Annotated in this window: 170 protein-coding genes, 1 tRNA gene and 10 pseudogenes (2 of these 181 cut by a window edge); 20 read left to right on the top strand and 161 right to left on the bottom strand. The window is 45.5% G+C overall.

Annotated elements, in window-relative coordinates; translation table 11 throughout:
• The 4 genes from QFZ78_RS33115 to QFZ78_RS33100 all read right to left on the bottom strand — a co-directional run.
• Positions 1–756, bottom strand: partial view of an OmpL47-type beta-barrel domain-containing protein gene (locus QFZ78_RS33115; RefSeq protein ID WP_307553592.1) — the 5' end (the start) only. 7,050 nt of this gene lie to the left of the window's left edge; 756 of the gene's 7,806 nt are visible here — the first part of the coding sequence; its start codon is at positions 754–756; the stop codon falls past the left edge of the window.
• A gap of 90 nt (positions 757–846) precedes the next feature.
• On the bottom strand, positions 847–2,391 hold the full coding sequence (locus QFZ78_RS33110) for an extracellular solute-binding protein (protein WP_307553590.1): 1,545 nt from the start codon (positions 2,389–2,391) through the stop codon (positions 847–849).
• Between the two features lie 73 nt (positions 2,392–2,464).
• Positions 2,465–3,358, bottom strand: coding sequence for a carbohydrate ABC transporter permease (locus tag QFZ78_RS33105; RefSeq protein WP_307553588.1), 894 nt, complete (start codon positions 3,356–3,358; stop codon positions 2,465–2,467).
• A 13-nt stretch (positions 3,359–3,371) separates the two neighbouring features.
• On the bottom strand, positions 3,372–4,283 hold the full coding sequence (locus tag QFZ78_RS33100; RefSeq protein ID WP_307553586.1) for an ABC transporter permease: 912 nt from the start codon (positions 4,281–4,283) through the stop codon (positions 3,372–3,374).
• A 226-nt stretch (positions 4,284–4,509) separates the two neighbouring features.
• On the opposite strand from QFZ78_RS33100, the gene QFZ78_RS33095 reads away from it, so the two are divergent.
• Complete coding sequence (locus QFZ78_RS33095; protein ID WP_307553584.1) at positions 4,510–6,750, top strand: helix-turn-helix domain-containing protein; 2,241 nt, start codon at positions 4,510–4,512, stop codon at positions 6,748–6,750.
• A 141-nt stretch (positions 6,751–6,891) separates the two neighbouring features.
• Positions 6,892–7,214: pseudogene (locus QFZ78_RS33090) on the top strand (IS6 family transposase); the annotation flags it as partial.
• A gap of 10 nt (positions 7,215–7,224) precedes the next feature.
• Here QFZ78_RS33090 and QFZ78_RS33085 read toward each other — a convergent pair.
• The 12 genes and pseudogenes from QFZ78_RS33085 to QFZ78_RS33035 form a co-directional block, all read right to left on the bottom strand.
• On the bottom strand, positions 7,225–7,491 hold the full coding sequence (locus QFZ78_RS33085; RefSeq protein ID WP_307553582.1) for an ATP-binding cassette domain-containing protein: 267 nt from the start codon (positions 7,489–7,491) through the stop codon (positions 7,225–7,227).
• A gap of 59 nt (positions 7,492–7,550) precedes the next feature.
• Positions 7,551–7,922: pseudogene (locus QFZ78_RS33080) on the bottom strand (sigma-70 family RNA polymerase sigma factor); the annotation flags it as partial.
• The gene (locus QFZ78_RS38690; protein ID WP_373461084.1) at positions 7,858–8,112 is read right to left on the bottom strand and encodes a DUF4085 family protein; all 255 of its coding nucleotides are present in this window, start codon (positions 8,110–8,112) and stop codon (positions 7,858–7,860) included. The pseudogene QFZ78_RS33080 and the gene QFZ78_RS38690, both read right to left, overlap by 65 nt.
• Before the next feature lie 266 nt (positions 8,113–8,378).
• Positions 8,379–9,044, bottom strand: coding sequence for a rhamnogalacturonan acetylesterase (locus QFZ78_RS33075; RefSeq protein WP_307553580.1), 666 nt, complete (start codon positions 9,042–9,044; stop codon positions 8,379–8,381).
• Positions 9,045–9,356: 312 nt separating this feature from the next.
• Positions 9,357–11,420, bottom strand: a complete 2,064-nt coding sequence (locus tag QFZ78_RS33070) for a glycosyl hydrolase 115 family protein (RefSeq protein WP_307553578.1) — start codon at positions 11,418–11,420, stop codon at positions 9,357–9,359.
• 28 nt (positions 11,421–11,448) lie between these two features.
• Positions 11,449–12,327, bottom strand: a complete 879-nt coding sequence (locus tag QFZ78_RS33065; protein ID WP_307553576.1) for a carbohydrate ABC transporter permease — start codon at positions 12,325–12,327, stop codon at positions 11,449–11,451.
• Positions 12,327–13,280 (bottom strand): ABC transporter permease, encoded by a 954-nt coding sequence (locus QFZ78_RS33060; protein WP_307553574.1) that lies wholly within the window; start codon positions 13,278–13,280, stop codon positions 12,327–12,329. The genes QFZ78_RS33065 and QFZ78_RS33060 overlap by 1 nt, the downstream gene beginning before the upstream one ends.
• Positions 13,281–13,345: 65 nt before the next feature.
• Entirely contained in the window at positions 13,346–14,887 is a 1,542-nt protein-coding gene (locus QFZ78_RS33055; RefSeq protein ID WP_307553572.1) for an extracellular solute-binding protein, read from the bottom strand.
• Between the two features lie 210 nt (positions 14,888–15,097).
• Positions 15,098–16,948, bottom strand: coding sequence for a sensor histidine kinase (locus QFZ78_RS33050; RefSeq protein ID WP_307553570.1), 1,851 nt, complete (start codon positions 16,946–16,948; stop codon positions 15,098–15,100).
• Complete coding sequence (locus QFZ78_RS33045; RefSeq protein WP_307553568.1) at positions 16,945–17,961, bottom strand: response regulator transcription factor; 1,017 nt, start codon at positions 17,959–17,961, stop codon at positions 16,945–16,947. The genes QFZ78_RS33050 and QFZ78_RS33045 overlap by 4 nt, the downstream gene beginning before the upstream one ends.
• Before the next feature lie 883 nt (positions 17,962–18,844).
• Positions 18,845–20,059: an ABC transporter substrate-binding protein gene (locus QFZ78_RS33040; RefSeq protein ID WP_307553565.1), complete on the bottom strand. Its 1,215-nt coding sequence runs from the start codon at positions 20,057–20,059 to the stop codon at positions 18,845–18,847.
• Positions 20,056–22,671 (bottom strand): putative bifunctional diguanylate cyclase/phosphodiesterase, encoded by a 2,616-nt coding sequence (locus tag QFZ78_RS33035; protein WP_307553563.1) that lies wholly within the window; start codon positions 22,669–22,671, stop codon positions 20,056–20,058. The genes QFZ78_RS33040 and QFZ78_RS33035 overlap by 4 nt, the downstream gene beginning before the upstream one ends.
• 854 nt (positions 22,672–23,525) lie before the next feature.
• On the opposite strand from QFZ78_RS33035, the gene QFZ78_RS33030 reads away from it, so the two are divergent.
• On the top strand, positions 23,526–24,848 hold the full coding sequence (locus QFZ78_RS33030) for an FAD-binding oxidoreductase (RefSeq protein ID WP_307553561.1): 1,323 nt from the start codon (positions 23,526–23,528) through the stop codon (positions 24,846–24,848).
• Positions 24,849–24,973: 125 nt separating this feature from the next.
• On the opposite strand, the pseudogene QFZ78_RS33025 reads toward QFZ78_RS33030, so the two are convergent.
• From QFZ78_RS33025 to QFZ78_RS32990, 8 genes and pseudogenes are all read right to left on the bottom strand, one after another.
• A pseudogene (locus QFZ78_RS33025) lies at positions 24,974–25,259 on the bottom strand (sigma factor); the annotation flags it as partial.
• Between the two features lie 186 nt (positions 25,260–25,445).
• Positions 25,446–26,966 carry a glycoside hydrolase family 43 protein gene (locus QFZ78_RS33020; protein ID WP_307553559.1) on the bottom strand — a complete coding sequence of 507 codons (1,521 nt, stop codon included), beginning with the start codon at positions 26,964–26,966 and terminating at the stop codon, positions 25,446–25,448.
• A gap of 43 nt (positions 26,967–27,009) precedes the next feature.
• The gene (locus QFZ78_RS33015) at positions 27,010–28,629 is read right to left on the bottom strand and encodes a response regulator transcription factor (RefSeq protein WP_307553557.1); all 1,620 of its coding nucleotides are present in this window, start codon (positions 28,627–28,629) and stop codon (positions 27,010–27,012) included.
• Positions 28,622–30,379: a sensor histidine kinase gene (locus QFZ78_RS33010; RefSeq protein ID WP_307553555.1), complete on the bottom strand. Its 1,758-nt coding sequence runs from the start codon at positions 30,377–30,379 to the stop codon at positions 28,622–28,624. Before QFZ78_RS33010 ends, QFZ78_RS33015 begins: the two co-directional genes overlap by 8 nt.
• Before the next feature lie 86 nt (positions 30,380–30,465).
• Entirely contained in the window at positions 30,466–31,389 is a 924-nt protein-coding gene (locus tag QFZ78_RS33005; protein ID WP_373461083.1) for a carbohydrate ABC transporter permease, read from the bottom strand.
• A gap of 14 nt (positions 31,390–31,403) precedes the next feature.
• Positions 31,404–32,306 (bottom strand): ABC transporter permease, encoded by a 903-nt coding sequence (locus tag QFZ78_RS33000; RefSeq protein WP_307553554.1) that lies wholly within the window; start codon positions 32,304–32,306, stop codon positions 31,404–31,406.
• A gap of 67 nt (positions 32,307–32,373) precedes the next feature.
• Entirely contained in the window at positions 32,374–34,107 is a 1,734-nt protein-coding gene (locus tag QFZ78_RS32995) for an extracellular solute-binding protein (RefSeq protein WP_307553553.1), read from the bottom strand.
• 270 nt (positions 34,108–34,377) lie between these two features.
• Positions 34,378–35,304 (bottom strand): helix-turn-helix transcriptional regulator, encoded by a 927-nt coding sequence (locus tag QFZ78_RS32990; protein ID WP_307553552.1) that lies wholly within the window; start codon positions 35,302–35,304, stop codon positions 34,378–34,380.
• A gap of 161 nt (positions 35,305–35,465) precedes the next feature.
• Between QFZ78_RS32990 and QFZ78_RS32985 the strand changes: the two genes are divergently transcribed.
• Positions 35,466–37,751, top strand: coding sequence for a beta-L-arabinofuranosidase domain-containing protein (locus QFZ78_RS32985; protein WP_307553551.1), 2,286 nt, complete (start codon positions 35,466–35,468; stop codon positions 37,749–37,751).
• Positions 37,752–37,944: 193 nt separating this feature from the next.
• On the opposite strand, the gene QFZ78_RS32980 is transcribed toward QFZ78_RS32985, so the two are convergent.
• From QFZ78_RS32980 to QFZ78_RS32910, 15 genes are all read right to left on the bottom strand, one after another.
• On the bottom strand, positions 37,945–38,382 hold the full coding sequence (locus QFZ78_RS32980; RefSeq protein ID WP_307553550.1) for a hypothetical protein: 438 nt from the start codon (positions 38,380–38,382) through the stop codon (positions 37,945–37,947).
• Between the two features lie 726 nt (positions 38,383–39,108).
• Positions 39,109–40,707, bottom strand: coding sequence for a cellulase family glycosylhydrolase (locus tag QFZ78_RS32975; protein WP_307553549.1), 1,599 nt, complete (start codon positions 40,705–40,707; stop codon positions 39,109–39,111).
• Positions 40,708–41,026: 319 nt separating this feature from the next.
• Positions 41,027–41,155, bottom strand: coding sequence for a hypothetical protein (locus QFZ78_RS32970; protein WP_307553548.1), 129 nt, complete (start codon positions 41,153–41,155; stop codon positions 41,027–41,029).
• Between the two features lie 322 nt (positions 41,156–41,477).
• Complete coding sequence (locus tag QFZ78_RS32965) at positions 41,478–43,496, bottom strand: glycoside hydrolase family 31 protein (RefSeq protein ID WP_307553547.1); 2,019 nt, start codon at positions 43,494–43,496, stop codon at positions 41,478–41,480.
• Positions 43,497–43,670: 174 nt separating this feature from the next.
• Positions 43,671–46,049 (bottom strand): glycoside hydrolase family 95 protein, encoded by a 2,379-nt coding sequence (locus tag QFZ78_RS32960; protein ID WP_307553546.1) that lies wholly within the window; start codon positions 46,047–46,049, stop codon positions 43,671–43,673.
• Between the two features lie 149 nt (positions 46,050–46,198).
• Entirely contained in the window at positions 46,199–47,119 is a 921-nt protein-coding gene (locus QFZ78_RS32955) for a glycoside hydrolase family protein (protein WP_307553545.1), read from the bottom strand.
• Positions 47,120–47,272: 153 nt separating this feature from the next.
• Positions 47,273–48,865, bottom strand: coding sequence for a glycoside hydrolase family 43 protein (locus QFZ78_RS32950; protein WP_307553544.1), 1,593 nt, complete (start codon positions 48,863–48,865; stop codon positions 47,273–47,275).
• 181 nt (positions 48,866–49,046) lie between these two features.
• A complete protein-coding gene (locus QFZ78_RS32945; RefSeq protein WP_307553543.1) occupies positions 49,047–49,295 on the bottom strand; it encodes a hypothetical protein in 249 nt (82 codons plus the stop codon).
• A gap of 345 nt (positions 49,296–49,640) precedes the next feature.
• A complete protein-coding gene (locus QFZ78_RS32940; RefSeq protein WP_307553542.1) occupies positions 49,641–51,263 on the bottom strand; it encodes an extracellular solute-binding protein in 1,623 nt (540 codons plus the stop codon).
• A 65-nt stretch (positions 51,264–51,328) separates the two neighbouring features.
• Positions 51,329–52,201 carry a carbohydrate ABC transporter permease gene (locus QFZ78_RS32935; RefSeq protein ID WP_307553541.1) on the bottom strand — a complete coding sequence of 291 codons (873 nt, stop codon included), beginning with the start codon at positions 52,199–52,201 and terminating at the stop codon, positions 51,329–51,331.
• Positions 52,198–53,157, bottom strand: coding sequence for an ABC transporter permease (locus QFZ78_RS32930; RefSeq protein WP_307553540.1), 960 nt, complete (start codon positions 53,155–53,157; stop codon positions 52,198–52,200). The genes QFZ78_RS32935 and QFZ78_RS32930 overlap by 4 nt, the downstream gene beginning before the upstream one ends.
• 173 nt (positions 53,158–53,330) lie before the next feature.
• Entirely contained in the window at positions 53,331–54,767 is a 1,437-nt protein-coding gene (locus QFZ78_RS32925) for a response regulator (RefSeq protein ID WP_307553539.1), read from the bottom strand.
• Positions 54,760–56,529, bottom strand: coding sequence for a sensor histidine kinase (locus QFZ78_RS32920; RefSeq protein WP_307553538.1), 1,770 nt, complete (start codon positions 56,527–56,529; stop codon positions 54,760–54,762). The genes QFZ78_RS32925 and QFZ78_RS32920 overlap by 8 nt, the downstream gene beginning before the upstream one ends.
• Positions 56,530–56,903: 374 nt before the next feature.
• A tRNA-Ala gene (locus QFZ78_RS32915) sits at positions 56,904–56,967 on the bottom strand.
• A gap of 16 nt (positions 56,968–56,983) precedes the next feature.
• Complete coding sequence (locus tag QFZ78_RS32910) at positions 56,984–60,085, bottom strand: glycoside hydrolase family 2 TIM barrel-domain containing protein (RefSeq protein ID WP_307553537.1); 3,102 nt, start codon at positions 60,083–60,085, stop codon at positions 56,984–56,986.
• A gap of 140 nt (positions 60,086–60,225) precedes the next feature.
• On the opposite strand from QFZ78_RS32910, the gene QFZ78_RS32905 reads away from it, so the two are divergent.
• Complete coding sequence (locus tag QFZ78_RS32905; protein ID WP_307553536.1) at positions 60,226–61,065, top strand: helix-turn-helix domain-containing protein; 840 nt, start codon at positions 60,226–60,228, stop codon at positions 61,063–61,065.
• Between the two features lie 262 nt (positions 61,066–61,327).
• Here the strand turns inward: QFZ78_RS32905 and QFZ78_RS32900 are convergent, their stop codons facing one another.
• The 31 genes and pseudogenes from QFZ78_RS32900 to QFZ78_RS32755 form a co-directional block, all read right to left on the bottom strand.
• A complete protein-coding gene (locus tag QFZ78_RS32900; RefSeq protein WP_307553535.1) occupies positions 61,328–63,061 on the bottom strand; it encodes a type 2 periplasmic-binding domain-containing protein in 1,734 nt (577 codons plus the stop codon).
• A gap of 139 nt (positions 63,062–63,200) precedes the next feature.
• Entirely contained in the window at positions 63,201–64,088 is an 888-nt protein-coding gene (locus QFZ78_RS32895; protein ID WP_307553534.1) for a carbohydrate ABC transporter permease, read from the bottom strand.
• Positions 64,089–64,115: 27 nt separating this feature from the next.
• Positions 64,116–65,072: an ABC transporter permease gene (locus QFZ78_RS32890; RefSeq protein ID WP_307553533.1), complete on the bottom strand. Its 957-nt coding sequence runs from the start codon at positions 65,070–65,072 to the stop codon at positions 64,116–64,118.
• An 813-nt stretch (positions 65,073–65,885) separates the two neighbouring features.
• The gene (locus QFZ78_RS32885) at positions 65,886–67,814 is read right to left on the bottom strand and encodes a GDSL-type esterase/lipase family protein (RefSeq protein ID WP_307553532.1); all 1,929 of its coding nucleotides are present in this window, start codon (positions 67,812–67,814) and stop codon (positions 65,886–65,888) included.
• A 356-nt stretch (positions 67,815–68,170) separates the two neighbouring features.
• Positions 68,171–68,521 carry a hypothetical protein gene (locus tag QFZ78_RS32880; RefSeq protein ID WP_307553531.1) on the bottom strand — a complete coding sequence of 117 codons (351 nt, stop codon included), beginning with the start codon at positions 68,519–68,521 and terminating at the stop codon, positions 68,171–68,173.
• 549 nt (positions 68,522–69,070) lie between these two features.
• Complete coding sequence (locus QFZ78_RS32875) at positions 69,071–72,028, bottom strand: glycoside hydrolase family 9 protein (RefSeq protein ID WP_307553530.1); 2,958 nt, start codon at positions 72,026–72,028, stop codon at positions 69,071–69,073.
• Positions 72,029–72,090: 62 nt separating this feature from the next.
• A complete protein-coding gene (locus QFZ78_RS32870) occupies positions 72,091–73,056 on the bottom strand; it encodes an aminoglycoside phosphotransferase family protein (protein ID WP_307553529.1) in 966 nt (321 codons plus the stop codon).
• A gap of 103 nt (positions 73,057–73,159) precedes the next feature.
• Entirely contained in the window at positions 73,160–74,680 is a 1,521-nt protein-coding gene (locus QFZ78_RS32865; protein ID WP_307553528.1) for a glycoside hydrolase family 43 protein, read from the bottom strand.
• Between the two features lie 229 nt (positions 74,681–74,909).
• Complete coding sequence (locus QFZ78_RS32860; protein WP_307553527.1) at positions 74,910–76,508, bottom strand: cellulase family glycosylhydrolase; 1,599 nt, start codon at positions 76,506–76,508, stop codon at positions 74,910–74,912.
• A gap of 111 nt (positions 76,509–76,619) precedes the next feature.
• Positions 76,620–77,267 (bottom strand): SGNH/GDSL hydrolase family protein, encoded by a 648-nt coding sequence (locus tag QFZ78_RS32855; RefSeq protein ID WP_307553526.1) that lies wholly within the window; start codon positions 77,265–77,267, stop codon positions 76,620–76,622.
• Positions 77,268–77,312: 45 nt separating this feature from the next.
• The gene (locus tag QFZ78_RS32850) at positions 77,313–79,361 is read right to left on the bottom strand and encodes a beta-galactosidase (protein ID WP_307553525.1); all 2,049 of its coding nucleotides are present in this window, start codon (positions 79,359–79,361) and stop codon (positions 77,313–77,315) included.
• A gap of 91 nt (positions 79,362–79,452) precedes the next feature.
• Entirely contained in the window at positions 79,453–81,123 is a 1,671-nt protein-coding gene (locus QFZ78_RS32845; RefSeq protein WP_307556000.1) for a cellulase family glycosylhydrolase, read from the bottom strand.
• 151 nt (positions 81,124–81,274) lie between these two features.
• Positions 81,275–81,541: a beta-galactosidase gene (locus QFZ78_RS38685; RefSeq protein ID WP_373460148.1), complete on the bottom strand. Its 267-nt coding sequence runs from the start codon at positions 81,539–81,541 to the stop codon at positions 81,275–81,277.
• A gap of 28 nt (positions 81,542–81,569) precedes the next feature.
• Positions 81,570–83,294 (bottom strand): cellulase family glycosylhydrolase, encoded by a 1,725-nt coding sequence (locus tag QFZ78_RS32840; RefSeq protein WP_307553524.1) that lies wholly within the window; start codon positions 83,292–83,294, stop codon positions 81,570–81,572.
• Positions 83,295–83,576: 282 nt separating this feature from the next.
• A pseudogene (locus tag QFZ78_RS32835) lies at positions 83,577–83,849 on the bottom strand (beta-glucuronidase); the annotation flags it as partial.
• Between the two features lie 120 nt (positions 83,850–83,969).
• Positions 83,970–85,676, bottom strand: coding sequence for an ABC transporter substrate-binding protein (locus QFZ78_RS32830; RefSeq protein WP_307553523.1), 1,707 nt, complete (start codon positions 85,674–85,676; stop codon positions 83,970–83,972).
• Positions 85,677–85,757: 81 nt separating this feature from the next.
• Positions 85,758–86,591, bottom strand: coding sequence for a carbohydrate ABC transporter permease (locus QFZ78_RS32825; protein ID WP_307555998.1), 834 nt, complete (start codon positions 86,589–86,591; stop codon positions 85,758–85,760).
• A gap of 74 nt (positions 86,592–86,665) precedes the next feature.
• A complete protein-coding gene (locus tag QFZ78_RS32820; RefSeq protein WP_373461082.1) occupies positions 86,666–87,625 on the bottom strand; it encodes an ABC transporter permease in 960 nt (319 codons plus the stop codon).
• Between the two features lie 257 nt (positions 87,626–87,882).
• Positions 87,883–89,457 (bottom strand): response regulator transcription factor, encoded by a 1,575-nt coding sequence (locus QFZ78_RS32815; protein WP_307553522.1) that lies wholly within the window; start codon positions 89,455–89,457, stop codon positions 87,883–87,885.
• Positions 89,450–91,237, bottom strand: coding sequence for a sensor histidine kinase (locus tag QFZ78_RS32810; protein ID WP_307553521.1), 1,788 nt, complete (start codon positions 91,235–91,237; stop codon positions 89,450–89,452). The genes QFZ78_RS32815 and QFZ78_RS32810 overlap by 8 nt, the downstream gene beginning before the upstream one ends.
• Positions 91,238–91,566: 329 nt before the next feature.
• Positions 91,567–91,890: a hypothetical protein gene (locus QFZ78_RS32805; RefSeq protein WP_307553520.1), complete on the bottom strand. Its 324-nt coding sequence runs from the start codon at positions 91,888–91,890 to the stop codon at positions 91,567–91,569.
• 88 nt (positions 91,891–91,978) lie between these two features.
• Positions 91,979–93,043 (bottom strand): alpha/beta hydrolase, encoded by a 1,065-nt coding sequence (locus tag QFZ78_RS32800; protein ID WP_307553519.1) that lies wholly within the window; start codon positions 93,041–93,043, stop codon positions 91,979–91,981.
• A gap of 198 nt (positions 93,044–93,241) precedes the next feature.
• Positions 93,242–97,396: an endo-1,4-beta-xylanase gene (locus tag QFZ78_RS32795; protein ID WP_307553518.1), complete on the bottom strand. Its 4,155-nt coding sequence runs from the start codon at positions 97,394–97,396 to the stop codon at positions 93,242–93,244.
• A 455-nt stretch (positions 97,397–97,851) separates the two neighbouring features.
• A complete protein-coding gene (locus QFZ78_RS32790) occupies positions 97,852–99,357 on the bottom strand; it encodes a response regulator transcription factor (RefSeq protein WP_307553517.1) in 1,506 nt (501 codons plus the stop codon).
• Positions 99,350–101,182, bottom strand: coding sequence for a sensor histidine kinase (locus QFZ78_RS32785; RefSeq protein ID WP_307553516.1), 1,833 nt, complete (start codon positions 101,180–101,182; stop codon positions 99,350–99,352). The genes QFZ78_RS32790 and QFZ78_RS32785 overlap by 8 nt, the downstream gene beginning before the upstream one ends.
• Positions 101,183–101,207: 25 nt before the next feature.
• Positions 101,208–102,725: a response regulator transcription factor gene (locus QFZ78_RS32780; protein WP_307553515.1), complete on the bottom strand. Its 1,518-nt coding sequence runs from the start codon at positions 102,723–102,725 to the stop codon at positions 101,208–101,210.
• Between the two features lie 125 nt (positions 102,726–102,850).
• Positions 102,851–103,762, bottom strand: a complete 912-nt coding sequence (locus tag QFZ78_RS32775) for a carbohydrate ABC transporter permease (RefSeq protein ID WP_307553514.1) — start codon at positions 103,760–103,762, stop codon at positions 102,851–102,853.
• A 13-nt stretch (positions 103,763–103,775) separates the two neighbouring features.
• A complete protein-coding gene (locus tag QFZ78_RS32770) occupies positions 103,776–104,750 on the bottom strand; it encodes an ABC transporter permease (protein ID WP_307553513.1) in 975 nt (324 codons plus the stop codon).
• A 71-nt stretch (positions 104,751–104,821) separates the two neighbouring features.
• Complete coding sequence (locus QFZ78_RS32765) at positions 104,822–106,504, bottom strand: type 2 periplasmic-binding domain-containing protein (RefSeq protein WP_307553512.1); 1,683 nt, start codon at positions 106,502–106,504, stop codon at positions 104,822–104,824.
• A 410-nt stretch (positions 106,505–106,914) separates the two neighbouring features.
• The gene (locus QFZ78_RS32760) at positions 106,915–109,359 is read right to left on the bottom strand and encodes a TIM-barrel domain-containing protein (RefSeq protein WP_307553511.1); all 2,445 of its coding nucleotides are present in this window, start codon (positions 109,357–109,359) and stop codon (positions 106,915–106,917) included.
• 374 nt (positions 109,360–109,733) lie between these two features.
• Positions 109,734–112,103: a glycoside hydrolase family 95 protein gene (locus QFZ78_RS32755; protein ID WP_307553510.1), complete on the bottom strand. Its 2,370-nt coding sequence runs from the start codon at positions 112,101–112,103 to the stop codon at positions 109,734–109,736.
• Positions 112,104–112,390: 287 nt separating this feature from the next.
• Here QFZ78_RS32755 and QFZ78_RS32750 point away from each other — a divergent pair.
• Together QFZ78_RS32750 and QFZ78_RS32745 are read left to right on the top strand one after the other, a co-directional pair.
• Positions 112,391–112,528, top strand: a pseudogene (locus QFZ78_RS32750) (IS6 family transposase); the annotation flags it as partial.
• 276 nt (positions 112,529–112,804) lie between these two features.
• A complete protein-coding gene (locus tag QFZ78_RS32745) occupies positions 112,805–113,041 on the top strand; it encodes a helix-turn-helix transcriptional regulator (RefSeq protein ID WP_307555994.1) in 237 nt (78 codons plus the stop codon).
• A 217-nt stretch (positions 113,042–113,258) separates the two neighbouring features.
• Here QFZ78_RS32745 and QFZ78_RS32740 read toward each other — a convergent pair whose 3' ends face one another.
• From QFZ78_RS32740 to QFZ78_RS32700, 9 genes are all read right to left on the bottom strand, one after another.
• Positions 113,259–113,918, bottom strand: coding sequence for an ABC transporter ATP-binding protein (locus tag QFZ78_RS32740; protein ID WP_307553509.1), 660 nt, complete (start codon positions 113,916–113,918; stop codon positions 113,259–113,261).
• Between the two features lie 59 nt (positions 113,919–113,977).
• The gene (gene sigK / locus QFZ78_RS32735; RefSeq protein WP_307553508.1) at positions 113,978–114,502 is read right to left on the bottom strand and encodes an RNA polymerase sporulation sigma factor SigK; all 525 of its coding nucleotides are present in this window, start codon (positions 114,500–114,502) and stop codon (positions 113,978–113,980) included.
• 275 nt (positions 114,503–114,777) lie between these two features.
• Complete coding sequence (locus QFZ78_RS32730) at positions 114,778–115,689, bottom strand: beta-propeller fold lactonase family protein (RefSeq protein WP_307553507.1); 912 nt, start codon at positions 115,687–115,689, stop codon at positions 114,778–114,780.
• Between the two features lie 230 nt (positions 115,690–115,919).
• Complete coding sequence (gene sigK, locus QFZ78_RS32725; RefSeq protein ID WP_307553506.1) at positions 115,920–116,465, bottom strand: RNA polymerase sporulation sigma factor SigK; 546 nt, start codon at positions 116,463–116,465, stop codon at positions 115,920–115,922.
• 127 nt (positions 116,466–116,592) lie between these two features.
• Complete coding sequence (locus QFZ78_RS32720) at positions 116,593–117,378, bottom strand: response regulator (protein WP_307553505.1); 786 nt, start codon at positions 117,376–117,378, stop codon at positions 116,593–116,595.
• Entirely contained in the window at positions 117,350–119,110 is a 1,761-nt protein-coding gene (locus QFZ78_RS32715) for a sensor histidine kinase (RefSeq protein WP_307553504.1), read from the bottom strand. Before QFZ78_RS32715 ends, QFZ78_RS32720 begins: the two co-directional genes overlap by 29 nt.
• 101 nt (positions 119,111–119,211) lie before the next feature.
• The gene (locus tag QFZ78_RS32710) at positions 119,212–120,804 is read right to left on the bottom strand and encodes a type 2 periplasmic-binding domain-containing protein (protein WP_307553503.1); all 1,593 of its coding nucleotides are present in this window, start codon (positions 120,802–120,804) and stop codon (positions 119,212–119,214) included.
• 82 nt (positions 120,805–120,886) lie between these two features.
• Complete coding sequence (locus QFZ78_RS32705; RefSeq protein ID WP_307553502.1) at positions 120,887–121,768, bottom strand: carbohydrate ABC transporter permease; 882 nt, start codon at positions 121,766–121,768, stop codon at positions 120,887–120,889.
• Between the two features lie 29 nt (positions 121,769–121,797).
• Positions 121,798–122,739, bottom strand: coding sequence for an ABC transporter permease (locus QFZ78_RS32700; protein ID WP_307553501.1), 942 nt, complete (start codon positions 122,737–122,739; stop codon positions 121,798–121,800).
• A 386-nt stretch (positions 122,740–123,125) separates the two neighbouring features.
• On the opposite strand from QFZ78_RS32700, the gene QFZ78_RS32695 reads away from it, so the two are divergent.
• The gene (locus tag QFZ78_RS32695; RefSeq protein ID WP_307553500.1) at positions 123,126–124,022 is read left to right on the top strand and encodes an AraC family transcriptional regulator; all 897 of its coding nucleotides are present in this window, start codon (positions 123,126–123,128) and stop codon (positions 124,020–124,022) included.
• A gap of 38 nt (positions 124,023–124,060) precedes the next feature.
• On the opposite strand, the gene QFZ78_RS32690 is transcribed toward QFZ78_RS32695, so the two are convergent.
• A complete protein-coding gene (locus QFZ78_RS32690) occupies positions 124,061–126,772 on the bottom strand; it encodes a glycosyl hydrolase family 95 catalytic domain-containing protein (protein ID WP_307553499.1) in 2,712 nt (903 codons plus the stop codon).
• Positions 126,773–126,830: 58 nt separating this feature from the next.
• Between QFZ78_RS32690 and QFZ78_RS32685 the strand changes: the two genes are divergently transcribed.
• A complete protein-coding gene (locus QFZ78_RS32685; RefSeq protein WP_307553498.1) occupies positions 126,831–127,241 on the top strand; it encodes a hypothetical protein in 411 nt (136 codons plus the stop codon).
• Positions 127,242–127,413: 172 nt separating this feature from the next.
• On the opposite strand, the gene QFZ78_RS32680 is transcribed toward QFZ78_RS32685, so the two are convergent.
• The 3 genes from QFZ78_RS32680 to sigK (QFZ78_RS32670) all read right to left on the bottom strand — a co-directional run bounded on the left by QFZ78_RS32680 (position 127,414) and on the right by sigK (QFZ78_RS32670) (position 129,292).
• On the bottom strand, positions 127,414–127,560 hold the full coding sequence (locus tag QFZ78_RS32680) for a hypothetical protein (RefSeq protein WP_307553497.1): 147 nt from the start codon (positions 127,558–127,560) through the stop codon (positions 127,414–127,416).
• A gap of 452 nt (positions 127,561–128,012) precedes the next feature.
• Positions 128,013–128,687, bottom strand: coding sequence for an ABC transporter ATP-binding protein (locus QFZ78_RS32675; RefSeq protein ID WP_307553496.1), 675 nt, complete (start codon positions 128,685–128,687; stop codon positions 128,013–128,015).
• Between the two features lie 59 nt (positions 128,688–128,746).
• On the bottom strand, positions 128,747–129,292 hold the full coding sequence (sigK, locus tag QFZ78_RS32670) for an RNA polymerase sporulation sigma factor SigK (RefSeq protein WP_307555992.1): 546 nt from the start codon (positions 129,290–129,292) through the stop codon (positions 128,747–128,749).
• On the opposite strand from sigK (QFZ78_RS32670), the pseudogene QFZ78_RS32665 reads away from it, so the two are divergent.
• Positions 129,276–129,472: pseudogene (locus QFZ78_RS32665) on the top strand (IS6-like element ISPsa2 family transposase); the annotation flags it as partial. The gene sigK (QFZ78_RS32670) and the pseudogene QFZ78_RS32665 sit on opposite strands and share 17 nt — an antisense overlap.
• The gene (locus tag QFZ78_RS32660) at positions 129,456–129,623 is read left to right on the top strand and encodes a hypothetical protein (RefSeq protein ID WP_307556134.1); all 168 of its coding nucleotides are present in this window, start codon (positions 129,456–129,458) and stop codon (positions 129,621–129,623) included. The pseudogene QFZ78_RS32665 and the gene QFZ78_RS32660, both read left to right, overlap by 17 nt.
• 1 nt (position 129,624) lies before the next feature.
• Here QFZ78_RS32660 and QFZ78_RS32655 read toward each other — a convergent pair whose 3' ends face one another.
• The 6 genes from QFZ78_RS32655 to QFZ78_RS32630 form a co-directional block, all read right to left on the bottom strand.
• Entirely contained in the window at positions 129,625–129,777 is a 153-nt protein-coding gene (locus QFZ78_RS32655) for a hypothetical protein (protein WP_307553495.1), read from the bottom strand.
• Positions 129,778–129,829: 52 nt separating this feature from the next.
• Positions 129,830–133,144, bottom strand: a complete 3,315-nt coding sequence (locus tag QFZ78_RS32650) for a carbohydrate-binding protein (protein WP_307553494.1) — start codon at positions 133,142–133,144, stop codon at positions 129,830–129,832.
• A 23-nt stretch (positions 133,145–133,167) separates the two neighbouring features.
• Positions 133,168–134,517, bottom strand: coding sequence for an ABC transporter substrate-binding protein (locus QFZ78_RS32645; RefSeq protein WP_307553493.1), 1,350 nt, complete (start codon positions 134,515–134,517; stop codon positions 133,168–133,170).
• Positions 134,518–134,620: 103 nt separating this feature from the next.
• A complete protein-coding gene (locus tag QFZ78_RS32640; protein WP_307553492.1) occupies positions 134,621–135,451 on the bottom strand; it encodes a carbohydrate ABC transporter permease in 831 nt (276 codons plus the stop codon).
• Between the two features lie 12 nt (positions 135,452–135,463).
• The gene (locus tag QFZ78_RS32635) at positions 135,464–136,366 is read right to left on the bottom strand and encodes a carbohydrate ABC transporter permease (RefSeq protein WP_307553491.1); all 903 of its coding nucleotides are present in this window, start codon (positions 136,364–136,366) and stop codon (positions 135,464–135,466) included.
• 2 nt (positions 136,367–136,368) lie between these two features.
• The gene (locus QFZ78_RS32630; protein ID WP_307553490.1) at positions 136,369–137,664 is read right to left on the bottom strand and encodes a glycoside hydrolase family 125 protein; all 1,296 of its coding nucleotides are present in this window, start codon (positions 137,662–137,664) and stop codon (positions 136,369–136,371) included.
• A gap of 211 nt (positions 137,665–137,875) precedes the next feature.
• Between QFZ78_RS32630 and QFZ78_RS32625 the strand changes: the two genes are divergently transcribed.
• Entirely contained in the window at positions 137,876–139,003 is a 1,128-nt protein-coding gene (locus tag QFZ78_RS32625; RefSeq protein WP_307553489.1) for a GntR family transcriptional regulator, read from the top strand.
• A 57-nt stretch (positions 139,004–139,060) separates the two neighbouring features.
• Here the strand turns inward: QFZ78_RS32625 and QFZ78_RS32620 are convergent, their stop codons facing one another.
• Positions 139,061–142,795 (bottom strand): NPCBM/NEW2 domain-containing protein, encoded by a 3,735-nt coding sequence (locus QFZ78_RS32620; protein ID WP_307553488.1) that lies wholly within the window; start codon positions 142,793–142,795, stop codon positions 139,061–139,063.
• Between the two features lie 2 nt (positions 142,796–142,797).
• Entirely contained in the window at positions 142,798–148,083 is a 5,286-nt protein-coding gene (locus tag QFZ78_RS32615) for an S-layer homology domain-containing protein (RefSeq protein ID WP_307553487.1), read from the bottom strand.
• Between the two features lie 262 nt (positions 148,084–148,345).
• Here QFZ78_RS32615 and QFZ78_RS32610 point away from each other — a divergent pair, with 262 nt between their 5' ends.
• Both QFZ78_RS32610 and QFZ78_RS38680 read left to right on the top strand, forming a co-directional pair.
• On the top strand, positions 148,346–148,633 hold the full coding sequence (locus QFZ78_RS32610; protein ID WP_307553486.1) for a hypothetical protein: 288 nt from the start codon (positions 148,346–148,348) through the stop codon (positions 148,631–148,633).
• A gap of 22 nt (positions 148,634–148,655) precedes the next feature.
• A pseudogene (locus tag QFZ78_RS38680) lies at positions 148,656–148,850 on the top strand (transposase); the annotation flags it as partial.
• 576 nt (positions 148,851–149,426) lie between these two features.
• Here the strand turns inward: QFZ78_RS38680 and QFZ78_RS32600 are convergent.
• The 6 genes from QFZ78_RS32600 to ltrA (QFZ78_RS32575) form a co-directional block, all read right to left on the bottom strand.
• Positions 149,427–150,329, bottom strand: a complete 903-nt coding sequence (locus tag QFZ78_RS32600) for an ATP-grasp domain-containing protein (protein ID WP_307553485.1) — start codon at positions 150,327–150,329, stop codon at positions 149,427–149,429.
• 212 nt (positions 150,330–150,541) lie between these two features.
• On the bottom strand, positions 150,542–151,393 hold the full coding sequence (locus QFZ78_RS32595; RefSeq protein WP_307553484.1) for a protein phosphatase 2C domain-containing protein: 852 nt from the start codon (positions 151,391–151,393) through the stop codon (positions 150,542–150,544).
• 134 nt (positions 151,394–151,527) lie between these two features.
• Positions 151,528–151,851, bottom strand: a complete 324-nt coding sequence (locus QFZ78_RS32590) for a hypothetical protein (protein ID WP_307553483.1) — start codon at positions 151,849–151,851, stop codon at positions 151,528–151,530.
• A gap of 123 nt (positions 151,852–151,974) precedes the next feature.
• On the bottom strand, positions 151,975–152,481 hold the full coding sequence (locus QFZ78_RS32585) for a group II intron maturase-specific domain-containing protein (RefSeq protein WP_307553482.1): 507 nt from the start codon (positions 152,479–152,481) through the stop codon (positions 151,975–151,977).
• A gap of 160 nt (positions 152,482–152,641) precedes the next feature.
• Positions 152,642–153,886, bottom strand: coding sequence for a group II intron reverse transcriptase/maturase (ltrA, locus tag QFZ78_RS32580; protein ID WP_307553481.1), 1,245 nt, complete (start codon positions 153,884–153,886; stop codon positions 152,642–152,644).
• Positions 153,887–154,400: 514 nt separating this feature from the next.
• Positions 154,401–155,216: a group II intron reverse transcriptase/maturase gene (ltrA, locus tag QFZ78_RS32575; protein WP_307553480.1), complete on the bottom strand. Its 816-nt coding sequence runs from the start codon at positions 155,214–155,216 to the stop codon at positions 154,401–154,403.
• 859 nt (positions 155,217–156,075) lie between these two features.
• Between ltrA (QFZ78_RS32575) and QFZ78_RS38675 the strand changes: the two genes are divergently transcribed.
• Positions 156,076–156,378 carry a CobW C-terminal domain-containing protein gene (locus tag QFZ78_RS38675; protein WP_373461151.1) on the top strand — a complete coding sequence of 101 codons (303 nt, stop codon included), beginning with the start codon at positions 156,076–156,078 and terminating at the stop codon, positions 156,376–156,378.
• A gap of 162 nt (positions 156,379–156,540) precedes the next feature.
• Here the strand turns inward: QFZ78_RS38675 and QFZ78_RS32570 are convergent, their stop codons facing one another.
• From QFZ78_RS32570 to QFZ78_RS32500, 15 genes are all read right to left on the bottom strand, one after another.
• Positions 156,541–157,143: an ABC transporter ATP-binding protein gene (locus QFZ78_RS32570; protein ID WP_307553479.1), complete on the bottom strand. Its 603-nt coding sequence runs from the start codon at positions 157,141–157,143 to the stop codon at positions 156,541–156,543.
• Entirely contained in the window at positions 157,143–157,964 is an 822-nt protein-coding gene (locus QFZ78_RS32565) for an ATP-binding cassette domain-containing protein (RefSeq protein WP_307553478.1), read from the bottom strand. Before QFZ78_RS32565 ends, QFZ78_RS32570 begins: the two co-directional genes overlap by 1 nt.
• A gap of 11 nt (positions 157,965–157,975) precedes the next feature.
• Positions 157,976–158,812, bottom strand: coding sequence for an ABC transporter permease (locus QFZ78_RS32560; RefSeq protein WP_307553477.1), 837 nt, complete (start codon positions 158,810–158,812; stop codon positions 157,976–157,978).
• A 1-nt stretch (position 158,813) separates the two neighbouring features.
• Positions 158,814–159,782 (bottom strand): ABC transporter permease, encoded by a 969-nt coding sequence (locus tag QFZ78_RS32555; protein WP_307553476.1) that lies wholly within the window; start codon positions 159,780–159,782, stop codon positions 158,814–158,816.
• Positions 159,783–159,869: 87 nt separating this feature from the next.
• Positions 159,870–161,522 (bottom strand): ABC transporter substrate-binding protein, encoded by a 1,653-nt coding sequence (locus tag QFZ78_RS32550; protein ID WP_307553475.1) that lies wholly within the window; start codon positions 161,520–161,522, stop codon positions 159,870–159,872.
• 45 nt (positions 161,523–161,567) lie between these two features.
• Positions 161,568–162,452 carry a DMT family transporter gene (locus QFZ78_RS32545; RefSeq protein ID WP_307553474.1) on the bottom strand — a complete coding sequence of 295 codons (885 nt, stop codon included), beginning with the start codon at positions 162,450–162,452 and terminating at the stop codon, positions 161,568–161,570.
• Positions 162,439–163,752, bottom strand: a complete 1,314-nt coding sequence (locus QFZ78_RS32540) for an opine metallophore biosynthesis dehydrogenase (RefSeq protein WP_307553473.1) — start codon at positions 163,750–163,752, stop codon at positions 162,439–162,441. The genes QFZ78_RS32545 and QFZ78_RS32540 overlap by 14 nt, the downstream gene beginning before the upstream one ends.
• Positions 163,752–164,546 (bottom strand): SAM-dependent methyltransferase, encoded by a 795-nt coding sequence (locus tag QFZ78_RS32535; protein WP_307553472.1) that lies wholly within the window; start codon positions 164,544–164,546, stop codon positions 163,752–163,754. Before QFZ78_RS32535 ends, QFZ78_RS32540 begins: the two co-directional genes overlap by 1 nt.
• A 37-nt stretch (positions 164,547–164,583) precedes the next feature.
• Complete coding sequence (locus QFZ78_RS32530) at positions 164,584–165,405, bottom strand: histidine racemase CntK family protein (protein ID WP_307553471.1); 822 nt, start codon at positions 165,403–165,405, stop codon at positions 164,584–164,586.
• 2,078 nt (positions 165,406–167,483) lie between these two features.
• Entirely contained in the window at positions 167,484–168,368 is an 885-nt protein-coding gene (locus QFZ78_RS32525) for a DMT family transporter (protein ID WP_373461150.1), read from the bottom strand.
• Between the two features lie 63 nt (positions 168,369–168,431).
• Positions 168,432–169,139, bottom strand: coding sequence for an ABC transporter ATP-binding protein (locus QFZ78_RS32520; RefSeq protein WP_307553469.1), 708 nt, complete (start codon positions 169,137–169,139; stop codon positions 168,432–168,434).
• Positions 169,136–169,921, bottom strand: a complete 786-nt coding sequence (locus QFZ78_RS32515; protein WP_307553468.1) for an ABC transporter ATP-binding protein — start codon at positions 169,919–169,921, stop codon at positions 169,136–169,138. Before QFZ78_RS32515 ends, QFZ78_RS32520 begins: the two co-directional genes overlap by 4 nt.
• Positions 169,918–171,204, bottom strand: coding sequence for a branched-chain amino acid ABC transporter permease (locus tag QFZ78_RS32510; protein ID WP_307553467.1), 1,287 nt, complete (start codon positions 171,202–171,204; stop codon positions 169,918–169,920). The genes QFZ78_RS32515 and QFZ78_RS32510 overlap by 4 nt, the downstream gene beginning before the upstream one ends.
• A gap of 10 nt (positions 171,205–171,214) precedes the next feature.
• The gene (locus QFZ78_RS32505; RefSeq protein WP_307553466.1) at positions 171,215–172,201 is read right to left on the bottom strand and encodes a branched-chain amino acid ABC transporter permease; all 987 of its coding nucleotides are present in this window, start codon (positions 172,199–172,201) and stop codon (positions 171,215–171,217) included.
• A gap of 94 nt (positions 172,202–172,295) precedes the next feature.
• On the bottom strand, positions 172,296–173,516 hold the full coding sequence (locus tag QFZ78_RS32500) for a branched-chain amino acid ABC transporter substrate-binding protein (RefSeq protein WP_307553465.1): 1,221 nt from the start codon (positions 173,514–173,516) through the stop codon (positions 172,296–172,298).
• Positions 173,517–174,076: 560 nt separating this feature from the next.
• On the opposite strand from QFZ78_RS32500, the pseudogene QFZ78_RS32495 reads away from it, so the two are divergent.
• Positions 174,077–175,040, top strand: a pseudogene (locus QFZ78_RS32495) (L-lactate dehydrogenase).
• A 516-nt stretch (positions 175,041–175,556) separates the two neighbouring features.
• Here the strand turns inward: QFZ78_RS32495 and QFZ78_RS32490 are convergent.
• The 42 genes from QFZ78_RS32490 to QFZ78_RS32285 form a co-directional block, all read right to left on the bottom strand.
• Entirely contained in the window at positions 175,557–176,201 is a 645-nt protein-coding gene (locus QFZ78_RS32490) for a DUF4085 family protein (RefSeq protein WP_307553464.1), read from the bottom strand.
• A 423-nt stretch (positions 176,202–176,624) separates the two neighbouring features.
• A complete protein-coding gene (locus tag QFZ78_RS32485) occupies positions 176,625–176,861 on the bottom strand; it encodes a hypothetical protein (protein WP_307553463.1) in 237 nt (78 codons plus the stop codon).
• Between the two features lie 28 nt (positions 176,862–176,889).
• Positions 176,890–177,177 (bottom strand): hypothetical protein, encoded by a 288-nt coding sequence (locus tag QFZ78_RS32480; protein WP_307553462.1) that lies wholly within the window; start codon positions 177,175–177,177, stop codon positions 176,890–176,892.
• 201 nt (positions 177,178–177,378) lie between these two features.
• Positions 177,379–178,110: an NADPH-dependent F420 reductase gene (locus QFZ78_RS32475; RefSeq protein WP_307553461.1), complete on the bottom strand. Its 732-nt coding sequence runs from the start codon at positions 178,108–178,110 to the stop codon at positions 177,379–177,381.
• Between the two features lie 124 nt (positions 178,111–178,234).
• Entirely contained in the window at positions 178,235–178,462 is a 228-nt protein-coding gene (locus tag QFZ78_RS32470) for a DUF896 domain-containing protein (RefSeq protein WP_307553460.1), read from the bottom strand.
• A gap of 6 nt (positions 178,463–178,468) precedes the next feature.
• Complete coding sequence (locus tag QFZ78_RS32465) at positions 178,469–179,620, bottom strand: NtaA/DmoA family FMN-dependent monooxygenase (protein WP_307553459.1); 1,152 nt, start codon at positions 179,618–179,620, stop codon at positions 178,469–178,471.
• Positions 179,610–180,650: an LLM class flavin-dependent oxidoreductase gene (locus QFZ78_RS32460; protein WP_307553458.1), complete on the bottom strand. Its 1,041-nt coding sequence runs from the start codon at positions 180,648–180,650 to the stop codon at positions 179,610–179,612. The genes QFZ78_RS32465 and QFZ78_RS32460 overlap by 11 nt, the downstream gene beginning before the upstream one ends.
• 24 nt (positions 180,651–180,674) lie before the next feature.
• Positions 180,675–181,667, bottom strand: coding sequence for a Gfo/Idh/MocA family protein (locus QFZ78_RS32455; RefSeq protein ID WP_307553457.1), 993 nt, complete (start codon positions 181,665–181,667; stop codon positions 180,675–180,677).
• Positions 181,668–181,938: 271 nt separating this feature from the next.
• Positions 181,939–182,364: a MarR family winged helix-turn-helix transcriptional regulator gene (locus QFZ78_RS32450; RefSeq protein WP_307553456.1), complete on the bottom strand. Its 426-nt coding sequence runs from the start codon at positions 182,362–182,364 to the stop codon at positions 181,939–181,941.
• A 260-nt stretch (positions 182,365–182,624) separates the two neighbouring features.
• Positions 182,625–183,299, bottom strand: a complete 675-nt coding sequence (locus QFZ78_RS32445) for an ABC transporter ATP-binding protein (protein ID WP_307553455.1) — start codon at positions 183,297–183,299, stop codon at positions 182,625–182,627.
• 69 nt (positions 183,300–183,368) lie between these two features.
• The gene (sigK, locus tag QFZ78_RS32440; protein ID WP_084594997.1) at positions 183,369–183,893 is read right to left on the bottom strand and encodes an RNA polymerase sporulation sigma factor SigK; all 525 of its coding nucleotides are present in this window, start codon (positions 183,891–183,893) and stop codon (positions 183,369–183,371) included.
• A 270-nt stretch (positions 183,894–184,163) separates the two neighbouring features.
• Positions 184,164–184,661, bottom strand: coding sequence for a GNAT family N-acetyltransferase (locus QFZ78_RS32435; protein WP_307553454.1), 498 nt, complete (start codon positions 184,659–184,661; stop codon positions 184,164–184,166).
• Positions 184,654–185,799, bottom strand: a complete 1,146-nt coding sequence (solA, locus tag QFZ78_RS32430) for an N-methyl-L-tryptophan oxidase (protein WP_307553453.1) — start codon at positions 185,797–185,799, stop codon at positions 184,654–184,656. Before solA ends, QFZ78_RS32435 begins: the two co-directional genes overlap by 8 nt.
• Positions 185,796–186,260 carry a DinB family protein gene (locus tag QFZ78_RS32425; RefSeq protein WP_307553452.1) on the bottom strand — a complete coding sequence of 155 codons (465 nt, stop codon included), beginning with the start codon at positions 186,258–186,260 and terminating at the stop codon, positions 185,796–185,798. Before QFZ78_RS32425 ends, solA begins: the two co-directional genes overlap by 4 nt.
• Before the next feature lie 19 nt (positions 186,261–186,279).
• Positions 186,280–187,032 (bottom strand): amino acid ABC transporter ATP-binding protein, encoded by a 753-nt coding sequence (locus QFZ78_RS32420; RefSeq protein WP_307553451.1) that lies wholly within the window; start codon positions 187,030–187,032, stop codon positions 186,280–186,282.
• On the bottom strand, positions 187,029–187,739 hold the full coding sequence (locus QFZ78_RS32415) for an amino acid ABC transporter permease (RefSeq protein WP_307553450.1): 711 nt from the start codon (positions 187,737–187,739) through the stop codon (positions 187,029–187,031). The genes QFZ78_RS32420 and QFZ78_RS32415 overlap by 4 nt, the downstream gene beginning before the upstream one ends.
• A gap of 10 nt (positions 187,740–187,749) precedes the next feature.
• Positions 187,750–188,448 carry an amino acid ABC transporter permease gene (locus QFZ78_RS32410; protein WP_307553449.1) on the bottom strand — a complete coding sequence of 233 codons (699 nt, stop codon included), beginning with the start codon at positions 188,446–188,448 and terminating at the stop codon, positions 187,750–187,752.
• Positions 188,449–189,324: a transporter substrate-binding domain-containing protein gene (locus QFZ78_RS32405; protein ID WP_307553448.1), complete on the bottom strand. Its 876-nt coding sequence runs from the start codon at positions 189,322–189,324 to the stop codon at positions 188,449–188,451. It abuts the gene before it with no gap.
• Between the two features lie 94 nt (positions 189,325–189,418).
• Complete coding sequence (locus QFZ78_RS32400) at positions 189,419–191,452, bottom strand: ABC transporter ATP-binding protein (RefSeq protein ID WP_307553447.1); 2,034 nt, start codon at positions 191,450–191,452, stop codon at positions 189,419–189,421.
• An 18-nt stretch (positions 191,453–191,470) separates the two neighbouring features.
• Positions 191,471–192,364: an ABC transporter permease gene (locus QFZ78_RS32395; RefSeq protein ID WP_307553446.1), complete on the bottom strand. Its 894-nt coding sequence runs from the start codon at positions 192,362–192,364 to the stop codon at positions 191,471–191,473.
• Between the two features lie 35 nt (positions 192,365–192,399).
• Positions 192,400–193,326: an ABC transporter permease gene (locus QFZ78_RS32390; RefSeq protein ID WP_307553445.1), complete on the bottom strand. Its 927-nt coding sequence runs from the start codon at positions 193,324–193,326 to the stop codon at positions 192,400–192,402.
• A 21-nt stretch (positions 193,327–193,347) separates the two neighbouring features.
• A complete protein-coding gene (locus QFZ78_RS32385) occupies positions 193,348–194,991 on the bottom strand; it encodes an ABC transporter substrate-binding protein (protein ID WP_307553444.1) in 1,644 nt (547 codons plus the stop codon).
• A gap of 29 nt (positions 194,992–195,020) precedes the next feature.
• The gene (locus tag QFZ78_RS32380; protein ID WP_307553443.1) at positions 195,021–196,349 is read right to left on the bottom strand and encodes an LLM class flavin-dependent oxidoreductase; all 1,329 of its coding nucleotides are present in this window, start codon (positions 196,347–196,349) and stop codon (positions 195,021–195,023) included.
• 56 nt (positions 196,350–196,405) lie between these two features.
• Positions 196,406–197,740, bottom strand: a complete 1,335-nt coding sequence (locus QFZ78_RS32375; protein ID WP_307553442.1) for an LLM class flavin-dependent oxidoreductase — start codon at positions 197,738–197,740, stop codon at positions 196,406–196,408.
• A gap of 20 nt (positions 197,741–197,760) precedes the next feature.
• On the bottom strand, positions 197,761–198,774 hold the full coding sequence (locus tag QFZ78_RS32370) for an LLM class flavin-dependent oxidoreductase (RefSeq protein ID WP_307553441.1): 1,014 nt from the start codon (positions 198,772–198,774) through the stop codon (positions 197,761–197,763).
• A gap of 134 nt (positions 198,775–198,908) precedes the next feature.
• A complete protein-coding gene (locus QFZ78_RS32365; RefSeq protein WP_307553440.1) occupies positions 198,909–199,802 on the bottom strand; it encodes a LysR family transcriptional regulator in 894 nt (297 codons plus the stop codon).
• A 33-nt stretch (positions 199,803–199,835) separates the two neighbouring features.
• Entirely contained in the window at positions 199,836–200,129 is a 294-nt protein-coding gene (locus tag QFZ78_RS32360; protein ID WP_307553439.1) for an HPr family phosphocarrier protein, read from the bottom strand.
• Positions 200,130–200,310: 181 nt separating this feature from the next.
• A complete protein-coding gene (locus QFZ78_RS32355) occupies positions 200,311–201,510 on the bottom strand; it encodes an MFS transporter (protein ID WP_307553438.1) in 1,200 nt (399 codons plus the stop codon).
• 75 nt (positions 201,511–201,585) lie between these two features.
• Positions 201,586–202,116, bottom strand: coding sequence for a GNAT family N-acetyltransferase (locus tag QFZ78_RS32350; protein ID WP_307553437.1), 531 nt, complete (start codon positions 202,114–202,116; stop codon positions 201,586–201,588).
• Between the two features lie 30 nt (positions 202,117–202,146).
• Complete coding sequence (locus tag QFZ78_RS32345; RefSeq protein ID WP_307553436.1) at positions 202,147–203,313, bottom strand: M20 peptidase aminoacylase family protein; 1,167 nt, start codon at positions 203,311–203,313, stop codon at positions 202,147–202,149.
• A 253-nt stretch (positions 203,314–203,566) separates the two neighbouring features.
• Positions 203,567–204,646: an LLM class flavin-dependent oxidoreductase gene (locus QFZ78_RS32340; protein WP_307553435.1), complete on the bottom strand. Its 1,080-nt coding sequence runs from the start codon at positions 204,644–204,646 to the stop codon at positions 203,567–203,569.
• Between the two features lie 16 nt (positions 204,647–204,662).
• Complete coding sequence (locus tag QFZ78_RS32335) at positions 204,663–205,142, bottom strand: GNAT family N-acetyltransferase (RefSeq protein ID WP_307553434.1); 480 nt, start codon at positions 205,140–205,142, stop codon at positions 204,663–204,665.
• A 758-nt stretch (positions 205,143–205,900) separates the two neighbouring features.
• A complete protein-coding gene (locus QFZ78_RS32330; protein WP_307553433.1) occupies positions 205,901–206,338 on the bottom strand; it encodes a protein-tyrosine phosphatase family protein in 438 nt (145 codons plus the stop codon).
• 88 nt (positions 206,339–206,426) lie between these two features.
• On the bottom strand, positions 206,427–206,594 hold the full coding sequence (locus QFZ78_RS32325) for a hypothetical protein (RefSeq protein ID WP_307553432.1): 168 nt from the start codon (positions 206,592–206,594) through the stop codon (positions 206,427–206,429).
• A 127-nt stretch (positions 206,595–206,721) separates the two neighbouring features.
• The gene (locus QFZ78_RS32320) at positions 206,722–207,381 is read right to left on the bottom strand and encodes a methionine ABC transporter permease (RefSeq protein WP_307445889.1); all 660 of its coding nucleotides are present in this window, start codon (positions 207,379–207,381) and stop codon (positions 206,722–206,724) included.
• On the bottom strand, positions 207,371–208,399 hold the full coding sequence (locus QFZ78_RS32315; protein WP_307553431.1) for a methionine ABC transporter ATP-binding protein: 1,029 nt from the start codon (positions 208,397–208,399) through the stop codon (positions 207,371–207,373). Before QFZ78_RS32315 ends, QFZ78_RS32320 begins: the two co-directional genes overlap by 11 nt.
• Before the next feature lie 88 nt (positions 208,400–208,487).
• Positions 208,488–209,375 carry a MetQ/NlpA family ABC transporter substrate-binding protein gene (locus QFZ78_RS32310; RefSeq protein ID WP_307553430.1) on the bottom strand — a complete coding sequence of 296 codons (888 nt, stop codon included), beginning with the start codon at positions 209,373–209,375 and terminating at the stop codon, positions 208,488–208,490.
• A 127-nt stretch (positions 209,376–209,502) separates the two neighbouring features.
• Complete coding sequence (locus QFZ78_RS32305) at positions 209,503–210,717, bottom strand: threonine synthase (protein WP_307553429.1); 1,215 nt, start codon at positions 210,715–210,717, stop codon at positions 209,503–209,505.
• Positions 210,718–210,794: 77 nt separating this feature from the next.
• Positions 210,795–211,850 (bottom strand): aliphatic sulfonate ABC transporter substrate-binding protein, encoded by a 1,056-nt coding sequence (locus QFZ78_RS32300; protein ID WP_307553428.1) that lies wholly within the window; start codon positions 211,848–211,850, stop codon positions 210,795–210,797.
• Positions 211,851–211,892: 42 nt separating this feature from the next.
• Entirely contained in the window at positions 211,893–212,894 is a 1,002-nt protein-coding gene (locus tag QFZ78_RS32295; protein WP_307553427.1) for an aldo/keto reductase, read from the bottom strand.
• A gap of 12 nt (positions 212,895–212,906) precedes the next feature.
• Entirely contained in the window at positions 212,907–213,782 is an 876-nt protein-coding gene (locus tag QFZ78_RS32290; RefSeq protein WP_307553426.1) for an ABC transporter permease, read from the bottom strand.
• A gap of 29 nt (positions 213,783–213,811) precedes the next feature.
• A complete protein-coding gene (locus QFZ78_RS32285) occupies positions 213,812–214,591 on the bottom strand; it encodes an ABC transporter ATP-binding protein (RefSeq protein ID WP_307553425.1) in 780 nt (259 codons plus the stop codon).
• Positions 214,592–215,010: 419 nt separating this feature from the next.
• Between QFZ78_RS32285 and QFZ78_RS32280 the strand changes: the two genes are divergently transcribed.
• From QFZ78_RS32280 to QFZ78_RS32265, 4 genes are read left to right on the top strand one after another with little or no spacing between them, the layout of a single operon-like run.
• Positions 215,011–216,354 (top strand): LLM class flavin-dependent oxidoreductase, encoded by a 1,344-nt coding sequence (locus QFZ78_RS32280; RefSeq protein ID WP_307555989.1) that lies wholly within the window; start codon positions 215,011–215,013, stop codon positions 216,352–216,354.
• Between the two features lie 34 nt (positions 216,355–216,388).
• Positions 216,389–217,747 carry an LLM class flavin-dependent oxidoreductase gene (locus QFZ78_RS32275; protein ID WP_307553424.1) on the top strand — a complete coding sequence of 453 codons (1,359 nt, stop codon included), beginning with the start codon at positions 216,389–216,391 and terminating at the stop codon, positions 217,745–217,747.
• 29 nt (positions 217,748–217,776) lie between these two features.
• Positions 217,777–219,129: an LLM class flavin-dependent oxidoreductase gene (locus tag QFZ78_RS32270; RefSeq protein ID WP_307553423.1), complete on the top strand. Its 1,353-nt coding sequence runs from the start codon at positions 217,777–217,779 to the stop codon at positions 219,127–219,129.
• Positions 219,130–219,167: 38 nt separating this feature from the next.
• Positions 219,168–220,268 carry an aliphatic sulfonate ABC transporter substrate-binding protein gene (locus QFZ78_RS32265; protein ID WP_307553422.1) on the top strand — a complete coding sequence of 367 codons (1,101 nt, stop codon included), beginning with the start codon at positions 219,168–219,170 and terminating at the stop codon, positions 220,266–220,268.
• Positions 220,269–220,568: 300 nt separating this feature from the next.
• On the opposite strand, the pseudogene QFZ78_RS32260 reads toward QFZ78_RS32265, so the two are convergent.
• The 7 genes and pseudogenes from QFZ78_RS32260 to QFZ78_RS32230 all read right to left on the bottom strand — a co-directional run.
• Positions 220,569–220,730: pseudogene (locus QFZ78_RS32260) on the bottom strand (ATP-binding cassette domain-containing protein); the annotation flags it as partial.
• A gap of 102 nt (positions 220,731–220,832) precedes the next feature.
• Complete coding sequence (gene sigK, locus QFZ78_RS32255) at positions 220,833–221,390, bottom strand: RNA polymerase sporulation sigma factor SigK (RefSeq protein ID WP_307555987.1); 558 nt, start codon at positions 221,388–221,390, stop codon at positions 220,833–220,835.
• 645 nt (positions 221,391–222,035) lie between these two features.
• Complete coding sequence (locus QFZ78_RS32250) at positions 222,036–222,410, bottom strand: hypothetical protein (RefSeq protein ID WP_307553421.1); 375 nt, start codon at positions 222,408–222,410, stop codon at positions 222,036–222,038.
• A 32-nt stretch (positions 222,411–222,442) separates the two neighbouring features.
• On the bottom strand, positions 222,443–223,180 hold the full coding sequence (locus tag QFZ78_RS32245) for a hypothetical protein (protein WP_307553420.1): 738 nt from the start codon (positions 223,178–223,180) through the stop codon (positions 222,443–222,445).
• The gene (locus tag QFZ78_RS32240) at positions 223,177–223,959 is read right to left on the bottom strand and encodes a glucosamine-6-phosphate deaminase (RefSeq protein ID WP_307553419.1); all 783 of its coding nucleotides are present in this window, start codon (positions 223,957–223,959) and stop codon (positions 223,177–223,179) included. Before QFZ78_RS32240 ends, QFZ78_RS32245 begins: the two co-directional genes overlap by 4 nt.
• Before the next feature lie 32 nt (positions 223,960–223,991).
• Positions 223,992–224,138: pseudogene (locus tag QFZ78_RS32235) on the bottom strand (sugar phosphate isomerase/epimerase family protein); the annotation flags it as partial.
• A 313-nt stretch (positions 224,139–224,451) separates the two neighbouring features.
• Positions 224,452–230,686 carry the 3' portion of an Ig-like domain-containing protein gene (locus QFZ78_RS32230; protein ID WP_307553418.1) on the bottom strand. It continues 110 nt past the right edge of the window, so the window shows 6,235 of its 6,345 coding nt (coding positions 111–6,345); its start codon lies beyond the right edge, outside the window; its stop codon occupies positions 224,452–224,454.

Here is a 230,686-nt window from a genome sequence, read left to right as displayed (position 1 = left end):
AGCGACCGCTTCGGATGACTGGCTATCCAAGTCGCTCCCTGCTTGGGGCGCGATCGAGGCCGTATCCAAGGTACCCTTCTCCAGCAAACCATCGGGAAGACTGCTTGTCACGGTTGTATAACCCGCGTAGAAAGCTTTCGATTTTTTCCCTGCGAACGTTTGATTGTAAAAAGAGTTGAAACTTCCCATGCCGTAAGTGTAAAACTCCGCCGTCGTTCTGATGGTTAGCGCGAGCTCCGTTTTCCCTTTCGTCAGTTCTAGCGGGAGGTTGATCGTGGAGTAGCTGAATCGGTCGGGAATAATCGGATGCAAGCCAAAGGCAGGGCTGTTCATCGTTTTGTACAGCGGTTGCCAGTCGCCTTCATGCTGAATAGCCAGCCTTTCCCCGTTCACATACAGCATGGTAATACCGTAACCCAAATCGGACCCCCACGTTTTTAAGGTAAAATAGTTCTGCATATCGGGATCTACCTTCATGTTAAATGTTAAATCACCGCCTAAATATGGATTATCCAACGATGGCAAGGCTACCCTTGCCGATTCGCCTTTAGCGCCAGTTATCTCCGATGTATAGGTACCGGTAAATCCATGAGCTTGTTCCGAAGTTTCATCACCGAATGCAATCGTATCGACGATTGGACTTGACCCCGTCTGGGCAGTGTCGACACTATCCGCAAATGAAACCGCTGTCAAATTACTGAATGAAAGTATAATTGTCAGTACAAATGCCAGGCTGTTCTTCCATTTCAAACGCATAACCCCATTCCTCCTTGTTCAGTTGATATTTCATAATTAACTTGAGGGAAAACTGTCGTAAGGAAATCTCTTACGACAGTTCTTCTCGTGTTATTTCTTCGAAGCCAGGAATGCGTCGATTTGTTTTTGCATTTCAGTTTGAATTTTCTTCACGGCAGAAGCCGCTTCCGATTTATACTTATCCCAATAAGTTTGGGAATCAGCAACACCGATATAAATTGGATCCATGTATTTGTCGCGGATTGTATTCAGCTGAGCGACTTCATTAGAAACAGGTGCCGGATCAAACGTAAATCCGGCTAATTTGCTTGGCGTGAAGTTGTCGCCATTCGCCGTAAACTTGTTCAGCGCAATCGTATCTGCTCCAAGTCCTTGATCGTAACGATCTAGCGTCGGATTCCAGATCCACGCATAAGGGAACCAAGCATAATCGTTATTCAGCTTTTTATACTGATCTTCGCCCACAGGCTCCCAATTCTTCCCTTTAATTCCGTAAGCAAGCAGGTCGTAGTTGTCCTTTTGCTGCGTCCAGTTTAAGAATTGGATGGCGCGTTCTTTGTTTTTGCTGACATGCGTCAAAGCAAGGAAGTTCCAGGCCTGGAAGTCGGAGATGTTGGCGCCCTTTTCCTTTTTGAAGAACGTTACTGCTTCTACATCTCCGTTCACGCTTTTCTTCACGGCAGCAGCATCGTCTGCGTTCACACCGAAATCATTTGCATTTAAAATAGCTGCCTTACCGGCCTTGAATTCTGCTTTGTAATCTTTGACGGACAGCACATCCTGATACATCAGCTTATCCTGATAAAGCTTTCTTGCATCTGTAATCCAGCTCCAGACGGTCGGATCCATTTGATCGAACATGTTGTATACCTTACCGTCATTGTTTTTCAAGAAGAGAACGCCGTTAGTTCCGATTTGCGTATCACCAATGTGGGTATCGTAGTCGAATACTTTTCGGAAGTTCCCCCAGTCCATCGCTCCTTTGTTCGTGATAATAGGGGCAATATTCGGCTCTTTCTCCTTAATCACTTTTGCGAAAGCAATCATATCATCGTACGTCTTGATCGGAGCGACGCCATGCTTCTCTCTCAAATCTTTACGGATGTAAAATACACGGCCTTGATAATAAGAATTGCTAAGAGGTATGGCCATAATTTTGCCGTTGTATTTGTTGGCGTTCCACATTTGCTCGGATCTTGTTTTCAAGATGTCCGATCCGTATTGCTTGAGCAGATCATCCAAAGGCTCGTAGTAATTTGCGGCAATCATTTGATTCAGGTGAACCCACGGAGCGTCGAAGACCAGATCCACATCCTCGCCTGATGCCAGCGTCACCTGCGTTTTCTGTCCGATATCGGAGAAAGGAATGAACACGACATTTAATTTCACGTTCAGCGTATCCGCCATCCGCTTTTCCGCTTCCGCAATTACTGCATCAAAGTCTTTCGGACGATCACCTGGAATCATAATTTTAAGGGTTACCGGATCATTTTTCTTCGCAGCCGGAGTTTGCTGGGCACCTGCCGATTGGGGTGAACTTGCCTGTGGTTGAGCCGCTTTATCTCCAGTGCTGCAACCAGCCAAAAGCGACATAACCGTAACCGCTGTAATTCCTATACTGTACCATTTTTTCATTTTTTTACTTCCTCCCTTTTTAGACCTTCCACAACTATATGCTCATCCGGCATTAGAATCCGGGGGAACAACATTAACCTTTAATAGCTCCAACGGTCAGGCCGCTGACAAAATATTTTTGTACGAAAGGGTACATAAGTACGATCGGTCCAATCGTCAAACAGACTGTCGCCAATTGCACGATATTGGTAGGAGCTGACACATTGTAGGACGTACTGCTTCCTGATACGTAGGAAGAAACATTCAAGTTGGAGATCAGTTGGCGGATCATCATTTGCAGCGGGTGCAATTTGTAATCGTCGATGAAGAGTAGTGATAACCACCAGTCATTCCAATACTGCAGAGCGTAAAACAGCGTAATCGTAGCAATCGCCGGCGCGGTGACGGGCAAGATAATTTTATAAAAAATCCGAATTTCTCTTGCTCCATCAATCGTTGCAGATTCATTAATTTCATACGGTAATGTCCGATAAAATGAAACGAGAATAAACGCATAAAACGGATTTAACAAATAAGGTAGAATGAGTGCCCAAACCGAATCCTTCAAATGCAGCCAATTCGCGATCAGCATATAGAATCCGACCAAACCGGCTCCAAAAACCATCGTAAAGTACGTAAGGAATGAAAGGATATTCCGGTACTTGACTTTACGGTTCGCAAGCACATAAGCAAACATCGCAGTGACCATAACGGAAAGCGCGGTTCCTATGGCAGTGACCAAAATCGAAATTCGGTAGCTGCGGAAAATTTGATCTCCTTCTAAAATGAATCGATACGCATCTAAGGTAAGATTGCTTGGCCACAACTGATATCCATGTGCCAAAAAGCTGGCCTCCGAAGCAAAGGAATCAATAAATACCAACCAGAATGGAACCAGACAAAACAAAGTAAATAGCAAAATAATGACGTTCATGCTGAGTCCGAACGTTTTTTCGCTAAGTGATCGGGTTTTCAGTAAAGGCTTCAAACGGGTCTACCTCCTAAAACAAACTTGAATCTTTGTCAATTTTTCGAACCAACCCGTTAAATAGCAGAATACAAATCAGTCCCATGACAGATTGATAAAATACGACTGCGGCTGACATGCTAAAGTTACCCATTTGGCGGAGAGCGCGGAACGTATACGTATCAATAACATCCGTCGTCGGGAAGAGTATACCGTTATCTCCGATAATACCGTAAATCATGCCGAAGTCACCGTAAAAAATTCTCCCTACTCCAAGTAGTGCAAGCATGATAATAACAGGGCGAAGCAGCGGGATTGTGATATTGACGATTTGCTGAAGTCGTGAAGCTCCATCGATTTCAGCCGCTTCATAATAATCGGATGGGATCCCGGTAATGGAAGCCAGGAAAATGACCGAATAGTAACCAGCGAATTTCCATACATAGATGATCGTTAAGATTACCGGCCAAACTTCAGGCTTTTGGAACCATGGAATTTGCGTTAGTCCTATGGATTCCAAGAACTTGTTAAGCAAGCCGTTATCCGTATTCAAGATAGCAAACACCATTAGACTAACAACCAGCCATGAGATAAAATACGGCAGAAAAATAATGGATTGTGCCAGCTTCTTGAACAGCTTGGTCCGAATCTCATTAAGCAGGATTGCGAGTCCAGCTGAGATAACCAGACTGAATATGATGAACAATCCATTTAAAAAGAGTGTGTTGAAGGTTACCAGAATCCAATCATGACCTTGAAAGAAAAATTTAAAATTATCAAATCCAACCCAAGGGCTTCCCCAAATTCCATTCGTCAACTGGTACTTCTTAAAAGCAAGCAGATGACCTGACATTGGGATATAAGCGAAGATAATAAGAAATAAAAGACCAGGTAAAGCCAACAAATAGAGATCGACATTTTTTCTGATTTCTCGAAAGAAACCCATGTTTCATATTCACCTCAAATCTTTCTGACTGTGTATTTGCTTTTGTAGATGCGCTCATCATAAATCGATTTGCTAGGGCTGGTAAAGTCAAAGTATTGACGATTCGGTCCTTCAAACGGCTATATGCGTCCAAAAAGCCGTAATGAATACTCTTTGGCAGAATAAGTACTTCCATGAGACAACCACCTTTTCTATAATAGAAATAGATAATAGAGGGGGTTCACTTATGAAAATTTTGACTCAAAAAAAAATACCTCTGCTGTTCCCTATGTTCAGCCTTCTATTTATGATTTTGTTTGCGTTTACACTCTTCATGTCCTACGAATATTCCAAACAAGCTACTGCTGACGTCAATACGTTTACCTTGGCTAAAATGCGGCATTCCTATCAAAATACCCTGTTCACTTTTGACAATATCCGCTCTTTCGGAGTCAGCACCTATCAAGACCCTGCCATTAATTATTGGCTTATTACAGACCAACGCGACCCTCTAGGCGATGCGGATGCTTTCAAAGCAGCCAGCCGTTTTGCTTCTTTACAGCCCTTCATCCATTCGATTTATTTAATCAATACGAAAACACGTAAAATTATTGACACTTCGAGAAGCCTACAAGATTTTAACGAATTTCAAGACCAAGGTATTATTCGCAAAATTTTGGAGGAACATCCTTCGTACATCTCTTACTTCAACCATAATGTCGGCGCTGAATCTCTCATGGCCATGATGATCCCGAGCACACAATCGACAACGATAAATGCTGGATACTTGGTCATCCTTCTGGACAAAGCGGATCTGCAAAAGTTTTTACTGCAAAACGAAGACACAAACGGTCTACAAATCAACATTACTAATAATCAAAAGCAACTAATCCTAGGGGAAAGCTTTTCTGATGATGAACTAAACGACCGTTATTATGCTGTGCCAAAAATTCCTTTCGAGACCATCGAATATGCATGGGGGAAGGAAAAGAAGAAAATTTCGTCAGCCGAGCTGCCTAATGTGCAGTGGGTCATGCATTTCATCGTAGACGAAGCTTATTTGACCCAAAATATTAGGCAATTTAAGCAAAAAATGACGCTTTGGTGTGTGATTCTCATGATCGCCATGTTCCTGCTCTTTATTTGGAGTTCACGTCGAGCCTTGAGTCCGTTTCGCAAGATTTCCAAGGAGCTTCAAAGCAAGTTAGGTACGAATTCGATGCAGGAAGCAAATGGAGTTGCAGATATTATTCGAAACGGATTTACGTATCTGATGGATTCACTTCAGAACATGAATCACTCGCTAAAGGATTATCGCAATATTGCAAAAGAAGAGTTATTGCGACAATGGCTGTTACAGGGAACGATACATGAGCAAAAAGACAACAGTGAAGTTTCCCTTCTGCTCTCCTCCGAGTATTTGCACTTAGCGATCATACGTATCGAAACTTATAAATATTTCGTAGATACGTATAACTACAATTCACGCAAGCTTCTTAAATATGCCATGGGGAATATTGCTCGGGAAATATTTCATGAAGCTAATTACATTTCTGACAGTGTCGATATGGGGAGCGATCACATCGTTCTGTTGATTGGAGCTGGCTCTCATACAGACGCCACTCCCGATGTCTACGCCTTGCTTGAAAACGTCGGAACGCAAATCGATAAATGGCTGCAGCTCCGAACCTCCATCGCCTCAAGTGCCAAGGTGCCCACTCAGGATAATTTGCGCCAGCTCTATAATGATGTTTACGAATTGACACTTCTCAAGTTTTTTAACGGCGAAACCAAGGTCTACAGCGATAAGGATTTGGAAGATAGCTTTCAAAGTGAACAAGTGTATCCCGATCAAAGCGTGTTGAACGAGCTCATTCAAGCCATTAAACAAAGTGATAAGAAGCGCTCAACTGAGCTTTTGGATCGCCTGCTGGGTCAACTAAAAGGCGTTTCCTATACGGAATGCTTATTCCAATTACAGATGATCGTCTATCAAATCTATAAATCGTTCAACAAAGTAACGACGATGAAAGAGTCGGTTTTAGAGGAATTCCGCTCCGACCGCTTCTCCTCCTTAGTCGATGCACGTTCGTGGATTGAAGAGGAAATTGTCCGTATTATGGAAAGCCTCAGCCAAAATCAGGTTGGGGGGCGTAAAGGCGAGCTTGTTCAAGAAATTCTGGATTACGTACATGACCATTTGCAGGATCCGATGCTGTCAGTGGATACAATTGCCGATCATCTTGGCTTCTCTTCCAGCTATTTAAGGCATCTTTTCAAAGAGTCAACACAGGCGACACTGACCGATTTTATTTTGATACAGCGTATTGAACAAGTGAAATATTGGCTTACCGAGACCGACGAAACGATTACAATCATCGCTTCAAAAACAGGTTTCCAAACAAAAAGCCACTTCTTCAGCGCCTTCAAAAAAGCGACTGGTTTCACGCCAAGTCAATACAGAAACCATGCAGGTGATTTTGGGTAAAGTTAAGAAGAGCATTCTTCGCATAAATAAAAACAGCCGGGTCAGGATCTGTTCCTGTCCGACTGTTTTTTCCGTTGTATAGAACCTCATGAATTATAAACTCAACATTCTGTTCTGGTGCAAGAAATAAATACGCCCCTATTGAAACCTACAATCGATTCATGGAGAACGGACGAAACGTACATCAAAGTCAAAGGTCAATGGAATTATTTATATAGGGTTGTTGATTCTATAGGGAAAACAATTTGATTATATATTATCTGAAAATCGAGATGTGGCGGCAGCCAAGCGCTTTTTTACAAAGGCTTTGTCCTCTCCCCCTATTCAAAAACCACGTGTGATCACTTTGGATAAAAACCCAGCCAGCCATACAAGAATTAATGATTGAGAAATCCATGCCAAAAGAAACTTTGATTAGACAGACAAAGTTTCTGAACAATATCATGGAGCAAGATCATAGGTTTTAAAAGAAAATTATCCAATCTTCTGATTACGAATCTCAGCAAGCTGAGAATCCTTAAGCACGTTTATTGCTTGACCATCTAGGTCATAAATACCTTTATCTACAATATCCAAGCACCCGATGATGTTCATCCGTGTGGATTTGCCGGAACTTGATGGACCCATGATTGCTACGAACTCTCCATGATTAATATCTAATGAGACATCATCTAATGCTTTAATCGTTTCCTCGCCCATCGTATAATGTTTACTGACATTCTCGATGTGAATTAACGTCATAACCTTCACCTCCATTACTTGCACAAAGTCCAAATTAATGAAGTATCCGATTCGTGACCTCACCGCTTCGCCTTATAAAACTCATGATACAGCTTCATCAGCGCTCTTTTCTCGATCCTCGACACATACGAACGCGAAATCCCTAGCTCCTTCGCAATCTCCCGCTGCGTCCGCTCTTCCCCACCTAGTTCTAGTCCAAATCGCCCAACCACGACTTCTTTCTCACGATCGTCCAATATTTCCAGATTGCGATAGATTTTGCACTTCTCTATCTTGAGCTGCACCTTATCCACTACGTCATCAGCTTCTGTACCGAGAATGTCGATGAGCGTAATTTCATTCCCCTCTTTGTCCTTTCCAATGGGATCATGCAAAGACACATCTTTGCGCGTTTTCTTCAGTGAACGCAGATGCATCAGGATCTCGTTTTCGCCACTGTTCAGCCATTTCTCTAAGTTCTACTGAAGGATACTGACAATTTAGCGTTCCACCATGAATATAAGGATGGAACGATTTTGGAAGGATTGTGAGCAAATCATGTTTTCGATACTCCAATTCCTCCCTACATAGCTCATCAAAATTACTCCCTTCCGCTTTGAACCAAGCGACATTTTCATCCAAACCTTTTTAGTCTCACTAGAAACCCATACTCGATTGAGTAAGGGTTTCTTTAGTATTTGGGCAATTAGCAAGACATGAATCTCTTTCTTATTTTGTTCTTTTATTCGAACTTCTCGATACGCCCCTCCCCGTCAATGGAAACCCCGAGGTTCTCGGTGTCTATGCGCAGAAACCGCCTTAGAGTATCCTTATTCCGTACCGTAATTTCGATGTTCGTGAGCCAGTCGGCACGGTAGAAACGTTCCCACTTCTAAAGAGCAAGGGGATCAACCAATTTTCAGGTTCAGCTTAATGATGGCATCGGCCACCATTCGTACGACAGCCTCCGCACCTTGCTCATTCAGATGCGTATTGTCTTCGATCCCTTCAGGGTAATTCGGATGTTCGCCCGGGCGCAGCCAGGTCAACCATTCTCTCGATTTGGCGTCTCCCATTTCCTTGAATGCGACGGCACTTCGGCCGCACAAATCGATGAAAGGAACTTTTTCCTGAACGGCTAGGGCTTCCATCGATCGAGGAAAATCGCCGTGCGTGTTGATCAAAAGACCGTCAATGTCAAAATGTCTGCGGCAAAGAGGCGAGATAAGTACGGGATGAGCCCCCTTCGCTCTCGCTCCGTCGATATATTGCCGCAAATACCGATGGTACGTGCTCCAAGGATTTGTATGCCTTTCGGCATCTTCCTTACTGTCGTTGTGACCAAATTGAATGAACAAGTAGTCGCCCGGCTTGATCGTTTGTAAAATTTCTTCGAGCCTTCCTTCCTCGATAAAGCTCTTGGAGCTTCTCCCGCACATGGCCTTATTCACTACCCGAACGGAATCGGGAATAAATAAATGGAGCTTATTCCCCCAACCTTGCATAGGGTACGATTTAGGCGGATAATCCGCCATTGTCGAATCACCAGCCAAGTAAATCGTTTGTTTTTCCAAAACATCCACCTCCGATTATTAATAAAAGTACAAGTATGACAACAAGCCACCCGATCACGCTTTGACCGCGTCGAACATGATGCCTTGGATAAAATACCACTCGTCGAAATATTTGCCTTCCAACAACCTAATTAATGTCGTGGTCACCCGGACGTTCAGCCCATTGTCACCGACTCTTTAGCAGGTTTGCCGGACCTTCCCAGAGATACGGAGTCCAGGGCCAGACCCCAGGGTTCCATAAAAAGCGCCGGGTTGGACATTCCAACCACCGGCGCTTTTTGCTTTGCAATCAAATTGTTCAGTTAATGACGCTCAGACGCCGAACTTATCCGCCAGCCTCTTGGCTAGCTCGTCATCCGAAAGAGGGTTGCGGTGCGTGTTCTCCAAGTAAATATATTTCTCCGTTTCCGGCATCAGAAACTGCTTGTACCAAGCGAAGAAATCGGGGCTATCGCCATGCATGCGAAGCCAGCGGCGAAGCGTGTCCATGTTTTGCACTGTGCTCTCGATATTCGTCAGCCAGTCCGCCCGGAAGAAGTTCGCCCACTTCCCGTGCTCGGCTTCCTGCAGAGCGATCTGGCCCCTCCGATACTTCCACATCGCCTGCGAAGCATAAACGAACGCCAGCGGATAGTTGCCTTCCAGGTAAGCGGAGTACGATTTTCCCAATGAGTCAAAGCCCTCGCAGCCGGACAGATGCAGCTCGACATGCAAAAGCAAATGATCTTTCAGCCGAAGGCGGTCCTGTTCCGAGAGCTCCGGAAGCAGCCGTTCGATATGCTCCTTCAGCTCGAGCCAGCCCGGAACAGCATCGGCGCACTTCCGGCGAAACCATTCGACTTGCTCCGGAAAATCAACGTCCCCCGCCGCCCAATACAAGCGTACATGCGGTTGATCCGATTTCCCCTGAAGCCAATGTCCGACGATTATGCGGGCCGGATGATGATAGAACTCATCTCCCGCCCGGTCGTCTTCGTTCGGACCGTACGGAATCGTCCGTCGCGCATAGTCGCAGAACATCGCGGCGATTTCTGGCGAACCCGAGGGGAACATCCGGCTGACAAACGCCCCAAGATGCTCTTCCGCATCCGCTTCTCCCCGCATCCACAATTCGCGTATCAAATCCAGCGTATAAACGTGCGGCCGGATGTTACCGCTGTTGACGAGCAGGTAATCCTTCGCTCCGGCCCGAAACGCCCCCTCTATCTCTCCTCTGACCAAATCGGCCGAAGCTGGGAACAAAGTTAAATGATTGGAGGCTTGAAGATCGTGAAACGTTATATGGTAGTAAATGCCATGCTTACCTTTTTCTTGAAGATCAGGCAAGGCCGGAACGCGATGGTTCTCGTTGCCGTTGCGCCGTGAAACCATCTTGCCGTACCCATTGTCCGCCCAAATCTTAATAATATCGTCCGGAATTGTGATATGACCCGCTTTATACAATTCCGAGATCTCCCCATACAACGCTACGCAACACTGCGGATCGGCCACCTTGCCTCGAACCATTTCATATTGTTTGCGCACGACTCGGCTGATCATTTCACCGCGCTTCTCCGGCGTGTCGAATGCGGGATCCTGTACCCAAAAAGGCTGATCTCCTTGTCCGCGGAAGGATAGAACCCAAACAATGTTACGGTCCTTCTGCTTCTCGATCGCTTCCTCCCATAAGGTCTCGAACAGCTCCGGGTTCTCTTGATAGCTTGCTTTCTTTCCTTCATAAGCTCTCAGAAACATCTCGGCACCCAAAGGCTCGGCATGGTGGTGGGTAACCCATAGTCCCATCTCCGCCGCCAGATCAGCATGAATCCCGTGCTTTGGCAGATCGGTTCCTGGTATGACCATATTCCCTCCGCAGCGCAGCAACGCTTCGAAGACCGGCTGCCATACCTCGCGAGTCGGAGGGTATTTCTCCTTCCAGCCGATCAGACACACCTCGTCATTGACGAACCAGCCGCGGAACCGGACGAACGCTTCCGACGAATCATAATCATCAGTTGGAAGCTCTATATGGCTGCGCCTCTTGGGAGGCAGGTCAGCCCAGAACCAGAATGGATCGACGCTGAGATACTTTCCGCTGTACTCGAGCATGCCGTAGACCAGTCCGAGATCGTCGCCCGCAGCAATGTGAAGCTCCGTTCTGCTGCCGTCCTTGACGAAGCGGAAGCAATACGCCTCCGGACGTGCCGGACACCGGTCCTCAGGTACCGCGTAGCGGAAAACCACGTCTGCCCGCTCCTCCTCTCCCAAGTCGATGGTCGAAGCAGCGCCCAGAACCTGTTCATGGTCACGCTTCACCATTTCCCAAGCATGGCGGATAGGCGAAGCCGGATCCGACGGAATGCGGTAAGTCGTGTTCCTGTCAATGATAAATGCCAACTTAAGTCTCCTCCTTATTCGTAAACCGTCAGCCTTTCAACGAACCGAGCAGCATGCCTTTATTGAAATGCTTCTGCAGAAATGGATAAATGACCATCATCGGCAGCGCAGAGACCACGATGGCAGCCATCTTCGCTCCCGGTGTGTAGACGATCTCTTGCTGCATCAGGGTAGCGGATTCGTCTAAGGATTGATTCAGCACGAGAATTTGCCGTAAAAATACTTGCAACGGCCACATGCCCGAGTCGTTCAAATAAATAAGAGCCGAAAAATACGTATTCCAATAACCAACCATATAAAACAGCACAAAGGTGGCAATGGACGCCTTGGACAGAGGAAGCATAATGCTGAAGAACATTCTCCACTCCCCGCAGCCGTCTACGCGCGCGGACTCCTCCAGCTCAAACGGGATCGAGGAGAAGAAGCTTCGCATGACGATCAGATAGAACGGAGCGACAGCTCCCGGAAGCCATAGGGACCAGAACGTGTCAATCATCCCGAACTCCTTGATGACCAGATAAGTCGGGATCAAGCCCCCGGAGAACAGCATCGTGAATACGACCATAAAATTGAAAACGTTCCGTCCTTTAAGCCATTTTTTGGATAAGCCGTATGCCATCAATGTCGTTGCCGATATACTGATCGTCGTGCCGACCACTGTAATGATGACGGCGTTCATGAAGCTCTTCGTAAAGCTATCGTTCGCGAGCAAATACAAATACGCGTCCCATGTCCACTCCCTCGGTATAATGAAGAAACCTCGGGTCAAATAATCCTTCTCCGTAGCGAACGACGTCATCAATATATAGAGCAATGGGAAGATGATGAAAGCCCCCCAAAGGATAAGTACTGCATAAATGAGAATATCGAAATACCTTTCAGTGCCAGATAAACGGCGAATGTTCATTAGTAAACACCCTCCCTTCCAGACCGTTTCGCAATGGCGTTCGCGGAGAGCACAAGCACAAGCCCAACGACCGACTTGAACAGACCAACCGCCGTTGTATAGCTGAATTCGCCCTGCTGTACCCCAACACGATAGATATAGGTGTCAAAAACGTCGGATACCGCAAGATTGAGCGGGTTTTGCAGCAGAAATATATGCTCGAAGCCTACATCGATAAAGCTACCGAGACGGAGGATGAACAGGATGAGAATCACATGGGCAAGAGACGGCAGCGTAATGTGCCAAATCTGTCTCCACCTATTGGCCCCGTCCATCACGGCGGCCTCATACAGCGTCGGATCGATGGAAGCGAGAGCGGCCAAATAGATGATTGCGCTCCAGCCCACCTCTTTCCAAATGTTCTGCAGCAGCCATATCCAGCGGAAATGATCTGGGTCGTTCAAGCCTTGATACCTTGGAAGACCGAGGGAATCCAGCAACAGGTTGACCCCGCCGAATTCGCCGGCAAACAGGACGACGGTGATCCCGACAACGACAATCATCGAGACAAAGTGAGGCAAGTACACGACGGTTTGTAGCGTCGTTTTGAACCATTTCAAGCGAACCTCGCCCAGAATCAGCGCAAAGAGGATCGGCGCGGGAAAATAAAAGCATATGTCGATAAGGTTGAGAATGAGCGTATTTTTGAGCAGGGTCACAAACTGCTGCTCGGTGAACAGGCGGACGAAATGATCGAGTCCCACCCACTCGCTGCCCCAGACCCCTCGGAACGGACTGTACTTCTGAAACGAGATGACAACCCCGAACATGGGCAAATATTTAAACAGAACCATCGACAAGAGCCCCGGCAATATCATCAAGTAGATGGGGAAAGCTCGTTTGATGTAATGGGCGAATGCTGAAGAAGCCCTTGATTTGCTGGCGGCTCTCAATTCGCTAACGGACGACCTCATGCTGTCCCACCTTCCTTATTGAAAAATTTGTCGGCCGCATCCGATGCGGCCGACATGACTACTGATTATTTGCTTTTATATTGGGCGTAGGCGTCGTTCATTTCCTGAATGATCTTATCGCCGCCGCCCGCTTTCCAAGCCGCGATCGCCTTGTCGATGCTTTCAACAGGCTCCTGCCCGACTACGATTTTGAGCTGGGTTTCCTTGAATTTCGTATCGAGGTCCTTCCCTAGCTTCGTGTTGGTTTCCGAATATATTTCCAAGCCGCCGGATTCGTTCTTCCAAGGATATTTGGCATTGTTCTTATTGTAAGTTTCGTCGAACTTGGCTACCTCCGGATCCGTCCAGCGGAAATTCCCGAGGTTCGGATCAGCGCGCAAGAAAAACCAGTTGTTCATAATCCGCGGAAGGTCCGTATCGATGAGCGGCGTTGCCGTATATTTGCCATCAGCCGCCTTCGTATAGTGAACGCCCTCGATCCCGCTCTTCATAATATCCGTGCCTTCGTCGGTTACCCACCAATCAAGCAGCTTCAGGATGCGCTGCTGTTTCTTGGCGTCGATTTTGCTGTTGATCACGACTTTATTGGTTCCGACCAAGCTCGTCGGATTGCCGCGAAGACCGGTAGGTCCGATCGGTGGAGCGAGCTGGACCAATTGTGCGTTCGGGTCGATTTTTTTCAGCTTTTCGGTATCCGTCCTCAGTCCAAGAGGGTGGTGGGTCCAAATGCCCGACTTGCCTCCCTGAAACAGCTCATAGACGTTGTTGCCTTTCTTGCTGAGAAAATCCTTGTCCAGAACGCCCTCCTCATACATTTTGCGAAGATAGCCGAGGAATTCTTTCTGCTCCTTGGACTGCACATTCTGGGGGATCAGCTTGCCGTCCACCAGCTTCCAGCCGTTGGCGAGGCCAAAAGCAGCCCGCAATTGGGCGGTGTTCGCCCCTAATTCTTGGTCTGTGGTGAAGCCGACTGTATCCTTCTTCCCGTTCTTGTCCGGATCGTTCAGCGCAAACGCCTTCATGATCTGATAAAATTCATCGACGCCAACCGTCTCTTCCTTCGGCATCGGCAGCCCTACATTGCGGATCCAGTCGGCCCGAATTTGATAGCTGTCCCGGACCTCAATTCCCCACGATGGCATCCCGAATAACTTCCCCTGCGGGTTCAGCAACTTCCATTGTTCATCCGGCCACGCCTTGGCCAGATTTGGGTACTTGTCCAGATGAGAGGCAAAATCCATGAAAACCCCCTCATTCTGCCACTTGATGAAATTGTCCGACGTGACTCGATACATGTCCGGCAATTCGCCCGATGCGGCCAATACATTCAATTTGTCCTTGTATGTCGGGCCGTCCGTCCACATGATCTTCATCTCGATATTAAATTTCTCGTTCAAATACTTGATGGTAGGGTGGTCTTCCCTCCACTTTCCTCCGCTCCACGATTCCGGCATAAAAGAGATTGTCAGCTTTTCTTTCATGTCATCCGCGACACCGGCATTGTCCGTCTTTCCCCCGGTGTCTCCCGCTTGACCGTTCCCGGAACAGCCGGCTATAACGCCAGCAGCCAGTACCCCTGTGAGCAGAAGTGCTATTTGTTTTCTCATCTTTGAACCCCTCCTGTAAGTGACTTCAAGTTCATTGTAGATCATAAGGAGCCCTTTGTTTTTTCAACATTTTACGATTCGTTATCCGATTTCACTTTTTTACCACATAAGAAAGTATAAGTTTTCGATTCCGAATACAGCTTTCTTATTGGCGATAAAACCTAATATAGGGATCTTTGGTCGAGACCAAAGATCCCTATATTAGGTTGCTCATCTTTGTTCGGCTTCGATAGAGGTTTTCTCATAGGGGAACCGGATGGATACGACCGTCCCCCTCGCCGGGAACGAATCGATGCTCACCCCGTACCGGCCTCCATATCGCAGCACGAGTCGCGCATGCACATTGGCGAGGCCGAGCGAATCCCTTGCGGCATAGTGGCCTTCGGCTTGCTGCTCGCCGACCTGAGCCAAAGAGCGTCGAATGTCCTCGAGCTTGTCCCGCGGGATTCCCGGGCCGTTATCTGCAACCTCGAGGATCAGGTCGTCCCCTTCGTCGAAGGCATTGATCAGGATAGCTGCATTTCCGTTCATTGGCTCCACCGCATATTTTACCGCGTTCTCCACAATCGGCTGCAGAGAGAGCTTGACCAGTCGTACCTCCATAAACTTCTCGTTAACGTAAACCTGGCTTTGAAAATTTTGTTTGAACCGGATATCGATAATCTCCAGGTATTTCCTCAAATGGTCGATCTCCTCGCGCAGCGTCACTTCCAGCGGCTCCAGCTTGGCAGTGTACCGGAAAAATGCTGCCAGATTGCCGGTAATCTTCTCGATCCGGGGAACCTCCTCCAGAAAAGCGATGCTCCGAATGATATCAAGCGTATTATATAAAAAATGCGGATTGATCTGCCCTTGCAGCGCTTTGATCATCGCATCCTTCTGCCGGACCTCCAGCTGCATCTCCCGCAATTGATACCGGTACACGTCATCGATCAAGTCGTTCAGCCGTCCGATCATCTGGCCGAAGCTGCGGTTCAAGCTCTGCAGCTCATCTTTTCCGGGATGATATTCGACCTGGACGTCCAGATTGCCCCTCTCAACTTGGTACATGACCTGCTTCAGGCGGACGACAGGCTCCATTAACAGCTTGGTCGAGATCGGTACGACAAGAATGACGAACAAAAACAGGAAGAGCAGCACTATCAGCATCGATTTGGTGGCTACGTTCAATCCGGTTGCCATTTCCTGCAGCGGAACGACGGCTAGAATCCGCCATTCCGTGAAGTCCGACTGGGTAAATGTGATTAAATAATCCAAACTCCCCACCTTTTGCAAAGTGTCGGAAACGGATAAACGAAGATCGCCCAGTGATGTCTTCAAGAGCGGCTTACCGAGCAGGCTCGCATCAGGATGATACACAATCGTATCCGATGAAGAAATAATGATAAACTTGCCGGTTTTACCTATCGACGTTTTGCCCATAATCTCTTTAATTTCGGACAATGACAGGTTGATGACCAACCGGCCAACAAGACGCGTGTTCTCTGTGCTGTACACCGGAATCACCAGAGAGACGATCGGAATTTGATAAGGATAAGACTCATATGTCGGGATGACTACGGTCTTCTCGGTAAACGGCAAACGAAGCCACGGTTCCTCGGGGCGGTATTCGACCTGTCCGTTTGAGGAAACGAGCTCACCGTTTTCCTTCAAGAGGACAAGACTTTCAATTTCGGAGTAATTGATAGCGATATAGCGGCGAAGGGTGTCCTCGATGACTAGCCGGTTCGACAAGGTCAGAGGCTCCTTTCCGGTCATCCAAGCTTGAATCGCACCGGCTTCCTGGTTCGGATGAAACCCTCCGCCGATCGAACGGAGCGGTCCGGCGATTACGGCGGAGGTGGATTGGGACAACTGCTTGAAATAGCGGTCGATTTGGTGATTCAGACTGGCGGAGGAACCTCTTGCGATATTATAGAAGTCCTGGGTTGTCGCCCGGGTGTAGTAAAATTGCGCTGTCACCGCTATTGTTAATACCCCGAGCAGACTAACCGTCAGGAATGCGACGATCATCTTCTGCTTGATGGAAAATCGATACAAGTAACGTTTGAACTGATTCATGACCCCATCCGCTTTCGGAACGTATTGGGGGAAACGCCTACCGAGCTTTTAAATACCCGGATAAAATAAGGCTGTGTGGCGAACCCGACCCGTTCGGCTATCTCGTAGTTTTTCAACTGCGTCTCGAGCAGAAGCTGCTTCGCCTTTTCAATTCTCACTTCCTGAATGTACTGAACCAGAGTGCGTCCTGTGCATCTTTTGAACAACGCGCTGAAATACGAAATACTCATGTTGGCATATTGAGCCATTTCCGTTAAAGAAATATCCTTCTTAAAATGAGTATGGATGTAATCGCATACCCGTTTGATGATATAATTAATATTCGATTTGCTCTGCTCCGCATAATGCATAATCAGAACAACGGCCAATTGGTTGAAATAACGAAGTATCGCTGCATCCTCCGCATCGACCGGAATCGTCGGGACGGTTTGTCCCGGCGACAATTCCTTCATCATGCCTGTGAGCTTCCATTCGAAGATGCGGAGCAAATTCATTCTTGCGGCCGGATTGATGTATTTGAGCTTCAAGACGGAATCGATGAGATCCGACATTTTTCGATTAACTGTCTGAGGGGCCATCTCGCCGAAGGCGTTCACAAGCTGCTGGAATCTGGACATATAGGAGCTGATTTCTTTCAGCTTTCCCATGCTTTGTTCAGATCTGTGCAGTGCCTCCCGGAGCTGCTCCATATCCACCGGCTTCAGCAAATATTCGGTAACTCCGTAGCGAATCGCTTTCTGCGCATATTGGAAATTATCATACCCGCTGATGATGATGTATATCATCGGAATTTCATGCTCATGGATTTTTTGGATCAGCGACAGACCATCCATCTTCGGCATCATGATGTCCGTAATCAGCACGGTCGGCCATAATTCCTGAATCAATGCCCAAGCTTCTTCCCCATTCGTCGCTTCCGATACGGTGATCGTTCCTTCTCCGATCCGATTCACCATCTCGACGACAGAGCTTCGGATCCAAGGCTCATCCTCTGCCACCAGAATATGATACATAGCTTTTCACCTCGGTAAGATTATTTCTCTATTTTATCAGATAATTGTTGTCTTATTTTCCGTTTTTTTATCCGATTTTCTTTAAATAAACCAAGTGGCAATGCCTATTCCTGTTCTTAGGTATTTACGTAACCATTTCCCCTATTTCCCTTCGTACCCTCGAATCCATTTTCGTCTAAGATAACTTCTTGATCTCCCCCGAGACTAAGCTCTTCAGGATCTCAAGGTTTTCCCGAGCAATCACAAAGGAAACCTTCACAGACATGAAACCCATCAAGGTTAAAATACAAGTATTTTCCCAACTCACTCTGTATTTAAGGGATTGTTGGTTTGAAATCATCCGAGACACCACCTGAAATTAATTAACTAAATTATACAGGAAAACAGGGTACCTTTCCTCAGAATTAAAGTAAGGTACCCTGTTTATATGATTTGAATTTTTTCAGTGGCCTCGATGGTGCTGGCAGCCTGTTGTCATGGTGCTATCGTTTTCCGTTAGTTAAGTTACAACATGTTTAAAAAACATAGTTATTTGAATTATGCCGTTGTAAACCAGAAGTAGAGGTAATATTTTTCAGGGGTTTCCCAAAAAACTTTAAACCAATTCCATTTTTATACTCCATTCTTTCTAACAGGTAGAGGATTGCTTCTAAATCAGATGTAACAGCTGACTTATCTAACAATAATAAAAATGAACTTTCTTTACTTTGGGGAACTGAGTGTGTATAAAAATCAAAGTGGAGATACTTATCTAAGTTTTTAATTTTTTCGGTATACGTCTTCGTACTTCATTGGAATACCTCCTTTTTAGTTACTGTTTCTCCACTATTTTACCATACCTGACCGTCGTATTGACTGCGGCTATCTGCTCTTTAGGTATCAATCAAGGACTTATTGCTTCGTGTAAAATCATTAATTCTTTGTTGAGCTCGGAACGAAGCTTGGCATCTATTTCGTTTAATTGAATGATAGAAGGCGAATTCAGGTCTTGAAGCTTGTTTGGGATTTCCGCGTTCCATATCTCCTCGGCTCTTCGGTCCAAAGGTGTTACCCATATGCCGGGAAGCCGATCGTACCACAGCTTGCCTTCCAGGCTATCACGGTACGGGGCTTCTTGCGTCATGGAATGCTGGATATAGTCCCACGCCTCCGGCTTATTCTCACTTTTCTTATGCATGAGGATCGCTGCTCCTCCTCTGGTGACATAGCTGCCCAGTGGCAGCCGGGTCATTTTCCATTGCCCGCTTGTTTCCGGACTCCATTCCTTAAGCAGGTATTTCCCCCACTCTCCCCAATACAGCATAACGAGCTCTCCGTTACGAATGGCATTTTTTCCGTTATCGTCCCATATATTCAGATTTCTGACGAGGCCTTCCGCTTGGATGGCCTTGGCTGTGTTTAAGGCATTCACCATGCGTGCATCGTTCCGTGGATTTTCCTTATTCCTGCCCAAATAGCCAAGTCCCCCTGATACCATATAGGTCGGATCCGTAGCATAGCTGAAGATCCAATGGCTATTCTGTTTCAGTACTTTAGCCATATGCACCCAGTGAGCGGGATCCTCCAGATAATCACCTAATGCTTTCGGTTCAGGAGGAAATCCGTATTTCTCCAAGATATCTGCTCTATAAAATGTAAATTCGACGGGAAGATCCTTCGGTATAGCAATAAGCTTCGTGCCATCCAAGGATTTATAGGATGTCAGGTCCAGCTTGGGGAACCATTCATCTGTTATTCTCGATTCAGCCCGATAAGGGTCTTGACTAAGATCCTCGAACAAATCCAGGTCGTTTAGCTGCCTGATCCAAACATTATCCACGATAACCAGATCAGGACTGGTTTCACCGGCTAATGCGTAACTAAGGTCTTCCCCTTTTGTCTTGACCCATTCTACATTCTGGTCTGGATGGGCTTGACGAAAGGATTGCGTAATAGGCGTTTGTTCATCGATCGTAGCGATAATCCGTATAGACTTCTTTGCTTCTGTTGCTTTAGCCGCTGGCTGTGCATACTCTTCACTCTTGGGCATAATCTCATCGCAGCCGCTTAAAGCCATCACGAGAAGAAGTATAATGGTAATTCCGCCTGATCTTTTCATGGAGTGCCCCTTCTTTCATGGGATGTTATCTTCTGATCTCGCAGCAGCTCGGTCAGCTGAACAGCAGGCATTGGCTTCCAATGGTAATATCCTTGCTGAAGGGAGCAGGACATGCTCTGAAGAGCCGCCATGTCCTCCTGTTCTTCGATTCCTTCGGCAATGACGCTCCAGCCTCGCGCGCCCGCTAACGATATCAGCGTCTGTACGATAGCCATATTGCCCGGCTCCTCCCTCATATCCTGAATAAAGGAACGGTCAATTTTGAAGCCGTCGATCGGCAGCTTTTTGAGCATGGTTAAGGACGAATAGCCGGTGCCGAAATCATCGATCCATATTCGAATCCCTTGCTGCTGCAGCTTCTGCAGGGCTTCGATCATTTTTCCCGTTTTTTTAACGAACACTTCCTCGGTAATTTCTACATCCAAGCATTGGGATGGGAGATTCATTTCATCTAGTACCCGGCTTAAATAAACAGCCGCGTGATGCTTGACCAGCTGCGTTGGCGATAAATTTATGGCGAGACGCATATAATCGAATCCTTCTTCCAGCCAGTCTTTCAATTGCCGGCAAGCTTCGCGAATGACCCATTCTCCCAATACCCCGATCAAACCGCTGTTTTCCGCTACGGATATTACCTTGATCGGCGGAATCCGCCCGAGTGTTGAATGATCCCAGCGAAGAAGAGCCTCGGCTCCTATAATGCTGCTGCTTTGTGTATCCATAATAGGCTGGTAATGAAGGGAAAGCTCATTTCGTTCCAGCGCTTTACGAAGTTCGAATTCTAAAACCATATTCTCCGAGACCGTACCCGTTGCCTGAGGCTTGTAAAATCGATATATGTTCCCTCCCTTACCCTTGGCCAGATACATAGCCGCATCCGCATGTTTCACCACGGTATCCATCGTTACGCCATCTTGGGGAGCGAGACTAATTCCTATACTCCCGCCAATGAACAACTCGTGCTCCTGTACCTTGAAAGAGCTGGCGAATGCTTCCAACACGCATACCGCCAGCTGACCTGCCGCCTCCTTATTGGCCTCCTTCATAACAATGACAAACTCGTCTCCACCAAGACGGGCTATAAACGCCCGGTTCCCAATGGCTTCCGTTAAGCGTAAAGTTACCTGCTTAAGCAAACCGTCACCGATTCCATGCCCTAAAGTATCATTGATCTGTTTAAAACGGTCCAAATCAATGAACATCACAGCTGTACATGCTCCGGTTCGTACGTTTTGACGAAGCAGCTGGTCTAGATGCTCGTTAAAGTGCCTGCGATTAGGCAGGCCGGTCAGCGAGTCGAAATAAGCCTGCTCTTTGGATTCACCCAGCATCTGCTGAATCTTTTCCGTCACGATCCGAAAATTATGGATAAGCGAATGCACTTCCCCGATATCCGAATGAATCCAGTGGATCTCTTTTCCTTCCTTAATCCGGTTCGGCAGATCATGGGATAATGCGGCAAGCTTCATGATGGACTTGATAATGAACCGGTGCAGGAATAAAGCAAAGACTCCAATGATGATGACCGTATAAAGAACATTGACCGATTGGGATATATAGTAGATCGTCACTTCCCGGACATAACTTTCTGTGGACAATTTTACGTACAGTGTGAAGTTTCCTAATTCTATCTGATGCACGAGTGCGAAGCTTCGTTCATGAATGCCAGGAACATCGTTACGCCGGTGCGGCTGTTCCCAGATAACCAAGGAATCCGACATTCGTGTCCAATTGTGCTTATCCATCCAGGGGAAGCTCTCAAGCTGTTTGTTGGTTGACAGAATGAAATGCCCCCGTTTATGAAGCAATATGGCTTCACCGGCAGTCCCCAAAGAACTGGTGCGAAGTAGCTCGCGAAAGGCAGCTATTTGCAGCGAGCTCCGCAGCTCCAGCTTGAGCATCTGATCCGGAGACCAAGAAGCGTAAGCTATACGGAGCGATTCAGTCAAATGCTTCATTTGCTGCGCAAGATCAAACTTAAAACTGCGCTCGGCGCTCTTCCCTGTATTTATGATGAAAAGAAGCGAGGAGCCGATAATACTGAACAGACTTAAGTAGATTAAGATGCCGGTCAGGCTGATTTTGCTTGTCCCGTTAGTATGAATAGCTGATCTTCTCATGTAAATGCTGATTGATTTATACAAGATATCGGCCATCAATGCGTTGAACAGCAAATTGACAACTAAAGTACATACATATAGCCCAATTTCCTGGTCTAAGTGACCGTTCTTCCAGTAATATAGCAAGCAAATACTCGGTACGCCTATACCAAGCCAGAATATAACGCCCGGCAGCAAAACCCCATTTCTCGAAGGTCTATTGCTGCTATACATCATGACAAAGGCGATCTCTAAAGTCAGGAGCAAAAGAAGAATATAGCCTTCATGAAGGAAGAATACAGCAGCAGTATGCACGATCAAAGTTAAAGCAGCGGATTTTTTCCAACCGAACAGATGATAGGACAGAAGTATAAATAGACTGGCGAAAAATAACTGCAGGCTAAATACTAAACTCACAGGATATGCGTAGGAAAGAAAAGCAAGTGCTCCCAACAGCCAATAGGTCCACAAAGACTTGGACATAAGTGTGACTGTTCTATGAGATAGAGTCATGGATAGCATCCTCATTCGGTTTAGGATTTAAGTAAATTTCTAGAATTCAATCTACCCTTTTCGACATCATACATAGCAGGCTCCTTTTAAAATCGTTCTTAGAAAAGGCGCAACAAGAAACGCCCTACCGCAAAGCGACAGGGCGTTTACTATAAGCTATTGATCAAACGCCTAGCCTTTCAAATTCCCTCCAGCCTCTCTATCCATTCTTCCATAGGTATCACCTTCCGGATGTTCCGGGGATGGAGAGATATGCCAATCGCTGTCTGTCAGTCTTCCCTGCTGGATATTCAGCTTAACTGGACAAGATCCTCAACGTTAAGATCCTTCAAATCTTTATGCAAATGGATTCCTGCACCGTGAAAATCTTCATCCGAAATCTATTTGTTTGTGTCAAATGCCCTGCAAGAATGTCTGAACTGGTAAGCTTTTAATAATTCTTGTTTCTTACTCTCCGTTCCTATCATGTGGAATCACACACTTAGTCCACTGGATGCTTATTCTGTTCGCACCACCCTTACGATGCTCTGCATGCTTTTTCACTGTTATCTCAGAAAGACATATTCAATAACGGAACGAGGGAAACAAAACCATTATTTCGATTGAAGAATTTCACTTCTAATCCCCAATGAAAAGACCGGTCTTAACGATACATCTGAGATAGTTGCTAATCGTTTATCATGAGATCATCTTGGGAATTCCCAGGATGATCCTTTTTTGGTTTCAATAATATCTGTACTCGCTCAAAAGAATTTCACATCGTTGCTCTATTATGACCCGTTATAGCATATTTCAGAAAAAGGATTCATATTCACTTATCCTAAATCGTCATCAGACTGGCAGGTGTTACTACAATGGCATGGACAGACGGACTGACTGGACGCATAATCCTACAAAACGCCTCGGGTTATGAGGAATCAAGACGAAATTTTAATGCTCGCTTCTCCAAATACCCAAAAGTGATTGTCTACTGTCAGACTGGTCAGGATGCTGCCAACGCCGTTCTATGGGTACGCAAACAAAAGATACCTTTTAGCGTACGCTCTGGCGGCCACAGCTATGAAGCATTTTCGATTGTTGACGGTGGCCTAATTATTGATGTCAGCGATTTACTGCACCTACGAATCGACAAAGCGAGGGATACTGTGAGCATTGGCGCTGGATTTCGAATGCAGCATTTGTACGAAGCCCTATGGAAAAATGGATTGACCATTCCCGGCGGAACTTGCCCTACGATAGGCGTGTCTGGGTTGACGCTTGGCGGAGGTTATGGTTTTTTATCTCGATTTTTTGGCATGACTTGTGACAATTTACTCGAAATAGAGATGGTTAATGCGCAAGGAAAGATTATTCATGCGAATGAAAAGTACAATAGTGATCTGCTTTGGGCATGCCGTGGCGGAGGAGATGGGAGTTTTGGCGTAATCACATCCATTACTTACCGCGTGTTTCCAATCGGAGATGTTGCACTTTGCAAGTTGACGTGGAATTTTTCTGACCTTGAAAATGTAGTACGCTTTTGGCAGACATGGGCTCCGAATACCGATACCCGCTTGACTTCCCAGCTCAAGCTTCCGGCGCTAAATCAAGGCGATATTGAATCTTTCAGCGTGTTTGTCGGCTTAGAAAAAGAGCTGCGACGCTTCGTATGTCCTTTGAAAGAGGCAGTTCCACCTAAAATGTTCTCGATCCGCTCAGCTTCCTGGATCGATGCCGCACGCAGGATAGCTGGAATGCCGACATGGCAAGTCAAGTTTAAACATTCATCTGCCTACGCTTACGAACCCTTCTCGGACGCCGCGCTTAATATGCTGATCCAAAATTTAAAGAACTCTTCAGGCACCAGCAACTTTGTCGAACTTAACGCTTATGGGGGCGCGATTTTTGAGGTGCCACCGGATGCGACGGCGTTTGTGCACCGAAAAGCTCTGTTTGGGATGCAGTATCAAACCTACTGGGAGCAGGATTCGGAAGAGGTTAATAACATTCTTTGGGTTAAACGGTTCCGGGAGTCTATGCTTCCTTTTACACAAGGCGCGTATCGTAACTATAGTGATCAACTAATTGATAACTGGCAGACTGCTTACTTTGGAGAGAACATTATCAGGTTAAAGCAGGTAAAACAAGTCTATGATCCAGAAAATCTGTTCCGCTTCAAACAGAGCATTCCTCCTTAGCAGCTAAAAGCAAATTTGTTTAGGTAGCTGCATAATAAATCATCTTTTGTAAGACCATATCTCTTCGTACAAGGAGGTGATACAGCATGAATCAACAAGGTTTGGCTTTTGCTCTTCTCTATTTTAAGCTGCACTTTATCCACGACATCGTCAGCTTCCGTACCGAGAATGTCGATAAGCGTAATTTCATTCCCCTCTTTGTCCGTTCCGATGGGATCATGCAAGGACACATCTTTGCGCGTTTTCTTCAACGAACAGGTGCATCAAGATCTCGTTCTCAATACATCGAGCTGCGAATGTCGCGAGTTTCGTCCCTTTGTTAGGTGAGAACGACTCGATAGCTTTGATCAAGCCTATCGTCCCCCTCGAAATCAAATCCTCCAAATCTTCTCCTGTGTTATCGAATTTTTGACAATATGAACACGAAGCAACGTAAAATTCTATCCATAGAGCGACTTCCATTAATTAAAAAACGACAGTTCATAAATCGAAGCCAGTAGACAGCACAAAGCCCCCATCCTGCTGAAGCAGAATCGGAGGCTTGATTTGCTGAATACCTAGACCCAGCTTAGCTTTGCATGGGACATGCTCTTCTTACTATACGTTATTACCCACCTTTGTAAATCGAAAAAAATCAAAGTCAGCATGCCCGCCAACATGCTTGGAAGCATAGTTAAACAACCCGATCCGGTAGCCCATAAAATGGTCCAGCGTATACTTCATCTTCAACGAACTTCCGATTTGTTTCCATTCTTCACCGTTTGCTGAATAGTAAAAGCTTGCAATATCAACGCTATTTTCAAAATTGAAATGAACTTTCAAATAAATCAGGCTGTCCTCGTATTGAAGTCGTTCAACCGTTTCTTCACCGCCCCCTCCCCCATTGACACACATCGCAACATAGCGGTTGCCGTTCGCTGCAACTTGAATGCCGACAGTTCCGAAATGATTTTGCAATGCAACCAAACCTGCGTGATCACCCGACTTCATTTGAGATACATCCATCACCGTAATTCCGATACATACAGGACCTTCCGTACGTTGCGTCAATGTATTGCGTGCGAATAAGACACTACTGGTTACATTCCCCGTCACTAATCGCAACCAGCCTTGGCGCGCGGTCACAGACCAAATCCGGTTATCCGGATTATGATTCCACTGCCAATTCAATGCCAATTTATTTTCGTCATACTCGAACTCATCGCTTATTACCAAAGGGGCGGGAGCCGAACTTGGCAATTGCACTTTGAATGCCAATCGCGCTTTTCCATCCATCCCGATGACCGGCCAATCGTCCACCCAAGAAACTGGAAGCACAATGGGAATTCTCCCCACAGCATCATGATCTTGAAATAACACAACATACCACTCATTGGCTGGCGTGTCGATAATGCCTCCTTGAGCGATACCGTTATTACGGTAGCCCATGTCGTCATCGAGAATTACTTTATGTTCATAAGGACCCAGCAGCTCCCGCGAACGATAACAAAGTTGTCTGCGACGGCGGTTTCCGGTATTGGGCCATTCAATGAAGAACAAATAATAAAAACCGTTCAGCTTATTCGCATGGCATCCCTCGCATCGCAGCATGATACCGTCACGCTCCGTCTCGAAGAGCCGTTGATGGACGCCGCCAGATTTTACGGTCATCACATCAGACGTCAATTCTGTAATGTGAATACTCCCGTTGCCGTGAATGACGTAAACGCGGCCTTCGTCAAACAGCAGACTCGGATCATGATGGATTCCTGCAATTACAGAGCGTTCCCATCTCCCGTTCTCGATATCCGCCGTCCTGTAAATGTAAAACTGGTTCATATCATTACTTGAGAAGCACACGTAAAACATGTCATTATGATGACGCAAACTTACGGCCCATGATCCTTTGCCATAAATGCCTCTCCCGTCCAGCAAATTGTGCGCATCGTTATTCTCTAAGGTCTCGTAAACGTAGTTCACGATTCTCCAATCCATCAAATTCTCAGACCTCATAATCGGGCATCCGGGCATCGAATGCATGCTTGTGCTAACCATATAGTAGGCCGTCCCTACTCTAATAACACAAGGGTCAGGAACATCCGCCCAGATGATCGGATTCGTTATCGTCACATTCCCCATCGCTATCTCTCCTTATACTCAAAAACAGTTGATACCAATGTTCTTATTTCCTTACAATCTCACGATATTCTACAGGAGTCACGCCGATAGATTTTTTGAAAAATCGAGTAAAAGAGTGCGGGGTTTCATACCCTACCTGCGCACCCACTTCCGCAATCTTCAGCTCGTCTTTCTTGAGCAAATATTTGGCTTTCTCCATTCTAACTTCATCAATATACTCAGATAGATTGACTCCACTTTCCTGTTTAAAAAGCCGCGATAAATAGGACGGGTTGAAGTGAATCACGCTAGCTAAACGTACAAGAGACAAATCCTCACCCAGATGCTCCTCAATATACGACCGGACCTTCTCTATCACCGCAGCTGCTCTATTGCGTTCTACACTCAATCGAAGATCGAACAAGGACTCTGCGATCTGTTTCAAAAACCCGAAACTATCTTGCCAAGACGAATGCCTATCTCTTTGCATAAGCCCGGTTGTTCCAACTTTTTCGTGCAGCTCCCAACGGTTAATGTAAGATAAGAAGAAGAGCGCAATCGTATAGTACAGCTCCAAGGCAAAAGGTCCCCCATTTCCGCGTTCATCGAAAGCCGTTTCCATCAGTTCGTTGAACAGATGGAGAAATCCCTCTCTATTTCCACCTTCAAGATGAATCGCCAAAGACTCCGCCTTTTCTCTCAGCGTCCTTGAGTTGGCCGCGGTTTCAATCGTTTCAAAGTTGACCGTTTGTACCATCTGGGCGCCGTCTCCCGCTCGCCAGTACTGTTGACTTCTAATTCGGTCGTACATCTCTGAAAGCTGCTTCCATTCACATGTATCGGCGCAGAGCGTTATGGCAAAAGTGATTCCCAGAGAATCATAACAAGCTCGCTGCATAAGCTCGAATTGTCCTTCTAGAAACTTTATCGTGCGGGCATAGGCTTCGCCCGATTCCTTTCCATGTGCATACTTCGGTTGAACGAGCCAGACGAGGCCGCCGTAATGATCAATGATTCCAAGACTATCTGTGCGTTCTGCCAGGAATGTCTCTGCCAAGAATTTGACAGCAAGTGCCGCCTCCTGACTTTCAGCAAAGGAATGGTGCATGTTCGTACGCTGCAGGTCACCTACCGCCACAAGGACGGGCAAAGTTGGATCAAGAGCAATGCCCAATTTACGGAAATCAACTTCTAACTCCTCCGCTGCTCGCGTCCCCTGAAGCAAATAACGAAAATAATTCCCTTGAGCAAGCGTTTCGAGTGTGGTAAGCTTCTCACTCGATTGCTTGATTAGATTATGAAACTTTAAACTGTTCTCCAGTTCATGAATCGCATCGGTAACCGCCTTGATAATCTTATCGTATTGTTCACTCTTTAGGAGATAGCTAACTCCGGGTGTTTGAATCGCCTGGTAGACATAATCAAAGTCATTATACCCGGTCAAAAAAATGATTTTGCAATGCAGCCAATTACTCCGTATGTTTCTCATTAGCTCGAGGCCATCCATCCCAGGCATACGGATATCGGACAACACAATGTCTACTCTCGTAGTATTCATCCAATCCAGCGCTTCTTCACCGGAATAGGCTTTATACAAATCAAGATCCAGATTCAGTTGGCTAAATATGTCAAACAGCCCATCTGTAATGATTTCCTCATCATCAACGATCAGCATTCTAATCATGAGCATCACCTCCCTTTAAGGGAATACAAATGATTGCTTGCAATCCCCCGAGCTCGCTTCGGCTTATTCGCAGACCGTATGCTTCACCGAACGTGATTTTTACACGGCGGTGAATGTTCACCAAACCTGTCGTCTCCGTATGCTCACCACCGTTATCCAAGGTATCCCATATATTCTGCAATGCTTTATCCGTCAAGCTTTCACCGTTATCTTCCACCACAATATGGATTTCTGACTCTTTCATCTCGAAGCGGATGACAATCAATCCGCTGCGTTTCATTTGTTCCAAACTGTGTTCAAATGCATTCTCAATGATAGGCTGCACAATTAAACGTGGTACTGACACCAGTTCAATTTCCCGCGGGAGAGCTTCGAATTGCACCCGGATACGCCGCGAGAAGCGCAATTCCTGAATCTCCGTGTACATTCGGGCATGATGAATTTCTTGTTTCAACCATACTTCGTCAGAAGCATTCCGGGTAACAAAATGAAAATATTCACCAAGCTGTCCTGCAAACTGTCCGATTCGTTCAACGTCTCCAATCTTCGCCATCGTTCTCAGAATAAAGAAGCTGTTGTATAGAAAATGAGGATTAATTTGCGATTGAAGCTGCTTCAACTCTGCCCGCTGCGTCATAATTTTCTGCTTATAGACTTGATCAATCAAAGAACGAAGATTCGCGACCATTTGGTTAAATCTTCCATACAAGTATCCAAGCTCATCCTTAGACTCATGCTGGATGTTAACATCCAGATCCCCATTTTCCATACGCCGAAAACTTTTAACAAGCGTGATCAACGGTTTGTGAATAAATTTGTAGGTGGAGAATGCATAAATCGCAATAATGACAACAGCTACGAGAATAAATAACCATGCCCACATATAAAACTTGTCCAGCGGCCTCTTAATCATTTGTTCTGGAATAAACCGGTAAATAGACATATTTAAATAGTCAGAGCTTGCAATAGCGGTATAATAGCGGCTTCCCGAGATGGTAAAGGTCCCCGTACTATGCAGTGGATTCTCTCTTATTTGTTCAATAGTAGCCGTAATATCTTGCCATAGGTGCTCTAATGATCCACTCGTGAGAATGACACCGGATTTGTCCGTGGTCATCAATGTTCCGCTGCCGGGATAGGTGTTGAACTGGCCTAGCGCCTCCTGCAGTCTGTCTTGATCCAGTTCAATTTCAATGATGAACAATGGTTGATTCCCATTGGTCACACTTTGCTTTGCCGCACTTAAAAATAAGCCGCCATTCCACTCCATAATCTGGTTATTCCTGCTGCTTAATACCGAGCGAAAGCCATTATACCGTTCGGTATTAAATTTGCTTGGGCCATTAGCGGAAGAAACCGTTTTGGATAGCGGATAAATATGAGCACTTACATTTTTGATATAAGGACTGCTGTTTTGAATCGCGTATAGCCGTTTTCGCAGCGAGTTAATTTTTTCAGTACGTTTAAACACATCCATCGTATCCCAGGTCAGCGTCAGTTCGTTGAGATCCTCATCCTCGATAACGCCATACTGGAGCAGCTTCATCCGTTCTACCTCTTTCTCAAGATCGGTTACATAGAAGGTGAGCTGGGATACCGCCGTTTTGGAGATGTCTTCGCTTGCCGTCTGGACGATCCAGTTATACAGGTAGACGCCAAATAATAGAATGGGGAGCATGATAAGCAAAAAAGTACTGAGCAGCCGAAGGAAAATCGTGTTTCGCAAAGAGAATGGTTGACGGTTGATCAAGGCACAAGCCCCCAACTTTTTTTCTTCAATTATAGCCTGAAGCTTGTAAGTTTCCTAAACATTTTCGTTATGAAGCAATCCACCTTTTACCCCTTGACGCTACCAAGTACAATCCCTTTAACAAAATACTTCTGCAGGAATGGGTACGCCAAGATAATGGGAAGGGAGCCCAAGAATATCTGTGATGCTTTCAGCGTCCGGTCAGAAATGAGGGCCAAATTTATTGCTTCGTCACGCGACATATTCATTAAATTTTGCTGAATGACGATCGTCTGAATATAACTTTGCAGCGGGTAATGACTAGGATCTCCCATAAGCAGAAGGCCGTCAAACCAACTATTCCAATGCTCTACCATGGAAAATAAGGCAAGCGTTGCAAGAGCAGGCTTGGATATGGGCACATAAATTTTCCATAATGTCGTCCAGTAACTTGCACCATCCATAACCGCTGCCTCTTCCAGTTCTTTCGGCACTTCCCGAAAAAAATTAAGCAGCAGTACCACACTGAAAACGGGAACCGCACCTGGTAAGACGAGTGCCCAAATCGTATCAAGCAAATTGTACTGCTTAAGTGTAGAGTACCAAGGAATTAAGCCGCCGTGAAAGAGCATCGTCATGAAGAAAATCCAAGCGTATACCATTCGCAGGCGAAACGTCTTCGACTCCTTGGATAAAGGAAAGGCGACAAGGATGGTTAAAATCAAATTTAGTGGCGTCCCGATCGCTATGCGCTCCAAGGAAACAAGCATAGACTGCCAAAACGCTTCCCGGCTAGCCGTATACTTGTAAGATGCCACTGTGAAATCGACCGGCCACAGTTTCACATGACCTGCTGCTGCTGCTGTGCTTGAACTAAACGAGACGGCAACGATATGGATTAACGGAAGGACACAAATCAACGATACGATGATGAGAAAGGAAACATTCAGAACGGAAAACCACTCGAATCGTCTTCGACTGTTGGATACCCGGATATATGCGTCAGACACAGAACTTGATGGCTGTACCACTGTTTTCCCTCCTCCTAGAAAATTCTATATTTTGCAAACCGATAAGCCACAAAGTACGAACTTGAAATCAATATAAGTGAAACTAGTGATTTGAATAATCCAACTGCTGTTGCCACACCGTATTGAGCATCCAACAAACCGATCCGATATACAAAAGTATCCAGAATATCGCCGCTTTCATACACTTGAGGGCTATACAAATTGAACACTTGATCGAAGCCCGCGTTCAGAAGCTGTCCTAGACTTAGAACCGAGAGCAGTACGATGACCATACGCATACCGGGAATGGTGATATGCCATATCTTATGCCAGCGGTTTGCGCCGTCGATCGTGGCAGCTTCATATAAACCGGGATCAATTCCCGTAATAGCCGCCAAATAAACAATAGTCCCATAACCAAAATTTTTCCATATATCAGAAGATACCAACGTAAACGGAAACCAATGATTGTCCCCAAGAAAGAATATCTTATTTATGCCGAACGCACCCAACAATTGGTTAACAATACCGCTAGAAGGGGATAAAATATCGATAAGTATGCCGCCTAGAACGACCCATGAGAGGAAATAGGGTAAATAAATGGTCGTTTGTACACTTCTTTTAATCACCTCATTCTTCAATTCGTTGAGAAGAATGGCAAATACAATCGGCACGATCAAGCCTAGAATAAGCTTAAGACTTGAAATAAACAGGGTATTCCACAGAACCTGAGTAAAACTAGGCAGGTTCATGAGATATTTGAAATTCTCCAAACCAACCCACCGCTGATCACCGAAGAGTCCTTTCGCTGGGATGAACTTCTGAAAAGCAATAACAATTCCCGCCATGGGAACATATGAGAATAACACGATCAGTACCAGCCCAGGCAATATCATCAGATGCAGCGGAAGCTCTCTCCATATCTTTCTGGTTCCCATATCCATCCTCCATCATTTGAAGCAAAATAAGCAGAGGAAGGAAGGTGAATCCATCCTCTGCCTGATGCTATTTCTTCGTTGACATATACCAGTCATTTACTTCTTTCGTAATTTGTTCTCCGCCAAGCTTCGCCCAATCTTTGACAAATTTATCGAATTCATCGATTGACCCACCCATAATAATTTTGGTGTAAGTCTCATTCATTAACTTCTCCAAAGTCGATTTACGCTCAACCATCGTAGGCGTAGGTGCACCAACAAATTTATCCATCAGGAACTGATTGTTTTTGTCATATTGATCAACAACCCCTTCAGAGCCTTCCGGGCCGTAAATCCGCTCCCATCCCCACAGCGCAAACCCTTCCTTAGATCCCGAATTGAAAGCATCTATTTTTCCTTGAATCGTTTTGGCTTCCCCTTTCAATGTCGAGAAGTTGTTTGCTTTACGTGCCGCATCGATCGCTCTAAACGCCTCTACGTTCTTTTTTACCGGAGAAGGTGTTACCGGGGACAGCTGCCACACGCTCTCCGCTTCCGGCGGTGCGTAGTATTTGTCAAACTCTGCCGTTGTACCAAAGTTTTTCTCCAGATGCAGATTAAACAGCTTGATAACTGCTTCAGGATGCTTGAATCCCTTTTTAACCGCAAAAAACTTGGTCGTACTGAACTTCAGGGGCACTTTTGGCATTTCGCCTGATTCCGAAACGATCGGATATGCCCGCCATTGTGCATTAGGGTCGTTGTTCCGGTTCAACTGAAGCGGCCAAATAGAATTCCACTGTTCGCCGTATTCCAATCCGATCTTTCCGGCGGCGATTTGCTCGGATACCTTGCCTCCGTCTTTAATGCCGAACTCCTGATCCAGCTCTCCGTTCTTGAACATGCTCTGCAGAGATTGAAGCGCTTTCTTCACTTCCGGTTGAATGCCGCCAAAAACCAGTTTACCGGATGTGTCGGTGAGCCACATATTCGGATAAGCCTTATACCCGGCCATGAACCCTTCCAAGCCCATGGCTCCACCCCATAAGCCTTTGGTTAAGCCAAGTCCAAAGGTATCTTTTTTCCCGTTGCCATCCGGATCGTTTTCCGCAAATGCTTTCGAAATCGCCTGCACATCTGCCATCGTCTTCGGGGGTTGTAAGCCTAACTTCTGAAGCCAATCTGTACGAATCCAGATAAACATGGCACGTTCGATCGAAGAATCAACCTGCGGGATCGCCATCAGTTTGCCGTCAATCTTAACGGCGTCGAATGGACTTGTTCCCTCTTGCAATAAGATTTCTTTGGTTAACGGAGAAGCATATTTCTCATATAAGGCCGTCATATCCTCAATTTGGCCGGCATCGGCCAATTGCTTCAGTTGGGTCGCATTCACTGGAATGACATCAGGCAGATCGCCGGAGGCTAGCGTTACATTCAGTTTCTGCAAATATTGCTCTGAAGTATCGTTCCCTTTTACGACCCAATTGTTTTTAATATTGATCCCAAGCTGTTCCTTATACAGACGGGTCCAGCGGTTGTCTTCAAACGTTTCTCCCTTTAACGCGCCAAGCACATTATTTTCTACAACATCGTTGAGACTCCGGACAAACGACACGTCGATTGGTGGATCATACTTACCCAGCGGGTCTGCATTTGCACCTTTCATATCGGTACTCCCGGCAGTGCTCACCGCTTCAATAGCCGTTTCATTCTGCCCAGTATTCGTTGAATCGTTTTGACTGCTACATGCTGACAATAGCGTTGTGATTGCGAGAATGGAAACAGACAACGCTTTCATTTTGTGCTTTTTTGGTTTCATGTACATCCCCCTATATCGAATTTTTAAAGTATCACTGCAGTGACGTTGTTTATGTTTTTATTATAGGGTCCGCACAATATCCAAACAATGTACAACTCTTTACTTTACTTACCCAACGTTGTCATAATGTAAGCGTAATCATCTCGTGGCAGACCAACGCAGATTCTTTACAGTAACGGACAAACTCTTCGTCCATGTGGCTGCAATAAGAGTTGGTATAATAGTAGCAAGAACACTCCAATTTCTGTTTTAAACCTAAAATATCATTCATTATTTATAATAAAGCAATCGGTTTACGTAAGCATTCCGGTAATCCGTAGGAGTCAAGCTTGTTATTTTCTTGAATGATTTGGTAAATGAATGACTATCTGGAAAACCTAGCTGCATAGAAATCTCATTAATCTTTTGATTGGTGTCCGTCAGCAGAAATTTAGCCGCCTCCATTTTTTCTTGCATGATGAATTGTTTTAATGAAACACCCGCCATAGAAGAAAATATGCTGGAGAGATGTTTGGCGTTATATCCAAAATGTTTAGCAAGTTGTGTAACTCTTATATTCTCTTGCCGATTCCATTTGATGTAGTCCACAATATCATTGTAAAGCTGCTGTTTTAGCAGTTTCTTAGATTGGTTTGGGACCACAAACATCTGGTTGTATATCTCGCACAAAATACTGGTGGTCAAGTAATTGTTTAAGGTCTGTTCCCTGTAGCTGCGAATGGAATCCTGCAATTGCTTCAGCATCACAATGAGCTTTTCGGGACTGCGCAGCGTACCTGTTTGGGGAAGGACGATAATTCCCGGTTCGTAGACATGCTCGTGAGCGGCCTCATGATACGTTTCATGCCCGTATGTTGAAAAATGTAACCAGTAAAAGCTGCAATCGGACTCTTGGTAGCCATATTGTTGGGTGCGGGGAGGCATGATCAAGAACTCCCCTTCCCTAAGGGCGAAGCGGTCTATGCCGCATGAGATGTACATCGTTCCGCGGGTTTGAATGAATAACTCGTAATTCATCAATACTCGGTTCATGTGCTTCCACTCCGGAGACGGCGATACAAATTTCCCTGTCATATCCATGACCACCGGTACATCCACACGGAATTGATACAATACCATATTACTGATCCCTGCCCTTTCAGACTTTTTCACACTTGGCTTAATAACAGAGTACCAGAAATATAGGGTTATTTCCATGTCCTATGAGGCTTCAGAAATTGATGACAGTAAAGACGACGCGATGAAACCCTTCCTTTTTGACACATAATCCAACCTTATGTTATTTACCCTATCGGTAGAAGACGCTAAGCTTAATATAGTCTCCATCGGAGAACGTTACTATAACGGAGGGATTGGATATGAAGGAAGCTGCGCCGAGTATGGGGGTTCTGAAGGATATTGGCATGAACCGGGTAGAGTTGACCGGAGCCTATCATGTGAATGCATTCGAGAAGGAAATGGCTTATTTGGCGAGCTATGATGCGGATCGTCTGCTGGTTGGATTTCGTGAAGTGGCAGGATTGCCGGCCAAGGCCCGGATCTATCCCGGATGGGAAAATACGGAGATCAGAGGCCACACTTTAGGTCACTATCTTACCGCCTGTGCACAGGCTTATTCGCAGAATCAAAGCGCAGAGCTGCTTGCAAAGTTGGAGTATATCGTGGCTGAATTGGCCGTCTGTCAGCTGGAAAGCGGATACTTGTCGGCATTTCCGGAGAGACTATTCGAGAATGTGGAGAATAGGAAACCAGCCTGGGTTCCATGGTATACGATGCACAAGATCATCGCCGGTCTGATCGATGTCTACGAATGGACTCGAAACCAAACGGCCTATGACGTTGTCAATAAACTGGGGGATTGGGTAGCGTACCGCACCTCCAAATGGTCCAAGGAATTGCAGGCTACAGTACTGGCTGTGGAATATGGCGGCATGAACGATTGCCTCTACGACCTGTTCAAATTGACGGGGAATAACCGCCACTTGGAAGCGGCCCATCAGTTTGATGAGCTTAGCTTGTTTGAGGCAATCTGGGAAGGCAAGGACATATTAAAAGGCAAACATGCCAACACAATGATTCCCAAGTTCATAGGAGCCTTGAATCGCTATCTGACATTGGGAGAAAGCGAAGTGTTTTACCGGGAGGCTGCTGCAAGATTCTGGGATATGGTGGTATATCACCACAGCTATATCACAGGCGGAAACAGCGAATCCGAGCATTTTGGCGAGCCTGATCTTCTGGATGCCAAACGCAACGATATCACTTGCGAAACCTGCAACAGCTACAATATGCTGAAGCTGACGAGGGAGCTTTTCAAGCTAACGCAGGATGTCAAATACGCTGATTTTTACGAGAATACCTATGTGAACGCCATTCTGTCATCTCAGAATCCGGACACCGGGATGACGATGTATTTCCAGCCGATGGCAACGGGTTATTTCAAGGTTTACAGCTCGCCGTTCGAGCATTTTTGGTGCTGTACCGGCACGGGCATGGAAAGCTTCACGAAATTGAGCGATAGCATCTATTTCCAACTGGACCAGCGGTTGTACGTGAATCAATATGTCAGCAGCCAGTTGGATTGGTCGGAACAGAAGGTGAAGATTATACAAACCACCGACCTTCCGTTCACCGATACGGTTCATCTGTCCGTTGAAACGACCGATCAGCAGGAGCAGCGTTTGTCCATTTATCTGCGTGTGCCTTATTGGACTGCAGGCGAAATGGCGGTTGCTGTGAATGGCAAAGCCGTTCAACCGCAGGTAAGCAATGGTTATGCTTTAATCGAACGGGTTTGGAAGAACGGCGACACCGTTCATGTCCAAATCCCGATGAAAGCCACTTACTCCTCCTTGCCGGATGCGCCGCATGTGGTCGGATTTAAGTACGGTCCAGTGGTACTAAGCGCCGCATTGGGCAAAGACGATATGGTCGAGTCCAGGACAGGCGTTATCGTAAGTATTCCGACCAAGCGAATGCTCGTGAAAGACTTTATCACCCCTCAAGGTATGAGTGTCCAGGAGTGGTTAGGCGGATTCGATCAGTATTTCGTTCGCAAGAACGGCGAATTAGCCTTTGTGCTCCAAAATACGGATGAGGACGATCATCTGGTCTTTACGCCTCACTATAAGCAGCATAATGAAAGATACGGGATTTATTGGAAATTGGCTGAGGTCGGTTCGGATGATTTACGGGAGCATCTGGATAAGAGCCGTAAGGAGCAGCTCATCAGAGAGACTACGATCGACAGTGTACAGGTGGGCAATGACCAATATGAGCTGGAGCATCAGGTCAAAGGCGAGCTTACGCATGCCGGTAGCTTTGAGGGGCTGAATGGCAGAAGAGCAGAGCCTGACGGGTGGTTCAGTTATGAATTGAAGGTATCGTCCGGACAAAAGAACGGTCTGTCGGTCACCTTCTTCTATTGGCTCAAGGACAGCAGCTTGGAAATCTGGATTGACGGGAAACTGTTGATAACCGAAACCTCACCGAATGAGAGAATTCGGGGTTTTTATGAGAAAATAATTGAAATCCCTGCGGATATGATTGCATCAGATCAAGAATCGGTTGTGGTCAAGTTTGTACCCAATGGAGGTTTGAACGGTATTTATGGCATTCTTAGATCCATAAAGCTTAGTTCATAAACCCTCTATTATAAGATCGTGGAAAACCATTTTATTTTAAACCACATGCAATTTCGGCTCATTGGCAGTGCTATCGCTTCCAAACGCACAAAAACGCCGCCGCATCTTGCGGTGGCGTTTTTGATTTAGCGGTTGTTCAGGTAAATCGCAGTTCGAAGTTTCATCCGATTCCTCTTAATTCGAATTGTGGGGTTTAATTATTAAGTAGTACCCTAGTAGTCGTTGTTTTCCCGCTGCTTGAAATCGCTGTCATTGTAAAACTACCTCCAGTAATGCCCGGACCATAAGAAACATTGACCTTATTGTTTAGTCCCTCAGAGCTTAATGAAAGACTGACAGTTAATCCCTGCGATACATCATTAATCATATAAATCACAGGTGCTATTTCTTTATAAGCTAAGATATTGGCATTTTTAAATTCATTACCATACTGATCTTTTAAAGTTACATCCCCCATCAGCTGCCAGGCAAGTGCACCATCAGCTCCTTGAACTTTAACTGTAGTACCATCACTGTCATAAACAGGGGGTGCAAGAGAAACCATAGGGGTAATCAATGCACCAGAATCTTTGGTAATGACAGCACCGTACTGATCGTACTGTGTTAAAGGGATCAGAGCCGTTTCACCCACTAAGTTTAATGCCGTCTTACCTCAATGGCTTGTTCATTTTTAAACGAAATTGCAGAAAGAGAGGTAGGTTACATTCAAAACGAATTGTAGCGATTTCCCAAATTTCTCCTAATGGTTGGTACTCGTATTTCGTGTTAGGCATAATAATAACCATATGATTAGCTTGTATGAGAAACTCTTGCTCACTATTCATTCGAAGCAGCCCTATTCCTCTTAAACAAAAAATGACTCCGCCATGACTACTACCCTCTTTAACATGTCCTGTTGGATTGAGAACATATCTTGCGGAGCAAAGACGCAATGGAAGTGATAAATGCGGCTGGACGGCCTCTGAGTAAGTATTCTGTGTATAACAATGGAATTACTCCCCCTTTAATGAATTTTACTATCGATGTATGCGCTTTCAATTGTTTGGCAATATAACATGGATCAAAGCATTCTTATTATATGACCCTTATCTTATACAAACGCGCTGCCTGCCTGTTCCGTGTTTTATTGAACTCGTTGTCTATTTGTCCAGGCTGGTTATCAGCTGCAGTGAAAAATCCCCCTACGGCTTACAGTGTCTAGAGCTTAAGAGATCTCGTTTCACTCTCTACTATAGGGGGACCATTACTTACTAGGAACCTTTTGAGTTGAACACGCTGTTACTCTGAATCGAAAGTAGCCCCGTCATCATTGAACAGATGTCTCCCTTTTCCGCTATAAACCTAATCATTGTTACAATTAGGGATTAACAAACTGCCATTGCAGGTTGGTACTGGTGTCACTGCTCCACTGCTTCAAGTCGGAGCCGTTTGCCGTATTACCGCCGCCATCCAAATAAAGGTCGGTTGAAGCATTCTTGATCCTGTAATTGCCTCCGTATGCTTCCAAAATCCATCGCTGGTTGTAGCTGTCGCTACTGCTCCACTGCCCGCAAATGGAGCCGTTAGCGGTACGGTACATACCGTCAAGATACAAACCTGTAGCAACATTTTTTATTTTGTAATAGCTTCCGTAGAATTCCATCACCCATTGCTGGTTGCTGCTGGCGCTGGTACTCCATTGGCCTGCATTTGAACCGTCTGCGGTACGGCCCATGCCGTCAATATACAAACCTGTAGTAACGTTTTTCATTTTAGAAGTGTTCATGACACTCATGATCGCATCAATAATTCCTTGCTGAGTGACAGCGTAGGTGGACCTGTTAAATAATCCAAAACCATAACTTCCATTCCACCCATTATCCCAAACGACAGGTACGGCACCGTATTTTCTGGAAGTTTCGCTCACTGCTTTTGCAAATGCCGCACGATACGTATTATTCGTTGAATCAAACGCTGTTTTATCTGCGGAACCGAATTCACCGATGACTACAGGATATCCTTGGGTTACGAATTTATCATACGTGGACTTCAGTTGCGAATCCAAATAATCTTCCTGTCCCCAAGTTGATTTTTTCGACGTGTTGGCAGCTGTTGCTCCCCATTGGGTTATGGTTCCGGATTCCTCACCACAGAAGTCCCAAGGCGAGTAATAATGAACGGATATCATGATTCTCTTCTCAGAACTCGGAATTGTAGATGATCTATAATTATCTGTAGGAAGCACAAAGCCATAATTACCTACAGTATAATCAATGTTAGTATTCCAGCCGGGAATAAGAAGCCATCTTGCACTATTGTTTCCTCCGGTTTGTCTTACAGTATCTACAAAGATTTGATTATAAGCATTAAGATTTGAATAGTATGTGGTGTTAGGTGTGCCAAAAGTCCCATCAAATACTTCGTTCATGGATTCAAAGATCAAATGCTCATCATAATTGACAAACGTATTTGCAATCTGCTGCCACACTTTTTGATATTTGGCCCGAATCGTCGTTTGATCGATTGAATTGACTAACAGCCAAGAGCCTGGAAAGGTACTGTAACCATCTCCATGAATGTTGGTGATAACATACAAGCCTTCGTTGTAGGCATAATCCACGACTGTTTTCACTCTGTTCAGCCATGCAGAATCAATCGTATAATTTGGTGCACTCCCTACACTATTCAAATACGAAACAGGGATCCGGATTGTTTTAAATCCTGCTGCCTTTACCTTTTGAATGAACGCCTGCGTGACATTAGGAATGCTTTCGCTGGGTGTACCGGTGGAACTGAGTTCAAGCTGGTTTCCCAAATTCCAGCCCGCACCCATTTCAAAAACAATTTGTGACGCATTCAATTGCGTGAAATCGGCCGTTTCTGCAGATACTGACGGAATCCAACCGGGTATACCAGTTGCAAATACCAATACCATGGCTAACAAAAAGACCCTGAAAGACTTTACTTTTGACGACATAAATAACACCTCCGTCTCACATTTTTCTTCAATTTTAAATGAGTTCAACTGAAAAACTTCGATCCGATAACGACTTTATGAATTCCCCCTTTCCATTAAATATAGTCTCATGGAATTTCTTCCTGAAGACTGGAGTAAGAATAGCTCCGATGCAATTTAATTATATGATAATAAATGCATAAGAAATCACCCCATAAATTGTTACAAAAATCATATAAAAATAGTGAAAGGGCTTTCAAAGAGAGATCTTCATCTCGCACAAATAATAGCTGCAGTGGTGCATCCACAGCCTTTAGTTCACCTCGTTTGGAGCAATTTATTATAGTGGTATGCTTGTCAAATCATTCACAACTTGGCCGATCATTCTCCAATTCACCAGATCTTTGGAATGCAGTACTGCCACCGAAAGTCCGAACACGCCGTTCTTTCCGGATTCCCGTTGGTTCATTCACTTCCGCTGCATTCTATTTGTTCATCACTTAACATTGACATCCTTGATAGTTCATTATCGTTTGACTACAGTATAAAGCAATCGCATTCTTGGAGGTATGTCAGGTTTTTTGTATTTTTGTGTAATTCGAATCAGCGACGGAATTTAACACCTAATTGTGGAACAAGTTACCGATAAATAATACAAAAAATAGGATTCCACCCATCCCCTCGGCGGCTCGCATCTCTTGAATAACAGGAAGCTTCCGAATGTATATAGGTTCGGAAGCTTCCTCGCATTATCACATTATCATGGCCTTTCGTCGTTTCCTATTCGAATATTAAATGATTCCGATGAGATGCTCTTGTTTTCCATCCCGTAAAAAAACCGGAATCGTGCTTAGAGGAGCTTCAACATGAATGGTTTGTCCGCCTTCGAAGATCCTTCCTGTACGTGCATCCGTCCAGCTTGCACCTTCAGGCAGATATACCCCTCTCGATATGGAACCTTCATATAATATTGGAGCAACTAATATATCTGGACCATATAGGTATTCATCCTTAATATCCCAAACCCTATCATCATTTTGGAATTCGTAGAAGAGTGGTCTCATAACCGGTGCGCCTTTTTCATGAGCTTCTTTCATCAATTCGCGGGTATAATCTCTTAGAGCTTCACGTAATTCCATATATTTAACTAAAATATCATAAGCTTCTTCTCCAAAACTCCATACCTCGTTGTTTCCGCCGGTATTTAATGCTTTGCTGCCGTCTTTTCTGAATACTTCCTTGCCACCCCTGCGGTCGCCATGCAATCTCATAACAGGACAGAAAGCCCCCCATTGGAACCATCTGATTAATAATTCACGGAATTTGGGATCGTCTGGATTACCGCCTCCAAAGCCTCCAATATCCGTTGTCCACCAAGGTATTCCTGCCATTCCCATATGAAGGCCTGCAACGATTTGTTTTCTGAAATCTTCAAAAGAAGAATGAATATCTCCCGACCATACTAATGCGCCATATCGTTGGCTGCCTGCCCAAGCGCAGCGAACCGTGTTTACGATTTTGTCCTGTCCTTCCGCCTGCATGCCTTCGAAAAAGGTTTTAGAGTAGCGCTGCGGGTATATATTTCCTATTTGAACATTAGGTCCCATAGCGTAGCGATAATTATCAAAGTCATATACATCGTATTCCGGTTCTGCTTCATCCAGCCAGAAGATCTTGATGCCATGATCATAATAATTCTTCTTGCATTTTGACCATACATATTCCCTGGCTTTAGGATTTGTAGCATCATAATATATACTAGCAGGGAACCAATCCATCATGGCAACTTGGACTCCCCTTTCAGCTTTAATCAGATAACCCTTTTGGCGCATTTCATCAAAATTTTCGCTGTGGCGGTCAATTTGAGGCCAAACAGAAACCATCAATTCGATTCCCATGGATTTTAGCTCATCTACCATTGCTTTTGGATCTGGGAAAAATTCTTCCTCAAATCTAAAGTCTCCCTGTTTGGGCCAGTGGAAGAAGTCAACTACGATTACATCGATCGGCAGCTTTCTTCTCTTATATTCTCTTGCAACTTCTAATAACTGCTCCTGATTATAATATCTTAATTTGCATTGCCAGAAGCCAAGTCCATATTCAGGCATCATTGGGACGGTACCCACTGCTTTTCCATATGCGGCTTCTATTTCTGCCGGTGAATCGCCTGCTGTGATCCAATAATCCATCTGTTTTGTACTTTCGGCAAACCATTCGGTTCTATTATTCGCAAAATTCACCTTTCCAATAGCTGGATTATGCCATAAGAAACCATACCCTTTACTGGAATATAAAAATGGGACACTCGCTTGAGAATTACGATGAGCCAATTCAAGAGTAGAGCCTTTCAAATCAAAGGTTTCTTGTTGGTATTGACCCATTCCGTAGATTTTTTCGCCATCATTCCCGGCAAAGGAAACCGTTAATTGATGATCCCCTCCAATAATAGATTTAAATGCTCTTGCTCGAAGCTTCAAGGCTCCACCACTGCTTATTTCTTGAAGCAATAATTCTCCTTTTTCATTGTAAAAAGTAATTCGTCCAGGGGTATCCCAAAATGACTGTCTAACAACTGCTCTTATCTTACCGTTTGTAATTGAAGCAATTGAAGCAGTATGAGCTTCATTATTTATCTCAATCTCAGCTTCCACATCGCCATTAAAAGGCAGTAAGGCATAATCTGTATCCAGTATTTCACCCATCATTCGAGAGCGAATACGTAAACTATTTTCACCCCAGGCCTCAATTTGTAAGATTTCTCCGTTGTACTCAAAAATCAGCTTCCCATTCCCTGCAGTAAAAAATTCCATGCTTATCCCCTTCCGCAAAAGCGTTTTTATGTTTTTCATCTGTCTTTTATATGCAGCGCCCTGAATGATAGGACAAGAAATATTATTATATAGGCGGGAAATCAGAAGGCTGGGGTAAAATTCATCATCATGTAACTGCTGTCATTGAAACGTATCACCTATAGACACAAGTCTTCAAACGGCCGATACTACGTACCGTTTTCCAGCTTCAGCATGGAACCCGATACAACCGCTCTCTTCTTGAGAATAATGTGCTTCTTCGCCATCCTGCGTAATCCTGACCTTTTGTTTGGCGAGGACTTTGCAGGTCTGTGTTATGGAAACGGCGATTTCCGCCTTTGACAATACGCCATTCTCCCACTCAAGATCGACCTCATACCCCCCTCTGCCCCGCAAGCCTTTGACATATCCGTCTTTCCAGGCATCGGGCAACGCCGGCAGGAGTTCCAAGCAGCCTTGATGCGATTGCAGCAGCATCTCTGAAATCCCCGCTGTGGCGGCAAAGTTTCCGTCGATTTGGAAAGGAGGATGCGCGTCGAACAGATTGGCGTAAACACCGCCTCGGCCACGATGAATCGAATCTTCTCCCTTAACGAGCGACAGTAAATTCGAGATTAAACGCTCAGCGCGGTTGCCCTCCTTGAATCTTGCCCATAGGCCGATTTTCCAGCCCAGACTCCAGCCCGTTCCCCCGTCTCCCCTTATTTCAAGCGATGTCTTCGCAGCTCGGAACAGATCGGGAGCAGACTGCTCCGTAATCAGACGCCCCGGATAAACCCCGACAAGATGAGAGACGTGACGATGATGGACATCTTCCTCCTCGAAATCTTGGAACCATTCCTGCAATCGACCGTGCCTGCCGATTTGAAGCGGCAGCAGCTTTTGCTTCTTCTCTGCCAGTGTCTTTGCAAAATCTTCATCAATCCCAAGCAGGTTCGCAGACATGATGCAGTTGTAGAAACATTCGCCGATCAGAGACAGGTCCATGGTCGTCGCCGCGCTTACGGCATGGCGCTTATCGCCAACCTGGAATTTCAGCTCTGGAGAGGTGGAAGGTGAAGTAATCAAATAACCGTCTTGATCTTCCATGAGCCAATCCAGACAGAATAACGCCGCTTCCTTCATGATGGGGTACGCGGTTTCTTGTAAAAACGCTTCATCCCCGCTGTAAGCATAATGCTCCCACAAATGCTGGGTCAGCCATACGCCTCCCATCGGCCAGTACGCCCATACCGGGTCTCCATCACCATAATCGCCAACCGGCGCCGTTTGGGCCCAAAGATCGGAATTATGGTGCGCCACCCACCCTCTTGCGCCATAATTCGTTTCAGCAGTCTTCTTTCCATTCAATGCCAATCTACGGATAAAATCAATCAACGGCTCGTGCATTTCCGCCATATTGCAAGACTCTGCCGGCCAGTAGTTCATCTCGGCATTGATATTAAGCGTGTGGTTGCTGCTCCATGGCGCTCTCGTTTCCTCATTCCATATGCCTTGCAGATTGGCAGGCTGGGTTCCCGGGCGGGAGCTTGCAATCATCAGGTACCGGCCATAATGGAACAAGAGCTCCACCAGCCCCGGATCGCTGCTGCCATATTCAGCAATTCGCCGATCGGTCGGCATATCGGAGGGAGCTTTGGACTCTCCCAAAGACAAGTCAACTCTGTCAAACAGCTTGCGATGATCGTCAAGATGCCGGTTTCGAATCTCCTCATACGTCATACCGCTAACAGCCTGGATGGCATCCGTTGTGATTTTCCGCAGATCCCGTTCAGAATGGCTCGCGCCCATGCTTGCGTCAAAGGAGGTGGCTGCGCTGAAAAACAAGGTCGCGCTGGTCGCTCCGACAACGTGCAAGCCGTCTGCATTAACCTTCAACGTCCCGCCTTCATGCACCACAGCCAATCCGCCGTGGAACTTCAAAGCTTTTGATGACTCAGGCGCGCCGTAAACAATGGGATTTTCCGAGTTGTAGTAGCTGGGCCATACTTGCTCAGGAGCTGTACCGGATATCATATATTGTTTTTGATCGGCATCAAAGGACGATGCATAATGAATGGGACTGTCCAGCCAGGCCCGAAAATCGAGCATCCCTTCCTTGCTCGACGTCAGACGCACGACAATGGATTGATCGGGATAAGAAACGAATGTTTCTCGGGTATACTGAACGCCGCCAACGTTATAGGTAACCGTCACGATGCCGGTTGACAGATCAAGCTTCCGGCTGTATTGGTGGTTCACATCGCCATGATGCATCACGAAACGCAAGTCTCCGAAAGGCAAATAGGATTGCGTATAGGGACCCATCATTTCCTTGCAGAGACGATCCGCTTCCTCATAGTTCTCTTGGGCAATAAGCTCTCTCACCTTCGGCAACACTTCTTTGGCCCCCGGATTATTCCAATCTTTAGGGTAACCGGACCATAGCGTGTCCTCATTCAATGCAATGCGTTCTATCTCAACTCCGCCAAATATCATCGCGCCAAGTCTTCCGTTTCCAACGGGAAGGGCTTCCGTCCAATAAACGGCGGGGGACTGAAATTGTATTTTCATGTTGAGTTCCTTTCCTTCTATTTCAGAATTTTACTCGTTGTTCATACCGAATAATCGAAACGATCTCAGGTTTGCAGGCACCTTTGCCGGCTCCAGCTCGACCCTTTTCGGAAACTTGACTCCTTCCAAATCGAGCAGCCACGTCCGGCTTACTCGCAGGTCGGAGGCATAAGCTTCAGTTCAAACGGCCGGTCTCGGTCGCATACCAGCTTACCGTCAACAACGTCCAATTGGGCTACTTGTATGGAGGAACGCCGTGTACCGTAGGTGTAGGAAGGAGGTTCTTGCCCGGTTAATCTCTCCGGATGGGTGAAATAAAAGATATAGGCTTCGTCCCCTGAGCAGACTACATCCGCATGCAAGCCAATCGTGCCATCATCTTCCCTCGTGCCTGGCTGATCGAGAATGAGGCTGTTCCGTTCCCAGTTGATCAAATCATCCGATCGGTATACACCTTGCCCTCTCCACTCGTCCACGATTAACCAATAATATTCTTTGAACCGAAAGACATTTGGCCCTTCATGTCCCCGTCCCTCGATAATCAGCCCTACACGTTCCCAATGGTATAGATCCTTGCTTTCGGCGGCGTAGGTGTTGTTGTCTTCTTTGAACCACATTCTGAACAGGCCGTTAGGGAGACGGTAAATACAAGCATCTATAATATTTGTCTCGCTGATATCCAGCCTGGACTGAAACGTCCAATTGAGGAGATCCGGACTTGTATAATGGAGCATGTCCGCCCGACCTACCCAATCCTCAGGTACCCCTTGAATATAAGTGACATACATATGATAAATGCCTTCATGCCAGTAAATCTCAGGCGCCCAGAACGTATTTCTTCCCCATTCGATGTCCAGCCCCGGGAGCGTTCCCCGGTAAACCCAATCGCTCCCGTCTTTGGATGAAGCAACGCCGAGATCAGTGCCGTGCACCCAGGCAAATCGGCGATCTTCCGCAGTTGCCCTGCGGTTTGTGTAAATCATCCACCATTCCTTGGCTTCTCTGTTCCAAATAACGACCGGATCCGCTGCTCCGTCATAAATAGGGTCTCGATACAATGGCGTTTTCATTATACCCTCCAGTGTGTGCTCGTCATGTTTAGGATATGCTTATATTACTTATTCAAAAACCGTTGTTGATCGAACGTCATGTGCCGTAATACTTCAAGCCGAAATGAGTCCGTACGGATCGCTGTGGTGATGCTGCACGGATACCGCCGTTCGTCATGGTCGACGAGCCGCCGCTGGGGCTATTGTGGCTTGCATTGCTCCTGCGACCTCATAACAAAATTGGTCTACATCGATATAACCCTGTTCATTTTCACAGTTATAGCTGTATAACCCGATCCGATCTCCCCTATAATTCCCCCACCCAAGCTGATACGCGTCTCCAAAGCTCGTGAAATGGTCCCCATCGACGCTATACTCGAACCGGTTGATTCCGTCTATGTTCCACACAGACCTTAACCAAAGGGTGGAACCCGTTAATTCCGGACCCCATTCTACGGTACCCGAATTGTTAAACTTCAGAACCTTTGTCCCATTCTGTTGTTGAACGCCAATCGTGCAATAAGTTTGTGCAAAATGGCAAAGCCCCGCTTCTTGCCCGTCCGCCATGCCGTTGATTTCTATTGTTACGGTTGCCGTATTGTGAACGGTTCTAAATGCTCTTTGTGAAATGACGTTGCAGAAGGTAAAAAAATTGTCCTTATCGATGGGTTGGCATGCATGTAGGCGCAAATAGCCGGGCCGTTCCGCTAACGACCATTTGTCGGCTCTCGGCTGATGGTTCCATTCCCAATACGGCTCAAGCACCGCTCGTTCAAAATCGTCATTTGTGGCAAGAACCGTCACGGGATGTCCGTTTATGGGCTTCCTGCCTCCCCATACCATCTCCCCGATTCCGTCACCGTCCGTATCGTTTCCGATGATCGGCCATCCGTCAATCCACGTTACGGGCAGCAAGTGAAGCGGTCTCCCCTCGTACTCGCCCGTTCCTTGATGCGAAATGAAATACCAATCACCGGAAACGGTCTGGACAAGTCCGCCTTGATTCGGCTCCCGGTCTACATCCTTGCCGTGCGTATGGATAATCTCCTTCTCCTCGTAGGGCCCATAAATATGTTTCGCCCTTAACATCATGACGACTCTGACTTCAACGCCTTCCTCACGGCGAACCTCGCTGTGGAAAAAATAGTAGGTTCCGTTTATTTTGTAGAGCTTATTGGCTTCGCTCCCTTTGTGCTGATGAATAATCGTATCGCTGTTATGCAATAGTTCTTTGCCGTCTTCACTTAATTTAAATAAATGGATATTATAGTTATCGGCAAAATTAGTGGCAACAAAGTAGCCTTGTCCGTCATCGTCCCAAAACGGACAGCAGTCGTCCCAGCCGCTAACCGCCCAAACTTGATGAAGCGGCTCCCAAGGTCCAGCTGGATCGGAAGCCGTGCTCATAAACAATCCCTCATCGGGCGTGAAAAAATACACCCAATACTTATCCTGGTGGAATCGGATGGCACCTGCCCAGACTCCTCTGCCATAACGGTTCATTCGATTGTAATTGTATTCCGGGCCGATTCTTGTCAAATCGTCCACAACATGCCCAATCATTTTCCAATTCACAAGATCTTTGGAATGCAGTACCGCCATCCCCGGAGAGCAATGCAATGTAGAGGAGATGCCGTAATAATCATCTCCGACTCGAATGACATCCGGATCGCTATAATCTCCTGGCAAGACAGGATTGACATAGGTGCCGTCCCCCTGATCTCCCCAAGCTCCCTTCTTCGATAACAGATTGTAGTTATCTTCCATAACAGAGTCATCCTTTCCATTCTAAAAGAACATTATATGTTTCCGATCAGATACTCTTGTTTTCCGTCCCGTAAAAATACCGGAATCGTGCTTAGTTGAGCTTCAACATGGATGGTTTGTCCGCCTTCGAAGATCCTTCCTGTACGTGCATCCGTCCATCTTGATGTTCGCCTCAGGCGATTCAGTCAATAATTACCTGATCGTACGTGCTCCCCATGTCTTCGTTTAGAGAGTACAGCAGATAATAACGTCCATTCACAACCCCGCGAAATAACTGTGGGTAGGCTTCATACTCCTCACGAGTAAGTAGAGGGTAAATTCTCAAGCTCGTTTTCGCGCGTTCTTGTACCATTTTCTTGATTGCATCCCCAAGTTTGTCCATGACGGAAAGAACAGATGCCTTTTGTTCATCGTACAAACAGAATCTCACATCTTAGCCCCCTCACTCTTGATGTGCTGTAACTTCTAACGTAACTCTAATCACTCTCGGTACATACGCACAGTTTCCGATACATTCGTCAAAAGTATCATTCAACGGATCAGAATAATGCTCCACCGTCGAATCAATGACGGAAAGTCCGGAACATGGTTCATGTTCCGGACTTCCGCTGGTTCATTCACTGCCGCTGCAATCTACTCGGTCATCACAGCCGTTACTTCCTGAGCGGTTAAAGCACTGTTGTAGATGTATCAGGAACAAGAGAAGCTTCACGAACATGATGCGCATGGTTCGGAAGCTTCTTCGTGTCACTGAACGGTCATGAAAAAGGAGTTGTTACTTGATGCCTCTCTTGGCTACCTCATCGTTCACTTCTTTGATGGCTTCAGGCACACCTTTGGCGTCGTATCCCTTGACGATTTCTTTCCACTGGGCAATCGGGTCACCTTTACCCAAAATCACTTTAATGATGTCGTTCTGGATATCGGGGTCTAGAGCCGTAAACTTATTTTTTGCTGGGGTCGATATCGCATTGAAATCAAAGTTGACAGGCATTGACGTATCTTCTTGTTTATAACGATTCCACGTTTCAATTTGCAGCTTCTGCAGTGCTGCAGCTTCAGGATCTGAGCTTACCACTTTTTTGCCCTTATACAGGAGGGGGTCCCATGCGGCAAGCCAAACCAGTTTTGACGTGATCGGGTATTTGTCGGCAAGCGTTTCACCGGCTTTCAGCAGGGAAACGTATTGGCCATTTTCCACTTTATAATCGACATTTTCGATTCCATTAATGCCCAGTACCCTATATTCATCAGACATCATGTAATCCAACACTTGGAGCGCCCGTTTGAATTTTTCATCGCTAAGCGTAGCGGGGAATAACGTTTCGGACCAGAAAGGAGCTCCAGCCATCGTATAGCGCTTGCCGTCAGCCGCAGGCCAAATATTCAAATACCCGATTGCTTTGGAAGGGCTGACTCCCGGATTCGCTTTTTTGAATGCGGTTACTTGTTCATCAGTCACGCCTTCCAGGCCATATAGCGCAAAGCTTTGGCCGGACAAAAACTTGTTCGTGCCATCGGCGTCTTTCTGGGTTGCAAAGTCCTTGTCAAGGACGCCATCCGTATAGAGCGTACGAAGCTGCTGGATACCGGTATAGGCTCTCTCGGACGTGAAGGCGGGAATCCACTTGCCGTTTTCCTGGGTCCAGTTATTGCTAAATAACATTTCAGGAAAGCTTCCCAAAAATGGTGTTAACAGATAGCCCTTCGAATTAATGGTCAACCCGCTGATTCCGGGGTGTTTCTGTATGACGGCTTTGGTCATGGCCATGAATTCCTCAAAACTTTTCGGATCCTTTGTATATCCCGCTTCCTCCGCCCAGTCCTTGCGATAACGTATTGGCCTGCCTAGCCTGCCATCGCCGACATCCTCGCCGCCAAAGCGCGGAACCGTATAAAATTTTCCATCCACCTTGAACGGTTGCACAGCCGGATTGGAAAAGATTTTTTTCAAATTCGGATACGGGCTCAGGTCGTCGGGGAGTGCCTTGAGGACGCCTTGCTTGGCCCAGGTTTGGTACAACCCGATATTATCGGTAGCAAGCGCGTTGGCGAACATGTCGGGAAGCTGCTTGGACGCGGCCCATACCTTTGCCTTCTCCTGCCAGTCGTTCCAGGTAATCTGAACGGGTTTGATCGTGATGTTGAATTTCTTGGTCAAATCGTTGTAAACGGTGTCATTTTTTGCATTGGGAGCGTTAAAGCCTGTCTCAATGTCCCATACTGCAACGCTGAGCTCTAATGGCTTGCTCATTGCCGTATCATCTGGCTTCTGTGATGCGTTTGACGTTACGCTCGGGGTATTTGTCTTGCTCTCCTCTTTGCTGCAGGCGGATAGCACCGTACCTGCAAGCAAAATCAAAGCCGAACATGTTAATACTCTTTGTTTGACCTTCATTTCGTTAACCCTCCTTGTATTTTAGAAGCTCAAGATGTATATAATAAAGGCTGAAGCCATTATTATCATTCCTTTACGGAACCGATCATAACCCCCGCATTGAAGTGTTTCTGCACGAATGGATAAACCATTAATATGGGAATGGCGGAAACGATGATCATCGCTGACTTTACCGATTCCGGGTAAACGTTTTGCATTTGCGAGGCTAGCTGTTGGCCTGTCGGGCTGTTGATCGACTGACTCAGATTGGTTATCGTGTCTCTTAATACAAGCTGCAAGGGATGCAAGTTTATATCGTTGATAAACAACATCGGGAGATACCATTCATTCCAACGATCAACCGCATAAAACAAGGACATGGTCGCCATGATCGGCAACGAAACGGGTATGACGACGCGAATGAGGATACTAAAATCGTTGGCCCCGTCAATTTTGGCCGACTCCTCAAGAGCAGGATTGACGCTTCCGAAGAAGTTCTTCATCAGGATGAGGTTGAACGCGTTTACAGCCGCCGGCAAAATCATGACAAGTAAATTATTCTGCAAGTGCAGGCTTTGAATCGTCAAATAATAGGGAATAAGACCGCCTGAAAAAAACATCGTAAAGATGATGCAAGTAAGGATCACGTTTCGGCCTGGCATCGAATTCTTGGATAACGCGTAAGCGCCTGTCGTCGTTACTACCAAATTTACCAATGTGCCTAACACGGTCACGAAGACCGATATAAGCAAACCATTGACCACTTTGCCTTCATGAAAAATATATTGATACGAAGAGAGATCAATGGATCTCGGAAACAACATGACCCCTCCCGCTTTCCTGTCTAATAGGGTAGACAAGGACAGAACGAGCGTTTGATAAAACGGGAATACAGCCGCGATCGCGCACAGCCCCAGGATGATCGCGATCAGCGCATTAGAAACCGATAAGCGCTTCAATAGAGGCCCCCCTCCTTCATAACATGCTTCACAAAAAAGTTTGCTCCGAAAAGCAACAAGCAACTGATGACGGATTTCAGTAAACCAACCGTAGTGGAATAGCCGAACCCCGTTGCGTCTACAAAAGCGCTGCGATACACGTAGGTATCGAGAATATCGGCGCGTTCATAAACAGCCGGGTTATACAAATTGAAGATCTGGTCGAACCCGCCGTTCATAATACCGCCGACTGCCAGAATAAGCAGAATAGCTGCCGTGGTACGAATCACCGGCCATGTAATGGCCTTCATTTGCTGATAACGGTTTGCACCGTCTATGGCCGCCGCCTCATAAAGCTCGGGATTGATGCCTGCGATGGCTGCCAGATAAATAATGGAGGACCAGCCTGCTTCTTTCCATATGTTCGACGTGAACAGCAGCGCCAGAAAACTTCCGTCGTGGATCAGGATCGAGTTTTTTCCCCATCCGAATAGCTGCAGGATCTGATTGAGCACGCCCTGATCGCTCAGGATACTCGTAATGATTCCGCTTAACACGACCCAGCTGATGAAATGCGGAAACGTAAATACAGTTTGATAGATCCGCTTCAATCTTCTGTGTCGCATTTCATTCAGCAGAATCGCCAGCAGGATCGGGATCGGAAATTCGATAAGCAAACGCCCGAAGCTGATCAACAAGGTGTTGTTGAACGCATGCTGGAATTTCGGATCACCCAGCACATCCCGAAAGTTTTGAAAGTTATTCCAGGGACTGTTCATGATGCCCAGAGAATAATTGAAGTCCTTAAAAGCCAAGATCACGCCGTACATAGGCACATACGCGAAGATCAGAAAGAACAGCACGGTTGGAAATACCATCAAGTAGAAGTACTTATGACGGACGATTTCCTGCCATTTGCGGTTGGTTTTTCCCTTCAAACGCCCCTTGTATTTCGCGTGAATTACTGTATTTTGCATGCCCCTCTCGCCTCCTGAAATTATTATAAAGCAAGCGCTTTCCAAGGGGTATGTCGTGCAATTAGCTTTTATTTTGTATTTTTAAGCAACTTTGTGTCGAATAGGAGTCGGAATGGTCTTGCACCTAATTCAAGTACAAGTTACCGATTTGTAGTACAAAAAAAAGGACTCCTTTATTCAGGAGCCGGAAAAAAGCCGTTTTGACCTTGGTCGAATCGATAGGTTCTAGGCGGAACGCCCATCATTTTTTTGAACATTTTACTGAAATAAAAATAATCCCTATATCCTACCTGATCCGCTATCTCGTTGATCGGAATGGAGGTGGTCTTGAGCAACTCCGAAGCGCGGCTCATTCTAAGGCCGGTCATGTATTCGGTGAAGGTTTTATCCAGTTCTTTTCTGAATAATTGCGAGATGTAGTTTGGGTTTAAATTGAATCGTTTACTTATGCCTAATATGGTAATGTCCTCGCTGAAGTGCTCGTTGATGTATTCCAGCATGGCAGAGAATGTACTGCGTCCAGGTTGTATGGAAACGTGCTGTTGATCGTTCTGCTCCTCCCGGAACAATCGTTTTAAATATTGGATCATATCGCTGACATCTTTAAACTGATCTGCCAATTGTTCGAGTGAATAGAGGTAGAAATCGTCCGATTCCTTTCCCTTTCGACTTAACTGCGATATGCAATCGTTATATAACAACAAGGCATGCCGAATATTCAGAAGGCCGCTCTGAAACATGAATAAAAAGGAATCCAACTGCGTATGGATCGCCTGGTCATTTCCTTCTGCCAACACTGCAAATGCCGACTTCAAATCATGGGGTTTCCACTTCTCTTTCCATGCGGGCGTTTCAGCTAAGGTGAAATATTGATAGGCTTGAAGTTCCGCTTCCTGGATAGCCTGCGTAAATTCTGCCGGTTCGACAACCTGCTCGCTGAACCCGATTCCTTTCCAGAATTCACGACTTTCAGAAGAAAAGTTGGACATGAACTGGGCCGCGTCTCTGTCCGCCATTACGTAAATAAACTTGCGATAACCGATACGCACCGTAAGGCAAGGTGTTTGTTCATGGATCGGCAGCCTGTCCCTTCTTACGGTAAGCATGATACGCAAGTCGTCTTTTCCGGACCCGTCAATGCCGGCAAAAGCTAACTCCCGCCGCAATCTGCTGTTTGCTTCCGGCGTGCCGCTCTCAATCAAATCAAGGATTTCCCCTTCAGGCAACAGACGGCGGGCGTCTAATTCCCGCTTGATCTTTTTCAGATACCCCATGAGTTCCATCTCGTCGAAAGGCTTCAGGCAATAACCGGATATGCCGTTCTGGATCGCTTTCTGCGCGAGAGCAAATTCCGCCAGACCGCTCACTATGATAAATTTGGAGGATATGCCGGCGTCGTCCAATCGTTTTTTCAGTTCCAGCCCGTTCATTCCGGGCATCCGAATATCGGAAAAAACCACATCCGGTTGAATTTGTTTTACAACTTCCACTGCCTCCTCCCCGCTCTGCGCATACCCAACAACTTCATAGCCGCAGCCCTTCCAATCCACCGACGCTTTCAAGCTTTCTATAACCAGTTCCTCGTCATCCACAATAAAGACTTTATACATAACCTTCACTCCTGACCGGTATTATAAGCGAGACCGTTGTTCCGCCTTCAAGCTCGCTCGTCAACCTGATGCCGTATGGTTCTCCGAAGATCATGCGGATTCTGTTATGCACATTCGCCAGTCCGATGCCGGATACGGAATCGCCATCAAGGCCATCGGTTGCCGATCGGCATTCTATTGTAAGATTAATTTCCTCTAACTTTTCCAAACTTATTCCTGTACCGTTATCATTGACGGAGAGATACAACTTCTCCCCATCCCTGTAGCCTTTTATCACCAACACACCGGTTCGTCTGAGCGGCTCAATGCCATGTTTGATGGCATTTTCCACGATAGGCTGCAAGATCATTTTTGGGACAAGACAAGCGAGGCATTCCGTAGAAATGTCATATTCCACATGCAAGCGTTCGCCAAATCGGATTTGATGAATGAAGATATAGTATTTTATGATGATCCATTCTCTTTCCAAGGAAATCATATCAGGTCCCTGGATACTGTAACGGAAAAACATAGCTAACGCTTTTGTCAGCTCGAATATTTGCGAAGAACCCTCTCTCGCGGCAAGCCCTTTGATCGATTCCAGCGTATTGTATAAAAAATGCGGATTGATTTGACTTTGCAAAAAGCTGAGTTCCGCTCTCCGTTTAATTAATTCCGTCTCGTAGAGGACACGCTTGCTTTCCAGCAAATGATCCGTCAACTTCTCAATTTCCGTCAACATTTCATTGAAACGCGAAGCCATAATAATCATTTCCGCATAACCATCTACTGCGATTCGTTTGCTGAGATGTTTTTTTTCCCCGAGACTCACTTCTCCCATCAGGCTCATAAACTTCTTCAAAGGCTGCAGAATGTTGTTGCTCACGAACAGAAGCGGTATGATCATTAGAACGAGTGCGATGGCTACCATGATAAGCTGCTGTAGACGAATCTCATTAAGACCTTGAAGGAGCACACGATTCGGCACTTCAATCACAATTTCGCCGTCCAAATCCGGAATGGCTTCCCTATGAATCATATATTGACGGTTATGATTCAACAATTTATCTTTTGGAATCGGCTCCCCCAGGTTACTTGAATCATCATTCGTATAGAAAAGCCTTCCGTTACGATCAGCCATGTAGACTAAGGCACCATCGGGTAAATTGACAGGGTTGCCGTCGCCGAAGAGCAGTCGATTGTCGATTATCAAAAGCAGAGTTCCAAGTTTACTTCTGACGGCCTCAAAATCAGTTGTTGAATAGATAGGTGCTCCCGCCACCAATACCGGCGTTGTAGTATAAGGTAAATCGATCATTTTATGCCCCAAAAAATAGGACAAGTTATCTTTCGGAATCTCCCGGGAAATTGCTGCGATTTGAGTCGTATTGGCCAGGAGGTTGAATACGGCGCCGTTATTTTCAACCAGTGCAATATCCAGAATAGCCTTTTTCATTTTCCTCATATCTGACAAATAAGCTTTTAACTGGTTGTACATTTCAAACTTTTGGGTTGGATTTGTCTCAGACAAAAAATTTTGTACGGTTTGTCCGTTGTAAGCAATCGTTTCCATAATTCTTTTAACATCATTACTGTTCGAGGAAATGGACTGGTTCAGTTGCGAAATAACACCTTTGATGTAATCGCTGTTATTCTTCTTTACGACATTGACGGCACGGTAATAATTCACAGCCATGATCGAAATCATAACCATAACAATTAATAAACCCAGTAAAGATAACTGCACCGTGATGGGAAGTTTTTTCAAATATGATCGTTTCATGTGACTTTTCCTTCTTTGATAGTTAATTTGATGTATAGGTTTAATTCACACAGAATCATAACATATTTGAATGAGAACGGTGAAGTTGATGTATTTTCCTGGCCTGTTCCGGAAAATAGCGGTCACACCAATTAATGATTCGAGTTTTCGCTTGAATTAAGCTCACCATGACCTTCTCGCGCAAATTCATGAGAATGTTCCAGTTCTGCATATTCCTTCTTCGGTATAGAACAGCCTAGTGGCAGGCAGAATTCAACGCCGCGCTCATCCGACTTCGGCTCCCTGCGCAGAACTGAACCTCGGGGTTCGCCCCTTTGCGGGGCTCCATATAGCAAAAGACGCCACCCCTTTTGTGGTGACGTCCTTGTGCTATATGGAGCCGAGGGGGATCGAATCCCTGACCTCTTGCATGCCATGCAAGCGCTCTCCCAGCTGAGTGGACTTCTGAAGCTGTTCAATCCATGATCTCTAAAGTGATCTTGTAAACATAGATGCCCTTTTCGATTTTATATTCATCGTGAATATTTTTGGTCCAACCGTTGTCTCCGCCAAGACCTGCATGTTTGTAATCGATATGAAGGAAAACGGAATCGGATGTGCCAAGCTCATCTTCATAGGCGGCATTGTCGTATTGTCCGATGCTGAATTGATGAATATCAAAATGGAAGTGACCCGCCGAGGTAACTTTTACCTTGCGATCATCCGCGGATACATATAGATAACGGACATCTTCCTTGCCCCCGCATTCAACCGGCACGATGTAGGGAACATGTTGTTCTTGGGCAGAGCTTTCATATATACCAACGAAGGCAGACGTTTTTCGGTCCGCATAGTTTTCCCATGGCCCGCGACCATACCATTTGATATTTTTCCAGGCAGCAGAGAAGGTAAAGCTTAGACCGATTCTCGGAATGGTATCGACATTGGCATTGTTCACGACCGTGTTGGTAATTTCAATGCCTTTACCGCCAATCGCATAGTCAGTTCGTGTTTCAATGCACCCATGATACAAAGCATGAACCTGAATGATAACGGAAGAAGGCGCTGCATATACCCGGATACGCTTGATCTCTTTCTGATTGGAGTTCAGCCCGAGGCTTCTCCATTCAACCGCATAGTTCAGCGTCTCGCCAGTTATACCGGCGTCTATCCCCGTTGGCGGACGATAGAAATTGTTAGCTCCGCCCGTAAAGTAGTCCCGGTTCTTGTATCTCACAGAAATGAATTCTGCCGTATCTTTCGAGAAGACCACGTTCGTATTTTCATTATAAATATGAATTCGATCAGCGGCTTCTTCATATACCAGGCTTCCACTTTCAATATCTCCGGTGTGCATTTCGTAAACGGAATCATTCAACTCGATCTGGCATGCATAAATACAGGCTCCCTTATTTGCATAATACGTATCCTCGTTCAGATAAGCATAGAAATTCAGGTACGCTTCTCCAGAGACCTTGGCTGGATCGTGTGGTGCCTGTACACTGTCCATAGATCCGGCCGGCGTATTCAATTTGGATAATGTACCGTTTTCGACAACCTTCCCGTCGCAAACAAGCTCCCAACCGATGTCGAGGTGGCTTAAGTCTCGATGCGTATAATGATTAAAAATTCGATAACTTTTGTTACCAGGGACATCATAAGGCCGTTCAAAGTAATCGATCTGGACGGGAGCTTGAACATATTTGATTTCATAGGCAGCCGGTTTCGGCGTTAAATCCGGAAATACAATGCCGTTCAGGCACATATCGGGCGCAGCATCCATAATCTCTTCTTGGAACCCGCCGCCATAAACATATTTTTTGTTCCCGGATTCATCATGCCTAACAAGCGCTTTATCCTGAAAGTCCCAAATAAAACCGCCCTGAAACCGTGGGAATTTATGAATGAGGTCCCAAAATTCCTTGAAATTCCCGTTGCTGTTGCTTTTCGCGTACGCATATTCACACATAATAAACGGCCGCAAGTCTTCGCTGTTGGCCATGCAGTCCAGGATCCAATCCTTCTGAGGATACATGGGCGCCACGATATCGGAAATATGGGCCGGAGGATTCGAGGACTCATACTGGACATATCTTGTTTTATCGTATTCCTTAATCCATCCGTACATGGCAGCATGGTTCGCTCCGTAACCGGATTCATTTCCCAGGGACCAGAGAATGATCGAGGGATGATTCTTATCTCTGAGCACCATCCGTGCTGCACGTTCCATATAAGCATGGGTCCATTCGGGAGATGCGCTCAACTGGCCGCCGATGCCATGGGTCTCAATATTGGCCTCATCTACTACATAAATGCCCAGTTCATCACAGAGGTCGTACCATTCGACTGCATGGGGATAATGACTCGTTCTGACCGCATTGATATTAAGCGATTTCATGATCTTAATTTGCTCACGCATATACTCCGTCGACACCACGCGCCCCGTTTCGGGACAAAACGCATGAAGATTCGTTCCACGGATGATGAGACGTTTGCCGTTTATTTTCAAAATTCCATTTTTATCGATGCTAACTTCGCGGAAGCCGACATTTGCACTCTCGATGTCAACGACATTTCCGTCAGAGTCGATCATTTCCAATACCAATCTATAGAGGCAAGGAATTTCGTCGCTCCACAATTTGGGGCTCTTAATGGTTTGTTTGACCTTCGCCACATAGTTCTCTTGCAGGTAGGATCTGCAATCCGCAAACTTCGGCGTTTCAAACTGCGTAACCAATTTTTGATCGTGATCATAAAGAGATAGGCGCGCATGAGCTTCCCCGTAACAGCTTGCTTGATTATTAGGGTAAACCGTCACGGCTAATTCGGCATTGTCGTAATGACCCGAAAAGAGCGTTTCGATTTTATAATCATGAATGCGCATTCGCGGTTTTGCACAAATCAGAACATCTCTGTAGATCCCCGATAGATGCCAGTAGTCCTGATCCTCCAGATAAGTACCGGCTCCAAATCGCATCACCTGAACGGCTAAATAGTTCTGTCCCATTTGGATGTAATTCGTAATATCGAAAGAAGCGTTAAGCTTGCTGTCTTGCGAATAACCGACGAACTTCCCGTTTAACCACAGATAAAAGCAAGATTCCACGCCGGCAAAATCGATAAATAGATCTCGGCCGTTAAAATGTTCGGGAATTTCGAACGTTAGAACATAGCATCCGGTGAGGTTATCCTCCGGTACATAAGGCGGATTCAAAACAAATTCATCTTTCTTCAATTGAATTTCATGTTGGGAGTCCGCCCCCTTCTGTGCAAAGGGATACTTTATATTGGTGTACACTGGTTTTCCATATCCGAAAAGCTCCCAGTTGGAAGGAACCGGGATATCATCCCAACGGGACACGTCATATTCAGGATGATAGAACTCATCGGTTACCACGTCTGGAGACGAAAACAATTTAAATTTCCACGAGCCGTTTAAGCATTTTACATATTTTGACGTTCTGCGATCGCCGCTTAGCGCCTGTTCAACGGTTTCGTATACGCCGTACGTCTCATGCATGGGGTAACGATTCTTTTGAGTGACATGCGGATTCTCCCAGTCTCTGTTCATCTTCATACGTTTTAAATAATCCTCCCATCAATTGTTCTAATTGGTTGCACTAAAAAATCGATATCCTTATAATATAAGGATAAGTCATCATATGAAATGTTAAGTCTGGTAATTCATTTATCCAATTTGGTAGGTGTAGCAACAATATGTATTACGACGATATAAAGGAAAATGATGTTGTATACCGATGTATCGGCGACGATTTCGACCAAGGCATTTTGTCATGCGGCTTTATGAGAAAATTAACGGCAGAGCGTTCCCAATATGACTTTAAGATCGGATATTACAGCTGTTTTTTTATCCTGCAAGGCAGTGGACGATTTATCTCAGAGGACGGTACCGTTATTCCGATGCAAGCGGGGGATCTGGTTCAGCGTTTGCCCGAACGTTTGCACTCCACCGAAATCGAGCCAAATGGGGAATGGATAGAGTTTTATATGAGCGTAGGTTATCCTGTCTATCATTACCTAATAACACTTGGAATTATAAATTCCGATAAAGAGGTGCAAGCAACGCAGGTTACGAGCGATTTTGTTATTGATTTTGCTGCCTTGCTAAACAGCCTTAAAGGCGCTGCAGATGAAAGGCTCCCCTATTTGCTGATGAGAGCACAAGAGCTCATGATCCGATTACACGGCAGCGTTCATTATTCGCAGAGAGAGCACAATGATCATAAAATATCGAAGGCTTGCCAACTAATCGGCGGCTCCAATGATATCCATTATGATATGAAGGAAACTGCAGCAGCCGTAAATATGGGCTATGAGAATTTCAGGAAGTTATTTAAAGCCACGACCGGGGTTTCCCCTCAGCGATACCACATTGAACATTTAATGAAACAGGCAAAAATGATGCTCCTCTCTGGACTCCCCATCAAACATGTAGCCGTTGGTCTTGGTTATGGGGATATTTACTCTTTCACCAAACAATTTACTAAATCGGAAGGAATGCCTCCAGGACGTTATATCCGTAACCGCCATAGGTGACAATGCTCTACAGCCAATATAGGCATTCGCTCAGAAAAACAAATAACAAAGCCCCGAGAAATCGGGGCTTTGCCTCTTCATTTACTTGTTCTCTTTGTTTATTTCCGGCAAGGGCGTCCGGAAGTAACGATAAAACAGCAGGCTGATCGTAAAAATTCCGTGAGCCAGTAATGCCCACGGAATTTAGATTTCACGAAGCTTAATCGTTTCAAGTAATTTCGATGGAACATTCGATAGAATAGTCGCATTCCATCTTTATTGATTACTTTTTCAACGCCGCACCGACCGTTTTTTCGTATTGGTCGACTTGCCACTTGACAACTTCGTCGTAGCCCAAACCTTTGGCTTTCGTGATCAATTGCTGTTTCAGGCTGTTAAACTCGTTATCATTCTTCGCGAACATCAACTTCCAGGAGTATTCCTTGATGACTTTGCCCACTTCGCTGTTCTTCTGCTTGATGTCGGCTGGTTGATCCACCGCCGCTACGCTGCTGTTGTACGCAGGTGCCACGGCAACTTGGTTGTGCTTGACGACGTAATCTTTCACCGTCAGCGCACCCATAGCGTCCCGCCAACTCTTCGTGACCGGATCCGGATTATGATTCAAATACGAGGTCCACATCGTGTAATCATACGGTTCCCCAGTTTCCGGATTGTTCATAGATCTGGAGATCGTCGAGTTGTTGATTTGGTTAGTTCCGTCCTTGTACAGCCCGCCGCCGTATTCATCAGGCATATTGACGGAGTTCACGATCGCTTTGTATCCGAAATCGGTCAGGGTCGACTTTCCATCCTTGATATCCCAAATCAAGCCCTTCGGTCCGTAATTGGATTCCATGATCCCCTCCGGCGTATACAGCCAGTTAAGGAATTGCATCACACGCTCCGGATACTTCGTTTTCGCGCCAATGGTCCAATAGTAATTGCTGCCCTCTGGTTTAAACCCGGCGGATGACTGTTTCTCATCGCCGAATGGTACGAATCCGAAACCTTTTCCTGCGGACGTGTTGTTCGGGATGTTAAAACCGCTGCTTACCCAAGGAAATTGCGCGAATAGAATTTGCCCGTCCTTGTACTTATTGGTCACGTCGGCGAACTTCTGCGTCAAAGAGTCTGGATCAAGCAGTCCCATCTTATTGGCATCAAAGAAGAATTTCACGCCTTTCATGTAGTAACCGTTGTCATCGATAATGCCTTGCCATTTCGCTTCATCGGCCTTTGTCAGGATCATATCAGCTTTGTTGTTGAATCCGTCCCCTACCCTATAGCCGTATAATGCAGCTATAGAACCCACGTTCATTGAACCGGACCCGTCCCAGTCCGACCACAGCGAAAATCCGTACGTAGGCTTGCCGGTATCGCTCTTCGGACTGAGCTGCTGCATTTGCTTGAGGACGGGCAGATAGTCGTCCAACGTTTTGATTTGCGGACTGCCCAGCTTCTGGTACAAGTCCCAGCGGATATTGGGACCGAACGTCATATCGGCGCCTTCGCTCGGGCCGCTGCCGTTGCCTACCTCATTCCCCACCGAGTAGATCGCCGTGCCGCCGCCGAATTGCTTGCTGTGGGCTTCAAGCGATTTACCGGCATATTTTCGAATGTCTTGGCCGTATTTGTCAAGCAGCCCGTTTTTATTCCAATCCAACAGCAGGCCAGCTTTGATCGCATCTTTGTTGTTGATTGCAACCTGGATATCGCCTACATCGCCCGAGGCCAACAACGTAGCCTCTTTTCCCTGGCCGCCACCGATAATGTTTAATTTGATATTAAATTTTTCCTTGATCAGCTTCGCAAACCAACCCGGTTGATCCCCGGAATAGTTAGCCACGTTCGAGAATACCGTCAGTGTGACTTCCGGCTGCTTCGAAGGATCGGTGCTTGCGCTCGATTGCGCCGGTGAATCTACCGCGGTTTTGCCGCCGCTGCATGCGGACAATAATACAAGCACGACGCTCATCGAGACCGCGGTCGCCATCCACTTTTTTCCTCTAATCATTTGTTTGTTAACCTCCTTGTCATGTACCTGCATAGTCGTACTTTTTCATTGCGGTTAAGAAATGAATCCTGACGTCCCTTTGACAATTACAATACAAGCATACAATGTCCCGCCTCACCTCCTTTGCAGAGTTCCAAATTCACCCCTTCACGGCACCGATCAAAATGCCTTTGACAAAGTATCGTTGGAAGAAAGGATAAACTAGCAAAATCGGGATGACGACAACCATCGAAACCGTCGTCCGAATCGAAGTGGCCGTCTGCATATTGGCCAGATCCGCATTGATAGCCCCGCTGGATTTTATCAGATTTGCCAGCGATGTCGCTGCGTTTAAAAAGCGATACAGGAGAAATTGCAGCGTAAACAGCTTCGGGTCCGTGACCAGGAACAACGTGTCCTGGAAAGAGTTCCACTGACCGATGGCCGAGAAGATGGCGATCGTTGCCAGAATCGGCGTGATCAAAGGCATGACGATCTTCCAGAAGATCGTGAAATAGCCGGCTCCGTCGATTTGCGCCGATTCCTGCAGGGAGATCGGCGTCGACTCGATGAATGTTTTGACAAGGATGATATTGAACGGAGCAACGATCCCGGGTATGATATAGACCAGGAAATTGTTTACCAGGCCAAGCTTAAGCATGATAAGAAACCATGGAATCAGCCCGGCATTAAAATACATGGTCACGATAAGGAACCGGTACCAAAATTTACGTCCCCACATTACGTTTTTCGTAAACAAGTATCCGAGAAATCCCGATGCAGCCACGGTCAACAATGTGCCAATCACAGTGCGTCCTATAGATACGAGCGCGGCTGTACCCAGTCCGGGAATCTTGAATACTTCAATATAGTTGTTTATATGAATCCCCCGCGGGTAAAACATGACGAGGCCTCTGCTGCTCAAGTCGTTGTTGCTAATCGTATTGATGAACAAATAATAGAACGGAAAAAAACAAGCCAGAGTGAAAAGGGCAAACCACGTATAATTCAGGATGTCAAATATCGTAATCTTTCTCATCTTTCCCATGTCGATACTCCTCTCTTCCACAATGACTTAGATGACGCCTTCGCCGCGAACCAGCTTCGACAGGCCATTGGCTACAAACAGCAAGAACAAGCTGATAATCGATTTCAGAATGCTGACCGCCGTCGCGAACCCGAAGTTGGAATTCACCACCCCGATGTTGTATACGTACAGATCGAGCACCTCGATATGATTCATGTTTATCGCGTTCGAGAACACATAATATTGCTCAAGCCCATTATTGATAAAGTTCGCGATTCCCAATATGAGAAGCACGAAGAATGTCGGTATAATCCCGGGAATCGTCACGTGCCATATCAACTGGAAACGGCTTGCTCCATCCACTCTCGCAGCCTCATACAATTCCGGATCAATCCCGGTAATCGCAGCAATGTACAAGATCGATCCCCAACCGAGTCCCTTCCATATGCCCCACAAGGTCATGGCCAACCAGGTATGGCTGTCCGATGCCAGCAAATTCAGCGGGCTTTCTATCAGATGCATGCTCATCAGCAAATTGTTCAGGAAACCGTTGTCAACAGAAAACAATATGAAGGCGAAGGAGTACACTAGCACCCAGCTGATAAAGTTCGGCAGCGTCGTAAGCGTCTGCACGATTTTCTTAAACGGCGCGTTTTTTATTTCCATCAGGAAAATCGCGAAGATGACCGGCAGAACCGAAGTCAGAATGCCAAGCGAACTGAACACCAACGTGTTTCGCAGGACCCTGAGAATTTCCTGGACCTGAGCCGGATTCGACACCAACTTGGTAAACCAGCTCAGGCCTACAAACTCGGTCTGGGACAGCGGAATGCCGGGCCTGTAGTCGTAAAAGGCATAGACCCAGCCGTACAGCGGCAAATATGAGAACAAAAAGACAAGAACAAGAAAAGGAAGAGCCATAAGAAATAATTTATGCTTATCTTTAAATTGAAAGCGCTTTCCCGAGACTGGTGAATAGGCGTGTTCGGACAACTTTGCGTTCATGTTTCTCCCCCCGCTATTAAATAATGTTTTCTTTCATTTGCTCACTTTTACTTGGATTTTCAAATCGGCTATCTTAGGAGGTCAAGAACTCCTGCTGGTATGACATTTCCTCATCAACTCCCTATCAGCGGTGGAACCTGCTTCAGGTTTTGCACCACAGATTCATTATGCGGGCAAACTCTCAACCTCTTTGTTTCGATTATAACGAAATCGTTTTCATCATAATACCCGATAAATTTCACTTAAAATCCAGCCATAATTAGTGTTTTTCCGTGCCGGAAAATAACCGGCAATACATCCCCATGACGCGGGGCTGGTCGGCAGCGAGAGAATTCTGCAGGCATCGTGCCTTTTCGGAAGACGCTTTAAATCAACAGTCGAATCGCTTGCTACTGTAAGATCACTCTTGACAGAAAAACACCCTTCTTGAGCAACATATCTGGGGCAAATTGTTCAACTTATACTCTTTTTGATCTATATCGATGGCTAAAAGCATTGTTTTGAAGCCATACGCCTTGTCATAATAGGCCTTGATTCGTTCACTTGCCTTTGCGTAAACCACATTGCACCTGATGGTTCTGACCACGGAAATTCATTGGTTGTTCATGAAGCCGTTGTTTCTGGTAACCGCAGCATATCTTGGTTTGTATGGCATCTACCGTCTGATGTACGGTTTTCTTAGAAGGTACCGAAAGGATTAAGTTTCTCTTCGGAATAGAATGTTCATTGAACAAGAAGAGGCTATCCCCGGTTTAATAACCACTGGGATAACCTCTTACATTTTTACTGCAAATATTGTTTAGTCTGCCGAACCTACCAATTCATTACCTCTTTTATTTTGGCAATCAGCTTGTTTGCAGCTTTGGTTTGGGTTGCCTCCGACGGATGCCAATCTGCACCGAAGCCGTCTTCCCACAATTGAACGTCAAACTTCATAACCGAAATTTTGGTATCGCCGGTTTGATTCGTATAAGCTGCGGCTGCTTGCTCCACCATCGGGAAAATTGCATCCCCCATTATGCCCACGGTGCACATCAAACGCGCATTCGCGTTACGCGATCGAACCTGCTTCAGGAATTCGACATAGGCATCTCTGTACTCAGCTTGCTTCACCGAATCATCCTTTGTATACGAATAATCGTTCGTCCCAAGATTTATTACAATCAGATCAGGTACGAATTTGTTAAAGTCCCATGGTGAGTTGTTGATATCCAGATTCCCGTCAATACGGCCGGCAGATCTGGCAATGATGTCATAATTATTCGGAACCAGCAGCCCGGTGTTCTTCTCACCATTACCGGTATAGCCAGAGACGATGCCATGACCGCTGTAGGCAACCACGCTGTAGTCGGCCTGGAGCGCAGCTGCCGTTTTATATGCATAGGTTTTGGTCACGTCTTCTGTCGCAGTGGAAAATCCGTTCTCCTTCACATCATCAACCCCGTAGCCGGCCGTGATCGAATCGCCGATGATCTCGATCTTCCGAGCCGAACCCTGCGTCGGGTGAATCCCATCCACAGAATTAACGCGAATCTCCTGGATTCCTGCGGTAGATCTGATCGCCTCCGACAGCTTGACGACCTTAATGACGACATCCTGTTGTGTAGCACTTTCAAATACGGTGTAAGTCTTCTGAGACTGTTTTAATAAATCGTCTACGACTCGTACGCCGTTAACATAAATGCCGATCCTTGCATAATCGGTCTGCCCTAACGCAACCTGGTCGCCTTTCATCGTAATTTGCGCCTTTGTGCCTCTAAACTTGTACTCCGCCCCGCTGCCGGACAACGCCAACCAAAGCGTGTCATTATAGAAAACGGTTCTGCCGATCTGCTTTACGAAGTCCTTATTTGCTCTAAATAATTGATCACCCTGCAGCAATATAATATTGTCTACATTCCAGCCCGTATCTCCAGTATCATATTGGAGCTTCAATGTCGCGCCTGCAGGAATATTGACCGGCATGGTCACGCTGGTGTAGGCGCCATTCCAAGTGCCATTCCCGGTGAAGTTGATGGTCTGTGTCTTAACTCCATTCACGTACATACTATACGTACCCGAGCTAGTGGCAGCATATCTCACAGTAAGGCTGTTTGCAGCAGGGACATTGTTGAACTGAAGGCCATTGCCGCTCACATGAAGATACTCGACCGCTTGACCGCCTGACGCTGAGGAGTCATTGTAGACAGAAGCGAATCCCAGTCTGGTCGCAGTTTCCGCTTCAATTGGCGCAGGAGAAACCCGAATATGGTCGAGGTTAATGATTCCCGTATCGCCATTGTCAAATTTGTAAGCGATCGTATTGACGCCAGCATATAAATCCAACGTTTCCGTTTGATCGCCCCATGTATCCCAGTTCGCAAGCAAAGGCAAGCTTGTCTGCTTGATTTTCGTTCCATTTACAATAAGACTCAGTGTAGCCGGATTATAAGTGGCATTGCCGTAACGTGCGGTTACTTTGTATTTCCCTGAAGCCGGAACGTTAGCGGTAAAAGTCGCTGTTCCTCCAAAATTCCAGTATCCATCCAGAAAGCCGCTGCCCGTGTATCCAGGATGATTGGTATTCACCTGGAGCCCGCCTGTCAGCTGGGCTTGTTCGGCTTCAAGCTGAATGGTGGCTGCATTCGAAGGATCGCTGTCAGCAGCTGTGGCGGGAAGCGCGCACATCAGCAGCAGTGAAACGGACATACATAAGGAAATGATTTGTTTGATGAAGCGAAGCGACTTTTTTCTTGTTGTCATCTTGATGGTCTCCTTTTTTTTAATTTTAAAAGCGCATACATCTAAACTTTGGAAAACACTCCCCGTGGTTTACAACAGTGAACCGAGTATACAGCGCGTTTACATGATAACGATCTGTATACATTTTTTTTGAGAATACCCAGTTGGGTCTATTTAGACCTGTCTATTTACGGGAATTGAGCAGTCTAACACGTGAGATAGACAGCTCCGACATTGTTATTTTCCAATAAGTTACAGTTGTGGTTTCAGGCATTAGTAAGTGTCACGGATTCAGGAGTTTATGAATGCTCCAACAATTTCCAATTGGGAGAAAGGTGCTCGGCAGGTGATATCCCCCGTCGGAACGCCTTGCCATATTACTGGGCCGTGCCTGTGACGCTCGTGCCGCTTTTTACAATTGTGTATTTGACGATTTGCCCGCTCCAGAAGTGGAACGTCAGAATCACCGTTCCGTCAGTTGTTTCATTGAAGAAATTCGAGGTAATCGTGATTTTATTGTTGGTATAGTCGGGTGAGAAGATATAGTTAAATTGCTTGTAGGAAGTCCAGTTATGCGGACCGGCGTTGCCGCCTGCAGCGTACACGGCCTCCATCGTGGCAAGCTGGTCGCCGTTAAAGGCTGTGGGAATCGCAAAGCCGCTGGTCGCGCCCGATGCATTTTGCAGCACCGGCGTGTTATAGTAGCGCACATGGATCTTCGGTACCATGCTTGTAAGGTTTCACCCCCATCCTCTCGACTGCGGGTTGATATTGGCACATGAGCCCAATTTTCTCCTCGAGGGTGAACCGGGACACCAGATCGGCAACGCGGTCTTCGATTGCCAGTTCATGATTCTGAAACGGTAAAGACATTTGTCATCGCCGCCAAACCTCCATTTTAAGGTATTTAGAAATCGTCTTAGCTCAATCTGCCATGGTTGCCGTGGCATTGAAATGGCCTAATTGCTCGGGCCCCTAAACATGTCCTATTTGTTTAATTGTAATCTGGCAGAGACCTTCCAATCCCCGCTGATCTTCGGGCAATATCATTCGACTTCATCCCAAGCAATTCGAACAGGTACATTATCTACCTACCGGCTCATAATCGAAGGAACGTGGATAATAACATTCTCTTTCATTTGTGCAACCATTGTTCCAGATAAAGAAAGAACCTCGAAATCTATTGCTGCGTATAGTCTCGAGGTTCTTTCAATTTCATGTAATGTAATTAGAGTAGCATTTTTTTCAAATCAAGTTCCTCAATCTGCTGGACAAGCTTATTTATTTCCAGACTGGTCATGGGGAACCGTAACAGTGATAGATGTTTCCGTAACATTCCCTGCACGATCTACCGCTCTATATTTAATCGTATAAACAAGAGGCTCCATACCCTTGGCTTTTATGGCCAACAGCATGAATTCCGTATCGAATGTGCCGAAATCGGCTTCTTGTACCATGGATTCGTAGCTGTCGACGGCTACGCTCGGCGTAATGGACAGCAATTTCACCTGAGACAGCTCATCCCCGGTTTCAACGGTTGCCGTTACCTTGACCAGACGGTTGTTGGCCGGCCACAATGTTTCCTTATCCAGGACAACATTCAGGGTAGGAGCAACCGTATCAATGATCAAGCTTCTGTACGTCCACTCCGACCAGGCGCCCCGATTGTCCTTCAATCGAACCCTGATCGACCAATCTCCGTCCGCCAATCCATCCAATGTGTATGAACTGGATGCGCCAGCCCGTTCACCGCTGTCCACGTCAACCGTCTCCCAACCGTTGCTGGAGGCTTGAACCTGATAGGCGGCTTGTACATCCACATCGTCGGCGTCAATGAACGTCCAGTCAATCTGCGGATTATTTAAATGGATTGCCTGGCCTTCCTCATACGAGGTGATCGAGACGGCTGGAGCCGAATTCGCTTCGGACAACAACGCAACCAAGAAGGTCAGGGGCGAGTTGTAATTCAAGGCTTGCTCATTGGTTTCCCAGTCGATAGAGGAATTGTTGTACGCTTTGGCGTTGAAGTTATAGATTTGTCTTGGGAAGTTATTCGGACCGCCAGGCATGTAACCGCTCGGCATCTCCAAGAGATAGTCGCCATTGTAAATTTCATGGATGGTTCTAGTCACTCGGCGCTCCCCGTGCCCGGTAATATAGCTCATCTGCAGCGGGTTTATCCCAAGCAGATAGTTCAGATTGCCGCTTGCTACATTTCGGTCATCTTCATTATACAATCCCAGAAGGCGGCTGCCGATCGCGAGGCCGACCGGAACGCCGGCATTATTGGAGTTCGCTCCCCAATAAAATCCATCCAGGGTGGAATTCCCCCACACCGATTTATTCATACTGGCATTGATGATAATGTCACGCCATTGTACAAATTTATCGGTAAACCATGTCTTCACTGCGGCGTTCGGCTGCTCCCCCATCATGTAATGGTAGAAGCCCATCCTATCCAAGGAGCCGATATTGTGCGAGAAAGTTTCACTCTCGAAAATAGCAGCATGCTCCAGGTAATGAGCGACGACGTAATCGTTATACACTTGCTCTCCTGTTGCCCGGTACAGCGTCGCTGCGGCATAAAAGCGGTCGTTCACATCGCTGTTAGAGTTGTATGGACCATCCGGCTGCGGGATGAATTCCGGATGCTGCTCCAGATAGTTCCATCCGCGGAGAGCGGCGGCCTTCAACGTCTCGGCATAATCCGTTAACCCAGGGACATCCTTCATGACGATATACGCATGAGCCAGAGCGCCAACTGCAGCGCCAGTGTGGAACGTCGGTATGAGTCTATTGCTTGCCGTTCCATCCATGATATAGCGACCAGGTGAATGATCCCGAATGACGTAAGCATAGAAGCCTCCTGTGGCCTCATCCTGCATTTTGAGAATAAAATCCGTTTCAACCTTGATCTCGTCCAGCAGATCCGGGATGCCGTTTCCGCTTTCCGGGATATTCAACAAATGGTCCTGGAATTGGCCTGGAAAGCTCTCGTATGCCCAGAGGAGGTCAGAGATGGCTGTCGCTCCCACTGTGACATATTTGCCCAAGTCGCCGGCATCCCACCATCCGCCGGAAACATCCTTCGTAATAGTCGGATCGGACTGGAACGGAAGGTTGTGATCTTCCTTGCGAGCGCCGGTCCTGGCGAAGATCCCTGCGTGTTCCGCTAACAGATCCTCATTGGCGCGCTGGAAGTAGAAGAACTTCTGCACATCTTTCAAAAGAGTGCTATAGATACTGCTGTCTCCAATCTTGAAGGCAACGGAAGGTTCAGCGACCCCATCCACAGTCAGCACATATTCGCCCGGTTCGTTCAGGCCGGTGAAGTCCGCCTTCAGCACCTTCTCCCCGGAGGAAGCATCATAGGCTGCAACCAAGGACAACGCGCCGGAGTAAGCGATGCTCATATCCGATGCCTTTCTCACTTGAAAAGGTGTGCCGGGTACAGCGGTCAGTTTGTCGTAATAGCCGCTGACCAAAGCGTATTTCTCGCTATTAACAATATAACCGACCTGATTCACCTTGATCGGAGCATAGCTTGCCGCCTTATCCGGCGATTTGATGACAATATTGCTGATCCAGAACGTTTTCGGGTTGTTATCCCCGGTGAAGTTCAGCATCTGCACACTGGAACTACTGAAAATGCTTTTGGAATCAAAGATATTCTTCAGCGGAACAGAATAATGTTTCCATTCTGTTGTAAGTTCCTCTCCTAACGGAATCGATGCAGTCACAGAGGTTTGATGCGGATGCTCATCGTTATCCGTAAAAAACTCTCCGTCGACCAGCCGTTCCGTGACGACATCAACAAATCCCACGGAGAAGGTTTCACCGCCAACCGCTCCGACCGCATCGAACTCTAATGTACCATTTTCGTACGGGCTTATATCCAACGTCTGCCAACCGTTCAGGATATAATTGGCTCCCCAGAAGCTGTCGACAGCGATTTTCTTCGCTGCCTTACCCTGATAGGTTTCGTCGGTTACCGTGCTGCCGTAGCCGTACGCAAAATCATTCATCAGGAGATCCTTCAGCCTGTTCCAGTCCGCTCCTCCAGGAGGGAGATATAGATTGGTTGAATCGTTTGTGACAAAGCTGTCTGAACTGGAACCGCCGACGACGCTGTCAGCAGCTGCAGCGGGAAGCGCGCACATCAGCAGAAGTGAACCGGATATGCATAAAGAAATGATTTGTTTGGTAAAAAGAAGCGGCTTTTTCCTTGTTTTCATCTGAATTTTCTCCTTTTTTTTAAGTCGACTTTTTTTTAAGTCGACTTTTATTGAAAGCGCAATTAATTTCGGCCGATCGCGAGGAGATGTTCCCAGCCTTCCGCAAGATTGTTGCGGGCCCAATTCGCGTGGTCTTTATTTTCATATTGCCGGAAGGTACATTCAATCCATAAGATCAGATCCAGATAAAAATCGTACATCACTCTGCGCCGCTGCTGATTTCGGGTTGCAACGGCAAGCCCATAGCCCCTTGAGAACCCAACGGATCGGTTGAAGCGGCCGAAATAAACCTCCATCAGCGGGTCGCCCCAAAGCGCTCTTTCGAAATCGATCAACCCTGTTATTTTCCCATGCTCGACAAACACATTCCCATCCCATAAATCCCAATGCACGAGACGGGGCTGTACGACTTCGTGCAAAGCATCCAGATGCCGTTCGATTTCCGATTCGATAACCGCATCGCCCGCAGGCAGCTCGACTCCGACATCTCTGCCATCAGCCAGCACGCCCCGGATCATCTGTTGAAACGCTTCCGCCCAGGAGTCATTCCACGATTCTTGCTGCAGAAAATATCCGAATTTCTCCCCTTGCACTTCATGGATCAAGCGGCTATAGACGCCAAGCTCAAATTCGATCGCGTCCTTCTCTTCCTGGGAAAGCGTCTCCTTAATTTTGTTGTAAGGAACTCCCGAAAGCCGCTCCATAATAAAGTACTCCGCATTAATCAAGGTGCATGTATCGTCGTGTGCGAGCACCTTAGGCACAGGCAGTGTGCCGCTGTTGTCAAACAAGCGTAGCGCCTCGACTTCGGTGCGCATCAAGTTTGCCTCATAACGCATCATTTTTGTTCCCTTGAACGGCGCTGCTTTTAGGATTACCTCGCGGTCGTCGCTTGTGATAATCGCGTATGCGCTGTTTGCCCACCCATCCGTTAATTCTTTCGTTTCGACGACCCGGCTTCCGAAGGCTTGGTGAATAATTCGTTCCATATCGCTGTCTATCAGCTTGGGTTTAATATTACTTTCCATAATATTGGTCACATCTTTCTATAAATTTTAATAATCCCCTGATGTTTCCAATTGACCATCACTTGCAATCCTTGACAGCATTTCATCATCTACCCATACAAACCTATTCGATATGAATTACCGGCTCATAATCGAACCAATCAAAGAGTGCCGGCGTACTCTGTCCTGTTTCGCAAACGGCATACATCGCAATAACTACTCCCGTAAAGCCGCCTGCTACCTCCGTTGAGAGCAGATGCGTTTCTCCCGAGCCCAACTCAAGGACATTGGATTGATTTGGCTGAATGGAGAAAACAAAACATTCCGGCCTAGCCTCAATCTTTAGCACGACCGGGCCGGCTGCGCATTCGTGCGTGTGCTCTGTTCTCAATGATCCCACGGTCCGACGTAATACGATCACCTTGCGTCCTTCCTTGAACTTTACGGCAAGATCATAATGATACCCATCGTTCATAAATACGGTAAGTCCGGCTTCCTCACCTTCGCTTTTCGGTTCGAAATCTAGTAGGGCGGCTATGTTGCATGACAAATGGCGCAGACGCCGGCCCACAAAGGCGGGGGCGCCGGCATCGTCGAGCAACACCATATTCCCACGCAGCACCAAATGTCCCGGACTTTCGTGGAGCGACCAGCTTTCCGGAGTCGGATTCCGCAGAAACACCCAATCAAAGCCTAGCGTTGTTTCATCAAAATCATCTCTGATTGCCTTATGCGGCCACCGGACTTCCTGCAGCTGCGGAGCCTCCATAACGGACTCGATACGCCCGCCGATACCGATGATCGGCCAGCCGTCATCCGTCCATGACACGGGCGCCAAAAAAGTCTCTCTGCCTAGATGATGCCGCATCGGATAAGAAACAGGCCTGATTCCCAAGAAAACCGCCCACCAGCTGCCGTCATGCGCCTGTACCAGATCTGCATGCCCGGTTGCGTGTATGCTGCTCTTCAAGCTTCTATGAGACAAAATCGGATTATGGGGACACGGTTCATACGGTCCATAAGGGGCGCTGCTTCTCGCTATCGTCGCCATATGGCCGTATTCAGTTCCGCCTTCAGCGATCAGCAAATAGTAAAATCCTTTGATCTTGTAAAGATGAGGAGCTTCCGGGTACGCTCCGCCCGTTCCCCTCCAAATCTGACGGCTCTCAGTCAGCATGCTTCCGGTCAATATGTCAATCTCGCATTGATAAATGCCGTAGCCTTCATTGCCGTCGCAATTGGATTGAAAGTATACACTGCCGTCTTCATCGAATAATAGAGAAGGATCGATGCCCTTCTGCGCGACAGGTATTGGATCGGACCAGGGACCTTCCGGCTGCCTGCTTCGAACAAAAAAATTGCCGACCCCGCTCACATTCGTCGTTACCATATAGAACCAGCCGTCGTGATGGCGGATCGTCGGGGCGTAGATTCCTCCCGAGAGCCAAGTGTTTCCCAAAGGCAACTGCTGCTCGGTTGTGAGGCAATGTCCGATCTGGCGCCAATTGACAAGATCCTTGCTGTGAAATAGGGGGACTCCGGGAAAATATGCAAAAGAGCTTGTCACCAGGTAATAATCATCCCCGTTCCGGCAGATGCTCGGATCGGGATAAAAGCCGGGAATGATCGGATTCGTATACAACATTTATTTCTCTCCTTGTTTGCGGGTCTGATGTAAAAGCGTATTCATCATTATTTATATAAAAAAATGAAGTTCTGAGATACCTACGAAATTTGTGAATTTTTCATAGAATAATTAGATATTACGCCACCATTCCATATCTTCATCGCTCTGGTAGACATGTTTAGTCACCCCCTTTAAAGAGATAAAGAGCAGGACTTCACAGCCGCTGCTCTTCCGTTCTTTCCGTTCTTCAGGGATTCACAAACTGCCACTGCAGGTTGGTACTGGGATCGCTGCTCCACTGTTTCAAGTCGGAGCCGTTAGCCGTATTGCCGCCGCCATCCAAATAAAGACCGGTAGAAACATTCTTTATCCTATAATTACTTCCGTAGGCTTCCAATACCCACCTCTGGTTCCAACTGGAGCCGTTGCTCCACTGTCCGCTAATAGAGCCCGCTGCGGTACGGCCCATACCGTCAAGATACAAACCTGTCGCAACATTTTTGATTTTGTAATAGCTTCCGTAGAATTCCATTATCCATCGTTGGTTATTGCTGGTACCGGCGCTCCATTGGCCTGCATTCGAGCCGTCTGTGGTACGGCCCATGCCGTCAATATACAAACCTGTGGTCACGTTCTTCATTTTAGAAGTGTTCATGACACTCATGATCACATCAATAATTCCTTGCTGTGTGATCGTATAGGTAGACCTGTTAAACAATCCAAAACCATAATTTCCATTCCATCCATTATCCCAAATAATCGGTACCGAACCGTATTTCCTGGCTGTTGCGCTTACCGCTTTTGCAAATGCCGCACGATACGTATTATTCGTTGAATCAAACGCTGTTTTATCTGCGGAACCGAATTCACCGACGACCACAGGATATCCTTGGGTTACGAATTTATCATACGTGGACTTCAGTTGCGAATCCAAATAATCTTCCTGTCCCCAAGTTGACTTTTTCGACGTGTTGGCAGCTGTTGCTCCCCATTGGGTTATGGTACCGGATTCCTCACCGCAGAAGTCCCAAGGCGAGTAATAATGAACGGATATCATGATTCTTTTTTCAGAACTCGGAATCGCAGTTGATCTGTAATTGTCTGTAGGAAGCGCAAAGCCATAATTGCCTACAGTATAATCAATGCTGGTATTCCAGCCGGGAATCAGAAGCCATCTCGCGCTATTGTTTCCTCCGGTTTGTCTTACGGCATCTACAAAGATTTGATTATAAGCATTAAGATTTGAATAGTATGTGGTGTTTGGCGTTTCCCACGTCCCATCAAATTCTTCGTTCATGGATTCAAAGATCAAATGCTCATCATAATTGACAAACGTATTAGCAATCTGCTGCCAGACTTTTTGATATTTGGCCCTGATCGTTGTTTGATCGTTTGAATTGACTAGCAGCCAAGAACCGGGAACTGAATTGTACCCGTCTCCATGAATGTTGATAATGACATACAAGCCTTCGTTGTAGGCATAGTCCACGACTGTTTTCACTCTGTTCAGCCATGCAGAATCAATCGTATAATTCGGTGCGCTCCCTATCTTATTCAAATACGAAACAGGGATACGGATTGTTTTAAATCCTGCTGCTTTTACCTTTTGAATGGACGCCTGCGTGACATTAGGAGTGCTTTCGCTGGGTGTACCGTTGGAACTGAGTTCAAGCTGGTTTCCCAGATTCCAGCCCGCCCCCATTTCAAAAACAATTTGCGAAGCATTCAATTGCGTGAAATCGGTTGTTTCTGCAGATGCTGACGGAATCCGACCGGAAATGACAGTTGTAAACACCAATACCATGGCTAACAAAAAGATCCTGAAAGACTTTACTTTTGACGACATAAATAACACCTCCGTCTTCTTATTTTTGGTTACTTTTACACGAGTTCAACCAAAGAACTTCCAACCGGTAACAACCTTGTTCATCACCTCCTTTTCCATTAAGGTACACTTTCAGCGAATGGCCAACGGGCTGTTCTGAACGATGGATAGCCATTCGCGGGCAATGAGTTCATGGCCGACAGCCGTTGGGTGAACGCCGTCCCATATCCAATAGGCGGCATCTTTGCCGGACGAGGCCTTGTCGAACGCCTCCTGTAATGGAACGAATACCGCAGTGTATTCCTCGGCCAAACGGCGAACGATACGGCCGTAGTCATCGATCCGTTTTCGCCACTCATCCCATTTTTCCTCAGTCACCCCGACTTTCAGTATAAACGGTTCGCACAGCGCTAATCCTGCGGAAGGCAACATCTCCTTCGTTTCCGCCAGCAAATGCCGGTACGCTCTTTCGAAACGGTCGCCCGAACAACCCGCCATAATCCGCCAAACGTCGTTAACGCCGATCAGGATGCTGATCAGATCCGGCTTTAGGCTGATCGCGTCATCATCCCAGCGGGCGTATAAATCCGAAACCCGGTTGCCGCTGATGCCCCGGTTGATGAAATGCGGCTGATTGCGTGCCATTTCGAAGCCGAGCTTACTAGCAATGATAAAAGCGTAGCCGTGTCCCAAAATGTGATTGGGATCCTCCTTGCGGTCCCGGTTGCCATCGGTTATGGAATCGCCTTGAAACAGAATCGTTTGTCGTGTTGGATTCATGATTGATTTCCCTTTCATTCTCGGATAAGGTTCTATTTCCCTGACCTAGCAGCCGGTTTCGGCAAGCTCTACAATCTCTACGGCGTATGGCTCCATGTCAAGCTCCGGTCCGATCCGTCTCTCACTGAGAATACTTAGATAAGCTTGACTTAGCGTTACAGTTTGCCGCTTCCGTGAAAGATTCAATAGGAACAAATATCGCTTCTCTCTCTTCTTGCGGACCGAGATTTGAACGCCCTCCGGCAGATCGGGAAACAGGCTCGCACCCGCATCTGCACAGGCCTCCCGGAAAAAGTCCAAATAAAAGCTCTCCTCGGCAACCGTCCCCAAATAATACACCTTTCCGCTTCCAAGAGAATGAACCGCAGCGGCCGGTTTGCCGGCGAAGAAATCGTCTTCATACCAAGCGATCGGTTCCGCGCCGGAAAGTTCCAAAATATCACACCATTGCATGCATGTGTAGGTCTTCCCATTCTTCGCCCGAATGGTATGGACGTCTTTGCCGATCGGATCATACTCTGACACGTACACCCCAGCCGCTTCGGCCAGAGGCCCGGGCAGCGGTTCAATCCGGCAAACATTGTTCATATTTTTAACGCCGGTGCGATTCGTTACAATCAAGGTAGCCCCGCTGCGGACACAATCCTCCAAATGGCCTGCCACGCGTTCATCCAGCAAATAGAGAGAGGGGGCGACGATTAGCCGATATCCGCTTAAATCAGCTGTCATATTTACCACATCGGTCTGAACGCCCAGCTTGGTCAATGCGCGGTGATACAGCTTTATATTGTCGAAATAATCCATCCCCTCAGCCTGCGGCTGAATCTGAAGAGCATTGTATTGATCGTGCGAGTGAAGAATGGCCGCTTCGCCATGCACCTCCGATCCGGTCAGCAGCGGTGAGAGACGGTTCACTTCCTCGCACAGCTTGCTGTACTCCTCTAACCGGCGGCCCGGAACGTTGCTGTGGTCGATCAAGCCATGCCAGAATTGCTCGGCGCCGACCGGAGCGCTTCTCCACCGGAAATGCACGAGCGTGTCTGCACCGCGCGATATGCACTGCCAGGCGAACGCCCGAATAAACCCCGGCTGCGGCGTTCGCCACATCGGGAACCAGCAGCCTGGCGGGCCGCTGATCGTTTCCATGATCCAGAAGTTGCACCGCTTGATCCCCCGGGTCAAGTCCAGCGTCAGTGCCCCGCCGTATCCGCTCGTATCCGATTTTTCCGGACTTGTGTTCGGATAATAGTCAAGGGAGGCAAAGTCCAGCGAGTCGCAGAGTTTGTAATAGTCGAGGGACATCGGGTAGCTCCAAATATTATGCGTCACGAAATGACCCGGGCACCGTTTCCGCAAAAGATTCACTTGCAACTGCTGGAACTGGGCGACGGAATCCGTTTCGAACCTTTTCCAGTCCAGTAAATAAGACGGGTTTTTGAAGGAGGTACCGCCCAGCGGGGGCTTGATTTGCAGCCAACTGCTGTACTCCCCGCTCCAGACGACGGTGCCCCAAGCGCGGTTAAGAGCCTCCAAAGATCCGTACTTCTCCGACAGCCATTCTCGGAACCGCTCGCTGCAATTGTCGCAATGGCACTCGTTCAGAGCAAATTCGTTATCGATCTGCCATCCGGTTACAGCCGGATGCTTCGAATAATGCGAGGCAAGCTTATCCACGATTTTCTCCGAATAAAGGCGCATCGAAGGACTGTTATAACAACGATGTCCGCGCACACCGGGATATCGCGTATGCAGCAAGGCATCAACGGGAAGCACGTCCGGGTATCGCTCCACCAGCCAATTCGGCGGCGTGTTGGTCGGAGTTCCGATCACGACCTCGATGCCTCGTTCATGGAAAACCTCTATCGCCTCGTCCAACCATGCGAAATCGTACCGTCCTTCCTCCGGCTCCAGACGCGACCAGGCAAATTCAGCTAACCGTACCAGACGGACTCCCGTCTGCCGCATCAGATCCGCATCCTGATCCCACATGGCGCGCTCCCAATGCTCCGGATAATAATCCACACCCATTTTAATCATAAGCAGCCCTCCACTGATTGCTAAGCTAAGTACCTTTAATTGTAAGCCGTCTTTCACCGAAACGAATCCTTATTTCGGCAGCAGGGAGTCCTGCCCCAGCGCACGGGCGCAAGGCAGGACTCCTTTTTCCCCAAATCAATTCCGGCTTCTACGATGCTGTGCCCGTAATGCTCGTGCCGTTCTTCGTAATCGTATAGTTGATAATGGCGCCGCTCCAGAAGTGGAACTTCAGAATCACCGTTCCGTCGTTCACTTTGTTGAAGAAGCTCTGTGTAAGAGTGATTTCATTTGTTGCATAAGATGGTTTGAATGTTTGGCCGAACGCCTTGAACGAAGTCCAGTTATCCGGACCGGCGTTGCCCCCTTCAGCATACACGGCCTCCATCGTAGCAAGTCGGTCGCCATTGAAGACGGTCGGGATCGCAAAATTTGCGGTGGTGCCTTCCGCGTTTTGAAGCACCGGGGTGTCATTGTACAAGACATGGAAGGTCCAATCGGCGCCTTTGTTAAATTGGACTTTCAATACGGCTACCTCGCCGAGTGCGGCCGATTCAGTCAGCTTGGCGGTAAAACTTGCTTTGAGGGTCAGGTCTTCGCCGTTCAACTCATAATCCTTGCCTTTTTTCAACTTATAGTCTCCGGCCCTGATGCCGGTCAGCTTATTGCCGTTCAAGTGCAAGGGCACTAAAGTGTCCTGAGCCGGCGCGTCTTTTCTGACAAAGATCAGATCGGATTCGCCAGTGGAAGAGCGGCCTTTCAAGCTAGCCATGATCTGATCGTAAAGCTCCGGATCGTTCCACTGAAGTGTTCTGCGGTCAAAACGCCCGCCGTTGTCCCACAGCATAAGGGCAAGTTTGTTCTCTACGGCTTTAGAGGTGAAATACTCGATATACTTCAACATCTCGCCATGCTCGGGCAAACCTTCGCTGACATCCCAGCCTAGCAGTCCGTATTCGCCTACGATAACGGGAATTCCTTTCGATACGAACGCATTCGATACATTGTCAATCAATGTATCGACAACCTTAATCGTGTCGGCCTCAAACTTTGGGTAGCCCCCAATGTTTATGCTGAAATTCCAGAGGCCGTAAAAATGAACGGTCGTGATCAAATTCGGATCGTTCAGCTTGGCAATCGTGCTTGCAAGCGAATCCACACGCACTTTCTCGTCATTGCAGTATAACGTCGGCAGCACAAGCGGACGATCGGCATTAGCGCCTCCCGACGCTCTTACAAGATGGACGAAGGTTGTGTTGATCTCATCAAGAAATGCGAGCTGCGTCGTTATATCAACGTTTAAAAATTCCGGTTCGTTGATGCTTTCGAACATCAGTTTGTTGGAATGATTCTTGAAGCGGTCGGCGATTTGCGTCCATACCGCGGTATATCGGGCCAATACTTCGTCATGATTCGTTGGCATCGTTCTGACCCACATCCAAGCGTCGTGGTGAACGTTGATCATGACATACAGACCTTCTTCGAGCGACCAGTCGACGACTTGCTGAACCCGGTCCATCCAGGCCGGATCGATCGTATAATCCGGTGCGTCGCCCATCCGCCCGTTCCATGTAATCGGAATACGGATACTTTTGAAGCCCTGCTTCTTAATTTCCTTAATGAATTCTTTGGTTACGCGCGGGTTGCCCCAAGCCGTCTCATCATTTTTTGTCGGATCAGTCGTATTAAATGCATCAAATGTATTGCCCAGGTTCCATCCGGGCTGCATTGCGCTGACATAAGACTGCATTTTGGTTTCTTTCGGGGAAGCAGCGGCCGAGCCGACGGGTGAAAACAACGCCAGCAACAGGGCAATGATCATTGCGACTGACAGATAAGATCTTTTGGTTTGCACAGAAATTCTCCTTTGGTTTCATAATTTTGGCTTCCACTGTACACGTGTTGCTTGGCGGACGTTACTTAGGTGTGCCAATGATTCGGCCACCTTTGGCCGTAAGCTGATAATAGTCAAGTTAGGCAAAATCCAACGACTCGCAGAGTTTGTAATAGTCAAGGGACATCGGGTAGCTCCAAATATTATGGGTCACGAAATGACCCGGACACCGCTTTCGTAGAAGATTCACTTGCAGTTGCTGGAACCGGGCGACAGAATCCGTTTCGAATCTTTTCCAGTCAAGCAAATAAGATGGGTTTTTGAAGGTAGCGTTTCTCTCACTGAAACGAATTCTTATTTCGGTAGTAAGGGAGCTCTGCCGCAGCGCACGGGCGCTGGGCAGCACCCCCTTTTTCCCTAATAAATTCCAGCTTCTACGATGCTGTGCCCGTAACGCTCGTGCCGTTCTTCGTAATCGTGTACTCGATGATGGCGCCGCTCCAGAAGTGGAACTTCAGAATCACCGTACCATCGTTCACTTCTTTGAAGAAACTTTCTGTAAGTGCGACTTCATTTGTAGCATAAGTAGGTTTGAATGTCCGGGCGAACTCCTTGAACGAAGTCCAGTTATTCGGACCTGCGTTGCCCCCTGTAGTGTAAGTGGCCTCCATCGTGGCAAGACGGTCACCGTTGAAGGCAGTCGGAATCACAAAGCTTGCGGTTGTGCCTTCCACGTTTTGCAGCACCGGCGTGTCATTGTACAATACATGGAAGGTCCAATCGGCGCCTTTGTTAAATTGGGCCTTCAATACAGCAACCTCGCCGAGTTCGGCCGATTCGGTCAGCTTGGCGAGAAAACTTGCTTTGAGGGTCAGGTCTTCGCCGTTCAACTCATAATCTTTGCCTTTGACCAAATGATTGTCCCCGGCCCAAATGCCGGTCAAAATATTGCCATTCAAGTTCACATGGACTACGGTGTCCTGAGCCGGCGCGTCTTTCCTGACAAAGATCAGATCGGATTCGCCAGTGGAAGAGCGGCCTTTCAAGCTGGCCATGATCTGATTGTATAGCTCAGGATCGTTCCACTGAAGCGTTCTGCGGTCAAAACGCCCGCCGTTGTCCCACAGCATAAGGGCAAGTTTGTTCTCTACGCATTTAGAGGTGAAATACTCGATAAACTTCAACATCTCGCCATGCTCGGGCACACCTTCACTTAACGGTGTTTTGAAAGGTGTAGCATCCCAGCCGAGCAGTCCGAATTCGCCAATGACAACAGGAATTCCTTTCGATACGAACGAAGTCGTTACATTATTAATCATTGTATCGATATCCTTAATCGTTAATTCTTCAAGCTTCGGGAAGCCCGCAATGTTTACACTGAACGGCCAGAAGCCGTAAAAATGAACGGTAGCGATCAAATTCGGATCGTTCAGCTTGGCAATCGTGCTTGCAAGCGAATCCACATGCTCTTGCGAGTTATTCGTAAATAACGTCGGCAGCACTAGCGGACGAACGTCATTTTTGCCTCCCGACGCTCTTACAATATGGACGAAGGATGTGTTGAACTCATCAAGAAACGTGTGCTGCGTAGCCACATCAACGTTTTCAAATAACGGTTCGTTGATGCTCTCGAACATCAGTTTATCGGAATGATTCTTGAATCGGTCGGCGACTTGCGTCCAAATCGCATTATATTGGGCCAATACGGCGTCATGATTCGCCGGCGCCTTGCTGATCCACATCCAAGAGTCGTGGTGAATGTTGATCATGACATACAGTCCCTCTTGCAGCGACCAGTCGACGACTTGCTGAACCCGGTCCATCCAGGCCGGATCGATCGTATAATCCGGTGCGCCGCCCATCCGCCCGTTCCATGTAATCGGAATACGGATACTTTTGAAGCCCTGCTTCTTAATTTCCTTAATGAATTCTTTGGTTACGCGCGGGTTGCCCCAAGCCGTCTCATCATTTTTTGTTGGATCAGTCGTATTAAATGCATCAAATGTATTGCCCAGGTTCCATCCGGGCTGCATTGCGCTGACATAAGACTGCATTTGGGTTTCTTTCGGGGAAGCAGCGGCCGAGCCGACGGGTGAAAACAACGCCAGCAACAGGGCAACGATCATTGCGACTGACAGATAAGATCTTTTTGTGCGCATAGAAATTCTCCTTTTGTTTCATTTATTTAGATTGATTCTGTAGATGTTTTGCTTGCCGCGTATTTACTGATGCATACCTGAATATCCTCCTCTGCTTGGAATAATGGGCACTGCTGTCTTTCAAGGAAATCAATTCCCAGAGACACTTGTGACTGCGCTTCGATGTTGTGTTTTTCATGCAACTCCTCATTGAACGCTTTATGTAAGCGGTGACATTTTTATTTTAACTATATGGCAGTTATAATAATACTTCATAAAATCATCTAAAAATCATGTAGAAATTCAATATTTTGGATGATTTCCTGTAAAATATCGCTTCACAATGGAATACGCCCGCTTCGGCCTGCGGTATCGGTCGACGATTCCTTTGCTGTTCTGTGTTCCGGCGCGGGTCAACAACCATCCCGACCCTTCCGTTACCCTGCAGTCGCAAAATTGCCAGATTAGCATGCCGGACAAGAATGGGACGGACATATAAGCCGCCAAAATGCTCTCAATGATACCGGCCTGGCGTTCCTCCGTTCCTTTTACCCGGCTCGGGTCACGATATCCGTAATCGCGCCGGCATGAGATAAGGGACCGCACTCCTTATGGCGGCCCCTCTCAATCGGATCGGTTCAACAAGCCGACGTTACTTAATGCTGCTGTCGGCTTTCAGCTTGACTTTGTCAGCTTTTACTCATTCCAAAGCTTCACGCGGTCTTTCACCAGCTTGGTGAATTCCTGATTCAGCTTGTTAACGCCGGCTTTTTCCAAGTCCTTCATGAAGCTGTCCCATACGGCGTCGAATTGGTCCGGCTTCGCCAGTATCGCTTCCGGAACGCGCTTCTTCATAATGTCTTCGCACTTCTGAAAGAGGACGTTCGCTTCGGAGCCGCTTTCCATGTTGATGTTCCATGCTGCGCCCCACGGTCTAACCGGGAATTCTTTCTCGGACGGCCACAGATCCTTGAAGTTCTTGATTTTGTAAGCAGCCAATGTCTCTTTGTCCGCTTGGGTGTATTCCTTCTCGATTTGTTCCGGGAAGACAGTGGTGTAATAGTTGCCCGTCGGGTCCTTCACACCGTCACCATAGCTCGGTCCCATTCGGTACATTTCAATACCGGTAGTTTGCTTAAATTTTTTGTTATCATTGATCTTCATCTTCAAAATGTCGTCCAGGATGACGCGCTTGCCGTTCTCCACCTTGTAATGCTTGCCTTCAATCCCCCAGTTGACCAACACTTGCCCTTCATCAGACGCCAGAAAATCCAGGAACTTGATGATGCGAACCGGGTCTTTGGCGCTCGTCGTGATCGAGATGCCGGTACCAGCCAAGTATCCGGTATCTTGGAAATCATGTCTCTTGTAAGTTTCATTCAAGGTAACCGGAAAGTGGGCGTAGGTTTGATCGAACTTGCCCTCTTTCTTCAGCAATGCTTCTTCATTGGCGTAGTCCCAATCCGCATCGATGAGTCCCAGAACGCGGCCGCTGGCAACCTTCGCCTTGTACTGGTCATACTTCTGCACGAAGCTCTCCGGGTCGAGCAAGCCGATGTCGTTCATATGGTTTAGCCATCGGAAGTATTCCTTCTCCTCCGGACGCAAGTAGTGGAATTTCGCCTCATAGGTTTTCGGATCAATGTAAAACTCGCCTTCATCCGGCGCGCCTGTCGTGGCAACGGCGGGGTTGGTCGTAGTAATCAAAATTTGCCATTCCCCTGCGTTCAGGGACAAGGGGATGATCGGCTTGCCATCGGCTGTGGTCGGGTGCTTGTCTTTGTAGGCTTTGAGCGCGTTCTCGAAATCCTTCACCGTCTTGATTGCCGGATAGCCAAGCTCCTTCAACACGGCATGCTGCAGCTCGAAGCCGCCGCCTGCCTTGAAGTATTGGTTGTTTACCCCAGCTGTCGGCAGGACATAAATGCCACGGTCGTCATTGCTCCAGCGCAGACGCTTCATATAATCGCCATATAGCTTCTTGATGTTCGGTGCATACTTGTCAATGAGCGGCGCCAAATCTAGCAAAGCGCCGGCGTCCTTCAGCTTGCCCGCACTGCCCTTGGCCGCAACCATATCCGGATAGTCGTTGCTTGCCACCATCAGCGAAAACATGTCATCATTGCCGCCTACCGGGAATTGTGCCTTGATGGAGATGCCGGTTTTTTGCGTAATGAGTTTGCCGACTTCACTCTGCATGTCGTCCCAAAGCGGGTTGTTGTCGCCCGCAGCGAAACGGACTGTCAAGGGGGTAAGAGCTTCCTTGGACGATTCGGATACCGATGGTTTTGACGATGCCGCAGGACTGCTTGCGCCGTCGGAATTCGGCTTGCTGCAGCCGGTTGCCGCCAACAAGGCGACGATCATCAGAACGTTAGCCACTTTCGTTGTGTTGACTTTCATGAAATACTGCCTCCCCTTTTTTTAGATGATGAATGAGGTAATGATTGTATTGGACAGGTTCCCTGAGCCTACCGATGTCAGTTAACTCTTGACCGCTCCCAGCGTTATGCCTTTCACGAAGTACTTTTGCAGGAAAGGATACACCAAAAGGATCGGAGCGGTGACGACCATGGTGATGGCCATCTGGATCGATTCCGGCGAAACCATCGCCAAGGACTGCTGCTTGTTGTTCGGGTCGTAGATATTGCCGCCGTTGTCCGTCGTGAGCAGAACCTTGCGGAGCTCGTATTGCAAGGTCGTATACTCCGGCTTTTGACCGTTGTACAGATAAGTGTCAAACCAGGAGTTCCAATGGTTGACAGCGATGAACAGCGCGATGGTAGCCAGCACTGGCTGGCACAAGGGGAGAATGACTCTCCAGAAGATGGTCCAGTCGTTCGCGCCGTCCATCTTCGAGGATTCCAGCAAGGCATAAGGCAGACCGTTAATATAGGAGCGCACGATGAGCACGTTCCATACGCTCAAGATGCCAGGGATAATATAAACCCAGAATGTGCCTAACAGGTGCAAGTCGCGAATCAGCATATAGCCGGGAATCAAGCCGCCGGAGATGTACAGGGTCATCACGAAGATGGTGGTGAACAACCGCCTCGCCTGAAACTCCGTCTTGCTCAGGACGTAAGCGACCATGGAGGCGGACAAGACGCCGACCACCGTACCCAAGACAGTTCGGATGATCGAGTTGCGAAATCCGGTCAGCAAGCCCTCATATTGAAAGATCGTCTCGTAATTCCGTGTAGTGAAAACCCGCGGCCATACGTGGATGCCGCCTTTGACGGTATCCGCGGAGTCGTTGAAGGAAATGGCCAACACGTTGATGAACGGATATAAGGTTGCAATCCCGATCAGGATCATGATGGCATACAGGAAAATGTCGAATAAGCGGTCGGCTGGTTTTTTCTGCACAAGCCCTTGCACTGTGATTCCTCCTAAATGATCGTTTCTTTGGTGAATTTTTTATAGATTGCATTGGCCGTAAACACCAGGAAAATACTGACAACGGAATTGAATATCCCGATTGCGGTGCCGTAGGAATAACGGGACATCTGGATACCGTATTTCAAAGCGTAAATATCAAGCACCTCGGAGTAATCATTGACCAGCGGATTCCCAAGCAAGAACTGCTTCTCGAAGCCGATGCTAATCAGGTTGCCGATGGACAGAATCAGCAGTACCATGAAGGTGGGGCGGATTCCCGGCAGCGTAATATTCCACATCCGGCGGAACCTTCCCGCGCCGTCCACAGTAGCCGCTTCGTACAACTCCGGATCAATCCCGGCCATGGCCGCAAGATAGATGATGGAGTTCCAGCCGGTTTCCTTCCACATATCCGCTGATGTGACGATTCCCCAGAACCAGGTGGGCTTCGCCATGAACTGGATCGGATGGTCCGTAATGTGAAGCATCATCAGCAGTTGGTTCACCGCACCGCCGTCGGTGGAGAGCATCTTGCTGACCAAACCGGCGACAACCACCCATGAAACAAAGTGGGGCAAATACGAAACCGTCTGAATGGTCCGCTTGAACAACTGTCCGCGCAATTCGTTGATCAGCAGTGCAAAGATAATAGGAACGGTAAATCCGACAATAAGCCCCATAATGCTCATTGCAAGCGTATTCCGCAAAACCAGATAGAACCGTTCGTCCGCGAACAATTCGTGGAAGTTGCTGAGCCCCACCCACTTCTGTTGCCAAATATTCTTGCCAGGCTTATAGTTCTGGAATGCCATCAACCAGCCCCATAATGGAACGTAGTTGAATATAAACAACCAGATGATGAAAGGCACGGACATGAAGTATAAATATTTCTGCTCCAGCATGGTGCGAATGAAGCTCTTCCTTCGTTTCTCCGCCGGATGAAAAATGGCAGCAGTTGTTAGCGGTTCCATCCCGGTTCCTCCTCCTTCTCTCTCTTGATCTTAGTTTAACGCACAAGGCCTGACGTCAAAACCCGAGAAATTCGCCAATAAATCATGTTAAAATAAGCGTTTTCAATAGATTAAAAAAAAGAAGGAGGCCCATGGCCCTCCTCCCGGAACATCTATGGCTTTTCGTGCGAAAACATCTTGAAGGGAGCGCCTTTGAACGAAGATGGGGACGCTATATTATATCAAAAATCGACATGCAAGAATATGGCAGCACGGTATCACACCGAAGTGGTTTTGGTTGGCTTCATCTTATAGTGGGACGGCGATTCGCCTAGATACTTTTTGAATTTCAAATGAAAATAATCGGCGTTGGCATACCCGACACGCGTCGCTACCTGGTGCACCTTGAGCCCGCTGGCCAGCAAATGCCTGGCGTTCCGGATTCGGACTTTGTCCAAATAGTTGTTAAAGGTGTCGCCCGTGAAGCTTTTGAACATTTTCCCCAAGTACCCGCTATTGTAATTGAATAGCTCAGCGAGTGTCTCAAGCTTTAAGTTCTCGGCGTAATGACGCTCCACGAAGTCGAGAATTTGCTTAACGGCAGACTCGCAGCTGAACGTGCTTATGCGCTCCGTCAGTCCGAGCAACCTGTCCTCAAGCATCTGACGCAACGACCGAAGATCAGGCTGCTCATAGATTTCCGCGACTACCGAAAGGGCAGCCTGTACGGCGGTGAAGGCGGTATCACTTGTGTTCGACAGCTTGGTCAGCGCGAGCGATATCCATTGCGAGACGGCGATTTTCATTGCTTGCTCCGCGCCGTCGTACGCGGCGATCGACTGCCCCCCTTCATCCAGAATGCGCCGAACGGCGTCCTTGCTGCCGATATCTAGCGCATAAAATAGCTTATCCGCCAAACCGTTTATATCGGGTCCGGTTGGCTCGCCGTCTCTTGCTCCGTTCGCGGCAAGGTTGAGCGGCGGACGCTTAAGGATGACCGTCCGTTCTCCGCGGAACAGGAACTCTTCCTTCAGCAGCCGGACAGCCTGCGAATAGGATAGACCGATGTCGGCGAGCTGATGCACCGGGTCTCCCGCCGCTGCGGAGAAGCCGCCGTTCAGTCCCAGAAGCGATTCCTCCAAATCCAGATACATCGAATTGGCCTGCAGCTTATTCGGCGCCCTCTCATTCAGCAGAACGCCGACAAAGGGCTCTGCGGCGAATACGATGCCAGTACCCGACGACTCAAAACGCTCTGCCAGCTTTCTTCTGACTTCCGCCCGACCGTTTGCATGACTGCCAAGAGGCGGATGCAGCTTCAGGAGCATTACCCGATACGAACGCCAATCGAGAATCGGCTCCTTCGGCGGTTCCATCGCCGTACGGTGACCCTCCTCATCATACATTAGCAGCGATACGATCTGATCCTCGAGCTGCTGCGCCGACGTCTGTTCCTTTTTTTGCAGCGATCCGGAGGCCTCCCTCAGCACTCCACCGATCCTGTCAAGCTCTGCGTCGAATTCATCCGTATCTACTGGCTTGAGCAAATAGGCGTTCACTCCCCATGAAATCGCGCGCTTGGCGTACGAGAAATCGGCATGGCCGCTTAAAATGATAAATTGGCATTCCTTATCGGACTTGCGAATTTCTTCGATAACCTGCAGCCCGTCCATCCCAGGCATGCGGACATCCATGACCATAAGGTCGGGCTTCAGCTCCTGGTGCCGGAGCAGCGCCTCCCGGCCGTTGCCCGCTTCCCCGATTACCTCAAAGCCGTGCCGTCGCCAATTCACAATCGCCTTCAAGCCTTGGCGTATCGCTTTTTCATCGTCTACGAGAATAACTTTATACATGCGAATCTCCTCCAATCGGTATCATGAAACGAATTTCCGTCCCTTCATTTTCCCGGCTGACGATGCGGAGTCCATATTGCTCTCCATAGGTAAGGACAAGCCGCTGATGCACGTTGCGCAGGCCAATGCGATGGTTCTTCCCGTCTTCGGGGTCGTTCAGCGAGCACATCAGCGCATCCAGCCTCGCTTCCGGAATTCCGACGCCATCGTCAGCAACAGTCACATACAGGGCGTCATCCTGAAGCTCCGTCCGAATCCGTACTAAGCCCGCCTCTTCTTTATTCTCAATCCCGTGAATCACGGCGTTCTCCACCAGGGGCTGCACGACGAGCGGCAGAATCCGGAATTCGCTTGATGCCGGGTCGAGCTCAAGCTCGTAGAAAAGATGGTCATCGTAACGGAATCGTTGAATGGCCAAGTAACATCGGACCATATCCAGCTCCTCGCCGAGTGTAATCGTACCGCCTTCGATCTCGAGGCTCTTGCGCATCAGTTTCCCAAGCACCCTGACGATGTCGGCAATATCCGCACTCCCCCGCAAATGAATCTTCATCCGCAGCGACTCAAGGGCGTTGAACAAGAAATGGGGATTGATCTGACTGGCCATCATTTTCAGTTTGATTTCTTTCTGCTTGAGCTCCAGCTGCGCTTTTTGCCGGTTCGATTCGGTCACTTCCTCCATCAACTCGCGGATATTGCCGACCATATAATTGAATTGCCGCGACAGCTGGCCGATTTCGTCGTCACCATCAATCACTGAGCTGGCATGCAAATCGCCTAAAGCCACCTTATTGATTTGCTTGCTCAAGCGAAGGATGCGCTTCGACAACAGGGAGGAAAAAATATAGATGAACACCAAGGCGATTAACAGGCTCATGATGATAATGAAGAGTCCGAACATGCTGATCCGGTTCGCTCCCTTAACGATGCTTTGCACCGAAAACACGGATATGATTTTCAAGCCGTTACTGCTCACGTCCGGAATGAGGGACTCTATAATGAGCTTCGACGTTTCTCCGTTGTAATCGATTTGGTACGTGCCGCTCGGTTTATCCAGCATTTCCTGGGTGATATGAAAGTCGCGAATATGCTTACCTACGAGGTCCGTGTTTTTGGCCGCATCGATATATCCGTTCCCGTCGATGACCATCGTATCGAACTGCTCCTGCCTCAGAATTCCGTTCAGCTCCGTTTGGCTGATATTGATGACGAGCACGCCGGTCGTTCGGTAATTCGGATAATAGACGCGACGCACCAGACTCAGGTAAGCACTATCGCCCTTCGTTTCGTCTCCGATGTAATACCAGCCGATTTTATCCGAGTTCTTGATCGCCGCCTTGTACCATTCCGCATTCACAATCGACGGCTCTGGCTGTAAATAATCCCAGTTATTCAGCAGCGTCGGATTATCCACGTACAACCGGATGTTGGCGATTTCTTTATACAGCCGCTCGTATTGCTCGAACTCCTGATATTCTCTATAGGCTTCTACAACAGAATACTTCGATTGGTAACGCTTATTGACCAGAGCTTCCAATCGCGGGTCCGTCGCCAACTTGTTAGAAATCTCGATCGACTGCTTCAATATTTCGTCGATGCGCGTCTTCACCTTCTCCACGTCGTTCGATGTTTGCTGGACCGCATCGTTTAGTGCCGTCTGGCGGAGCGATTGGGTCAGCAAAGCGCCCACGATCCCGACCGGAATAAAAACGACAAGGATGAATGAAATGATCAACTTCTTTTTCATGTGAATGTTGTTTGTTTTGTCTAACCATTTCATAAGCACCTCGCCCCCTTTTTTTGATAGCGTTTTCAATTATGTGAAATATATTAGTTTCATGCTTCTGCTATGGGGCTGTATAATTATAAGAAAACTTTCGAGAGCATCCTACCCGGCGGACTCATGGAAATTTCATGTCAAAATTAGATATTTTTATCCTAACACAATAAAATCGACGTTGCATTATGATCCGCCTGCTTGCAGTAAAAAAATACCTTTGGTTGGATGACAAATAAGTTTTAAAGTGCAAGAAACCAGTAAATTCAAGGGTTTGCTGGTTTCTTTGTGAAAATGTAAAGAACTATAAAGATTTGAAGTGGTTTGAACGATCAAAAAGGCTGAAATACAAAATGCGGATCGTAGAACCCGATCCGGCTCGACGGGATCAAGGCCGATCCACACGATTGACGCTGGCCTGAACCGCCGTCTGCCGGATATGCATTTCCGCATGGCCAGCAGAGACCCGGAACTGCATCCGGTTCCTTTGAGTATAAAGACGGCTTAATTTGCGCTACATGGTTAACCCACTCCCACTCCGGAAGCCCCAAAACAAAGCTGCCGCACATGGAATCCACATGCAGCAGCCTTCCTTCTATTCCTTGCAAATGAAGCGCCGAGCTGCAGTCGTCCCTCGAAGCGGCGATGGTCGTCATCCGCCCTTGAAGGATTCCACGCCCGCCTACAAGTTCTGCTTAGGGGAACGGCCCAGCCCCAGATCTAGACCTCCCTGTATATGTTCAGTTAAAATGAATGGAGTGTCAACCTGACAACATATGGCTTTTCATGCTCTTCACATTTCCCAAAAGATAACCGGATAAAATTATATGCACCGTTGTTCCATACATTGAAATCATGAACTCCATTCTTTAGAAGGACCTGGTAATAATCACCTACAAAATCTCCCGCAGTGTCCGTGAGCCCCTCAACCGATTTGGCATAGCTGCCATTTGCTACTCCGTCTGAATCGCCGCAGGTGGTATATAGCAAATGAAGATTATGGATGCATGATGTGAGACTGACTCCAAGAGTTTTGCCATCACTCGACGTAGGAGCGTTTGAAAAAGCTCCGACATAAGCGAACAAATCTATCATGCCTGGCGCGAGCACTGTCTTATCCAACCCGTTGTTCCAGGGGCTCTCTGTGCCAGAGATTCGCGTCGAATCATGTCGGTAACCGCCGAGGATCAGATTCAAGGCTTGCATCCCCCCCATCGAAAGCCCGGCGATCGCTCTGCGCGTGCGGTTATATAAGATTCCCTCATGTGAAGTGACTGTTATATCTGCGTAGGTTTTGTAGTTTGATTCTATAAATGGAATCAGATCGTATCTCAACTCATAATCGAAGTAATAGAATCCCAGCATATTGGTTCCTTCGGAATTGAAGGAGCTATCCGCCCAGTCGTACGCGCTTCTTCCGTTGGGAAATACGACGATCAGCGGATCGATATCGCCGTTTACAATAAGATTGTCAAATATATTGCAAATGATAAATCGTCCGTCAGCCTTACCGTTACTGCTTAACCATTCATATTGATCCCCACCTACTCCATGAAGCAAATACAATACATTATATCTAACAGTAGTGTCGTTTGGATCATAACCCGCAGGCAAGTAAACGTTGCATGTCTTCAATATGGTATTTCCTGCAACGGTTTCTCTTCCTGCTTCACTAGTATCGATGCTCCTATCTGTTACAAGCTGTCGAGACAAATGAATATAGTTGCCTACCTTATAGGAAACCTCCTGAATCGTACCTTGAGACTCTTCATTAACTGACCTAAGATATTCGTCAGGCACTGACGTCACATTTATGCTTCTCATAGATCATTATTGTCCCTTCGGATATATTTTTTCCACGATAAGATTAAGGAATCCCTTAGAATTATAAAAACGGCTTAATTTGCGCCACAAGGTTAACCCCGCTCCCCACTCCGGAAGCCCCAAAACAAGCTGCCGCACATGAAATCCACGTGCGGACAGCCTTCTTTCTATTCCTTGCTGGCGTTATTGCACTTGATGAGCATCCAAAATCCTAATGATGATAACCGACGCTTCTGCGCGGGTACTGAAAGCCTTCGGCTTCAGCGTACCGTCTTGGTAGCCGTTCAGTACACCCTTGGCGGTCAAAGCCACAAGCGGTCCTTGGGCCCAGGCGGAGACGTCGCCGCTGTCCTTATATTCCAGTCCACTGTTGGTAGGTGCCAAATGTGCGGTACGTGCAAGGATTACGGCCATTTGTTCCCGGGTAATGTTGTCATCCGGGCCGAAGGTTCCGTCCTCATAGCCATCCACGATTCCCAGCGTGGATGTGGTTGCAATGGCTCCCTTCGCCCAATGGCTGCCGGTATCGGCAAATCCGGCGCTTCCAGTTGCCGTCAGGTGGAAAGCTCTGACGATCATAGATAAGAACTCGGCTCTTGTTACGGCTGCTTCAGGTCGGGATGAACCGTCTTGGTAGCCGTCGATCACACCGGCCTTCACAAGGGCTTGGATGCCTGCCTCCGCCCAGTGTCCTTTAATATCAGTTAAGGCCGGAACCTCGACAGGTACGGACTTTTCTGCCGCCAATACCGCAAACTTGGTGAAGTGCGTCACACTGCCGGAAACGGTGCCTTTCTCCCGGTCGACCTTAATGTCGTCCAGTTTGAACCACTTGCCGATTTCTTCATTGTACCAGTACAGTGCCACCTCATGCTCATCATCCAACAAGCTAATGTTGAACGGAAGGGTAATAGTGACTGATTTCTGGAACGGTCCTGCCACATCCTTGGTAATCTCGTACACATCTCCGGCCAGCTTCAAATTCGGGTCGGTATTCAGCTTTGAGGGATCGCTCAGCTTTTTGACGACCACGATAATGTCTTTGCCACTTGCTCCGGCCGGCAAATCAATGATCACCCCATTTTGTTCGACCTTACCGCCCTTTTGGTCGTCTACTTTAAAAAATTCGTCCGGTGTGGGGGTCGAGGTAGAACCGTTCTGGGACGGTGCAGGCTTTGGCTCAAACGTCAGAACGCCGAATCTCGAGGTATTCTGATAGGTTTGGCCTGTCGGGTCGTTCCAAGTAAAGACGCTGTCCCGGCTTCCACTGTCCTGAGCATTGTTGACTTGGAAGTCAAATCCGATCATGGTTCCGGCTTTAGGAATGATCGTATCCAGCGCGATAGCCGCTTCTATGACGTAACCTCCGTCAATTAATTTGGTGGCTGATGTATAGTTATTTTGTTTTGCATGGCCGCCGACAGTCTTTACGTTCTTGAAGTTGATCCGGTATTGGCCGTCGTCATCCTGGTAGTTCTCCGTTTTTCCGTTGTTCTGGTCAACGAAAATTTCCACCGAATCCTGCTCCCATGCATTGGCGTTGCCATCGTTCAATACGCTGTCCTTCACAACGGCATAGACATAAAGGTTATGCTCATCCCACATCGAACGGAATTGAGCTTTAGCGACTGCGTTGTTATGTTGCTCTGCCATTACATCGGTCGTATAAACCGGTGCGGTTGCCCATATACTGTCCATTTCGCCGTCGATAGAGGGGGTTGCGTAAAGAGTGCTTGCCGCTTTGGTAGCATCGATATAAGTCAAGACCCCGTAACCAAGGCTGTCGTTGTCCTGGACGTTCCGAGGATCGCTCCAGGAAACGATGACACCGTTGCTGCCATGCTCCGTACCGTCATTAATCCCCATGTCGATCACTCTTACGTCAAACTTTACTTGCTTGCCTAAGTTACCTGCCAACGGGATAGATGCTTGCAGCACATAACCGTCGGTTCCTTCCGTAATTTGAGCATCATTTCGTGCGAATGTATATTGCTTGATTCCATTGTCATCCACGAAGAGATCGATTTTATCCGTTGCGGTTTTGGTAATGTCTTTGACCGCTACCCGGGCATATAGATTATGTTCATCCCACAAGGTTTTCACTTGAGCCTGCAGCGTACCTGACTGTTGGGTCTTGATTGTCGGAATCGTATTCCAAACCGAATCCGAAGCATTTGCGGGTGTGCCTTGAGCCGTAAGTGCTGTTTGTAGAGTTATGGGAAGATGGGAAGGCGTCAGCGTCTTTACTGCCTCAATCATTCCCCAATAAGCATATTTGGCTTGATACTGCACGTCGAACGGAAGAGGAGCATCTTTACGGATGATATTATTGATGTTGTCCAGCCAGGTATGATCGTCTGCAATCCCCCATAACGTAACATTGCTGATCCATCCGTCAGGATTATAAGCCGAAGTGTTATTGGCGGCATTTCTACCCTCATTATCCAGCCGAACCAGCTCTTGGAATAATTGCTTGTAACGGTAGCCTTGTTTCACAAGCATGGACTCATCATAGCTGGTGGAGTTGTCCGTATAAACTGAAACGTCAAGCTCCGTTATCTGATTGTCGAATCCGGCTTCACCGAATTTCTGGATAGATTCGGAAATTTGTTCGATAGAGGGACCGCCGATGCTAATATGCGTTTGATGGCCCACGCCGTCAATTGGAATTTCCTCGTCTCTCAGCTGCGTTGCCAAATTAAACAAGAAATCGCGTTTGACCGGATCTTGCGTCCCATAATCGTTGATATAAAGCTTTGCGTTCGGGAACTCTTGCCGAGCAACTTTGAAGGCCGTACGGATGAAGTCAAGGCCGGTCAGATTATACCACTCGCTCTTCCGCATGCCGTCCGGCTGTCCCGGATCGATGACTTCGTTTACAACGTCAATGTCATTGATCGGTACTTTCATGTCAGTGAAGTGACGCGCAACGGTTTGGATATAAGTCGTGAGACGGTCCAGCACCAGCTGTTTATTCTCCGGTGTTGCTGCAAGCGGCTGGCCCTGGGCGTCCTTAAACATCCATTCCGCAGCCTGTGAATGCCAAGCAAGAGTATGCAACCGGAAATTCATATTGTGATCCTTGGCATACTGTGCAGTCTTGTCTGCTTCCGTCCAGTTCCATTGCCCTTCTGTCGGTTCCAGAGAGCCTGGCTTTGTAGCGTTCTCGGCGACGATAGAGCTGTAGTGATAATCCAGAAGTGTGTGAACATCGGAAGTAAGCTGGTCGCCAGTCACCGCAGCACCGATCTTGAAGTTGTCCGCATAGACGTCCCTCAAATGATCAATATCCGTTTGAATCGGCAGTGGTCCGGCTACTTGGCCCACATTGGACAAATCGAAATCATCCGTATAGAAGGATCTTGCATCGCTATACTGGTCGGCTACTTCCACGTATGCATTCAAAACAGTCGGAGTGCTTGTTAATGTGAACGTGCCGGTCAACTGTACCCATTGATCAGATGTCACCGTCACGTTAGATGAAACATTGGCATAAGAACTGTCACCGCTTTGTACAGAGAGCCGTAATACAGTGGGGGACTGCCCAGAAGCCATTTTGACCCATGCGGACAAATTGTATTTGTTGCCCACAGACATATCCCCCAGGACGTTAAGCAAAGGTCCGTCATATCGCTCTGTTACCATGGTCAGCAAGCTCGTGGAGCCGCCGATGGTGTGATTGTCAATCGACGATATGCCGATATTGCCGGATCCGTTCCTACGTACCCATTCCCCCTGCCCGTCTTCAAAAGTAGATTGGATCCCCGGTTGATCAATCGGCGTGACGTCCGTTAGCGACACTTCATCGATATAGAGATCCTCCGTTGTGGTGGAATTATTCGACTCAACCCATATTTTGAACCCCGTGGTATCGCTCGGGAGCTGGTATCCCTTCAATTCAAAGGTGGTCCATTCTGTGGAATTAACCGATTTATCCCCTACCAGCCAAGGATATTGGTTAGTCAGCGAGGCGGCGGCGACATTAGAAGCGATATGAAAGGTGTCGTTTCCTGCTCCGAGTTTAAGCTTCAGCGATAAATCGTACGTATGGCCAGGTTTCGTCAACGAAGTCAAATCCAAGAACGGGCTGCTGTTACTTGCAGCACGGTCCGTCATCGCCAAGGACTTGGATCCTTCGGAATATGTTGCCGACGTTATGGCAACGCTTCCGTCCCCCATCCAAGGCACCTTTACCCAGCCGCCTGTTTGGCCATCTTCAAAGCTTTGGGACAAAACCACCAGTCCGCTGTTTGCTGCCTTCAAAGGCACTAGCAGCTGGGGGGCGATCATCCCTACAAGCAGCACGATAGCCATCAATAAATTAATTTTCTTTCTCACAAACATCCTCCTCTTTCTTGTAATCGCTTACAATACTATTTCAATTTCATTTTACAACTTAGGTAATTGGCTTCACATACTCAAAATAAAGAATAATCCCCCCTCAATTATGCCCGATTACACGCCAGAATGCCTTTTTAGGCTGAAATTCCCCATCGAACAGAAACGGCCAATTCTTTCGGCCACTCGTGCAAGTTCGGTACCTTGTTATTCATGGATTGGCAAGCCTCCTCATCATATCCTGTTTAAATAGGCCTTCTATGTTATATGATATAGAATCTGAATACACTTACCATTCACAGATTAAAGGTCTCTCCCCCCTATTCTTAAAAAGCATTAAAAATTGGATGCGATGTTTCCAGTCGCACTCATAGCAAATAGACGTGTATCTCTTAGAAAAGAAATACACGTCCTTCGTAGAAGCGGCCCAGACTATAGGATTCACTCTTGTTCTTTTAGGCTTTGCTTAATTGTCTATACACGGCGGGCTTGTCGGACACACGTTTTTCAAACTCTTTGAGGAAATGATGATAGTTAGCGTATCCGATCTGCTCCGCGATCACGCGAATCGTTTCATTCGATTCACACAGCATTCGCTTCGCCTCATGAATGCGCAGGTCGTGAATATACTCAATCATGCCTATGCCGCACCTCTTCATGAACGCTTGGCCTAAGTAAACCGGGTTCATAAAGAACCGTTCTCCGATATCTTTAATCGTTAACGTTTCTCGATAATGTTCTTGAATATAACGCTCAATAACCCGAAGGGGATGGCCCGAGAATTTGTCTTTATGCTGCTTCAACTGGCTCAAATACTGCTGCATATATACCTGCAGGGATTCCTCCACTTCTTTTAAGGAACGATGCTCCCTTCTCAAAAAATCGCGAACACGAGGCAGTGCCTCTGAATCGATGCCCATCTCCCGCATGACGGCAGCGCTCTTCAGAACAATGCGGATGACCAACAAATGGACGACTTCCCGAGCCGTTTTGTTAGCAGACAGCATCACAAACATTTGTTTAATCAGCTCCCCAACCCGTTTCTCCTGAAGCGCCTCGATCGCAATGTGAATGTCGTCTACGATAGAAACCGCATTGAGATCATAGCTAATTTGCCTGTGATGAATCGTTTCGTAATCGAGTGGACCACCTGATACATGAAAGAAATGATGCACTGACGCCTCTAGAGCACCTGCATACGAATCTGCAATATGACAGAGGGAGTCCACCCGTGGTCCTATCGAAAGACAGCATTCGATACCCCGCTGACGAAGATCTTCATATACATGTTGAGCCCACTCCTTGATATCAGGGACAGACGGCATGACAAGCCCTTCCTGATTCCCAAACAAATCGATAGGATGAGCTTTTTGCGAAAGAAAGTAACGCGCATCCAGTTCCTGTTCTGGGCCACCAAGCCATTCGAAATGGATATACCTCCAGCCCTGATCTCCTACTACCAAAGGATCCAGAATCTCACCTACGTTCTCTTCCGTTGCCGAAATTTCTCCCCGAAGTATCTGAGCAAGCAAAGTAGGTACAAGACGATAAGCAACAAGGTCATTTCGTTCCTTTTGCTGTTCTCGGTGCTGCAGCTCCTGAATAACAAGTTGAATGATAGCATCCCATTCCCTATCTAAAGCTGGCTTAAGCAAATAATGCTTAACCCCGTACCTCAGGGCAGATCGAGCGTATTCGAAATCGTTGTACCCGCTTAAAATAATGAATACCGGATCACTGCCAGCCTTTTGCACCCTTTCAATCAATTCTAATCCGTCAATCACCGGCATCCGAATATCTGTTACCACGAGATCGGGTTTGCAGGCTTCAATACAGGCTAATGCTTCTTCGCCGTTCTCGCACATTCCCACAATTTCAAAGCCAAGCTCTTCCCACTCAATCATGAGCCTTATCCCTTCCAAGGCAAAAGGCTCGTCATCAGCAAAAATAACTTTATACATGTCCACAAGCCTCCTCCTGGTTCTTGATGAGACTCAAAGGGATTTGAATCGTAACGCTTGTCTTTTCGAAGGGGATACTTTCAATATGGAAGAGAGAACGTTCTGCGTAAAACAGATTTAAGCGGCGGTACACATTGCGAAGTCCGATGTTCTTGCCGTTGTCTTCTCCCTTAAATAGACTCTGAACAATCTCATCCAGCTTCGCACTGTTCATACCGATTCCGTTATCTTCGACCTTCATGAGCAAGTTCATTCCTGCTCGTTCTACAGATATTCGAATCCTGCGATTCCCTTTAACCGATTGAAGACCATGCTTGCAAGAGTTCTCTACGAGCGATTGAATACTCATCTTTGGGATCCGATACGCTAGAACAGATTCGTCAACGGACAATTCATAGTGAAACCGATCCTGGAATCGGAATTTCTCGATCTGGAGGTACATTTCGGTAAAACTTAACTCTTCTTCTACGGTGACCAAGTCCTCTTTCCAGCTTAGCAGCCTTCTCAGAATTTGGGACAAGTTTTGTATGATTTCCGTCACATGCTCATAGCGATATTTCTTACAGACTACGAGAATCGCGTTTAACGTATTGAACAGGAAATGAGGATCTACCTGACTTTGCAAATATTTCAGCTCTGCCTGCACGCGTTCGAGCTCCAAATCTTTTTTTTGAATTTCGAGTTTGTACACGTCATTGATTAAATTGCGTATTTTCCCTGTCATCAGATTAAAGCTGCGAAGAAGATTACCGATCTCATCTTTCCCTTCATACATTGTGATGGGTTCAAACCTCTCGTTTTTCACCAATTGCATATGTTTGGAGAGCTTTCTTACCCGAAAATTAAAGGAATGCATAATGATATAAATCAATATCGTCGGAATAACCGTACTGATGAGTGTCAGCCATATAAAAAAGTGGATAACCCCTTTCCTCTCCTCCGCGATTCGACTTCCCTCCGGAATCCCGACCAGCCGCCAGTTAAGCACGTAACTGGCGGTACCGAGAGGACTGACGAAGCTATTCCCAGGTAAGCCTGCCAGCTGATTATCGCCAGATACAGGCAGGATCTGCAACAGAGGGTCAACACCTTTAAACGTACCTGCTGATTCCAGAACAAGCTGATTTTCCTCACCCACGAGCTTGATTTGCAAGTAATTGTGTTCTTTATCAAACAGCTCCAGCAGCTTATCCATCCGAATATCGATGCGCAGATATTTGGAGAATTCCATAAGGTCAGGGAAATTGTCCAGCTTCCGACTGATGCTGACATATACTAATTTCTCCTCGGGATTCATGGGATTCGTATCCAAATAAGAGGTCACTGTCACCTTATCTTTCTTATCTCTCTTTTCGTTCATCTTCTGGTACCATTTACTCTGCAGATCACTAGGCTTAAGCATAAAGTAACTTCCACCATTGGATAGCGTTGGGTTAGAGGTATACACGCCAATCCAAGATATGTATGGGTAAATATTCGGATACTGACCCAATCTATCTCGGAGGTAACGATCGTATTCTTCGTAATAGGCGACATTATCAGAGTACGTATATTCAAGCATTTCATTAAAGACACGGTCAGCGGCTACGGCGTTGCCAATCACGACACCTTCGTTCACCATTTGCATGATTTCATTTCCGACCCGATCCAGGGAAATTCGTAAGTTGTCCATCTCTCTACGTTCCGTGTTTTTGCTATCCTGCATGTAAAATAAACCGTTTATACACAAAATGGGAAGCAGCACACACATCAAGTAAATGATCAGAAACTTGAATTTCAGCGGAATATCATTAACTATACGTAACAGCTTCCATCTCCGGCTCATATGCGATCTCCTTGTCAGTTGTTGGTCAGCCCTTTTTGTAGGCAGAGGGTAACAGGCCGGTAAGTGCCTTGAACTTGGTTACGAACTGTTCGGAATCCGAGTAGCCGACACGATCGGCGACATCGGATATTTTCAGTTCTTCACGACGAAGTAATTTTTTGGCCTCGTCAATTCGTACGACATGTAAATATTCATTGAAGGTGAGGCCAACTTGTTTCTTGAACCTCTGACCAAAGTAGGCCGGATTCAGCTGAAAATGCTCTGCAACATACTGAAGCTGCAGCTTTTCCCTATAGTGCGATTTGACATAGTCTCCCGCTGCGGATACGACTTCATCTTGCCCTATGCCTTTCTTCTGGCCAATCCACTCTGCAGCTTGCAGGAATTCCCGCATGACCTTGCGTTCCAAGAGGCCAAGATCCGTTGGCACGTATGAAGCAAACCAATCCTGGGCCCACACATGCTCACCTCCGTATTGGGTAACAACCTTAAGAATTTCAAGCTTAATGTTGCCTAAATAAGCGCTCACCCAAGATCCGGAGACGGACTGCCTCGAAAGAGCGATGAATAAGTGGTGCACGTGGGCTCGCACCGTTTCTGGACACCCACTCCCGACCGCATCTAGGATGGATTCCGTCATTCCAACAAAGGCAGGCAGCGTCTCCGCTGACCGCTCCCCTTGATAGATGTAAATCCCTTCAGTTCCAGAAGGGAACTTGCACATTTCGGCCAAAAGTCCCTCGCGGAATGCTTCTTTTAACGCATGCGGTCCCTTGTGTTCGCCGCTTACTGAAAACGAGAACGCACTGCCCCAGTTATTTCGGACAGTGGCAATTAATTCTGTAATCATTGCGAGAGAAAGATCCCGCTCCTCTGGTCCCGAGACCAGCAAGAATCCATGTCGTTCTTTGCCTACGCCAAATGGAAGCAAAGTCGCTTGAGGAAGCTTGTTCTTATCCGCAATAACCTGTATCAGGTCCGACTGGACATGAGCCTGAACGTCAGGTTCAAGTAAGATGCAGCGGAAGCTGGAACATTCATGAAGATCCAACAAGGTGTTCGCCTGCTCAATCCATTTCTGCCTGATTTCTCCCTGCAATAACCTTGAAATCGTTTCCAATCGTAAGCGATCCAAGGCAGCACTTTCGTACTGGCTGTGAGCTTCACGCTCCTTGATCGTATTCGCGACCGCTTCCACTGCAGCTACAAGCTCCGCTTCAATCACAGGCTTCATCATATAATTAGCCACACCATGTCGCATAGCTCTTTTGGCATATTCGAAATCTGCGTATCCACTCAAAATAATAAATTTCACCCCTGGGTGTAGGTAGGAAGCTTGTTCAATCAATCCCAACCCATCTATGACAGGCATTCGAACATCCGTCAGCACCAAATGAGGCAGGGTCGACGCCATCATGGCTAATGCGTCTTCGCCATCCAACGCTTCCCCGCACACTTCAAAGCCTAGCTTATTCCAATCAATCATTGACCGCAGTCCCTCTAGCATGTAGGGCTCGTCATCAGCAAACATAACCCTTAACATGGGAAACACCTCATTTCAGGGAGTAATATGGCTATTATAAAGGAAAGGATCGACTTAAATAAAGCAAAAACCGTCCCAGCTCCGAGCTGAAACGGGAAATGATTATCATCATGGTTTATTACTTCTTACTCTTTGACGCTTCCAAGATTCATGCCTACAACAAAATACCTTTGCAGGAAAGGATACACGAATAGAATCGGAACCGCCGCCACAATCGTGATCGCCGCACGTATGGAAGAAGGCGTAACCATGGCCTTCGTTTGATTTGTGTTTGCCCCAGACATCAGACCGGGATCGTTGTTGGTGTTCACCGTTGATCCAAGCAGCTTCATCATTTCGTACTGAAGTGTACTCAGCTTCAATTCAGACGAAGCATACAAGAACGTATCGAACCAGGAATTCCAAGATCCAACCGCAATAAACAAGGAAATGGTCGCTAGTACGGGCGTACACAATGGGAAGATAATCCTCAAAAATATGGTGAAATCACCGGCTCCGTCCATTTTCGCAGACTCAACCAAGCCTGATGGAAGCGTTCGAATATACGTCCGAATGACAATGAGATTAAACGCATTCACCATTCCTGGGAGCACATACACCCAGAAGTTATTCAAAAGTCCCAGGCTTTTGATCAGAAAGTAGTTAGGAATTAATCCCGCATTAAAATACATCGTCAACACAAAAATTAAACCGATTATTTTGCGGAAAATATATTGGGGCTGCGCCAGTGTGTAGGCAAGCATGGTTGTAAGAACCACACCTAATACGGTAGTTGTGATGGTACGAGCCACAGATATCCATGCCGCATGGTAAATCGTACCGGAAAGGAAAATTGCCTTATAATTTTGCAGCGACCATGTACGTGGCCATAAGTAGATGCCTCCACGAAGCGCATCATTGCCCTCATTGAATGAAATCGTTAAAGTGTGAAGGAAAGGATAAAGCGTCACTATAGAAAGAACGAGCATGAAGATGCCGTTAATCGTATGGAACAGAATCGGCTCTATCCGAATTCTGCACGCAGTCATTGTTCCCATCGTCATCTCTCCTTTATATCAACCGCTCTTCACCAAGGCGCTTGGCGGTAGAATTTGCAATTAGAATAAGGATTATGCTTACAACTGTTTTGAAAATACCTGCCGCAGTTGCCATCGAATAGTTGCCTAGAGCAATCCCGTACTTTAGAACGAAAATATCAATCGTTTGCGACCAGTCGACGATCAACCCGTTGCCGAGCAGGTATTGAATCTCAAAGCCTGCATCTAGGATGTGCCCAACGTTCATGATTAATAGAATAATAAAAGTCGACTTGATCCCGGGCAGTGTGACATACAGGATCTTCTGGTAACGGTTTGCACCGTCGATTCCGGCAGACTCATACAGTGACGGATCAATCGAGGTGATAGCTGCAAGGTAAATGATGGTATTCCATCCCACCTCTTTCCATACATTAGACAAGCCCACAATCCCCCAAAAATACTTACCTTCACTAAGCCACATCACAGGTTCCTTAATGAGGTGCAGCTTCATCAACAACTGATTAATGATACCATCGTCGATTGATAGCGAAGTCGCTACAATACCCGCAGCAATGATCCACGACAGAAAATGAGGCAGATAAGAAATCGTTTGGATGGACCGTTTCCAGAAGCGAACTTTAATTTCATTCAGTAAAAGAGCTAAAATAATGGCTGTTGCAAAGCTAAGAACCAAATTGATCATACTCATGGCAAGCGTGTTGCGAAGCACTGTCAAGAACGTATCATCTTGAAAGAGAAATTTAAAATGCTTCAACCCCACCCACTGCTGTTTGGAAAATTTCAAAGCCGGACGATAATTCTGGAACGCCATCAACCAGCCCCAAATCGGTACATAATTGAAAATCAGAATATAAATTACGATGGGAAACGACATCAGAATCAACTGTTTCTGGTTTTTTATCGTCTTCCAACTTAAACCGACGCCGATTTCCGGATCAATTTTTTGCTTTTTCTTTGATTTGTTGGACAGTATGGTCTCGGCCATCGACATTTCCTCCTAGGAAGTAAAGCGGAGAAGACCAGAGTCTCCCCCACTCCACGACATGTTCTATCTCCTTATTTACTGCTCCAATTCTTAATACGCCAGTTAATTTGTTCATTGATACGATCTTCGTAGGCTTTGAAATTGCTTTTGGAAATCTGATCCACATATTCCTTCCATACACCTTCAAAGTCATCCGGTTTGGCCATAATAGCTTTCGGCAAATATTTTATGGCAAGGTCGGTCAGCTTCGTATTGGCCACTTTGGCTGGTGAACCATCCACCAGATCAATGCTCCACGCTGGGTAGTATACGGGATTTTCCACAGGTGATTTGAAGAACTCTGCCCATGTCTTATGGTTGTATGCCTTCAGCACTTCCTGATCCAGCGGCTTCAAGCTGTCGAAGAATTCCTGTGGCTGTGATCCCGGATCTGTTGCATTTCCGTCACTATACGACCCTTGCATCTTAGGCAGGCCACCCAAGAACGCTTCCGCTTTATTCGCTAGCTTCCATGTATTATCGTCTGCTTTCGCGCGCTGTTCAGGCGTACGGTAGAACTTACCATCCTTCACCTCATAATCCTCGCCTTGAATACCCCATTGGAGTGTCTTCTGCCAATCTTCGGTCATTAGTGAGTCAAGGAATTTGATGATTTGAACCGGATCCTTGGCTTTCGTCGAAATCCCGAATCCGCGGTTGATGTTCAAAACTGGACGGTCACGGTAGTGCTCTTTGGCCCCTGGATATAAGAGCGGGAACCCTACGTATGTGCTGCCGAATTTACCTTGTGATATCAAAGATCTTTCTCCATCGCCAAAGTTCCAGTGTTGGTCGAACATCCCAATGACGCGGCCACTGGCAATTTTAGCTAAGTACTGATCGTAGTTCTGTACCAGAGCTTCCCTATCCATCAAGCCTTGCGCATTGATCTCATTCAGCTTCTTGTAATAGGTCTTGGCAATATCCTTGTCCGCAAAAATTTGCGCTTTCCCGTTTTCGACGATAACACCACCGTCATTTGGGTAACCAGCTAAATGCTCTGGCGGATTAAGCAGCGGGAAGTTTCTCCAGTCAAAGCTCAACGTCTCGAACCCGATCATATCTGGATGTTTCGCTTTGTATCTCGCAATGATATCGAAATAATCGTCCAACGTTTTAGGAGTTGGATAACCCATTTCCTTCAGGACATCCTTTTGCAGGTAAAAGCCTGGACCTTCATACCCAGTATCGTTAACTTGACCACTGAACACACCGTAAGCCGGCAGAACATAAAGGTGACCGCTTGCAGGATCCTTGGCCTGATTCAACACGGAGGCATAGTGCTTCTTCAGATTCGGTGCGTGCTTGTCAATCAGGTCCTCGAGGGGAATAAAAGCACCGGCCGCAATAGTTTTATCATCCCCGGTCATAATATCCGCATAATCACCGCCGGCAATCATAACGCCCAGCTTCTGCTGCAGGTCACCGACCAGAAACTCCATTTTTAGGCTAACGCCAGTTTTATCTTTAATCATCTTGTAGATCTTGTTGTCAGGAGTCGGCTGTTGACCAGGGCCACCAATGAACACAGATAATGTAACTGGCTTGATCGCTTCGTTTTTCGTTGCTGCCGGACTTGTCTGACTACCGTTAGGTGAAACGGAGCTATTCGCAGCATCACCATCCTTCGAGTCGCTGCAGGCTGATAGTGTCAGTCCCAGCGCCAGAACAGGTACCAATACAGCTAAAGCCCGTCGTTTTGCTTGTTTAACCATTTTTCTAATCCTCCCTTATTGTCTCCATGAAGATGCATGATCGTATAGGTCAATCATTTATTTGCTTACACTATTTATTATACGTTTTAAGAATGCGCTTACAATTCACAAAATAAAGGTCTTACCCCTACGAATTACAGTCATGTAATCTAATGATCGACTAAATAGGGCGTTTTTCGTTTAGCTTAACGAGCGACCCTACTACGGATAATATAATTAACTACTCTTTATTTCCATTATTCGTCGCCATTCTTCCCCCATAAATTTGTATCATAAACCGAGTTTAAGATTTAAACAAGGCATTGAACACCAAGATTAATGTAATCTTTCTTAGAAAAATGAAACTAGTTACATTTTGCAGTGTGAAAAAAAACAGCTTGTCTCAGCAAGAGACAAGCTGTTTGATCACTTTAATTATTAACGATTACTCGAGTAGTTGTTGTTTTGCCGCTTGGAGAAATCGCAGTCATTGTGAAGCTTCCACCAGTGATTCCTGGACCGTAGGTGACATTAACTCTATTGTTTAAACCCTCTGAGCTTGTAGAGAGACTAACCGTTAAACCTTGCGATACATCGTTAATTGTATAGATAACAGGAGCAATTTCTTTATAAGCAGCAATGTTGGCATTATTAAATTCGTTGCCATACTGATCTTTTAAAGTAACATCCCCCATCACCTGCCATGCAAGGGCACCGTCAGCGCCTTGTGTTTTGACCGTAATTCCATCAGTATCATAAATGGTTGATCTAATGAAAGTTTTACTAGCACTGCTTGCAATGGATTGAATAGCAATAGGATCGCTTTTCACATTAATTGCGGTTGTAACAAAATTCGATTCACCTTTAGCATTTGTATAAACAGCGGTAATGTTAGCCTTTCCTGCTTTATTTCCTAAAACATATGCTTTGCCAGCTACAACATTCACACGAGCTATACTATATGTGTCTAACACAACGGAAGTAATTGTATTTGTAATTTTCACTTCTGTGCCAGATTCATCCTTGGCTGAGAGTGAAAGCTCTGCAGTCATTTTATTTGAGGAGTCGACTGGCTGTGCTGCAGCAATATTTTTTGTAATTCCATCATCTAACGTACTGAACAAATCCCTTGCTCCGTTTAGACTATAGGTAAGTTTTACATTAGCAGGATCGATTACAGTGAATTTCTTCGTAATTGAACCAACGGAATCGTCAATAATATTTCCAACTACGCCACCTGTGAAATCTCTTTTACGAAGATTGAACTTAACTGATAGTGTAGAATTTTTAGCGGAAGAAGTCGGAGTAAATTTGAACTCCTTATCACTGAATTGCCCAATTGTGAGCACTTGAGAACCAGGAGCAAGTGTCAGATCCCCTGAGTACGTTCCAGCATAATCAGCAGAAGGAGTTACCGTAGCATACACGTCATAAGTGACGGATCGTCCATTTTCTACCAATTCAATCATGCTCCCTGCTTGATTCGATGCAAATCCGGCAATTGCATTTCCGTACTGATCGATCAATTGAAGTTTTCCGTTAACCGTCGCAGTGTCAACAGCTTTACCAGCAACATCAGTTGCAACTTTTAAACCAACAGGATACCGAGCAGCCACGAGTGGAATATTGATTTGCGATTGACTATTTACACCAATGCCGAACAAGCCTACAAATACGTTCGCACTACCTTTTCCTTCTACTTTTTTCACATACAATTTCCCTTTATTTGGCCCTTCTGTTACGATGAGTCCCTTACTATCAAGCATAATTGCAGGCACATCCGCAGAAGGACCCGTAATTAAGTTGCCAGTAACTGAAATGGTAAACTTGCCGTCTTTCGCGTTTTGAGCAATTTCATCTGCGGTTAATTTGTTACCCTCTGCATCATACGCTGTAATTTCAATGTACTTGTTACTATCACCGCTTGCCCAAGTGTCGTTTGGCTGATTTAACTCCACTTTATTGACCACTGCTGTTGACTTTACAGCTACTTTGGCAGTTGTCGTTGATCCGCCTCCAAATACAGATACCGTATACTCACCGCTCGTTTCTAATTTGGAAGCTACCTTTATAACAACATCATCTAAACCATCACCATTGTCATCCGTGATCTGCGCATTCAATTTTTGTTCATAGGGTGTAAGTGATATCATAGGAGTGATTAAAGCATCTGAATCTTTGGTTATAACAGCACCATACTGATCGTATTGCGTTAAGGAAATAACCGCTGTTTCACCCGTTAAGGTCAATGCTGTTTTTCCACTTTTGTAGGTGACAGCACCTAACTCAACTTTAGTTAAGATCGGGCGATCGCCTACTTTAAAGTTCTTTGTTGCTGTCATATGTTGGTCATTATCATAAATGTTAACAGAAATTTGACTATTATTAGATATTAATCCAGTATCCGTCGTATTTAGTTGGACATATAATTTACCATCATCTGTTTTTAGTAAAGTCGGTACGTTCGTCGTAGTTGCAAAAACCGTGTAGTTCCCGGTAGAAAAAGTCGCCGTTTCGCCAAATTGATTTGTAGGTTTTACTTCAACTCGGACCCCCCCCCATTGGAACCATCTGATTAGCAATTCACGGAATTTGGGATCGTCTGGATTACCGCCTCCAAAGCCTCTAATATCCGTTGTCCACCAAGGTATTCCTGCCATGCCCATATGAAGGCAGGCAACGATTTGTTTTCTGTAATCTTCAAAAGAAGAATGAATATCTCCTGACCACACTAATGCACCAAATCTTTGGCTGCCTGCCCAAGCACAGCGAACCAAGTTTACGATTTTGTCCTGTCCTTCCGCCTGCATGCCGTCATAAAAGGTTCTGGAATAGCGCTGCGGATATATATTTCCGATTTGAACATTAGGTCCCATAGTGTAGCGCTAATTATCAAAGTCATACACATCGTATTCAGGTTCTGCTTCATCCAGCCGAAGATCTTGATGCCATAATCATAATAATTCTTCTTGCATTTTGACCATACATATTGCCTTCGGATTTGTAGCCCCGCCAGAAATTGAAAACGTTTACTAATTCCATTATGCTGTCGGATTTAGCTCCGGTCTTTAGACCTCTTCGGAAATTGTTGTGCTTCTTCAAATACAAATAGGGGCTTTCCAAGAGATAGCCCCGTTAAAGAACTTGTTTTTACACCTTTTAGAAATGCCGCGGGTTTGCATTGCCTACGCTGGCCACCATCTGCTCCGATGGCATGGACGGGGACGGCTTGCAAACCCGGGTCCCAACGTTACATATATGAAGGCTTAACCGTATAAATAAACCCGGGCTCCGTATCGAAAGCGATCGTCCCGTATGCGTTGCTTTCGAACTGGGCGGTTCTGCCGTCCGCTTCCACCTTCAGCGGAACTGAAGCCGTAACACGACAAGGACCGCCGAGAAGCGAACGAATCTCTGCCTTTACGAGCGCGTTGTTCTCCCAGGCAAGACTGATCTCAAAGCCCCCTCTTGCTCGAAGTCCTTTGACTGAGCCGGTTTCCCATGCATTTGGAAGAGCAGGCAGCAGACGGATGGCGCCGGCATGAGACTGCATCAGCATTTCGGCTACGCCGGCCGTTAAGCCGAAATTCCCGTCGATCTGAAACGGCGGATGCGCGCCGAACAAGTTCGGATAGACGCCGCCGCCTGTGACGCTGCCCACATCGGTGTGAACGAGATTCAGCACGTTCCCGATTAGCTGCAAGGTGCGGTTTCCGTCGCCGAATCGTGCCCACAGGCTGATTTTCCACGCGAGGCTCCAGCCGGTGCCGATATCGCTGCGCCGTTCGAGCGAGCGCTGCGCCGCTTCGAACAGCTCCGGCGTTGCCTCCGCGGTCAACTGACATCCCGGATAAACGCCGAACAGATGCGACACATGGCGATGCTGCACATCCTGATCCTCGAAATCAAGAAACCATTCCTGAAGCTGACCGTATTTGCCGATCTGATACGGAAGCAGCCTGGACCTAGCCTCCGCCAGCTCCTCCCGGAAGCTATCATCCATTCCAAGTATATTCGCCGCCTTGATGCAGTTCGTGAACAAGTCCCAGATCAGTGCATGATCCATCGTCGCCCCTTTGCTGACGGCAGCCATTTGGCCGTTCGGCAATACAAACTTATGCTCGGGGGAGGTGGACGGCGATGTGGCCAGCCGACCGTCCGGTTCCTCCTGCAACCAATCCAGGCAGAAGAGAGCCGCTTCCTTCATGATCGGATAGGCGTTGTCACGAAGAAACGACGTATCTCCACCGAATGCATAATGCTCCCACAGATGCTGGCTTAGCCAAGGACCGGCCATGAACCAGCTCGCCCAAACGGGGTCCCCGTTGCCGAAGTCTCCTACCGGCGCGGAATGGCACCAGATATCGCTGTTGTGATGCGCGACCCAGCCGCGGGCGCCATAATTGATGCGCGCGGTTTCCGCCCCTGCCTTGGCCAAATTGCCGATGAAATCAAGCAACGGCCCATGGCAATCGGCCAAGTTGCACGTCTCCGCGAGCCAATAATTCATTTCCGCGTTTATATTTAACGTATAATTGCTGCTCCAGGGCGGCCGTGTTTCTTTATTCCAAATTCCCTGTAAATTCGCCGCCTGCGTGCCGGGCCGGGAACTCGCGATCAGCAGGTACCTGCCGAATTGAAACAGGAGTTCCACCAGTTTCTTGTCCTTCACTCCGTATTCGGCAACGCGTATGTCTGTCGGTACGTCGCCCGGAATGTCGGATGGCCCCAAATCAAGGGTAACTCGATCGTATAAAACGCGATAATCGGCAATGTGAGAGGCATAAAGCTTTGAATAAGTCTTATTAAGAGCCGCGTTCAAGTGTCTCTCTGCGATTTGGGAAGGGTCGACACCCTCCGTTGCCGGATTACGGTCAAAACCATGAAAGCTCGTTGCTGCGCTAAAAATGATGGTCGCGGTTGTAGCTGATTCGACATGCAGTCCGTCATGATCGGCATAGACGCGGCCATCTTCGGTCCGAATAGCAATCCTTCCATCGAAGCGTGTGCCGGATTCGCCGTAACGAATCGGATTGCTGGTCTGATAGTAATTCGGGTCGACATGGACCGGAGCCCTGCCTCTCATCACGATGCGTTCGCCCTCGGGACCGATTTGATGCCGGAGCGGACTCCATAGCTTGGCCGTAAAGTTCAGCATGCCGGGACGGTCCGCCTCGATCCGCATAACAAGAGTTTGATCCGGGAAGGAAATGAAGCAGGTTCGGGTGTATGTGACTTCGCCGATCCTATATCTAACCGATGCAGCCGCCGTCTCCAGATCCAGCAAACGTTCGTACTGTGTGGCATTATCGCCGTGATAAAAGTGTACGGTCAAATCCCCTAAAGGCATAAATGATTGCGTATAAGGACCCATCGCTTTTTTGCAAAGAGCGTCCGCTTCCTCATAATTCCCTTCGTTAATTTGACGGCGAATTTCAGGAAGCGCCTTCTGGGCGTTTGGGTTCGTCCCATCCTTCGGTTCCCCCGACCATAGCGTATCCTCATTCAGCTGCAAGCGTTCGGTCTCGACCCCTCCGAATACCATCGCTCCGATACGGCCGTTTCCTAACGGAAGCGCCTCTGTCCAATAGGATGCAGGTTTCGTGTAATTCAGCTTCAAATGATTCGCTCCTCTTCACAAAAAAGTTGCCGCTAACTCCTTCCATACAGAGCCTGTAGCGGTACATACTTCAATTTATCTCAACCCTACTTCCTCATGGAGTTCGAGCAAGATATCGTGGGGCTCCTCCATCAATATGTTAAGAAAAAAAGCCTCAATGAGCCTTTATCTTCTGACCCCGCCATGCAATCTTTATTTTAACATTATATTTTATTCATCCTATATCGTAATCTAGCATTGATATACTGTTTTTTGATATTTACATATATTCAACCCTCTAAACGCCGAAGCGTTTCTTTACAAAGGCCTTGTCCTCTCCACATAATAAAATCCCACGTGTAATCACCTTGGATAAAAATCCAGCATATCCACCAGCAATACAAGAATTAATAAAGCGGAAATCCCTACCAAAAGAAATCTTGATATATGATTAGGAAAGGGCAGACCGAAAATAATTCGTCTGTCCTCTCTGCAGTTGAATGGCTTAATAAAATATTTGGTATTATGGCATAGTTAATTACAATTTATTGGGAAATTGCTATCTTTTTTAATTCTTGCACCACAACTATAGCTTGTCTACAAGGATAAAACAGCAAGGCAATCACCTACCTTTGCCAGTCAATCCGCGTGTTCTCTCTGCCCATGAAAATAATAGTTTTCATACATTCCCCCGTAAAATACTCTCAATTAATATAGGCTCAGTGCCTTTAACACTAGATACGCTTTCCGAGCATTGTAGGATCAACAAGTATCACATATGCAGGTTGTTCCAGAAGTCTGAGCAAACCTCGCCGCTTGCATACCTGAAAGATCGACGGGTGGAGGCAACCATTGCTTTGCTCAGAACCACGGATTTGCCTATCCATGAAGTTGGGGGGCGTTGTGGCTACGAAAGTCCAAGGCTGGAATTCCCTTATCATGCCATTTATTTTGAATAAAGGACATTCTCGAAAAAAAAGCGGTAGCCCAGGAGTTAACTTTAATCCTCAGCTACCGCTGTTTCTATTTATATCCTTAGACTATTTCTTGTACTCATACATTTGATTCATCTGCTCGAATCAGCCCTTTGTTGAAGTTTTGTTAAGCTGCCCGTTAAGCTTGAAAATAAACAAACCGGACCCCTTTATTTTTCAAGGAGTTCCGGTCTTATAAACATTAAACAACTTCATTCAACCGCACAATCCGCTTCGCCTGCTGCGCAATCAATAAGTCATGCGTAATCAAAATAATCGTCCGACCTTGTGCATTTAATCTCTTTAATATGTTTAAAATCTCTACACCTGTCTTCGAATCTAACGCTCCCGTAGATTCATCTGCCAAGATGATCGGAGGATCTCCTGCCAACGTTCGCGCAATAGCGACACGCTGCTGCTGCCCGCCAGATAATTCTGATGGAAAACGCCTCTTGCAATCTAGCAAGTCCACCGCTTCCAGTGCTTGTAAAACAAACGGCTCTCTTTCCTTTTTGCTCATTCCCCTATAGATCAAGGGCAACTCTACATTCTCATAGGCACTTAATCTCGGCAGCAGGTTAAAACTCTGAAAAACAAATCCAATCTTCTGATTACGAATCTCAGCAAGCTGAGAATCCTTAAGCACGTTTATTGCTTGACCATCTAGGTCATAAATACCTTTATCTACAATATCCAAGCACCCGATGATGTTCATCCGTGTGGATTTGCCGGAACTTGATGGACCCATGATTGCTACGAACTCTCCATGATTAATATCTAATGAGACATCATCTAATGCTTTAATCGTTTCCTCGCCCATCGTATAATGTTTACTGGCATTCTCGATGTGAATTAACGTCATAACCTTCACCTCCATTACTTGCACAAAGTCCAAATTAATGAAGTATCCGATTCGTGACCTCACCGCTTCGCCTTATAAAAATCATGATACAGCTTCATCAGCGCTCTTTTCTCGATCCTCGACACATACGAACGCGAAATCCCTAGCTCCTTCGCAATCTCCCGCTGCGTCCGCTCTTCCCCGCCAAGCTCCAACCCAAACCGTCCAACCACAACTTCCTTCTCCCGATCATCCAAGATCTCCAGATTGCGATAGATTTTGCTCTTCTCTATTTTAAGCTGCACTTTATCCACGACTTCGTCAGCTTCCGTGCCGAGGATGTCGATCAACGTAATTTCGTTCCCCTCTTTGTCCGTTCCGATGGGATCATGCAAAGACACATCTTTGCGCGTTTTCTTCAGTGAACGCAGATGCATCAGGATCTCGTTCTCGATACAGCGAGCCGCGAATGTCGCCATCTTCGTCCCTTTGTTCGGCGAAAACGACTCGATCGCCTTAATCAAACCGATCGTCCCAATCGAGATTAAATCCTCGAGATCTTCTCCTGTGTTGTCGAATTTTTTGAGGTTGTGAACACGAAGCAACGTAAAATTTCATTAATAGTCCATTAAATGAACACAAGACTGCTACACGGCAGCCTTGTGTTATATATTGCATTCTCGTTACCTGGCCACACATGCAGCGCAAGCACATTGATGCAGACATCTTTCATTTACTAATAAGTCAGAGACTACCCCAAATAGTACTATGAATGTTTTATGATTTGTGTGACACCATCGAAGTGGAATCTGGGGTAAACCTTGTGTCCCAATAGTCCAAGCAATCTACCGTTGTAAACCGATACGTTAGTCAATAACTTCTATAAAGGGATAATTGCAAGCCCAGATGCTGCATTTCCTACTGTTATCGTGTCAATAACCTTATTATCCCTAATTCTTATTACAGAAACTGTATTTTCTCCAAAATTGGCAACATAGGCATATTTACTATTTTGTGTAATGGCTACAATGCCGGGTTTGATCCCCACAGGTATGGTAGCTATCACCTTGTTATTAAAAAGCTTTATGACGGAAACTGTGTTATCCCCTTCATTACCAACATAGGCAAATTTGTTGTTAGGGGTTATGGCTACACCGATAGGTTTAACTCCTACTTTAATCTTTTTTAGAATCCTTCGGCTATGAATACCTATAACCAAAACATTATCATCCGTGGTGACATAAGCTAATTTGCGGTTCGTCGTGAAAGCAATTTGATCCGGGCCAACACCGGCTTTTATCGTGTCAATAACCTTATTGTGTTTCACATCGAAAATAGAAATCGTATTGCTGTCGTTATTACTTACAAATCCTAAAGTTTTTTTGCCCATCTTCTTAGGCGTAATGGTTACTCCTACCGGCCTTTTTCCGACCATTATCGTTTCAACGACTTTTTGTTTCTTTATACATATTACTGAAACGGTATGATCAGCCGAATTAGTAACATAGACGAACTTTCGCGATGTACCTACATCCGATGGACTTTTTCCGACCTGGATGGTTCGGATAATTGTATTTGTTTTTCTTTTGATTACTTGAGCGGTATTATCGCGTTTATTGACAACATAAGCATACTTCCCATCGGGTGTAACAGCAATCTCAAAAGGTCCACTACCTGTCTTGATTGTTGCCTTAACCTTTCTTGTTCGGGTATCAATCACCGACACGGTATTATCGTTGTAGTTCGTGACATAAGCGAAATGAAATGATGGCGAAGGTCTACACGTGGTCACAAGGAATAACCCTCCTTCATTTTATAACTTAATCTAAGTTATTAATCTGCATAAAGGAGTGGCACGGCCATTTTATAGATATTTGGCCCTAAGCTTGAGCGTGATTTACGGACCCTATTAAATCGCCTTTCTCCCCCTAAAAGCAAAAAATAAGGGCGCCCATAAGGCCCCCACCTTCACCACCATTACTTGCAAAGTGTCCAAATAAATGAAGTATCCGATTCGTAACCTTACCGCTTTGCCTTATATAACTCATGATACAGCTTCATGAGCGCCCTTTTTTCAATCCTTGAAACGTAGCTCCGCGAAATACCCAGCTCCTTCGCAATCTCCCGCTGCGTCCGCTCTTCCCCGCCAAGCTCCAGACCAAACCGGCCAACGACGACTTCCTTCTCGCGATCGTCCAAGATTTCCAAGTTCCGATATATTTTACTCTTCTCTATCTTGAGCTGCACCTTATCCACGACATCATCCGCTTCCGTTCCGAGGATGTCGATGAGCGTAATTTCATTCCCCTCTTTGTCCGTTCCGATGGGATCATGCAAAGACACATCTTTGCGCGTTTTCTTCAGAGAACGTAAGTGCATCAAAATCTCGTTCTCGATACAGCGAGCTGCAAACGTCGCGAGCTTGGTCCCTTTGTTCGGCGAGAACGACTCAATCGCCTTAATTAATCCTATCGTCCCGATCGAGATCAAATCCTCAAGATCTTCCCCTGTATTGTCGAATTTTTTGAGGTTGTGAACACGAAGCAACGTAAATTCAAAATAATACACAGTGCCATTTCATAGAGAAGGTTAAACTAGCATGATTTTGATACAATAGAAGACATTTGTGATTCAATTTCTTAGTGTAGCTTGGCTCATCGGGAATTCATCAGGCACGTAACCACTCTCCTGTTCACTAACTCGGATCAGATATGCCGCCATCAACCGAGATGACAAAAAAAGCTTCCCTATAGTCGCCTGGTGTTTGACCTGTATATTTACGAAAAACTTTGTAAAATGTCCGGCGATTTTCGTAGCCTACGTGTTTCGCAATTTTGTCCAAAGACATCCCCTTCATCCCAATCAGAAGCTGCTTAGCCTTCTCTACTCGGACTTCATTGAGAAGAAAGTTGAATGTGTTACCCGTTTCTTTTTTGAATATTTGCCCTACATACACAGGATGCTGATCCAACAAAGAGGCAGCGTCACCAAGAGAAATATCCTTCATATAATTTGTCTTAATATAGTCAATTAAGATTCTGATATTCTCATTAGAATTCCCTTGTGGTTCCCCGGCTTCTTGCGTTTTAAGCTGAGTGGCTTGTTTCTCCTCCATAATATCAATTGCCATTCTTTTTAATAATTCGGCTAACTCCAACTGATTAATAGGTTTCAACAAGTATTCTTTGACTTGCAAGCGAATACCTTCACGTGCATATTTAAACTCGTCATATCCCGAGAGAATGATAAAGTGGGAGACATCTTTCTTTTGAGCCTCGCGAATCAGAGTCAAACCATCCATTTCAGGCATTTGAATGTCAGTTATTATCAAGTCAGGACGAAAGTAATCCATCTTTTCAAGCGCTTCGATACCATCGTTTGCTGTAACAATCTTGGTGAAAGCGGTATTCTCCTTTTCTACCATATCCCGTATGCCAGCCAATATAATCTGTTCATCGTCCACGATCATTAACTTCAGCATCGCCGTTCTCCTTTAAATAAAGTCGAAGTGAACAAACTGTCCCTTCACCAGGAAGGCTGCTAAACATCACGCCTGATTGCCCCCCGAAATACGCTTTCACCCGTTCGGCTACATTTGTAAGGCCAATGCCCATTCCTTGTGTTTCAGAAATACCATTAACAGCTTCGCCTGCAAGTGCTTGCCGCAGTACTGTAAGCGCATCTTCGGAAATACCTGATCCGTTGTCAGACACCTCGATGATAGCGTAATCCTGCTCCTTGGCAAATCGTATGGCGATTTGCTTGGCCCCTCTTCGCTTCGATAGACCATGAATGATACTATTTTCAACAAGAGGTTGTAAAATAAACCTCGGACATTTTAACGTCATCAGCCCTTCTTCAGGGACTATCTCATAGTAAAGATCACTCATCCGAATTTGATGGATGGAGAGGTATCTTTTTACATTGTTCAATTCATCCTGAAAAGTCGTTTCATCTTGTTTGGACAAACTGTAACGCAAAAGATCCCCAAGGGAATAAGCCATATCCGCAACAGTGAAATCACCACTTGCCCTGGCCAGCATGCGCATCGTTTCCAGCGTATTATATAAAAAATGGGGCTGGATTTGTGCTTGCAGCATTCTAAACTCAGCTTCTTTCTTCAGCAATTCTACTTTTTGGACACGGTTTACCAGTTCATCAATTCGATTGATCATGCCATTGTAGTTCAAGATCAGAAACCCGACCTCATCTATTCCTACGCGCCCAGTGTACGGGTGATATAAGGAATCAGCTTCTACCCGGCGCATATGTCGCGACAATAGAATGAGTCGTTTGGTCAGGGAAGAAACAAAAACGTAATACAGAATGGTCAACAAGGCAAGCAATGCAAAGCCTCCCGTTATCCACCAGATCTTATGGCGGAGCAACGTAAACAAGGCATCCTTCTGGTTAATTTCAATAATCGTAAGCCCCAGTCTCGACAAGTCCGTTGAATTGACAAGCATTTGGTTGCGATCAGTCATAAACGTTTTACTCCAATTCGCAAGTGCGGAAGACTTAATCTCCATTAGTTGATTTTTTGGAAAAGAATTGTCCATTTTTTGATACACGATGTTGCCATCTTGACTCACCAATAGGATCACATTGTTAGGATGGAGACTCCGAAGCTGATCGAGGAACTCCTTAAAGAATATGGATTGAACAGTAATTTGAAGTACACCAAGATCGTTAGAGTACGAATCGTTATAAATCTTGTGAAAGTAAGCCAGTGTTGGTACTTCACCGATGGAATCGATTGTCCATATCCCTTTTTTCGGACCCATTGCCTTCCAATCAGAGGTTTTAATGACATCTTCCAATTCGTGATAAGCCTTAAAACCGGTAACGTTCAGTAAACGTTCTTCGTATTTAGGGTATATGGTAAGATTTCGCACAAGTTTATCTCCAAGATATGAAAATGAAATAGCGGGTACGATTTCTTTCAGATAGGCGTAAATTAAATCTCGATCATTGGTGTAGTCTCCTCGCAAAAATTCAATTAAAGCGTTGTTATTCTGATATATCGAGTAAAGTGATTCGATCTTAACTAGACTAGCGTCAAGATTAACAGCTAATTGTTCAATATTCTGCTGATTAGCTAGTTGGTATTTCGCAATAAACTTATCATTCATCTGGCTATAAACAAAATAGGCAAAAGTAAGGAACGGAATAATAATCAGAAGAATATAGCCTACAATCATTTTAGTACTCATGCGCATATTCTTCACGGCTCCGTTTCCAAAAAATGAACGAACTCATACGGAATGATAGACCATCCAATATGGCTACATTCCGTATGAGTTTATATGATCTCTTATTTTGCTTTCGTCAAACTATCGTACTTTTCCTTCAACGGTCCGTACTGCTTTGTGGCCCACGCTTCCAATTTAGCGATACCGATTTTTTCAGCCTTGCTCAGCATGTCATCGTACGCTTTTGCGGCTTCCGCCTCCGATTTCGAAAGATACACTTTCGTGACTTCCGTTTTCACCATATTATCGATATTAGCCCGAATAATCTGCTCCGGAGAATCGGTATCCGGATTAATCATGCCGATCGCCGGGTTATATTTCGTAATTTTGGAGTAGGCTTCCCCTTGACGCGTCGTTTCCGAGCCTTTCTTGTAGGAGCCTAAAGCCATGCCAACACCGCTCTCCGTTGGCACGCCCCACCAGTAAACACCTTTCTTCTTGAGAATTTCAATATTTTGGACATCATAATTAAATTCTGGATATCCTGCTGCGTTCCAGGTCCAATCCTTATCTTTAATTCCCCACTCCGCTGTTCTCCACCCATCTTCCGAAAATAAGTATTTGAGAAGCCTCACGGTCGCCTCGACATTCTTATTGTTCTTGGTTACGTACATTCCCAGTCCGCCGGTTCCGGTACTGATGATGGATGCGTTCGGTCCGAGCGGCTCCGCGAGTTGAACGAACTTGAGATTTTTATCTTTTGAGTCTGCATTGAGGCGGTCCGCAGCGGAATAGGTCCATGTGTAAGCAAAGCCTTTGCCGGCGAGCACCATTTGCTCGGTCTCCGACTCGTTCTTATACGCGAAATTTTCCGACGTGACAAAGCCGTTGCGATACAAACTGTTCATATAAAGCATCGACTTGCGTACCTCATCCTGTCTGAGATAATATTCAATCTTGCCGTTCTTGTCGACAAACCCACCCTGAGCGCCGAATTGCGTATCAAAAAAAGGTCTTAGCCAATTCGGGTTCAAGATTAATGGCGTCATTTCCGGGTGCTTAGCTTTAACATCGGCGAAAACCTTATTGAGGTCGTCAATCGATTTGATAGCTGGATTTCCGATTTCCTCCAAAATATCTTTGCGCATAGCAAGTCCCGGAACCATCATATGTGCGTAAGGATTGGCTTTCCATTCAGCTTCCGTTGAGAAATCATTGCGGATGGCGTAATAATTGCCATCAGTTACGGTACTAACCAGCTCTTTAATCGGATCAAATTTTACATCCGGAGCGTACTTCGGAAAAATTTGATTGTACGGAAGACTAAGTTTTGCATCTGACATGAGTTTGAAGTTGAAAGACACCACGATATCTGGCAGATCACCGGAGGCCGTCATCAAAGCCAATTGCTTGTCATCGGTAGCAACAGTGACTTTTGGCTTCACACAGGTTGCTTTTGTAATCGCTTCCGGAATTTCGCCCGACCATTCCTGGAACGGATACCACGTGGCATCGACGAACATATTTAGCTCGACAGGTGATGTACAGGAACTTGGATTCTCGCTTGTACCAACAGCGGTTTTGGTGGCCGCTGGAGTACTACTCACTGATGAATTTCCCCCATTATCCGTACTCGTGCTGCAGCCCGCAAGCACACCCCCTATCAGAAGCGGAGCGACTACCATTTTGGTGATCCTTTCGATTCGTTTTTTCATTTTCTTTCCCCCTTCATAATAACTTCTTATTTTCAAGCACTCTGATTGACATCCAAATAAGAGTGCTATAAAAATATTGCTTTCAACCCTTGACGGAACCAAGCATTATACCCGATACGAAATGCTTTTGCAGAAACGGGTACACGCCGAGAATGGGAACGATCGATATAACCATGGCGGTGGCCTGAATAGAAAATGGTGTGACGCTCGATCGCGACATGGCGGCCATCTGCGCTTCTCCGGAAGGGACCATCGACTGATTAATGACTTGCATCATTCGATAGGTAAGCGTACGCAAGTCCTCGTCCTGTACGAAATAAGCGGAATCAAGCCATGAGTTCCACTGTCCTGAGCCTAAGAATAGACTCATCGTCGCAAGCAGTGGCATAGAAACCGGAAGTATGATCTTTGTGAAAATGCGAATTTCAGAGGCGCCATCCATACGTGCCGATTCCCCAAGTTCATCGGGAATTTCCCTAAAAAAGGAGATCGCGATTAGCAGGAAAAACAGATTCAGCATGCTCGGAATGACATAAACACCAAATGTATTAATCAGTTTAAGGCTCTTTAAAACGATATAGTAGGAGATCAATCCGCCGGAGAAGTTCATGGATACGATTACAATTAAGAAATAGCTTCTCCTGAAAATCAGATCTCTCTTGGACAGTCCATAAGCAACTAAACAAGTAAAGAGAACGGCAAGCGATGTCCCTATGATAGTTCGAAGCACCGAGATACCCAATGATTTAATCCACTTCGGATTTTCGAGGAAATAGAGATAGTTACCGAGCGTGAAGCTTCTCGGCCATAGATACATGCCTCCGGCGGCTGTATCGGTGCCGGCGTTAAACGTGATCAACAAAATGTAATAGAACGGATATACCGTAACAAAAACGATGATGACTAGGACGACCGCTATAATGGAATCCAGTACGCGATCCTCGACTGTTTTTCTTCTGCGCAAAATGGATCACCTCCTTTTTTCTTGTCGAACTAGAACAATCCAGTTCCCGACACACGCTTGGCAATCGCGTTGCTGGTGAAAATCAGCATGACCGAAATAACGGATTGCATCAAATCAATTGCGGTTGCGAACGAGAATCTTCCTTGCGCAAGCCCTATCGTGAAAGCGTAGGTCTGAATGATCTGAGACTTCTCGCTGTTTAATGTATTGCCGAGCAGCATCGCCTGTTCAAAATTCGATCCGACTAAGCCGCCGCCTAGCATGCTGCCAATTGTCAGAATCAAAACAACGATGCTTGCGTTCTTCAGCCCGGGCAGCGTAATATAGAGAATTCGCTTAAGCCGCCCCGCCCCATCGATTTCCGCAGCCTCATAGAGTGAAGGATCGATACCGGCAAGTGCTGCAAGAAAGATAATCGTCCACCATCCGGCCTCTTTCCAGATGGCCGTAGAAACTGCGAGTCCCCAGAAGGCATCCGGGTTCGTCAGAATGTCGAGCGGTTTATCCACAAGATGGAGCGATTGCAATAGGTAGTTAATGATGCCGAAACCGCTTGAGAAGAACGAATAAGCAATGCCGGTTACAACTACCCAGGAAACAAAATGAGGCAAGTAACTGACCGTCTGGACGAACCGTTTGAGGAATACATGCTTCACTTCACTGAGCAGAATGGCAAACAAAATCGGGATTGGGTAGGAAAAGATGATTTTTAACAAGCTTAAAACCAGAGTATTGCGCACTAGCATCGGAAAATTGTAATCATTAATTAACTCTTTGAAGTGGGTAAGCCCAGCCCACGAGCTTGTAAAAATACCTTCAATTCCTGTCGATATTTTATAATTCTTGAACGCAATAATAATTCCAAACATCGGAATGTAACTAAAAATCAATAGGAACACAAGCCCGACCCAGACAAATAGCTGAAAAGGCAGCTGATTTTGAAAGCGTTTTAGAAATACGTCATTGTTCATAACTATCACCACCCTCTAAATTTTTGTATGTCTATAATTACCTTTATGTCTAAATTATAATTTGAAGGGTGCCTACGATGATACGGTTCATTTCCAAGATAAGTGTGCCTATTTTAAAGCTTTAAATACCTGAAATTGCCGATCCTAATCCATTTCCGAACAGTTCATATCCAATCATTCGTTTAAAGGGAAAACTTCACCCAAAGAGAGGAACATCTTTAAGGTGAAGTCTACCAAAGACAAACTGAATACCAAGTTGAAATTTTTGGTATTGTTAAGTACAAGCTTGCGTTAAGCTTGTTGAACACACATAATAAAATTAAAAGGCTGCTTGAAATCTTCTTACGAAACAATTTAAAGAATCTGCAAAAGGGGGGATTGGTCAAGTGGAGCTCCCAAAAGTTAATGTCGAAAATATGAACGTTAAGATTTCGTTAGGCGGTTTATTGTTAAACGTTTTGTATATCAGATTCGGGGTCTTTTATCAATCCTTTCTCGAACACAGCCATAGCATGAAAAGCTACGAACTGCATTATATTCCTCAGGGACAGGGAATCTTGGTAGCAAACGGCCGAAATTATCCGATACATCCTGGCACTCTTTATATGACTGGCCCAGATATTGCGCACGAGCAAATCACGGTTCTCTCCGACCCTATGGCGGAATACTGCATATGCTTTGAAGTGTTGGCCAATAACATTAACGATGATCCGGATCTTTCCTCTATAGCAAACCAATTCGTTCAAACAACTTTTTGGTTCGGTCAGGACAAGCAGAATTTGTTGCCATTGTTCGAGCAACTCTCCTATGAAACAACCAATCAATATATCGGCTACTACCTGACGGTTCAACATATTATCGAGCAGATCGTCATCAAGCTGGTCAGAAACTACACAAACAGTGTTCTGACCTCCTCTGCTATGCCGCTTAAAACCTTAGACGACGAGAGAGTCGTTATCATTGAAAATAGTTTTTTATACAACTATGATGATTTAACTATACAGAAGCTCGCTCAAAAACTGGGACTAAGTGTGAGACAGACGGAGAGAACCATTCAACAGTATTATGGCCAATCGTTTACGCAAAAAAAGACCCAAGCAAGAATGACGGCTGCCGTTCACCTTCTTATTACAACCTCAATGACCATTAGTGAAATAGCGCGACATGTCGGTTTTTCTTCATTGGAACATTTTTGTACTGCTTTTAAGAAATACTACAATACCTCGGCAGGTGAGTTTCGCTCCTTGCGCAAGCCCTTTGATCACAATGTGACATGTCATTGAAGACAAACGGTAATAAATTGTACAACTCGAACATCACATCAATTGGACAAAATAAATACAACTGTAACGTCTATACCAGAATTCAGCGTTAAGCGAATATGTTTACCAAATTCATCGTCAAGCGCCTCTACTTCTTGGGCGTTAACCATTGCTTTTGTCCAAGGAATACCCACTTTTACTTTTACTTCATTTTGATTTACAACTGATTTTAATGTAACACATGCAATGTTAGTGTCCCAAAATAACCCTCTAACCTCTACCCGGGTCCTTGCCATTAATCCTTTTATTGACCCTGATTTCCATTCAGAGGGCAGCGCCGGCAGTATTTCAATTTCACCTGTATTGGAAAATAGCAGCGCTTCATTTACTGCCCCCACAGTACCAAATAATGTATCCGTACAATAGCAGTCGTTTCTTCTGTTTGTGTCATGGTCTGTCATCAAGGAAGTGTAATAACCGGAATCCATCATCATCGGCAGAAGGGACGAGACGACCCCGTCGCCGTTTTTTAACCTGGCATAGACCAGCGCCTTATGCATCCAGCCGTGCCCCGCCGTCGCGTCTCCTGTATTGTATTTATTTCTGTTTTCAACCGCGATAATTGCTGCTTTCGTCAACTCCGTATTGTTCTGCGTTTCGTACGCAGGCCAAGCCGGATAGAGATGGCTTAAATGGCGGTGGTTGTTGTTTTCCGTATATTCACTCATCGCCCATTCGCGTAAAGCGCCGTCTTTGTCAACCTTATAATCCGGCATTAGTCCTAACAATGCTTCCCATTTGGCAACAGCAGTTTCATATCCGTCGCGCTTTACTGCTTTTTCCATGGATATGACCATATGCAGTCCATCCCGCGCCGCAGAAATATCCATCGTGGCATTTGCCGTAATCGTACTGTTGTAACCGATCGGGTTATTCTCTGGAGAGTAGGTAGGGATAAGCAAATATTTCTCGCCTGGATTTAACGCAGTTTTGCCTTTCTCATAGCACGCATTACCGTTTATATCCGTATAGTATTCCGGCGTACATAGCTGCTCCCAGAAATTAGCCTGCTTTGTCAGCAGCGGAAGTAAAATATCCTTTTCCAAATCTAGAAATCCATTTTCGATCAATTGACTGAATTCTTCATCCGTCAGCCCACCGTCCTTTATACTGAGAAGCGGTTTCAGATCATGAATTCTCATGTTGTCTTTGATCGGAATCTGCCCATTGCCGTAACACTGCCAATACTCGAAGATCGGGAGCAGACACCAGCTCGCTCCGGCATTCCAATATTCAAACGGATAGTCATTGTCGTATTCCACATGCATTGCGCGGTCGATGTCCGAGTTTACCGACACCTGCAGGGCATCATGCATCCCGTAGGCCATTCGCGCATTGTATTCGAAGTCGGGCGTGTTTCTCAAGAAGAAAGTGATGTATCCAAGCTGCGCTTGCGTGAAATGGCCTGTATTCATCGGAGAAACCTGTAAATTCACATTGGCGTCAAGCGTATAGATACCTCGCCAGCCAGGATTCCACTCCCCGGTCCACATCCCATACAAGCGCGGAGCGCTTGAACCGCTGCAGCATAGTAAGGCATATCGTCCCTGGTTGTACACCTGCTCCATAAAAGCATGATTGATTCTAGTTTTTGATGCCTTTTGCGCGTTGATTAGCGTTACGTTGTCAGCGCTCTTGTCATCCTCGTCGCCTGTAAGAGTAAATTGTGCAGCGTTAAATTCTGCGGAATGCTTTAGGGCGTGAGGCGTGAGGGCAGCTTGATAATCGAATTTACCATAGGCATCTTTATATTTTTCAGCGACCGCATTCATGTTCTGAAATAAATTGTCTACGATAGCGTATTGCGTCATTCCGGCAAAATCTTCGGTTTTGCCCATATCAAATGTCCTGTTCGATTGCGTAATTAAATATACGGCGTCGGCGTCGATCACTTGGATCGCAGGATTCTGTTCCATTCCTACATTCATCGGTTCATTCGTGTCAGCGAGCAGTACTCTCTTCTTGGATCCATTAACAACAATAATCTGCGTCAGACCTGCATACCCACCATTGCTCAGCTCACTGTCCTGATAGGATGGGTAATGGGCAACCTGCGCGATATATGCCGCACTCGGTTCCACAAGCTTTTTGTATTGAAGCGCCGTCAGCTCAGACATACCATCCCTCGATTTGTACATGCTCGAAATGTCATCAATGGAGATGATCATATTGATCTTAGCGCCTTCAGAGGATTGTGAGATCTTCGTAATCGAAACATTGTCTTCTCTGGATGTAAACGAGGTTCGGATCCACTCGCCAAATTCATCGGTGTATCGTACTCCGGTTTCGGCTGTTTCATAATTCGTCCATCTCTCATAATCAGACACGGCTCCCTTATCAGTCACGCCTAATCTGAGCTGGTGTCCCGGATGATAACTATAAAAATAGGTTCTTACCCTCGTTTTACCGTCAGGAAAAGTAATCTTCCATTGATCGTTTTGTTTAAAAACATTCCATCTGGCATCAGCAAGCTGCCCCGTTAATTCTCCTGGAATCGCTCTTGGATCTCGAGACGGATAGTTGAACCACATATTTTGAAAAATAAAGCTGTCCGTATAAGGCGATCCTGACGTGATATACCCATTTTCGCCATTTCCACTAATCATGCCTTCCCGCCACGCCAATCCGGGATTTGTTGTTGCCACTTCTTTATAGGTGTTAGCGTAATTGCCTTTTTCGTACATTCGTGTAATTTCCGATATTTTAGTCATGCTATTCCCCCCTGATCTGCTCGCTATGGTATTAATTATATCTGGCAGGGGAAGGTTCATGAATCGTTCAGAGCGACGTAAAAGAAGGCAAATATGTCGCAATTTAGCAGGCAGTGGAGTCAGTGCCACACATTCTCCTTTAATTTATGAGGAAGAACGCCGACATCAGCTACTTAGGTTACCAGAGCAAGCACTCTATAAGATGGGAGAAGATCTTTCCTTCATACGTGAATCAGCAGATCAGCGAACGTTTTTTCTGGAATTTGATGTTCAAGAAGAAGGTGGCGCCAAGCGAAAAAAGCGTGTCATTAAGGAAAAACATTTAGCTGAACCTATTATTGCAAAAATTGTTGAAGTTGTTAATTCATATCGCACATCACAAAATTATGAATACAATATAAGTCCTCCACATTGGAAAACTCACGAGGCTCTGACTAATCGTCTCCGTCAAGGTGAAAACTTTCTTTAAAGGAATTACCAGGAGATTAAAACCAGTAGATGATTATCATTATTCGATTATGAAACAACTCCGCACTTTTATTGAAGTACCTGAAGCTGATAAGAGTATTAATCAGGAGAAAAAAAGAATTCCGAAATCAGACTGGACAGAAGCTTATCTTTATAATGGGAATGGTTCAGACTCAAAACGCCGTCGTAAGCAGGTTATGCGACTGAGTCTTCTTTCTCGCGCGTATACTCATCCGAATTTTCCCCTCCAGACTGTTACCAGCCTTCACCAGCTCGGACTTACTCGCTACTACGGAACGATCCGCCATCTCGAAGCACATCGATTCGGCTTTCCCTTTAAGGTTAACCTCCCTACCTTGTCTACGTTTGCGTCAAGGAGACTACGAGACTTCCCTCGGTTATCTGCACATTCTATTCCATCCAACCTGATCCTAATCACGTCGATGAGCCTGGCAGGTCATACCCCTTTGTTTGTTTCCCTGCAAGATATAACATATTTGCATAAGTTTCCCCGTTTGTTTGGCGGGTCACCCAACATCGCCGCCACCTCTGGATCACCGCATTCCGGGCTGGATATTTCCTGCAGGCCCTTCAGATTCTCTCTCACGAGAGACAACCTGCCAATCCTAACCCTGCTGGATTAGGACCTCTACTTCGGCTACGGCACTTTAAAAGGTAAAGTTACCGAGTGGATTTGAACCACTTAGATTGTGCGACTGTGAGGCGCACAAACAAACCGGACCCCCTTATTTGGAGTTCCGGTTTATAAACACTAAACAACTTCATTCAACCGCCCATCCCGAAACCGCACAATCCGCTTCGCCTGTTGTGCAATCAATAAGTCATGCGTAATCAAAATAATCGTCCGACCTTGTGCATTTAATCTCTTTAAAATGTTTAAAATCTCCACACCAGTCTTCGAATCTAACGCTCCCGTAGGTTCATCCGCCAAAATGATTGCTGGATCTCCTACCAATGTTCGCGCAATAGCAACACGCTGCTGCTGTCCACCAGATAGCTCTGATGGAAAGTGCTTCTTACGATCCAGCAAGTCAACCGAATCTAGAGCATGTAAAACGAGAGACTTTCTTTCCTTTTTCGTCATTCCCCGATAGATCAAAGGCAACTCCACATTCTCAAAAGCATTTAATCTCGGCAGCAGGTTAAAACTCTGAAAAACAAATCCTATCTTCTGATTGCGAATCTCAGCTAGCTGTGAATCCTTAAGCACGTTTATTGCTTGACCATCAAGGTCATAAACACCTTTATCTACAATATCCAAACACCCTATGATGTTCATTAGTGTGGATTTGCCGGAACCTGACGGTCCCATGATGGCCACGAACTCTCCATGATCAATATCTAACGAGACATCATCTAATGCTTTAATCGTTTCCTCGCCCATCGTATAGTATTTACTAGCTTTCTCGATATGGATTAACGTCATAACCTTCACCACCATTACTTGCAAAGTGTCCAAATAAATGAAGTATCCGATTCGTAATCTTACCGCTTCGCCTTATAAAATTCATGATATAGCTTCATCAGCGCACGCTTCTCAATCCGTGACACATAGGATCGGCTAATGCCCAGCTCTTTCGCAATCTCCCGCTGCGTACGCTCTTCTCCACCTAATTCCAACCCAAACCGGCCAACGACGACTTCCTTCTCGCGATCGTCCAAGATTTCCAAGTTCCGATAGATTTTGCTCTTCTCTATCTTGAGCTGAACCTTATCCACTACGTCATCAGCTTCCGTACCGAGAATGTCGATGAGCGTTATTTCATTCCCCTCTTTGTCCGTTCCAATGGGATCATGTAAGGACACATCCTTGCGTGTTTTCTTCAATGAACGCAGATGCATCAGGATCTCGTTCTCAATACAGCGAGCCGCGAAAGTCGCGAGCTTGGTCCCTTTGTTCGGCGAGAACGACTCGATGGCTTTGATGAGTCCGATCGTCCCAATCGAGATCAAATCCTCGAGATCTTCCCCCGTATTGTCGAATTTTTTGAGGTTGTGGACACGAAGCAACGGGATGGGACGAATCAGTATGAAATCAAAAGATCATGTATTTAAATGGAACATTACGAAGCTGATATGATCCTATTAATCGTTAGATGGCATTTAAAATATTGCTTGAGTTATAGAGATGTCGCAGAAATGATAAAAGAGCGAGGATTGAATATCTCTCATACTACGATCATGAGATGGGTCCATGAGTTCGGACCTGAAAACTATGATGGGATTTAAGTCATTCCAGACAGCCGAAGAAACGTTAGCGGGAATTGAAGCCTTTCATATGCTCAGGAAACAGCAGGTTGAAATATCGCCTGCTATTTCCGATGTTGAATGGATTAATAAATTATTTGGATTGGCTGTATAGTTTATCCAATAAAGTAAGGTATACTTGGCAGTTTTATTATTTGTAATACAACCACAATGAGTACCACCGAACTGATGACTCGGAACAAAACATTCAGCTTATACACTTTCTTATTCTTGAAGCTGATCCATATGAGAGACAAGTATGATTTCATGATGTTCCTCACTCCTTGCCCCGCGACCGGCCGATACTTATTAAGATGTATTCTATTTGGAACTCACTTTCTGCCAGGTGGTAATAAGCGATTGAGCATCCGTATTAAGAATCGCTTTGGCACTGTCTTTAACATTATTACGTAAGGCTTCATTATTTAAGTGCTTTATAAAATCCTGCATATGTTTAATCGCATTATCCTGTTTCCCGATTTCAAGTTGATGTTGTACCTGCTTAAGAGCATTGGTAAGCTGTGGTATCACCGCTCCGCTTAATTCTCCTGAATCCGTGAAACGAGTTATTAAATGTTCCATGGCATATACACTTGTTGTAACGCTAACATGAAATGTGTTCTGAAGCTTGTTACCTGCAGCATCCTCGATTGCAACAGTTGTCGTCTTATCTCCTAAATTTCCAGCCATATCAATATCTATACTTTGCATTGTTTGAGGATTAATCTTATATTCCGTACCATCCACGATGATTTGTGCAGATTTTATGGCTGATAAGTTATCCCATACTTTGAAGTTTAGAGCCATGTAATCCTCGAAGGAATCTCCTTCTTTCAACATATTCCAATTTGCAGAAAGTGAAAATGAAGGCAAATCCTTACTCACTATTGTTTTTCCCTGAGATACATTTCCTGAGGTATCAATAGTCTTTATTAAAATAGTAAAGTCATTACCCTTTTGAATTCCCGGTAGAACAGCAGTTTGTATTCCTCTATTAACATCTATTACACTGCCAACCTGCTGTCCATTGCTTAATAGAGTGATTTGCACCTTCTGACCATCAATATCATAGGGACCATCCCAAAGCAACTTCATACTGTCAGTTCCGCTGATCACTTGAATATTTTCCACATTGCCTGGAGGAACATTGTCTTTCACAGGAACAGGCGGTGGAGTTGGTGCTGTAAATACAGCTGGGTCACCGAAGGTAAATTTATCAAAGTTATATAACCAATCTCCACCTTTAAACAACATGAAAACAATGTGCTTTCCTGTTATAGGCGTTGTTACATCCGCTGAGAAAACCTTGAATTTCTGCCATCCGCCGGTTCCTGTAACAGTACTAGTCGCAATAACGGGACCGTTCATGCTGTCCATTCTTAATTCTATAGTTCCTCCACCTGTATCACTTGCAGCATTAACATGGAATTTTGAAGGACTTGTACTTCCAAAATCGACGTAATTGTACATGGCATATGGGTTATTAGGACCGTATATTCCGGCCAAGTAGGTTTGCTCTCCTCCATTTTCCGTACCGAAACCTACGCCACTGGTATAGTTTTCAGCTTCTAGCTTACCATATGCATCTCTTGCTTTGCCCTTCACTGTTGTAAAGGTGAACCAATCCAAATTACAGGGTGAATCACTTCCGTTTGTTCCATGAAACACTAGATATACATCATGAACACCAACGGCTTTGGTATCGTCTATGTTAGACATAATGTCTACCCAGTTATTCCAATTACCTAAAGCAGGAATTCCAATAACACCTACAGTGGGTCCGTTCAAACTGTCTAGCTTAATTTCAATAGTACCCCCTTGATTGCCGCTTGTTACATGAGCAGTAACACCTGCGGCACCGGATCCAAAGTCAATTCCTTTATAAGAGGCATAAGCATTGTTTTTAATACCATCTATAAATCCCCACTCCGCATTTTTACTTAGACCTGAACTGCTGTCGAAATTACCAGCTTTAAGCCTTGCATATGCATCTGTTTTTGTAGGATCCGTTGTAGTGAATTTGAACGAATTTAAATTAAATAAGTATTGATCTTTCGTCTTTGTGAAGGCAAGATATACATCATGTTTTCCCGTAACTGTACTTTGGTTCCCTTGATCATCCTTAAGAAGTGTAACGGCATCCGTATAATTATTCCAACCGCCTGTTCCTTCTACGTTTAAGGTGCCAACTTTGGGACCATTCAACGAATCAAGCCTTATTTCAATATTACCTCCATCTGTTCCGCTAGCTGCTCTAGCAATAAAGCCAATAGCACCGGTGGATCCAAAATCAACATTTTTATAAGCCGCAAAGAATCCTGACTGAATTCCACCCAGCTGCAGTGTACCTTCTGAACTGCCCTCTAAGATAAATCCGGTACCCACATTATAGCTTTCCGCTTCTATTGTATTGTAAGGATTTTTTGCGGCATAATTTATTGTAACATCCTGTGGTTCTATAACAGTTAATGCTTCAACAGCACTTGATGATGCCCAGGATTCATAAGTTCCGGAAAGCAGTTGCCCTGCCCAGTTGCCATCCACGATATTGTCTGAATTTCGATTATTCCATGCCATTTGAGTATTGAAAGCAAGCCAATAATTAAAATCGTCGCTAAACTGCTTATATGCACTTTCACTTCTCTCATTCACAGCCTTTTGAAGATAGGCCAGATTACGGATTAATATCGTTTTACCGCCCTTTAAGTCCCCATTCGGCCCTTCGTAGCGCAACAAATGGTTGGCGTCAACTAAATGAGTTTGGGTAAAGTTAGCTGCTTTCACTGCATCATCGAGATATACGGTATTTCCGGTTATTTGATACAGGCCTACTGCTGCGCCTATGAAAGTACCCTGATTATAATGAGTTGCATCCGGGACTGCGCCTTTCTCAATTTCTATCCGGTCATATACTTTTCCATTGCCGTCAGTAAGCATAGTCTTGCCCCATCTGTATATTTTAGAAGCTGCATCTAAATAATGTTCATCCTGAGTAATGTTATACATATAAACAGCTGCTTCAGCCGCTGGGAAATTAATGCAGGCATTCTTTGTGGTATGCTCACTATTCAACCACCAAATGCCGCCATTTGCAAAGTTGTCATCCCATTGCGTGTCATATACGAAGTCAAAATAATACTTGGCCTTATCTAAATATCTTTGTTCCTTGGTAATTTCATAAGCTCTCGCAGATGCCATGGCCCACCACATGATATCATCGTTGAAATGATTGTTTGTCCAATCTTCTCCGAATTTTGCTACTGTACCGTCAAATATATCATCGATCTGAGTTCTAAGTTTTGATTTCAAACTAGGATCAGATGTGTGTACATAGGCATCCATGACCATTTCCCAAAGTTCCGCTTCTACCCAGAAGCCTTGATAGTTGTTGCCATGATCAGAATTCGTCCAAAAATACTTTGCATCACTATCCCAAAACTTTGTGTTAAATGCTTCTATGGCAACGTCTGCATCTGACGAAGTAAATACATTGGCTTTTGTGATGGCTACTTCTGCATCTGACGAAGTGAATGCATTGGCTTTTGTGCTTGTAATGGCAGACATCGTAGTAAAACTCAAGGAACACGCCAATGTTAATACTATGAATTTAAATGGTTTAACTTTTTTCAATCCCATCTCACACCTCCAATGTAATAGAACTATTTAATTACCTTAGAAATCTTGTCAACCATATCGTTTAGGTTGCTGACAGGTGCTTTCCCTGTCAAAACATTATTCCATGAAGCCTCTACAAATGGATTTGCTTTACCTGCCCATGTGGTTAGGAATCGTACGGGTTGAACATTCTTGGATTGGAGAATATGATTCACACCTTCGGCAACATCAGCATGCTTGGAAGAAGTTAAAAAGTCGAAGTAGGCTTTTGCAGCATCCTTATGTGCGGCAGGAGCAACGGGATTTTGCGGCAATACTTCTGCATACATGGTCGAATCCAAATATTTAAGCACTTTCCAGATCGCATCCGGATTTTTAATGTTGGAAGGGCTGCTCCAACCAACTGCATCGTAAATTTCCGATTGTGAGTTTACTACAGGACCTGGAACAAAGCCCCAATCTAAATTAGGTGCAGTTCTGATCAAATCATCCGCAATCCATTGACCTTGTTGCGTCATCGCCACAGTACCAGCTTTAAAATTGCTGATGACGTTTGTTTGGTCGAAGTTCGGCGGGATCATGGAGCCGTTAGCGATTGCAGCCTTATATTTTTCTAAACCTTCAATAAACTGCGGACTGATTTCAACTTTGGTAGGTTTCACGATTCCATTGGCAAATGGCGCACCACCGGCAGAAACCGAATATAAGGATAATTTGAATGGGTCAACGGTTGCATACAATCCATATTGCTGCACGCCTCCCTTTTTAGAAGAAAGCTTAAGTGCATCTGCAAACATTTCATCATAAGTCCAACCAGCTTTGGGCTCAGCTAATCCTGCCTCCTTGAAGAGTTTCTTGTTATAGAAATAACCATATGTATTTAAAAGACCAGGCAGCCCATATAATTTGCCGCCATCTAACTTCCACGCATCCAGTACACCGTTATAAAAACCATCCATAAACTCCTTATCTCCAGCTGCCTTAGCACTCCAGTCATACAGTCTTCCTTCCGCACCGTTGGCAATCACCATATCATTGCCTGTCATGAATATATCGGGACCCTGATTGGCTGTTATCATTTGATTGATTTTTAGGCCATAATCGGATAATGGCGCAGGAATCATTTTCACAGTAATACCTGGATTCGCTGTTTCGAATTTTTTCATAGATGCCATAATCTTTTCATTCATAGATGGAGATTCCCAAGTCATAATACTGACTTCAATAGGTGCCGCTTTTGTAGGTTCCTTTGTAGCTGAAGGAGCATTCGTAGTAGCTGCAGCCGAAGTGCTTGAAGTTGGCGCCTTATCAGTAGAACTGCAAGCTGACAAAGCGAATGGAAATACCATAACGACCGCTAATAATAGACTTGCCCTTGCATGATGTTTTTTCATTTTGTAATACCTCCCGTTTTTTATAGAAAAAACTTTTTTACTTTTAAGTATAAATGACATTTCAAATCATTTTTTTGACATTCCCCCTTTCAATGAGTCGAGGCTATTTCAAACCAGCGGAATTGACCGATCCAAGACCTTGCATGAAATACTTTTGGCCGATAAAAAAGATAATCAGCATGGGAAGCATATAAAGCAGATCAGCCGCCATAAAATAATTCCATTGCGTTGTCCATGTGGATGCGTATGAAGCCATGGAAACAGCCAAAGGCCACTTTGATTGATCAACCAAATAGATAACAGGTTCAAGATACTGGTTCCAAGAACCCTGAAACGAAAAAATCATCATGGTGATAATAATGGGCATAGACATCGGCACAATAACGTTCCATAATATTCGAAGATCATTCGCACCATCTATCTTCGCCGCTTCATCAAAGGATTTTGGAATGGTACTCGAAAATTGGATAAACAAAAATGTAAAGGATGCATTTCCGAAAAACGCAGGAACGATGATAGGAAGCCAAGTATTATACCAACCCAGTGATGTATATAAATGGAACAAGGGAATCAAACCAATAAATCCTGGTAACATCAGACTTCCTACAAATAAAGAAAACCACATTTTACGCCCCGGAAATCTCAAACGACCTAGGCCGTACCCTACTAGAACCGAGCTAATGATCTGTCCGATTGTACATAGGACTGCAATAATCATTGAATTTGAAAACGCTCTCCAGAAATGAATTTGTTCAGTTCCAATTACGAAGTTTTCCCAATTGAATTCTTTGGGGTACCAATCAGGCGGAAGACTGAACACATCATCGTTTCCCTTTAACGCTATAATGATCATCCAAAATAATGGATACAGCATCGAGATTGAGCCAACTAGAAGAATAATAAATCGAAATATTTGAAATGCAGAATTTTTCATACTGCCACCCTCTTACCTATTATCATTTTCGTAATAGACAAATCGATTGGAAAATTTATAAGTAACCAATGTAAATAGCATAATGATGGCAAACAGGATACTTACTTCTGAAATCGCGTAGCCAAACATCTTGCCATTGAAAGCATCCTGAAATATTTTGAAGTTAAGAAGCATTGTGGAAAAATTAGGTCCTCCGTTCGTTAATACAAGTACCTGAGTGAACCCTTGGAAAGCTCCAATAATCCCTAAGATGAGTTGAAGAAAAAGAATAGGAGTAATCATCGGAATGGTAATCTGGATAAAGCTCATCCACCTTGTGGCTCCATCCACTTGTGCGGCTTCATAAAAGTCTTGAGGGACCGATTGGAGACCGCTTAAAAAGATAATCATGGTACCTCCAACCTGCCATAAACCGTTAATAATGACTGAAATCAAAGCTGTATTCTCATCCGTCAACCAAGTTCCTTGAGGGAGCCCTAACAAGTTTAAAACTTGATTGGCAAGACCATATTGAGGTTGATAAATAAACTTCCATAACGTAAGAGATGCAATAATAGGTAAGACGGTGGGTAAATAATAAAAAGTGCGAAAATACTTAATGCCGGGAAGGTTTTTGTTTAATAACATGGCTAAGAGTAAACCAAGCGCTAGTGAAGCAGGAACGCTTAGAAAAACAAAGTAAAAAGTTACTTTTATGGAAGTCCAGAAAGCAGGATCTACTGTAAACATATAAATGTAATTATCAATTCCGACATATTTCGGTTTATTAAAACCATCCCATTCTGTTAAAGCATAATAAAATGAGGTTATGAGCGGGTAAGCAACAAACACACTGAAACCGATAATGGAAGGTAATATGAATAAATAACCGATGATCAAGGCTTTTAAATTCTTTTTTTGCACAATTGCTTTCAATACTATGCCTCCTTTATCAAGTCCCTTTGTTCAGCCCATTTCCAGACAAATTCCCCGAACAAGCTATTCGCCCACGCAAACCAACTTCGTGTATATTGCTCTGGATGATCCGGATGGAAGCTTTCATGCATAAATCCTGTTTCTGCATGAGTATGAAGCAGCATTTGAATAATGGCATCCTGCTCCTTAAGATCCCTCGATGTAAGCCCTTGCATAATTAAGCCGATATGCCAAACATACCCCTGTGGTGTATGAGGACTGCCGATTCCTTTCGCATACATGCCTTCATAATAATAGGGATTCTCTTTACTCAGAACAAAGGCGCGAGTATTTTGATAAATGGAATCATCCTTCGAACGATAACCCAAGTAAGGAATGGATAGTAAGCTTGGGACATTAGCATCATCCATTAAATTGTAATTTCCAAAACCGTCTGTTTCATAAGCGTAGATGGGGCCATGCTTGGGATGTTGATACACACCATATGTTTGAATACCGAACTCAATTTCTGCCCTAAGATCTTTAGCAGTGGCAGCAAGGCTATGATCCTGATACGCATTTTCTGCAAACTCAATAATGTGACCCAGAATGACTACTGCAAACATATTGGCTGGAATTAAGAAACCGAACTTGCAAGCGTCATCACTTGGCCTAAAACCCGACCATACCATGCCCGTATAATTCGTTCGAGTCCCCTTACCTTTAAAGGGAATCGTATCCGAAGGCAACACACAATGTTCTTCGCTTCGTTCAAATGAATAGGAAGAATGCTGATCATGGCGCTGTTCAGTTCGCATCGTTTCTACAATGACACGCAGTGCCTGATGCAGAGAATCGTTAAAGAGCTCTGTGTCTTGCGCAGCATCCCAATAATCCTTACAAAGCTGGACTGGGTAGCATAGAGAATCCAATTCAAACTTTCTCTCCCAAATAAAGGGGGCCATTTCCGTCAAGTCCGATTGATGTCCAGAACCATCGCCCTCTTTATTGAAGGCGTTTGCATATGGATCTGTTAAAATGTTAATGGCTTGCCGATGGACCAATCCACGAATGAGACGCTTTAAATCTTTATCGCCTGCACATGCAGAAATGTAGGGCCTTACCTGTGCAGACGAATCTCTGAGCCACATAGCTGGAATATCACCCGTTATGATAAATGTTGTTTCATCTGCCAAAAGCTCAACCGTTGTTTCCAGCGTGTTTGGATAACATTGTTTGAACATATGGACTAATTTAGGTGATGTCGATAAAAACTTCTCCTCAATCCTGTGAATTCTGTTTTGTATAGAAGGATACATGTTATCACTCTCTTCGTTGTTAGTCGTTATATATATTGATATATACAGGTTATGCAATTAGTATATTGTTGTATGTTATATTATGTCAATATAATTTTATTTAGTTAATTTCGGTCTTTAATATAACAGCATGAATACTATGTTTATATTGTAATCTCAAAAAATAAACAGTATATTAGGTATATCATTAAATGAATGAAGGATGATTAATATGGCAATCCCACTCTACGAAAAGATTTACCAACATATATTGAACGAAATAAAAAGTGGCGTTCTAAAAGAAGGGGATCGTATCCCTACAGAGCTAGAACTAGCAGATCAATTCCATGTCAGCCGAATTACAACAAAAAAATCCTTGGAAATTTTAGCACAAGCCGGTTTAATTGAGCGTCATCGCGGCAGAGGCTCTTATGTAAGCAGTCATTTACCAGAGCTACATTCCTTAGCCTTGACAGAAGAAATGGTCGATTTGGAAACGCCTACTTCTGACGACTGGCGCTTAATTGGGGTCATTTTACCGGATTTCTCAGAATCCTATGGAGCAAAACTGCTGCGCGCTATTGAACATCAATGCACCAAGCTTCGTATTCGGATGATTTTAAAACTAACCAATGATCTAAGGGAAGAAGAGGAAATTGCGATTCGTTCACTTGTAAAAATGGGGATTGATGGATTAATTGTTTATCCCATTCATGGAGAGCATTACAATGAAGAGCTTTTAAAGCTTGTCTTAAATGAATTCCCGCTTGTCCTACTCGATCGCTATTTAAAAGGAATTAATGCTTGTTCGGTATGCATAAACAATAAAAAAGCAGCGCAAGAACTTACAGATTATTTACTAGATAAACAACATAAACATATTGCCTTTGTTTCTACTCCTCCTGAAAACACATCTACAATTGAAGAAAGAGTTCATGGGTATACGGATGCATTACTGCACCGAGGGATTGGTATAGATCAGCAATATTTTATTACAAATTTAAGTGCTACGCTTCCAAATCAATTGAACAAGGACTCCAACATTTTGGAAGACCGTGAAATCATATCTCAATTCATAATGAGAAATCCGCAAATCACAGCGTTCGTGGTAGGTGAATATTTATTAGCTATCCTTTTACGACAGGTATTAAATAAACTAGAATTACACACGAACTACGAAATTGTTTGTTTCGACTCTCCGGACGATCTATTTGAAGAACCCGTGTTCAGCTACATTCGACAAAACGAAGTAGAGATGGGAATAAATGCAGTAAATTTGATGCAAATGCAGTTGGATGGAACCACCGTTCCAACGCAAACATTAGTAGCTCATTCATTTGTAAAGAGAATGGATAGATAATATAGAGAGCAGTCGCCTCAAGCTATGAAACCGCATAAGGCGACTGCCCATTTTTATTTATTTCAGCAAAGATGGAACCGCCAAGCTAACAGAAGCGTTCATTTCACGGTTAAGCTGGTCCAGAACAAATACTTTAACTGTATAGGATAAATGCGCAGCATCTTCGATATCAAAAAAAGCTGCGAACTCTTTAGCTGTAGATATAGGATCTGTTTCCATAGCGAAGATGCTTACCGGCGTTGTGTCTTTCATTAACTGGAACACGACCACTTGCTTGCCTTGTCGTGGTTCCGCTCCCGGAGTGGCCGCTACTTCCACCTTGGCTCCAATACCCTCACTACGATCCAGTACGCCGTCCGAAATAATGGTATAAGGCTCAATATTAGGTCCTGTATTCACGAATCCCGCATGAATCCAATCGCCGTGGTCAAAGTTCTTGTCGCCAGCGTCATTTAGGGATAACCTGATCTGCTTTGCGCCATCAGGCAGCGGTACGTCAAAGTTCCACACCATACCTTTGCCGACAAGCGGCGAGAATGCGAGCAACTTGTCATCCGCATAAACCTTGAAGAACATGCTGGCATAGCCACCGTTTTCATTAACTTCATCATCTGCGCCCGCTACTGCGACGAACCGTTTCGCCCCCGTTGGGATATGATAAACAATTTCTGAGTTGGCATGTGTGCCCACTCCGCGGTCGTACGGTTTGCCTGCAGCTGTCAGCGTATTCCCATCGATGGATTTATTCTTTTTGGGTACGTTTGCCCACCCTGATGTCGCGCTCACCCAGTCCATTTGATCCAAATAAACGTCCGGCAGGGGTGGTACAGGACCATTATGTTCAAAAGTATGCAGCGTTTTGGATACGGTATTCGAATCTGCATATCCTTGAACAAACAGCTTCGCTTTTACGGTTGCGCTGCTCACCGGCAGCGTAAACGGCCCCGTATACAGCAGTGAATCTCTGGACGGTTCGCTGCCGTCAATGGAATAGCGTATTTCGTAGCTGCTTCCTTCAGCATTCGTCAGCATGGTCACTTTACCGCCTATATCCATCCAGCTGCGTTTGCCATCATAGACAATCTGCAAGTACGGCGAAGTCTTGTAAAAGCGAGCGGAAACCGTGCTTCCTGCTCCATCTCCGCTAAGGATCTTTGCGCGAACGACGGATGATGAGGTTAGCTCAATGTAATTCTCATATTTAGGCGAGCTTGCCGTTGGTTCGGATCCGTCAAGCGTATAGTGTATTTCACTCGAAGCGTTCACGGGCTTGAGGTACACTTTTCGCTTATCCAGAAATCCACCGCCAAATGGCTCCATATCGAGTTTCGTAAGCTTAGCCACATAGCCTCCGCTACCACGCATTTGCATGTTCAGTATACTGCTGGAGGTTAACACCTTTTTCTCAATCGTATATCCGTCTTGTTTAGTCCTATCATCCGCAAATATTTGCGCATTATAATTACCGCTTCCTAAAAACGATAGAGCCACATCTGTCGAGCGCTCCTGCAAACCGTTCATGACGGTTACATACCAAGTAGTACCGGAACGTCTAGCCATTGCCGATAATTCACCGATCTCACTTCCAGAGAGTACGATTGTCTCATCCCAGACGGTAGGAATGCTCTTAATGAACTCCGAGGCCGGGTTCAATAACATATTCTCCGGATGTTCGCCAAATGAAAGACTTGGCGACGTAAAGCTGAGTGCCGAGGCAATCTGATGGCTCCAGGAGCTTTTCCCCATACGATTGCTTAGTGACATCGGCGTATAATCGCCATGACCGGCCAAATAACGAGTAAAAGGCAAGGTTGTGTTATGGTCAGCCGGAGGCGCGCCTTGCTCCAACCCGTGAATGCCTTCCCGCGTTATCTCGTTCGGATATGTCCGAGACAAGCCAGTCGGTTTATTGGCGCCATGAAAGTTGACCATCAATTGATATTTGGCCGCATCCTCCAGCGTATCCCGGTAGAAGTTGATCTTAAACAGTTCTTCCCCGTCGATAAAATCAAGCTTCACGCCGACAACGCCAGCTGCTCGCGCCTTCTCGAAAAAGGCCAATCGGTCAGCGCGATTGAATATTCCTTTCACTCCCGAACGGTCTGAGGCCGATTTCCACAACCAACTCTCTACATGTTTGGATTTACCATAATCGACTACCTCTTTGACAGCGGCCCAGTAAGCATCCGGCGCAGCAGCCCAATCGGTCCATCCCTCATCGATCAAATTGTAAGGAATGCCGAGTTCAGAAGCATAGTCGATATAAAGCTTCATATTCAGAAGCGAAACATCACCGTCCACAACCCAAGACCATGTCGATGCTCCTGGTTTAATCCAGTCCATGTTGTTATCATAAATGGCTGCTCTCGGGGGATTAACGTTTGGAATGATGTCGCTGTTCACTAAGCCGTTCAAATCACTAGCAACGGAAACAATTCTCCAAGGCGTTGACACAGAACCGGATAAAGTCCAGCTCCCCCCATTAAAGTAAGCCTTGAAGGTGCTGTTTCCTTCGGCCACGAGGGCCATTCCCACATAATTGACCAAAGCTCCTTCCGTTATCGCCGCATAGCCGCCATTATCAGGCAGCTTTATCGTCATCGGAGGACCGATTTTCGTGCCGAGAGGGACCAATTTGGCGCTTTGTTTCGTAAATCGGCCTTCATAGGAAATCGTGTTCTGTTGGTACCAGACTGTGCTGTCAGCAGGGATTTTGAAACTGCTGCTTTCTCCGGAAATGACATAATCCGTAGGTCCTTGAGGAATTACATAACGGAAAGCGATACCGTCATCAAATAGCTTTACTTCCAGTGAATACTTCATACCGGTAATCGTGTTGACCATTGGAATTGTCGTCAGCGTATGATGATCGTGAGCTGTGGAATGCTGCCCGATCCATGGATATGAAACGGCATCAGGGGAACTTGTAACCACTTCATCTTGATCCCAAACCGCGCGATCGCCGATGTCGATCCCTTCGATAATGACCCCGAGATACGATTTCTCGATAACTGTTTTTCCATTAAACCTCATAGAATACGTTAATCTGCCGTTCATGTGCTCTATGGTACTCGTTACTTTTCCTTGAGGACTAGAGATGTTCACAGGCTCTGAAGGCTTCCATTCGTCTGAACCGTCACTCAGTATGAATTTGGCATCCAACCAGTCTGTATGATCGCAGGTAGGATCGCTCAGATTGTCTGTAATCAATGTCAGCGTCTTCGCTCCAGCAGGAATGCTAATATTGAACATATACGTTTCGTTAAATTTCAAATCTGGTGAACTCGCAATGACGACATCGTCAGCCTTGACGTAAAATTTCGCTTTAGCCTTCACAAACTCCGGGTTGGACTTCACCTCATCATCGATACCTGCTAAAGCTGTAAAACGCTTGTACCCAGGATCGAGATTATATACGATTTTGGAGCTTGCATGTGTGCCGATCCCCTTGCTGTATACTTTGCCGGCAGAGGTTAGCGGATTGCCATCCAATGATCGATCCCGCTTGGTTGGACTCCAGTAAGACTCGGAGCTTACCCAGTCCAGATCAGACACATAAACCGACTGAGATACGCTCAATTGCGCTTGTGCTGCACCATTGTAAACAGCAGAATTGGTATCTAGCAGCGTCTCGTTGTAGGTCGCTTCGGTCACCGAAGCTACGCTCGAAGTTTGTACAGGTTCAGCAGCAGTGGCTTCTTTGGAGAATCCTACTGCAAAGTTGGTGGTCAGCAAACAAATCATTAACAACAAACTTACGATGACGTGCAGAATATGACGTCTTCTTTTCAATTTTACTCCTCCTCGAATGCAAGATTATAGATAGCCTGCGCATTTTGCGCACGGGTTGCTTGAGACTGAGGATCAAACCCGCCATCCTTCACACCTTGCATCAGCTTAACCGTTAATGCTTTATTAACGGCTTCCACTGCCCATTCAGAAACATCAGTTCCATCTTCAAAGGAATGTAAAGGTTTTTCTTTCAAGCTAATCTTTCCATGCTTAATCTCATAAGCCTTCACAAGCATAATCGCCATCTGTTCACGAGTAATCGCTGTATGAGGAGCAAATTCAGTATCCGTGACTCCAGAAACGAGTCCAGCCCCATAAGCTGCTTGGACAGCACCTGCAAACCAATCGTTATTACCAACGTCTTTAAATGGAGATGCGATTGCATTTCCGTTTGCATTTACAGACAATCCTAAAGCTCTAATCAGCATAGCTGTGAACTCTGCCCGCGTGGTCTTATCATCGGGAACAAACAAGCTATCCGTTTTTCCTGAAATGATATGTTTAGCTGATAATACTTCTAGCGTACGCGCCACCCAATGGTTTTTGTCTACATCATCAAACGACTTTCTATATTCTATAGCTGCATATTTGCTCAAATGTTTCAGCTTCACGGTAATCGATGCTGTGTCAGGGTTCATATTCCCGCCAACAAATTCCCATTGATTCATTTGCTCATTGTAGTAATAAACACCAAGCAGTAATGGATCCGTATTCTTCGTATCGAATGGCAAGGAGATTTCGACACTTCCACGCAATTGTTCAACCTTGATCTCGCGATTATCCTTAGTTAGCAAGGACACTTTGATCTCATAGATTAGCCCTGAAACTTTTAATAGCGCTGTCCCCTGCTGAGCTTGACTGACATTGTCTACGACCGGTTCCACTTTGACTTGTACCATTGCCCCTTCCGTAGTTCCTGCTTTGGAAAGAAGATATTTCAACTCCGTCTGATCAATGGTTACAGCAGCACCTCCAACATTCACTTGCATTGCTCGCTCTTGAATGTCAAGCATGGATACAAGGGCTGATGTTTGCTTCTCATCCAGCTGTACGAATGCCATACCATCTTTCATAACCGGAGTGACCGGTGTGACCGAAGGCAAGAGGTTGTTGCTATTGCCGCCATTATTCGATGACGTGTTATCTCCCCCATCATCGCTGCGCGTAATGGTTACAAGAGAAGTCCCCACGATGCCTGATCCATCTTTTGCCGCAGCTTTTACAGTGACAATTCCTGCTTGAATCGCCGTTAATGACCCTTGCTGATCAATCTGAGCTAGACCTGTTTCATTGTATACAGACCAAGTCACTGTTTTATTCGTTGCTTGAACAGGCAATACAGTTGCTATAAACTGCACTTGGCTGCCAACAGCCATCGTGTAATTGGTAGGATTCAGACTGATCTCTGTTACTAGAACTTCTGAGCCGCGATCTTCGATGACCTCAAAACGCTTCACCGTCCGTACATCCCCGCTTCCGGCAACAATCGTATACGTACCGATCATAGCGTCATTCGGCAGGGTGAACGAGTCACTAAAATTCCCGCCTTTTAGCACATTGATATAGAGGATACTTTGGTCCGGTCTTAACACTTTAATTGTCAACGTGCTCAGCTCCGTACGTCCGGTTATGGTAACCGTATCTCCAGCTTTCTTATCCGGAATATCTTGCAACTCTGGAGCCTCAATCGGCGGTTCGATAGGGTCAAGATAAGGTCTTATCACCTGCGCAAGCCGATTTGCAATCTTGACATGTCCGGCGCTGGAAGGATGCAGACTGTCGTTGAAATCGGATGACGGATATGTATCTACCCATCCAGTTGTATCTAAATAATGCAGCTGGGTATCGCCTGCAGCGATTCGGCTATTGACTGCGGCCAGCGTAGGCACAGCTTTGAAGTCACCAAAAGTGCGAAGTACAAACAGCTGAGCAGACGGGTATTTCGTCCTTATTTGCTGGAGAAATGCCGTATATGTGCTCTGAAAATTGTTATCGGATACATTGAACTTAGCATCATTAGTCCCTAAATTAATAACAATCGCATCAGGCTGGTACGTGCTGAAATTCCAATCCGGTGAGTCCGGATAATCACCTGGCTGCAGCTTGAAATATTGCTCGCTCATCCCGAGTGAATTAGGCACATAGCAAGCTACACCTGTCTCCAGGCAAATCCCGGTGTAGGCAATCTGAGTATGATCGGCACCCAGCTGCTCTCCCGCCAACCATGCGTAGGAACCGATCGATACTTCAGGCGTCGTGTAGCCTACGGTAATGGAATCGCCTATGAACTCAATCAAATGATCCCTCGGAGCCGCTTGCACGGTAGTCGCTCCGCTATCAAGAAGCAGTCCTTGAAAGGATAGGACATCCAGAATATCCTTGGAAACTACGGTTAGTGTATGTGTTCTCGCAGGAAGTGGCGTCGGTGTTAAATGGATGGTTCCAGTCGCATTTTTATACAAAACGTAAGGAGCATCATCGAGCTTGGCATACAGATTCGCTGAAGCACCCAATTTGATCTGGACATTCGTCCCCGTAAAGCTTACCCGAAGGGATGCGCCCGGCCAGTAGCTTTTGTAGGTTGCTGAAGCGCTACGATCCCACCTGCCCATATAGTGGATGTTAGCATCCTCTGGCGCAACAAAATCCATTATAGGCGCTACCTGTGGAGTAGCACTGACTTCATTGGACGCAGCGCTCTCTCCTCCAGGATAGACCGCCTTAATCACGAAGAAATAGGTAGTTCCATTGATCAGCCCTTCTGCTTTATAACCGTTAGTTGAGCTGTTCACAGTCGCTAGAGCCGCTCCGTAGGAACCTGCAGTATCACGGCTAAATATTTGATAGCTTGTCGCCCCTTCTACGGCGCCCCAGCTCAAGCTCACTTGCCCATCCCCAGCCATAGCGGCATGCAATCCAGGCGTTCCGATTCCTGTTACAGTCACCGCTGCTGTCGCTATTAATTCTCCATTTGACGTTGTAGCTGTAATGGTGGCGGTACCAGGGCCTGTTGCGGTAACGAGACCACTGCTGTTTACACTCGCGACATTTGGATTACTTGTTGTCCAAAATGCTTTTTTGTTCGTCGTATTCTCCGGAAGCAGCGCTGCCGTAAGCTGCTCGGTCATGCCGGTTAACATATCGAGCTTCGACTTATCGAGTGTAATACTGTCTGCTAAAACCTCTGGTCCGTACACCTCAAACTCCCATATAGAGTAACCGTATTGGGTAGCTCTGACTGTTCCGTACATGCGTACATAATGGGCATTAACTTCGTTAAATGCAATTGTTTCCAGTGCGCCTTTTCCGCTTGTTGTACTGAACACATGGGTCCAGTTCTCCGCATCATCGGACACTTGAATCTGATAGCTTTTGCCGTAAGCCGCTTCCCAATAGAGACGTACTTCATTGATCCGTTTGCTTTCACCAAGATCAACGTACAACCATCCTGGATCTACGCCTCGCTTGGACCCGAATCGCGTCGTTAAATTGCCGTCAAAGGCCCAAGAAGCAGTATCGACCGAACCGTCGCTTGAAGATCCTACTGCGGTTTGCTTCAGTGCCAAGTTCGTCCGCGGTCTCGGTTCTTGTGCCTGCACCGGTTTAATGGTAACTCCGCTATAAAATGCCCGATCCGTAAAATTCATTTCATGTAAAGTCGTCGCAGGCTTAGAGCTCCCCGGCATATATACATTTTCAAAGGTAATACCCGTAATCAATGCCCCTTCTTGCCCTTTGATTTTGGCAAAACTTTCACCGGCGTCACGCACAGTAATATCTTTCACGGTAACCCCAGTGATCGGCCCTGCACCATTGTTATTGTGATTCACCGTAAACATGGTCATCCACGCACTATTGTCCTCATTCTTACCGCTAATGTCCTCAACATCGATATTTTCAAACGTAACGTTGCTTACCGTGCCTACCCCATATTTATGATGGATTGCGAAACCTACAGCAGCCTTGTAAACTACACCATCTCTAAATGTGATGTTGTCTTGATTCTGCATAACACCTTGACCGATTTTGTAACCGTAACATAAGGTCCAAGTGATACTGTCCTCGATCAAAACATTGCTCACTGGTTCTGGATTCCCTGGCCAAGGCACTTTTCCTGATGCGATATCCGTATCCTCTTTCCATGCTTTTGTCGAATAAGGATCATCCAGAGCAATACCAATCGAATTGCGTACGATAGCATTTTGCGACTCGACGATATCAATCCCGTCATTCTCGCCCATGCCAAGGCTGTTAAACATCTTTAAATTTGTAAATACCAAATCATTGGAACGAACAGGCATGACCGCCCATCCCGCAGATTCACGAATGATGACACCATCCATGGTAAAGTTGGATGTAGCAATTGGCACTACCAGGTTGTTGATCATCCCTTTATTGTTGGTGCTCTTATCATCGTGCAGCGATTTTCCGTTTCCGTCGATCGTTCCACGTCCGTAGATTTTGATATTCTGGGAATTAAACGCCGTGGAGATCCACCATGTTGCTGGTCTACCCATGGAATTTTTAAACCAATGCTCCGTATAATCAGCTGTCTTCCCTGTACCTACAAAGGTTGCTCCGGGCTGCATGTAGATGGCTGTATTGCTTTTCAGTATTAAGTTACCAATATAGTATGTACCCGCCGGTACATAGACAACGCCTTGAGCGTTATTCCCCCGTACTGTACCGTAGTTGCTGGCATCATCAATTGCCTTCTGAATCGCTGCCGTTCTTTCGGTTACCCCCGTCTGAACGCCAGTTGTCGTTAAATGGTAAGGAGCTTCGGTGATATTGTAGATTCCTTCTCCTGAAGAGGCCGGAATATCGGTTTCCGCCGGATCGGCTGCAATGACGAGCCTCGTTGTTCGGTTGTTCATCGTAATGATTAAATACTCGTCCTTCTGAGTTGTAATCGTTAACGTTCTGCCTACAACACTATCAGCCTTGATTCCAAGTTTCTTAGGACTGATTGCGTACTCATGCACCTTGTCCGTATTCAGAATCGTCACCTCATACGTCACAGGACCGCCGGACATCGAGAAATGAGCGTAATCATAATCGTTGTAAGCTTTAATTACTGGGATCGGCACCCCATTCGCTTTGAGCGTAAAGTTCGCTGAAGCCGCATACCTTGTGGATTGATCGTAAGGATAAATCGCTGCGGGCGCTGCTCCTGCGTCCATCGTTGTTTCCGGTGCAGCTTGGGCGGTTTCTGTAGGAATAATAAGAACCGACGCCATTAGCACAAATGTCAGAACCGCACTAAGCCATCTTTTAGCCTTTAACATTTGCAAATGTCCTCCTTCATGATTGTATTCATTCACTTTCACCAGAACTTGGAAGCCCTTACATTTTCTTTGTGCGTGTTCAGTATATCAGACTACCCTCGCTGCCATAATGAGGAAAAATCCCACTTCTAGGGCAGATATTTATATATATAAGAGCTTGCTTACGATTGAAACAAAAAAAAAGCAGCCGCTGCTGCACTTTATCTGCTTTCATGAAGAATAACCAAGCAGCCAAAAAAAGCTGTTTAGAGAGTTCACCTTAATGTTAAAAGGTTTCGGATTGATTGATGGTCAACTTGTCGCGATTGACGGCACAAAAATAAAGGCGGATTGCTCTAAAAAGCAACACTTTAATGCCAATATTGTCAGTAAGAAACTAGAGCATATCGATGAAAAGATAGATGCATATTTGCGTGATTTTTTAACGGAGGACAATCGCCAAAAAAAGCAGGAAATCACTGAAAAGTTAGAGGTCTATCAGAAGAGAATGCATGAGTTGCAGGTAATTACCTTTCAAATGGAATGGAAAACAAGATGGGAAAGAGTATAATCGTTACACTTGTGAAGCCTTCGATATTTGCGGACAAAAAGAGTCCTGTACTTCTGCCAAAGGCGGAAGGGCGGTAACTAGGCTTAGAGACGAAGAAGTGATCGAACAGATTACTGAAAATACGCGTAGACAAAGTAATATTTATAAGCTAAGAGGGCAAATCGTTGAGTACCCTTTTGGGACGATAAAACGTCACTGGGCTATACATACTTTTTAACACGAGGGTTGGCATCAGTAGGTACTGAGACCAATTTGATTTGTCTTGCCTATAATTTAAAGAGAATGATCAAAATAATGGGCGTGAAGGAGCTCATACATTGGATTGGGGTATTCATATTGAATAAAATCAGGGAAACGAATCGGAGCATGGTAATACGGTCCGAGCGAGGTCTTTTGGGTTCAAAGGGATGATAACATAAACCAGCTAAATACAAATGATTTTATAAACTCTGTTGACTATTATATCTCAAACCGTGCTTTGATTGAATTTTTACAGGCTGAAATAAAAACATTACAATGACTGTTTGTTTCTGAAATCGTGATAAAAAATACTATATGAAATAAGAAAAAGCGTGGGGATAGGCGATGCCATTCCGTACGCTTTTTTTAGTTTATTTACAGTGTTTTTATGCTACTCTACTCCAAAAATAAACCCGTTCAATTAATCTATTCTGCCCGTTATCACAGCAAGGTTGCCGGTCGTTCTTCGTGGCAGCCTCTTAATGTGGGTTATTGAACTAACGTTACTCGTTAGCGTAATGATGTTCGGTTCGAAGCTTCTGCCCTCCATGAATCACCCCGTACGCTCTTTAATGGATTTATAAAATCCCAGAATATTGGAATCAATTGGCAAGCCAGATACTTGCCCATCTCCAATTTCAATAATTATCCATTCTCCAGAATCTGTCTTTCCGATGTCCATCGAAAAAAAGTTGCTTCCAATATTCTGAGCAAGACGATTGAAGATCGTTAAATCAGGTTTCTCATCATCGTAATGAATATCTTCCCAATAATCGAATTGAAAAAGAAATTGTTTTTGGAAATAAAACAACCTAAATTCCTTTGAGAGTGGTATCTGACTCTTAGAATGCATAGATATTCTTTCAAGATTCACGAACTCTCTAAATACTATACCTTCATTAATGTGTTCACCTTGTCGATCAATGAAATTCTTGATTACAATGGTTGCGTGATTTCTATCCGAAGCATCAGGTATGAAAAATGATTCGTTCCATTCGTGTTTCCTAGATTTCACATAATCCTTTATGATAATTGGCTTGTTCCCAAACTCAGACAGATTCCTATAGATTATATCGAAATCATTATTTAGGTTTTCAATATGAATCCAATTGCTATAAGGGGTAAAGTCTTTAATCTTATCATAAGAATTGGGAAACCAGTGACCATTCTTATATGCATCAGGATTGTTGATGAGAATTATATTCTTCTTTTGTAATCCGTTGTATAAATTTTCATAGTTCTTAGGCTTCATCATCCAGCCTCTATATAGAGCTGATTCATGAGATTCAACTGCATTAATCTTACTTAGGGATTTGTCAGTATTGCCTTCCAATAACTCTTCAAGACTAATCAACATGACAGAAAACCCAAGTGATTTAGCAATGGAGTATTCCTTCTCATAATCAAAATCAACTGCATTTTTATTCATCGGATCTGAACAAAAAATAAGAAACATATAGATTCGACTCCCATATTGGATTTGATCTTGTACTTTCAGAAGTTTCATCTAACGTCATATTTGCGAACTTCGCAAACACCTTAAATGTATTACATATTCGTGAGTCGGATTAAACTATCCTGCCCGTGTAATTGAGAGAAGGCAACCAATCCACTTGGACCGGCTGCCTTTCATGTTGTTATTAAGCTATAGTATCAGTTAGCGCACTGCTAATGGAAATTAATCACCATTGCGGTCTTGTCGTCCGATTTCTTAAAGCGGATATGTTGAATACACTCAGGATCGCATTCTTCAAGTTCTATTAATTCTTGAGTATAAAGTTTTATACCTTTATTCAATATTCTTTGCGCAACAAAGCTCCAATACGAACTCTGTTCGGGTACGATATTTGTTGGTAAAAACATCCCATCAGTCAACAATATGATATGTTTTAAACACGTCAGATTAATTTTTCCGTATTCGAAAAAACGAACTGCATCCTTTTCCCCATTTAAGACCCCGTAACCACCATCTGTATTAGCGCGATATCGGTTCTTTTTTATTGTATCAATAACGGTTTCATGAAGATCTTTCTGGCTTTTTAAGCCTTTAGTGATTCCTTCCTGCCATTTAGCGAATGCTGGAGCTTCTAAGTGAGAAACTTGTCTCCATGTTAATGGGCGAACCTCCTCATTATCATACACTGCTAGAGTCATACAATCCCCTGTCTGTATGAACTCCACACCATCATCCTGAATACGAACGATTGCCAATGCCGCTCCCCAAAGTTCTTCCTTTTTCTCCAGATCAATATTAGCGAGCACCATTTGTTCCCTAAGAAGATCATTCACCTCAATCATGTGGTCCTTTAAACTTCCAGGATCAGTAACAGATTCGAAGTAGTTTTTTACCAGATTCGCCGCAATAAAACCGCCAGTTTCCTTTTTGGAATTTAGATAGGGTACCAAGGAAGAAACACCATCCAAAGCTCCATACAAATTTGCTTTCGGATGCGTAATAATGGCATCCTCATTTAATATCCCAACGCCTTTCTTGGTGATCTCCTCATAAGTAACAAACAAGTTGTTCGCCCCTTTCTCAAATTATTCTGTAATACCATTTACTTATTTTGCCATTTTCTCCATTACCAAGTATTGGAACTATCTGCCTGTTACTTGAATGAACAAAATAAGGAGTTACCGCGAGGCAAGCTTCTTTAGTCAAATACACTTGAAGGAATCCTAGCACTAGAGTAGTAACGGATTGCCTTTCCCTTTTCTTCAGCATACTGGATCTCTCTCCTTGTGCTGTTCCCTATGTAACCATCAACATCAATTACGAATATTTCATCAGAAATATCAATCTTTCTAAAATGCATGTTTCCTAGTAATTCAGCTTGTTCTTCTGTTATTTCAAAACCATCGCTTTGCTCAAAGAAGGCAACGCTAATAACGATGTTACCTTGAAGTGTAAGATATGCGTTCGCTTGTTCAAATTGTTCTTTGAATTTTGTAGAACCGCATAAAGTAATGACTCGCATATTCAAATCCCTTTCTCGATTTACTCCTTAATATATTCTTTTATCAGTTTGAATTTCCTTCCAGTAACCTTGAAGTTACCACGCAAAGTAGAGTAAAGGACTGGGGATCCCAGCCCCTCCTCATCAAACCGTACGTGCAGTTTTCCCGCATACGGCTTTCCGACGTTCTTCATCTTGGGCAGTACGGTTTTTCCAAGTGCATAATGTTTTCAGTCCTGTACGTTGAAGCAGAATATGCATCTCCGACCAATTCCGCTTGCGCTTCCTGTGTTTGTTATTCCAGAACTGTCTCAATCTCCTCAGAATGTACCAGTCAACTTTTGCAAGGAGACGGTTTGCCATACTTCGATCCACATCCTGATGAGCGTAGAAGTTACGCCATCCTTGGATCATTGGATTCAGTAGCTCGACCATCAACTTTAACTGCCAGTTTAATCGACCTCTGGATGCGGTTTCTTCCTTCACACGAGTGCGCATCTTCTTCATTGCTTTCTTAGATGGAAAGCTTCGCAGTCGATACTTTGTCCCGTTTTTATGGAGGTAAGGCATCTTCCGATGATGAAAGCCAAGGAAGTCGAACCCGTCCTGGTTCTTCCAAAGACACACTAGCTTTGATTTGGACGTGTTCATGGTCAATTCCAGTTTCCCAAAGATCGCTTTAAGTGTCTGAATCGCCTCGAGCGCCTGCGGTTTGTATCGACACAGAATGACAAGGTAAGTAGCCCGAGGGAATCACACCCTCAGGCCCTCTCAGAACCGGACGTGAACCTCTCGGCTCATCCGGCTCCCATTATCCAGCCGTAGGCAGTATTCCCATCTGCCAATGTGCAAACAGTTTAGGAAGATTCTTTGCAAGTCGTCCCATCCAATTTATCGCCCGTGTCTTGTGCCTCTCCAGTTTCTTGTACTTCCTTCTTGCCCAATGGATGAGTGCCTCGTTCATATGGCGTAAAACGGGATATAGTTGCGACTTGTAGAAGTGTCCATAATAGTTGATCCACCCTCTAATCGAGGTATTGAACATCCGCGACAGGTCATCAATAGCCACGTCCGGTTTCAAATGCATCCGCCAGCCTCTAATCGTCTGTCTCATCGCTTTGCACGCCTTGTTGCTCACTGCTGGCGTGAAGTTGATGAAGTATTTTCCAAACCGATTCTTCGATCGTCTTGGCCGAAAGGTGTACCCCAGAAAGTCGAACTTAATTTCGGAATGCTCCCCTTTTCGGTCATCATCTTTGCAATACACAATTCGCGTTTTATCCGGATGCAGTTCGAGTTTACATTGCGTGAACCGTCCTTTGAGTTGCTCAAGCAGCCGTTCAGCTTCCTCTTTCGTACGACAGTGGATCACTGCATCATCCGCATATCTTGCCCACGGATTATTGAAATGCTCGAGTCCCATCCATTTATCGAATGTATAATGCATGAACAGATTCGCAAGTACTGGGCTGACCCCGCCTTGCGGCGTGCCGGAGGTTCGTTCTACAATGTCTCCATTCTTCATTTGGAACGGAGCTCTTAGCCATCTTTCGATGTAGAGAATGATCCACGCACAGTCCGTATGTTTCTTTACTGCCTTCATAAGCAACCCATGATCGATGTTGTCGAATAGACCTTTAATGTCAAATTCCAACACCCAGTCATATCTCCAACATCTGGTTCTTGTTACTCGAACCGCATCAATCGCGGATTTCCCCGGTCTGTACCCATAGGAGTCGGAGTGAAATATAGGTTCCACCATCGGCTCAAAGACCAGCTTAACTGTCATTTGCGCGATACGATCTGAGACGGTTGGAATCCCCAATATCCTTACCCCGCCATTCTTCTTCGGTATCTCTACCGCCTTAACTGACGGGGGAAAGTAACTTCCCGAGGACATTCTGTTCCAGATTTTAAAGAGGTTGTCTTTCAGGGTTTCCTCAAACTTTTGAATCGACTCTTCATCGACTCCGGCCGCTCCCTTATTCGCTTTGACTCGCTCATAAGCTTCCCATACGATGTGCTTTGAAATTTCATACGACTTTGTTTTGTCCATTTGTTCCTCCCACTTTCGCGGTTGACGTATTTTCAAAACTGGATAACACAGCCCCTTGGCTCCGCCACCTTTTCAGTGGGTTCATCGCTACTACGGGCTATTCCGCCCCTATACTCCGCATTTGTACTTTCATCCTTGCGGGATTTCCGCTTGGATTTTTCCATTCGCATCGGAGTCGTAGGTTCCCACGTTCCGAACAAAAGCCTGTGTTACGTTCACGCCGCCTTCATGCCGGTCACCATCTGGACAGTAAACAGGTTTCCTCCAGACTCATCCCAGGCCAACGACTCCCTCCTGGTTTTGATGACATCCCTACGCTTTCGACACTTTATCAGCCATTGACTTGTGTTCGTCTCCGTAACACTCACCTGACAGAGTCTTGCTCTGCCTTTTCCTTAACGCTCACCACCGACGGCTTTTGACCGCAGCAGCTTAAGGTAGTTTGAAGCCTCCGCCTGCACAGCGACTCCGAAGGGCCCGCCTTCATCTTTTGTTCAGCATTGCTTTGGCTTTCTTACGCGCCATGCATTCGTGGCGCACGATCGTCGGCATACCTTATTAGCTTTCCGAGATGAGAAAATCGTTTTTCCCATATCGTATCGAGGTAGTTGAGATAGATGTTGGCCAAAAGAGGAGATATTACGCCGCCTTGTGGACTTCCGATTTCCGTTTTGTGCCATAAGCCATCCTTCATTACACCTGCTTCAAGCCACTGTCTAATTAACTTCAGTATGCGCCTATCGCAGATGCGTTCTTCGACCAGTTTCATCAGCTTGCTGTGGGAGATATTATCGAAGTAGCCTGTTATATCTACGTCGACCACCCAGTTGATGACGCCCCAATTGATGCTTTCCCGGATGCTCTTTATAGCGTGGTGAGCCGACCGTTTGGGGCGAAATCCGTAAGAGCAATCTTTAAAATCTGATTCAAATATACCTTCGATCACCAGTTTGGTTGCCATCTGAACAGTCCGGTCACGGACTGTTGGAATACCTAATGGACGTGTCTTTCCGTCCGGCTTCGGAATCTCTTTCCGTTTGACCGGAGACGGTCGGTATTCCCCATTCATTAGCTGTTGCCTTATCTCTTCGATGAAGGCTTCTTCGCCAATCTCTCGAACGATGAATTCGATCGTTTGTCCATCGATGCCGGCACTTCCACGATTGGTTTTCACTCTTGTCCATGCTTCTTTCAGGATATCTTTCCTGAATACTTTGTCGTACAGCGCATGAAACTTACGCGTTGGGTTCTCCTTAGCCGCAAGATAGAGGGTATTTTGGAGTTGTCGAGCGTTTTCATTGGTGGCGTTAGCCGTGTATTCGGCATTCACTTGCTCTTACCTCCTTGATATCCCGTAAACGAAGTGGGGTATTGCCTTTCGGCGCCCTTCCCTCCCCGGGGTTATGTTGTCCGCCGGATCATTGGTAGTATGGCCCCCTCCGACTCCCTTCCCGCAGCTTGCCATTTCACCTTTGGGGCTTATAGGTTTGCTCGTTACGAAAAAAAAAAACTTCGTGCGGGGGAGGGTCTCCCTAGTTCCAGACACAACTGTCTCTGCATGCCGCTCCCTTTACACCGGAGGGTTCTTCTGCGCTGCATTCCAAAATCTTCGCGCGTTCCATGGCCTTCGCCGGGGCAGTCGTGGCTCGGCTCCCTCTTGTCCCTTTCGGGTTCACTTTCACGATGCGGTAGGATTCATTTTCATTACGGCCTGCAGATTTGCTTCATCGCGTAAACCGCGACTTTTCACAGGGCTTCAGCCGCCAGATTTCGCCGACGTATGCCTGCTAGCTACGGGGTGGCTTGGACCTTACCCCGACTGAACTTGCATCAGTAAGTTGTGCCTAGCTTGGCTAGGCGCGCACTGCCCGTTAGCTTAACGATCGATCCTCGAATAATGCTATTTTTCCTCAGTCCGGAAAATTTTTCTCAACCAAGGTCTTGATAATTTTCACTCTAATACACTTTATTTGTTTCTTTCATTTTGAATACCAAAACTTTTTTTGAATCGTGCCCTTCGTATTGATCCTCATATTCTGGGTCTAATTGATGTTCTGCTTCTGGTTGTGGTGGCATCGAGCCGCTTGAGAAAAAAGAGCAAACCTTTAAACCACATCGAGTCTTAAAGGTTAAAGTTGGGGGCAAGAGCACTGAGGAGCATCATCACGATGTATGGAGAACAATGAAAAATCCTATTCTCGTGTTCAGACGATGGCACTTCCCTACCAACCAAACCTATTTCTAAAGACGCAATGGAGCGTTTTCTCAGAAAATGGGACACTTCCTTACTCCGTGCGAAAGGGTATTTGAATTTCGCGGGAAAAAGCCAGATTTTACTTATGCAATATGTGGCCAAAAGAATGAACTGTGAACCAAGTACATATTCAGGTGATCCATATTTCGTATTTATTGGTATCGAGCTAGACATCGATCGACTGAGCAAAGAATGGAACCAACGGTACGGGTCAATTTCAATCGAGTATGTAGGGTAGACATATTAACTTCAAAAACCCTGTCCTAAGCATGATGACAGGGTTTTGCTATGTTTTTTCATTTATGTTTCTTTGAAGTGCTTGCCCCTTGGCTTCCCTTACGTTTTCATTCATCTTTGGGCAACTATAACAATTCAATGCAAGTTATCACTACTCGTTTCTTCACTGTTCGCCTACCTTATAAAGGTTATCACACAACCGATTCAAAAGACTGGTCTCATGGCTGACCACGATAACGCCTATGTCTCTGCTTTTGCAGATGCTCAGAAACGCATTCCAAATTTTTGCCTGGGTAATAGCATCCAGCATGGTGGTCATCTCGTCGGCAATAATATATCTTGTGGCGGGATTTAGAGCCCGGACAATGCAGAAGCGCTGCTGCTCACCACCAGAAAGCTCAATGGGCCAGCGATTCATCCATTCCTCCCTTATTCCGAAAGCATCCAGAATGTCCTGCGAGGGCTTATAGGATTCGGTCAAAACGTCCCGCATTCTCCACTTGGGGTTAATCGCCTTTTCTGGGTGCTGGTAAATCAATTGTACCGGGCGAAAAGTCCCCTGTTCCAAAGCCTTTTCGCCTAACGTTACTCGGCCTGTTTTGGGTGAGATATACCCGGCCAACACTCTGGCCAACGTGGTTTTACCGCATCCGCTGTAACCGGATAAACCAAGCACCTCGCCTGGCGCGACAGAAATGTTTATATCCTTAAAAATCCATCGATCCTTTTGATAATGGTAACCTAGATTTTCCCCAGTTAGAGGCATTATGTAAGCCCTCCCTTCCCCTGAAATTCCAAATCAAAATCATTTTGCGGCAACGCCCTCCACAACCTTTGGGTATACTCATTTTTCAAGCGTTCGCCCTTGCCTTCAAAAGCCTCAGCATCTGAGATTTCGATCGTTCTGCCATCCCTGATTACAGCTACCCGGTCTGCGATTTCTAATGCCGACATCAAATCGTGCGTAATCAGCATGACGCCAGCGCCTTCTTTGGCAAACTGCTCCAACTGCTTTAATATTTCAGCAAGTAGCGCCGGGTGAATCCCGGGCGTGGGCTCATCGGCTATGACCAGCCGTACCCCCTTTCGAACGCTGGTTGCAAACAATACTCTGCGCAGCATGCCTCCAGAAAGCTCGTGGGGATATAACTTGCCATCACTTTTCTTCAGACCATACTGCTGAAACAAAGCTTGCTGTACCCTTGTCGCCTCGTTTTTGTCCAAGCCAATCTGAACCTGCTTACCCACGGTCATCAACGGATCGAGATAATTGACCGATTGGGGAATAAATGAAATTTCTCGCCCCCTCAGCTTCGCTTTTCGTTCATCTGTCATCGTTTCACCACGGTATCGGATTTCTCCTTCACAAATGGCATTGCCAGGCAGTATCCCTAGAACAGCGTGGGCTAGCAGGCTTTTACCTGAGCCGCTGGCCCCTACGACAGCAACGATTTCCCCTTCATGGATGTCGACCTGCAAATCAGATATAGGCCGGATCACGCGTTGCTCAGTCCCCTTAACATATTGAGTGAAGCCAATGGACAGGTTTTCCACCTGCAATAACAGTTTTTTCTGTGTGTTACTCACGAGGAATCCCCCTATTCATTTGAACTGGCCGGCTCCATCAAAATTCGAAGCTGCTCACCAATATTGTCAAAACTTTTAATGATGATAACTAACAGCACTCCCGGAAAAACCACCAGCCACCATTTTCCTGTAGAGATATGGCTCATTGCTTCCGATAGAATAATACCGATGGCCGGAGTTTGTGGAGAAAGACCGAATCCCAGGAAGGTAAGAGCGGCTTCATGCAAAATTACATGAGGAAACATCAATAGAAAGCCAATCATAATTTGAGGAAAAATCGAGGGCATGATATGTTTTCTTGCGATATGCCACGTGGATTTCCCATAGCTTTTGGATATTTGGATGTATTCCGCGTTTTTAATTTGAAGCACCTCAGAGCGTACGATTCTAGCGAGCGTTGTCCAATGCGTCAGAGAAATGCCGAGTACAATGCCATAAATGCCGCCACCTACGATGAAGCAAATCAAAACCATGAAAACAAGATGAGGCATTCCTATAAACAAATCGATAACCCAGGATATCGCAGCATCTACTGCTTTGCCAAAGGTGGCCGCACAAATTCCCAACACGGTTGCGATTAGCACGCTGAGCAAGGAGGCAAACGCTCCAACTGATAGTGAAAGACGAAGTCCTTTGATGGTCCGCGTGAACATATCCCGTCCCAGCCAGTCCGTGCCGAAGAGATGTTCAAGACTTGGAGCAAGGTTTTTGCTCGCCGTACTCAGACGGAGATTGTCATTGCTCAGCAAAAAGCTGAGAATCAGAATGGCCACTAGAAAACTAGAAGAAATTGCAAGTAATAGAACCATTTTTTTTCGTACATTCAGCCCTTTTTGTAAGCTCAGCATCTTATCTCTCCCCCCTCATACGCGGATCTACAACCTTATTCAAAATATCCGCAATCAGATTCCCAGCAAATACAAACAAGGAGCTAATTAGAATAATGCCCACCATTAAGGGTAGGTCACCTCGTAACCCCGCAGTGGTCAAGGTACTGCCAAGTCCCGGATACGCAAATACTTGCTCCGCCAGCATAGAGCCTCCGAAAAGCTCGCCGAAGTAGGCAAATTGCAGGGAAATGGCGGGAATGATGGAGTTCCGAAAGCCATGATTAGTAATGATCTGCCACTTGCTCTCGCCCCTTGCCTTCGCAAAGATGACGTACTCTGTGTTTAGGATATCAATCATTTTCTCGCGGGTGTGCATCGCTACATTGGCAACCCCTAGAATGCTTAATGTCAAAGCCGGTAACACGAAATGCCGAACCCGATCTATGAACTGCACGTCACTCTCCAACACCCCGGGGGGTACAGCCAAGCCTACTGGAAACCATTTGAGCCAGACAGCAAAGACAATTAACAGAAGGAGTCCCATCCAGAAGATCGGAGTGGACACCAGCGTGTAGCTGTACCATTTAATGATTTTATCCGTTGTCTTACCCCGATTCACGGCAGCGATCATACCCAGTATATATCCAATAATGCCTGATAAGACCCAGGCCGTACCCATTAAGGCAAGTGATGTTAAAAACCGACTTTTGATAATATCAATAACAGGACTGCGATAAAGCTTTGATGTTCCAAAGTTACCTTGCAGCATCGCCCCTGCCCAGGAAAAGTATTGTTCTACCGGGCTTTTGTCCACGCCCCAGTATTCTTTAATTTTTTCAATTTGTTCCGGCGACGCCGAGCTGTCCCCTGCGATATAAGCATTGATCGGATCCATCGGTGATAGATGAATGAGGGAGAAGGTCAAAATGGATAATCCGATCAGCAAAGTGACAACACGAATCAGACGAATAGTAATGCTTCTTGCCACGTTAACTCTCCTTTCCACACAAGCAAAGGGAGTTCTCAGAAGCGGAGAGCCGCTGAAAACTCCCTATATCCCGTCATATTCAGTGAATCAGTTTTTCCATGTCCATTCCGTTATATTGCCAAACAATGCCCATTCATGACCATGCGAGTGAATCGGTTGCTTGCCGAGACCTAGCTTTTCATTTGCCAGGTACAAGTGGTCCACACGCAGCAGCCAAACAATCGGAGCATCTCCAATTCCGCTGAAGCCAGTTTGTCCGTCCCATTGAGCAAGCTTCCAGTATTTATTCGCCTCTTCCTGTGTGGAAGCCGTAAGGGCTTGATTTAAATACTCGTCAACCTTCGGATTCCGGTAATTTGCCATATTGTTAATACCCTTATCGATTTCACTCGAGGCATTCATCGTGTACAGCTGATACGGGTGATGCCTTCCACCTCCCCATGTTACAGCTGCCGTCTTGCCTTTGAGATAGATCTCATCCCAGGTAGCGCCAATGGTGTTGATCTTGATACCGAGTTCAGTCGCCTGATCGGCAAGAGCCAGAGAAAGGTCGCTACGAAGCTGATCATTGGAACTGAAATAGAGGTCAAACTCTGCTTTGCGACCTTCTTTTTCCAAAATCCCATCCTTGTTGGTATCCACCCAACCTCCACCTTCAAGGATTTTTTTTGCTCCCTGAATGTCGCCGTCTTTTACAACGGTTTTCTCGTTAAACCATGGCAAATTATCACATAAGCAATATGCATTTTTACCATAACCATCCAACGCCACATCAAGAAGCTTCTGACGGTTCAGTCCGATATTGAGCGCTTTGCGAATAGCGACATCGCTGGTTACATCATTTCCAGTCTTGACTTCTTTACCATTGGTCATGCCCTTGCCGCCGCTAGGCTGTGTGGGCAACATGATCCCACGGGAGTCAATACTCTCATAGGCACGAAGCGTCATGCCATCCACCTTTTGCTTAGCGAATGTCGGTGGAACATAGACAATATCAGCTTTGCCGGCCTTTGCGGCTGCTAGGGCCGCATCCTCTTGGAGAAGCAGGAAGGTCAGTTTTTTGAACTGGGGCTTCTTACCGTACCAATAGGAATTATATTCCATAATTACTTGCTGCCCATCGTCGTACTGAACCACTTTATAGGGGCCGGAGCCAATTGGATTTTTGGAGTAGATGTCATTGTAGTGCGCTTTCGGAACAATGCCGATCTCCGTCAGTTGGCTAACAAAAGTCGAACGCGGTTTGTTGATCGTGATGACAATTGTATTACCGGCTGCAACTTCGACCGACTTAACGAACGTCAAATCAAATTTGATTCCGTCCTTCTTGAGCATTTCGTATGTAAATTTGACATCCTCCGGAGTCACCGGCTCACCGTTGGAGAATTTGGCATCATCACGCAGCGGGAACGTCCACGTAAGGCCATCGTCACTGATTTTATAAGATTTCGCGAGATCCCCAATAAAGTTAAGGTCCGAATCGATTGCGAGTAGTGAGCTGTGGGTCAGACGAATTTGTGTCATTCCCCAGCCCTTCTTAGGATCGAACTGTCCGCCGTCCATTTTACCTACAGCTAATACCAAATCCTCTTTAACTGTAGTCGAGTTCGGTGAACTGGATGAGTTATCAGATACCGGAGAACTAGTTGTACAACCTGTCAATAACAAAAGCAATGACAATGCTAATGCTAAATGCGATAAATTCCACTTTTTTATGAATTTTTTTCTATTTTCTTCCATGCGATACCTCCATAGTAGGATGATTGCCAACGATTATTCCTCTTTTCATTCCATTAGCTTAGGCTTGTTAATTCCTTTCTTTACTTTTGTCATAGCAACGCACCCCGCCACAATCAAGATTGTGCCAATGATGGAGAATACATCTGGTATTTCCATCCAAAAAGCAAATCCCCAAAATGCATTGAAGGCAATGCCGATATAACGCACGATTTCTACCACAACAGCATTTTCATGCGTAAATGCTTTGGTCAGGAAAATTTGTGCCATTAACGAAACCACACCAATACAGATCAGATAAAACCATTCCATGGCATTCGGCGAAACAAACTCGTTCCACATGAGAGGAATGGAGACCACTGTGGCAGTTACCATAAAATAAAAGATAATTTCATAGGCATGGTGCTTTCGGCTCAAAAATCGGATACAAATTCCTGCTCCAGCAGAAAAAACAGCCGCCACAATCCCCAGCAATGCAACAACAGAATAGGTGGAATATCCGAAAGGTTTAATAGTAAACAATGCGCCAACAATAACAATTGGCATGATGAGATACACTTTTGGCTGAATCTTTTCTTTTAAGAATAAGCGCGAAAGCAGCATCGTAAAGATCAGCGATGTATTGATAAGCACGATGGCATCCAATAAAGGGATATTCGCAATCGTGTAAAAATAAAAGATCATGTAGAGGGCTCCGCAGCATCCTCGTAAAGCCAGCATCGGAATACCCGATTTTGAAAATTTCACCTTGTCTTTTTTCATCAGATACAGAATTATGACCGTTCCAATTACACTCCTAAAAAAAACAATTTCATTGGATGGAATAGATGCCGCTGTCGCTTTGACAAACGCATTCATGATACTGAAAATTAAGCTGGAGGACATGGCATACACAATACCGCTAATGGCTGCATGGTTTTTAATGAAGTTCATGTTGATTTATATTTCCCTCATTACATATTAATGCGACCTCTTCATCCAAACACTTAGGAACGAAATCATCAGATAACAAGTCCTCTTTATGCTGTTGCGCAAATTGTTTCAGTTTTTGTTCATATCGCTCGATCATTGTATCTATAGTTGGCGTCGACAACGTTAGATTTTGCGCTATGCCCTGTAATAGTTTCAACCTGTAATAGTCTTCATTGGGAACTCTGGGAACGCACCAATAGCCTTCCTGATTTTGGTATACCTTGTGAATGGGTACGGCAGAAAAGTCAAAATACCTGCCCTCCGCATCCGGAGTTGAAAATGGATCTATTAATAAAGACGCATATCTTATGTATAATAAATATTCCTGCTTAATCGCATCAAATGAGGTGAAATTTTCAATATCATCCCGCGACAAGCTTTGAGGTCTTACGGGATACGTGTCATCATTCATAAATTGAAGAAGATTAAAACGTTCTACGTTAAAAGCCTGCAAGATCCCTGTGATTTCTGTCCATTGCTCCAGCAAGTCGCGCATGACATATTGTGTAATCGGACCTTCCGGATAAAACTTGTATGCATATTTAACTGTTTGATCTTCTCCCCCAAATATAAAATCCAGAGCAAACTCGTTCATAAATATCGGCGTATGCACATAGATGGAGATATTTCGGCTCTCCGCTTCATAGGGATTTCTCATTTGTTCAACTGTAACACCCAACTGCTGAAGCATATCCGATAACTTTCCGCATGCTTCCGAATTTTTACTTGAAGAGCCTATGTATATTTTCTTTTTTACTGCTTTTGTCAACACTTCAACAGCAGAGTTCTGACCATTCGTTCCTTTGGTTGCTGCATAATACGTAGATAAACTAATGACTTCAGCCGAACAGCCGTTTCGTTGTAAAAAATTGCTGAACAGTCTGTTTGAGCCTATTGTTGGCGAAACCAAGACAACACATTGCACATGTTTCAAAAGAGCCACATCTAATTGCTTGATCACACTAATATAGGCGTCATTTGTAACCGATAAGATGATCGTATCCCATATGCCGCTAACCGCCTGATACTCTGCAAATGTATCATCGAGAATGCATTCACCGGACATCGCATGATGTTCCTTGTTTTGTACATGTACCCGCACTTTATTATTATTTTCACGCAATTCATTAAAAAATTTTTCTGATCGCGCCGACGATCTGCCAGCAATTCCTAAATGGCACCATAGCTTATTTTTTAGATTAACCCCAATTTGTACCGCCGCTGAACCGGTTCCCAATATCAGTACCCGTTGCAAGCTCATCACCCCTTTTTGTATAAAGCAACATCAAACACATGGTCTGGCTGTGATACCTGCTTCACTATCTTCCAAAGTGAGCTGTCTATATCCTGTAAGGGGTAATTAAACAAAGATTTAAAACTGTTGCCATATCGCATAGCAACAACAACATCCTTGTTTGTCAATGGGTACAGCTGCGTTAAGAGATCAAACTTCTCTTTTATCGTGGAAGCAAATACGATATGTGTAGCCTCCCGGGTAAAGGTCATTTGATCTATCGTGGAAGCTTCAATCGTGATTTTAGCGTTTTCTCCGAGCCTGTTAACAACCGTTTTTGCCAAATAAATAGCTTCCGGGTCAATATCTATGCCCACGACTTCTGCTCCCGTTGTATTTGCGATTAATAAAGGAGTCATCGGGAACGCTCCTGCTCCGATCATGAGCACTTTAGAATCAGAAGTGATCTCAAAACTACCAAACTCGGTTTCGATACAGGCTTCTATATTGTGAAAGTAATCGGCGATACCTTGTCTTTCCTTTTGCAATTCAATCGCTCTATATTTTTCCATTGCCCATACGCAATAGGCGGACTGCTCTCTAAGTTCTGCTACTCGCTTCGCTAAATCAACATCGTTTTGGCGTTCGATTTGTTCCCAAGTCTCTTCATTCTTTTTATCCAATATAAAAGCTGTAAATTCGCCTATTTTCTTTTCCATTTCGTCATAGTTATTTCCATCTTGTTTATGCGTAATATTCAGTTGTCCGAATTCGGATAGAAAAGTGTCCAGTTGATGAATCAACGCAGTTTGATCGTTCATCCTATGTTCCTCCATCAATCATTTATATTGTCCCAATTTAGACAAAAGCTGTTCCTACAGCAGATATATCCACATGCCCTTGAATAGCTAGACCGGTCATCTGGTCTTCTTGATAGTGGGCCCAAACTTCAATCATGCCGCCTGGCTGCTTAATTTCCATATGGATGTCTCTTTGGATTTCATGGGCCACACATGCACCTAATGAAGCTGTGCCTGAACCGCACCCCCGCTCCCATATCATGGTATCCGTATCGGGTATATAAACCAGAGGTTCTATCTCATTGCTTTGCCTTCGGTACAGCATAACTCCTGATGCAGCCTCACCTTGCAACAGCTCAGGAGATTTTACAATAATCTGTGCCATTTCTCGAGAGTAGCTATCGAAATTAGGCACATGAACTACAGCATGAACAATTCCTTGATATCTTATAATCGTAGTCGGAACGTTGACATCTCTGTAATTTATCGTTTTTTTATGTATAGATAGAGGAAGTGGCATATCCAACTTACAAAGATAACCGGTCTGCTGCGCTGTAACCTCACATACCAGAAGCTCGTTCGTCCCAGATACTTCCAAGGGAACTTCCAAACGGTTTCCAGGTTGCAAATTCTTTTTCCACGCCATGACTGCAGCCAAAGACATGGTTGCATTTCCGCAGAACTCTCCAGCCATCATTTGAAGTCTTGCCCATGCCGTATCACTTTCCGAAGATTCAATAAATCCTACCTGTTCGGCAAAAACGTGATCATAGGCCATCATACTGGAAGCCATTCGATTGTACATTTCTCTGGTGTGGAGGCTTTCCACAAGAATGGTCATATTCTGAGTAGGATTTGTTTTTATAAACTTGACTTCCATCCTGCGTTTCGCACCTCAATTTCGTAAGGGACTATGAATATGGAAATTCATATACAGAAAATAACCTATTCTCTTGTCTGAGTAATGTTAATCGTCATAGAGTTCTTGACATATAATATCCCTCTTTTCGTTTTGCAAGTTACAAAAAGTACGAAAGACTAGGTATCTGTTAATAGTAAATAATACTATTAACGTTGGATTAATCGTAACGATAACGATTAATATTGTCAATAATTTCTTTTTTAGTTTTTACTTGTTCGAAAAAAATAAAGTATTAGACTAGAGTTGTTGATTTGACGCGGTTTTGGAGATGGAAAATATTCAGCTTTTGAGAAATAAGTATTAGTCTGAACCACACAGAGACGCAGCGGCAGTCTTAGACTGTAAATAAAGTCTGAGACTGCCGCTGCAATGATTGAACTATCGTTCTGCGTTAGTTTAATGGAATCATACGAGATTTGCCCTCCATAGCCTCTCTGTTTTAGTTAATATTCCTTCATCGAGGACAAGAATAAACTATCTATAAAAGACAAGAATTTGTACGGTTTTTCTCTCTGTCAAAAAACAATATAAAAGAGATGCTGGCGAAATGCCGGCAGCTCCAGTTATTAATAATAAGTTGTTTCTTTACCCCGCGCTGCCTATGCCAAGTTACGTCATTAAATTTCTAACATACTTATCGACATATCGCTGCAGTTCTTTATTCTGCTCAGTGGGGTTATCATACACCATCATAGCCACTTACGTGGACGGGAAAACAGTAGAGTCTCATTGCTCGCTCATGCCGAACCCACCGCTCGAAAATTGGAATTGATAATGCTAGGTACTTATCAAGGACGGCGATTATATTAGCTTGAATGGAACCGAAAGATATGTAGAAAAATTGGAAAACAGGTAACGCCGAACGATTCACAGTATTATTTTCGTTAAAATATTGGTGCACCCCCTCCTTGGGCAAATTTCTAATTAGATTTCTCTCGTTTGTTGAATTTATTTACTCTTAGACAAGTCCTGTCGATCATAAGGTTTACACCGTCTTCAACCAGAGTAAGTACTTTCGTTATAATTCGTATATAATGTGCGGCCAAGTCTCTTCTTATCGATGCGGCCTGTATCTGTTAACTAAAAGTACGCCAGCGTAATCATTTAAAACTCCCCCACTTAAACCTATATAACCACAGAGTCAATTAGACGATGTGGGTTCGGGAGAGATGATCAACTTGATCCAGAAACAGAATATTATCCTGATGAATTACCGAGAAGGATGATCTCAAAGAGAGATCAGTCGAATGATAGGGGTGAATCGAAGACGGCATCAACATTTACTTGTAGGCATTCAACAGAAGATACTCCCATTATTAAATTCACCAAGCTTTTGCGAAACTTTCTTGGTAAGATGAGCGTCCTTATTGATCGAGCAAGCGTTGTTCATATCTTGTTTTGTTTCGTCGATTTGATTTTGGTCTGCTCGCATTTGATTCACCTTTCCCTCATTTGAGATGGCGCGAATGGAAAAAAACTGAAAGAGAAGAAACTAGTGACCCCTAGTTTCTTCAAAGGAAATTTCTCGATTCTGTATTCATAGCTGAGATTGCGTTCCTTGGCTTCCCGGACTACGGATCGGTATTGCTTGAGGATGGTCGGTTATCGAATGTCCAAAATTTTTATTTTTTCGCTATATACAGCAGCAATCTTATCAAATAATTAACGCAACTTTTGCACCTAATACAGTAGTCTAATCTTGCTACTCTAAGAGCACAGAAGAAAAATTTCCACTCTTGGCAGAAAAACACCTTAGGTCAATGACACTTTTCAACACATAACTTATCTTATGTACTGAAAAAACCAGCCCCCTTAAACTTAAACGAACTGGATTACGCTGCATTCATTCTACTATCGTTTTTCGTTAGTTAGTCACCTAACCCGAAATACTTAAATCTTTTTTCTCACAAGTAATTATGGTTACCCCAGAGTGATCACTTGTTTTTTAATGCTTTCGAACAACTGAACCTATCCCGAAAGCTAATACTTTCGTTAATTCACAAAAAATGGAGAACCGATCTCCATTTCATTTGAATCTATTTACCTTTCTTCGACATTAAACTATGAACGATCATCCCGGTTACGACACCAAGAATACCTGTCCAAGACAGACTAGAAGGAAATGCCGCATCGAGTATCACTAATTCGCCAATGACTGTAAAAATGATTTCTCCGGCTTGAGTCGCTTCTACAGCAGCCAGTTGATGTGCGGATCTTTTTACCATTTCTGTCGCTTTGAAAAAAAGAACGGTTGCAACGACTCCCGAACAAACGGCTACAAGAGCAGATTGGCCGATTTGCCCTGCGCTCGGTACGCCAGCATGAACCAAAGCACAGAGAGAAAGCAATATCCATAACGGAAGGCTGGCCAGTGTCATGCCAAGAACACGCTGGTAGGTATCCAGCCGTCCTCCGCAAACCTCCATCATCTTACGATTGCCAAGCGGATAAGCAAAAGCTGCTAGAAGAACAGGCACCACGCCTAAAAGCGCGTCTTTTATGGAGAGGTGGCCGTCATGATCCGTCTGTATAACAATTACCCCAAATAAGATGATGAGAGAAATCAACAGACCTCTTAACGGGGTTTTTTCCTTTATCCTAATAGGCCCACTCTTTGTTACTATTACCTTGCTGAATAATGGAGTAAGTAATGAACCCGCAATAATGGTTACCTGCCAGGTAGCTGCAATCAACCACCCAGGTCCGTAGGCAGCGGAAAAACACAGCGGTACATAAAATAATCCGAATCCTACCATGCTCCAGCCCATCCATACTCCTAACTGCTTTCTCATATCAAAAAGCAAGGCCCGGAGATTCCCCCTATTCCAGACAATCAACAATAGGATAGGAAACATGAATAGAAAACGAAGCGAAGCGCTCCATACCCAATATCCGCCGGACAGCTCCATAGACCGGTTCATGATGAAAGAAAATGAAAAAAAAAAAGGATGCCATAATGCCATAAAGCATCGGAAGAAATGATTTCATCCTGCCAGATAAGCTTCTTTTACTTGATCGTTGACAAGCAATTTTTTTGCGTCATCCTCCAGAATAAATTCACCGGTCTGTATGACATAACCGCGATGGGCGATTTGCAGCGCTTGGTATGCGTTTTGTTCTACGAGCAGAATCGTCATCCCTGTTCGGTTCATCTCCTGAATAATTTCAAAGATTTGATCCACGATGACGGGAGCCAATCCCATCGATGGTTCGTCGAGCAGCAATAGCTTAGGTTTCATCATGAGCGCACGGGCTATGGCAAGCATTTGTTGTTCGCCGCCACTCATGGTGCCGCCTGCTTGGTGCAAGCGTTCTCTCAAACGTGGAAAGTAATCGAATGACTGTTCCATACGCTCTTTTATCACTTTTTTATCTTTAACTGAAAATGCGCCCATCTCCAAATTCTCCTTAACAGTTAGCCTTGGGAATATGCGCCGGCCCTCCGGGACATGAGCAATGCCTTCCATCGCCGTTTGATGAGGTGGCCAAGCCGAAATATCACGCTTATCAAATAAAATGGAGCCTTTCGTTTTCACCTGACCGCAAATGGATTTAAGTGCTGTGGATTTTCCCGCTCCGTTGCAACCGATCAACGTGACTATTTCCCCTTCATTCACATGAAGTGAGATTCCCTTTAATGCTTGGATACCTCCATAGTAAGCCTGGACCTCTTGAAGCTGCAGTAAGCTCATGATTTCACCTCTTGACCTAGGGCACTTTTACCTAAATAGGCTTCGATCACACGCGGATTCGAACGAATCTCATATGGGGATCCTTCAGCTATCTTTTCACCGTGATCCAGAACTAGAATGCGATCAGAAATCTCCATGACGAGTTTCATATCGTGCTCAATCAATATGATCGATACGTCCAGCTCCTGTTGAATGCTTCGAATAAGCTCGGTTAGTTCTTTTGTTTCACGCGGATTCATTCCTGCGGCGGGTTCATCCAGCAGTAGTACTTTTGGTTTAACCGCTAGCGCTCTCGCGATTTCAAGCCGCCTTTGCGCTCCGTAAGAAAGGCTGTTTGCATTTTCATTGAGATGAGGCTCGAGACCAACATATTGCAATAGTCGGTATGCTTCATCCATCGCATTTTGTTCCTCAAGTCGAATCTTAGTAAGTCCTAGTAAAGTGCTTAATATTCCGCCTTTTAAATGAATATGCATGCCGACCATCACATTTTCAAGAACCGTCATATTTCCAAACAGTCTAATATTTTGAAAGGTCCGGGCTATGCCCTTTTCTGTAATTCGATCCGGCTTAACCTTCACAATCGATTTACCTTCCAATTCGATTTCACCTTCATCAGGCGCATAAATACCGGTGATTATATTGAAAAAAGTCGTTTTCCCGGCACCATTCGGACCGATAACAGCGGAAATTTCACCTTTTTGAAACTCAAATTGAACTCCGTTAACGGCAACCAATCCGCCAAATCGTTTGACCAAATTATTAACACGCAAAACGGTCATTGGGCGATCCCTCCGCTTTGAGGATTTACTTTCTGTACGGAAGCTGATGAAATTCGTTCCTGAATCAGCTTTTCGTTCACTCTGCGATTTTTCACCGAAATCAATCCGTTTGGCCTAAAGACGGCAAAGAGGATCAGAATGGCTCCAAAAATAAACCTCTGCATCTTGGATGGAGATAAGGCAAATGGAATGTGGACTACGCCTTGCAGTGTTAATTGATTTAACCAATTAGTAAATTCCGTAAGCACCTGCAGGTTGAGAATCGTAATAAGTGCAGCTCCAAGTATAACGCCAGGAACACTCCCCATTCCTCCTAATACAACCATGACCAAAATCGTAATGGACTCAAGTAATGTGAAGCTGGAAGGATCAATAAACGTTTGTTTGGCTGCAAAGACGACTCCCATCATCCCGGAGAAGGAAGCTCCCACAGCGAACGCTGTCAACTTCGTGCGAATTAACGGAACCCCCATGGATTGTGCGGCAATTTCATTCTCCCGAACTGCCTTCCAGGAACGACCCATTCGAGAATGTTCAAATCTCTTTACTCCGAAAATCACAAAAGCCAAGATCGCTATCACAATGAAATAAAATTGATGAGGATGCGTAAATTCAAATCCGAAAAGATTTGGAGGCTTGATCGACGATATGCCCTTAGCGCCGTTCGTAATGTTAACTGGCTTCTCCAGGTTGTTGAAGATGATGCGGATCATTTCCCCGAAGCCCAATGTCACGATAGCGAGATAATCTCCTTTCACCCTAAGGACAGGCAGGCCGAGAATGACCCCGAACAGTGCAGCCATAAAGCCGCCTACAAAAATAAACAGCCAAAACGCAGAGCCCGAAATAGGAAACAAATCACCTGGGATGAAGTGATTCGCCTGAGCGGTAGAGAAGATGCCATACGTATAAGCTCCAATCGCGAAAAAAGCGACAAAACCCAAATCCAGAAGCCCTGCAAAACCGACCACGATATTCAGCCCGAGCGCCATCGCGATATAAATCCCGCTCTGCGTTGCAACTTCCATATAAGATTCATAGGCGGGACCTCCCGATGAAGCAAACGGAATAACTAGAATTAGCATGACTCCGCCGATAATCCATTTGACTTTATTTGAAAATGAAGTGTAGTAAAGCAAAAGCAAGGATGCCAGCAATAATAAAAAGGCAATGACCGATTTAGCCGTCATATATACACTTAGTGCTGTAACCGAGACGAGAAGGACAAGTATCCGTGCTTGCATTTTCGAGTTTTGCGCTAATGCCTGCTTTATTTTATCCATAATGGGTCACCTACACTTTCTCTTTGACGGCTTTGCCAAACAGACCTTCGGGTTTGAATATCAATACGATGATTAAAATCATAAAGGCAAACACATCTTTATACTCCGAACCGAAGCTGCCGTTCGTCAGTAAGCCAAGATTAGAAGAAGCGAACATCTCTAATAACCCAATGACCAGTCCACCAAACATGGCACCCCGAATGTTTCCTATACCTCCAAGCACAGCTGCCGTGAAGGCTTTCAACCCTAATATATAGCCGATAAATGGATCGATCGTACCATACTGCTGCGCAAACAAAACCCCTGTAGCCCCGCCTAAAGCTGAACCGATGAAAAAGGTCAGAATAATGATTTTATTCACATTAATTGACATCAATGAAGCCGTTTCACGATCTTGCGCTACCGCCCGCATGGCCACTCCCCATTTGGTACGATTGATAAAAAAATCAAGGGAGATCATCAACAATACAGCCACTACGATAATGATGATCGTATTGGTTTTCAAAGAAGCATCTCCGAGCCATGATCCAAGAGAAGAAGTGCCGATAGTCACATTTTTATCGAACAACGTAATACCGCTTATGATGTAGTTTCCTGTTCTCAATTCGGATATAAAGCGAACGAGATCTTGAACCACGAAGGAAACACCAATCGCAGAGATAAGTGAAATCAGCTTGGGCGCTTTTCGGAGAGGCTTATAAGCAATTCGTTCAATTCCCACCCCCAACAATCCCGTAAACAGCATGGCGATAGCAAGGATTAGAACGTATGCAACCCATCCCGGCATACCACTAAGCCACCCTGTAGATTGAAAAAGGAACAATACCCCTGTCCCGACGAATGCCCCAGTCATAAAAATCTCGCCGTGTGCAAAATTGATCAATTCGAGAATACCGTATACCATGGTATATCCTAAGGCAACGACCGCATAAATAGCTCCTAAAGCAAGCCCGTCGATCAATACTTGGGGGAGTGAGTGCAGGATGTTTAGGATCATGAAGCTTCTCCTTTCGCAGGTGAATAAACCGTAAAGAGGTATATCCATAAAGCACATACCTCTTACTTTAAGTTGAATGATGTTGAAATTAGGTTTACTTCCCTACTTCAGAAATCATGGTACCCGGATATTTCGGACCTTCAAATTTGTAGATAAATACTTTTGCGTATGTATTGTCGCCTTTGCCATCAAAGGAAACCTTCGTGGCAACACCTTGGAAGTCTTTGGTGGCGCGCACCGCATCACGAACTTTTTCGCGGACAGGTACTTTTCCACCGTCTGCGCTGCTCGCAGTTTTAATGCCATTTAGAATAATGGTCATACAGTCATATGCGTAAGCTGAGTAACCGTCAGGAGCTTTGCCAAATTTAGATTTATACTGATCGGCCCACTTCATGCCATCCGGCGTTTTTGTAATATCAGTTGAGATGGAAGCGTACAAGGCGTCTTTTACTTTATCACCGGCTACATCAACCAGACCTTGCGTGTCCCACCCGTCTGCACCCATGAAAGGAGCCGTAATTCCTTTGTCGCGTGCTTGTTTGATAAGCAGTCCGCCTTCGGCATATAATCCTCCGAAGAAGACAAAGTCCGGTTTCTTGCTAAGCGCAATGTTAAGCACCCCGTTGAAATCCTTCTCACCTATTGTAATCCCCTCATAACCGACAATGGTTGCCCCTTGCTTCGTGGCCGCGTCTTTAAACGCTTCTGCCAAGCCTTGACCGTAGGCTGTTTTGTCTTGAATGACGAAAATATTTTTGGCTTTCACTGTTTTAAACGCATAATCAGCAGCCGCAGGACCTTGGAAATCATCCCTCGCAACAATTCGGTTCACGACCTTCAGATTACGGTCGGTTACCTCCGTTGCCGTATTGGACGGCGAAACCATGACAATATTGTTCTTCTCGTATACGACTGAGGAAGGTATAGCTACGCCTGAGTTCATATGTCCGACGATTCCGAGAATCGATTGATCAGCACTGATGATCTCGGCATTGGCAACGCCTTTCTTTGGATCTGCTTGGTCGTCATAAGGGACCAGCTGCAGTTCAAAACCCAGCTTGTCAAATTCCACTTTATGGTCATCCAAAGACATCTGAGCACCTAGCTTAATAGCTTCACCTTGAACGGCGCTGCCTCCTGACAAAGGGGACTGGGTCGCAATCTTGATAACGCTCTTAGTGACTGCGCTGCTAGGTTTAGTCGTTTCTGTAGTTGAATTTGTGCTTGTACTTGTGCTTGTTCCGCACCCTGCCAACAAACCCATGGCAAGTGCTGATACTGAGATCATAAGAGCCACTTTCTTCAAAATCATGAAACAACCTCCTCAGATAGTTTGGTACGCAAAAATACCGATATTGCAGCATTCAGAACTTCGGATCAGAGACGAAATTCATACAAAACTACTCAATCGGCATTTTCAATAACATGAACCTTACATAATTATAATAATGAAATCGGAAATTTATGTCAATATACCTGACACAAATTAGATATATTCTATGAATTCATTCTTTTTATGTTATATTTAATAACATATTAAGTAATGTTTTTATCAGTTACACACATGTTCATCCTATTATTCCAAAATTAGGAATTAAAAGATTTCTCAAAAACAAAAAAAAGTCCAGCCACAAGATCTGGCTGACAAAGAAGATTAGCTTAACGCCACCCAGCCAAAAAGCATGCTTCTGATCTTTGACAGGACCTCGGAGGTTTTACAATTTCATTTCCAACAAAGACCGGATGTCCATGTCAGAAAACATTACTTATCAACCGAAAATCGTGGTTTTGCGTCATGTTTAGTCACATAGTACAACCAAAACAACATATATAATATACCAAGCGTTATTTGTTTGAAGGAGGACGGAAACTATGGCTTGGAAACCGAGAAAAGTCGCTATTGTCGGGATGGGATTAGTTGGTTCAAACTGTGCTTACGCCATAATCAATCAGTCCGTTTGCGAAGAATTAATGCTTATTAATCGCACGCCAGACTACCGCATTGGCTCAAGCATTAGACCTGTCTCACTGTATGGACTTCACTCAATCGCGGACCAAGGTATTTGCGGGCAATTTCGATCAATGTGGGGATGTAGATGTAGTGATTCTGACACCTGGGGCAAGCATGAACAAAAATCAGAACCGTCTTGATCTGATGGAATCTTCCATTCATATCATGAAGAATATCATTCAACCGATCATCCAAAGTGGGTTTAACGGAATCTTCCTTGTTGCCACAAATCCTGTAGACATCATTACATATATCGTATGGAAATTATCCGGTCTTCCCCGAAATCGTGTGATCGGAACAGGCACCTCCATCGACAGTTCACGGCTGAAAATGATCTTAACCGAAATTTTTCCAGTCGAACCGAAGAGCGTTCAAGGGTATGTACTCGGTGAACATGGTGACTCCCAGTTCGTGGCTTGGTCACACGTAACCATTGGCGGTAAACCGCTGCATCAGATCATAAGCCAGCATCCGCATCGATTCGGTCTCGTCGATCTTGATCAATTGGAGCAACGGACCAAACTGGCTGGATGGGAAATATTCAACCTTAAAGGATCCACTTCTTTTGGTATCGGCAATGCATTAGCTTTCATCACTCGATCTGTGCTAAATGATGATCACAAGATTATCGCCGTATCCGCGATCTTAGATGGAGAATACGGTGAGAGAAACGTATGTATTGGCGTTCCTGCCATCATATCTCGAGAAGGAGTTAAGGAAGTAGTTGAGCTACATCTCGATAATATGGAACAAGAGAAACTTAGTTACTCCTGTAGCGTAATTCGTAAGCACCTTCTCCAAGCGTCTATTATCGGCAGTTTGTGATGCCCAAAACGGAACAATAAGGGAATCCTATCCAAGTACCGAATAGTAAGAAGTCTATGCCCTGCTAGGAGGAAATCTTTCATCATGCACTCTGCATCCCAATCCAACCGCAAGTCCAAAACTTCGAATCCGGTGTCAACACATACGCCGACTGCATACATTAATTTCTTCTGGAGTTGGATTCCATGCATGTTGTGCATATCTAAACACTTTCCGCCTCCCCTTCGCTTTCATTAAACTCTCGTTGTCTTGTTAGCATAATCATCCTAATAGTTCAGGTACAAAAGATGATTAATATTTCTCAATAAAGTATCCATCGGTCTCTATATGTTCTTCAAAATCTTTATAAATGTCTTCGAAATTTTTAGCTGGGAGGGCCTAGCCCTCGAGATAGTGACTTTTTAATCTCTAACAAACTCGTATTATCAAAGAAATAATCATAACTATACATATCATGGCTTCTTTGGGACGAGGAAAAGTCCTAGATGCCGCTGTCTGTTTGAACTATCGTTTCCGTTAGTTCAATGAATCTTCCAATGAACCTTCCTGCTTTATTATATTAAAGTTTTTAAAGGTGACTTGATCAATATTTGTAAAACCACCTGAGTTATCAAGGAGTAATATTAGGGACATATCTTCCTGTACTGAGTTTGTAATCGTACAATCATGAAATCTAAAATGGTCAATAATTTCTTTATCAAGTGTATTGGAGACTTTCCCCATATATCTTTTAAAATCTTCAATTGTTGTGTTTACAGACTTATTATTATCCTCACAATATTTAGTTACTGCGTTTATTACAGTTCGGGTTGCTTTATTTAAAGTAAAAACCCTTATATCAGCTATCTGTTTTAATATTGTTTCTGGTAATTCCCTTTTTAAATACTCTTGATTATAGATGAAACCGTCATGAAATTGTTCGATTGTCTTATCTCTATTAAAGGGCTCATATTCATTATTATCATTTGTATTTACTGTTTCGTTGTTTTTCATTATAGAAGCAACTTCTTCTTGTAAATTAAGCCAACTATTTAACTCTGTGTTATAAAGTTGTTGAAAATATTCTTCTGAAAATGTTTCAGCGAGCTTTTCTTCCTCTAAACTTAGATGGAAACTTGTATTTTGACACAGTTCATACCATTCTTTAGTAAAATATTTCATTTTATTACTCTCGCCTCTCCTTAAAGAAATAAAGTGATTTCAATGTGACAGGGAGGAGCGCCACGGCAATCTGCTCCCTATTATGGTTGAACTATAGTTCTGAGTTAGTTTAATATCTTTGAAAATAATGAAGATTTTATACTCCTTGAATTTGTATTACTTACAGTGATTAAACGCTTATAATAAAGTTCGCCCCAGTTCTATTTCATTAGAATTAATACTAATTTCAATCACAGGATCATTTTTTTCTGAAATATATCCGGATGATTTATACTTTTTATTTGGAGAAATTTCGTAGATCCCTTTTTCTACCCAAAATGTAACCCCGACACAAGAGAACTTCTTTACAAACTGATTCATATTCTTTACCAGTCCGTCCTTCCACAAATCCCCCTTTATGGATTCACTCCAGGATGGTTCAGATTAAGATAGTATAAGAGCTTGTCTCAAAGTTGTACCTAGAGTTTCTGGGTTTATTTCTTCATCTAAAATGATTGTCTTATTAGTCGCTGCACTTCCACCGGTAGGATGTTTAGCTAATGGATTAAACAAAAACATACCACCAGTATCACGTTTGTAGACAGCCACTGAATGTACTATGGGCAATTTAACTTTCTTTTTTTCCTTCTTTGAGAAAAGCGAGAAGAGTTTATTAAGCAATTTCCAACTCACATCCTTCAATATGGAATCATTCTAATGGTCTAGTTGCTATTAACAAATCCCCTTCACTTTCCAAATATCTCAGTGTAAGTTCAACATCATTAGTTTCGTAGCTTCTAACAATAATCATGTGCGGAACGAATAACCCTGGTGGGTGAATACCAGGTCGAGAAAGATTGTTTCTTAGGCGTTCAGGAGTGTATAAGATACTCCAACGCTTACTACCATCCTCAAATGTTAAAGTAACTTCAACCCAATTCCATTCATCTTTAGGAGCATAAATTTCATCGTCAAATTTCCAACTGATTAACTTCATAGGTATCTTCCCCCAAAGTCTGTTGCCGCCTATACTCGGTATTCGTTGAAAGAGCGTAAAACCCTTTTCGTATTCCGTTATCCTGCGCTTTAGGTGAGAAAAGGCCACCGATCCACCGGCAGCCTTGTTTGAGACAATTATTTTGCTATCGTTCACCTTTAGTTTAACGTCAATTACATCTAGCCAATAAGAACTCCTAACTTAGGAATTATATATTTCTCTATTTAGCTTAACAATTTCTTTATGTGAATATCCGTAATTAGCCGCAAATAGCTTCTCCATCACCTTATCACGTAGGAACGGAGCTTTTTCTTTATTTGCTTTTTTTAATGCCTCAGTTAATTCCTCTTTGGTTAGTTCTGTGCAGTATGCGGGAGTTCCTGGTTGCTGTCTCCATGAATCATTTAAAGAACCACTATCTACTGAGTCAAAACCTAGCTCGTTAGCTATATTCATGATTTTTTGTTTTTGCAGCAGGTCATTACCGGCAATCGCTATGGCAATGCGTCCACTACTGCCTTCGGGAGTTCCTTCATGTTCTAACGTATAGGCTAAAAGATTGTTGAAAGCTTTAATAATGGGTCTGCCTAATTGATTTAATACCCAAACACTTTCAACCATGCCGCTCTCAATTTCTTCAATTCTATTGCTTATTTGAGGATAATAATTTGAAGTGTCAACAACGACTACCGCCTCCCCAACTTTATCCATAACGTTGCGAATGCTTGGCAGTGCGTTGAAAGGTATGGATATGATTAGAACATCGATATTTGTAATGACTTCTTCTACACTCACAGGTGTTCCCGAAAGTTTTTTTCCTTCTAGCCGTTCAATCCCGCGAGCATCTGCAAATTTGACATCATGTCCACTCTTAACCAGTTTTTTTGCAATAATGGACCCGATTGTTCCTGCACCTATGATTCCAAATCTCATTTCGTTCCTCCTAATTAATATCATCCAAATTCTAAAATTGCCTCAATTGGCAATTTGAATACATTCACTAAAATAAATTTCATTGAACGTATTTTTTGAAGAGGCGATCGAGCTATAGGTCCCGTTAATTTAATTCCGCCCGATTCTTCTCATCAACGAGCTTCAAGGGAGTAACATCATTCCCCTCTGAATCGACTACGGAGATCCCTAACATCGTTGTGAGGAACTGCCCACGAATCAGCTTCAAATAATCTTGCCGTAACTTCGCCTGCTCTACTTTCTCGATATCCGTTAGTCCTTCTTTAGCCTGTTTTCTGCTCAGTTCATTTATTCTGTCGAGAAAAGGAATCATTTGTGTTCATCTCCGTTGTTGGTTATTATCTTTTACATATCTATTTTCCGGATAAGGAAGACCTAAATTACCTCTCAACGTCCGGGACTCATATTCTCTTCGGAATATCCCCTTTTGCTGTAAGATAGGTACGACCAAATCAATAAAATCATCAATACCTGATGGATGTTCTTGTCTTAAAAGTAGTAAATCCATTGCTCCTGCTTGATGCCAATGCTCAATCATATCGGCTACGGTCTCTGCAGACCCGAAAAACAATGGTTTCGGGGTATGATATCTTGTAGGCGATAACCTTTGTAATTCCTGAAACTTTTCATTTGCCTCCGTTTCAGTTCTTCCGACGATGATGTGTTGTGTTGGCATAATCAGCAGATTCTCCGGTGCTCGTCCAGCAAGGGCTACCCTTCTTCTTAGTTCTTCGCTAAATTGTTTGGCATAATTGTAATCATCCCCATTTACAAGTACGCCTTCCGCATGCTTGGATGCGATATTCATAAACGTTTCAGATGTACCTGCCTGAAAGATGACGGGTCTGCCTTGTGGAGAACGACTAATATTCAACGGACCATCTACAGAAAAGTACTTTCCTCTGTAGTTCAATGGGTGCATCTTGCTTGGATTGAAGAAGATGCCACTCTCTTTATCTCGAATAAAAGCATCATCTTCATAGGAATCCCACAAACCTTCTACAATTTCGATGAACTCTTTATTCAACGGGTATAATTCATCTTTAGACAAATGCCTTCTGCTATAATTAGCCAAACCTCCGGGATTGGAAGTTATCGCATTCCATGCCGCTCTACCGTTGCTAATTTTATCGAGAGAGGCCATCTGTCTCGCCACTGTAAATGGATCTGCGTAAGATGTAGCTATAGTTGCGGCAAGCCCGATGTGGCTGGTCGCCATACTTAATGCGGATAGTATCGTTACACCTTCAAACATACTTAGGTAATGTGGAATATTTCCAGGCCCTATATGGCTTACATCTGCTAAAAAAACCATGTCGAACTTGCCTTCTTCGGCTCGTTTTGCCTTCTTGACATAAAAGTCTACACTTTCGCTTGCATTGGCAGGCATATCAGGATAGCGCCATGCCGTATAACTCCAACCAACACCATCAACAATAGCGCCAATCTTAAGTTGTTTTTTATTTTCCATTTTTCTTCTCGATTCTGTTAAGCCCAAACTCTCTAGCCAATAACTCAAGGGCTTTTAATCGCGCCGCTTGTTCGGGGTAAAAATCGGCGATCATAATTTCGGCGACCCATGCTGCGTTTGCTTTTTCCCGCAGTCTTTTGGCCACATTTTCAATACTTCCGATGACAAAACGTTCAGCGTTGTATTCCCTGGATCTTTCCTCATCAGGTGTATATACATGAGATGCTGCTTCTTCTAACGTGGGGAAAGAGATATTAGCCGATCCCGTCGCCATCCTTGCCCACATGAGTTCCAATGGACCGCTCAAGCACCGTGCCTCTTCGTCAGTCTCTGCAGTGATAACAGCGATTGTTAAGATACTTTGGGGCTCCTCTAAGTACGACGAAGGAACAAAGTTTTCACGATAGGCGCGTAATATCGGTACTGCCAGTTTCGGTGCCAAATGTGCAGCAAATGCGAATCCAAGCCCCCTCTCAATGGCGAACTGTACGCCGCCTTGACTGGACCCAAGCATGTAAAGTTCGGGCATCAAGGTTGGATCTCCAGAAGGCTTAATTCTCCGGTAAGGATGGTTTTCTGGAAAGTTCCGTGAAAAGAAAGAAAGTAAGTCATTCAATTGAACAGAGAAATCGTCCCCTGATACCTGCAAAGCGGTTGCCGTTAAACGATCGGTCCCTGAAGCTCTCCCTAAGCCGAGATCCACTCTTCCGGGATGAAGTGCTTCCAGCAGGGTGAAATTTTCTACTACTTTTAATGGACTATGATTGGGTAGCATAATTCCTCCAGAACCAACACGAATGTGCTGGCTCTGGGAGGCTGCATGCAGACTTAGCAATTCCGGAGAAGTGCTAATTTGACTCGTTGTATTGTGATGTTCCGTAAACCAGTATCTAGTATATCCCAGTTGATCCGCCAATTTTACAACCTCAGTCGTATTTTGAAGGCTTTCCGTTGGGTTGGAATATTTATAAACATGAACGAAATCTAGAACCGATAATTTTATATTTTGTCCATTCATAGTTGAAATCATTGAAGTTACTCCTTTTGAAGAATATTAGCTTAAATGCTGTCTCATCCCAGTAAGTGATGCTGTTTCAATAACGCTGAGAAGTTTATGTTGACGTAGAGCATGTGTAAAATCAGGGGTGCTGTATGTGCCTTCACGTAAATCCTTGGCGAACTGTTCATAAATTCGCGCTGTATTACCTGACATACCACCCGGCAGATGATTGCTAAAGTAAGATGCAGGGATAATTAAATCTTCTACACGGCTATCTTGATTTCGTCCACCTTGCAACTTTAATGCAGCTAACTGGGTATGACCACTTGAAGCAGTTATGACCAGATCGCCTTTTGTACCATTGATCTCCCAACGCATATTTTCACCACGAGATTGTCCGCCGCGATAAAACACAGACACCGCCGTGCCATTTGTTAGCGTTCCCATAATCGATACATGGTTAGGTGAGGTGAATGGAATTATAGTGTTCGTGTCTGCTACTAAGGTTTCTGTTTGATTGGAGACCATTTCTGCAGATACGGTAGAGAAATCACCTAATAAGTACTGTAAGCCGTCTAAAGTATGCATAATCGGAGCTGTGAGAAGTGTCACGCCGTTGCCCTTATCATACATATACGAATTCAATCTGTCGGTAACAACGGTCCACCCCATGCCTGATCCAACAAGTGTGGTACCAAGAACATCTCCAATGTAACCTTCTGAAATGAGGTCTCTTGCATAGCGAATGACAGGACTATAACGTGCTTGTAAGCCCACAATTGTTCGAATCCCTGATGCTTCTGAGCGTTTAGCTAATTCTTCTGCTTCCTCTAAGCCATTGGCCAGTGGCCACTCAGAGAAAACCATTTTCCCGGCATCAAGCGCGGCGGAAATGATTTCATGATGATAGGGAACCTTGACCGTGACGACAACCAAATCAACACCAGGGTGGTTGATTAAATCGAAATGATTATCGAATCCCGGAACACCAAACTTTTTCTCGGCTTCTTTCGCAGTCGTTTGACGGCTTGTGCTAACAGCTCTCAATTCGTAATCATCCGATAATGCTTGAATCGAAGGTATGTGTGAGTTAACCGCCCAACTATACGGATTTGAAGGACTTGCCCCAATAATTACCAACACCAATTTTTTGTTTCGTCGTCATAATTGAATATCTCCTTTATGGTTTGAATGAAACCTAATCAACATAACAGTTAGCTTACTAATAAATTATTTATATTTTAATTCATTTACTAGTTTGTATACTAAATTTCAACTTAGCATGCTAACTATAATTCAAAAAAAGAGAGGAGAGACATTAAAACAAATTACTCTCCATCTGCTTCATGAGCCGTCTTAAAAGGAGTCGTTCATCCGTAGAAATCGATTTAAGCAACTTTTCTTGATGCCTTTGCCATATAACACCGATTGGCTCTTGAAGTTCCTTCCCTTTTTCGGTTAGAAAAATGCGCATGACTCGTGCATCTTTCTCATCACGCTTTCGATAAATGAATCCGTTTTGTTCGAGAGATTTAACCATGTTCGTGATGGTGGGAGGTTCACAATTCAAATGTTCACTTAGTTGCATTTGCGTTATTCCATCACCTAACCATAAACGGTAGAGCAGATTATCCTGTCCGACATACAGATGTAGTTCTCTAAGACTTTCGCTGTAATCTCGTCTCATTTTAGCCGAAAGTTTATCGAACAACTCACGAATCTCACAATCAACTTTAATCTCCATATATCTTTTCTCAGCCTTTATCATCTAAATTGTTTAGCAAGCTAAATATAACACGGTTGTATTAATCAGTCAACTCTCGGTGGAAGGTGCTACTCGTTAAATTATAATTAGCTGTCCCCCAATTATATAGAAAATGTAACAATTGTGTAGTTCTAAGATATATAGTTCTTTACAACTATGCTGCCCGTTAGTTTAATCCCGTGTCTAAGCGTACACACAACAAACCGGAGCTCCAACGGAGACCCGGATCTTTTACCCACCTATACAACTTCACTCAACTTCCCATCCCGAAAATACACAACCCGCTTCGCCTGCTGCGCAATCGCTAGGTCATGCGTAATCAACACAATCGTCCGACCCTGCTCATTCAGCCGCTTAAAAATCCCCAAAATCTCCACACTCGTCTTCGAATCCAGCGCTCCCGTTGGCTCATCCGCCAGAATTATCGCCGGATCTCCAGCCAACGTTCGCGCAATTGCAACGCGCTGCTGCTGCCCACCGGAAAGCTCCGAGGGCAAATGCCTTCTGCGGTCCACGATATCCACCGCTTCCAGCGCTTTCATAACAAGCGGCTCCCGCTCTTTCTTGCTCATCCCTCGGTAAATGAGTGGCAGTTCTACATTTTTATACGCATTAAGCCGTGGCAGCAAGTTGAAGCTCTGAAAAACAAACCCGATCTTCCGATTCCTTATATCAGCCAATTGAGCATCCTTCAGCTGATTAATCGCCTTCCCATCCAGTACATATGCCCCTTGATCCGCTACATCCAAACATCCAACGATATTCATCAACGTCGATTTTCCCGACCCCGACGGCCCCATGATCGCCACGAACTCGCCATGATCGATTTCCAGAGAAATATCATCCAACGCCAGAATCATTTCCCCGCCCATCACATAGTTCTTACTCACATGCTCAATCTGGATTAAGGTCATGCTCTTCGCCTCCATTATCTGAAACCAAATAAATGAAGTATGCTACTCATTAGTCACGCTCGACCGACCTTACCGCTTCGCCTTATAAAATTCATGATACAGCTTCATCAGTGCACGCTTCTCAATCCGCGACACATACGAACGTGAAATGCCCAGTTCCTTCGCAATCTCCCTCTGCGTTCGCTCTTCCCCGCCAAGCTCCAACCCGAACCGCCCGACAACAACTTCCTTCTCACGATCGTCCAATATCTCTAAATTGCGATAAATCTTGCTCTTCTCTATCTTAAGCTGCACTTTATCTACGACATCGTCTGCTTCCGTACCGAGGATGTCAATCAAAGTAATTTCATTCCCCTCTTTGTCCGTTCCGATGGGATCATGCAAAGACACATCTTTGCGCGTTTTCTTCAGTGAACGCAGATGCATAAGGATCTCGTTCTCAATACAACGAGCGGCGAACGTCGCGAGCTTGGTCCCTTTATTCGGCGAGAACGACTCAATCGCCTTAATCAAACCGATCGTCCCGATCGAGATCAAATCCTCCAAATCTTCCCCTGTATTGTCGAATTTTTTGAGGTTGTGAACACAAAGCAACGTAAATTTCCAATATGCACATGATTACGCGTCCATCAATGTACCTTTGACTCTTGGGAAAGACCAGTCGGCTGTAACCCAATCTATCCGCCTCTTGTGCTAATGCCGTCGTTTCGCCCAGCTGCAGCGTTACGACATTCTCCTATTTGTGATTGGTCCAAAATACCCAATTTTAACATCATCTATCAGCTCTCTCTAACTGTAACGCAAAAAAACAATTGAATAGCAAAAAGACAGCTGAGATCTCTCCTAGCTGCCCTCATCAACTCTTTATAGAGCTGGCTGCCCCTGCTCTATTAATGTCTTTTTCAGAAAAATCAACGTATCCGTATCCCCAAGCGGTCTCTCAAAAAAAGCCTCGTAACCCTTGCGTTCATACATTGGAAGAAGCCAAGGATGATTTTTCGACGTAGCGAGCACAACACCAGGCGCCAACAATGTATTTCGTACAATAACCTCCTCGACATAAGAAAGGAGCCGGTTACCAACACCTTGATTTTTGAATGCAGGTAAGACTGCAAACCAATATAAGAAAGGAAGCTCGGTCAACTCTGGCAGGTTTTTCATTGAAATGGTTGCTGCAATTGAGCCGTCAATTTCCAAGACATAACTTGTATTTTCTAAAATGTTCTCTCTAATCATCTCGATATCCGCATTCGCAGCTCTAAATGTGATTCCCAATTCACGGATTGACTCATATGCGCCATCAATCACTTTGAATTGTTCTTCTGCATCATCTATGGTCGCTATCCGATAAACCTCACTCATTTTGGTCACCTTCCTGAAATCTCGATAAGGCAAAAGGAGAAATATCCTGCTCTGTTGTGCCTTTTCGTGTAAGATCTGATAAAATTTCACCCACGACACTAGCAAATTTAAACCCATGACCAGAGAAGCCTCCTGCGATGAAGACATGGTCATGTTCAGGATGGTGATCAATAATAAAATGCTCATCGGGTGTACATTCATATTTACAAACAGCTCCTCGAACTACCTGACCTGCAGCTTGAGGCAGAAAAGCTTCCAACGCTTGCCGCAAATCATTCTCATCTTGGTCATAATGACCGAACGGCTCGAAGGGCAACCCTGGCTTCCATGTCTGACCAGCATCATGCCGACCGATTTTCACACCAGATCCGTTAATGCTCGGGAAGCCATAGAACCCGCCATATTCCGCTCCGAATGTGAAACCAGGAAACCTAGTAGAATCATACAACGTATCATCCGATTTAAACCATGCTACTGCCTTACGTACCGATCGGATCGGGAGCTGTACAACGGAATCTAATTCGCTGAACCAAGCTCCAGTACTCAAAATCAATTGATCGGCATGATAGGTCCCGTCAAGCGTTTGTACGGTAACCCCACTGTTCCACACGTTAATACACGTTATAGGTGTGTTCACTAGAAGCCTTGCGCCTGCGGCCAAAGCTTGCTGACGATATGCGCGAACACAATCTTCGCTATAAAGAAACCCAGCTTCCTGTTCAAACAAACCAACATAGGATTCAGGAAGCCTTACCCCTGGCCAACGATTATGAATCTCATCCGCATCTAGACGATCAACCTTTAGACCAAAAGCCTTCGTAGATTTCATTTTATTGCCCAAATTGACCGATTCAGCTGCTCCTATATTCAGAACCCCACTGCGAACAATCAAACGCTGATTCGTCACAGCTTCGAGCTCTTGCCACAGCTTGTCAGCTTTTAGAGCCATTGCCGTATACGTAGGGCTACCTGAATAAGCATGCCGGATAAGCCGAGTTTCCCCGTGGTGACTTCCTGCCACATGAGGGGGATCATATTTATCAATCAGCAGCACTTTGACATTCTGCTTGGCTAAATAAAATCCTGCACTCATGCCCATGGAACCAGCGCCGACAACAATGACATCATATGCACTCATAATGCCTGTTTAATCCGCTCAATCTGCAACAAATGTGCACCTACATGATTAACAAATCCATCGTACAGTTCAGATAATTTTAAGGTTAAACCTTTCACATTCACACCGGATCTTTCCCAATCTGCCCCAGATAAACGCTTGAAGAATAAGCTATTGTAAGTGAGCAGCGCATTATATATAGCCAAGACTTCCTCAATGGTGCTCTCATTTGCTTTCGAACGGCTTACCCATAGGTCTTGGTCAAATGCAGGCAACTGGACATCCGATTCCGCAACGATTTTTCGAATTCGAAAGGAGGTTACGATGCTGTGATCCACCAAGTGAGAAATGACTTCTATAACACTCCATTTGGCCTCCGAAGCTTTCCAATGCAATTGCTCGTCGCTCAAACCCTCAATAGCTGAACGAAGCTGCTCAAATGTATTTGTAAATTTTTGAAGATCAATGATTTCTTGGCCCATAGTTGTCGCCTCCGTATATTTAAATGACATAACTCCATTCCGGTGTTACACGCTTCAAGAACTGCTTCGTTCTCTCTTCCTTAGGCTTTACAAAAAGCTCCTCAGGTTGCCCCTGTTCCACAATGACGCCGCCATCCATGAAAACGACATGACTAGAAACTTCTCTTGCGAAACCAACCTCGTGAGTAACAATAATCATTGTCACCCCTTCGTTAGCAATCTTTCTTATGACAGTTAACACTTCTCCCACCAGTTCAGGATCCAGTGCAGACGTTGGCTCGTCGAACAAAATTACTTCAGGATTTAAGGCAAGGGCGCGAGCGATACCTACACGCTGCTGTTGTCCGCCTGAGAGTTGGCTAGGATAAGCATTCACTTTATCCGAAAGTCCGACTTTGTCGAGTACTTCCAAGCTCTTTCTTCTTGCCTCATCTTTCGGCTGCTTTTGAGCAATAACAAGCCCTTCCATCACATTTTCCAGCACCGTTTTGTGCTTGAACAGATTATAATGCTGAAAAACCATCGCTGTTTTCCGACGTAGCTGAATGATGTCCTGTTTACTAGGATGCTTCCCGCTAATTTTGAAATCATCAATGGACACCTCGCCTTCGTTAGGTCGCTCCAAGAAATTGACGCATCGCAGCAATGTTGTTTTGCCAGATCCGCTTGGACCCAGTATAGCGACAACATCGCCTTTTTTAACTGTCAAATTAATGCCGTTCAACACCTTATTCTTGCCGAAGGACTTATGGATGTTCGATAAGCGAATCATGCGACTCCTCCTCGATTATAAACCGTTACTTTTTTCTCTAAAAATGCGGTAAGTCTTTCGGCTAGCAGCGTCAAGCCCCAATAAATAAAGGCAGCGGCAATATAGGCTTCCAGAAATTTCAAACTCACCGACGCAACGACACTTGCTTTACCAAGAAGTTCCATCTGCGACACTGTAAAAGCAAGAGATGACGTATGCAGGAAGCCAACAAAGATGTTGCATAAATTTGGTAAAATAACGCCAATCGCTTGAGGAGCAACAATTCGCCAAATCGCTTGAGGAGTGGTCATTCCAATGGCATAGGCCGCCTCAATTTGGCCTCGATCCACTGATAAAATGCCGGAACGAATAATCTCCGACATGTAGGCACCAGCCGTGATGGAGAAAGCTGTCAAGACTATAAGCAGAGAAGGTACGGATGCCGATTTGAAGCTCCACCCGTAATAGGCAGATAAGCGATCAATAATATAAGGCAGACCCCAATAAATAAGCAAGATATGCAGCAGTATAGGCGTCCCCCGCAGAAACGATACATAGAAATCAAGGATGGGATAGATGTACTTAACTTTGTAAATACGAGCGAAAGCCGTTAATAGACCGATGCCGAAGCCAATGACAAGAGGGATGAAGGTTAAAACCAATGTCAATGGTAAAGCCTTTAATATTTCAAAAAATGCGGTATAAATGAACATAACATCAATTCTCATCTTCCTCACCTCACCCAGCTAACGGACGCTCATGCCTTTGCAGCCTGAACTCTGATACCTTAAATACTTTCTCCAAAATGAGTACGGTTACGTAATAGATAATCGTCAAACTAATATACACTTCCAAAGTATGTGCTGTTGCAGCTATCAGCGTTTCCCCGCGCCCCATCATATCCATCACACCTATGGAGAATGCCAGCGATGTATCTTTAAGAAATCCAATGACAGAATTGGCAAAGTTCGGGAAGGCAATCAGCAGCGCTTGTGGCATGACGATTCGGAAGAATGACTGCTTTCCGGTCATTCCCACGGCGTAAGCGGCTTCTGTCTGTCCCCGGTCGACTGAATTAACAGCCGCCCGGATATTTTCAGATTTAAAAGCAGCAATACTGAGGCCATAGGTAATAATAACGAAATAGATGGGATCCCACCGTGAAATATTAATATGTACGATCTCAAGAAGCATTGGCAAACCGTAGAAAACAAGAAATAATTGAATGAGAATAGGTGTTCCTCGCATAAAAGATACATAGACGACAGAGATTTGGCTAAGCACTGGAATCTTGTATAAACGAGTTAATGCAATTAGTGTGCCTAGGATAAGTCCTAAGGTTAATGAAACTACGAGTATTAATAAGGTGATCGGCAAGTAATATAGCAACTTCGGGATAAATGTTGTAACAAGTGTAATATCGAATGATTTTCCCATCTAATTCCCTACTGTGTAATCGGCTCCAAGCCAATGAGTGCTTAGTTTACCAAGCGTTCCATCTGCTTTAATACTCTTAACTGTCTCGTCAATTTTCTTTTTTAGTTCCTCTCCATCTTTACGTAAAATGAAATAAACCTTCGAGTTAGAGAGTGGTTCCCCAACAGTTTTCAATTGTGCATCCACCGATTTATTCACGAAATCAATAGCAAACTGCGTGCTAATCGAGGCATCTGCACGACCTGCCTTGATTTGTGTTTTCGAATCTTCACCAGCGCCCGTATAAACGATATTAATCCCCGTATTGTGCTCTTTGTTATATTTCTCAGCAAGCACAGCAGCGTTACTCGTTGCTGTCACGAGAAGCTTTTTGCCTTTGAGATCGTCAATGGACTTAATAGCTGTGTTGTCTTTATGTACGATAATTTTATTCGGGAAAATGTTGTAAGCTTCTTCGTTATAGAGGAACTTCTGTTTTCTTTCTTCATTTATTTCCATTTGATGAGCGATGAAGTCGATTTTGTTTGTTTCCAAGCTCAACAGCAAGTTTTTGAATTCCATTGTTTTTAATTCAAACTCATACTCAGGAAGTCGCTTATCGATTTCTTTCACAAGCTCCACATCATAACCAGTCAAATTACCCTTGTCATCAATAAAGCAAATGTTCGGGAATTGTGTACCTGTCCCTACGACGATTTTCTTCACAGCTTTCGGAGTGGTTGCAGCAGTTGCTTGTGCTGTAGCTGTAGCTGCCGTTGTCGCCGCGGCAGTAGCAGCTGCACCCGAGTTTGTGCTGGCGGTTTTGGACTGAGTTGCACACCCAGCTGCGAATGTAGCCGTAAGAATGATGGTTGAAAGTACCGTCAATTTTTTCATGTAATAAAAGCCTCCCAATATGTTTCAATTTTATTAATGAATTATTCCTATAGACTAACTAAGGATTAGGTGTAAAAAAACGTACTTCACTAAATTACAAAGGGTAATGGCAGGCTGTCCAATGATCTTGGCGAATTTGGAGCAGTTCCGGTTGTTCTTCTTTACATCTTGCCATAGCTGCCGGACACCTTGTATGGAATCGGCAACCGGATGGCGGATTCGCAGGGGAAGGAATTTCTCCTTCGACAACAAACCACTCTCTTTTCCTGGTTGGATCAGGCGAAGGGATGGAGGATAGCAACCCCTTCGTGTAGTGATGGGAGGGATGAAGAAACAACTCTTCACTGGGAGCAATTTCAACAAGCTTTCCTAAATACATGACACCGATGCGATCTGACAAATGGCGTACAATGTTTAGGCCATGAGCAATAAACATGTACGTTAATCCTAATTTTTTCTGCAAATCCTGCATTAAATTAACAATTTGCGCTTGTACAGATACATCTAACGCAGATACGGCTTCATCAGCAAGAATGAATTGCGGATTCAAAGCAATCGCTCTGGCGATACCTATTCTCTGTCGTTGACCTCCGGAAAACTCGTGTGGGAAACGATCATAGAAAGAACGATTTAATCCAACTAATTCCAGTAATTCCTCTACCTTAGAGCGCTTCACTGCAGCAGCGAAAGATTCATGTACTTCAAACGGCTCGCCGATAATGTCGCCAACCTTCCAACGCGGATTCAATGAACCGTAAGGATCTTGGAAGATGACCTGCATTTCCCGCCTCGTTCTCTGTAAGCCTTTGGCAGTATGCTTGGATAAATCCTGATCTTCGAAAAGTATCTTTCCGTGAGTTGCTTTCTCTAATTGCAGCATCACCCTGCCTAAGGTTGACTTTCCGCTTCCGGATTCACCAACTAGTCCGAATGTTTCCCCTTTACGGATGGAGAAGGATACATCGTCAACTGCTCGAATATAAGCCTTCGAGCTGTTAAACGTCCCTTTCCCTACCGGGTAATATTTGCTTAGTCCTCTTACTTCAAAGAGCGTCTGCCCTCCATTTACTTGATCCCTGGCCCCAAGGATAAGCTGATCGCGCGCTGTTCCAATCTTATCCGTTGAGGTCACGTTCTGTTGTTTTTCCTCTAATTGAACGATTTCCTCCGCGTACCAACACGCGCTTAAGCGCCCATTTACATGACTAAGAGGGGGGCTGTCTTTCTTACAACGTTCGGTTGCATAGGGACACCTCGGATGAAAATGGCAACCTGCAGGCAAATCAGATAAGTTAGGTATCGTTCCTTCAATAGAAAACAATCGTGTTGTTCGATCACTATCCATCGTCGTAATCGAACGAAGTAACCCTCGTGTGTACGGATGATAAGGTTTACTGAACAGCTGCTGCACTGTCGCTTGTTCAACGATCTTTCCCGCGTACATCACAATAATACGATCTGCCATCTCTGCAGCAATCCCCAAATCATGTGTAATCAGTAAAATCGACATGTTGAATTCAGCTTTCAGTTCTTGCAGCAAGTGAATTATTTGCGCTTGAATCGTTACATCAAGCGCTGTGGTCGGCTCATCTGCAATAAGCAGCTGCGGACCACAAGCAAGAGCCATTGCAATCATTGCTCGTTGAAGCATCCCACCTGACAGCTCTCCAGGATATTGCTTCATGCGAATTTCAGGTTCGGGAATGCCAACACGCTGCAACAAGTGAATGGCCCGCTCCCTAGCCTGAATTCGATTACCCTGTTTATGCTCAATAATAACTTCTGTAATTTGACTGCCGATTGTAAAAACCGGATCGAATGCAGCCATCGGTTCTTGGAACACCATTGCCATCTTTTTCCCGCGTAATGCACGAAGCTCCTTCTGGGATAAGGTTGCAAGGTCTTCGCAGTCCAGTACAATTTGACCGCCGGCAATAACGCCATTCTCATAGTCAATTAATCGCATAACTGACTTCGAAGTAACGGACTTACCACTTCCAGATTCACCTACTAGGCAGACCGTTTCTCCTGCGGCAATTTTAAATGAAATGTCATTTATCGCTGTAAACGATCCTTGTTTCGTCGTAAATTGAACACTCAGATTGTCAATCTCAAGCAGTTGTTTCAACTTGCGCCGCCTCCCTTGCTATGCCCTGCTTTGCTTTGGATCCATGGAGTCGCGTAGTTTATCTCCAATCAAATTAACAGAAAGTACGAATATCGTGATGGCTAACCCCGGAAACGTACAAATCCACCAAGCCACTGTCAAATATCCTCTTCCTTGCGATAAAAGTGTTCCCCAATCCGGAACTTCTTTAAGCACTCCTAGGCCTAGAAAGCTTAATCCCGCTCCTACCAAGATAGATGATCCCAGTCCGATCGTAGACATAACCAACAACGGTGACCATGCATTCGTCAAGACATGTCGAAAAAAAATACGAACATTAGATGCACCTATCGATCTCGAAGCTGTAACAAAAGATTGATTCTTAATACTGAGGATCTGACCGCGCATCACCCTCGCATATTGAGGAATGGCCGATGCCGCGACAGCGAAGATAATATTGATTAAATGAGGTCCCAAAGCAGCAGCAATAGCCAAAGCCAATAAAATGCCAGGTATGGTCATCAGAACATCAATAAGTCTCATGAAAATGGTGTCGATAACACCACCGATATAACCGGATATCGCACCGATCAATCCTCCAATTAGACCACCAGCCAATACAGACGCGAAACCAATAAACAAGGAGTCACGACTGCCATACACGACGACACTAAAAACGTCTCTGCCAAAATAGTCCGTACCAAACAAATGAGCTTTACTTGGTGCACGCAGAATTTGGTCCGTAAGCATCGCTGTTGGTGCATAGGGAGCAATCCATTGCGGAAAGAGTGCACATCCTAGAATGAACAGCGTTACGATAGCCGCTAAATAAACGAGCATATCAGTTGCATTAACTTTGTTATTTAGTTTTGAAACACGCGCTTGCTGCTTACTCCTCTGCCAAATAGCCTTAGCGGAAATCACTTCTTTCATATTTGATCTCCTCTCTATTGCGAATTCGAGTCGCTTTATTGTGTTCTCCGAACTCGTGGATCAATAAATACATAGGAAATATCTACAAGTAGATTTACGAAGACGTAGATAATAGCTGAGAAGAAAACGACTCCCTGAACGACGGGTAAATCTTTGGACATGATGGCATCCGCAAGAATTCTACCAATGCCCTGCCTCGAAAACACAGTTTCAATAACAACTGTCCCTGCCATCAGATCTCCAATATGAATACCGATTATCGTAACAGCAGGTATCAACGCATTACGAAGCGCATGTCGATACATAACTAATCGTTCAGGTAGTCCCTTGGCACGCAGTGTCACAATGAAATGCTCATTAATAACCTCCAACATCGAGTTGCGTACCATCCGGACGATGAATCCAGCACCAACAAAGCCGAGTGCCAATGAAGGAAGAACAAGGGTTATGAACCCCTTTGATCCCATCGCAGGGAACCAACCTAGTGACACTGAAAAGATTAGAATGAGGAGAATTCCTGACCAAAATGTCGGCATGGAGATTCCGAACAATCCTACGATCCGAGCTAGTACGTCAATCCAGCTATTTCGATGTATGGCTGAGAGTACCCCAAGCCCTACACCGATAATCGTGGAAATCAGCGTACTGGCAAATGTTAACGCCAGCGTAGCTGGAAGATGCTTAATAATTTTGGGCAGCACAGGTTCGCTGTTGAGTAATGACTTACCGAAATCCCCATGAAGGATGGATACAAAATAATGGCCAAATTGTACATAAAATGGCTCATTCAGTCCGAGCTGATGCCTTAAATTTGCAATGGCCTCCGGCGTCATGGATGACGGATCGATCATGGATAGAACGGGATCTCCAGGAAGTACATACAGAATACAGAATACAAGGATTAAGGAACCTAGGATGACCAGCAAGGAAACCACAAGTCGCTCCGTTATTATCCTGCTCATATCGTTTAGCTCCCTGTTTCGTTATTTTTGAATGAACGTATCATTAAAGAGTGGGTATCCCAGAGAATCGAATTTCAAGCCTTTTACTGTTTTCGAAGCAGCTACTGTGTAAGGGAACACATAAATAGGAATGATGACGGCATTATCAATAATCGATTTCTGAACTTGTTTATACAGTTCTGCACGTTTTTTATCGTCAGGCTCGATAGCCCCTTGTTCCAGCCATTTATCGACTTGTGGATCTGCAAGACCTGGAAGACTTGGTCGTGCTTTTGGATCGCTTGTATGGTAGAAAGAATATAGAGCATTTGGATCTGAATTCACTTGACTATTTCCGTAGATATCATAGGCACCTTTGGTGTAAACTACATTGGCTGTATCCTTTGTAATCTCTACTTCAACAACAATCCCCACTTGTTTTAATTGCTGCTGTATGATGACCGCTATATCATTACGTTTCTCACGGTTCGGTGAGCCGTCTACATAATGCAAGGTAAGCTTTTTACCCTCTTTTTCACGGATCCCATCTGCGCCTTTGACCCAGCCCAACTCATCCAACAACTTGTTCGCTTTAGAAATATCAGGTTTAATGCCGTTTTCTAGTGATGCATCATAACCAAAAACACCAGGCGATAACGGTGACCAAGCACGTGGGTACGTACCTAAATACAATGTTTTGACAATAGCATCAACATCAATGGCAGCTTGCAGCGCTTGTCTGGCCTTCAATTCACCCCAAGGTGCTTTTCGTTGATTAATAAATAAGGTATACGGCAATCCATTTGTATTGACTTGGTGAACTTGGACGTTCGAATCTGATTTCAAGGAGACGACGTTTTGTGGCGGCACAGTTTCGCCTGCAAGCACTTGTTTACTCTGAACACTACCGATACGAGTCGCTTCTTCCGGAACAATACTAAATGTGATTAGATCCAAATAAGCTTTCCCTTTATTTTCTACAATCTCCGGAGCCCAATTATAATCAGGACTGCGTTTGACTTGAATGGAAGCATTCTCTTCCCATTTCACAAAGGAATAGGGACCGGATCCTACCGGATTTTTGCCGAATTGATCCCCATACTTTTTGGCTGCTGTTGGTGATACAATACCTAGAAGTGCTTGACTTAGGTTGCCTAAGAAAGCTCTCGACGGTGTTTCCAGATTTATTTTGACTGTAAATTCATCAATCACTTCTGCTGACTTATAAGGCTTAATCAAGGCTACGGAATTAGCTGCTTTTGTTGCAGGATCGAGTATTCGATCATAGCTGTATTTAACAGCTTCCGCATTGAACGGGGTCCCGTCTTGGAATTTCACATCATTACGCAGCTTGAAAATGTAGCTCAGGCCATCAGGGGCAACTGTCCACTCTGTTGCCAGCCACGGTTTAATAGAGCCATCAGGCAATTGAACAACCAAACTATCATAGATGGTACGAAGTACCCTTACGGCTACGGCAAGCCCGCTGCGATGTGGATCCAGTGAGTCAGGCGAAGTTGCGAGCGCATAGGTGAGCTCTCCGCCAACCACCGCCGTTTGTTTTACCTCTTGCTTAGGATTGGATGCATCCGAGCTTCCACTTTTTGATGAACTGCACCCGGTTAAAGCGAGTACGATGGCTAATGAAAACGCACTAAACTTGATCCAACCTATTGATCTATTCACTTTCAACCCCCCAATGTATATGAGACCAATTAATTGCTTACTGTCTCTTTCGTGTAGCGATTAGCAGGAATAGGAATTCCTAAATTACCACGTAACGTATCTGCTTCATACTCTGTGCGATAAATACCGCGCTCCTGTAAAATCGGAACGACCAAATCAACAAAATCATCCAACGCTTTCGGGACAGTCGTACGAATAACAAGGCCATCCGCCGCTTTTTCCTCGAACCATCGCTCTACTAGATCCGCAATTGTCTCCGGCGTTCCAATGAAATTATCTCTTGGCGTCGCCGCTCGCAGCGCTACTTGGCGAAGAGTCAAATTATGATCCTTTGCTTCCCTTTTTATTTGGTCCGTCGTGCCTCGGAAGCTATTCCCACCGAAATCACCCAGATCCGGGAATGGATCATCGAGCGGATACTGCGAGAAATCGTGATGCTCGAAGTAACGACCTAGATAATCAAGCGCATTCTGAATCGTAACCAAATTCGCGACTTCTTGGTACTTGCGATCCGCTTCTTCAGCTGTACGTCCAATGATAGGATTAATACCTGGGAAAATAAGTACTTCCTCTGGATTACGCCCATAAATTGCAACCCGTTGTTTAATGTCCTTATAAAATAACTTTGCTTCCTCGATGCTTTCATGACCCGTATAGATGGCTTCGGCTGTTCTCGCAGCCAAGTCTCTGCCGGATTCGGAAGCTCCAGCTTGGAAAACAACGGGATGCCCCTGCCGAGAGCGACCAATATTAAGTGGTCCTTGTATGGAGAAGAATTCACCCTTGTGATTCAACGTGTGCAATTTGCTCGGATCAAAGAAAACGCCCGACTCCTTATCCCTAATGAACGCATCGTCTTCCCATGAGTCCCAAAGACCTTTAACAACGCTAACGTATTCTTCGGCAATGCGGTATCTCAGCTCATGCGCAGGATGCTCACCCTTGCCAAAGTTTTTCGCTGAGCCTTCAAGTGGTGAAGTGACGACATTCCAACCGGCTCGCCCACCACTAATGTGATCCAATGAAGAGAACTGACGTGCCACTGTAAATGGTTCACTATACGAAGTGGATAGCGTAGCGACAAGTCCGATATGAGAAGTCACTGCACCTAGTGCAGAAAGGATCGTAATTGGCTCGAATCGATTAAGGAAGTGTGGATTTGATTTCTCATTAATATACAAACCGTCCGCTATAAATACAAAATCCAACTTCCCAGATTCAGCCTTCAATGCCTGCTGCTTATAGAACTCAAGGTTCACACTAGCGTCTGTGGAGACTTCAGGGTGCCTCCAGACATACATACTATTGCCGACACCACTAATGTTAGCACCAAGCTTCAATTTCCGTGATTTAGTCATGGTTATTCACTCCCTTTCCAAATAATACTTATGTGATTAGTAGGAATTAAATCATACTATTGAGTTACTTTTTCTTTCACATAGCGATTTATTGGAAAAGGAAGACCTAAATTACCGCGTAGTGTATCCGCCTCATACTCGGTTCGATATATCCCTCGCTCTTGTAAAATAGGAATGACCAAATCTACAAAGTCATTCAAACCGTTAGGAACGCCCGAGCCAACGATGAAACCGTCTGCTGCGCCACTCTCGAACCACTCTTGAATGCGGTCTGCAACCTGAGTTGGTGTACCTATGAACAGCGGTCTTGGCGTTGCCGATTGTAGGGCTACTTGACGTAGTGTCAAACCTTGTTCCTGCGCATTTTGTTTGATTCGATCCGTTGTGCTTTGGAAGCTATTTTTACCCAAATCACCTAGATCTGGGAATGGAGCGTCTAAGTCATATTGTGTAAAATCATGATGTTCAAAGAAACGTCCAATATACGCTAGTGCTTCTTGTATCGTCACCAAATTGGCGACTTCCTGGTATTTATGCTCTGCTTCCTCTTCTGTTAATCCAATGATTGGACCAATGCCCGGCATAACAACGATCTCTTCCGGATTTCTTCCGAATCCTACCGCTCTACCCTTTACATCATCATAAAAATGCTTAGCATCTTCCACAGTTGGATGTCCTGTAAAGATTGCATCCGCTTCTTTAGCAGCCAGATTTTTACCGTCCTCCGATGATCCAGCTTGGAAAACAACAGGTCTACCTTGCTTGGATCTGCCAATATTAAGCGGTCCTTGTACGGAGAAGAACTCGCCTTTGTGATCTAGACGGTGCAGCTTTTCCGGATCGAAGAAAATGCCTGATTCTTTATCTCTCGTGAAAGCATCATCTTCCCATGAATCCCATAACCCTTTGGCAACCTGTAAATATTCAGCAGCTATCCGATAACGCTTAGGGTGGTCTGGATGTTCTTCCAGCTTCTTATTGTAGTTCAAGGCTGAGCCTTCCAATGGAGATGTCACTACGTTCCAGCCTGCTCTGCCGTTACTAATATGATCAAGCGATGAAAACTGCCTAGATACCGTGAACGGCTCACTGTAGGATGTAGAAAGTGTGCCAACGAGTCCGATCTTGGATGTGACTGCAGCTAAAGCAGATAAAATCGTAATCGGTTCGAAACGGTTCAAAAAATGAGGAATAGATTTTTCATTAATGAATAGTCCATCTGCAATAAATAACAAATCGAATTTACCTGCTTCCGCTTTCTTTGCTTGCTGTGTGTAATAGTTGAAATTCACACTGGCATCCACGACCGCATCCGGATGTTTCCATGAAGACATGTTGCCACCAACGCCGTGAATAATGGCCCCAAGTTTTAATTGTTTTTGTTTGGACATTGTAGTTCCTCCTTAGAATTTTATACGGTAAGTTCTGAAAATGCTTCTTGCAAAAGGACAATCGCGCGTAAACGTTCTTTGAACTCTTTCATTGCAACAATAATAACAATTTCATCCAATTTGTACGTTTCATAAAGATCCAAAAGCTTCCTCCTCACGGTCTCCTTGGAGCCATGAATAATGTTAGCTTCCTTCTCTTCGATCGTGTACTTCTCACCCGACTGCTTACCGAATTCTTCCGCTTGTTGGGTGGTCTTCACTGTAACCGTTCTACCGCTTTCCAAATGAACTTTGACATTCTTTACATCGGCTGCAAGTGCCTTTGCCTCTTCATCCTCATCCGTTAATATAATAGAAACAGCAAGTATTGTATGCGGTTTTGATGGTGCATCAACCGAAAAGTGCTGCCTGTATGAATCAAATGCTTTCGTAATAACCGACTCATCACCCGTAATGAATTGAGCGAATACGTAGGGGATCCCTAAGCTGGCAGCTAGCTCTGTACTTGTTCCACCACCGCCGAGTAGAAATAGTTTTGCTGGCTCTTCAGGGATAGGAACAGCTTTGACACCGTGAAGCTCATTCGTTTCTTCCAATGTGTCGTGAATATATTGGTTTAATAGAATAAGCTTATCAGCAAGGGTTGGTCCTTTTCCCGCAGCTTCCAGTTGAAGTGCCTTGGCAGATCGTGGTAACCCTCCAGGTGCTCTACCAATGCCAAGATCTACGCGTCCCGGCGCCAAAGATGCAAGCACATTGAAATTCTCCGCTACTTTATATGGACTGTAGTGCTGCAGCATGACACCGCCGGATCCGATACGAATGCTGTTGGTTTTGGCTAACAAATAGGCGATGAGCACTTCGGGAGATGAACCTACGACGCCATCGGAGTCATGATGTTCAGACACCCAGAACCTGTGATAACCTAACGCTTCTGCTTTTTGTGCGAATTCCAGCGTTTGCCCGAAGGCTTCAACAGCCGAAATCCCTTCACCGACCGGTGTTTGATCTAGCAAGCTTAATCGAATTCCCAATTTGTTCCCTCCCCTATGTTATAAACAATAATTCCAATTGGTTTTGTAGGTTTTAACTTTCTCATTTACTGTATCACCGGCTTATTGGACGGTCAATCGCATATAAAGATGTTCTATTGATGAATAGGATTATTCTATGTAGCATTTTTTTTCCAATCGATTTCTTTCAATGCATCCAGGAGCAACAATGAAAAATCAAGACTCGATTCTTTAAGTGTAATGAGAATTGTCCGTAAGGAAAGCCCCCCCAATGCAGAAATATCTATAGGTACAAGCATTCCCTCTTTCACTTCTTTACGTACGCAAAGTTCCGGTAGAAATGAGACACCCATACCTTTGGCTACAAGCTTCTTCGCGGTTTCCAGATTATCGATCTGATATTCAATTTTGGGTGGATGGTCCAGTGTTGCAAATAGACGATGAATCTTCACCCAATCGAGCGATCCGCACTCAAAGAAGACAAGTGATTCGCGACTTACATCTTCAATCGTAATGTGTTTCCTTTCCAAAAAGGGGTGATTATGATGGACGAAAAGACGAATGGGATCCTCATAATAACCCAAACTTTCTACATGCGGGTGAGTCACATTCCGGACAAAGCCTATATCAATTTCTTTATTCAGCAGCTTCTCCAGAATCAATTCTGTCGGAGCTGTCATTAATTTAATTTTCAGATGGCGATAATTTTTTTTAATAATTGGAAGAATTTCTGGAATGACATAATTGGATACGGACACTGTGCAACCGATTCTGAGTTCATCCAAAGCCGTGTTCAAATTTTGAAGCTGCTGCTTGCCCTTTTTGTACGTTTGAAGAATTTGCTGAGCGTAGGGCAGAAACTGCTTCCCTTTCTCCGTCAGTGTGAAATTCCTGCCTTCTCTCTCAAATAACAGTGTATTCAGCTCTCGTTCCAACGATTGAATGCGGGCCGTAACGGAAGGCTGAGATAAGAACAAAGCATCCGCTGCCTTGTTGAAACTGTTAAAATGAATGACATAGACGAATGCTTCAATATTTTCAATGTTCATTTGCTGTTTACTTCCTCTCTAGCTGGCACATAATCAAGAAGTTCGCGAGTACACTGTACGAACGGTAAGATCTGAGCTTTGTAAATGGACAGACACTTCTTCGAACGCTTCATGTGCATCAATTCCATCTAGTTGAAGAACAACTGTCGATTGATCTCCAAGTAAAAGACTCAATGATACTATGCCTAATAGCCCTTTAGCATTGAATCTATTTCCATTTACACCCACATAAATATGACAAGTATATCGATTGGCAATGGTCACAAAATCCAACACACGATCAATGGTCCAAGGTTGATTCATCGTAAAAGTCCAATCTATTTTCATTTTTATTCCTCCTCAGAGTTTTCGTAAGTAAATAAAAAAAGGAGACACAACCATCCTTAAAAGGATGATGCATCTCCAGTTGTCTGGTAGATTCCAATAATTCCGATAAATTTACTAGTATTTAAATTATAGTAATTCGGACATGATTTTGTCAATGGTTGAAATTCAAGAAAATTCCAAGTTAACCAGGCAGCCTATGGTCAACTCGCTTAGAATCAACCACCTTCATCGTCAAGGCAGCCCCAAGCAGTGTAACACCAGTAATGAGAAAAACGAATTGGATTCCGATCCAACCACCGAGCACACCGCCAAGCAAAGGACCAACTACAATACCGAACTGACTCGACGATTGGTTCAGGCTGACAGCCCTTCCGCGGAAATCAGCCTCTGCATATTTGACGATGAGTGCATTCAACGCTGGATAAACGGCTGCAAAAAACAGTCCATAACTGAATCGCAGGATGCCAAAGCCGACAAGGTGATGAACTCCGAGCTGCAGCAGATTGCCAATACCTCCGCCCAGTAACCCAATGAAGAGTATTTTCTCATAACCGATTCGCCCGCCAATGATCCCCCAACGGGGACCCATAATGACCGTAGCAACGCCTACTGCTGAGAAAACAATGCCCGAGCTGAGCGAAGCGTTGTTTATACTGCCGCCGATTTGCCCTACATAGATCGTTAGAAGCGGCTCCAAGATCATGACCGAAGTCGAAACTAGTAAAGTTAGCCCAAATATCCGCATTAATCGTGTGTTACCAGCAGCTTGTTTAAGATCCTTTATGACACTGGTACGAGCCCCATCACGCCCTTCGTGAACCTCTTTTACACCCACTAGGACGATGAAAGCGGATACTAACGTAATGAGGCCCGATGCCACGAAACACGCCCGCAATCCCATCCAATGACTAAGCATTCCTCCCGCAAGCGGTCCAAGAATTCCCCCTGCTGCAGACGACGTTGAAATGACGCCAAGTGCGTAACCGACGTGTTTCTCTGGTGTATTCGTACCAACCAGTGCAATGGAAGCAGGACTAAAGCCTGCCATGAATCCTTGAAAAATCCGGACAAGAATGAAAGTGAAAGGATCATGAACAAAAAAGTTGGCGAAATGTACCAAGCTTAAACCTATGCCTGAGCGAACAAGCATAGGCTTCCGGCCATATTTATCGGCGAGCGAACCCCAAAAGGGAGCACACAAACCACTGATCAGAAAGCTGATCGAAATGGAAATACCCGACCAAGCTTCCAACCCGCTTTGAATTCCTAGGTCATTTTGCAAAAAAATAGGAAAGAAAGGCACCGAAAGGGTAAAAGCCATGTGGTTAAAAAATAAGCCCAACCATAACATATAAAGATTGCGTTTCCAGTAACGTTCCATGTGCCACCACCTTTTATCCCATTAAAGTAACCGGTATGACACTAGGGAAACATAGAGAAGATCGATCCCTGCTTATTATCGAAGAATGGCTGTTTCTTTTAAATGAAGGCGATAGCTTTTTACAACGACATCTCCCTTTTGAATATCCTTGTCAAACGCGCGTTCGAATCCCAAACGTTCATAAAGCTTCACCGCAGATTCCATCATATCGGATGTATGCAAATGAAGCGTGGTTGCGCCTAATTCAAGCGCGCGTCTTGCGCTTTCTTTAATTAGCTCCGTTGCTATGCCCTTTCCTCTTGCTTGGGGAGAAACGGCCAATAAACGAATTATGGGCGTTTGAATGTTCAGTTCGGGGAGTCCGTAGGCAACCTCAGAAGAGTGATACAAGAGAGAGCTGCCAACAATCTCGCCATCGACTTCGGCAACAATACGAGCGGTTGGAGCGTCGCCATCCACAGAAGCCAGAATGTTCTCCTTGTAAAGTTCCCATCCTTCTGGTGATAGCACAGATTGGTATTGACCATAGGCCTCCGCGAGCAGCTGTCTAATAACTCCACGATCCTCTGCTCTCGCTTCGCGAATTTGAATGACACTTGCACTCATATCATCACATCTCCAATTTATTTTTTTCACTTAATAGGAATTTAACTGCTTTAAGGCATGCTTGGCTAATATGGCAAAATAATTCGCACTGATCGGCAGAGCGCGCTCATCCAAATCGAACGCCGGATGGTGCCACTCTTGCGTACCGGATGTTCCCATAAACACGAAGACACCGGGTATTTTCTTCAGATAGAAAGCGAAATCCTCCCCCGCTGATGAAGGTGTTGGAGTTATAACCTGCAGACCTGCATGGCCTGCTGCTTGAACGGCTACTTCCGCTAACTCCGCATCGTTCAGAACGGACGGAGGTCCCTTGATCCAACGAACCGAAGCCTTAGTGCCATATGCAGCAGCGACTCCTTGAACGACCTGATCGAAGCGATTCAGCACAACCGATCTAACATTTTCATCAAATGTACGCACCGTACCGTCCAATATCGCTTTATCTGGAATCACATTCCATGCCGTTCCGCTATGCATCTTTGTCACACTAATCACCGCACTGTGTAGTGAGCTAATATTTCTGCTTACAATCGATTGTAGTGCCGTAACGATATGCGCCCCCGTTACAATGGGATCAATCCCCGCTTCTGGAACAGCAGCATGTGTGCCGACTCCCTCAATTTCAACTACAAATCCATCGGCAGCAGCCATTAATGGCCCCGATTTAATTCCAATCGTTCCCACTGGAAGATCGGGCTTATTATGCATGCCGAAGATTGCACGTACCCCTTCCAATGCACCGCTGCTGATTACTTTCTCAGCTCCTCCTGCCTTTTCCTCAGCTGGTTGGAAAATGAAGCGAACTGTGCCGTCCAGTTCATTTTCCTGCTGCTTTAGCAGGAATGCAGCCCCCAGAATGGCAGCAGTATGGAAATCGTGGCCGCAAGCATGCATTTTGCCTGGAATGACTGAAGCATAGGCAAATCCGGTCTCTTCTTGGATCGGTAAAGCATCAATGTCGGCCCGAATAGCAATAATGGGTCCTCCTTGTTTACCTCCAATTTCCGCGACGAGACCTGTTTTGAGAGGATAATTGGCAATTCGGATATCCGCTTCCTGCAGCCAAGTGCGAATCGAGGCTGTGGTTTCGAATTCTTCATAGGATAATTCCGGATACTGGTGCAGTTGACGCCGGATCGCAATCAGCTTTTGTCCGAATTCAGGTGACAACCCTGTTGAAGATAGATGACTCATATTATTTCCTCCTTTGACGCACCATTTCTTAGGCTATATCGGTTTTGCGGCACTGGCAAATTCAAATGATCACGAAGCGTGTCACCTTCGTATTTGGTCCGGAATAATCCTTTCTCCTGCAAAAGAGGGACGACCAGATTTGTTTATCCAAGACAAGTATAGAGTTGCGGTAGTTCCTGCATTCTAATTAGCTAAACGTAGAAAAATGCGTCCTTCAAGCCGGTTAAACGGTTTAGAGGACGCTCTTTTCTTGTTAAGACACCGTAAAAACACCTTGTTGCAACGACGGCAGTTTGTTGCTGCCCCATACTTTACTGGGAATCTCGCGTCGAAGCACCGGCACAACTTCGGTGGCAAATCGCTCAACCTGCTCGCGTTGCTCCGCTTCAGTCAATCCGTCCACGCTGATGCTAACCACTTGGTGCCCATAGGCCGCATGATAGTTCATGATCTTCTCAATAACGTTCTCAGGGCTGCCTATCAGGACAGGCCCGTTCTTAATATTGTCCTCGAGGTCTTTGAAAGGTGTGTTGTTGATCCGCGATGCAGTCGTAGCGTGAAAGGCATCGTAGTAGGGGCGATAGCGTTTGATCGCCTCCTCTGTGGTGTTTGCCAGATACAAACTACCAAAACCCGAGCCAACGATTGCGTTTTGGGAATCATGGCCATAATAGGCCAAACGCTCGCGATAGTGATCGATTAACGCTTTGTATTTGGCCTGTGGGTGAAACGTGTTGGAGGAAAAAATCGGTTCGCCATATTTCGCTGCTAACTCGGTGGACAGCGTACTTGATGCGCTGCCATGCCACACCGGGATTGGCTTTTGAAAGGGTCTTGGCTGTGTAGTGACATCGTCCAGTGGTGTACGGTAGCGCCCCTGCCAGGTAACATTCTCTTCATTCCACAAGCGCTTCAGGAGTGCATATCGCTCAGCAAGGGATTCCCATTGCTCCTCCTCGGTAATCCCAAAAAGCGGGTAGTGGCGTGGGTCGTTGCCTTTGCCGATGATCAACTCTATCCGCCCGCCCGAGAGATGATCAAGTGTAGCGTAGTCCTCAGCAACGCGTACAGGGTCGAGCACGCTTAGAACCGTCACCGTAGTCAGCAAGCGAATCCGTGAGGTTCTGGCAGCGATCGCTGTGAGCACTATTGGCGGGGAAGAGGACAGGAATGGTGCCCCATGCCGCTCACCCACACCGTAAGCATCTAAACCAAGTTCTTCGGCAAGGACGGCCTGTTTCAGCACGTTCTCAAATTTCTGTTGGGTAGTCAACGTTTCCCCGCTTACAGCGTTGGGGATATTCATCAATAGGCTAAATAAAGCAAATTTCATCTTATGTAATCCCCCATCAATATGGTTTGCCGGGAACGAGAGTCAAATCCTTCAGATAGGCAAGCACAAGATCCCAATTTCCGCTAAAGATCGGAATTCGATGATAGCCAACTCGTTCATAGAGCGCAGCCGCTTCCGGTTGTTTGGGGCCAGTCTGCAATTTAATGTTGCTGTAGCCAAACTCGATCGCCAGGCGATCAATCTCGGCAAGAATCGCTTGCGCCACTCCCTTACGTCGATAATCGGAGCGTGTATACATCCGTTTGACTTCTACCGTGGTGTCATCCAATGGTCGCAAAGCGCCGCATCCAACAGGATGACCTTCGATACGGGCGACCACAAATGCGGCACGCGGCACTTCGATGTCAGATGGATTGAAGCCTGCGCTTCCATCAGAGTCGTAGATCACTCCCAGCTCTGTGCTCAGTTCCCTGATCAATTGCTCTGAGTCTCTACTTCGAACATCCTCAGGAGCAGCAGTAATCTTCGAAATCATAGTTTCATCCCTCCCTTGCCCAATTATACACATTGGTTTTATCGGTAATTCTTATTTGATAAATTTATCATCTCTATGAAAGAGCGTCTAATTAGTCTTTTCTATTCTAAAATTCAATATTTCTATCTAAATACCCCATGACCTCGGTATGCTCCGAATTGCCTCACACTTCGCAGGATCCTTCATTTGGGTCGAATATCAGAATAGCCGATCAATCTCAAAATAAAATACGTATGCGCACCTCGCTGATTGACTGGCAATAAGGAACAATAGTTTGGAGTAAAAAAGATTCCCACTAAAAAAGGGGCTGTCCCAAAAGGGTAAACCCAAATGAGTCAATCCCATAATATGTGCGAAAGAACCTTCAAACTCACTATAAAAGTGGGAATGAAGGTTCTTTTGTTGCCCAATATTGCGTACAAAGTGGGGGGTGGAATTTCCTGAAATGACTTTTGGGACAGCCCCTTTTAAAGTCCAGGTATAATAAATTCTAAATACGGTCCAGTCAAGATTATCACTCCGTCCTTGTCATGAAGATCATCTCGTCAAAAAGTGAATCTGCTCAATGGATAAGGAAACCTTACATCACAGGAATTTCGAAATTTTCCAATCTGGAAGCAGCGGAATCCAATTTGGTAAACAACTCTTTAAACAGGTGACGGAAACCAAATTTCAAGGCTTCGTCAAACCCGATTACCAAAAATAACTTTTCGGTAGAAAAAGGAGCTGCGCTGCAGCTCCTTTAACCATATACCCGTTCATTTCAGATCCGGAAAAAGCCGGGCTACCGATTTGAGAAGCTCCGGATGCACATTTGCTTCGGTACGAATCTGTTTCAAGGCTTCTTCCGCTTGCTGAACAGTCGGCTCAATGCCTAGTTGCAGCAATACAGCTATCGCGACACTTCCCGTCCGGCTTCGTCCTGCTGCACAATGGAGAGCAACCTTTTTCCCATCACGGTAATGGCGAATCACTTCATCGGCTGCTTTCCCAATCTGACCCTCTTGTCCCTCTTGTTGGTCAACAAGCGGAATGTGAATAAGCTCCACCGATTCTGGTGAGCTCACTGCCTCTTGTGCTTCTGCGCGCAAATCGATCACCACTTCAACCTGCTCGTCTTCGATCATTTGCTTCACATCTTTGGCTCCTCCGATAAAGATGCGTTCCTCATGTAAAGATTGATAGTCTTTTCCCATAATAACATCACATCTCCCTTAAAATTCGGACGATTCGCTATCCTTAATCATGACGAGGTCCATAATCAGCTTATGATCGGTTCGGATTTTACTGCTCTTTTAATTGTTTAAAAAGTTTTAGCATATTTTGGTTGATTGCATCAAACATATTCCATAATTGGTATTCAAAATGACGCGTTAGATGTTGTTCCATCTGAGATAGAGCTTGCAGGATGTCTTGCTGCCACTGTATATCCCCGATTTCTCGTTTGTTCATATCCTCTCCAACTATATACCTAGTATTATACTCGGAATTATATGAATTACAATAACATAATTCATAATTGTTTAAAAAAATCGGGCAATCAAAATGATTCATTTGATCGCCCTTGCTTACTTAACTTTTACTTCCTCAATCTCTTCGATATCCAATTTCCTAATGATTGCACGATCTGGACTATAAGAACAAGCAAAAGCACGGAGGTGTACATCACATCCGGTTCCCAACGCTGATATCCGAACCTTATTGCAACGTCCCCTAATCCCCCGGCTCCCATAACTCCGGCCATTGCCGATGCACCAATTAACCCAATCGTGGCAATCGCTAGTCCGAGAATCAAAGCTGGCCGGGCCTCTCTTAAGATAACGCGAAATATAATCTGCTGTTTAGAAGCGCCCATAGCCTGATAAGCCTCTATGATACCAGGATCGACCTCTAATAATGCTGTTTCCATCAAGCGTGAAATATAAGGCGCGGTGTAAAAAACAAGAGGGACGATAGCTCCTTTCACACCAATGGTCGTACCGACAAGCCATTTCGTTAAGGGGATAATGGCAACCATAATAATAATAAATGGTATGGAACGAATGATATTAATGACAGCATTCAGTATATGATAAACACCTGAATTTGCATAAAGATTACCTGGTCTTAGTACCACCAGCAGCACGCCTAGCAATAGTCCAATTACGCTTGAAATCACTAACGAATATCCGACCATGACAGCCGTTTCGTTGATAGACTTCAGATAAAGGTCTGCATCTTCTATTAATTTATTTAACATCTTCGATCACCTCAATCCTTAAGCCCTGCTCCTTCAGAAAACGTATACCGTTCTCAATAACAACCGGATCTCCCGTTATATGCAATACCAATGTACCGAAAATTATTTCTTTAATTTGAGTGATATTCCCGTAAATAATACTGGGACGCAAAGTAAATTTTGCTGTTAAGTCTGCCAGAACAGGCTCCGTCACAGAATCGCCGATAAATGAAGCCCGTATTAAGGTGCCTGCTCTCCCCGGATTTCGCAATTGAGTCCAAAGCATTTCCGGAATTTCCGTATCAAAAACACTTTTGATAAACTTGCGTGTTGTATCGGTTTGCGGTGCATAAAACAGATCGATAACCGAACCCAGCTCGACAATGCTACCATTTTCCATGACGGCAACCCGATCGCAGATTTTTTTGATGACATGCATTTCATGCGTGATAAGGACAATCGTAATCTCGTATTTACGGTTAATATCCAGAAGCAAGTCCAGGATAGAGTCTGTGGTTTGGGGATCCAACGCTGAAGTAGCCTCATCGCAAAGTAAAATCTCCGGATCGTTCGCCAAGGCTCTGGCAATCGCAACACGCTGCTTTTGTCCTCCTGAAAGCTGACGCGGATAAGACTTTTCTTTATCCTGAAGACCAACCACTTCAAGCAGTTCTCTTACTTTGGCTTCTATTTTCTTTTTTGGAACCTTTGCCAACTCCAGCGGTGCGGCTACGTTCTGATAAACGGTCCCTGATGAGAGCAGGTTAAAATGCTGGAAGATCATCCCTATCTTTCTTCGCATCATCCTCATGTCCTTCTCATTTAATTGCGACATCTCAACACCATGGATCCTGATGCTGCCTGAAGTTGGCTTTTCCAAATAATTGATGCAGCGCAAAAGCGAGCTTTTGCCTGCCCCGCTGTAGCCGATCACACCGAATATTTCACCTTTACGGATTTGAAGGTTTGCCTGTCTAACCGCTTCTACCCGTACTCCCTTTTGTTCAAATGTTTTACTAACGTTTATCAAGTCAATCAAGATGTACCTCTCCTCTTATGCAATCATTAAGGCAAAAGGCCCCTTTCGTTTGGAAAGAGACCTCTGTTTTTTCCATCAAGCGCATTACTTACCAAGACGGCACTATGTAGCTGCCGTATTTATCTAAAACAAGTTTCTTAACCTCTTCGGAATGGTAGGCTTTAATTAATCTTTGGAATACCGGTTTATCTTTATCGGCCGTTCGCACAGCTATAAGATTTACCCAAGGCGAATCTTTCGGTTCAATAAAGATTGCATCTTTAGTAGGTACAAAACCGTTATCCACTGCATAGTTCGTATTAATTACCGCAGCTGTAAGATCCGGCAGAGCTTTCGGAATGAAAGGAGCTTCCAATTCCTTGAATTTAAGCTTCTTCGGATTGTCTACGATATCGCGAACGGTGGCTTTAACACCAACACCTTCCTTCAGCTTGATCAATCCCGCACGTTCAAACAGAATCAAGGCTCTTGCCCCGTTAGACGGGTCATTCGGCAATCCAAGCTCATCACCTTCTTTGATCTCCGAAACGTTTTTAATTTTCTTGGAATACAAGCCTATCGGAAAATTTAACGTATTAGCCAGCTTAACGATGTCCAGCTTGTTATCCGCCTTGAATTGATTGAGATAAGGCTCATGCTGGAAGGCATTAGCATCCAATTGGCCATCTGCCAACACTTTGTTCGGTTGAATGTAATCGTTGAACGTAACAATTTCAATTTCCAAATTGTCCTTCGCCGCTACCTCTTTAACCTTCTTCCAAATTTCTTCCTCCACGCCTGCGGAAATGCCGACTTTCAACTTCGCTTTCTCGCTTGCCGGACTGGCTGCTGGCGAAGGAGCGGATGAAGGACTAGCGGCTGCTGTCGGCGCTGCGCTTACTGATGTTGCAGTTTTCGTTTCTACTGTTTTTCCACATCCGGTTACCACCAATATTACAATCATGGTAAAAATGGATATTAAATGCGATCTTTTCATACCTTTCCCACTCCCTTTATTCTCTATTAATAATCATCTAAAAGAATTCCTTGTCGAAACCTGACTTCTCAAGCCTTCACCATTGATCTTTTGGTTCACATACCAGAATTCAGAATGAATATCAGGTTCAAATCCTTCTCATCGAATCCCCAGGTTCCAGAACTGGCACCGCAACCATGATGGTTTCCGGATACTTAATGCCACTGCCCGTGTTCAAAGCGATAACAGTCTCGCCCTCCTGGATCCAACCGTTTGCTCTGAGCTTACGTGCCGCAGAGAAGGTCGCCGCTCCCTCAGGACAAACAAACGCGCCTTCCAGGCGGGCGATGTTCTTTTGCTCCTCGAGCAACTCGGTATCCTCTATCGCAATGGCGCAGCCACCCGTCTTGTATATAGCTTCAAGAACAAGAAAATCCCCGAGTGCTTTCGGCACATTTATCCCAAAGGCAACGGTTGTGGAGTCAGCCCAGAACTGCGAGTCCGGCATCCCTCTCTCCCATGCCTTTACAATCGGAGCACAACCTGCCGCCTGAACAGCAACCAAACGCGGGAGCTTATCTTCGATCCATCCCAGTTCTACGAGCTCCCGAAAAGCTTTATAAATGCCAATGAGACCCACACCTCCACCTGTCGGGTACAAGATGACGTCGGGAAGCTTCCAATCCAACTGTTCTGCGATCTCAAGACCCATTGTTTTCTTCCCTTCGATGCGATAAGGCTCTTTCAGGGTCGAGGCATCGAATAAATCATAGTCATTCACCGCTTGAGCAACGATCTTTCCCGCATCGCTGATTAACCCGTTCACCAAATTCAGGTTCGCTCCTGAGACTGCGCATTCATTTCTGGTAATTACAGGTGCGCCGACCGGCATAACAATCGAAGAACGTAGTCCAGCTCTAGCAGCGTACAAAGCCCAAGCTGCACCGGCATTTCCATTGGTGGGCATAGCCAGCTCCTGTACGCCAAGCTCTTTCGCCTTCGAAACACCGACGGCAGCTCCGCGAGCCTTGAAGCTGCCTGTAGGGATTATCCCTTCATCCTTCATCCAAAGACTGCCGATTCCCATGTCTAAGCCCAGACGGTTCATCGGTAGTAGCGGCGTCATCCCTTCTCCCAGCGTTACGACGTTTTCCGGTGATGTGACGGGCAGCAGTTCATGGTAACGCCATAAATTCGAAGGTCTGCCTGACAAATCCTTGGATGTCAGTTGATTTCTCAAGCTTTCCAAGTCGTAGTCCGCCAATAATGGAGAGCCGCACACACATAATTGATGAACTTCATCCGGACGATAAATCTTTTGACATTTAGGGCAATGCAGATGGGTTAAGTAGCTGAATGGCATTCAATATCACATTCTCTTTTCTTTGTAAAATATTAAAATCTGTTTTTGACCCCGAAAAATCTACGGAAGACAATTTTTCATTTTTTCTCCGATTTCAATTCCTGCAAAGCTTTTTCAATATAGCTGTTATCCACTACTTTGGACGCTTCGACTTTCCCTTTTAATCCTCCGACTGACTGAAGCAGCTCCGCTGTATTCTGCTGGGTTTTTATAACTTCCGGAGTGATCGGAACATTTGCAGGCTCGGAGTTCTCCAATACCCGGCGAATCGTTTCTTTATCCTGTTTTTTCAATTTGGCGTATAATTCAATGGCTTCATCGACATGTTCTAGTTGCCACTTCGTTGCTTTTTCCGTGACTTTCAGATACAACACGACAAGTTCCGGATGTTCCTCAGCAAAATTGGTGCGAACGATTTGAAACCCTGGACTGTATGACTTGACCGCATTTCCGTTAGCAAGAACTCTGGCGCCATTTTTCAACACTTGAACGGATTGAAAAGGTTCCCAAATGGCCCATGCATCCACCTTCCCGGTTTCAAATGCTGGCTGAGCCTCATCAGGCTGTAATTGAATGATTTTCACATCATCAGGTTTAAGTCCGCCAAATTCCAATGCTTTATACAGCAAACCATAAGAGCTGCTTGCCTTGGCTACAGCGATTTGTTTACCTTTCAAGTCCTGGATCGTTTTAATTGGGCTGTCTTTCGGGACAAGTATGGAATCTCCCTTTTCACCAAAACTGGCTGTTGCTATCTCCTTGAATTTTATATCTGCTGCTTGCCCTGCTAATACAGGTATATTCCCTACGCGTCCAAAATCCAGCCTGTCTGATGCAATAGCTTCAAAATAAGCAGGCCCGCTTTGAAACTCTACCCAGTTAACTTGTGCGCCAACTTTTTTAAACTCTTCCTCAAACCAGCCCTTTTCTTTAGCAGCAAGAATTGGCCAAATACTTTGCTGAATACCGATGTTTACAACCAGTTGATTTTTGGCTTCATTGTTCTTGGCGACTTCTTTCGGCGCTGCGCTTTCCAAATTTTTCGTCGTTGGTTTACCAGCTCCACAGCCAGCAAGAATTCCCAATCCTATCGTAAGTACTGTCGTAAGTACGAGCCCTCTGAAATTTCTCATTCTGTAGCCCTCCTGAGTTGTTTAGTAACAATAAAGCTGATCTTATTTTACAACCAACTCCGGTTGAACACCGTTCGTGATCGCATCGATATCTCTCAATTCATCTGGACTAAGCTTCTCACCGATCGCAGACAATGTTTCTGTAATGTGATGAGACTTGGAAGCCCCCAAAATCGCGGATGTAATACCTTCTCTGCTGAGCACCCAATTCAGCGCAAGCTGAGCAAGTGTCCAGCCTCTGCGTTCCGCAATAGGCTTTAACTGCTCTACGATGCGGAAATTCCGCTCCTTTTCGAGCAATGTGTGAAGCCGCTGTTCGCCGGCTGCTCCGCGCGATCCGGCAGGCGGCTGCGCTCCGAAGCTATACTTGCCGGTCAGCAATCCGCGTCCAAGCGGACTATACACGATAACGCCTACGCCTTCGGAAACGGCAAAAGGCAGCAATTCCTGTTCGATACCGCGAGCGATCAGGCTGTATTCCGGCTGTACGCTTTCGAAGCGCTCAAGCCGCAACTGTCCTGAAATACCGTGCGCCTTAGCAATTTGCCATGCGGCATAATTCGAGCACCCGATATAGCGCACTTTCCCTTGACGAACAAGGTCTTCTAACGCACGTAGCGTTTCTTCAAGTGGCGTCTGTTCATCAAATCGATGCACTTGATACAAATCAATATAGTCTGTTTGCAACCTTTTCAAACTATTTTCCACCGCGCGATAAATGTGATACCTGCTTTGGCCCGCATCATTAGGACCGAGACCCACTCGGCCATGAACTTTGGTCGCCAGCACGATCCGGTGCCTGCGCTCACCTAGCAGATGACCGAGAATCGTCTCCGACTCACCGGTTTCAAGCGGGTTGCCTTTATCCATACCCGAACCGTAAACATCAGCCGTGTCAATCAGCGTAATGCCCGCTTCAAGCGCAGCATCAAGCACATCAGCTGACTCTTTTTGGTCGATCCAGCGACCGAATGCCATCGTTCCAAGGCTCACTTCGGAGACATTTAGTCCTGTCCTGCCTAATTTTCTTTGTCCAATTGTCATTGTTATCTCTCCTTATCCATTAAAGCTATCGCGCCATTTCAACAGTTTTTTCTCCAAAATGCGAACCAAAGAATCCGAGCCTTTTCCAACGAATGCAAAAATCATGATACCCACAAATACGACGGCCGTCTGAGAAAACTGTCTGGCATCCATAATTAAATACCCTACACCTTCGCTGGATCCCATTATCTCTGCGACGACTAATCCCAGCCAGGCTACGCCGATCGATAAGCGCAACCCGAGCAATATATTGGGCAGTGCCGCAGGAAGCACCAGTTTGGTGATTTGCTTGAACTTGCTAAACTCCAGAACCCTTGCCACCTCAAACAGCTTGGAATCGACATTGCGGATCCCCAGAAACGTCTGCACATAAAGCGGGAAAAAAGCACCTTTGGCAATAAGCAAAACTTTGGAGAATTCGCCAAAACCGAACCATAAGATGAAAAGCGGAGTGATGGCCAAATGGGGAATGGTTCGAAGCATTTGTACGGTTGGATCAACCGAATGCTCAAACCTACGGAATAAACCAACGAGTAATCCGAAAATAAGCCCCAGACTTCCTCCGAGCAAAAATCCGACTGCGGCGCGCCAAATGCTGATTTTCAAATGTTTGAACAGTTCACCGCTGATCAGCAAATCGTAAAATGCCAGCCATATTTCAATTGGAGTCGGCAGCAGCGTCTTCGAGATCATGCCTGTAGAACCAAAAATCTGCCAAATGATCAAAACGGTAACCGGAAGGACAGCCCCTCTCGCGATAAGCTGCCATTTGGTTTCTGTTTTATTCGTTTTCAAATTTCTTTCAACTTGCGGAGACGCAGGAACTTCTTTTGATGTTTGCTGGACGAGACTGTTACCGGTTCCCGCTGCTAGCTCTGCTTGATTCATATCCGGATCCCTCTCTTTCGTGAAATGATTTAAATGCCGGAGCTGTCGATCAGCTCCAATTCCTCGATTCGTTCAAACTCGCTCAGCACCAATTTCCGAAGCTCTTGAAAAGAACTGGACGCTTTCTTCCTCGGGTAAGGGAGGTCGACAGGAATAATTGTTCGAATCGTCCCAGGTCTTGCATTCATTACAACGACGCGTGTAGCAAGGAAAACAGCTTCATCGATATCATGTGTGACAAGCACCATAGTCGTTCGATTAGCCTCCCAAATGTTCAGGGTAACCTCCTGAAGATGAGAGCGGGTAAAAGCATCCAGTGCGCCGAAGGGCTCATCCAATAACAATACCTTGGGATTACGGAGTAGCGCCCTGGCGATCGCCACGCGTTGCAACATTCCTCCTGACAGTTCACGAGGGTACGCCTTCTCAAATCCTTTCAGCTTAACCAATTCAATGAGTTCATCCACCCTTTTGCGGACTGCAGCGTCATTCAAAGATAAATCTGCTGCGATGTTTGCTTCGACCGTTAACCATGGAAACAAGCGATGTTCCTGGAAAATAAACCCTTTATCAATACCAGGCTTGGTGACTTGCTTTTGTTCCAACAGAACTTGACCTCCGTGATCCGTGTCCAATCCGGCAATAATTTTAAGCAGTGTGCTTTTCCCACAACCGCTCGGTCCGATAATGGTAATAAATTCTCCTTGTTTTACAGTCAACTTGATGTTGTTGAGCGCTTCTAATCTTGTGCCTTGAGGCGTATGAAACCATTTGTGCGGTAAATCGATATCTAACGAAATTACACTCATAGAAGTTTCCTCCTTAAATTTGGCGTAAATGGCTCATCTGGCTAACACATTTCTCCTTCAGGGATTAAGGAAATAAAAAAAGACCCCCCTGCTCCATTCAAAATGAACGAGACGGAGTCTCCAGTGGTCTGGTAGACTTTGATTTCATTTTAATACTTTAATTCATATCGTTTTACTTGGATTTAAAGCGATCATATCACCAGTCGTTCAAGTTGGTCAACAACAATTTCCAAAAACTTGTTATATTACAATTCTTATATTTCCTACTTGTATAATCGGATTAAACCTGCTAACATGACTTTTAACAGCCCATTAAGCCTATTGGTCCACCAAAGGCTCCCTTGCTGCCAGCGTTATTAACTGGTATGCAGGCGGAGTCTTTTTTATTTATTCAACTTGTAAAAAAGGGAGGGAACGGGATGACAAAACAAACTCGTCAAATGCATTTGAATCTTTTTCTTTCCAGTATGGGGCATCACGAAGCCGCCTGGCGACATCCAAGCTCTAATCTGAAAGGAGTCCATGATTTCAATCATTATCAGGAGCTCGCGCGTAAAGCCGAAGCTGCCAAGCTGGACTCGCTTTTTCTCGCTGACCGCTACGCAACTTCACCAACGGCGGTCCAATACGGCGCTCTTGGCGGTTTTGAGCCGCTCACACTATTGTCGGCTTTAGCCGTCGTGACGAAACGAATCGGTTTAATTGCCACCGTTTCCACGAGTTTCAATGAACCCTACAATGTCGCTCGCCGGTTCGCATCATTGGACCACCTTAGCCAAGGCCGGGCCGGATGGAATATCATCACCTCGGGTACGGATAGCGAAGCGCAAAATTTTAATCTCGAGCACATTGCCGGTCACCAAGAACGATATGAACGAGCCACAGAATTTGTGGAAGTCACGGCAAAGCTTTGGGATAGCTGGGAGGAGGAGGCCCTGATCCGGGACAAGAAAGCCGGTATTTATGCGGACAGAAATAAAGTGCATGAACTGCATCATAAGGGAAAATTCTTCTCGGTTCGAGGGCCATTGAATACAGCGCGTTCACCGCAAGGCCGCCCGATTCTCGTGCAAGCAGGCTCCTCGGAGGACGGCAAGGATTTTGCCTCTCAATGGGCTGAGGCCATCTTTACCGCACAGCAAACATTAGAAGATGCGCAGACATTCTATGCTGATGTCAAAGCCCGTGTGCTTCAGCACGGAAGAGAAACGGAGCATGTGAAAATTTTGCCCGGTATCTGCCCGATTATCGGCAAAACCGAAGCCGAGGCGAAAGAGAAAGAAGCCGAACTGCACGAACTGACGAATCCGGCATACAGTCTGCTCCAACTCTCGAATCGGATCGGCATTGACCTTACCGCTCATCCTCTGAACGCACCGCTGCCGGAACTTCCCGACTCCAGCAAAATCCCCGGCCATCAAAGCCGCACGAAGCTGATCCAAGAACTGGCCGGCAGAGAGAAGCTGACGATCAGGCAGCTGCTGCTGAGACTGGCGGGAGGACGCGGTCATAAGACGATCGCCGGTACGCCGAAGCAAATTGCGGATGAGCTGGAGGCATGGTTTGTCAGCTATGCGGCTGATGGCTTCAATATTATGCCGCAGCTGATGAACGGCGGACTGGATGATTTCCTGGAACAAGTCGTCCCCGAACTGCAGCGGAGAGGCCTGTTCCGCACTTCTTATACAGGCACCACCCTTCGTGATCATTATGGCCTGCCTTTACCTGCCAATTCATTCGCCAAGGCGAGAGTATACCATTGAACCAATCAACCTAGTTGTAAATGGAGGCTATTACATGAGTAACAATCCTCAGCGTCAACTGCATCTCGGTGCATTTTTATTTCAGGTCGGACATCATGTAGCCGCATGGCGTTACCCCGATACGGATGCACACGGCATTCTAAATCACGACTTTTATGAGAACTTTGCGAAAACGGCAGAACGAGGCAAGTTCGACATGATCTTTCTCGCCGATACATTAGCGGTTATCGACCGGTACCAAACCAGTATCAAACATACCGTCACAGTGAGGCCTGAACCGCTCACCTTGCTTGCTTATTTATCCGGTGTGACGGAACGAATCGGGCTTGCTGCCACAGTATCAACAACCTACCACGAGCCCTACAATCTGGCACGGGAATTTTCTACGCTCGACCATTTAAGCGGAGGACGCGCTGCGTGGAATGTGGTGACTTCGGGACGAGATGAAGAAGCCCATAATTTCAGCAAATCGAAGCACCCGGATCATGATCAGCGATATGAGCGGGCGCGCGAGTTCGTCGATGTCGTCACTGCGCTGTGGGACAGCTGGGAAGACGACGCCATTATCTCCGATCGCGACGCCGGCTTGTTTGGCAATCCGCAAAAGGTTCATGAGCTCCATCATCGGGGTCCTGAATTCTCTGTACGTGGTCCCTTAAACCTGCCCCGCTCTCCACAAGGAAGACCGGTTATTATTCAGGCGGGAGCATCGGATACCGGACAGCATCTCGCCGCCCAAACGGCGGAGGTCGTCTTTACGGCTTGGCAGACACTCGAAGAAGCGCAGCGTTTCTATGCCAGCGTCAAATCACTTGCCGTTCAGTACGGCCGATCTCCGGATGAAGTGAAAATTATGCCTGGGATCTTCCCTATCATAGGCGCGACGGAAGAGGAAGCCAGAGAAAAAGAAGCGCTGCTTCAGCAGCAAGTGTTACCTGCAGTCGGATTATCGATGCTGTCCGCATCGCTGGGTGTCGACCTGACCGGCTACCCGCTTGACGGACCGCTGCCCGAGCTGCCCGAGCTGGAGCAGATTAACGGAGGCAAAAGCCGCTTCCAGCTCGTAGCGGACATGGCCCGGAGGGAAAACTTGACCATCCGGCAGCTCATGTACCGGGTGACGGGGGCGCGCGGGCATCGAACCATATCTGGTACTCCGGTGCAAATCGCCGATCAATTGGAGGAATGGTTCACACAGGGAGCCTGCGACGGTTTCAATATTATGCCGCCCTATTTGCCTGGAGGCCTTGAGGAATTCGTAGAGAAGATCATTCCCGAGCTTCAAGAACGCGGGCTTTTTCGTACCGAATACACCGGTACTACGCTGCGTGAGCATCTGGGTTTAGTTCGTCCCCCAAGCCGTTTCGAAAGCAATGCCGCTTCCGGGCAATAACACATAACAAGGAATTGGAGGAATCATTCATGGGGAATAAACAGAGACAACTTCATCTGGGGGCATTCATTTTCGGAGTCGGTCATCATGTCGCTGCATGGAGATACCCGCACACCGATACCGCAGGTTTGTTGAAGTTTGACTTTTACCGCAAATTTGCGCAAACGGCCGAGCGCGGTAAGTTCGACATGATTTTTATCGAAGACATTCCTGCCTTGCCGGAGCATTTGGACACAGCGGTTAAACACACCGTGCCGGTCCGGGCTGAGCCGCTCATGCTTTTGTCTGCACTCGCTTCCGTCACCAAGCATATCGGCCTTGCCGGCACCGTATCTACCACTTACAGCGAGCCCTTTCATGTCGCGAGGAAATTTGCTTCACTTGATCATTTAAGCAGAGGAAGAGCGGCATGGAACGCGGTAACCACCAGTATGGAAGTGACCGCGCATAACTTTGGCCGCGACCAGCATTTGGATCATTCGCTTCGTTATGAACGCGCGAAAGAATTCGTCGATGTGGTCACTGCACTGTGGGACAGCTGGGAAGATGAAGCTCTAATCATTGACAAAGCTTCCGGCATTTTCGCCAACCCGGACAAAGTGCACAGCATCGATCATCACGGAACGCATTTTTCCGTCCGCGGTCCTCTGAATGTGCATCGCTCCCCGCAAGGACGCCCCGTTATCGTGCAGGCCGGGTCCTCGACAACCGGTCAGGCTTTTGCTGCACAGACAGCGGAAGTTGTATTCACGGCTTGGCAAACGTTGGATGAGGCACTAAGCTTCTATTCCAGTTTAAAAAGCCAACTCCCCTTATATGGCCGTACAGAGAGTGAGTTGAAGATTTTGCCGGGGATACTCCCTATTATCGGAGCTACGGAAGAAGAAGCCAAGGAGAAGGAGGCCGCTCTGCAAGAGCTCGTTCACCCAGCGGTTGGTCTCTCGATGGTATCCGGGATTCTGCGGCATGATCTTTCCACTTATCATCTGGACGGAACGCTCCCCGATCTGCCGGACTCCACGGGTATTAACGGGGCAAAAAGCCGATATCAGCTTATTCTCGATATGGCGAGGAGGGAGCAGCTATCCATTCGGCAATTAATCGCCCGAGTAACCGGCGCACGCGGGCACCGTACGATTGCCGGGACACCTGAACAGATCGCCGATCAACTCGAAGCATGGTTTTTGCAAGGGGCCTGCGATGGATTCAACATTATGCCACCTTATTTACCAGGAGGTTTGGAAGAATTCGTCGATCTGGTCGTTCCTGAACTCCAGCGACGCGGATTGTATCGTACCAAATATACGGGCCGGACGCTGCGCGAACATCTTGACTTAGCTAAACCGATCAATCGTTTTCAGCAAACCGCAGTCTCCCCTTAAAATAACCAATTAAAAATGACAAAAGGGGGTTTTTCATCATGAAAAAGCAAACATGGTTTTTCAAAAGCTTATCCGTCTTAACCATTCTCTTTTTGGGGCTGGTACTAACAGCATGCGGGAAAACAACGAACACATCCGCCGGTTCGAATACGCCTGCTCCTTCACTTGCAGCATCTTCCACAGCCGCCTCTTCACCCAGCAGTAAAACTGCAGCGGATGCCAAGCCCAAAGAAAAAGTAACCATCAATATCGGGGTACAGGGCAAAACCGGCATTTTCGTCTATGCCCGGGAAAACGGATTTTTCGAAAAAGCCTTTGCAGCTGTTGGAGCCGAAGTAAAATGGAACGAATTTGCCAGTGGCCCTCCCCATTTTGAAGGACTGGCTTCAGGAAGACTCGATTTCGGAAGCGTCGGAGGAACGCCAGTCATTTCCGGCCAAGTCGGCGGCGTAGATTTCAAAGCCATTGGCGTCACGGGAGACGGCAAAAAAGGCAATATGATCATCATTCCGAAAAATAGTCCGATCAAAGAACTAAAGGATTTGAAGGGCAAGAAAATCGCAGTAGCCAAAGGCAGCAGCGCTTATAATTTCTTATATATGGCTATCGATAAGGTCGGTTTGAAAGGCGACGACATTAAAGTGATTCAGCTTCAACCCGATGAAGCCAGACCTGCTCTAGATAGCGGCGCGATTGATGCTTGGTCGATTTGGGATCCATATGCGACCACTGCCGTCTTTCAAACCGGCGCTAAAATATTGGTATCCGGTCAAGATTTGAATATCAATGCTCCCGGCTTCTTGATTGCAAGAACCAAGTTTACCCAGGAACACCCCGATCTCACAGTGCTCTTCCTGAAAACTTACGAGCAAGCCCGCAAATATTACTTAGATCATCAAGACGAAGTTGCAGACGAATTTGTCAAAACGCAAAAGCTTGACAAAGAGATCATCGTCACTGTTTTGAAAAACTCAACACCTTTGCTATCACCGATCACTGCCGAATACGCCAAGGCCCATCAAGAGCAGGCTGACTTCCTTTATTCAGTAGGGGCGATAAACAAAAAACTTGATACTTCGCATGTATTGGAAAGTAAGTTTGTTGAGCAAGCGCTCAAAGAGCTGGTCACGCAGAAATGAGAATCGGCTCCGCATTTAGAAGCAGAGAGTTTCAATGTAAGAAAGAAACGTCAGGGAAGATCTGAGGCCACTGAAGAACTCTCTGTTTTTCAGAATTTCTAAATTCTCTAAACAAAAAGACGACTCATTTCCATTTTTAAATGGAAGGAGTTGTCTTTTGCTAGATTTTAATCAGTCAATTTCAATATTCGCTTCAAATTTACTGTGAATATTGCCAGTGCTCCTTGTATCTCCATGCAGATTAGACCCGAGGATGCCGCTACATCCAAGCCCAGAATCCTTAAGTACATTTATTGCATGACCATCCAGATCATAGATACCTTTATCTACAACATCTAAACACCCGATGATGTTCATCAACGTTGATTTGCCGGAACCTGACGGCCCCATAATAGCTACGAACTCTCCCTGATCAATATCTAACGAGACGTCATCTAACGCTTTAATCGTTTCCTCGCCCATCTTATAGTATTTACTGGCTTTCTCGATATGGATTAACGACATAACCTTCACCTCCATTACTTGCACAAGGACCAAATAAATGAAGTATCTGATTCATAACCCTTACCGTTTCGCCTTATAAAACTCATGATAGAGCTTCATGAGCGCCCTTTTCTCAATCCGCGACACATAGGAGCGGCTAATTCCTAGCTCCTTCGCAATCTCCCGCTGCGTCCGCTCTTCCCCGCCAAGCTCCAACCCGAACCGCCCGACAACAACTTCCTTCTCGCGATCATCCAAAATCTCTAAGTTCCGATAGATTTTGCTCTTCTCTATCTTGAGCTGCACCTTATCCACGACATCATCGGCCTCCGTGCCGAGAATATCGATCAACGTGATTTCATTCCCCTCTTTGTCCGTTCCGATGGGATCATGCAAGGATACATCCTTGCGCGTTTTCTTCAACGAGCGAAGATGCATCAAGATCTCGTTCTCGATACAGCGAGCCGCGAAAGTCGCGAGCTTGGTCCCTTTGTTCGGCGAGAACGACTCAATCGCCTTAATCAATCCGATCGTCCCGATCGAGATTAAATCCTCTAAATCTTCCCCCGTGTTGTCGAATTTTTTGACGTTGTGGACACGAAGCAACGTAAAAATAGATTCTCTGGATTTGAGATCAATGCCTTATTCTGGGTAACCGCATTTAAAACCCGCGAGCTTTCCAAGGAGGGCCAAGGGCGGCAACATCGCTTTTTGCAGCCAAAGGTTGCACTGACACGCCGATTTTCGGGAACAACTCTAATTTACGGGCTAACTTTAGGGATGCTCGCAGTTCTTAATTGATTTTCCCTTAGCAAAACATGGAAAAAAATGTCGGTGTGATTCCAATAATTGCCGATATTACATGGACGAGAATTAATATTGCAATAATGACACCTCCTTACCATATGATCAGGTCAATAGGACAAATTGTAGGTTATTAAAGCAAAAAAGATATGTAACTTTAGTCATGTTTACAAAAAAATCCACCCATTGAGGGAGATTGGCTTACTTCTGTGATTTGCCGCCCTGACATAATGGCATTGACTATATCATCATGGATCCAATCTATAGCTTTTTGATGATTCAGTCATACATGCTTACTTTATCGCATTTCGCCCTAATCTGCTGATGGCAAATAGCGAAGCCCGCGGAGCTGTTTGGCTTCCACGAGTTTCGCTATTTGGTATCCTATCCTATATGGTTTACTTTTATTGTATTGACTTACTTAGACGGTTCAACCGCATCTATTTTTCTTACTGTCCCCCCGGATGTGTCGAGCGCTTACTAGTTCGTACTGCATCCTAGGTCACATTCATAGACGAGCCGGCCACTATTGTAAGGATCCGCCGGCGCTCCTACAGCCAATCCATTGCATCCCGGAAGCTTCATAAAGCTTGAAGGATACATTGATGCTCTCTTCCATGCATCCGAAAGCGTACAAAGTTCATGGCGAACCAGATGCTCGATACCATGGGTAAGCATTTGTGCGGAGCCGGCCAGCAAATTAGGATTGGCCGCCGTGTGAAGCTTTCCTTGAGGCGTCAGGACGACTTTACTGCCGATGTGCGTGTCGTATTCTCCAGGTGGCATCCCGCTTAACGATACTGCATCGCTGACTATCATGGCCTTCGTTTCCTTCACCTTAAGTACAACCTTCAAAACGGACTCCGGCAAATGAAATCCATCAGCGATCACGCAGGCCCATAAGCCGTCAGCGGCAGCTGTTCCCATAAATAGTTAGGATGTCGAGGCAGTTGCAGGTGCGCTCCGTTGCCTAAATGTGTTGACATACTCGCTCCCGCCGATACCGCTTCCCGGATATGCTCGGGACTCACGGATGTATGATCGATGGAGACAGTAACGCCGTGCTCGACACACTTCTTGATGAAGGGTACCGCTCCTGGCCATTCCGGAGATAGCGTAATGATCTTAATCCTGCCTTCCGCTACTGCCTGCCAACGCTCGAATAATAACCAGTCCGGCGCTTTCACATATGCTTTATGATGAGCGCCCCGAGCTCCGTCATCCGGCGAGATAAACGGTCCTTCCAAATGAATGCCGCCTACGCTGTCCGCAACCTGCGGATTCAGGGAGCACGCTTGCGAAATAACGGCAACTGCGTCCTCAATAGCCTCGTCGCTATTCGTAATGACAGTAGGATAATAAGTCGTTACCCCTTCCCCCCATAACAAGGCGGTGGCGTTCACAATCTGTTCCTCGCTTAACGGCAGCGTATTAAAATCGTGCCCTCGGAAACCGTTAATCTGCAGATCGACCAGTCCCGGAGCAATCCAAGGCAGACGGGAGGGTTGCGAGGAACAAAGCGGTTCCATGCGGACAATGTGCCCGTTTTCCAACGTGATTCTCAGTGCTTCCCCGCTTTCGAAATGATAACCTTCGACGATGGACAATCCCTTCCGCTCGCTCACACCCGCTCACTTCTATAGGAGTCCAAATCAACATAAAGCGTACAATTTGGATGAGTTCTTAGAATAGTGGCTGGACATGCTGTGTCGATTGCTCCATCCAATGTCTGCTGGACCGCGGCATTTTTGGTTTTTCCAGGAACCATGCAAAATAAGTGAGCCCCGGACATTAAAGCCGGAATCGTTAATGTCAATGCATACGTCGGCACTGCATCCAAAGTAGCGAAACAGCCGTCGTTCACTTGCTGGGTCCGGCAGGCCTCCTCCAGTTCAACCGCTTTGATCGTATTACGATCTTGGAAATCTGCGACCGGCGGATCGTTGAACGCGATATGCCCATTCTCTCCGATCCCCAGACAGACGATATCGATCGGAGCTTCTTGAATCAGCGCAGCATACCGAATGCATTCTTTTTCGACCGAGTCCCCGTTTTCAATCAGGTGAACCCTTCCCGGTTTTACTTGATCAAATATGCTCCTGCGCAAGAAGGCGCTGAACTTTTGCGGCGCATGCGGTTCCAGTCCGATATATTCGTCCATATGGAAAGCCGTAATTCTGGACCAATCGATTCCTTTTTCCTGCACGAGCGTTTCCAAAAATTCATTCTGCGAAGGGGCGGCGGCAAAAATAATGCGAACGGAACTTTGAGAGGACAATAGTTCCCTGATTTTATTTGCCGCTTCCTGCGCGGCCGCTTCACCCAAATCTTTTCTATTCCTATATACTTTCACCTTTAATTGATCAACCTTATGTTCCTTCACTTCTTGACGCTGTACGGGCATCGACTTTCCTCCCTCCGATTATTCAAAAAAAACTATGCCTGCAGATAAGATCTTACGACATCCAGATCATGCTTCATCCGTTCCGTAGGCGGATACGGAGCGTTACACTCCAAGGTAACCCAACCGTTATACCCGGCTTTCTGCAGCGCCCGAAACAGCGGGCGATGGTCGGTTTCCCCTTCCCCTAAGCGGCTTTGTTCAAAATTTCTGTTTCATGAAAGCAAGACCTAGAATGAATTCCCGACTGTCCCTAACCGTGCACTCGGCATTACTATGCTTCTTTCGACAATTTCGTTTCTAATTCCAGAACAGCATTAGTCTTTTTCGAATGTACCAATCGATTTTTTTGAGAAATAGATCAGCAAAAGAATCCATGATCTAGTAACCATTTCTTCGCGGTCGTGCAGGCTCCTTTATAGCTGGGAGGGACATGTTCTACCATTTTTAAATGAACGCGATGGAGCTTGATTTTGCATCATTTACCCGTACATCTCAAGGACCATATTGCAGTATTAATCGCGGAGCTAAATCCAGATTATTATGGTTAGTAGCATATTCTCTGGAATAGTAAATTACCTTTCCACTTGCACCTTCCTCTGTCTTTTTAATAAGCCACCCAAAGCCTGCACCAACCTTTACGTCATTAGTAACATCCCAAGTGACTTTACCGCTTAGATCGTTGTAGTGGCTAAAACCCGCTGCTGTAGCATCGGCGTATTTCCCGCCTTGCTTACTCACTTTTCCTGGATTGAGCATATCCCATTTGTTACCATCATCATTTTGATTGCTTATGTCCGTATCACTTGGGCTATTCCATGTAACTCCATTACCGGTCCCACGAACCTTTTGCTTAACTTCATCATTCGAACCATTCCCCTCCGTCCAATTCACTAAGAGGCGATGTGCATCTACAGTGCGAACGTCGTTTCTTCCCCAGTTATCTGAATTGTCCATAATAGTGAGAACGAGTGTGGCACTTTTCAAACCGACCGTACTAAGTTGATCTAGGCCGTCAAATCCAACCAGGACACGGTTATTACCACTACCTTGAATGGTCAGATTTGGATTGCCACCTTCGTTGGTATTAGGTGAGCCTTGCCGTAAATAGCTATCCTTACTACTGAGGAGAGTCCCGTTTACCGTGATTGTAAAACTGCCTGTTGCTGCGTTACCAGCTTGGTCTTGAGCAGAACAGTTAACCATGGTTATCCCCAATGGGAAGGTGGAACCGGAGTTCTGGGTGCAGGCTACAGCGATTGAACCATCCACGATGTCGGTGGCTGTTGCTCTAAATGATACTGCAGCACCTGAAGGACCGGTAGCCTCAGCTGTAATATTTTCCGGAAGGGAAAGCACTGGCGGTGATGCGTCCAGAACAGCTTCCGTATTGAATGTCGAACCAACCGGCATCGTATTTACAAACGAATACGGGATGGAAGTCGGAGCAGGTCTGACATGTCTTAATACGTTTGGCTGAACTTCAACATAGTAGTCCGTATTCCGTTCAAGTTCATTCGGGAAGCTGACAACCAGTTTCTTATCTTTATAGGTATAGCCTGCGCCGGTTTTGAACTTGACTACAAAGTCAGTCCCCTCAACAAGCGCTGTACCGCTATTGCTTGTACCTTTGTAAACTTTCACAATACCTACGAAATTAGGTCCTTCCAAAATCTGCGGCGTGCTTGTAGGGTCGATCTTGTTGATGTCGCCAATCCCATCCCTGTTTAGGAACTCGACATTAAAGCCTATCTCAACATCTGCTTGTACGGATACTCCGTTCGTGTCGTTTGAGGGGGTTATGAACACGTCAGGAGTATTGTCATATTCCCACACATCCGCCCATCTTGAAGGGTCTAACTGTCTAGTTGTCAATACGGCATACGAATTCCCCTTAATACCCGTAACCTTGTAAACGCCTCCTGCAGCATTGGATGATTGCACCGACGCTGTGCCAGACGGAGCAAGTACTCCCTTCTCGGTTATCTTGCCGTCGCCGTTCTCGTTCCACATATACACGTAGTAGGTCTTGGAAGTGTCAAGGCCTTCGACGCTCATATCAGTTGCCGCAGTTATAGACTGATTTAGAAGGAAGAAGCTTTGCTCTGAACCGTCCGGGCTCTCAAGGGCCGCGACCATCTTATTACTGGAACCGCCGTCACCAGTACCACTGCGGACTTTTACGTTGTTCCAACCCGATTCCGACGTCATGGATTGAAGTAAGAACGCCCAATACTCAGGACGAAGCTCATACCCATCCCTTGCGTCCCTAATCATGCTGTGGTCCTGGATGTCCCCGTCATACTTGGCATGGTAGATGTCCCACTTGCTAGTGCCGTCAAAGCCTAGCGCAGCCGACATAATGTTAAAGCCTGAGGTCTCGTAGGCATATTTGATCAGATTGGCCTGGCTTCCGCTGTAGGCTGTGTTCATATAGCCTTTGTTTGGACCAAACTCAGTGATTTGGACCGGCTTGCGCTGGTTTTCGGGCAGAGCGTTAATAATCGCCTGCACAGTGAGCAGCATGTTGTATCTCGTCGAACCGTCGAACCAATATCTGTGGATCGAGTATTCGTCAACCACGTCGTTAAGATTCTCACCGATAAGCTTGAACCAAGCCGTCTGGTTTCCAGTCAGCAGGTCGCCGCCTACAATCTTAACGAGATCTCTAATCCCCTCGTTCTTAAGGGCTATGTCAAGCGCCCTGTAGACTTGCACATACTTATCCATAGGAATGCCGTCGTTCGGCTCATTGTAAATCGTAAGGGCTTTAATGTTGGTAAACCCTTTATCCACAATAAGTGTCTTCAGCTGCTTGGCCCAGCGCCCCATTCCTGTATTGATATCCCAACTGGTATCACTGCTAGCTACAACCTGCCCGTTTAACTCAGTGGCTGGATGCCAATAGGTGAGATTTACCGCCGAGTGGGTGTCCAGAGCTAGCTGTAGCGTTTTTTCGAGCGATTCGAAATTCAAGTCGCCGTAAAGCGCCGTATATCCCGAATTGCCGCCCGCCGCGTTATTGACATATGGAACCGCTCTTTGCGGGTCAGGGTCATAGAAAATGCGTGTATACTTCGGATTCAGATTGACGAGTTTATCTTCGAGACTCTTAAGATTGGCGTTCGTGGCGTCGTAAACCGTCCTGTTGAGGTCGGAGAAAAGCTGATGGTTGTACTGGCCGCCCCAGCCCATAAAGTCCTCAACCAGAATATTGTTGTTGATGTCTTGCGATACGACTGGCTTGTAGACAAAGTTTGCGTTCGTCCCTTCAAGGGCTGAATCAGGTGCAGTCGGCGGATCCCCGTCAGGAGCGACAGCCTGCAAGCCGGGAATATTCACCAAATAGGGCTTGGTAATCGGCAGCGGCGATAAGCTGAAGTCCGCTATGTTGGTGCCGTTTGCCAAGGAGTTGTAAGGATTAGAGCCCCATGTGTAAAGGACGTCGCCTTTCCAAGCAATGGCGGTATCATTGATTCCATAGAAACCTTCTACGTCCTTAAGCGCGGTGTTCTCGGTTGCAAATGGGATAACAGAAGTGTTGCTAACGTCCGCGATACCGAGGCCAAGCTTGGCACTTTGGTTGCTGCCCCATACATAGACCCTACCGTCGGAAGTCTTCACCATATAGGTAACGTTGGTACCGCCACCGAATGCCAAGATGTCGTCGAAAATAAGGCTTTCCGCGTTCGGTATGCCGTTTGCAGCGTTGTAAATGGCAGCAGGCTTCTGTGGAGCAAGGTTTGTTTTATTGTTGGAGAAGGTTCCAGCAAATAGGGCATATACCTGACCTAGATCGTCAAGCATGATTGCCGTGCCGTTGACTGACGCGCTGATCTGGACAAATTTGCGCCCTGTTACAGGGTGAGCTACCTTCGCAAAACGATTAGCCGGATCGGATGAGAACTGATTTGAACCTGTACCTCCAAAAGCATAAATGTTTCCGTAATTTGTCAATATGACGGCCGAGGTTGTGCCCGCACCGGTTACCTCGATAGCTTTTTCATTCGGATCGGAAGTGAATACGACTTTTCCGGGCTTTGCCGAATACCATGCCTTACCGGCATCCAAGTATTTAATCCCGTTAGCAGCCTGCGCTTCCCAGATCGGTCTTAATACGCCTGAAGCTACAGATATTCCTGGAAGATCACGTCCAAGCCGATAGTCATTCGTCCAGCCATTCGACTCATTGCCAGCGTTGGCAGCCGATGCCTGACCCCACGACCATAATGCTCCGTCCTTGTCTATTACAAAAGTGCTGCCGACACTTGCGCTAAGAGAGCGTCGTCCTCCCGCAAAATTAATCGGGGTATTGTGGAAGGTGGATTGGGTAGCCCACTGTACCGAAGGAGCGGAGTTCATAATACCTGAACGCTCAAAGCCGTTTTTGCCCCAAGCATACAGTTTATTGTTTTCCTCATCCCACGCGTAGAGCAAGTTGCCCTGAGATGTATAGATCCTATCAATACTGCTAAGTTCAACATCTGTACTAGTAAAGGCCGATCTGAATACGCCGGTTAACCCGCCGTTAGGCATTGAAATAGAACCGTTTGCATATATCCCATTAGCGTTGTTGCCGTTCACGTATACTTTACCATCGATTGTTAGAAGCGCAGTCGCGTTGCCGTCTGCGTCCGAGCCGCTAAAAGTCACAGCCTGCTTGATTACAGCCGATGAGAAAGCGGGCGGAGCTTTGGTTGTAAATTTGTAGACCATGTCTGTGGTTGGATACAAGACATTATTGGGATCTTTAAATGCGTTAGCCTTTACGACTATATAATAGTCGGTGTTATAGGCAAGCGCAGATAACGGCGAAATCCTCACCACTGAGTTCTGATTTTCAAAAGCAGCCGTAGATTGGACAAGCGTGCCTGTGAATGTACCCTGATGCAGCTCGACTGACGTGTTTAAATTGGTAACGCTGGTTAATGAAGCTGTAAAAGTAATTGAAGGCTTTATTTGAATCGAAACAACTGTTGCATTGTGCACCGGTAGAGGTTCAGCCGATAACTGTCCAACTGTTTTGAACGTTGAACCTTGTGTTGCAATGGCTGTCCCTTTGAAATCCTTGAGTTTGCCTCCTTGAATTTCAATATAATAGTCTGATAATTCTTGAAGCGCATTTGCAAATGTAATCGTAAGTACTTTACCGGCATTCGTTACCGTATAAGCACTAGGGGCCAGTAAAGTTCCTGCATTATTCGTACCTTTGTATACCTTTACCGTATCGGCAATCGAACTGCCGTTGGCAAGAGAAACGATCTTATTAAAGGTAATACTCGGTGCAATAGTAAGAGCAACTCCGGTAGCACTATTCGCAGGGGAATAGGAGACTGCAAGCGGCAATTCGTCATTCACATGCGCGGCGAGCGCGGGAATATGAACGAGCGCCTCTTCGTTAATTGGTCTCGGTGTGCCTTGTGAAGCGGTCTGGCCAATACCGGAGCCGTTGCCAAGCTGATCGACACCCGCATTGAACCCCCATGTATAAATGACATTGCCCCTTACCGCGGCCGCCGTTGTCCGGAACATGCTCATATATTCAACGTCTTTTAAATTAGGATTTGGAACTGCAGTTGAAACATCTTTACTTACCGCTGTCCCGTCGCCGAAACGTGTGCCATGAGTTGCTCCGCCATTTGTTGACGAGCCCCACTCATAAACGGTACCGTCGTTTGCTATGGCGAACATGACATGGTTGTTAGTTGGACCAATCGTATAAACATTTCTAAATGATATACCTGAAGCCGCATTCCCGTTAATACCACCTGTCGTTCCGTTGCCATAGACGGCCGAAGGACGGGTTGCGATTCTTGCGGCAGCCGAATACACATTATTGGAGCTGCCTGTGTTAAATACTGTATATATGTATCCTTGATCGTCCAACAGGTTAGCTATCCCACCTGAGGATACGCTCATTTTTACAAATTTCCTGCCTGCAGCCTTGTCAGGATGCTCGACTGTAACGAATGTCGCGGCAGCCGAGGTCGTAAGCCCGTTACCAAAAGCATACAGGACGCCTGACTGAGATAGTATATAATTGACGTTCGGCACATCATCAGAACCAGCAACTGCTATCGCCCGTTCGCTTGCATCTGCATGGTTGAAAATTACTTGAGTCGGCATTACACTGCTATATGACCCGTTCATGGTATATACAGCTTCAGCAACACTGATATCGCGGCCGAGACGAAAGTCATTCAACGCAAGGTTACTGCTGCCACTGGAGCCCCAGGAATAAACCTTCCCGTCTGTGGCTATTGCCAAGATCGTGCTGGGCTTGGTCCCTTCGGTACCAGCTATGCCGCCTAAAGTCTGTTCGTGAGAGCCATCAAAGCTAATTCCGAGTTCCGATAGCGTCTTATTGCCATAAAACTTTAATTCGGTTGCATATGAAACATCTGTTGGAGTTGCACCCGTGCCACCGAGTACACCCAATTTACCTCCGTAAGCGCGCCCCCATCCATAGAGTTTGCTATCGGACTGACTCCACGCGTACATCGTGCCGCTATTTTGGTAAATGCGCGTGATGTTGATAAGCGGCGTGCCTGCACCAGTTAAGACTTTTGTAAAGACTGTGCTTGCACCGCCTGTCGTACCATTTCCAAGCTGACTGTTACCGTTTCCGCCCAGCATGTACACGCTTCCATCAACCAAAAGCGCCGTACTGCCGAATGTAGCGGTGGAGTTCGAAGTGTTCGCAACTACTTGCTGGATATGCTTTGTTAGG

The sequence above is a fragment of the Paenibacillus sp. V4I5 genome, assembly GCF_030817255.1.
GTDB lineage: Bacteria > Bacillota > Bacilli > Paenibacillales > NBRC-103111 > Paenibacillus_E.
The sequence above is the reverse complement of the archived record's forward strand: the minus strand, read 5'-3'. Positions and strand labels throughout refer to the sequence as shown.

Bases quoted from the DNA above. Each gene is read 5' to 3' on its own strand.
- QFZ78_RS33015 (WP_307553557.1), bottom strand. From the start codon at position 28,629: ATGATTAGAATGCTGATCGTTGATGATGAGGAAATCATTACAGATGGG.
- QFZ78_RS32380 (WP_307553443.1), bottom strand. From the start codon at position 196,349: ATGACTAAATCACGGAAATTGAAGCTTGGTGCTAACATTAGTGGTGTC.
- QFZ78_RS33050 (WP_307553570.1), bottom strand. From the start codon at position 16,948: ATGAATCAGTTCAAACGTTACTTGTATCGATTTTCCATCAAGCAGAAG.
- QFZ78_RS32965 (WP_307553547.1), bottom strand. From the start codon at position 43,496: ATGGAATTTTTTACTGCAGGGAATGGGAAGCTGATTTTTGAGTACAAC.
- QFZ78_RS32870 (WP_307553529.1), bottom strand. From the start codon at position 73,056: ATGGAAAGTAATATTAAACCCAAGCTGATAGACAGCGATATGGAACGA.
- QFZ78_RS32805 (WP_307553520.1), bottom strand. From the start codon at position 91,890: ATGACGACCATCGCCGCTTCGAGGGACGACTGCAGCTCGGCGCTTCAT.
- QFZ78_RS32445 (WP_307553455.1), bottom strand. From the start codon at position 183,299: ATGACCTTAATCCAGATTGAGCATGTGAGTAAGAACTATGTGATGGGC.
- QFZ78_RS32290 (WP_307553426.1), bottom strand. From the start codon at position 213,782: ATGAATCAAGCAGAGCTAGCAGCGGGAACCGGTAACAGTCTCGTCCAG.
- QFZ78_RS32720 (WP_307553505.1), bottom strand. From the start codon at position 117,378: ATGCTGAAGTTAATGATCGTGGACGATGAACAGATTATATTGGCTGGC.
- QFZ78_RS32990 (WP_307553552.1), bottom strand. From the start codon at position 35,304: ATGGAAATAACCCTATATTTCTGGTACTCTGTTATTAAGCCAAGTGTG.
- QFZ78_RS32770 (WP_307553513.1), bottom strand. From the start codon at position 104,750: ATGGCCGAGACCATACTGTCCAACAAATCAAAGAAAAAGCAAAAAATT.
- QFZ78_RS32960 (WP_307553546.1), bottom strand. From the start codon at position 46,049: ATGAAAATACAATTTCAGTCCCCCGCCGTTTATTGGACGGAAGCCCTT.
- QFZ78_RS32785 (WP_307553516.1), bottom strand. From the start codon at position 101,182: ATGAGCCGGAGATGGAAGCTGTTACGTATAGTTAATGATATTCCGCTG.
- QFZ78_RS32860 (WP_307553527.1), bottom strand. From the start codon at position 76,508: ATGTCGTCAAAAGTAAAGTCTTTCAGGATCTTTTTGTTAGCCATGGTA.
- QFZ78_RS32950 (WP_307553544.1), bottom strand. From the start codon at position 48,865: ATGGAAGATAACTACAATCTGTTATCGAAGAAGGGAGCTTGGGGAGAT.
- ltrA (WP_307553481.1), bottom strand. From the start codon at position 153,886: ATGGACAAAACAAAGTCGTATGAAATTTCAAAGCACATCGTATGGGAA.
- QFZ78_RS32890 (WP_307553533.1), bottom strand. From the start codon at position 65,072: ATGAACGCAAAGTTGTCCGAACACGCCTATTCACCAGTCTCGGGAAAG.
- QFZ78_RS32310 (WP_307553430.1), bottom strand. From the start codon at position 209,375: ATGAAAAGATCGCATTTAATATCCATTTTTACCATGATTGTAATATTG.
- QFZ78_RS32240 (WP_307553419.1), bottom strand. From the start codon at position 223,959: ATGCCCGTACAGCGTCAAGAAGTGAAGGAACATAAGGTTGATCAATTA.
- QFZ78_RS32490 (WP_307553464.1), bottom strand. From the start codon at position 176,201: ATGAAATATTTTACTAAAGAATGGTATGAACTGTGTCAAAATACAAGT.
- QFZ78_RS32395 (WP_307553446.1), bottom strand. From the start codon at position 192,364: ATGAAAGAAGTGATTTCCGCTAAGGCTATTTGGCAGAGGAGTAAGCAG.
- QFZ78_RS32500 (WP_307553465.1), bottom strand. From the start codon at position 173,516: ATGATTTTGAAGAAAGTGGCTCTTATGATCTCAGTATCAGCACTTGCC.
- QFZ78_RS32545 (WP_307553474.1), bottom strand. From the start codon at position 162,452: ATGAACTTCATTAAAAACCATGCAGCCATTAGCGGTATTGTGTATGCC.
- QFZ78_RS32925 (WP_307553539.1), bottom strand. From the start codon at position 54,767: ATGTATAAAGTCTTTATTGTGGATGACGAGGAACTGGTTATAGAAAGC.
- QFZ78_RS32275 (WP_307553424.1), top strand. From the start codon at position 216,389: ATGAGTAACAATCCTCAGCGTCAACTGCATCTCGGTGCATTTTTATTT.
- QFZ78_RS32865 (WP_307553528.1), bottom strand. From the start codon at position 74,680: ATGTTGTATACGAATCCGATCATTCCCGGCTTTTATCCCGATCCGAGC.
- QFZ78_RS32740 (WP_307553509.1), bottom strand. From the start codon at position 113,918: ATGACGTTAATTCACATCGAGAATGCCAGTAAACATTATACGATGGGC.
- QFZ78_RS32615 (WP_307553487.1), bottom strand. From the start codon at position 148,083: ATGTTAAAGGCTAAAAGATGGCTTAGTGCGGTTCTGACATTTGTGCTA.
- QFZ78_RS32340 (WP_307553435.1), bottom strand. From the start codon at position 204,646: ATGAAATTTGCTTTATTTAGCCTATTGATGAATATCCCCAACGCTGTA.
- QFZ78_RS32570 (WP_307553479.1), bottom strand. From the start codon at position 157,143: ATGCCTCTAACTGGGGAAAATCTAGGTTACCATTATCAAAAGGATCGA.
- QFZ78_RS32845 (WP_307556000.1), bottom strand. From the start codon at position 81,123: ATGATCATTGCCCTGTTGCTGGCGTTGTTTTCACCCGTCGGCTCGGCC.
- QFZ78_RS32920 (WP_307553538.1), bottom strand. From the start codon at position 56,529: ATGAAACGATCATATTTGAAAAAACTTCCCATCACGGTGCAGTTATCT.
- QFZ78_RS32335 (WP_307553434.1), bottom strand. From the start codon at position 205,142: ATGATTTCGAAGATTACTGCTGCTCCTGAGGATGTTCGAAGTAGAGAC.
- QFZ78_RS32505 (WP_307553466.1), bottom strand. From the start codon at position 172,201: ATGATCCTAAACATCCTGCACTCACTCCCCCAAGTATTGATCGACGGG.
- QFZ78_RS32840 (WP_307553524.1), bottom strand. From the start codon at position 83,294: ATGCGCACAAAAAGATCTTATCTGTCAGTCGCAATGATCGTTGCCCTG.
- QFZ78_RS32830 (WP_307553523.1), bottom strand. From the start codon at position 85,676: ATGAAAGTCAACACAACGAAAGTGGCTAACGTTCTGATGATCGTCGCC.
- QFZ78_RS33000 (WP_307553554.1), bottom strand. From the start codon at position 32,306: ATGGGAACCAGAAAGATATGGAGAGAGCTTCCGCTGCATCTGATGATA.
- QFZ78_RS32585 (WP_307553482.1), bottom strand. From the start codon at position 152,481: ATGAACACGTCCAAATCAAAGCTAGTGTGTCTTTGGAAGAACCAGGAC.
- QFZ78_RS32910 (WP_307553537.1), bottom strand. From the start codon at position 60,085: ATGAAGATGAACAGAGACTGGGAGAATCCGCATGTCACTCAAAAGAAT.
- QFZ78_RS32650 (WP_307553494.1), bottom strand. From the start codon at position 133,144: ATGGGATTGAAAAAAGTTAAACCATTTAAATTCATAGTATTAACATTG.
- QFZ78_RS32480 (WP_307553462.1), bottom strand. From the start codon at position 177,177: ATGAAGTTAATCAGTTGGAAATTTGACGATGAAATTTATGCTCCTAAA.
- QFZ78_RS32955 (WP_307553545.1), bottom strand. From the start codon at position 47,119: ATGAAAACGCCATTGTATCGAGACCCTATTTATGACGGAGCAGCGGAT.
- QFZ78_RS32790 (WP_307553517.1), bottom strand. From the start codon at position 99,357: ATGTATAAAGTTATTTTTGCTGATGACGAGCCTTTTGCCTTGGAAGGG.
- QFZ78_RS32280 (WP_307555989.1), top strand. From the start codon at position 215,011: ATGACAAAACAAACTCGTCAAATGCATTTGAATCTTTTTCTTTCCAGT.
- QFZ78_RS32655 (WP_307553495.1), bottom strand. From the start codon at position 129,777: ATGAAATCATACTTGTCTCTCATATGGATCAGCTTCAAGAATAAGAAA.
- QFZ78_RS32360 (WP_307553439.1), bottom strand. From the start codon at position 200,129: ATGAAAATAGATTGGACTTTTACGATGAATCAACCTTGGACCATTGAT.
- QFZ78_RS32450 (WP_307553456.1), bottom strand. From the start codon at position 182,364: ATGGAGATTAAAGTTGATTGTGAGATTCGTGAGTTGTTCGATAAACTT.
- QFZ78_RS32425 (WP_307553452.1), bottom strand. From the start codon at position 186,260: ATGGGCCAAGAAATCATTGATCTTCAAAAATTTACAAATACATTTGAG.
- QFZ78_RS32905 (WP_307553536.1), top strand. From the start codon at position 60,226: ATGTATTACGACGATATAAAGGAAAATGATGTTGTATACCGATGTATC.
- QFZ78_RS32305 (WP_307553429.1), bottom strand. From the start codon at position 210,717: ATGCCATTCAGCTACTTAACCCATCTGCATTGCCCTAAATGTCAAAAG.
- QFZ78_RS32390 (WP_307553445.1), bottom strand. From the start codon at position 193,326: ATGAGCAGGATAATAACGGAGCGACTTGTGGTTTCCTTGCTGGTCATC.
- QFZ78_RS32415 (WP_307553450.1), bottom strand. From the start codon at position 187,739: ATGAGAATTGATGTTATGTTCATTTATACCGCATTTTTTGAAATATTA.
- QFZ78_RS32600 (WP_307553485.1), bottom strand. From the start codon at position 150,329: ATGTTTCTTATTTTTTGTTCAGATCCGATGAATAAAAATGCAGTTGAT.
- QFZ78_RS32510 (WP_307553467.1), bottom strand. From the start codon at position 171,204: ATGGATAAAATAAAGCAGGCATTAGCGCAAAACTCGAAAATGCAAGCA.
- QFZ78_RS32815 (WP_307553522.1), bottom strand. From the start codon at position 89,457: ATGTATAAAGTTATTCTCGTAGACGATGAAAAAGCGATACGCCAAGGC.
- QFZ78_RS32930 (WP_307553540.1), bottom strand. From the start codon at position 53,157: ATGCAAAATACAGTAATTCACGCGAAATACAAGGGGCGTTTGAAGGGA.
- QFZ78_RS32325 (WP_307553432.1), bottom strand. From the start codon at position 206,594: ATGAACAAACGAGAAATCGGGGATATACAGTGGCAGCAAGACATCCTG.
- QFZ78_RS32375 (WP_307553442.1), bottom strand. From the start codon at position 197,740: ATGTCCAAACAAAAACAATTAAAACTTGGGGCCATTATTCACGGCGTT.
- QFZ78_RS32350 (WP_307553437.1), bottom strand. From the start codon at position 202,116: ATGAGTGCAAGTGTCATTCAAATTCGCGAAGCGAGAGCAGAGGATCGT.
- QFZ78_RS32550 (WP_307553475.1), bottom strand. From the start codon at position 161,522: ATGGAAGAAAATAGAAAAAAATTCATAAAAAAGTGGAATTTATCGCAT.
- QFZ78_RS32320 (WP_307445889.1), bottom strand. From the start codon at position 207,381: ATGTTAAATAAATTAATAGAAGATGCAGACCTTTATCTGAAGTCTATC.
- QFZ78_RS32700 (WP_307553501.1), bottom strand. From the start codon at position 122,739: ATGAACAATGACGTATTTCTAAAACGCTTTCAAAATCAGCTGCCTTTT.
- QFZ78_RS32985 (WP_307553551.1), top strand. From the start codon at position 35,466: ATGAAGGAAGCTGCGCCGAGTATGGGGGTTCTGAAGGATATTGGCATG.
- QFZ78_RS32895 (WP_307553534.1), bottom strand. From the start codon at position 64,088: ATGGGAAAGATGAGAAAGATTACGATATTTGACATCCTGAATTATACG.
- solA (WP_307553453.1), bottom strand. From the start codon at position 185,799: ATGAGTGCATATGATGTCATTGTTGTCGGCGCTGGTTCCATGGGCATG.
- QFZ78_RS32820 (WP_373461082.1), bottom strand. From the start codon at position 87,625: ATGGAACCGCTAACAACTGCTGCCATTTTTCATCCGGCGGAGAAACGA.
- QFZ78_RS32560 (WP_307553477.1), bottom strand. From the start codon at position 158,812: ATGCTGAGCTTACAAAAAGGGCTGAATGTACGAAAAAAAATGGTTCTA.
- QFZ78_RS33110 (WP_307553590.1), bottom strand. From the start codon at position 2,391: ATGAAAAAATGGTACAGTATAGGAATTACAGCGGTTACGGTTATGTCG.
- QFZ78_RS32410 (WP_307553449.1), bottom strand. From the start codon at position 188,448: ATGGGAAAATCATTCGATATTACACTTGTTACAACATTTATCCCGAAG.
- QFZ78_RS32610 (WP_307553486.1), top strand. From the start codon at position 148,346: ATGTTAAAAGGTTTCGGATTGATTGATGGTCAACTTGTCGCGATTGAC.
- QFZ78_RS32760 (WP_307553511.1), bottom strand. From the start codon at position 109,359: ATGGGACCTAATGTTCAAATCGGAAATATATATCCGCAGCGCTATTCC.
- QFZ78_RS32775 (WP_307553514.1), bottom strand. From the start codon at position 103,762: ATGGGAACAATGACTGCGTGCAGAATTCGGATAGAGCCGATTCTGTTC.
- QFZ78_RS32470 (WP_307553460.1), bottom strand. From the start codon at position 178,462: ATGATTCCTTTTCTCGACAGAATAAATGAACTGAGCAGAAAACAGGCT.
- QFZ78_RS33060 (WP_307553574.1), bottom strand. From the start codon at position 13,280: ATGAGGTCGTCCGTTAGCGAATTGAGAGCCGCCAGCAAATCAAGGGCT.
- QFZ78_RS33045 (WP_307553568.1), bottom strand. From the start codon at position 17,961: ATGTATCATATTCTGGTGGCAGAGGATGAGCCTTGGATCCGAAGCTCT.
- QFZ78_RS32940 (WP_307553542.1), bottom strand. From the start codon at position 51,263: ATGAAGGTCAAACAAAGAGTATTAACATGTTCGGCTTTGATTTTGCTT.
- QFZ78_RS32660 (WP_307556134.1), top strand. From the start codon at position 129,456: ATGAGTTCGGACCTGAAAACTATGATGGGATTTAAGTCATTCCAGACA.
- QFZ78_RS32780 (WP_307553515.1), bottom strand. From the start codon at position 102,725: ATGTTAAGGGTTATGTTTGCTGATGACGAGCCCTACATGCTAGAGGGA.
- QFZ78_RS32520 (WP_307553469.1), bottom strand. From the start codon at position 169,139: ATGAGCTTACTGCAGCTTCAAGAGGTCCAGGCTTACTATGGAGGTATC.
- QFZ78_RS32270 (WP_307553423.1), top strand. From the start codon at position 217,777: ATGGGGAATAAACAGAGACAACTTCATCTGGGGGCATTCATTTTCGGA.
- QFZ78_RS32675 (WP_307553496.1), bottom strand. From the start codon at position 128,687: ATGACGTTAATCCATATCGAGAAAGCTAGTAAATACTATACGATGGGC.
- QFZ78_RS32765 (WP_307553512.1), bottom strand. From the start codon at position 106,504: ATGGTTAAACAAGCAAAACGACGGGCTTTAGCTGTATTGGTACCTGTT.
- QFZ78_RS32590 (WP_307553483.1), bottom strand. From the start codon at position 151,851: ATGCGAGTCATTACTTTATGCGGTTCTACAAAATTCAAAGAACAATTT.
- QFZ78_RS32645 (WP_307553493.1), bottom strand. From the start codon at position 134,517: ATGAAAAAACATCATGCAAGGGCAAGTCTATTATTAGCGGTCGTTATG.
- QFZ78_RS32885 (WP_307553532.1), bottom strand. From the start codon at position 67,814: ATGACAACAAGAAAAAAGTCGCTTCGCTTCATCAAACAAATCATTTCC.
- QFZ78_RS32975 (WP_307553549.1), bottom strand. From the start codon at position 40,707: ATGTCGTCAAAAGTAAAGTCTTTCAGGGTCTTTTTGTTAGCCATGGTA.
- QFZ78_RS33065 (WP_307553576.1), bottom strand. From the start codon at position 12,327: ATGAACATTCGCCGTTTATCTGGCACTGAAAGGTATTTCGATATTCTC.
- QFZ78_RS33055 (WP_307553572.1), bottom strand. From the start codon at position 14,887: ATGAGAAAACAAATAGCACTTCTGCTCACAGGGGTACTGGCTGCTGGC.
- QFZ78_RS32405 (WP_307553448.1), bottom strand. From the start codon at position 189,324: ATGAAAAAATTGACGGTACTTTCAACCATCATTCTTACGGCTACATTC.
- QFZ78_RS32365 (WP_307553440.1), bottom strand. From the start codon at position 199,802: ATGAACATTGAAAATATTGAAGCATTCGTCTATGTCATTCATTTTAAC.
- QFZ78_RS32530 (WP_307553471.1), bottom strand. From the start codon at position 165,405: ATGGAAGTCAAGTTTATAAAAACAAATCCTACTCAGAATATGACCATT.
- QFZ78_RS32625 (WP_307553489.1), top strand. From the start codon at position 137,876: ATGGCAATCCCACTCTACGAAAAGATTTACCAACATATATTGAACGAA.
- QFZ78_RS32355 (WP_307553438.1), bottom strand. From the start codon at position 201,510: ATGGAACGTTACTGGAAACGCAATCTTTATATGTTATGGTTGGGCTTA.
- QFZ78_RS32300 (WP_307553428.1), bottom strand. From the start codon at position 211,850: ATGAGAAATTTCAGAGGGCTCGTACTTACGACAGTACTTACGATAGGA.
- QFZ78_RS32630 (WP_307553490.1), bottom strand. From the start codon at position 137,664: ATGTATCCTTCTATACAAAACAGAATTCACAGGATTGAGGAGAAGTTT.
- QFZ78_RS32690 (WP_307553499.1), bottom strand. From the start codon at position 126,772: ATGACTAAAATATCGGAAATTACACGAATGTACGAAAAAGGCAATTAC.
- QFZ78_RS32265 (WP_307553422.1), top strand. From the start codon at position 219,168: ATGAAAAAGCAAACATGGTTTTTCAAAAGCTTATCCGTCTTAACCATT.
- QFZ78_RS32525 (WP_373461150.1), bottom strand. From the start codon at position 168,368: ATGAACCGGTCTATGGAGCTGTCCGGCGGATATTGGGTATGGAGCGCT.
- QFZ78_RS32435 (WP_307553454.1), bottom strand. From the start codon at position 184,661: ATGAGTGAGGTTTATCGGATAGCGACCATAGATGATGCAGAAGAACAA.
- QFZ78_RS32710 (WP_307553503.1), bottom strand. From the start codon at position 120,804: ATGAAAAAACGAATCGAAAGGATCACCAAAATGGTAGTCGCTCCGCTT.
- QFZ78_RS32995 (WP_307553553.1), bottom strand. From the start codon at position 34,107: ATGAAACCAAAAAAGCACAAAATGAAAGCGTTGTCTGTTTCCATTCTC.
- QFZ78_RS32475 (WP_307553461.1), bottom strand. From the start codon at position 178,110: ATGAGATTTGGAATCATAGGTGCAGGAACAATCGGGTCCATTATTGCA.
- QFZ78_RS32330 (WP_307553433.1), bottom strand. From the start codon at position 206,338: ATGGGAAAAGACTATCAATCTTTACATGAGGAACGCATCTTTATCGGA.
- QFZ78_RS33100 (WP_307553586.1), bottom strand. From the start codon at position 4,283: ATGGGTTTCTTTCGAGAAATCAGAAAAAATGTCGATCTCTATTTGTTG.
- QFZ78_RS33035 (WP_307553563.1), bottom strand. From the start codon at position 22,671: ATGACTCTATCTCATAGAACAGTCACACTTATGTCCAAGTCTTTGTGG.
- QFZ78_RS32535 (WP_307553472.1), bottom strand. From the start codon at position 164,546: ATGAACGATCAAACTGCGTTGATTCATCAACTGGACACTTTTCTATCC.
- QFZ78_RS32685 (WP_307553498.1), top strand. From the start codon at position 126,831: ATGAATCGTTCAGAGCGACGTAAAAGAAGGCAAATATGTCGCAATTTA.
- QFZ78_RS32715 (WP_307553504.1), bottom strand. From the start codon at position 119,110: ATGAGTACTAAAATGATTGTAGGCTATATTCTTCTGATTATTATTCCG.
- QFZ78_RS33020 (WP_307553559.1), bottom strand. From the start codon at position 26,966: ATGGGGAATGTGACGATAACGAATCCGATCATCTGGGCGGATGTTCCT.
- QFZ78_RS33095 (WP_307553584.1), top strand. From the start codon at position 4,510: ATGAAAATTTTGACTCAAAAAAAAATACCTCTGCTGTTCCCTATGTTC.
- QFZ78_RS33030 (WP_307553561.1), top strand. From the start codon at position 23,526: ATGGCATGGACAGACGGACTGACTGGACGCATAATCCTACAAAACGCC.
- QFZ78_RS32640 (WP_307553492.1), bottom strand. From the start codon at position 135,451: ATGAAAAATTCTGCATTTCAAATATTTCGATTTATTATTCTTCTAGTT.
- QFZ78_RS32900 (WP_307553535.1), bottom strand. From the start codon at position 63,061: ATGATTAGAGGAAAAAAGTGGATGGCGACCGCGGTCTCGATGAGCGTC.
- QFZ78_RS32460 (WP_307553458.1), bottom strand. From the start codon at position 180,650: ATGATTTCAACTATGAATGGACAAAATATAAAATTATCGGTTCTAGAT.
- QFZ78_RS32810 (WP_307553521.1), bottom strand. From the start codon at position 91,237: ATGAAATGGTTAGACAAAACAAACAACATTCACATGAAAAAGAAGTTG.
- QFZ78_RS32825 (WP_307555998.1), bottom strand. From the start codon at position 86,591: ATGATCCTGATCGGGATTGCAACCTTATATCCGTTCATCAACGTGTTG.
- QFZ78_RS32875 (WP_307553530.1), bottom strand. From the start codon at position 72,028: ATGAAAACAAGGAAAAAGCCGCTTCTTTTTACCAAACAAATCATTTCT.
- QFZ78_RS32880 (WP_307553531.1), bottom strand. From the start codon at position 68,521: ATGGTACCGAAGATCCATGTGCGCTACTATAACACGCCGGTGCTGCAA.
- QFZ78_RS32420 (WP_307553451.1), bottom strand. From the start codon at position 187,032: ATGATTCGCTTATCGAACATCCATAAGTCCTTCGGCAAGAATAAGGTG.
- QFZ78_RS32680 (WP_307553497.1), bottom strand. From the start codon at position 127,560: ATGTGCTTCGAGATGGCGGATCGTTCCGTAGTAGCGAGTAAGTCCGAG.
- QFZ78_RS32285 (WP_307553425.1), bottom strand. From the start codon at position 214,591: ATGAGTGTAATTTCGTTAGATATCGATTTACCGCACAAATGGTTTCAT.
- QFZ78_RS33040 (WP_307553565.1), bottom strand. From the start codon at position 20,059: ATGAAAAGATCAGGCGGAATTACCATTATACTTCTTCTCGTGATGGCT.
- QFZ78_RS32970 (WP_307553548.1), bottom strand. From the start codon at position 41,155: ATGAACCAACGGGAATCCGGAAAGAACGGCGTGTTCGGACTTTCGGTG.
- QFZ78_RS32855 (WP_307553526.1), bottom strand. From the start codon at position 77,267: ATGAATCCAACACGACAAACGATTCTGTTTCAAGGCGATTCCATAACC.
- QFZ78_RS32540 (WP_307553473.1), bottom strand. From the start codon at position 163,752: ATGAGCTTGCAACGGGTACTGATATTGGGAACCGGTTCAGCGGCGGTA.
- QFZ78_RS32295 (WP_307553427.1), bottom strand. From the start codon at position 212,894: ATGACAATTGGACAAAGAAAATTAGGCAGGACAGGACTAAATGTCTCC.
- QFZ78_RS33085 (WP_307553582.1), bottom strand. From the start codon at position 7,491: ATGACGTTAATTCACATCGAGAATGTCAGTAAACATTATACGATGGGC.
- QFZ78_RS32345 (WP_307553436.1), bottom strand. From the start codon at position 203,313: ATGAGTCATCTATCTTCAACAGGGTTGTCACCTGAATTCGGACAAAAG.
- QFZ78_RS32515 (WP_307553468.1), bottom strand. From the start codon at position 169,921: ATGACCGTTTTGCGTGTTAATAATTTGGTCAAACGATTTGGCGGATTG.
- QFZ78_RS32465 (WP_307553459.1), bottom strand. From the start codon at position 179,620: ATGGAAAATAAAAAACAACTTAAGATTGGCGCTATTGTTGATGGTGTT.